At 46.1% G+C, this 230,686-nt stretch carries 200 protein-coding genes and 1 other RNA gene (2 of these 201 only partly in view); 87 read left to right on the top strand and 114 right to left on the bottom strand.

Annotated elements, in window-relative coordinates; genetic code table 11:
* On the top strand, positions 1-2,289 hold the 3' portion of the coding sequence (gene ydiJ / locus ACFQ45_RS10330; protein WP_377367346.1) for a D-2-hydroxyglutarate dehydrogenase YdiJ. The gene continues 780 nt to the left of window position 1, outside the view; only the last 2,289 of its 3,069 coding nucleotides appear in the window; the start codon falls outside the window, past its left edge; it ends in the stop codon at positions 2,287-2,289.
* A 71-nt stretch (positions 2,290-2,360) separates the two neighbouring features.
* Positions 2,361-3,095 (top strand): spermidine synthase, encoded by a 735-nt coding sequence (locus ACFQ45_RS10325; RefSeq protein WP_377367344.1) that lies wholly within the window; start codon positions 2,361-2,363, stop codon positions 3,093-3,095.
* 28 nt (positions 3,096-3,123) lie between these two features.
* On the opposite strand, the gene pgm is transcribed toward ACFQ45_RS10325, so the two are convergent.
* From pgm to ACFQ45_RS10310, 3 genes are all read right to left on the bottom strand, one after another.
* On the bottom strand, positions 3,124-4,755 hold the full coding sequence (pgm, locus tag ACFQ45_RS10320) for a phosphoglucomutase (alpha-D-glucose-1,6-bisphosphate-dependent) (protein WP_377367342.1): 1,632 nt from the start codon (positions 4,753-4,755) through the stop codon (positions 3,124-3,126).
* 101 nt (positions 4,756-4,856) lie between these two features.
* Complete coding sequence (locus ACFQ45_RS10315) at positions 4,857-6,038, bottom strand: EAL domain-containing protein (protein WP_377367340.1); 1,182 nt, start codon at positions 6,036-6,038, stop codon at positions 4,857-4,859.
* 15 nt (positions 6,039-6,053) lie between these two features.
* Positions 6,054-8,198, bottom strand: a complete 2,145-nt coding sequence (locus ACFQ45_RS10310) for a methyl-accepting chemotaxis protein (RefSeq protein WP_377367338.1) — start codon at positions 8,196-8,198, stop codon at positions 6,054-6,056.
* Positions 8,199-8,596: 398 nt separating this feature from the next.
* On the opposite strand from ACFQ45_RS10310, the gene ACFQ45_RS10305 reads away from it, so the two are divergent.
* Entirely contained in the window at positions 8,597-9,742 is a 1,146-nt protein-coding gene (locus ACFQ45_RS10305; RefSeq protein ID WP_377367336.1) for a patatin-like phospholipase family protein, read from the top strand.
* 84 nt (positions 9,743-9,826) lie between these two features.
* Here the strand turns inward: ACFQ45_RS10305 and aceF are convergent, their stop codons facing one another.
* Together aceF and aceE are read right to left on the bottom strand one after the other, a co-directional pair.
* A complete protein-coding gene (gene aceF, locus ACFQ45_RS10300) occupies positions 9,827-11,785 on the bottom strand; it encodes a pyruvate dehydrogenase complex dihydrolipoyllysine-residue acetyltransferase (RefSeq protein ID WP_377367334.1) in 1,959 nt (652 codons plus the stop codon).
* An 85-nt stretch (positions 11,786-11,870) separates the two neighbouring features.
* On the bottom strand, positions 11,871-14,537 hold the full coding sequence (aceE, locus tag ACFQ45_RS10295) for a pyruvate dehydrogenase (acetyl-transferring), homodimeric type (RefSeq protein WP_377367332.1): 2,667 nt from the start codon (positions 14,535-14,537) through the stop codon (positions 11,871-11,873).
* Positions 14,538-15,313: 776 nt separating this feature from the next.
* On the opposite strand from aceE, the gene nadC reads away from it, so the two are divergent.
* From nadC to ACFQ45_RS10235, 12 genes are read left to right on the top strand one after another with little or no spacing between them, the layout of a single operon-like run.
* On the top strand, positions 15,314-16,168 hold the full coding sequence (nadC, locus tag ACFQ45_RS10290; RefSeq protein WP_377367330.1) for a carboxylating nicotinate-nucleotide diphosphorylase: 855 nt from the start codon (positions 15,314-15,316) through the stop codon (positions 16,166-16,168).
* Positions 16,168-17,382: an acetate/propionate family kinase gene (locus ACFQ45_RS10285; protein ID WP_377367328.1), complete on the top strand. Its 1,215-nt coding sequence runs from the start codon at positions 16,168-16,170 to the stop codon at positions 17,380-17,382. The genes nadC and ACFQ45_RS10285 overlap by 1 nt, the downstream gene beginning before the upstream one ends.
* A gap of 14 nt (positions 17,383-17,396) precedes the next feature.
* Entirely contained in the window at positions 17,397-19,493 is a 2,097-nt protein-coding gene (gene pta, locus ACFQ45_RS10280) for a phosphate acetyltransferase (protein ID WP_377367326.1), read from the top strand.
* Between the two features lie 54 nt (positions 19,494-19,547).
* Positions 19,548-20,294, top strand: coding sequence for a putative metalloprotease CJM1_0395 family protein (locus ACFQ45_RS10275; RefSeq protein WP_377367324.1), 747 nt, complete (start codon positions 19,548-19,550; stop codon positions 20,292-20,294).
* Between the two features lie 59 nt (positions 20,295-20,353).
* Entirely contained in the window at positions 20,354-20,797 is a 444-nt protein-coding gene (locus tag ACFQ45_RS10270) for a pilin (RefSeq protein ID WP_377367322.1), read from the top strand.
* Position 20,798: 1 nt separating this feature from the next.
* Positions 20,799-21,728 (top strand): GspE/PulE family protein, encoded by a 930-nt coding sequence (locus ACFQ45_RS10265; RefSeq protein WP_377367320.1) that lies wholly within the window; start codon positions 20,799-20,801, stop codon positions 21,726-21,728.
* A complete protein-coding gene (locus ACFQ45_RS10260) occupies positions 21,647-22,756 on the top strand; it encodes a hypothetical protein (RefSeq protein ID WP_377367318.1) in 1,110 nt (369 codons plus the stop codon). Before ACFQ45_RS10265 ends, ACFQ45_RS10260 begins: the two co-directional genes overlap by 82 nt.
* Positions 22,749-23,543 carry a prepilin peptidase gene (locus ACFQ45_RS10255; protein ID WP_377367316.1) on the top strand — a complete coding sequence of 265 codons (795 nt, stop codon included), beginning with the start codon at positions 22,749-22,751 and terminating at the stop codon, positions 23,541-23,543. Before ACFQ45_RS10260 ends, ACFQ45_RS10255 begins: the two co-directional genes overlap by 8 nt.
* On the top strand, positions 23,540-24,142 hold the full coding sequence (gene coaE, locus ACFQ45_RS10250) for a dephospho-CoA kinase (protein ID WP_377367314.1): 603 nt from the start codon (positions 23,540-23,542) through the stop codon (positions 24,140-24,142). Before ACFQ45_RS10255 ends, coaE begins: the two co-directional genes overlap by 4 nt.
* Positions 24,142-24,357 carry a DNA gyrase inhibitor YacG gene (yacG, locus tag ACFQ45_RS10245; protein ID WP_377367312.1) on the top strand — a complete coding sequence of 72 codons (216 nt, stop codon included), beginning with the start codon at positions 24,142-24,144 and terminating at the stop codon, positions 24,355-24,357. The genes coaE and yacG overlap by 1 nt, the downstream gene beginning before the upstream one ends.
* Positions 24,358-24,380: 23 nt before the next feature.
* The gene (locus ACFQ45_RS10240) at positions 24,381-25,595 is read left to right on the top strand and encodes a response regulator (RefSeq protein WP_377367310.1); all 1,215 of its coding nucleotides are present in this window, start codon (positions 24,381-24,383) and stop codon (positions 25,593-25,595) included.
* 6 nt (positions 25,596-25,601) lie between these two features.
* Positions 25,602-26,261 carry a sensor histidine kinase gene (locus ACFQ45_RS10235; protein ID WP_377367308.1) on the top strand — a complete coding sequence of 220 codons (660 nt, stop codon included), beginning with the start codon at positions 25,602-25,604 and terminating at the stop codon, positions 26,259-26,261.
* A gap of 56 nt (positions 26,262-26,317) precedes the next feature.
* On the opposite strand, the gene ACFQ45_RS10230 is transcribed toward ACFQ45_RS10235, so the two are convergent.
* The 8 genes from ACFQ45_RS10230 to dsbD form a co-directional block, all read right to left on the bottom strand.
* A complete protein-coding gene (locus tag ACFQ45_RS10230; RefSeq protein ID WP_377367307.1) occupies positions 26,318-27,004 on the bottom strand; it encodes a sensor histidine kinase in 687 nt (228 codons plus the stop codon).
* Between the two features lie 9 nt (positions 27,005-27,013).
* Entirely contained in the window at positions 27,014-28,681 is a 1,668-nt protein-coding gene (locus ACFQ45_RS10225; protein ID WP_377367305.1) for a tetratricopeptide repeat protein, read from the bottom strand.
* A 23-nt stretch (positions 28,682-28,704) separates the two neighbouring features.
* The gene (locus ACFQ45_RS10220) at positions 28,705-29,340 is read right to left on the bottom strand and encodes a GntR family transcriptional regulator (RefSeq protein WP_377367303.1); all 636 of its coding nucleotides are present in this window, start codon (positions 29,338-29,340) and stop codon (positions 28,705-28,707) included.
* Positions 29,340-30,512, bottom strand: coding sequence for a benzoate/H(+) symporter BenE family transporter (locus ACFQ45_RS10215; RefSeq protein WP_377367301.1), 1,173 nt, complete (start codon positions 30,510-30,512; stop codon positions 29,340-29,342). Before ACFQ45_RS10215 ends, ACFQ45_RS10220 begins: the two co-directional genes overlap by 1 nt.
* A 58-nt stretch (positions 30,513-30,570) precedes the next feature.
* Entirely contained in the window at positions 30,571-31,287 is a 717-nt protein-coding gene (locus ACFQ45_RS10210) for a ZIP family metal transporter (RefSeq protein ID WP_377367299.1), read from the bottom strand.
* A gap of 75 nt (positions 31,288-31,362) precedes the next feature.
* Positions 31,363-32,769: an ATP-binding protein gene (locus ACFQ45_RS10205; RefSeq protein WP_377367297.1), complete on the bottom strand. Its 1,407-nt coding sequence runs from the start codon at positions 32,767-32,769 to the stop codon at positions 31,363-31,365.
* A gap of 12 nt (positions 32,770-32,781) precedes the next feature.
* A complete protein-coding gene (locus ACFQ45_RS10200) occupies positions 32,782-33,441 on the bottom strand; it encodes a response regulator (RefSeq protein ID WP_377367295.1) in 660 nt (219 codons plus the stop codon).
* A gap of 6 nt (positions 33,442-33,447) precedes the next feature.
* Positions 33,448-35,214 carry a protein-disulfide reductase DsbD gene (gene dsbD / locus ACFQ45_RS10195; RefSeq protein WP_377367293.1) on the bottom strand — a complete coding sequence of 589 codons (1,767 nt, stop codon included), beginning with the start codon at positions 35,212-35,214 and terminating at the stop codon, positions 33,448-33,450.
* Between the two features lie 132 nt (positions 35,215-35,346).
* Between dsbD and ACFQ45_RS10190 the strand changes: the two genes are divergently transcribed.
* The 5 genes from ACFQ45_RS10190 (at position 35,347) to ACFQ45_RS10170 (ending at position 39,257) form a co-directional block, all read left to right on the top strand.
* Complete coding sequence (locus ACFQ45_RS10190) at positions 35,347-35,892, top strand: TlpA disulfide reductase family protein (RefSeq protein ID WP_377367291.1); 546 nt, start codon at positions 35,347-35,349, stop codon at positions 35,890-35,892.
* 1 nt (position 35,893) lies between these two features.
* Entirely contained in the window at positions 35,894-36,121 is a 228-nt protein-coding gene (locus ACFQ45_RS10185) for a DUF4266 domain-containing protein (RefSeq protein ID WP_377367289.1), read from the top strand.
* Positions 36,108-37,388 carry a DUF3570 domain-containing protein gene (locus ACFQ45_RS10180; RefSeq protein WP_377367287.1) on the top strand — a complete coding sequence of 427 codons (1,281 nt, stop codon included), beginning with the start codon at positions 36,108-36,110 and terminating at the stop codon, positions 37,386-37,388. Before ACFQ45_RS10185 ends, ACFQ45_RS10180 begins: the two co-directional genes overlap by 14 nt.
* 23 nt (positions 37,389-37,411) lie before the next feature.
* Positions 37,412-38,395, top strand: a complete 984-nt coding sequence (locus ACFQ45_RS10175; RefSeq protein ID WP_377367285.1) for an FAD:protein FMN transferase — start codon at positions 37,412-37,414, stop codon at positions 38,393-38,395.
* Positions 38,396-38,462: 67 nt separating this feature from the next.
* Entirely contained in the window at positions 38,463-39,257 is a 795-nt protein-coding gene (locus ACFQ45_RS10170; protein ID WP_377367284.1) for an ATP-grasp domain-containing protein, read from the top strand.
* A 264-nt stretch (positions 39,258-39,521) separates the two neighbouring features.
* Here the strand turns inward: ACFQ45_RS10170 and cysB are convergent, their stop codons facing one another.
* Entirely contained in the window at positions 39,522-40,496 is a 975-nt protein-coding gene (gene cysB, locus ACFQ45_RS10165) for an HTH-type transcriptional regulator CysB (RefSeq protein WP_377367282.1), read from the bottom strand.
* 110 nt (positions 40,497-40,606) lie between these two features.
* Here cysB and ACFQ45_RS10160 point away from each other — a divergent pair, with 110 nt between their 5' ends.
* Entirely contained in the window at positions 40,607-41,368 is a 762-nt protein-coding gene (locus ACFQ45_RS10160; RefSeq protein WP_377367280.1) for a sulfite exporter TauE/SafE family protein, read from the top strand.
* A 221-nt stretch (positions 41,369-41,589) separates the two neighbouring features.
* The gene (locus ACFQ45_RS10155) at positions 41,590-42,666 is read left to right on the top strand and encodes a 3-deoxy-7-phosphoheptulonate synthase (RefSeq protein ID WP_377367278.1); all 1,077 of its coding nucleotides are present in this window, start codon (positions 41,590-41,592) and stop codon (positions 42,664-42,666) included.
* Between the two features lie 75 nt (positions 42,667-42,741).
* Here ACFQ45_RS10155 and nfuA read toward each other — a convergent pair whose 3' ends face one another.
* Positions 42,742-43,323, bottom strand: a complete 582-nt coding sequence (gene nfuA / locus ACFQ45_RS10150) for a Fe-S biogenesis protein NfuA (RefSeq protein ID WP_377367276.1) — start codon at positions 43,321-43,323, stop codon at positions 42,742-42,744.
* 183 nt (positions 43,324-43,506) lie between these two features.
* Here nfuA and ACFQ45_RS10145 point away from each other — a divergent pair, with 183 nt between their 5' ends.
* Both ACFQ45_RS10145 and ACFQ45_RS10140 read left to right on the top strand, forming a co-directional pair.
* A complete protein-coding gene (locus ACFQ45_RS10145; RefSeq protein ID WP_377367274.1) occupies positions 43,507-45,219 on the top strand; it encodes a nitrite/sulfite reductase in 1,713 nt (570 codons plus the stop codon).
* Complete coding sequence (locus tag ACFQ45_RS10140; protein WP_377367272.1) at positions 45,203-45,682, top strand: DUF934 domain-containing protein; 480 nt, start codon at positions 45,203-45,205, stop codon at positions 45,680-45,682. Before ACFQ45_RS10145 ends, ACFQ45_RS10140 begins: the two co-directional genes overlap by 17 nt.
* Before the next feature lie 64 nt (positions 45,683-45,746).
* On the opposite strand, the gene ACFQ45_RS10135 is transcribed toward ACFQ45_RS10140, so the two are convergent.
* Positions 45,747-46,898, bottom strand: coding sequence for a M14 family metallopeptidase (locus tag ACFQ45_RS10135; RefSeq protein WP_377367270.1), 1,152 nt, complete (start codon positions 46,896-46,898; stop codon positions 45,747-45,749).
* 142 nt (positions 46,899-47,040) lie between these two features.
* On the opposite strand from ACFQ45_RS10135, the gene ACFQ45_RS10130 reads away from it, so the two are divergent.
* The gene (locus tag ACFQ45_RS10130) at positions 47,041-47,451 is read left to right on the top strand and encodes a hypothetical protein (RefSeq protein ID WP_377367268.1); all 411 of its coding nucleotides are present in this window, start codon (positions 47,041-47,043) and stop codon (positions 47,449-47,451) included.
* Positions 47,452-47,544: 93 nt separating this feature from the next.
* On the top strand, positions 47,545-48,030 hold the full coding sequence (locus ACFQ45_RS10125; protein ID WP_377367266.1) for a putative 4-hydroxy-4-methyl-2-oxoglutarate aldolase: 486 nt from the start codon (positions 47,545-47,547) through the stop codon (positions 48,028-48,030).
* Between the two features lie 16 nt (positions 48,031-48,046).
* Here the strand turns inward: ACFQ45_RS10125 and ACFQ45_RS10120 are convergent, their stop codons facing one another.
* From ACFQ45_RS10120 to ACFQ45_RS10100, 5 genes are all read right to left on the bottom strand, one after another.
* Positions 48,047-48,766, bottom strand: coding sequence for an SIMPL domain-containing protein (locus ACFQ45_RS10120; RefSeq protein WP_377367264.1), 720 nt, complete (start codon positions 48,764-48,766; stop codon positions 48,047-48,049).
* Positions 48,767-48,880: 114 nt separating this feature from the next.
* Positions 48,881-51,583 carry a hsp70 family protein gene (locus ACFQ45_RS10115; protein WP_377367262.1) on the bottom strand — a complete coding sequence of 901 codons (2,703 nt, stop codon included), beginning with the start codon at positions 51,581-51,583 and terminating at the stop codon, positions 48,881-48,883.
* Positions 51,583-53,331 carry an Hsp70 family protein gene (locus ACFQ45_RS10110; RefSeq protein ID WP_377367261.1) on the bottom strand — a complete coding sequence of 583 codons (1,749 nt, stop codon included), beginning with the start codon at positions 53,329-53,331 and terminating at the stop codon, positions 51,583-51,585. Before ACFQ45_RS10110 ends, ACFQ45_RS10115 begins: the two co-directional genes overlap by 1 nt.
* Positions 53,332-53,928, bottom strand: coding sequence for a DUF2760 domain-containing protein (locus ACFQ45_RS10105; protein WP_377367259.1), 597 nt, complete (start codon positions 53,926-53,928; stop codon positions 53,332-53,334).
* A 5-nt stretch (positions 53,929-53,933) separates the two neighbouring features.
* Positions 53,934-55,844, bottom strand: a complete 1,911-nt coding sequence (locus ACFQ45_RS10100) for an ATP-binding cassette domain-containing protein (RefSeq protein WP_377367257.1) — start codon at positions 55,842-55,844, stop codon at positions 53,934-53,936.
* Positions 55,845-56,119: 275 nt separating this feature from the next.
* On the opposite strand from ACFQ45_RS10100, the gene ACFQ45_RS10095 reads away from it, so the two are divergent.
* The 5 genes from ACFQ45_RS10095 (at position 56,120) to ACFQ45_RS10075 (ending at position 62,490) form a co-directional block, all read left to right on the top strand.
* Complete coding sequence (locus tag ACFQ45_RS10095) at positions 56,120-57,214, top strand: efflux RND transporter periplasmic adaptor subunit (protein ID WP_377367255.1); 1,095 nt, start codon at positions 56,120-56,122, stop codon at positions 57,212-57,214.
* Positions 57,215-57,226: 12 nt separating this feature from the next.
* Positions 57,227-60,352, top strand: a complete 3,126-nt coding sequence (locus ACFQ45_RS10090; RefSeq protein ID WP_377367253.1) for an efflux RND transporter permease subunit — start codon at positions 57,227-57,229, stop codon at positions 60,350-60,352.
* 136 nt (positions 60,353-60,488) lie between these two features.
* A complete protein-coding gene (locus ACFQ45_RS10085; RefSeq protein WP_377367251.1) occupies positions 60,489-61,256 on the top strand; it encodes a motility protein A in 768 nt (255 codons plus the stop codon).
* A gap of 1 nt (position 61,257) precedes the next feature.
* Entirely contained in the window at positions 61,258-62,046 is a 789-nt protein-coding gene (locus ACFQ45_RS10080; RefSeq protein ID WP_377367249.1) for an OmpA/MotB family protein, read from the top strand.
* A gap of 21 nt (positions 62,047-62,067) precedes the next feature.
* Positions 62,068-62,490, top strand: a complete 423-nt coding sequence (locus ACFQ45_RS10075; protein WP_377367247.1) for a hypothetical protein — start codon at positions 62,068-62,070, stop codon at positions 62,488-62,490.
* A gap of 34 nt (positions 62,491-62,524) precedes the next feature.
* On the opposite strand, the gene ACFQ45_RS10070 is transcribed toward ACFQ45_RS10075, so the two are convergent.
* The 15 genes from ACFQ45_RS10070 to ACFQ45_RS10000 form a co-directional block, all read right to left on the bottom strand.
* Positions 62,525-63,697, bottom strand: a complete 1,173-nt coding sequence (locus tag ACFQ45_RS10070) for an O-succinylhomoserine sulfhydrylase (protein ID WP_377367245.1) — start codon at positions 63,695-63,697, stop codon at positions 62,525-62,527.
* Positions 63,698-63,791: 94 nt separating this feature from the next.
* A complete protein-coding gene (purF, locus tag ACFQ45_RS10065) occupies positions 63,792-65,300 on the bottom strand; it encodes an amidophosphoribosyltransferase (RefSeq protein ID WP_377367243.1) in 1,509 nt (502 codons plus the stop codon).
* Between the two features lie 65 nt (positions 65,301-65,365).
* The gene (locus ACFQ45_RS10060) at positions 65,366-65,899 is read right to left on the bottom strand and encodes a CvpA family protein (RefSeq protein WP_377367241.1); all 534 of its coding nucleotides are present in this window, start codon (positions 65,897-65,899) and stop codon (positions 65,366-65,368) included.
* A 71-nt stretch (positions 65,900-65,970) separates the two neighbouring features.
* Positions 65,971-66,579, bottom strand: a complete 609-nt coding sequence (locus tag ACFQ45_RS10055) for an SPOR domain-containing protein (protein WP_377367239.1) — start codon at positions 66,577-66,579, stop codon at positions 65,971-65,973.
* Positions 66,580-66,596: 17 nt separating this feature from the next.
* Positions 66,597-67,817 carry a bifunctional tetrahydrofolate synthase/dihydrofolate synthase gene (gene folC, locus ACFQ45_RS10050; RefSeq protein ID WP_377367237.1) on the bottom strand — a complete coding sequence of 407 codons (1,221 nt, stop codon included), beginning with the start codon at positions 67,815-67,817 and terminating at the stop codon, positions 66,597-66,599.
* Between the two features lie 4 nt (positions 67,818-67,821).
* Entirely contained in the window at positions 67,822-68,685 is an 864-nt protein-coding gene (accD, locus tag ACFQ45_RS10045; protein WP_377367235.1) for an acetyl-CoA carboxylase, carboxyltransferase subunit beta, read from the bottom strand.
* Between the two features lie 30 nt (positions 68,686-68,715).
* The gene (trpA, locus tag ACFQ45_RS10040) at positions 68,716-69,522 is read right to left on the bottom strand and encodes a tryptophan synthase subunit alpha (RefSeq protein WP_377367234.1); all 807 of its coding nucleotides are present in this window, start codon (positions 69,520-69,522) and stop codon (positions 68,716-68,718) included.
* Between the two features lie 2 nt (positions 69,523-69,524).
* Positions 69,525-70,739 (bottom strand): tryptophan synthase subunit beta, encoded by a 1,215-nt coding sequence (gene trpB / locus ACFQ45_RS10035; protein WP_377367232.1) that lies wholly within the window; start codon positions 70,737-70,739, stop codon positions 69,525-69,527.
* Positions 70,729-71,349, bottom strand: a complete 621-nt coding sequence (locus tag ACFQ45_RS10030) for a phosphoribosylanthranilate isomerase (protein WP_377367231.1) — start codon at positions 71,347-71,349, stop codon at positions 70,729-70,731. The genes trpB and ACFQ45_RS10030 overlap by 11 nt, the downstream gene beginning before the upstream one ends.
* Complete coding sequence (gene truA, locus ACFQ45_RS10025; protein ID WP_377367229.1) at positions 71,333-72,160, bottom strand: tRNA pseudouridine(38-40) synthase TruA; 828 nt, start codon at positions 72,158-72,160, stop codon at positions 71,333-71,335. Before truA ends, ACFQ45_RS10030 begins: the two co-directional genes overlap by 17 nt.
* A complete protein-coding gene (locus ACFQ45_RS10020) occupies positions 72,153-74,501 on the bottom strand; it encodes a FimV/HubP family polar landmark protein (RefSeq protein ID WP_377367227.1) in 2,349 nt (782 codons plus the stop codon). The genes truA and ACFQ45_RS10020 overlap by 8 nt, the downstream gene beginning before the upstream one ends.
* Positions 74,502-74,619: 118 nt before the next feature.
* Positions 74,620-75,360 carry an EAL domain-containing protein gene (locus ACFQ45_RS10015; protein WP_377367225.1) on the bottom strand — a complete coding sequence of 247 codons (741 nt, stop codon included), beginning with the start codon at positions 75,358-75,360 and terminating at the stop codon, positions 74,620-74,622.
* A gap of 118 nt (positions 75,361-75,478) precedes the next feature.
* On the bottom strand, positions 75,479-77,116 hold the full coding sequence (gene groL, locus ACFQ45_RS10010) for a chaperonin GroEL (protein WP_377367223.1): 1,638 nt from the start codon (positions 77,114-77,116) through the stop codon (positions 75,479-75,481).
* Positions 77,117-77,169: 53 nt separating this feature from the next.
* On the bottom strand, positions 77,170-77,460 hold the full coding sequence (locus ACFQ45_RS10005) for a co-chaperone GroES (protein ID WP_377367221.1): 291 nt from the start codon (positions 77,458-77,460) through the stop codon (positions 77,170-77,172).
* A gap of 128 nt (positions 77,461-77,588) precedes the next feature.
* Entirely contained in the window at positions 77,589-78,065 is a 477-nt protein-coding gene (locus ACFQ45_RS10000) for an FxsA family protein (protein WP_377367219.1), read from the bottom strand.
* Positions 78,066-78,114: 49 nt separating this feature from the next.
* Between ACFQ45_RS10000 and ACFQ45_RS09995 the strand changes: the two genes are divergently transcribed.
* On the top strand, positions 78,115-78,426 hold the full coding sequence (locus tag ACFQ45_RS09995; protein ID WP_377367217.1) for an MGMT family protein: 312 nt from the start codon (positions 78,115-78,117) through the stop codon (positions 78,424-78,426).
* Positions 78,427-78,446: 20 nt separating this feature from the next.
* Here the strand turns inward: ACFQ45_RS09995 and ACFQ45_RS09990 are convergent, their stop codons facing one another.
* On the bottom strand, positions 78,447-78,932 hold the full coding sequence (locus tag ACFQ45_RS09990; RefSeq protein WP_377367215.1) for a YajQ family cyclic di-GMP-binding protein: 486 nt from the start codon (positions 78,930-78,932) through the stop codon (positions 78,447-78,449).
* 84 nt (positions 78,933-79,016) lie between these two features.
* Between ACFQ45_RS09990 and ACFQ45_RS09985 the strand changes: the two genes are divergently transcribed.
* Positions 79,017-79,982, top strand: a complete 966-nt coding sequence (locus tag ACFQ45_RS09985; RefSeq protein WP_377367213.1) for a ketopantoate reductase family protein — start codon at positions 79,017-79,019, stop codon at positions 79,980-79,982.
* A gap of 21 nt (positions 79,983-80,003) precedes the next feature.
* On the opposite strand, the gene ACFQ45_RS09980 is transcribed toward ACFQ45_RS09985, so the two are convergent.
* Both ACFQ45_RS09980 and ACFQ45_RS09975 read right to left on the bottom strand, forming a co-directional pair.
* A complete protein-coding gene (locus ACFQ45_RS09980) occupies positions 80,004-80,837 on the bottom strand; it encodes a CvfB family protein (protein WP_377367211.1) in 834 nt (277 codons plus the stop codon).
* Positions 80,838-80,890: 53 nt separating this feature from the next.
* Positions 80,891-81,451, bottom strand: coding sequence for a DUF1415 domain-containing protein (locus ACFQ45_RS09975; RefSeq protein ID WP_377367209.1), 561 nt, complete (start codon positions 81,449-81,451; stop codon positions 80,891-80,893).
* Positions 81,452-81,612: 161 nt separating this feature from the next.
* Between ACFQ45_RS09975 and ACFQ45_RS09970 the strand changes: the two genes are divergently transcribed.
* Positions 81,613-82,839, top strand: coding sequence for a DEAD/DEAH box helicase (locus ACFQ45_RS09970; RefSeq protein ID WP_377367207.1), 1,227 nt, complete (start codon positions 81,613-81,615; stop codon positions 82,837-82,839).
* A 66-nt stretch (positions 82,840-82,905) separates the two neighbouring features.
* On the opposite strand, the gene ribA is transcribed toward ACFQ45_RS09970, so the two are convergent.
* Positions 82,906-83,514 carry a GTP cyclohydrolase II gene (gene ribA, locus ACFQ45_RS09965; RefSeq protein ID WP_377367205.1) on the bottom strand — a complete coding sequence of 203 codons (609 nt, stop codon included), beginning with the start codon at positions 83,512-83,514 and terminating at the stop codon, positions 82,906-82,908.
* 76 nt (positions 83,515-83,590) lie between these two features.
* Positions 83,591-84,070, bottom strand: a complete 480-nt coding sequence (locus tag ACFQ45_RS09960; RefSeq protein ID WP_377367203.1) for an Lrp/AsnC family transcriptional regulator — start codon at positions 84,068-84,070, stop codon at positions 83,591-83,593.
* Positions 84,071-84,254: 184 nt separating this feature from the next.
* On the opposite strand from ACFQ45_RS09960, the gene leuA reads away from it, so the two are divergent.
* Positions 84,255-85,928, top strand: a complete 1,674-nt coding sequence (gene leuA / locus ACFQ45_RS09955; protein WP_377367201.1) for a 2-isopropylmalate synthase — start codon at positions 84,255-84,257, stop codon at positions 85,926-85,928.
* 113 nt (positions 85,929-86,041) lie between these two features.
* On the opposite strand, the gene ACFQ45_RS09950 is transcribed toward leuA, so the two are convergent.
* From ACFQ45_RS09950 to ACFQ45_RS09940, 3 genes are all read right to left on the bottom strand, one after another.
* Positions 86,042-86,962, bottom strand: a complete 921-nt coding sequence (locus ACFQ45_RS09950) for a GGDEF domain-containing response regulator (RefSeq protein ID WP_377367199.1) — start codon at positions 86,960-86,962, stop codon at positions 86,042-86,044.
* On the bottom strand, positions 86,959-91,305 hold the full coding sequence (locus ACFQ45_RS09945; protein ID WP_377367197.1) for a PAS domain S-box protein: 4,347 nt from the start codon (positions 91,303-91,305) through the stop codon (positions 86,959-86,961). The genes ACFQ45_RS09950 and ACFQ45_RS09945 overlap by 4 nt, the downstream gene beginning before the upstream one ends.
* 173 nt (positions 91,306-91,478) lie before the next feature.
* Positions 91,479-92,315, bottom strand: a complete 837-nt coding sequence (locus ACFQ45_RS09940) for an inositol monophosphatase family protein (RefSeq protein WP_377367195.1) — start codon at positions 92,313-92,315, stop codon at positions 91,479-91,481.
* 149 nt (positions 92,316-92,464) lie between these two features.
* Here ACFQ45_RS09940 and ACFQ45_RS09935 point away from each other — a divergent pair, with 149 nt between their 5' ends.
* From ACFQ45_RS09935 to ACFQ45_RS09910, 6 genes are all read left to right on the top strand, one after another.
* The gene (locus ACFQ45_RS09935; RefSeq protein ID WP_377367193.1) at positions 92,465-93,412 is read left to right on the top strand and encodes a substrate-binding domain-containing protein; all 948 of its coding nucleotides are present in this window, start codon (positions 92,465-92,467) and stop codon (positions 93,410-93,412) included.
* A gap of 158 nt (positions 93,413-93,570) precedes the next feature.
* Positions 93,571-94,587, top strand: a complete 1,017-nt coding sequence (locus ACFQ45_RS09930; protein ID WP_377367191.1) for a TRAP transporter substrate-binding protein — start codon at positions 93,571-93,573, stop codon at positions 94,585-94,587.
* An 80-nt stretch (positions 94,588-94,667) separates the two neighbouring features.
* Positions 94,668-95,216: a TRAP transporter small permease subunit gene (locus ACFQ45_RS09925; protein ID WP_377367189.1), complete on the top strand. Its 549-nt coding sequence runs from the start codon at positions 94,668-94,670 to the stop codon at positions 95,214-95,216.
* A 1-nt stretch (position 95,217) separates the two neighbouring features.
* Entirely contained in the window at positions 95,218-96,534 is a 1,317-nt protein-coding gene (locus ACFQ45_RS09920) for a TRAP transporter large permease (RefSeq protein WP_377367187.1), read from the top strand.
* An 81-nt stretch (positions 96,535-96,615) separates the two neighbouring features.
* Positions 96,616-97,107 (top strand): gluconokinase, encoded by a 492-nt coding sequence (locus tag ACFQ45_RS09915; RefSeq protein ID WP_377367185.1) that lies wholly within the window; start codon positions 96,616-96,618, stop codon positions 97,105-97,107.
* A gap of 133 nt (positions 97,108-97,240) precedes the next feature.
* Positions 97,241-98,242, top strand: a complete 1,002-nt coding sequence (locus ACFQ45_RS09910; RefSeq protein ID WP_377367183.1) for a substrate-binding domain-containing protein — start codon at positions 97,241-97,243, stop codon at positions 98,240-98,242.
* Positions 98,243-98,315: 73 nt separating this feature from the next.
* On the opposite strand, the gene ACFQ45_RS09905 is transcribed toward ACFQ45_RS09910, so the two are convergent.
* From ACFQ45_RS09905 to ACFQ45_RS09850, 12 genes are all read right to left on the bottom strand, one after another.
* Entirely contained in the window at positions 98,316-100,193 is a 1,878-nt protein-coding gene (locus ACFQ45_RS09905) for a methyl-accepting chemotaxis protein (protein WP_377367181.1), read from the bottom strand.
* A 130-nt stretch (positions 100,194-100,323) separates the two neighbouring features.
* Positions 100,324-100,674 (bottom strand): DUF1294 domain-containing protein, encoded by a 351-nt coding sequence (locus tag ACFQ45_RS09900; protein WP_377367179.1) that lies wholly within the window; start codon positions 100,672-100,674, stop codon positions 100,324-100,326.
* A gap of 44 nt (positions 100,675-100,718) precedes the next feature.
* Positions 100,719-102,680 (bottom strand): ATP-binding protein, encoded by a 1,962-nt coding sequence (locus ACFQ45_RS09895; protein ID WP_377367177.1) that lies wholly within the window; start codon positions 102,678-102,680, stop codon positions 100,719-100,721.
* A 127-nt stretch (positions 102,681-102,807) separates the two neighbouring features.
* Entirely contained in the window at positions 102,808-103,740 is a 933-nt protein-coding gene (locus ACFQ45_RS09890; protein WP_377367175.1) for an AEC family transporter, read from the bottom strand.
* A gap of 45 nt (positions 103,741-103,785) precedes the next feature.
* Positions 103,786-104,730, bottom strand: a complete 945-nt coding sequence (locus tag ACFQ45_RS09885) for a LysR family transcriptional regulator (protein WP_377367173.1) — start codon at positions 104,728-104,730, stop codon at positions 103,786-103,788.
* 177 nt (positions 104,731-104,907) lie between these two features.
* Positions 104,908-105,369 (bottom strand): D-erythrulose-4-phosphate isomerase, encoded by a 462-nt coding sequence (derI, locus tag ACFQ45_RS09880; protein ID WP_377367171.1) that lies wholly within the window; start codon positions 105,367-105,369, stop codon positions 104,908-104,910.
* A gap of 11 nt (positions 105,370-105,380) precedes the next feature.
* Positions 105,381-106,166 (bottom strand): triose-phosphate isomerase, encoded by a 786-nt coding sequence (locus ACFQ45_RS09875; RefSeq protein ID WP_377367169.1) that lies wholly within the window; start codon positions 106,164-106,166, stop codon positions 105,381-105,383.
* Positions 106,163-106,939, bottom strand: coding sequence for a DeoR/GlpR family DNA-binding transcription regulator (locus ACFQ45_RS09870; RefSeq protein WP_377367167.1), 777 nt, complete (start codon positions 106,937-106,939; stop codon positions 106,163-106,165). The genes ACFQ45_RS09875 and ACFQ45_RS09870 overlap by 4 nt, the downstream gene beginning before the upstream one ends.
* Positions 106,940-107,483: 544 nt before the next feature.
* Positions 107,484-108,440 carry a sugar-binding transcriptional regulator gene (locus tag ACFQ45_RS09865; RefSeq protein ID WP_377367165.1) on the bottom strand — a complete coding sequence of 319 codons (957 nt, stop codon included), beginning with the start codon at positions 108,438-108,440 and terminating at the stop codon, positions 107,484-107,486.
* Between the two features lie 117 nt (positions 108,441-108,557).
* Positions 108,558-109,490, bottom strand: coding sequence for a sugar phosphate isomerase/epimerase family protein (locus ACFQ45_RS09860; RefSeq protein WP_377367163.1), 933 nt, complete (start codon positions 109,488-109,490; stop codon positions 108,558-108,560).
* Between the two features lie 9 nt (positions 109,491-109,499).
* Entirely contained in the window at positions 109,500-111,032 is a 1,533-nt protein-coding gene (locus ACFQ45_RS09855) for a glycerol-3-phosphate dehydrogenase (protein ID WP_377367161.1), read from the bottom strand.
* Positions 111,033-111,107: 75 nt separating this feature from the next.
* Positions 111,108-112,661, bottom strand: coding sequence for an FGGY-family carbohydrate kinase (locus tag ACFQ45_RS09850; RefSeq protein WP_377367159.1), 1,554 nt, complete (start codon positions 112,659-112,661; stop codon positions 111,108-111,110).
* 641 nt (positions 112,662-113,302) lie between these two features.
* Here ACFQ45_RS09850 and ACFQ45_RS09845 point away from each other — a divergent pair.
* The 5 genes from ACFQ45_RS09845 (at position 113,303) to tkt (ending at position 119,815) form a co-directional block, all read left to right on the top strand.
* A complete protein-coding gene (locus tag ACFQ45_RS09845) occupies positions 113,303-113,953 on the top strand; it encodes a DUF2291 family protein (protein WP_377367157.1) in 651 nt (216 codons plus the stop codon).
* Positions 113,950-115,491, top strand: coding sequence for a sugar ABC transporter ATP-binding protein (locus ACFQ45_RS09840; RefSeq protein WP_377367155.1), 1,542 nt, complete (start codon positions 113,950-113,952; stop codon positions 115,489-115,491). The genes ACFQ45_RS09845 and ACFQ45_RS09840 overlap by 4 nt, the downstream gene beginning before the upstream one ends.
* 27 nt (positions 115,492-115,518) lie before the next feature.
* Positions 115,519-116,571 (top strand): ABC transporter permease, encoded by a 1,053-nt coding sequence (locus ACFQ45_RS09835; RefSeq protein WP_377367153.1) that lies wholly within the window; start codon positions 115,519-115,521, stop codon positions 116,569-116,571.
* A gap of 94 nt (positions 116,572-116,665) precedes the next feature.
* A complete protein-coding gene (locus ACFQ45_RS09830) occupies positions 116,666-117,616 on the top strand; it encodes a D-ribose ABC transporter substrate-binding protein (RefSeq protein ID WP_377367151.1) in 951 nt (316 codons plus the stop codon).
* A 186-nt stretch (positions 117,617-117,802) separates the two neighbouring features.
* A complete protein-coding gene (gene tkt / locus ACFQ45_RS09825) occupies positions 117,803-119,815 on the top strand; it encodes a transketolase (RefSeq protein ID WP_377367149.1) in 2,013 nt (670 codons plus the stop codon).
* Between the two features lie 138 nt (positions 119,816-119,953).
* Here the strand turns inward: tkt and ACFQ45_RS09820 are convergent, their stop codons facing one another.
* Together ACFQ45_RS09820 and ACFQ45_RS09815 are read right to left on the bottom strand one after the other, a co-directional pair.
* A complete protein-coding gene (locus ACFQ45_RS09820; RefSeq protein ID WP_377367147.1) occupies positions 119,954-120,445 on the bottom strand; it encodes a DMT family transporter in 492 nt (163 codons plus the stop codon).
* Between the two features lie 8 nt (positions 120,446-120,453).
* Positions 120,454-120,888: a DMT family transporter gene (locus ACFQ45_RS09815; RefSeq protein ID WP_377367145.1), complete on the bottom strand. Its 435-nt coding sequence runs from the start codon at positions 120,886-120,888 to the stop codon at positions 120,454-120,456.
* A gap of 100 nt (positions 120,889-120,988) precedes the next feature.
* On the opposite strand from ACFQ45_RS09815, the gene ACFQ45_RS09810 reads away from it, so the two are divergent.
* The 4 genes from ACFQ45_RS09810 (at position 120,989) to ACFQ45_RS09795 (ending at position 123,631) form a co-directional block, all read left to right on the top strand.
* Positions 120,989-121,921 (top strand): LysR family transcriptional regulator, encoded by a 933-nt coding sequence (locus tag ACFQ45_RS09810; protein ID WP_377367143.1) that lies wholly within the window; start codon positions 120,989-120,991, stop codon positions 121,919-121,921.
* Positions 121,922-122,016: 95 nt separating this feature from the next.
* Positions 122,017-122,571, top strand: a complete 555-nt coding sequence (locus tag ACFQ45_RS09805; protein WP_377367141.1) for a helix-turn-helix domain-containing protein — start codon at positions 122,017-122,019, stop codon at positions 122,569-122,571.
* Positions 122,568-123,296 carry an AzlC family ABC transporter permease gene (locus tag ACFQ45_RS09800; RefSeq protein WP_377367139.1) on the top strand — a complete coding sequence of 243 codons (729 nt, stop codon included), beginning with the start codon at positions 122,568-122,570 and terminating at the stop codon, positions 123,294-123,296. Before ACFQ45_RS09805 ends, ACFQ45_RS09800 begins: the two co-directional genes overlap by 4 nt.
* Positions 123,293-123,631, top strand: a complete 339-nt coding sequence (locus ACFQ45_RS09795) for an AzlD domain-containing protein (RefSeq protein ID WP_377367137.1) — start codon at positions 123,293-123,295, stop codon at positions 123,629-123,631. The genes ACFQ45_RS09800 and ACFQ45_RS09795 overlap by 4 nt, the downstream gene beginning before the upstream one ends.
* A gap of 90 nt (positions 123,632-123,721) precedes the next feature.
* On the opposite strand, the gene ACFQ45_RS09790 is transcribed toward ACFQ45_RS09795, so the two are convergent.
* The gene (locus ACFQ45_RS09790; RefSeq protein ID WP_377367135.1) at positions 123,722-124,360 is read right to left on the bottom strand and encodes a peroxiredoxin-like family protein; all 639 of its coding nucleotides are present in this window, start codon (positions 124,358-124,360) and stop codon (positions 123,722-123,724) included.
* Between the two features lie 124 nt (positions 124,361-124,484).
* On the opposite strand from ACFQ45_RS09790, the gene ACFQ45_RS09785 reads away from it, so the two are divergent.
* Entirely contained in the window at positions 124,485-125,051 is a 567-nt protein-coding gene (locus ACFQ45_RS09785) for a TetR/AcrR family transcriptional regulator (RefSeq protein ID WP_377367133.1), read from the top strand.
* On the opposite strand, the gene ACFQ45_RS09780 is transcribed toward ACFQ45_RS09785, so the two are convergent.
* The 5 genes from ACFQ45_RS09780 to ACFQ45_RS09760 all read right to left on the bottom strand — a co-directional run bounded on the left by ACFQ45_RS09780 (position 125,052) and on the right by ACFQ45_RS09760 (position 131,286).
* The gene (locus ACFQ45_RS09780) at positions 125,052-126,122 is read right to left on the bottom strand and encodes a FecCD family ABC transporter permease (RefSeq protein WP_377367130.1); all 1,071 of its coding nucleotides are present in this window, start codon (positions 126,120-126,122) and stop codon (positions 125,052-125,054) included.
* Positions 126,122-127,165 carry a FecCD family ABC transporter permease gene (locus tag ACFQ45_RS09775; protein WP_377367128.1) on the bottom strand — a complete coding sequence of 348 codons (1,044 nt, stop codon included), beginning with the start codon at positions 127,163-127,165 and terminating at the stop codon, positions 126,122-126,124. Before ACFQ45_RS09775 ends, ACFQ45_RS09780 begins: the two co-directional genes overlap by 1 nt.
* The gene (locus ACFQ45_RS09770; protein WP_377367126.1) at positions 127,155-128,003 is read right to left on the bottom strand and encodes an ABC transporter ATP-binding protein; all 849 of its coding nucleotides are present in this window, start codon (positions 128,001-128,003) and stop codon (positions 127,155-127,157) included. Before ACFQ45_RS09770 ends, ACFQ45_RS09775 begins: the two co-directional genes overlap by 11 nt.
* A 41-nt stretch (positions 128,004-128,044) precedes the next feature.
* On the bottom strand, positions 128,045-129,046 hold the full coding sequence (locus ACFQ45_RS09765) for an iron-siderophore ABC transporter substrate-binding protein (RefSeq protein WP_377367124.1): 1,002 nt from the start codon (positions 129,044-129,046) through the stop codon (positions 128,045-128,047).
* A 128-nt stretch (positions 129,047-129,174) separates the two neighbouring features.
* On the bottom strand, positions 129,175-131,286 hold the full coding sequence (locus ACFQ45_RS09760) for a TonB-dependent siderophore receptor (RefSeq protein WP_377367122.1): 2,112 nt from the start codon (positions 131,284-131,286) through the stop codon (positions 129,175-129,177).
* A gap of 354 nt (positions 131,287-131,640) precedes the next feature.
* Between ACFQ45_RS09760 and ACFQ45_RS09755 the strand changes: the two genes are divergently transcribed.
* From ACFQ45_RS09755 to ACFQ45_RS09735, 5 genes are all read left to right on the top strand, one after another.
* Positions 131,641-133,068 carry a lysine N(6)-hydroxylase/L-ornithine N(5)-oxygenase family protein gene (locus tag ACFQ45_RS09755; protein WP_377367120.1) on the top strand — a complete coding sequence of 476 codons (1,428 nt, stop codon included), beginning with the start codon at positions 131,641-131,643 and terminating at the stop codon, positions 133,066-133,068.
* Positions 133,065-134,318 carry an MFS transporter gene (locus ACFQ45_RS09750; protein ID WP_377367118.1) on the top strand — a complete coding sequence of 418 codons (1,254 nt, stop codon included), beginning with the start codon at positions 133,065-133,067 and terminating at the stop codon, positions 134,316-134,318. The genes ACFQ45_RS09755 and ACFQ45_RS09750 overlap by 4 nt, the downstream gene beginning before the upstream one ends.
* Complete coding sequence (locus tag ACFQ45_RS09745; RefSeq protein WP_377367116.1) at positions 134,305-136,857, top strand: GNAT family N-acetyltransferase; 2,553 nt, start codon at positions 134,305-134,307, stop codon at positions 136,855-136,857. Before ACFQ45_RS09750 ends, ACFQ45_RS09745 begins: the two co-directional genes overlap by 14 nt.
* Before the next feature lie 212 nt (positions 136,858-137,069).
* Positions 137,070-138,260, top strand: a complete 1,191-nt coding sequence (locus ACFQ45_RS09740; protein WP_377367114.1) for an aromatic ring-hydroxylating oxygenase subunit alpha — start codon at positions 137,070-137,072, stop codon at positions 138,258-138,260.
* Positions 138,261-138,369: 109 nt separating this feature from the next.
* Positions 138,370-140,616: an Orn/Lys/Arg family decarboxylase gene (locus ACFQ45_RS09735; protein WP_377367112.1), complete on the top strand. Its 2,247-nt coding sequence runs from the start codon at positions 138,370-138,372 to the stop codon at positions 140,614-140,616.
* Between the two features lie 96 nt (positions 140,617-140,712).
* On the opposite strand, the gene ACFQ45_RS09730 is transcribed toward ACFQ45_RS09735, so the two are convergent.
* The 12 genes from ACFQ45_RS09730 to ACFQ45_RS09675 all read right to left on the bottom strand — a co-directional run bounded on the left by ACFQ45_RS09730 (position 140,713) and on the right by ACFQ45_RS09675 (position 152,925).
* Entirely contained in the window at positions 140,713-141,561 is an 849-nt protein-coding gene (locus tag ACFQ45_RS09730; RefSeq protein WP_377367110.1) for a transporter substrate-binding domain-containing protein, read from the bottom strand.
* Between the two features lie 344 nt (positions 141,562-141,905).
* Complete coding sequence (locus ACFQ45_RS09725) at positions 141,906-142,796, bottom strand: copper resistance D family protein (protein WP_377367108.1); 891 nt, start codon at positions 142,794-142,796, stop codon at positions 141,906-141,908.
* A gap of 15 nt (positions 142,797-142,811) precedes the next feature.
* Positions 142,812-143,159, bottom strand: a complete 348-nt coding sequence (locus ACFQ45_RS09720; RefSeq protein ID WP_377367106.1) for a copper resistance CopC family protein — start codon at positions 143,157-143,159, stop codon at positions 142,812-142,814.
* Between the two features lie 64 nt (positions 143,160-143,223).
* Positions 143,224-146,373, bottom strand: a complete 3,150-nt coding sequence (locus tag ACFQ45_RS09715; RefSeq protein WP_377367104.1) for an efflux RND transporter permease subunit — start codon at positions 146,371-146,373, stop codon at positions 143,224-143,226.
* 9 nt (positions 146,374-146,382) lie between these two features.
* Complete coding sequence (locus ACFQ45_RS09710) at positions 146,383-147,924, bottom strand: efflux RND transporter periplasmic adaptor subunit (protein WP_377367102.1); 1,542 nt, start codon at positions 147,922-147,924, stop codon at positions 146,383-146,385.
* Positions 147,921-149,255, bottom strand: coding sequence for a TolC family protein (locus ACFQ45_RS09705; RefSeq protein ID WP_377367100.1), 1,335 nt, complete (start codon positions 149,253-149,255; stop codon positions 147,921-147,923). Before ACFQ45_RS09705 ends, ACFQ45_RS09710 begins: the two co-directional genes overlap by 4 nt.
* Before the next feature lie 68 nt (positions 149,256-149,323).
* Positions 149,324-149,713 (bottom strand): hypothetical protein, encoded by a 390-nt coding sequence (locus ACFQ45_RS09700; protein WP_377367098.1) that lies wholly within the window; start codon positions 149,711-149,713, stop codon positions 149,324-149,326.
* Between the two features lie 194 nt (positions 149,714-149,907).
* The gene (locus tag ACFQ45_RS09695) at positions 149,908-150,234 is read right to left on the bottom strand and encodes a DUF6488 family protein (RefSeq protein ID WP_377367096.1); all 327 of its coding nucleotides are present in this window, start codon (positions 150,232-150,234) and stop codon (positions 149,908-149,910) included.
* Positions 150,235-150,260: 26 nt separating this feature from the next.
* Entirely contained in the window at positions 150,261-150,800 is a 540-nt protein-coding gene (locus ACFQ45_RS09690; RefSeq protein WP_377367094.1) for a hypothetical protein, read from the bottom strand.
* A gap of 6 nt (positions 150,801-150,806) precedes the next feature.
* Entirely contained in the window at positions 150,807-151,565 is a 759-nt protein-coding gene (locus tag ACFQ45_RS09685; RefSeq protein WP_452600455.1) for a HupE/UreJ family protein, read from the bottom strand.
* A 20-nt stretch (positions 151,566-151,585) separates the two neighbouring features.
* Entirely contained in the window at positions 151,586-152,497 is a 912-nt protein-coding gene (locus ACFQ45_RS09680) for a M56 family metallopeptidase (protein WP_377367092.1), read from the bottom strand.
* 38 nt (positions 152,498-152,535) lie between these two features.
* Complete coding sequence (locus ACFQ45_RS09675) at positions 152,536-152,925, bottom strand: BlaI/MecI/CopY family transcriptional regulator (protein ID WP_377367090.1); 390 nt, start codon at positions 152,923-152,925, stop codon at positions 152,536-152,538.
* Between the two features lie 81 nt (positions 152,926-153,006).
* On the opposite strand from ACFQ45_RS09675, the gene ACFQ45_RS09670 reads away from it, so the two are divergent.
* Positions 153,007-154,344: an MFS transporter gene (locus tag ACFQ45_RS09670; protein WP_452600454.1), complete on the top strand. Its 1,338-nt coding sequence runs from the start codon at positions 153,007-153,009 to the stop codon at positions 154,342-154,344.
* 469 nt (positions 154,345-154,813) lie between these two features.
* Here ACFQ45_RS09670 and ffs read toward each other — a convergent pair.
* An RNA gene (gene ffs, locus ACFQ45_RS09665) (signal recognition particle sRNA small type) lies at positions 154,814-154,910 on the bottom strand.
* A 229-nt stretch (positions 154,911-155,139) separates the two neighbouring features.
* Between ffs and ACFQ45_RS09660 the strand changes: the two genes are divergently transcribed.
* From ACFQ45_RS09660 to ACFQ45_RS09645, 4 genes are all read left to right on the top strand, one after another.
* On the top strand, positions 155,140-156,003 hold the full coding sequence (locus ACFQ45_RS09660; RefSeq protein ID WP_377367088.1) for a 6-carboxytetrahydropterin synthase: 864 nt from the start codon (positions 155,140-155,142) through the stop codon (positions 156,001-156,003).
* Entirely contained in the window at positions 156,000-156,404 is a 405-nt protein-coding gene (hisI, locus tag ACFQ45_RS09655) for a phosphoribosyl-AMP cyclohydrolase (protein WP_377367087.1), read from the top strand. The genes ACFQ45_RS09660 and hisI overlap by 4 nt, the downstream gene beginning before the upstream one ends.
* A gap of 307 nt (positions 156,405-156,711) precedes the next feature.
* Complete coding sequence (locus ACFQ45_RS09650; RefSeq protein ID WP_377367085.1) at positions 156,712-158,379, top strand: methyl-accepting chemotaxis protein; 1,668 nt, start codon at positions 156,712-156,714, stop codon at positions 158,377-158,379.
* Positions 158,380-158,439: 60 nt separating this feature from the next.
* Positions 158,440-159,204, top strand: a complete 765-nt coding sequence (locus ACFQ45_RS09645; protein WP_377367083.1) for a class II glutamine amidotransferase — start codon at positions 158,440-158,442, stop codon at positions 159,202-159,204.
* 105 nt (positions 159,205-159,309) lie between these two features.
* Here the strand turns inward: ACFQ45_RS09645 and ACFQ45_RS09640 are convergent, their stop codons facing one another.
* The 3 genes from ACFQ45_RS09640 to ACFQ45_RS09630 are packed head-to-tail and all read right to left on the bottom strand — an operon-like array spanning position 159,310 to position 163,740.
* Positions 159,310-160,272 carry an isopenicillin N synthase family dioxygenase gene (locus tag ACFQ45_RS09640; RefSeq protein ID WP_377367081.1) on the bottom strand — a complete coding sequence of 321 codons (963 nt, stop codon included), beginning with the start codon at positions 160,270-160,272 and terminating at the stop codon, positions 159,310-159,312.
* An 11-nt stretch (positions 160,273-160,283) separates the two neighbouring features.
* Complete coding sequence (locus ACFQ45_RS09635; RefSeq protein ID WP_377367079.1) at positions 160,284-162,575, bottom strand: ATP-dependent helicase; 2,292 nt, start codon at positions 162,573-162,575, stop codon at positions 160,284-160,286.
* A 22-nt stretch (positions 162,576-162,597) separates the two neighbouring features.
* Positions 162,598-163,740 carry a succinylglutamate desuccinylase/aspartoacylase family protein gene (locus tag ACFQ45_RS09630; protein ID WP_377367077.1) on the bottom strand — a complete coding sequence of 381 codons (1,143 nt, stop codon included), beginning with the start codon at positions 163,738-163,740 and terminating at the stop codon, positions 162,598-162,600.
* 163 nt (positions 163,741-163,903) lie between these two features.
* Between ACFQ45_RS09630 and ACFQ45_RS09625 the strand changes: the two genes are divergently transcribed.
* The 3 genes from ACFQ45_RS09625 to ACFQ45_RS09615 are packed head-to-tail and all read left to right on the top strand — an operon-like array spanning position 163,904 to position 167,453.
* Positions 163,904-165,118 (top strand): ABC transporter substrate-binding protein, encoded by a 1,215-nt coding sequence (locus ACFQ45_RS09625; protein WP_377367075.1) that lies wholly within the window; start codon positions 163,904-163,906, stop codon positions 165,116-165,118.
* 50 nt (positions 165,119-165,168) lie between these two features.
* On the top strand, positions 165,169-166,818 hold the full coding sequence (locus ACFQ45_RS09620) for an ABC transporter permease (protein ID WP_377367073.1): 1,650 nt from the start codon (positions 165,169-165,171) through the stop codon (positions 166,816-166,818).
* Complete coding sequence (locus ACFQ45_RS09615; RefSeq protein WP_377367071.1) at positions 166,812-167,453, top strand: ATP-binding cassette domain-containing protein; 642 nt, start codon at positions 166,812-166,814, stop codon at positions 167,451-167,453. Before ACFQ45_RS09620 ends, ACFQ45_RS09615 begins: the two co-directional genes overlap by 7 nt.
* Here the strand turns inward: ACFQ45_RS09615 and ACFQ45_RS09610 are convergent.
* Positions 167,426-167,857 (bottom strand): YajG family lipoprotein, encoded by a 432-nt coding sequence (locus ACFQ45_RS09610; protein ID WP_377367069.1) that lies wholly within the window; start codon positions 167,855-167,857, stop codon positions 167,426-167,428. The two genes, ACFQ45_RS09615 and ACFQ45_RS09610, sit on opposite strands and share 28 nt — an antisense overlap.
* 226 nt (positions 167,858-168,083) lie before the next feature.
* Between ACFQ45_RS09610 and ACFQ45_RS09605 the strand changes: the two genes are divergently transcribed.
* Complete coding sequence (locus ACFQ45_RS09605; RefSeq protein ID WP_377367067.1) at positions 168,084-168,818, top strand: dienelactone hydrolase family protein; 735 nt, start codon at positions 168,084-168,086, stop codon at positions 168,816-168,818.
* A 342-nt stretch (positions 168,819-169,160) separates the two neighbouring features.
* Positions 169,161-169,544, top strand: a complete 384-nt coding sequence (gene trbK / locus ACFQ45_RS09600) for an entry exclusion lipoprotein TrbK (RefSeq protein ID WP_377367065.1) — start codon at positions 169,161-169,163, stop codon at positions 169,542-169,544.
* 99 nt (positions 169,545-169,643) lie between these two features.
* Here the strand turns inward: trbK and ACFQ45_RS09595 are convergent, their stop codons facing one another.
* Positions 169,644-170,507, bottom strand: coding sequence for an isocitrate lyase/PEP mutase family protein (locus tag ACFQ45_RS09595; protein ID WP_377367063.1), 864 nt, complete (start codon positions 170,505-170,507; stop codon positions 169,644-169,646).
* A gap of 326 nt (positions 170,508-170,833) precedes the next feature.
* On the opposite strand from ACFQ45_RS09595, the gene ACFQ45_RS09590 reads away from it, so the two are divergent.
* The gene (locus ACFQ45_RS09590; protein ID WP_377367061.1) at positions 170,834-171,082 is read left to right on the top strand and encodes a hypothetical protein; all 249 of its coding nucleotides are present in this window, start codon (positions 170,834-170,836) and stop codon (positions 171,080-171,082) included.
* A 59-nt stretch (positions 171,083-171,141) separates the two neighbouring features.
* Here the strand turns inward: ACFQ45_RS09590 and ACFQ45_RS09585 are convergent, their stop codons facing one another.
* Entirely contained in the window at positions 171,142-171,435 is a 294-nt protein-coding gene (locus ACFQ45_RS09585; RefSeq protein ID WP_377367059.1) for an STAS domain-containing protein, read from the bottom strand.
* Between the two features lie 386 nt (positions 171,436-171,821).
* Between ACFQ45_RS09585 and ACFQ45_RS09580 the strand changes: the two genes are divergently transcribed.
* The 6 genes from ACFQ45_RS09580 (at position 171,822) to ACFQ45_RS09555 (ending at position 179,382) form a co-directional block, all read left to right on the top strand.
* A complete protein-coding gene (locus ACFQ45_RS09580) occupies positions 171,822-173,636 on the top strand; it encodes a CHASE domain-containing protein (protein WP_377367057.1) in 1,815 nt (604 codons plus the stop codon).
* A 26-nt stretch (positions 173,637-173,662) separates the two neighbouring features.
* Positions 173,663-175,363 (top strand): two-component system response regulator, encoded by a 1,701-nt coding sequence (locus ACFQ45_RS09575; protein WP_377367055.1) that lies wholly within the window; start codon positions 173,663-173,665, stop codon positions 175,361-175,363.
* A 125-nt stretch (positions 175,364-175,488) separates the two neighbouring features.
* Positions 175,489-175,824 carry a hypothetical protein gene (locus ACFQ45_RS09570; protein ID WP_377367053.1) on the top strand — a complete coding sequence of 112 codons (336 nt, stop codon included), beginning with the start codon at positions 175,489-175,491 and terminating at the stop codon, positions 175,822-175,824.
* Positions 175,825-176,080: 256 nt separating this feature from the next.
* Positions 176,081-177,139, top strand: a complete 1,059-nt coding sequence (gene dusA / locus ACFQ45_RS09565) for a tRNA dihydrouridine(20/20a) synthase DusA (RefSeq protein WP_377367051.1) — start codon at positions 176,081-176,083, stop codon at positions 177,137-177,139.
* Positions 177,129-178,079, top strand: coding sequence for a transaldolase (gene tal, locus ACFQ45_RS09560; RefSeq protein ID WP_377367049.1), 951 nt, complete (start codon positions 177,129-177,131; stop codon positions 178,077-178,079). The genes dusA and tal overlap by 11 nt, the downstream gene beginning before the upstream one ends.
* Before the next feature lie 202 nt (positions 178,080-178,281).
* Positions 178,282-179,382 (top strand): PQQ-dependent sugar dehydrogenase, encoded by a 1,101-nt coding sequence (locus tag ACFQ45_RS09555; RefSeq protein WP_377367047.1) that lies wholly within the window; start codon positions 178,282-178,284, stop codon positions 179,380-179,382.
* Between the two features lie 42 nt (positions 179,383-179,424).
* On the opposite strand, the gene ACFQ45_RS09550 is transcribed toward ACFQ45_RS09555, so the two are convergent.
* Genes ACFQ45_RS09550 through hrpA form a run of 4 tightly spaced genes read right to left on the bottom strand, consistent with a single transcriptional unit; the run spans position 179,425 to position 187,593 of the window.
* A complete protein-coding gene (locus ACFQ45_RS09550) occupies positions 179,425-181,749 on the bottom strand; it encodes a putative bifunctional diguanylate cyclase/phosphodiesterase (protein WP_377367046.1) in 2,325 nt (774 codons plus the stop codon).
* Entirely contained in the window at positions 181,736-182,782 is a 1,047-nt protein-coding gene (locus ACFQ45_RS09545; protein ID WP_377367043.1) for an ABC transporter substrate-binding protein, read from the bottom strand. The genes ACFQ45_RS09550 and ACFQ45_RS09545 overlap by 14 nt, the downstream gene beginning before the upstream one ends.
* A 43-nt stretch (positions 182,783-182,825) precedes the next feature.
* Complete coding sequence (locus tag ACFQ45_RS09540; protein ID WP_377367041.1) at positions 182,826-183,674, bottom strand: MlaA family lipoprotein; 849 nt, start codon at positions 183,672-183,674, stop codon at positions 182,826-182,828.
* Positions 183,675-183,684: 10 nt separating this feature from the next.
* The gene (hrpA, locus tag ACFQ45_RS09535; protein WP_377367040.1) at positions 183,685-187,593 is read right to left on the bottom strand and encodes an ATP-dependent RNA helicase HrpA; all 3,909 of its coding nucleotides are present in this window, start codon (positions 187,591-187,593) and stop codon (positions 183,685-183,687) included.
* A gap of 245 nt (positions 187,594-187,838) precedes the next feature.
* Here hrpA and cysK point away from each other — a divergent pair, with 245 nt between their 5' ends.
* Complete coding sequence (gene cysK, locus ACFQ45_RS09530) at positions 187,839-188,804, top strand: cysteine synthase A (RefSeq protein WP_377367038.1); 966 nt, start codon at positions 187,839-187,841, stop codon at positions 188,802-188,804.
* Positions 188,805-188,890: 86 nt separating this feature from the next.
* Here cysK and ACFQ45_RS09525 read toward each other — a convergent pair whose 3' ends face one another.
* From ACFQ45_RS09525 to ACFQ45_RS09480, 10 genes are all read right to left on the bottom strand, one after another.
* Positions 188,891-189,682: a class II glutamine amidotransferase gene (locus tag ACFQ45_RS09525; protein ID WP_377367036.1), complete on the bottom strand. Its 792-nt coding sequence runs from the start codon at positions 189,680-189,682 to the stop codon at positions 188,891-188,893.
* A complete protein-coding gene (locus tag ACFQ45_RS09520) occupies positions 189,675-191,549 on the bottom strand; it encodes a vWA domain-containing protein (RefSeq protein WP_377367034.1) in 1,875 nt (624 codons plus the stop codon). Before ACFQ45_RS09520 ends, ACFQ45_RS09525 begins: the two co-directional genes overlap by 8 nt.
* A 57-nt stretch (positions 191,550-191,606) precedes the next feature.
* Positions 191,607-192,086, bottom strand: coding sequence for a YcgN family cysteine cluster protein (locus tag ACFQ45_RS09515; protein WP_377367032.1), 480 nt, complete (start codon positions 192,084-192,086; stop codon positions 191,607-191,609).
* Position 192,087: 1 nt separating this feature from the next.
* Entirely contained in the window at positions 192,088-192,378 is a 291-nt protein-coding gene (locus ACFQ45_RS09510; RefSeq protein ID WP_377367030.1) for a YcgL domain-containing protein, read from the bottom strand.
* Positions 192,379-192,404: 26 nt separating this feature from the next.
* On the bottom strand, positions 192,405-193,544 hold the full coding sequence (gene rnd, locus ACFQ45_RS09505) for a ribonuclease D (protein WP_377367028.1): 1,140 nt from the start codon (positions 193,542-193,544) through the stop codon (positions 192,405-192,407).
* A 1-nt stretch (position 193,545) separates the two neighbouring features.
* On the bottom strand, positions 193,546-194,139 hold the full coding sequence (gene recR / locus ACFQ45_RS09500) for a recombination mediator RecR (protein ID WP_377367026.1): 594 nt from the start codon (positions 194,137-194,139) through the stop codon (positions 193,546-193,548).
* Between the two features lie 10 nt (positions 194,140-194,149).
* Positions 194,150-194,476 (bottom strand): YbaB/EbfC family nucleoid-associated protein, encoded by a 327-nt coding sequence (locus ACFQ45_RS09495; RefSeq protein ID WP_377367024.1) that lies wholly within the window; start codon positions 194,474-194,476, stop codon positions 194,150-194,152.
* 19 nt (positions 194,477-194,495) lie between these two features.
* The gene (dnaX, locus tag ACFQ45_RS09490; protein ID WP_377367022.1) at positions 194,496-196,685 is read right to left on the bottom strand and encodes a DNA polymerase III subunit gamma/tau; all 2,190 of its coding nucleotides are present in this window, start codon (positions 196,683-196,685) and stop codon (positions 194,496-194,498) included.
* A gap of 229 nt (positions 196,686-196,914) precedes the next feature.
* Positions 196,915-197,904: an oxygen-dependent tRNA uridine(34) hydroxylase TrhO gene (gene trhO / locus ACFQ45_RS09485; RefSeq protein ID WP_377367020.1), complete on the bottom strand. Its 990-nt coding sequence runs from the start codon at positions 197,902-197,904 to the stop codon at positions 196,915-196,917.
* 90 nt (positions 197,905-197,994) lie between these two features.
* Complete coding sequence (locus ACFQ45_RS09480; protein ID WP_377367018.1) at positions 197,995-198,648, bottom strand: 2OG-Fe(II) oxygenase; 654 nt, start codon at positions 198,646-198,648, stop codon at positions 197,995-197,997.
* A gap of 89 nt (positions 198,649-198,737) precedes the next feature.
* Between ACFQ45_RS09480 and ACFQ45_RS09475 the strand changes: the two genes are divergently transcribed.
* On the top strand, positions 198,738-200,480 hold the full coding sequence (locus tag ACFQ45_RS09475; protein ID WP_377367016.1) for a DEAD/DEAH box helicase: 1,743 nt from the start codon (positions 198,738-198,740) through the stop codon (positions 200,478-200,480).
* A gap of 6 nt (positions 200,481-200,486) precedes the next feature.
* Here the strand turns inward: ACFQ45_RS09475 and ACFQ45_RS09470 are convergent, their stop codons facing one another.
* Both ACFQ45_RS09470 and ACFQ45_RS09465 read right to left on the bottom strand, forming a co-directional pair.
* Positions 200,487-201,071, bottom strand: coding sequence for a TetR/AcrR family transcriptional regulator (locus tag ACFQ45_RS09470; RefSeq protein ID WP_377367014.1), 585 nt, complete (start codon positions 201,069-201,071; stop codon positions 200,487-200,489).
* A 74-nt stretch (positions 201,072-201,145) separates the two neighbouring features.
* Entirely contained in the window at positions 201,146-201,904 is a 759-nt protein-coding gene (locus tag ACFQ45_RS09465) for a DUF1499 domain-containing protein (protein WP_377367012.1), read from the bottom strand.
* A gap of 197 nt (positions 201,905-202,101) precedes the next feature.
* Between ACFQ45_RS09465 and ACFQ45_RS09460 the strand changes: the two genes are divergently transcribed.
* Together ACFQ45_RS09460 and ACFQ45_RS09455 are read left to right on the top strand one after the other, a co-directional pair.
* Complete coding sequence (locus ACFQ45_RS09460; protein WP_377367010.1) at positions 202,102-202,809, top strand: tRNA-uridine aminocarboxypropyltransferase; 708 nt, start codon at positions 202,102-202,104, stop codon at positions 202,807-202,809.
* 131 nt (positions 202,810-202,940) lie between these two features.
* On the top strand, positions 202,941-203,216 hold the full coding sequence (locus tag ACFQ45_RS09455) for a hypothetical protein (RefSeq protein ID WP_377367008.1): 276 nt from the start codon (positions 202,941-202,943) through the stop codon (positions 203,214-203,216).
* Between the two features lie 7 nt (positions 203,217-203,223).
* On the opposite strand, the gene ACFQ45_RS09450 is transcribed toward ACFQ45_RS09455, so the two are convergent.
* Positions 203,224-203,694 carry a DUF2947 family protein gene (locus tag ACFQ45_RS09450; RefSeq protein WP_377367006.1) on the bottom strand — a complete coding sequence of 157 codons (471 nt, stop codon included), beginning with the start codon at positions 203,692-203,694 and terminating at the stop codon, positions 203,224-203,226.
* A gap of 139 nt (positions 203,695-203,833) precedes the next feature.
* On the opposite strand from ACFQ45_RS09450, the gene ACFQ45_RS09445 reads away from it, so the two are divergent.
* Both ACFQ45_RS09445 and ACFQ45_RS09440 read left to right on the top strand, forming a co-directional pair.
* Positions 203,834-204,082, top strand: a complete 249-nt coding sequence (locus ACFQ45_RS09445) for a hypothetical protein (RefSeq protein WP_377367004.1) — start codon at positions 203,834-203,836, stop codon at positions 204,080-204,082.
* Between the two features lie 154 nt (positions 204,083-204,236).
* Positions 204,237-204,884: an HAD family hydrolase gene (locus tag ACFQ45_RS09440; RefSeq protein ID WP_377367002.1), complete on the top strand. Its 648-nt coding sequence runs from the start codon at positions 204,237-204,239 to the stop codon at positions 204,882-204,884.
* On the opposite strand, the gene ACFQ45_RS09435 is transcribed toward ACFQ45_RS09440, so the two are convergent.
* Positions 204,867-205,898, bottom strand: a complete 1,032-nt coding sequence (locus ACFQ45_RS09435) for a nucleoid-associated protein (protein WP_377367000.1) — start codon at positions 205,896-205,898, stop codon at positions 204,867-204,869. The genes ACFQ45_RS09440 and ACFQ45_RS09435 overlap by 18 nt on opposite strands.
* A gap of 78 nt (positions 205,899-205,976) precedes the next feature.
* Between ACFQ45_RS09435 and ACFQ45_RS09430 the strand changes: the two genes are divergently transcribed.
* The 3 genes from ACFQ45_RS09430 (at position 205,977) to ACFQ45_RS09420 (ending at position 207,558) form a co-directional block, all read left to right on the top strand.
* A complete protein-coding gene (locus ACFQ45_RS09430; protein ID WP_377366999.1) occupies positions 205,977-206,300 on the top strand; it encodes a hypothetical protein in 324 nt (107 codons plus the stop codon).
* A gap of 93 nt (positions 206,301-206,393) precedes the next feature.
* Positions 206,394-206,810: a VOC family protein gene (locus ACFQ45_RS09425; protein WP_377367565.1), complete on the top strand. Its 417-nt coding sequence runs from the start codon at positions 206,394-206,396 to the stop codon at positions 206,808-206,810.
* Positions 206,811-206,964: 154 nt separating this feature from the next.
* Positions 206,965-207,558 carry an OmpA family protein gene (locus ACFQ45_RS09420; protein WP_377366997.1) on the top strand — a complete coding sequence of 198 codons (594 nt, stop codon included), beginning with the start codon at positions 206,965-206,967 and terminating at the stop codon, positions 207,556-207,558.
* A gap of 77 nt (positions 207,559-207,635) precedes the next feature.
* Here the strand turns inward: ACFQ45_RS09420 and ACFQ45_RS09415 are convergent, their stop codons facing one another.
* From ACFQ45_RS09415 to ACFQ45_RS09405, 3 genes are all read right to left on the bottom strand, one after another.
* Positions 207,636-208,943, bottom strand: a complete 1,308-nt coding sequence (locus ACFQ45_RS09415; protein WP_377366995.1) for a uracil-xanthine permease family protein — start codon at positions 208,941-208,943, stop codon at positions 207,636-207,638.
* A gap of 20 nt (positions 208,944-208,963) precedes the next feature.
* Positions 208,964-209,590 (bottom strand): uracil phosphoribosyltransferase, encoded by a 627-nt coding sequence (gene upp, locus ACFQ45_RS09410; protein WP_377366993.1) that lies wholly within the window; start codon positions 209,588-209,590, stop codon positions 208,964-208,966.
* 106 nt (positions 209,591-209,696) lie between these two features.
* Complete coding sequence (locus ACFQ45_RS09405) at positions 209,697-210,431, bottom strand: GntR family transcriptional regulator (RefSeq protein WP_377366991.1); 735 nt, start codon at positions 210,429-210,431, stop codon at positions 209,697-209,699.
* 170 nt (positions 210,432-210,601) lie between these two features.
* Between ACFQ45_RS09405 and ACFQ45_RS09400 the strand changes: the two genes are divergently transcribed.
* Together ACFQ45_RS09400 and ACFQ45_RS09395 are read left to right on the top strand one after the other, a co-directional pair.
* Positions 210,602-211,423, top strand: coding sequence for an amidohydrolase family protein (locus tag ACFQ45_RS09400; RefSeq protein WP_377366989.1), 822 nt, complete (start codon positions 210,602-210,604; stop codon positions 211,421-211,423).
* A gap of 33 nt (positions 211,424-211,456) precedes the next feature.
* Positions 211,457-212,758, top strand: a complete 1,302-nt coding sequence (locus tag ACFQ45_RS09395) for an SLC13 family permease (protein ID WP_377366987.1) — start codon at positions 211,457-211,459, stop codon at positions 212,756-212,758.
* A gap of 130 nt (positions 212,759-212,888) precedes the next feature.
* Here ACFQ45_RS09395 and ACFQ45_RS09390 read toward each other — a convergent pair whose 3' ends face one another.
* Positions 212,889-214,406, bottom strand: a complete 1,518-nt coding sequence (locus ACFQ45_RS09390) for a BCCT family transporter (protein ID WP_377366985.1) — start codon at positions 214,404-214,406, stop codon at positions 212,889-212,891.
* A 28-nt stretch (positions 214,407-214,434) separates the two neighbouring features.
* Complete coding sequence (locus ACFQ45_RS09385; RefSeq protein WP_377366983.1) at positions 214,435-216,429, bottom strand: CocE/NonD family hydrolase; 1,995 nt, start codon at positions 216,427-216,429, stop codon at positions 214,435-214,437.
* A gap of 112 nt (positions 216,430-216,541) precedes the next feature.
* Between ACFQ45_RS09385 and ACFQ45_RS09380 the strand changes: the two genes are divergently transcribed.
* On the top strand, positions 216,542-217,471 hold the full coding sequence (locus ACFQ45_RS09380; RefSeq protein WP_377366982.1) for a LysR substrate-binding domain-containing protein: 930 nt from the start codon (positions 216,542-216,544) through the stop codon (positions 217,469-217,471).
* Here ACFQ45_RS09380 and ACFQ45_RS09375 read toward each other — a convergent pair.
* The 8 genes from ACFQ45_RS09375 to ACFQ45_RS09340 all read right to left on the bottom strand — a co-directional run bounded on the left by ACFQ45_RS09375 (position 217,468) and on the right by ACFQ45_RS09340 (position 228,085).
* Complete coding sequence (locus ACFQ45_RS09375; protein ID WP_377366980.1) at positions 217,468-219,078, bottom strand: FGGY-family carbohydrate kinase; 1,611 nt, start codon at positions 219,076-219,078, stop codon at positions 217,468-217,470. The two genes, ACFQ45_RS09380 and ACFQ45_RS09375, sit on opposite strands and share 4 nt — an antisense overlap.
* Positions 219,079-219,091: 13 nt before the next feature.
* Positions 219,092-219,826 carry an SDR family oxidoreductase gene (locus ACFQ45_RS09370; RefSeq protein WP_377366978.1) on the bottom strand — a complete coding sequence of 245 codons (735 nt, stop codon included), beginning with the start codon at positions 219,824-219,826 and terminating at the stop codon, positions 219,092-219,094.
* 21 nt (positions 219,827-219,847) lie between these two features.
* Positions 219,848-221,110, bottom strand: coding sequence for a sugar ABC transporter permease (locus tag ACFQ45_RS09365; RefSeq protein WP_377366976.1), 1,263 nt, complete (start codon positions 221,108-221,110; stop codon positions 219,848-219,850).
* 3 nt (positions 221,111-221,113) lie between these two features.
* Positions 221,114-221,926: an ATP-binding cassette domain-containing protein gene (locus tag ACFQ45_RS09360; RefSeq protein ID WP_377366974.1), complete on the bottom strand. Its 813-nt coding sequence runs from the start codon at positions 221,924-221,926 to the stop codon at positions 221,114-221,116.
* A gap of 92 nt (positions 221,927-222,018) precedes the next feature.
* On the bottom strand, positions 222,019-223,068 hold the full coding sequence (locus ACFQ45_RS09355) for an ABC transporter substrate-binding protein (RefSeq protein WP_377366973.1): 1,050 nt from the start codon (positions 223,066-223,068) through the stop codon (positions 222,019-222,021).
* A gap of 195 nt (positions 223,069-223,263) precedes the next feature.
* Positions 223,264-224,280, bottom strand: a complete 1,017-nt coding sequence (locus ACFQ45_RS09350; protein ID WP_377366971.1) for a LacI family DNA-binding transcriptional regulator — start codon at positions 224,278-224,280, stop codon at positions 223,264-223,266.
* 217 nt (positions 224,281-224,497) lie between these two features.
* Complete coding sequence (locus tag ACFQ45_RS09345) at positions 224,498-226,525, bottom strand: EAL domain-containing protein (RefSeq protein ID WP_377366969.1); 2,028 nt, start codon at positions 226,523-226,525, stop codon at positions 224,498-224,500.
* A gap of 3 nt (positions 226,526-226,528) precedes the next feature.
* Positions 226,529-228,085: a methyl-accepting chemotaxis protein gene (locus tag ACFQ45_RS09340; RefSeq protein ID WP_377366967.1), complete on the bottom strand. Its 1,557-nt coding sequence runs from the start codon at positions 228,083-228,085 to the stop codon at positions 226,529-226,531.
* Between the two features lie 453 nt (positions 228,086-228,538).
* Here ACFQ45_RS09340 and ACFQ45_RS09335 point away from each other — a divergent pair, with 453 nt between their 5' ends.
* Positions 228,539-229,951 (top strand): sigma-54 interaction domain-containing protein, encoded by a 1,413-nt coding sequence (locus tag ACFQ45_RS09335; RefSeq protein WP_377366965.1) that lies wholly within the window; start codon positions 228,539-228,541, stop codon positions 229,949-229,951.
* A gap of 265 nt (positions 229,952-230,216) precedes the next feature.
* Positions 230,217-230,686 carry the beginning of a TRAP transporter substrate-binding protein gene (locus ACFQ45_RS09330; protein ID WP_377366964.1) on the top strand. 589 nt of this gene lie beyond the right edge of the window, so only the first 470 of its 1,059 coding nucleotides appear in the window; the start codon lies at positions 230,217-230,219; the stop codon falls past the right edge of the window.

The raw sequence follows: 230,686 nt of genomic DNA, 5'->3' as shown, positions 1-230,686 counted from the left end.
TGTGGGTCAGAAGGTACTTTAGGCTTCATCGTAGAAGCCAAAGTGAACCTATTAAAAATCCCTACCTATGCCTCTCTCGTTAACATTCGCTACAACAGCTTTGAAGCCTCTTTACGCCATGCCAAAGAGCTTCTCAGTGCAGGACCAACCTCTATTGAAACCGTTGACTCTAAAGTTCTTGGGCTGGCAAAAGGTGACATCATTTGGAATTCTGTCTCAGAATTCTTCCCTCAAAACCCCGGTGAAGACACACAAGGCATCAACCTTGTTGAGTACACAGGAGATAGCGAAGAAGACATCGCAGAGCGCATCAAAGTACTGACGGATCGCCTAGACGAATTATCCAAAGATCCCAACGGTAGTTTTCAGGGTTACACCATCGCCAAAGGACACAATAACGTTAATAAAATTTGGGGGATGCGCAAAAAATCTGTTGGCTTACTAGGCAATGCTCAAGGGGAACGGCGCCCTGTCCCCTTTGTAGAAGACACCGCAGTGCCACCAGAAAACCTAGCAGATTTCATCATGGAGTTTCGTGAGGTTTTAGACAGTTATGGCGTCACCTATGGCATGTTTGGCCATGTGGACGCAGGGGTATTGCACGTGCGCCCTGCCTTAGATTTAAAAGAAGCCGACCAAGAACCTTTGATACGTGAGATCACTGACAAAGTGGTGGCTCTCACCCAAAAGTATGATGGTTTGCTTTGGGGTGAGCATGGTAAAGGGGTGAGATCGGAATACGCCCCCGCCTTTTTCGGAGACCTCTACCCATCTGTACAAGAAATCAAAGGCGCATTTGACCCTCGAAACCAACTTAACCCTGGGAAGATTGCCACGCCCTATGAACTGGGTGCTGAACTTCTTAAAATTGATGAAGTCCCCATGCGCGGCCAATTTGATCGACAGATCCCTATTTCAAACCGAGATCAATTCAAAGAAGGCATGTACTGCAACGGCAATGGCGCCTGCTATAATTTCGACCCAAATGATGCTATGTGTCCGTCATGGAAAGGTACGCGACAAAGAATCCATAGCCCTAAAGGTAGAGCATCTTTAATGCGAGAATGGCTTCGCGGCATGAGTGAGCAAGGTGTCGATGTCAAAAAAGCCAGCTATAACACCCGCCACACAAGCTTCTTAGCAGGCTTTATTCCACGTCTGCGAAACACCATCAGTAAACGCAAGGGTGAGTACGACTTTTCTCATGAAGTCCATGAATCCATGATGGGCTGTTTGGCCTGTAAATCCTGTGTTGGACAATGCCCAATAAAGGTGGATGTGCCGGAGTTTCGCGCGAAATTCTTGGAGCTCTATTACAGCCGCTATTTGCGCCCAATGAAAGACTACTTTGTCGGCGGCCTAGAATTTGTAATGCCGACGCTTTCGGTCTTACCGCAACCCTATAACTGGCTCGTCAGTAATAAAATTGCCAATCGAGCGATCAGCAAGTTTGTTGGCTTCGAAGACAGCCCTAAATTTTCCCAATACAACCTTAAGCGAGAAATGTCCCGTCGTGGCATTCGCTTAGCAACACCTTTAGCCATCGAGGCACTCAGCCCTAAGGACCGTAAGCGCGCAGTCATAGTGGTACAGGATGCATTCACTAGTTATTTTGAAACTGAGCTGGTGTTGGACATGATGGAGCTACTAAGCCGACTAGGTTTCCAAGCCTATTTAGCCCCCTTCTTGCCAAACGGCAAGCCATTACATGTTCATGGCTTCCTAAGATCATTTGAACGTACAGCACGCAAAAACCTAGACATGCTGCAAAACTTGTCCTTCTATGGCATTCCACTCATTGGTGTGGACCCGTCCATGACCCTGACCTATCGGGCAGAATACGCCAAAGCTTTTGGCAACAGTCGTCCGATTCCAAAAGTTCAGTTAATGCAGGAATGGCTCGCAAACCAATCCACCCATTTAGAAAAACAAGCCATTTCAGTCAAAGATGAGCAATACCATATGATGGCTCATTGTACTGAGAAAACAAATGCACCAAGTTCAATCAAAGACTGGCAGAAGGTATTTGAATTATTAGGCTTAAAGCTACAAGTTGAGAATGTGGGTTGTTGTGGCATGGCGGGCACATACGGTCACGAGTCCAGTAACAGAGCCACATCAGAAGAGATATACAACCTATCATGGAGAGATAAGGTTAATAATGACCAGTTGCAGGATAAGCTAGTGGCAACAGGCTATTCATGTCGATGTCAGGCTAAGCGATTAGACACGGCTCACATTAAACATCCCGCTCAAGTTTTGCTAGCCCACGTAAAAGCCGATCACTAGCATACGGCATACATAGTCACTTAAGCGCAACTAGACCAAGCCATGCTTGGTCTTTTTATAACGAGTAACAAATGCCCCTTATCTACGAAACACAAGACGAATACGGCAACATCAAAGTATTTGATGATGGTAAATTTAGACTGCTGTCTTTTGCTGAAGGCGACGAGCAAACACGTATTCAACTTAAGACACCACATGTGCTTCAGCATGAATACACCCAAGCAATGCTGTTATCCCTACTAGACCGCACACCTAAACGAGTCGCCATTCTTGGCTTGGGGGGTGGCGCACTGGTTCACGCTCTAACCAAAGCCGTAAGCGGCATTCAGATAACCGCCGTAGAGTTACGCCCTGAAATCGTAGAGATTGCAAAGGAGTATTTCCGTTTACCTTCAAGTAAACGGATTCAGGTAATCACCGATGATGCCATTCATTACCTTGAAACAACCCAAGACAAAAAAGTCGATATTCTTTATACGGACCTTTATCAACACTTTGGCATGGATCAAAGGGTTGCCACTGAAAGCTTTTTAGAAAACGCCCAAAGACAATTAAAAGCCAGTGGATTGCTGGTATTAAACTGCTGGGATGAACACCAATACCACCCTGAACTCAAGGAAGCCCTGACCGATCGATTTAATCATGTTACTGCCTTGGACACTGGCTGCGGTAACTGGGTCGTGTTTGCAACGAACAGCCCCCATGATTTAAATGGAAAGCAACAAAAGGAAGAATGCGAGAAACTCAGTCAAACACTAGGTTTCTCTTTGACGAAATGGCTTTCAAGGTTGGAAAACATCACTTAGCACAGGCTAAGTGATGTTTAAATTCACTTTATGAACCCAGCACTCCATTAACCAACTCAACAGCCTCTTTTTCAAGTAAACCTAGGTGGTCTTCAGAGACAAAGCTTTCGAGGTAAATTTTGTACACGTTTTCGGTTCCTGAAGGACGGGCAGCAAACCAGCCATTGCTTGTTGCCACTTTTAGGCCACCGATTGCCGCCCCATTACCTGGAGCATGAGTCAATTTTTGCAGAATTTCATCACCTGCCAAGGTTGCTTGGGTAACAGCCTCCGCATTCAATTTACTTAAAATACTTTTTTGCTCAGGTGTAGCCGTCACATCAATACGTTTGTAGTAAGGCTTACCAAATTTAGCCACCTGCTCTTCTGCTATTTGTGCTGGGTTTTTACCGGTGACCGCTAAAATTTCTGCAGCAAGCAAAGCTAGGATAATGCCATCTTTATCCGTTGACCAAACACCCCCATCACGGCGCAAGAAGGACGCTCCAGCGCTTTCCTCACCACCAAAGGCCATGGTTCCATCAAAGAGCCCTTCCACATACCATTTAAAACCAACAGGCACTTCACACAACTGCTTGCCTAGGTCCTCAACAACACGATCAATCATGGCACTGGAAACAAGGGTTTTGCCGAATTGAATGTCCACAGGCCACTCTCGATGAGTTGCCAGATATTCAATCGCCACAGCCAAATAGGCATTTGGGTTCATTAGGCCGAAACCTGGACAAACAATGCCATGACGATCATAATCAGGGTCATTACCCACTGCCACATCAAATTGATCTTGAATCTTTAACAGGTTAGCCATGGCATAGGGTGACGAACAGTCCATCCGAATACGACCATCTTTATCAAGGGGCATAAAGCCAAAGGTTGGATCCACACGGTCATTAACCACCTCAATATTAAGACCATATTTCGCAGCAATCGGTGCCCAATAACCGATACCAGAGCCACCCAGAGGGTCAACCCCAATACGAACACCAGCCTTTTTAATGGCCTCCATATCAATGACATTTGCCAAGTCATCTACGTAATGAGAGATATAATCAAATGATTGAGCGCGCTCAAGGGCCGTTTCAAACGGGATACGCTTAACGCCCTCTAGATTATCTGCCAACAAAGCATTGGCTCTCGCTGCTATCCAGTCTGTAATGTCTTTGTCTGCAGGCCCCCCTTTAGGAGGATTATATTTGATCCCGCCATCTTCTGGAGGGTTGTGAGAGGGTGTGATGACAATGCCATCAGCCTTGTTAGTCCCAGAAGCGTTGTGAGTCAGAATAGCGTGAGATATCACTGGCGTTGGGGTATAGCCGTCACCCTCTTGGATCATTACTTGTACGTCGTTGGCCACTAACACTTCAATGGCTGTGCGAAACGCTGCTTCAGATAAGGCGTGAGTGTCTTTACCTAAAAATAATGGACCTTTAATGCCTTGTTCGGCACGGTATTCAGAGATGGCCTGACAAACCACCAAGATATGATGTTCATTGAAACTTTTATTAAGTGCACTACCTCGGTGACCTGAGGTACCAAAACTGACCTGCTCTACCCCAATGCTAGGATCAGGAGTCAAAGCATAATAGGAAGACACTAGTTTGGGGATATCAACAAGAGCGTTATGAGGTGCAAGCTGTCCTGCTTGGGGATGAATTGCCATATGAGGGGGCCTCTATTTAGTCATGGTTGCTAATATAGTCCCGAATATCGGCGAGAGTTTCAACGCCTATCAGGCGTAAAAACAATGATTTAGGCGGTCATTTAGACCGCCACATTAATATCTACTAAGAGCACACTCCCATTTTTAAGACGCACCGCCGCGGTTTTACAGTGTTTGCCAGAGTGAATGTCCAGGTATTCGTCCGACACAATAGCTCGCTGTGAACAACTTGCCTGACAAAAGTAGGGACGCCAAGACCAGTTCACAGCTTTCCATTGAGTCTGCTCATCGACAAAGCGTCCCTCATTGTTAAGTACATAGTTGGGACACTCCTGATACCCCTCACTGTCAGCGATAAAATATCTCAGCACCCCTTCTATGGAGGACAGCTTAGCTTCCATAGTCTGCTGCCCCGCCATGGTTTCCAAGTCAAGCAGTGTCACTTCATCTAAAATCGTTATCAGCGCATTATAGCGTTCAGACGAACGAATACTCTCCTCTTGCATGTGCTTGAAGAAGCGTTTGCGCAAGGCGCTAATTTGCGTTTGAAAAGTATCTTTTGATAAGAATTCTTTTTGGGCAGGGGAAAACAAGAAACCTTGCATATAATGAGCCCCACAACTTAGACCAAAAAAGAATTCGTCTTCTGTTTCCACGCCCTCGACGACAATGACTGCACCACTCTTAGTACAAAAATCCACTATGGACTTCACCGCAGACCCTGCTAACAAACCGCCTACTGAAGCCAACTTTAATAACTTCATATCCAGTTTGATTACATCAGGTTCAAGGGCGATAGCACGATCAAAATGGGAAAAACCAGAGCCAAAATCATCTACCGCAATACGCATTCCTGCATCACGATAGACCGACACCAGTTTTTTAAGATCTGAAACCTGTCCTTTCGTTTCAAGAAGTTCAATAACGACTTGGTTCGGCTTAAGAGAAGATCGCTCAATCATTTCAATGGTATGAATGATTGGGCGATCTTGATCATATTCAATCAACTCAGGTGAAATGTTCAGCGTTAAGCGGGTACCGTCAGGCAAAAGCGAGGCTTTAGTGATGGCTTGCGCTCGGACATACTGATCAATTTCCCGACGATCTTTTAACGAAATGGACGTATCACCAAATAAATAAGCCGCAGATGAAACATTAGCTTCGTCATCTTCATAACGTGCCAATGCCTCAAATGCTGTTATACAACCCGTAGATACTTCGACGATAGGCTGAAAATAGGGAATCAGTCCTTTTTTCAACAACGCCATCTCGGCTTGGCTCATTTTTATTCTCCATACTTAGGCAGCACTCACCTTAAATAATCCCACCAAACGTGACAAGGCATTTGCTTTCGCCTGCACCTGATCCGCATTGGCTTTCACCAAGCGAATACTTGATCCCATCTGTAATGCACTGGCTGCTACTTGATGGGCATGGTCACCATTTTTCTGGGTGGTGTCTGAAATTTGCTCAATGATTCGGAACATATCCGATGCAGCATTAGAGAGTGTATCACTGTCATTTGAAGCTGCTTCATTTTTTAGCAAACTTTCGTTCACATCCTTTATACCCTGCTCCATTAATAGTACGGCACGATCCGTTTCAGATTTGATTCCTTCTACCACGTTACCTATGTCTGCGGCGGCTGCAGCAGTACGATTTGCAAGGGCTCGCACTTCATCGGCCACTACTGAAAAGCCTCGCCCATATTCGCCTGCTCGAGCCGCTTCAATGGCTGCATTCAATGCCAATAAGTTGGTTTGGCTGGTGATATCGGTGATTTCGTTAACAAAGCGTCCTACATCCTCTGCCTGCTGACTCAAAAGGTTAACGGAATCGGCTGAGGTTTGAACCACATCCCGAATGGTTTCAGTACTTTGACGCACCAATACATATTGAGAATGGGCGCCTTGCACAGCTTTTTCCATGGTGGTTTTCATCACGCTTACACTACCATTGGCTTTCTCAACATACCCAGTTTGCGACTGAACCACACTTAACGAATCACTTGCTGCATCTTGCACCGCTTCAGCAGCTTGAGAAGCCTCTTTGTTAGAACCTTCCATTTGTTGGGTCAAAGACGATACTTCTTTAGCGGAGACAATGACCTCGCCAACAATCTGGTCTAAATTATCAACAAAGCTATTAATCCAACGACCAAGATAACCTGCCTCATTGGGCGGCAATCGAGAAACATCCATGCGCTGGGTTAAATTGCCTTCCCCCTCAGCTAAACCACGAATGACTTTAGCCATCCCCCCTAGTTGACGGGACAGTTTTGCGGGACCTTTTGCAGAGAAAAGCAATGACAGCAAAAATGCTACAAGAGCAGATAACCCAAGAGAGGCATAGACAGGCAAATCGGTGAAGGCATTGAGCCCAAATTGAACACCTAGGGTCAGCACCATGCATAGCCAATACATTCGCATCATGGTGTATTGAACAGAGCGTGGACGATACACCTCCTCCACATCGCCCTCACACATCATCCCCCATCGATCATCTGATCCTTTTAAGGTGAAAGTAACGCCCTTACCAATCACAGGTATGTGCCTATAATCTGAGTAACCTGGATATTTCACATAAAGGTTACTGCCATTCTTAATGGTTTCACGAACACCTGGGTGCAGCTGTCCTGTGGAGGGATCCGTAAACATCACTTCCAATTCTGTATGTTCTTTAATCTTTACAGTCCCGAAAGGCGTATTAACCCCTTGTTTAAGGTTCTCACCCAAGAAAAATGTGTCGTCTTCAAAACGTGAACGGCTTAAGGCGATGCCTGGTTTAATTTCTGGGTCAAATGATGACTCAACCATGAATAGATAATTATCACCCGACTCATTAAAGATATGGCCAGCTTCACGTTGAATCAAATCACTGAATACATCATTTGGAATTCGAGCCGCCAGCAACATGCTTTCACCGTCAAAAGTCACTGGCTGATAGAACATCATGGTCATCTGATCATGAAATTTTGAAGTAGTCGCCCCTAAAGCAAGTGTTACAGGGTCTCGATATGGCCCATGAAGAAAAGGCTTCTCTAGGGCCCGCTTGATGGCTTTAGTTTGCTCATGAACTAAGCCAGTTCGACTAGACTGACTAGAATAAAAAATTGTGCCATTTGATTGAATTAGAGATATTTCAGAAGCTTCTGGTAAGGACTGTGAAACAGTTGCTAGGGTACCGGAGAGATATTTCTTATCGATCGTGGATAAGGTTTGTGTCGTTTGTTCAAGTCGCTCCCAAACATTATTGGTAAATTGTTTTAGTAGCCTTACTCGAGTATTTGCGACACCTTCAAATGTCATTTCTATATCTTTATAGGATTTTCGGTTTAAGAAACAACTCCAGCCTAACTTGAATTTGCCGTTCGCACCGAACCATTTTAACCATTTCTTTTCATCTCGACTTAGCGCCATCGCATCACTAGCCAGTTGTGTCATAGTTCACCCTTCTATGGATTATAATAAATGCCCTCTTAACGGAGCTATTTAACCCACAGCAAAGCTCATACCAGAACTCAAAAGAATAGAATACGTATTCCAACACCTAAACTCTCAACACAAACGCAATCACTAGAGATAAACAAAAATTTGGACATAAACACTGGATTACAATTAGATGTCAGAAATATTAATCAACCGCACTGGATTATATCGATATAAATATAATTTATAATTCATCCGCAAAACCTTCTCACCTCCGTGAAGAGTTAACAAAAATAGCTTACACAACAACAAAATAGCACCAATTAAGAACATAACTTTACATTTCGCACCAAAGGCAATCACCGGAATATCAACTATCCTTATAGATGGAAAGTTGTTTGAGGGGCCAGGTTATGACGTTAGGAAAATCTGCGTTGCTGTTGTCTGGAGGTGGTGCCCGAGGAGCCTATCAAGTGGGGGTCTTAAGCGCCCTCAGCACAATGATGCCAAAGGGCTCCCCAATACCTTTTCAGGTGTTGTGCGGAACATCTGCAGGAGCATTGAACGCTGCCTTTTTAGCTACTCAAGCGAGCAATTTTAACAAGGGCGTCAAGCAGCTTTCGTTTATCTGGCGACACTTAACCCCTGACCAAATTTATGAAGTAAGTCGATGGCCACTTGCCTCCTCTATTACTAAAACGCTTGCGGCAGCTTTTCTGCGCCAAGGGCACGGCACTTCCCTATCTCTTATGACAAACGCCCCTTTGGCGTTATTACTAAGGCGTTATTTAGATTTAGATAAAGTCTCCATTGCCCTAAATCAGCGTTTAATTGAGACTCTGGCAATCACTGCTATTAACTATTCTGCTGGCAGTTCCACCACTTTTTTTCAAACGTCCAATAGCACGCTTGCCGGTTGGGCTCAAGGCAGAAAAGTAGGCGTAAGAGAGCCTATCACCATAGAACATTTGTTAGCATCCAGTGCCATACCGGGCATTTTTCCACCAGAAAGAATTAATGATCAGTACTTTGGTGACGGTGCCGTTCGACTAGGGTCAGCTATCCGTCCTGCTATCAATCTTGGTGCTGAACGTTTAATGCTTATTGGTGTAAGTGATAATCGCCAAGCAAAAGATTGGTCCCAAGCCCCAACGGCACAGAACACTCAGGAGCCCTCAATCGTTCAAGTATTAGGGCAACTACTCAACAGCGCATTTATAGACACAATTGATCAGGACATCGCTCATATAGAGGAACTTAATCAGCTATTGTCTCTAATACCTGAAGAACAACGACCAGCGGATCTTGCTCATCGCAAGACTTTAGTGATTTCTCCTTCCATGGGCCTTAACGTTATCGCAAGAGAGCATTTGCATACTTTGCCAAAAAGCATCGCCAGATTGCTTAGGACGGCTACGGGCAATCGAACAGAGAACGCCTCTTCAGCAGCCAGTTACTTACTTTTTACCCCTGAATATTGTCAGGCTCTTATGGAGCTGGGGTATAAAGATGCCATGTGGCAAAAGGATCGTATTTTGGCATTTCTCGCCGGAGAGTAATTTATCAACTAATCACTAGCAAAAGTAGGCACAAAAAAAGCAGCCCTTAGGCTGCTTTTTTATGTCTTAAGCTCTGTTATCAGGTTACAGAGTTAGACGACGAACATCACTAAGCAAAGCATTCAAGTATGTCATGAAACGACCAGCGTCTGCGCCATTAACTGCGCGGTGATCGTATGACAAGCACAATGGCAACATTGTACGTGGCTCAAACTCTTTACCGTTCCAACGAGGCTCAACATCCGCTTTAGACACACCAAGGATGCCCACTTCAGGAGTATTCACAATTGGTGTGAAGCCAGTTCCCCCCATAGCACCAAGGCTAGAGATTGTGAAACAGCCACCTTGCATGTCAGCTGGTTTAAGCTGCTTAGCCAAGGCTTTCTTGATCAACTCACCTGCTTCAGTTGCGATTTCAACGACAGATTTTTTATCTGCATCGCGAAGCACAGGAACCACCAAGCCAACTGGAGAGTCAACGGCAATACCAATGTGAACGTATTTCTTCTGCACGACGCTTTCCCCGTCAGCATGCAAAGAAACGTTGAATGCTGGATTCTTAACAAGGGCTTGAGCAACCGCTTTGATCATAAATGGAAGTGGGGTTAATTTAACACCTTGTTTTTCCATTTCTGGCTTCAAGCTCTTACGGAAGTCTTCTAGATCCGTGATATCAGCCTTATCGAACTGTGTTACATGAGGAACATTCAACCAAGAACGCGTCATATTGAAAGACGTGATCTTCTGAATCTTACTCATTTTCACAACTTCGACTTCACCAAATTGGCTAAAGTCGATCTCAGGTACACGAGGAATACCTGCACCTTCAGCAACCGGTGCGCCTGCTGCTGGAGCAGATGACGCTTTTTGGACTGCTGCTTTCACGTAAGCATGTAGATCTTCTTTCGTGATACGACCACGAGGGCCAGTCGCACGAACCAAAGTCAAATCAACACCTAGCTCACGAGCCAATAGACGGACCGCAGGGCCTGCATGAACCTTTTTGCTTGGTGAGGACAAAACCGCACCTTGATCCACTGCTGGTGCAGCCGCTTTAGGCGCTTCTTGTTTCGCTGGCGCAGGTGCTGCCGCTTTTGGCGCTTCCTGCTGTGGTGCTGCTGCCGGAGCAGAACCTTCCACCTCAAGTTCAAGAATCAATGTGCCTTCAGAGACTTTATCGCCTTCTTTGATAGAAAGTGATTTAACAGTACCTGATTTAGGCGCAGGGATATCCATAGACGCTTTGTCAGTTTCAAGAACGATGATGGAATCACCTTCTTCAACCTTATCGCCCACTGCAACAGATACCTCAATGACATCAACATCTGTTGCGCCACCGATATCAGGAACATTTACGGACTCGACACCACCTGCCACAGGCGCTGCCGCCGGTGCTGGTGCAGCTTCTTCTTTAGCAGGAGCCGGTGCGGCCTCTGGAGCAGGAGCCGCTTCAGCAGGGGCTTCGCCTTCTGCCATGATAACCAAGATGTCATCACCTTCAGAAACCGTGTCACCTTCTTTGATTAACAGCTTAGAGATTTTGCCGCTAAACGGAGAAGGAATATCCATAGACGCTTTATCAGTCTCTAATACGATGATGGAATCACCTTCAGACACTTCATCGCCTTCAGCAACACAGACTTCGATCACATCAACGCCTGTTGCACCACCGATATCAGGCACAGAAACAGTTTGTTCAGCGGAAGCAGCAGGTTGCGCTGCTGGTTTTTCAGCCACTGGAGCTGCTTCTTGTTTAGGCGCTTCAGGCTCAGCTTCTTTTGCAGGCTCTTCAGATGCGCCTGCACCTTCTACTTCAAGGGTAAGAACTTCGCTTCCTTCGGAAACGGTATCACCCTCTTTCACTGAAATGGCAGTAACTTTACCCGCTAGCGGAGACGGAACGTCCATAGACGCCTTGTCTGTCTCTAACACAATAATGGATTGGTCGACTTCAATAATGTCACCAACCTTGACGCTAATTTCGATGACATCGACGTCAGTCGCGCCACCAATATCCGGTACTCGAATGATTTCAGTACTCACGGAAATCTCCTTTGTCGTAAAGACGCATCAAACTTTTACAAACTGGATCGGCTCACAGCCGATCCAGTCCCGATTATTCCGCTTATTAGCAGGTAACTGGGTTTGGCTTATTAGGATCTAGGCCAAATTTGCTAATGGCTTCAGCGACAACTTCAGGTTTTACCTTACCATCTTTCGCTAGAGCGCTCAGCGCAGAAACAACCACCCAGTAACGGTTCACTTCAAAGAAGTGACGCAGTTTGGCGCGGGTATCGCTTCGACCAAAGCCATCAGTACCTAGTACATTGTAGGTAGTGTTGATGAATGGGCGAATCTGATCTGCATAAAGTTTAATGTGATCTGTTGAAGCAATAACAGGACCCTTGTCCCCTAAGCACTGCTCTACGTAAGATTGACGCTGTTCTTCAGTTGGGTGAAGCATATTCCAACGGGTTGCATCCAGACCTTCACGACGCAATTCGTTGAAAGAGGTAACACTCCAAACGTCCGCGTTCACACCGAACTCTTCGCTTAGAATCTCAGCGGCAGCATCGACTTCACGCAAAATAACACCAGCGCCAAGAAGCTGAACAGTTTGCTTGTTGCCTTTTTTCTCAACAGACTTGAACTTGTACATACCTTTCAGGATGCCTTCTTCAGCACCTTCAGGCATATCTGGGTGTTCGTAGTTTTCGTTCATTACCGTTAGGTAGTAGAAAACACTCTCACGCTCTTGGTACATACGACGTAGACCGTCTTGTACGATGACCGCCACCTCATAAGAGTATGTTGGATCGTAAGAGACACAGTTAGGGATAGTACCCGCTAGAATGTGCGAGTGACCATCTTCGTGCTGTAGACCTTCACCGTTTAGGGTAGTACGACCTGCTGTGGCACCCAGTAGGAAACCACGTGCTTGCGAGTCACCTGCAGCCCAAGCCAAGTCACCAATACGTTGGAAACCAAACATTGAGTAGTAGATGTAAACAGGAATCATTGGGTAGTTGTTGTTGCTGTACGAAGTCGCCAGCGCCAACCAAGCAGACATAGCACCTGCTTCGTTAATACCTTCCTGTAGGATTTGACCCTTCTCAGATTCCTTGTAGAACATTACTTGCTGGTGGTCATGTGGCGTGTAACGCTGACCTTCAGAAGAGTAAATGCCAAGCTGACGGAACATACCTTCCATACCGAAAGTACGTGCTTCGTCGGCTAAGATTGGAACAACACGAGGACCAATGCCTTTGTGCTTAACCATATTGTTTAAGCAGCGAACGAAAGCCATAGTCGATGAAATTTCACGACCTGCAGTGCCTTTGAGTTGTGCTTTGAAGTCTTCCAAAGAAGGCACATCTAGTGCTTCACAATCCTTGCGGCGTACTGGGAAATCACCATGAAGTGCTTCACGACGTGAACGCAAGTACTTCATTTCTGGGCTGTCTTCCGCAGGACGGTAGTAAGGAAGGTCTTTCAGATCTTCATCACTGATTGGGATTCCAAACTTGTCACGGAATTGCGCCAAAGACTCTTCATCAAGCTTCTTAGTTTGGTGGGCCGTGTTTTGTGCTTCTGCAGCCTTGAACATACCGTAACCTTTAACGGTTTGCGCAAGAATAACAGTTGGTTGACCTTTGTGAGCAGTCGCTGCGGCATAGGCTGCATAGACTTTGTATGGGTCGTGACCACCACGGTTAAGGTTCATGATGTCATCATCAGACATATCCTTAACCATTTCTAGCAACTCTGGGTATTTGCCAAAGAAATGTTCACGAGTGTAAGCGCCGCCATTTGCTTTGTAGTTTTGCAACTCACCATCACAAACTTCGTCCATACGTTGTTGAAGCAGACCTTTATCGTCTTTTTCAAACAATGGATCCCAATGACGACCCCATAGACACTTAACGATGTTCCAGCCAGCGCCACGGAATACACCTTCAAGTTCTTGAACAATTTTGCTGTTACCGCGTACAGGACCATCAAGACGCTGTAGGTTACAGTTGATAACAAAAATAAGGTTATCAAGCTTCTCGCGGCCAGCCAGTGCGATGGCACCTAAAGATTCTGGCTCATCACATTCACCGTCACCTAGGAACGCCCAAACCTTACGGTCGCCTTGCTTAACTAGGCCACGGCTGTCTTGGTACTTCATAACGTGAGCTTGGTAAATAGCTTGAAGAGGACCAAGCCCCATAGATACGGTTGGGAACTGCCAGTAATCAGGCATCAACCAAGGGTGTGGGTAAGAAGATAGGCCTTTACCGTCTACTTCTCGGCGGAAGTTATCCATTTGTTCTTCAGTCAAACGACCTTCGATAAACGAACGTGCGTAAATACCTGGTGCGATATGACCTTGGAAAAACACCATGTCGGCTTCTTGTGTTTCACTAGCACCACGGAAGAAGTGGTTGAACGCGATGTCGTAAAGCGTTGCTGCAGAAGAGAAACTAGTAATGTGGCCACCTAGAGTTGAATCTTGGCGGTTCGCCTTCATTACCATCGCCAAAGCATTCCAACGAATGATTGAGCGAATACGACGTTCCATAAACAAATCACCTGGAAGTGGCTTTTCGTTTTGTGGCGCAATCGTATTACGGTAAGGCGTAGTGATAGAAGCAGGCATTGGAGTGCCGGATTTCAAAGCTTCTTTATTTAAGCGATCCAGAATGTACTGTGCACGTTCAGGACCCTCTTCTCGAAGGACAGAATCGAGAGAATCAACCCATTCTTTTGTTTCAATTGGATCGATATCTTCGAGGATATGCTGCTCCGTCATAGTGTTTATAACCCCCGCTATAAGAACAGAACTTCAAACCTACAAGTACATTTGGTTATGTAGTCACTTGTAGATCAGTTTAAATAGACTGTCGATTGCATACGTGTATGTAACCAGCCGATACCCACATAAATAACGCTTGCCGAATCATTGGCAATTTATTGTATGTAGGCTTGATCACAGAGGAGCTTGTTATTTTAATTAGATACTCTTCGCCATCTTCACCGACCACCCATCATCTTGGATAAGCCTATTTCCGTTTAAGAGATTTGAATAACAAATCTTTTGCCCACCCTAACTCTACGCACACTGTTTTGCAGTGCAACCAGTCAAAGTTTGCATAACTGTTGTCACTTTTAAATCCCTGCAAAGCTGATGATTGCTGAGATTTCACGCGCTCCTTTGCTCGAAGGGTGTCTTATTTTACACGCCTTAGTGACCTATATTCCCGTGAGTTGGTACGAAATTCGCGGCTAAGATTACCATCTAAACTAATAAACGCATAGCCACGTAATCACTCTACGTGCCCTAAAACCTATCAAAACCTCTCCAAAGTGGTTGTTTTTTGTGCAAAATTATTAAATTGGATTCCCTAAAGGAACCATAAGGCTAGTTAATTGAGCCTTTATTCACAACATCAATACACGTCATAATTAACAATTATCAATAAACTGGCTTTACAAATGTTTCGAAAGCGATTTCTAAACTGACTAAACACATTTAACTCGGTACAATTCCAGCATAAATACAACTTGATCGACAAAACAGGCACATTTATGGCAACGCTTGATAGCCAGCTCTTAGAAAACATTACCACTCATGTAACCCTTTCACTGCAAGAAGATATTGGCTCAGGCGATATCACAGCCCAGCTAATCCCTGAATCCAACACACTTACTGCCACTGTTATCAGCCGTGAACCAGCGGTTTTATGCGGCCAAGCTTGGGTTAACGAAGTGTTTAAACAACTTGATCCAAGTGTCGAAGTGAGCTGGTTAGCTAATGAAGGTGAACTGCTAGAGGCCAACTCCCCTTTTCTTACTTTAAAAGGGAATGCTCGCAGCATACTCACAGGTGAACGCACTGCTCTAAACTATCTTCAAATGCTTTCTTATACGGCTACCGTATCGAAAAAATACGCTGACTTAGTGAATAACCAAGCTTTAACCATTTTAGACACCCGAAAAACGATACCTAGCTTCCGCCTTGCTCAAAAATACGCGGTCACAGTGGGTGGTGCGGCAAACCACCGCATTGGCTTATATGATGCGTTTCTAATCAAAGAAAACCACATCATGGCTGCTGGATCAATTTCTGCTGCCGTAGAGCAAGCAAAAATCATTGCCCCAGGCAAACCCATTGAAGTTGAAACTGAAAACCTTGATGAAGTCGCTCAAGCGGCAAATGCCGGTGCCACTATTATCATGCTAGACAACTTCTCACTCGAAGATATGTCTACGGCAGTAAACCAGTACGGTGACAAAGTTAAGTTTGAAGCGTCAGGCAATATGACAGACGAGCACATTAAAGATGTTGCGGCGACAGGAGTGGACTATATTTCTGTGGGGGCATTAACTAAACATGTGATTGCGATCGATCTATCACTTCGAGTGATTAAGGAAAACCACTGATGACAGATCAAGTACTGGTAATTAATTGCGGCAGCTCATCTCTAAAATTTGCTGTCTTAGATGGCACTGAAAACCCTCCTATTCTTGAAGGCATTGCAGATCGCCTCGGCTCTGAGCATAGCTCGATTACTTTTAAGCACAATGGCACCAAACAAGAGCAAAGGCTTTATGACAATGACCATAGGGCCGCAGTAGCAGCGATCAAAAAATGGATCAATGAGCATCCCGAAGCCGACATATCCCTCGCTGGCGTTGGACATCGCGTTGTTCATGGAGGGGAAACGTTTAGCCAATCCGTAACCATTAACGATGAAGTGTTAAAAGGTATTGAGGATTGCTCTGTGTTTGCACCGCTCCATAACCCTGCACATGTAAAAGGCATCAAGGAGACCCAAGCACTGTTTGGAGACCTTCCTCAAGTAGCAGTATTTGATACTGCATTTCACCAAACCTTGAGCGCAGACCAATACCTCTACCCTATTCCAATGCGCCTATACCGTGAGCATCATTTTAGAAAATATGGCTTCCACGGCACAAGTTACCGTTACATTTCTCAAAAACTGTCTGAACTTGATCCCGCCTACGGAGCAGAAAACGCTTTAATCGCACATTTAGGTAATGGTGCAAGTGTGTGTGCAACCTGTAACGGTCAGTCCGTAGACACCAGTATGGGCATTACCCCGCTAGAAGGTTTGATGATGGGCACTCGCAGTGGCAGCCTCGACCCTAGTCTATTGTCTTTTATCGCAGACGCTGAAGGCATCACTATGGAAGATGCATTAAATGTGCTCAACAAAGAAAGTGGGTTAAAAGGTATTTCTGAGATTTCCAATGACTGCCGCACCCTTGAAACCGCACAAGCACAAGGCGATGACCGCGCTCAGTTAGCACTGGACATGTTCAGCTCCCGTGCGGCAAAACATCTTGCATCCGTTTCCACCAATCTTAGCTCACTAGAGCACTTGGTTTTCACTGGCGGCATTGGCGAGAACTCTCCTCTTATTCGTGAGGCAATTTGTCAAAGATTACAAACACTTGGCATTAAAATTGATAGAAACACTAACCAAACCGCTCCACGCGGTGAGATCTCATGCATCTCACTAGCTGACGCACCGGTTAAAGTTTGGATCATTCCAACTAACGAAGAACTTTTGATCGCGCAAGACACCTTGCATTTAATTAACCAAGACACTGCAACAACACACAGTGCCTAAGGATATAACACCCCATGTCTACTAATGTTTTAATGACAGTACCTACAGGCCCAGGCGTCGGACTTACATCCGTCTCCGTTGGTTTGGTTCGTGCGTTAGAACAGCAAGGCTTAAAGGCCAGTTTCTTTAAGCCGATCGCTCAACCACACCCTGGTGATGATGGCCCTGATCGCTCAACAGCGATGGTCGCCCAAGGTTCCACCCTGCGTCCAGCGGAGCCTATCCCACTGCATGAAGCAGAACGTTACCTATACAACGATAATATTGATGAATTGATGGAAGAAGTCGTAGGCCGCTTTCAAGCGAGCATTGAGCCTGACTCCACGGTAATCGTTGAAGGTTTAGCACAGATTCCGGGGCACCCTTATGCAACACGCTTAAACAAAGCCATTGCACGAACACTGGATGCTGGTTTGGTTTTGGTCACTGCTCCCAATAAAATGCGTGTCACAGAACTTGAACATCATGTGGAAATCGCTGCTGGCTCTTATGGCGGCTTAAAAGCAAATGATGTCATCGGCTGTATCCTAAACAAAACACAGCCAGGCTCTTTAGGCATGAAGTCCTACGGCGATTCATTCGCTCAACGCCCTATCTTCAAGCGCAACTTCAGCCTGTTAGGACAGATTCCGACCTCTGAAGAGTTGACTTATCCACGTGTCAAAGATGTAGCGGACTTCCTTGAAGCACGCGTCGTCAATGCAGGAGAAATGGACACTCGTCGCATCCACTCCTATACACTCTGTGCCCGTGGTGTTGAGAATGTACTTGAAGCACTTCGACCTGGCGTATTGGTGTTTACACCTGGTGACCGTACGGACGTCATCATGGCTACGGCCATTGCAGCCTTGAATGATACTAAGATTGCGGCACTGGTTTTGACCGGTGGCTACCAACCAAGTGAGGCCTTGATGACCTTATGTGGTAAAGCCATGGCGAAGGGATTACCGATCTTATCCGTTGACAGCAATAGCTGGGAAACCGCTATAAAAATGCAATCCTTTAACCAAGAGATTCCGCTGGATGACAAAGAGCGAATCTTAACGGTTAAAGAACACATTGCACGCTGTATTGATCACGATTGGATCAATTCTTTTGCTTTAAACAACGAAGAACGCAAGTTGTCCCCCCCAGCGTTCCGTTACCGTCTAATCGAGCAAGCACGTGCTCTAAATAAGCGTATCATCCTCCCTGAAGGTGAAGATATTCGAACCATACAAGCCGCCTCTATTTGTGCTGAACGAGGCATTGCACGTTGTACTCTTTTAGGAAACCCAGAAGAGATCCAGCGTATCGCACAAAATAATGGCGTAGAGCTTGGCTTTGGCGTTGAAATACTCGACCCAAGTACCATTCGCGATCAATACATAGCACCAATGGTAGAGCTACGTAAACATCGTGGCGTTACCAATATCATTGCCAATGAACAATTGGAAGACAATGTCGTACTCGGTACCATGATGTTGCAGCAAGATCATGTGGATGGCTTAGTTTCAGGCGCCATTCATACTACGGCAAACACCATACGCCCGGCACTACAGTTGATTAAGACCTCTCCAGAGTCCAGCTTAGTATCATCGGTTTTCTTTATGTGTCTACCGGATCAAGTGTTGGTATATGGAGACTGTGCCATCAACCCTGACCCTACTGCTGAACAATTAGCTGAAATCGCCATTGAGAGTGCCATGTCTGCTGAAGCTTTCGGCATTACCCCACGGGTGGCAATGATCAGTTACAGCACTGGCGGTTCAGGCTCAGGTAATGATGTAGATAAAGTTAGGCAGGCTACGGAAATCGCTCAACAGCGTCGTCCAGACCTACTGATTGACGGGCCACTGCAATATGATGCGGCCATAATGGAAAAGGTGGCTAAGCAGAAGGCACCAAACAGCAAGGTAGCAGGCAAAGCGACTGTGTTTGTTTTCCCTGATCTAAATACAGGCAACACAACCTATAAAGCGGTTCAACGTAGTGCAGAAGTTGTCAGTATTGGTCCTATGCTGCAGGGTATCCGCAAACCCGTAAATGACCTATCCCGAGGTGCCCTCGTGGATGACATTGTTTACACCATCGCCATTACTGCCATTCAAGCCGGACAGCTAACGAAATAAACCTTAGCTGGACAAAAAACAACCAAACCATTAAATTTATAAGGGTTTAGTGGTTTGGTTGATTTTATCATGTCAGGCAGTGTTGTTCATTCTATTGAAGCGCAAAAGTATGCTCAGGAGCAAAGCTCCTTAGGCAGCCTGTCCTCTGTCAGCACCGCAGACACTCAAGAATCCCCTACCACAGCACGTTCTACTTCAGACTTTACTGTCAATATTTCCGAAGAAGCCAAAAACCTGCTTAACGAAGAGCAAACTACAGAACAACCTCCTTCTGACGTTGATCAAGACTCATCAGACAGAGAAGAACAAAGTGGCACTGTGTCCGATAACGACACCTCAAGCATCGCATTGACAGAAGAAGAACAAGAAGAAGTGGATGAGCTAGAATCTCGAGATGAAGAAGTGCGTACCCATGAGCAAGCCCATGCTGCGGCTGGCGGACAATATGCCGGCAGCCCTTCTTATTCCTATGAACAAGGGCCTGATGGTAAACGCTACATTACAGATGGCGAAGTTCAAATTGACGTAAGCCCTATTTCAGGGGACCCACAAGCCACCATTGAAAAGATGAAACAAGTTTATCGTGCGGCCCTTGCACCCGCTGAGCCCTCTTCCGCCGATAGAGCTGTTGCCCGTGAGGCACAAGCGGCCATTGCAGAAGCTACTTCTGAATTAGCATCACAAGTGAGCAGCGCTAGTGATACGAATGAAAGCCTGTCTGCATCCAACCAATCTAGCTCTTCTGTTTTAACTTCTAATAGGGAGCAGCTTGTACAACAGCAAATTAACCTATACGCATAATTGATCAAAGTGCTCACAGGACGTGAACACTAACCCGAACAACTTCAAGGAGTGAAGTTATGATTCAAATACCCAGCTCAAAAAAGGGGTTTACCCTAATTGAATTAATGGTCGTCATTGCGATCATTTCCATACTTGCGTCTTTTACTGCCCCCTCTTTTAAACGACATATTGCTAAAGCAAATCTTGTTGATGTGGTTCTCTATGCCAGTACCGTGACAGGCACGGCAGATGAGTACATTATGGCTAACGCCGATTTTCCTACTGCCGAAGCTCTTGAGTCACTACTGGACTCACAAGTTCCTGAAGGCAAAGTCCTTTCCACAAGTGTCACTCGAATAGACAAAGAACAAGGTTTAATCATCTTTAACTTAAAAGATGCGATCGGGATTGATGAAGGAGCAACACTCACCTATTCAAGAAATACTCAAGGTGTCTGGCAATGCCAGACGACACTGGCCACCAATGTGGCACCAGATAATTGCCAGTCGTCGGAGGTATGATATGAATCTTGATGCCCTCCTTGCTGATGCAATTCAGAGAAATGCCTCAGACATACACCTATTACTACTTTCTGACCAGACAACCCAGATGCGCTATCGAATTTATGGCCAACTAACTAAGAGAGAGTCCTTTTCAAATGGACTCACGCTCATCAACAAGATCAAGATAAACGCTGATTTAAATGTGGCAGAATCCCGAAGAATCCAGGAGGGGCAATTTAGCTTTGTACTTCATGGCGACACATATTTTATTCGGGTAAGCATTGTTAATTCAGACCTAGGTGAGAAAGTTGCCCTACGAGTGCTCTCCCCTTTAAAACAATTATCCCTCGTAAAACTGGGCCTTAGCATCGCCCAGAACAATGCATTGGAACACGCAATATCACAAAAAAGCGGTCTTATTTTAGTGTGCGGTGCCACAGGGTCAGGAAAAACAACTACCTTATATTCATGTCTTGAGCGTATCGACGATGGATCGCGCACCATTTACACCATAGAAGATCCCATCGAATTACCTCTCCCCAACATTTATCAATTCGAGCCCAACGATTCATTAGAAATTGACACCTTAGCCCTGTTGAAATCATTTATGCGTCAAGACCCCGACGTGATCATGGTGGGCGAAATACGCGACGCCAAAACAGCAGACCTGGCCATATCAGCAGCCTTAACAGGACACTTGGTCTTGGCCACCATTCATGCAAATAGCCCTTTAAATGTCATTCATCGATGCCGTCATTGGAACCTAGATTTCTTTTCATTAGTTAGCTCCCTTTCGTTAATCATTCATCAGTCAATGAGGTATGAAGAGCAAGGCTGCAAACCCAAATTCTCCATATTGCGCCCGAAATGGGGGGTAAATTTACCGTCAACCTATCAGGCTCTTATCCAAGAAACGGATCTTTGGCAGCAGGTAGGAAGCGAATCATGAAGTTATATACCATCAAAGGAGACGATAACGCCCTTTTGTTTGATAGCAAGGAACCAGCGATTCGCCATGCCGTCCGCATAGGCAAAAGCACAAGACATATCAAAAACATCCGAAGCCGATCATTTAATTCCATTCAACTGGGCAGCTTATTAGAAAACACCCTACATTACTGGAACAACCAATCTGGGCTTCAGCAGGCATTACTTTCTGCCCTTGAACAAAAGAGCAAGGATTTTAGATTCTGTATGATCGCCCAGAGATTGAGTCAAGGTGACTCAATTGGAGATGCAATGTGGGCATTCTTACCCAGTCATCTTAAACCAATGCTTGCGACACTTAAGCAATCAAGCGGTGAAGAACCTAAAATAGCAGTCATTAAAGCCGTAGTGAACATGCTCAATAGAGAGCAGGAATTATCTCAGCATCTAACTAAAAACCTAAACTATCCCTTTTTAATTATACAATCCGCCCTAGTTATGGCCTGTATTAACGCCCTATTTAACAATAGAGATCTGTTTTTTACCCTTTGCCTTTGGTTGTGTGTCTCTGCTATTCAACTTGTGGTTTTTTACCTAGTAAAAAGCGGTCACATAGCCCTTTGGCTAACACAAAATATAAAAGGGTTTCGCTATGAAAACACTCTATCAATCATTGTCGAAATGACGAAAACAGGCGTGCCGCTCCACCGCATCTTAAAAGGCATGTGCTTACATAGCCATCAACATGACATTTTAGCTTTGTATCAATCAGTGCTTTTGTTAGACAGCGGATCTAAAGTCAGTGAAGCGTTACCACAGCAATGGTTCCCCAAGGCAAAGCATTACAAGCTCAGCAGCATTGATGACACTTCAGACCTGCTATCACCTCTCATACAAGCCCGTGAGGACTGGGCTAGATCCAACCAATATCACATCAATCTACTCTGCAAAATAATCCCATTATTGGGTATAGTTATTGCTGCGCTGTTCGTGACTTACACCCTGTTAGAGCTCTATTTACCCATTATGGAATTGAATCAACTTGTCTGAAGCAACCTTCATATTTTATGTTTTAGTATGCCTTTGTATGGGTAGCGCAATGTCCTCTCTCTCATGGAGACTACCACGTACCTTAGAACACAACTGGCGAAAGGAAGCACACGATTTTCTGGCGCTAGACTTTAATGATCCCGCTCCCGAAAGCTTCTTTAAAGGACGATCTATTTGCCCAAACTGCGGCTCAACGCTCACCCCTAGAGACCTCATGCCGCTGTTAAGTTATGCTCTTAACTCTGGGAAATGTCGACACTGTAAAAATAGCATCCCCATTCGCTACCCAATCATTGAAGCATTTAGCCTAGTAATTCTGTTACCCCTTTATTTCCTTACCAATGATTTAACCGAGTTAGGCCTTCTGTTGCTACTGATTAGTAGCCTCTTACTGGCATTAATAATTGATGCGGAACACCAATGGATACCTGACCAATGCAGCGTATGGGTAAGTATGAGCGCGTTTATACTGATGTATTCCCAAGGACAAGATCCCAGTATTAATCTACTTTTTGCTTTATTTGCCTATTTTCTGATTGTGAGCTTACGTTGGCTGTTTTTAAAAGTACGAAAGGTAGAAGCCATCGGCTTAGGGGATGCCAAACTCCTTGCGGCCCTAGTATTTTGGCTGGGTCCAACAGCTTTATCACCTATATTACTAATGGCCTCCATTACAGGTATGGGCTTTCATATACTGACAAAAAAACAGATGAGTGAGCGGATCCCATTTGGACCATTTTTAATCATTAGCGCCCTTCTCATCTTCTACTATAAGGCATATTCATGACTAAAATCGTTGGCCTGACGGGCGGGATAGGTTCTGGGAAGAGTACAATTGCCAAACTATTTAACCAACTTGGCATTCAGTCTATTGACGCTGATGACGTTGCTCGGGAAGTGGTTTTACCTGGAGAGCCATGCCTAGACGCTATAATAGATGCATTTGGTGAGCAGATAATTCTGCCAGATGGGCAGCTAAACCGAGCTAAATTAAGAGAAGAAGTCTTTCAAAACCCCGAGAGTCGAGCCTTACTAGAAAGCATCACCCATCCTGCAATTAGAGTGAGAATCGAAGACCACCTTAACGCCATGACCAGCAAGTATGGTTTATTAGTGCACCCACTTCTATTTGAAAAGCATCAAGAACATCTTTGCGACCTAACCATCGCCATTAGCGTGACTGTTGCTCAGCAGGTTGAGCGAGCCATGAAAAGAGACGGCAACAATGAAGCGCAAATACGTCGTATCATTCAAGCGCAACTACCTGATGAAGACCGCATAGAGCGAGCAAACTTTATCTTGAAAAATACTGGCACAGCCGAGGATTTGAGTGGTAAAGTCACTGAGTTACACAAAAAATTACTTGATAAATTAGATATAAAATAATGCAGAATAATACGATGGTGGCTTGCCCTACCTGTGGCCAAAAAAGCCCTTGGTCACAAGACAACAAAAATCGCCCTTTTTGCAGTGAGCGCTGTAAGTTAATTGACCTTGGAGAATGGGCTAGCGAAAGCTACAGCATTCCCCAGCAAAACTCTGAAGAAGACGAGATCTTTTCTGAGGACTTGGTCGCCAATCCAAACAAATCTTTTTTGTAGTGTATTAAGAGATCCATCATAAGATGAATAAGCCAAACTTTTCAGAGAAAACTGCATTACTGATCGAAGATATGGCTGAAGCCCGCATCATGCAAAAGAAAATGCTTAATGATTTCGGGTTCAAATCTATTGATATCGCGATGAAGGCCGAAAGTGCCATCGACATGCTACGCACCCACAAATACGACGTAATCTTATCTGACTACAACCTAGGGAATGGCAAAGATGGGCAACAACTGCTTGAAGAAGTACGTATTTCTCACCTCATCCCCAACACATCGACTTACCTTATGGTAACGGCTGAAACGTCCATCGAAATGGTGATGGGTGCCATTGAATATGCGCCAGACGGCTACATCACAAAACCGTTCTCTCAAGCTATGCTCCAGCGCAGATTACTAAGGCTAATGGAAAATAAAGCCAAACTTATTGCCGTTAATAAAGCCCTTGACGCCAATGATTTCGACGACGCTATCAGTGAAGCTAAGCAGGTCATGTCCGACAACCCTATTTTAGAGAGCCGCTGTCAGCGCATTATCGGTGATGCGCTACTAAGCAAACAGCAATATCAGGAAGCATTAGATGTTTTTCGTACGGTGAGAAAAGCATCCAATATGCCTTGGGCGGTCTTTGGTGAAGCAAAATGTCACTTTTTTCTAGGAAAATTAGATAAAGCCGAAAGTAAATTCCGACAGCTGACTTTGGACAATAAATTCTTTGTGGCAGCCTATGATTGGTTGGCTAAAACCTTGATCAAACAAGGGAACCCTCAAGAAGCTCAAGCAGTCTTGATTGACGCAGTGGGACGCTCTCCTAAAAACCTACTGCGACAAGTTGAACTAGGCAAATTAAGTTTAGATATACAAGACAACATCATGGCTGAAATGTCCTTTAGGCGAGCGGTATTTCTTGCAAAACACTCCTGCTTTAATAAGGCTGATGTCTACCTAAATCACATGAGTTCTGTGGTTGCTTTGGCTAAGGAAGCGCCCTTATCGTCCCGCCAACTTGATAGCTTTCAAACCTCCCTCAAAAAGGTAGAACAAGCTTTCTTCGATTCACCTAGCGTGAGAGCAGAAGCCTACCTTACTGAAATGGAGTTACACAGTGCTTTGGGGGATCTCAAAACCGCTGAACAAATCGAAGAGGTTTGGCATCATGACATCGAAACAGGTAATGCGGATAAGCCAAGCAAAGCAGCATCTGATCGTATTACTAAATTAAAGAGTGCGAAGTGACAGACTATGGAAAAGATGGATATCAGCACCATTCTCGCGAGTGCCATACACGAAAGTAAAAATCATATTGGCACCCTTCTGTATCAGCTTGAAACGCTCAAGAAACAGCAGCTTTCAGAAGAAGGACGACAGTCCCTTAGAAAAGTAGAAGAAGGCATGAAGCAATTAAACGATGAATGGGTGGAATACCTCTATCTTTATCGTTTAGCCTCTGATGGCTACATGGTTCACTACGACTGTTTTTCCCTAGAAGAATTTTTAGACGATCAAGTTTTCGCGCTAGCCCCATCTGCCACCGCAAAAAACTTAAAACTGACTTTTAATGTGGATGCAGACCTTACGGCCGTATTTGATGAGCGGCTCATGACAGCAGTCGTGAGCACCGCAGTTTATAATGCACTTCGGTACGCTAAAACTAACATTGAAATCAATGCCGTCGTTGAGAACGAGTACTTAGTACTTTCAATCGAAGATGATGGACCAGGTTACAATGACAAGGATATTGAAGCGGATGAGCTCTTATTCGAATCAAACACCGGCCTAGGTTTATACTTTGCTGAATTATCAGCCATCGCCCACAAGGTTCAAGACCGAGAAGGCTATATCGAAAAGCGCAGATCTAAACGCCTTGGTGGCGCAGAACTGGCAGTATTTTTACCTCAGTAACCAAGATGCCGCCTACTCGTAAATAGGTGGCATTTGCCTAACAATCGGACATTCCCCTAAGGCAGATTAATTCGCAAACGGCCGCCCCCAATTACGCTTTGATTATCCAATACCGTTTGCCCACAAACGCCCTTATTTTTGTGCTGTGCCGCTACCTTTTCACAGTACAGCCAGCCAATATTTTGACTTGAAAAGGTGTCAATCGACTCCCCTGATTTGATGCTGTTAAAGCGCTCCAAAACTATGTCTGGATACCCAGCCCCATTGTCATCAACGGTAAGGCTTAAACCGTCTTCACCCTCTTCAACCGTAATGCAAATTTTGTCTTGGGTATAACGTACAGCATTTAACACGGCAATATTCAGAACGCCGGTTAACAAGTATGGATCTAAGTACCAGCACAGATCTTCACCAATGACTTCTATTTCAACACCGTTAATTTGCAACAGACTTTCCATTCCTGCCAAGATGTCATCAATTAACTCAAGAACGTAGGTTTCTTGCATTTGTACGATTAACTTATCAGACTCCATCAAATACAGCCCATGAAGCTGGTTCACCACGTTTTGCATACGAGTGACTTCATAATCCACAATTTTCAATCCGGCAGTGGCTTCCTCTCCTTGGATACCTCCAGCAATGGATTCTAGTTTATATCGGACTTGGCCCAAGGAGTTACGCATATCGTTTACGGACGCGCCAATCACATCTTCAAAAGGCAGTTGGTTAGTATTATTCGTCACGCTAAACTCCTATAGCTTTATATCGTAATGTTTAATCAAGAATTCTTTTAGGGCCACCAAACGTTTGTATTGTTTATGATGCTCAGAAACATGTTTTAAACGCTTAATCGCCTCTGCACACTCTGCAACGAGATAATGCTTCGCCCCTTGTGACTCCATTAGCTTCAGACAACTTTGTACCAGATTTAAATTAAGTCCAGGATGACGCGGAGAATGCTCTAAAGCGGTTTTAAACTGCTGAACAGCCTCTTCGTATTGTTTATTGCCATATAAAGCTAAACCTTCCTTATTTAAGGTTTTTGCTTGTTGCTTGGCACTTCCTGAAACTGGCTCATCAAGGAAGTCCGACGCCTGCTGCCGCAAAGTTTTGTCCGCAGTGCCATTGTTTACTAGAGAAGAAAGGATTTGCTCTGCCTGATCTTTATTCCCTGCGCTATACAGGGTTTTACCGTATTCAACCACCAATTCAGGCGCCATCCCACCTTCCAACTCACTCGCCAGAGATTGCGCTCCGGCCAGAGCTTGAGCCGCCTCTGTGTTACGGCCTTGGGAAGCCATCAAGCGACTTTCTGCTAAGGATTTACGAAATTTGACCTGATCATTATCTGCAAAGCGCTTAGCCACAGCGCTCAGAGCACTGCCAGCTTCAGACAGTAAACGTTTGCGGTCTACACTGTCCGCTAAACTGGCAGACTCCGAGACAATATCAACAAATTGAATATAGTCATCAGGATTTTCATGTATTGAATTTACACCTAACCGAACCGTTTGCTGGCTAGCTTTTAAAGCGGCCATAGCATCCCCATTTGCCATACTCACCTTGGCCATTTGCTTTTGCCTTTTATGAATACGAGGGGAGATTCTTATAGCATCTTCAAGCACTTGCTGAGCTTCTTCAGTGCTTCCTTTATCCTGTAAGCATTGCGCCATAAGATCATAAGCAGCCACGGTTTGAGGAAATAATTGCAATATACGCTCTAAGATTTTAATGGCTTTATCTAGTTGCTGTTTAGCGACGGCCATCTTAGCAAGGCCCAGTAGTGCCCAGTCCACTTCCCTAGACGACAATTCAGTCTTACACAATCGCTCTAAGGGTTCGTATTGTTTAGTCGCTAGAAAAGCTTCTACCAAGGTTCGCTTGCACCAAGGGGCGTAACGCCCTTCACTTTTAATATGGGCTATACACTCATTGATCAGCTCATCATATTTTTCATCAGCGAGTAAACGCTTCATCTGGGACAATGCTTGAGCTTGTTTAAATTGCCGTTCAAGACGTCGGGCTAATACCGCTTGAGTGAAGGGTTTAGAAAGGTACTCATCGGGACCAGATTCCATAATCCCCATCACCACGTCGCGGCTTGTCTCGGCAGACACGATGCAAAATACCACATTGAATTTCAGCAGCTTTAGCTCCCGCAATTCTTCTAATACTTGTTGGCCGTTCTTATTACCTACTAAACGGTAATCACATAGCACCACGTCATAACGGTGGGCGCGACATGCATCAATAACGCCTTTACCACTGGAAGTCTGATCCACATGCTCGATGCCCAACCCTTGAAGCATTTGACGGATTGATTGCCGAGCATTTTCAAACTCATCAGCAACTAAAGCCTTAAGCTTTGCATACTCAGACTTTTGTTGGGACGCTTTGTTGATATAAAAAGCCTTATCCACGTCGTTAGCCTTTCTCTACATTATTAGTTATTGGTCGTTGATTTCAGGTAGCGAACTAACTGAGTTCCTGCCGCCTCAATATGATGTTTCAGTAACTCTGTAGCGCCCTGTTTATCTTTTTGCTCTAAAAAACGTAACAGAGTGTCGTGTTCCGTCTGACTGACATCCTTATATTTTAACGGACCATATTGAAAACCAAGATAACGTCTGACCTGCTCATTTAAACCACTGACCACGTTAAATAAAGTAGGACGATTCGCTGCTTGATATAGGGTCGCATGAAATTCCCAGTTAAGTTGACCTCGCTCTATCAAACTCAGGGTATCACTATTTAATTGATGATTAATATCTCTAGCGCGCCCCAGTGTTTCAAAAGTAAGTCGATCAAATGCAAACTCTAAAAGTCGACTCTCTAAAATAGAACGCATTTGATATAAATCTTCTGCCTCATGCCAGCACAGCTCAGGGATCATAGAACCGGCTTTTCCATGGGGAACAAGCCATCCTTGATTGCGTAAAATACTGATAGCATCTCGAATCGGGATACGACTGACACCATATCGCTCAGACAATTCTAGCTGGCGTAAAGGCCGCCCACGCTCTAACGACCCAGAGACAATATCGGTTTTAATCTGATCTAAAAGGCTTATCTCAGACATTATTTAGAACGTCCTATTTTTTGCACAGATAATACAATTAAGCCGAAACATATACCCCAAAAGGCCGATGCCACACCAAAAAATGACACCCCTGACACAGTCGTTAAAAATGTCACGAGGGCCGCTTCACGAACGCTTTCATCCTCAACCGCCGCTTTAAGATTAGCACCTATAGTGCCCAGTAACGCAATACCCGCCAAGGCGGCAATCATTTCGGCTGGAAACACAGCAAAAATCCCCACCACAGTTGCTCCAGCAGCCCCTGCCAGCCAATAGAAGACTCCCGCCGACATACCAGCAATGTAACGTTTACCTGGATCAGAGTGACATTCTTTCCCACTACAAATGGCAGCAGTAATAGCAGCCAAATTAAATGCGAAGCCTCCAAACGGAGCGAGTAAAAGGGTGGTGATCCCTGTCCATGACATTAGATTAGAAACAGGGGTTTGATAATTGTTTGCTCTCATGACCGCCACACCTGGGATATTTTGAGAGGTGAGTGTCACAATAAATAATGGCACCCCTACCCCTAGGATCAAAGAGGTATTCCACTCAGGTGTTACCCATTCAAAATGCCCCACTTGCAAAGGAATGCTAGAAAAGTCTACATGAGGCTGCAGTAAGACCAATAGAATTCCGGCAATTAAAACCAGAACGACCGCATAACGAGGGATGATTCGTTTGGCCACAAGATAAACAGCAAACATGACGCCGACTATCAAGGCATCCGCTTCCATGGAGGTAAAGATCGCCACACCGAAATTAAACAACACCCCAACCAACATGGCACAGGCAATCGGCAATGGAATCCAGCGCATTAGCTTATCGAAAAGACCACTGAGCCCTAAGATCAAAGCCAGTGCACCGGCAAACATAAAGACACCAATGGCTTCCCCATAGGTAGCATCCGTTAAGCTGGTGGCTAGCAAGGCTGCACCTGGTGTAGACCAAGCCGTAATAACGGGTGCTTTATACCACCAACTTAGAAAAAAACAGGTCGCTCCCATACCAAGACCTAGGGCCATAATCCAAGAAATCTTCATGGACTCCGTTGCACCGGCCACATCTGCTGCTTGAAAAACGATAGCAACAGAGCTAGCAAACCCTATTAAGACAGCGATAAAACCTGCCACCACAGCCCCAAGGCTCATATCAGAAAAAACTTTAAACATAATCATTACTCCCTTAAGCGCTCATAATAATATGCAAAAGTAAAAAATGTATACATTTTTATGAGTGAGTTAGCATAAACCCTATCAGACCGAGTACGAACCCCATGACTGCACCCAAAGGTGGGCCCCAGTGTTTCTCTAACCTCACCTGCGGTGCGATATCCTGAAACACAGCATAGAGAATCCCCCCAGCTGCAACCAGCATGATGCCAGAGACCAATGCGGTAAAACTTGCCAGCCAAAAATACGCCACTAAACCCGCCACCGGACCTGCCATTGCGAGAAGCACAAACAACCACAAAATCTTTTTATTAGTCATACGTCCGGATTCTTTGAGTTCTCGAAACGCATTAAACCCCTCAGGTAGATTCTGCATAGCAATGAGAACGGCAAGCAATGCAGCAGACCCTTTCCCTAATGCTAGAGAGGCGCCCAATGCAATGGATTCGGGGATAAAATCTGACAACATAGCCACCAGCTGTCCTGCTGAGGTCTGATGCTTATAGAGCAGGATATCTACCCACATAAACAGCACACCACCGGCAAGGAACAAAATGGCACTAATAGGAATGGAAAAAGGTTCAATACCCTCAGGGACAAGTACTAAGGCAATGGCTGACAACAGTGCACCACCACCAAAAGCCGTCACACTATGACGAAGCTCTTCATTAAGCCAATTAGGACGGATGCTATCAATCGAAGCAAACACGCCCCCCAAAGGCATTGCCATCCCTGCCATTAAGGTTAACAACAAGATGTACATCCATTCCGCCATAAGCTAGATCCTTTTTAAAAATGAAAAACACCGCTCTTGGGCGGTGTTTTAACATAACAAGACAGTTTCAAGGACTTAATATCTCATGGGAAAGCGAATACGTACAACCAAACCACTAGGCTTGTTAGCGCCAAACGCTAAATGAGCTCCATAGTATTTTACGAGGCTTGAGACAATAGAAAGGCCCAAGCCGGCACCAGAATGATCGCTACCACGGAAGAAACGTTCTGTCAGGCGACCTAATTCCCCCTTAGGAACACCAACGCCAGAGTCACGAAAATCTAACACGATTCCATCCTTTTCTTTCTGCCAGTCGATGCGAATCTCACCACCAGTAGGCGTAAATTTGACCGCATTAGAAATCAAATTCTGCAAAATTACTTCCAGATGATTGACCTCCATCGGCAAAGCAATGTCTGAATTAACTTCAGTAACTTCTAGATTAATCTCTTTCTCAGACAACATAGGATATAAAGCGGCCACGATACGGCGCGTTTCTTTAAATAGAGGAATAGGACTGTGGATACCGCCTTGCAATTGGCTCTCTACCCTAGCATAAGATAAAAGCTGCCCAACAATCCTCGTACTGCGATCTACACCGGCGACCATTTGCTCTAACGCATGTTGGCGTTCTGCTTCATCCTGTGCGGCTTCTGCATTCTGTGCATGCAGCTTCAATATAGCTAAAGGGGTTCTTAGCTCATGAGCTGCGTCAGCAATCCAACGCTTTTCACGGGCCATGAGATCGTCGATTTCTTTCAGTAAAATATTGAGTGCTTGCTGAACAGGCGCGAGTTCTTCTGGAACGTTATCAAGGCTAACCGGTTTCAATTGGGCAGGTTTAATTTTGCTGATACGATCAGTAAGTTGTTTTAACGGTTCCAGTCCAAAACCGACTGCCAACCAAACCAGGAGTGCAATTACAGGCCACCCGATCATTTCAGGCAAAACAGAATTCAACACAATCTCAGTGACAATCTCACCACGAACATCCTGTCGCTCAGCAACCACAATACGAAAAACATCCCCATGATCTGAGATTTTCTTCAGCTCAAAGGTTCGCCATTCATAATTTTCAGTCTCAGCAGTACCAAAACCATCTTTAAGCGTATGAGAAGGTTCTATTGATTGACTGTCTGATGCGACAACCACCTCTCCGTTATGCCAGATTCTAAAATAGACCTTGCTTTCATATTCGTGGCCAACTTGGCTCAACTCATATTCATTTAGATCTGTCACCACCTCCGGATACACGAAAACAGGAGCCTGACGCCCCTGTTTTAGATCGTCACTGGTCATGCGCACCAACAATCTGGCCTGTTGGGCTAGACGGGCATCAAACAACTCCTCCACCTCATGAGTTGCAAATCCAATGCTTATTAACCCAAGTAACAAACTGGTAAAAGCAAACAGAGACATCACCAATATAAGGGTGCGTTTCTTTATGGAGTTGGGAAGGCGTCGGTTGAATATCTTGAGCACGCTTTATTCTCCTTAGGGCTTTTCAATCACATAGCCCACTCCACGAATGGTTCTAATCAAACCTGAATAGAATTTTTTACGCAGGTGATGGATATGAACTTCTAAAGCATTACTCTCAACTTCTTCACCCCACCCATATAATGATTGAACAATAGCATCCCGGGTAAAAACGTGACCTGGACGGGAGATAAGTTCCTGCAACAAGACAAATTCTCGACGGGTAAGAGACACATCTTGTCCTTGATAAACAGCACGCATACTGTCTGGGTGAACCTCTATCTCACCATGGGAAATGGTAGTTACAGCACGACCTTTTGAGCGTCTTACAATGGCGCGTATACGTGCTTTGATTTCGACAATATCGAATGGCTTAACCACATAATCATCAGCCCCAGCATCTAACCCGCTCACTCTATCTTCGATGGCATCTCGAGCCGTTAATACAAGAATGGGAATATCAATGGCCTTATCACGAACTTTATTCAACACCGACATACCATCCATTCGTGGTAATCCAAGATCCAAAATCACAAGATCAAAAGACTCCTGCTCAATGGCTTGAAGTGCTTGTACTCCATCCGTAAGCCAATCCACCACAAAACCTTCTCGATGTAAGGCAATACACATCCCGTCCCCTAAAGACTGGTCATCTTCCACTAATAAAATTCTCAACTTATATCACCTCACCTGAGCCAACTTCTCGAGCATATCACTTTCTGTGAGCTCACCTTGGCTGATCTGGGAAATCGAACCATCCCTATTAAAGAACACCAATGCTGGAGGGCCAAAAATACCTAACTCTTTCATATAAGCTTGCTGGGCGTCTGTATTATCGGTCATATCCAATTGTAGAAAAGCGAATTGATCTGCAAGCTTAAACATACTTGGCTGATCAAACACTTCCTTCTCCATAGTAGAACATGCCGTACACCAATCTGCATAAAAATCTAACACCGCAGGCATGCCCTGCTGTGCTGCCTGATCGAGCTGTTGGTGGATAGTTTCCATTCTATCGTAGCGGCTAAATAATGGCTGGTGAACCTGAGTTTGGGCTGAGCCGAATTTTACTTGATAGGCTAAAGGTTCTATTAGGTTGGGTGCTCCAGCCAAAACAGAGCTACCAATGCTAATACTGTACAATAAGATCAAGCTTGAAAACGCTAACTGCATCCGGCTCCAACCGGTTTTCAACGTGCTTGGCAATACATAACAGCCATACCCGAACAACAACAAAGTCCAAAGAGAAACACTGATCACTAACGGCAAGAATCGACTCACCAAGGAGATCGCCACACCTAACAAAACAACGCCAAAAAACGCTTTGACCTGTTGCATCCACATACCAGCTTTCGGTACAAATCGACCGCCACCAAGCCCCATGAGCAACAATGGCACGCCCATCCCTATACTCAGCACAAATAACACTGCACCACCCAGCCACGCATCACCTGTGGTGCTGATATACAGCAATGCTCCGGCAAGAGGTGCTGACACACAAGGAGAGACGACTAATGCGGACACAGCCCCCATCGCCGCCACGCCAAACAGCTGTCCACCTTTCATACTGGCGCCAACAGAGTCCATCTTATTACGTAAGCGATCGGGCAGTTGTAATTCGTAAAAGCCAAACATAGAGAATGCTAAAGCCACGAATACGATACCAAAGAAGGTCAAAATCCAGGGGGTTTGCATGGCCGCTTGAAGGTTTAACTGTGCGCCAAACAGCCCCACCAGAACGCCCGCAACGCTATAGGTAATTGACATACCTAGGACGTAACTCAGGGCCAGAATAAATCCTTTGCGGGTCGATAACTCTCCTAACTGCCCTGCAATAATCCCTCCCAAGATTGGCACCATTGGCAGTACACAGGGTGTCAAGGATAGGCCAAGACCTAATGCAAAAAAGGTCAATAGCATGATCCAAATGTTTTCGTTGATCAGGCTAGCCATTAACCCCTGTTCCTCTGATACCAATTCTTTTGGTTTAATTATTTGAGCGCGCTCACCCATAATATCTGACTGGGCCGTGGCGCTTGTTATGGACAAAGATACCGTTTGGTTTTGCGGCGGATAACAGAGACCCTCTTCAGAGCAGCCCTGATACTCCACCCTGTATTGTTCAACGCCCTCTTTAGGCGCTGCATCATTCACTTTGACCGACAAGGTATCGTGAAATACTTCTACCAAACCAAAATTCGGATCATCTTTTGATTCGGACATGGTTAACCAGGTCATACCTACAGGCTGACCATTTTTGGTGACTTTAATACGATCTTTATAAAGGTAGTAATGGGGAGCGATCTGCCAACTCAGCTCACCATCAGAAGTGCTAGACAAGACAAATGCTTCATCAGGTTTTAAGAATTCCCCTGCATGTACAAGAGTACTGATTAACATAACGATGACTAAAGCAGTCACCCTAAGACGAGAAATAAAAATAGCCATCGCTGCTCCAACCGCAGGAAATGTGATGGCCTTACACTACCCATACAAGCTTAAGCAAAACTTACGTAATGCTTAATGTTGACTTAAGTTTCCCCTTTTATCTTGGGCGATAACCAATAATGAGGATTCATCATGGGATATCGCCTTTTAAAACAAAAACACTTTTCAATTGTCCAGCCAGTCATGATTGCTGGATTAATCCTTGGCTCCATGACAGCTCATGCAGAGATCTCCGATAAGGACACTGCCCCAGTTGCTCCAATGGGGGACTTTGCAATGCCCACCTATCAAGGCACTTCAATCAGTCTGAATGATTACTTAGGTAAGGTTGTTCTAGTGGATTTCTGGGCCTCCTGGTGCAGTCCATGTCGTACTTCCTTCCCTTGGATGAACCATATGTCAGCGAAATACCGTGACCAAGGTTTTGAGATAGCCGCAATTAACCTTGACCAACAGAAACCCCAAGCAGTGACATTTTTAAAAGAATTACCTCCGGAGTTCACCGTCCTTTTTAATGCAAGTGGAGAAATGCCTGAGGCTTTCGAGGTTATCGGCATGCCGACAAGTTTTCTCATTGACCGAGATGGCAAAGTACGCGCTACGCACATCGGCTTTCACTCTGACAAAACTAAAGAGTACGAAAAAGAGATCCAACAGCTTTTACAGGAGGCTCAGTAAAATGCGTCACTTACTTGCACGTTGTGCCCTGATATTGGGAACCATGGGAGTGTTAGCAGGTTGTTCTGACCTTGGAGTCAAACCATGGGAAAGAGATGTGTTAGCACAAGATGAGATGAATTTAATTAACGATCCAATCGAAAGTAGCTTAAACGACCATATTTATTTCAGTAAAGAAGCTAGCTCAGGCGGACAAGGTTTTGCAGGAGGTGGCTGTGGCTGCAACTAAACAATCCCCAAAAGATATCGCTGCTCTGCTGGCAACGGCAAGCTGTGCTTTGACTGGCGGATTTTCTTCCGTCGCCCAAGCGGGAGAAAACTGGGATGTTGATTCTGCGTTAATGGTCTACAGCGAAAGCGATTCCCGTGTCACGGCGGTAGAACCGGTGTTAGAACTGAAACGCAAGTTTGACAGTGAAACCGCTCTAACCCTGCGTGCTGTTGGCGATACTCTAACCGGCGCCTCTCCAAATGGTGCAACGCCCAGCAGCGAAGCTCAGACCTTTAGTCGTCCATCTGGCAATGGCACCTATGAGACCGCCCCAAACAGCGATCCCCTTGACGATACTTTCCGAGATACACGCGGCTCCTTCTCTATTAATTACAATGCCCCCCTTGGCCGTGATTGGGCTTACAGTGTCGGTTCGTATCTGTCGGCGGAACACGATTATCAATCCCTTGGTGCCAATGGTACCCTCTCCCGCTACTTAAATAATAAGAACACTACTCTGACTTTGGGGTTAAGTGCTGCGAGTGACACCATTTCTCCTGAAGGTGGCGTTCCAGTGGGTTTAAGTACCGTTACAACGGCAAAAGATACAGGGGATGACAGTAAAACACTTACAGACGTCATGTTTGGAGTAACTCAAGTCATTAACCGCAACACATTAATGCAGTTTAATTACGGATTGAGCCAAAGTGATGGCTACCATACAGATCCCTATAAATTCTTATCCGTCATTGATGATAATGCAGGAGCAAACTACGGCGGCAATTACAAAATAAGTGGTGATAATCAGTATGTATATGAAAAACGCCCGGATTCACGTCTCAAACAGACGTTATACTGGCAGACTAAATATCAACTGAGCAATAACGACATTATTGATTTGAGTTATCGCTATATGTGGGATGATTGGGGGGTAACCTCGCATACCCTAGAGGGCAAATACCGCTTTAGATTTGATAATCAATATTTAGAGCCTCAGGTTCGACTTTATCAACAATCTGCTGCGGACTTTTATCAGCGTTACTTAACCAGCTCTAACTATCAGTCTCAAGATTACGCCAGCGCAGACTACCGACTTGGCGATATGACTGCCTATACTTTAGGATTAAAATACGGTTATACCTTTGAGGATGAGAGTGAAGCGTACGGTAAGATAGCACTGTATCATCAGGAAAGCTCTGGTGATGAAGGCTTCGGCAAACTCAAACAACAAGACTTATACCCAAGTATGGATGCTGTCATGGTGACGGTTGGTTATCGTTTCTAAAAAACACCTAGCGGAGGAAGCTCATGATACAACACACCCTTAAAGTGAGCTCCTCTGCTAACCCATCGAGGCATCCTGCACCCACCATCGAATTCAGTGAATTTACGAAGGTCTCCTTCCAATGTATGGCCAGTCCGTGTGAAATCCTGCTAGATATTAATGAAGCGGATGAATCAGAGATAACGGAACTGTGTCTCTCGGCAGTTTTAGAAGCTTGGCGTATTGAATACAAATATAGTCGCTACCAAGACACAAATACTTGGCATGAGTTACACAATCATCCTGATACACCCCAGATCATTGATTCTGAGACCCAATCTCTGATGGCATTTGCCTATCAAGCCTGGCAGCTCTCAGACGGTCGTTTTGATATCACTTCTGGGTTACTGCGCAATGTATGGTCTTTTAAACACAAGAGTCTACCGAGCCAAACTAAGATTGATTCGCTTCTAGCACACATTGGCTTTGATAAATTGATCTGGCATCCAGAGGATCCAAGCTTTCTGACTGTACCATCGGGTATGGAGTTAGATTTTGGAGGGATCGGCAAAGAGTATGCGGTAGACAGAGTCTTACATTTAATCGACCAACAGCTTAAACAACGAAATCTAACTTATCGAGTTTTGGTTAATTTTGGTGGTGATCTAGCCTGCCGCCAAAATCTAAAACATCCGATCCCATGGCAAATCGGTATAGAAAGTCTTACCCAAGAGAATCGTTCCGATATTTCTATTTTGTTAAGTCAGGGAGCCATTGCAACGTCAGGTGATACCAAACGATATATCACCATTCATGACAAGCGATATGGACATATTCTAAACCCCAAAACTGGTTGGCCTATCCAATCGCCCTATCGCAGCATCAGTGTCGCAGCAGACTCCTGTGTGCAGGCAGGTATGCTCGCCACATTCACCCTATTGCAAGGGCATGATGCTAAAACATTCATTTCCCAGACAGGCCTTGACTACTGGTTAAGAACCGAACAAAAAACCTACACAAATCGATAAAATAATGCTTTGCGTAGCAAACAAATGGTCTTATTATCGCGCCACTTTTTAACGATTGAGGGACACCATGAAAATCGTTTCTTTTGACGCTTTACGCACCTTGCATTTACCAAATGTTCATTACATCAAACCGGAAAACATGTACGCCCATTTGGATGATATTCGCGCCGCAGATTGGGTATTGTTTCCTGAATACTGGCAACTTAATGCACTGGTTCATGGTCTCAAAAAACGTATTTTCCCAAGCCTCGCGTCTTACATGATTGGTCACGATAAGGTTGAGATGACCCGTACCTTTATGACTGTCGCGCCAGCCAATCATCCTTACACGGAAATCACTGCAAACACCCCTTATGAATCAGAGCGCATATGGGACATGATGCCGACGCCCTTTGTTGCAAAGATCCCTCGCAGCAGCATGGGCAATGGCGTCTTTCTAATTGATAATCCTGTTCAATGGCGTGAGTATTTGGAAACGTCCAATATGATTTATGCTCAAGAATACCTGCCTATTGACCGAGACTTACGGATTGTCTGGGTAGGTAATAAGGTAGTTGGTGGCTATTGGCGGTTACAGGCTGAAAAAGGCTTCTACAACAACATCAGCCAAGGTGGACAAGTAGAAGTCGCTTTGATCCCGAAAGAAGCATTGGATTTGGTGGAATTTGTCGCCTCTTCCTTAGGCATTGATCATGGTGGATTTGATGTGGCCATGGTAGGTTCAATGCCCTACCTTATCGAGTTCAACCGTATCTTCGGTAACCAAGGGGTTAAAGACCTGCAAAAAAGCGTCGACATTGGCATCATGGATTACCTTGAAAGCCAAACACTGATTGAGACCCCCATTGATTTACTAGGATAAAAACTAAAAAGGAGTGCTGATAGGCACTCCTTTTTTATGTTACTTGTTGATAAGGCACTCAGTACTCTACCCACGCATCCCAACCTAAGGTTAACTCTTCTGCTTCTTCGGTTTTCTGGATACGTGCTGCAATTTTCTTAAGCAATGCGCTCATTTGGGCTCTCCTCTATAGAATGAAGCCATAATAGCGCCAGTATGTGACAGTCTGAATTTACTTATCCCTAAGGATCTTATGCAAAAATGCTATTAGATCTTTATAACTAATTAAAATCTCGGTAATTCTATCCCTTCAAACAAGGCGTCGACCTCTTGTCGAGATGGCGCAAGCATAGCGGCTTCAACCAACTCTCGTGTCAAATGGGGGGCAAACGACTGGATAAAGGAATACATATAACCACGGATAAAGGTATTGTTACGAATACCTATCTTAGTGGTACTGTCAGCAAATAAATGCGAGGCATCCAGTGCCACCAGATCACTGTCAGCGGCAGCATCATAAGCCATGGTTGCCACAATACCCACACCAAGTCCCAAGCGAACATAGGTCTTGATCACATCAGAATCCGCTGCAGTAAAGACAACGTTTGGTTCTAACTCGGCCTTTTGAAAAGCCTCATCTAACTGTGAACGCCCAGTAAACCCAAATACGTAAGTCACAATGGGGTGCTCAGCTAATGCTTCCAAAGTGAGCTTATCAAGCTTTGCCAAAGGATGATCTTTAGGTACCACAACAGAACGATTCCAAGTGTAACAAGGCAACATCACCAGATTACCAAACATCTCCAAAGCCTCCGTGGCAATGGCGAAGTCTACCGCCCCATCGTTGGCCATCTCGGCGATCTGCATAGGTGTCCCTTGATGCATGTGCAAGGTGACATCTGGATAACCATCGATAAAATCATGTATCACATTAGGTAAGGCATAACGGGCTTGGGTGTGAGTCGTAGCAATATCTAGGGAACCTTTTCGTTCATCGCTAAATTCTTTCGCCACTTTTTTAATGTTCTGAGTTTGATTAAGGATCTCACCAGCCAAAGCAATGATCTTTTCACCAGCTGGGGTAATATGAGTTAAATGCTTTCCGCTGCGTGCGAATACCTCGATACCCAATTCATCTTCCAACAGACGAATTTGCTTACTGACACCCGGCTGAGAGGTATAAAGGCTCTGAGCCGTAGCAGATACATTTAAGTCGTGTCGGGCAACTTCCCAGATATATCTCAACTGCTGTAGCTTCATGGACCATTATCCTTATTCTAAAAAGAGTTAAAAACATAAAAAAATATTACTTTATAGAATAGTAAAAAAGCTCTAAGGTTGCCACTACTAATCTAATAAAGATGATTCATATGGACTTTTTTTGGTATGTACTAGCTGGTCTTGGCGTTGGCCTTGCCGTTGGTATTACGGGTGTCGGCGGCGGCTCCTTAATGACCCCCTTACTTTTAATCTTTGGTTTCCCACCGCATATAGCAATCGGGACGGATTTACTCTACGCAGGTATCGCCAAAAGTACTGGCGTTTACATGCACGCACGCCGCGGCAATGTGAACTGGCGCATAATGGGCGCCATGGCTGCAGGAAGCCTACCGGCATCATTATTAACCGTATTGGCGCTCTCCAATTTCGAACACCCAGAACACTACCAGCATATCCTCACTTCAACCCTCGGGCTCATGCTGATCTCGACCGCATTGGTCATCGTATTTAGAAAACGTCTTCATAGTTTGTTTCAAACCAATCTATCCCAAACTAAAAGCACCCGATATATCTTTATCTGCGGCATTGTGCTGGGTGTGTTTGTCACCCTCACCTCCGTCGGTGCAGGAGCGCTTGGTACTGCTATGATGATGTTACTATTCCCTGCTATGGCTGCCCGAAATGTGGTCGGCACTGACTTGGCTCATGCGGTACCTTTAACACTTGTAGCGGGTTTAGGTCACGTTTTACTAGGGAACGTTGATTACTACCTACTGGCAGGATTATTAATTGGCTCCATCCCCGCTATTTACGTGGGCACTAAGATTGCTTCCTTTGTACCAAACAAGGTTTTACAGCCCATATTGGCGACGGCTTTGGCCAGCTTTGGCGTTAAGTATCTATTCTTTTAAGGCAAGTATGGCTTCTATAAGAAACCTGATCAACTCGTCAGGAATAGCACCCAAATATAAAAAGCACCCTATCAGGGTGCTTTTTTCGTTCTATAAGCCAATTTTTTAAGAACTTTCTTATCTTTCCTACTTCATTCTTATAAGAAAACCATGTAATGTCACTCAACCATGAAAAACAAAGCAAATTAATTGTTCAAAAAGTTATATTAGGAATATAAAAAATGAGTGATTCGCGTTTGGAGGATCTTAATATCGCCTCCTTGACACCGCTAGTAACCCCACAAGCACTTAAACAAGAGCTACCTGTAAGCAACGCTGTACGTGAGCAAATCGCCCAATCCCGTGATGTCATCAAAAACATCATGGACGGAAAAGATCACCGTATTGCTATTGTTATTGGCCCTTGTTCTATTCATGACACGGAAGCGGCACTGGATTATGCCCGTCGCCTAAAAGCCCTGTCAGAAAAAGTCAGCGACTCACTCTATATTGTTATGCGTACCTACTTTGAAAAACCGCGTACGACCGTAGGCTGGAAAGGTTTGATTAATGACCCTCACCTAGACGGAACCTTTGATATTGATAAAGGTATGCGTATTGCTCGTAAGTTGCTGATTGATCTTTCTGAACTGGGTCTGCCACTGGCTACTGAAGCTCTGGATCCAATTTCACCTCAGTTCTACCAAGATCTGATCAGCTGGTCTGCTATCGGTGCACGTACCACGGAGTCACAAACTCACCGTGAAATGGCATCCGGTTTGTCTGGCCCAGTGGGCTTCAAAAATGGTACTGATGGCTCCATGACGGTTGCAGTGAATGCAATGCAGTCTGTGTCTCATCCGCACTCATTCCTAGGCATTGACGAATCAGGCCTAGTTGCAATCGTTAATACCAAGGGGAACGAATACGGTCACCTAGTTCTTCGTGGTGGCAATGGTCTACCAAACTACAGTGCTGAACACATTGCTCAAAGTGAAGCTGAGTTAACGAAAGCAGGCTTGAAGCACAACATCATGGTGGATTGTTCGCATGAGAACTCAGCGAAGAAACCTGAGCGCCAACCTGAAGTCGCATTAGATGCCACTCGTCAGATCATTGAGGGTAATAATTCCATCATGGGCTTGATGATTGAAAGTAACATTGGCTGGGGCAATCAAAAAGTGCCAGCAAACAAGTGCGATCTACAATACGGCGTTTCTATCACTGATGCTTGTATTGACTGGGAAACCACAGAGAAAACGCTGCTTGAAATGGCTGAGACACTTCGGGATGTTTTACCAAAACGCCCTCGTGCTTAAACCTTATAGAACGCAGTTCAATTAAAAAAGGAGCCTTATGGCTCCTTTTTTTATGTGATCAGCATCATTTTAGGATTACATGAAAGCGTTATCTGTCACAGTGTGGTCAGTTTCGTCTTTCACTGCGGTTAAGCCGGGAACTTTTTCAATCAGGGTTTTCTCAACACCCTCTTTCAAAGTCAGATCGACTGCACTGCAACCCTGACAGCCTCCACCGAATTGCAACACTGCCACTTGGCCGTCGATCACTTCAACCAGTTTTACTTCACCGCCATGGGCCGCTAAGCCTGGGTTAATGTCTGAATACAAAACGTAGTTAATTTGATCTTCGATTGGGCTGTCTGCACTGACTTTTGGCATCTTAGCGTTTGGTGCTTTGATGGTTAGCTGGCCACCCATTTTCTCAGTCGCATAATCAACGAATGCTTCGTCTAGAAACGCCACTGAGTTTTTCTCGATATAAACACGAAGTTTTGGCAGATCTAAGATTTCATCTGTCTCATTCACTTCTTCTGGACGACAATACGCTAAACAAGTCTCCGCATACGGCGTACCCGGTTGCTGAATAAACATACGTACGGACATTCCATCAATACCCTGTTTGTCCAGTAGACCTGATAAGTACTCTTGCGCACTGTCAGTAATTGTAATGTTCATACTCACCCTTATTGAAACGTGTGAACTTAAAGAATGTGCTAATGTTACCCCAGTCCTCCCACAAAACGAAAGACCAAGTAAAAAAGTAAAGTATTTTTTCGCATTTGCTGGGGCAGACTAGAATCCTTAGGCCTAAAATTTTTAAAGATATAGATAAATATTCATTTTAGGAATAACGGATTTTTGATAGATTTACCCTACCTAAGAATTTATACAACAACGGTTCAGTCTTTTATGTATCAATACGACGCAATTGACCAGCAGCTAGTGGAAGAGCGTGTTGCACAGTTTCGTGATCAAACTCGCCGCTACCTGAATAACGAGCTAAAGGAAGAAGAATTTCTGCCTTTACGCTTACAAAATGGCCTGTATGTGCAGCGCTACGCGCCTATGCTGCGTATCGCCATCCCTTACGGCATGGTGTCTAGCGAGCAGTTACGCTTACTTGCTGACATTACTCGTCGCTACGATCGCGGTTACGGCCACTTTAGTACGCGCCAAAACCTACAATTGAACTGGCCGAAGCTTGAGGATGTGCCAGACATCCTAGCTGAGCTTGCTACGGTGCAAATGCACGCAGTTCAAACCAGTGGTAACTGTATTCGTAATACCACCACTGACCAATATTCAGGTGTTATTGCTGATGAGGTGGCAGACCCTCGTCCGTACTGTGAGTTGATTCGCCAGTGGTCAACTTTCCACCCAGAATTCGCTTTCTTGCCACGTAAGTTCAAGATCGCTGTGTGTGCAACGGACTCCGCTGACCGTGCCGCAACCCAAGTACATGATATCGGTCTTCATTTGAAGAAGAACGATGCAGGAGAGATTGGTTTTAAAGTCATCGTGGGTGGTGGTCTTGGCCGTACGCCTATGATCGGTGAAACCATCAGTGAATTCATTCCTCGCGCCGACTTACTGACCTACCTAGATGCCATTATTCGTGTCTACAACCAGCATGGTCGTCGTGATAACAAATACAAAGCCCGTATCAAGATTCTTGTTAAAGCTTTAGGTATTGAAGAATTCCGCTCACGTGTTGATGCTGAATGGGCTCACCTACGTGGCACAGAAAGCACTGTACCAATGAGTGAATTCGATCGCTTACAAGGCTTCTTTACTGAGCCAGCGTACGAATCTTTAGAAGACCAACCTGCTGAACTCACGGCAAAACTTGCTGAAAGCAGTGGCTTTGCCCGCTGGTACGAGCGCAATACGTTTGAGCATAAAAAGCCAGGCTACCGCATCGTGACACTGTCTCTTAAAAAGCCAGGTATTGCTCCAGGTGATGCAACAGCGGATCAGATGGAAAAAGCAGCCAACCTTGCAGATCAATACAGCTTTGGTGAATTGCGTGTCAGCCACGAACAAAACCTTGTGCTTGCTGACGTACCGCAGAACCAATTGATTGAGCTTTGGGAAGCAGCCAAAGAAAACGGCTTTGCGACACCTACTCTAGGTCTTTTGACTGACATGATTTGTTGTCCTGGCGGCGATTACTGTGGTCTTGCAAACGCTAAGTCCATTCCAATCGCAGAGCAGATCCAACAAACGTTTGATAACTTAGACTACCTATACGACATCGGCGAAGTTGATCTAAACATCTCTGGTTGTATGAATGCCTGTGGCCACCACCATGTGGGCAACATCGGTATCCTAGGGGTTGATAAGAAAGGCGAAGAGTTCTACCAAGTATCCCTTGGCGGCGCATCTGGCCATGACGCATCCATCGGTAAGATTTTGGGGCCTTCATTTGCCCAAGAGCAAATCGGTGATGTGATTCAAAAAGTCATCAATGTTTACGTTGGGGAACGCACCGAAGAAGAACGCTTCATCGATACATTCCGTCGTATTGGCATCAAACCATTTAAAGAGGCCGCGTATGCAAAAGCTAATTAAGAATGGCGAGATCGTCGACAACACTTATGTTTGGCAACAAGACCCTGAGGCAACGGCAACAGAAAACGCTATTGTTCCAATGCAAAAATGGCTCGATAACCAAGAGTCTATTGGCAAAGTGGCTGGGATTTGGATTGATGCCGGTGAAGGTGTTGAGCCTTTAGCAGATGTGGATCTTAGCCAGTTCCCTGTGATTGGCATAAACTTCCCTACTTTTATGGATGGCCGTGGTTTCAGCTATGCTCGTCTATTGCGTGAACGTCTGAATTACCAAGGTGAGATCCGCGCCTTGGGTAAATTTATGGCGGACCAGCAGGGTTACTTGATTCGCTGTGGTTTTGACAGCTTCGAGTTTGCAGAAGACGTGAATCTAGACATCGCACTGACACTGAACAAACCTTTCAGTGTTGCCTACCAAGGTGATGTGGCAGATCCTCGCCCGATCTTCCTACGCCGCGGATAAGCGCGTCATATCGATCTAAAAAAGCCGAGCAACTGCTCGGCTTTTTTGTTTCAAAGCTTTGAGCTTAGTCGCCTTTCATGTGTTCACTATTGACCACATGGTAAATGGGATATAAAACGTCGGCACCGAGAATTTTGGAGCGTTCAGGGGACCAACCCACTATTTCGTCCGGTAGATTCTCGTTATCTTTAAAAGGCATTTCCAAGGTTAAAGACAAGCAACGATAAGTATTGCCAACCCACTTGGAGGCAACCGTTAGGTTTGCTTCGCCGTAACGGGCAGGTTCATAACCGATTTCTGTTTGGAAGTCTGGGCTAACGGCCTCGAACATATCTTTAAAGATGTCTTCCATAGCGGCCATACGGTCATCATAGTTAGGCACACCATAACACCCGTCTACGAAGTTAACCGGCAAGGCTTCGTCCCCATGTATATCCAAAAACATGTCTACGCCTGTCTCCGCCATTTTCTTCTGTACGGCCAACACTTCTGGACTCATGGCCTCGCTCGAGCGCTTCCATTCTCGATTCAGGTTCACACCTTTACTGTTCACACGTAAGTTACCGTTCACTGCACCGTCTGGATTCATGTTTGGTACTACGTAAAAGCGGCACTGTTGCATGAGCGCACGGGCCACCGGATGGGACTCATCGAACAAACGCTCCAATAAGCCTTCCATAAACCATTCCGCCATGGTTTCACCTGGATGCTGACGGGCGATGATCCAAATGTTTTTCGCAAGACCTTGGGTCTTACTCACCTCTAGCATGGTGATATCACGCCCTTCTGCCGTCGTACTCAGATGATGTGTAATACAATCTTCGAAGTTAGAGGCCCATGACAACATATCAAGATGGCGTTCATAGCTATAGGGAGCAAAGTACGCATAATAGACACTGTCACGCTCTGGGGTATGGGTCACTACAAGCTGACCATCAACATATTCTGTTGGCACACGGAACCAGTGCTCACGGTCGTAAGACGCCACAGCTTGGTAATCTTCCCAGCCATCTGGATAAGCTGCCCCCGCAGCATTTTCAAAGCGAATCACGCACTGCTCACCCATGCCGCCTTGTAAGCGAAAATAAAACCACTGGTAGAAATCAGAGTTTGTATCTTTGGGTATCTTTACTCTAATATTGTCCGGCTCGTTGGCCTCGATAACGTCTATGTTACCGCCATCAAAGTAACTACTGATTGTGAGTCGGCTGGTCATTCACTCTTCCTTAACGCTAGGCTGTTAACTAATTATTATGTCAAGTTTACCCATATTCATTAGCGCTGTCGCTAACTCTACGGACGAACCTCATTTTCCACTGTTAATTACGTGGTCGACACATGATGGACAGATCAAGGAAGTGCTTATTACACCTGATGATGAGTGGCTTCATGAACACAGCATCGAACCTAATCTACAAAATCTAGACGAACAGCAACTGTATGAATTTGGTTATGAAGCCCAAGACATTCTTGCGGAGTGGGCAACAGAACTCGATACGGACACCCTGTATGCCATAGATGCTGACGTCGTCAATCTGCTGATTGAAAACCTTTACGACACCAAGGGTCTAGACCCTGCTTTTGAAGTGCTACCGATTGAGCAATGGTTCGCAGAACGAGATGTAAATCTCCATGAGGCACGCAGGGCAAATGGGGATGAGACGCCACTGAATCTGCTAAGCCCAGACGAACAAATTCTTAATGCCTTACAAGTGGCGGCTCAGCACGATTTGTTAGATCTTTCCAATTTAGAGCTAGCCGAAGAGTAACTCAATGCATAATGAATATCACTCCAAGTCTATGGCAGCTTAAGCAGTCCTTGCATACAGTAATATTTCATTCATCTTTTCAAGGACACCGTGGTGAAAGATATATTGCCAGACTTGTTTGATCTTTATCCTAGTTACGTCAATATTGCGGACCCCATTTTTCAGGACTTTGGCGGACGTACGGAATTCCATGGTGAAGTGGTCACCGTGTACTGCTTTGAGGATAACAGCCGGGTCAAGGAGCTAGTACAAACCCCAGGGCATGGCAAAGTCATGGTAGTAGACGGTGGCGGCAGTAAGCGCCGGGCCTTGTTGGGGGATATGCTGGCCGAAAAAGCCGTACAAAATGGTTGGGAAGGTCTCGTCATTCATGGTGCTGTTCGAGACGTGGCAACCCAATCGCAACTTGACCTTGGCATCAAAGCCTTGTGTGCCCAGCCCCGCCCAACCGAGAGAAAAGGCCTAGGGGAAGTAGGCAAGACCCTAAACTTTGCAGGCATTACTATTGCAGATGGGGATCACATTTACTGTGATCTAAACGGAGTATTGGTCGCTAAACAACCCCTTGCCTTACCTTAGCAAGGGGCTGTATTTCCTAGTCCACTAGGTAATAGGTCACCGTAGAAACCACGCGAACGTTTTTAATATGCGGATTGTTTTGATCCCGGTCAGATATTGAAAACTGTCCTTGTGAGGCTTGCTTTATCTTCCCCAGACGACTGTCAGAGTCCAAAGCAAACTTCTCCCCCACTTCCCGAGCATTTTCAGTCGCTTGCTCGATCATTGCGGGCTTAATGAGATTTAAATCCGTATATAAGTACTCTGTACGTGTTTGGTACATATCACCTGATAACACCACCCCTTGTTTACCTAAGTCAGACAGTTTGGCTTGGGCGTCACGTACCATCTCAATATTATGGGTATAAACGGTCACTTGTTGATTGGCGTTGTAACGGAACTCTGCGCGCCCCGATCCTCCGTACTGTTGGGCTATTTTATCGACAATGGCCGGAGGACTAATGGTTATCTCCTCCTGTTTAATCCCGTTATCCTCAAGAAAGGCTTTTACTTTATCGGTATTAGCCTCTACTTCCTCATACAACTGCTCGAGCTGGTTTGAGGCCACCACAAACTGAATGGGCCAGATGGCAACATTGGCCATCACTTCACGCTCTGCCAATCCTTTTACTGTTACATTGCGCTCATAGGCTTTTAACTGATTGGCTGTAGTATTGACGATCCAACCCGCCCCCAAAAGACCGACAACTAGGCTAGCTCCTAGAATACATGCCGCGACATTCACTTTCTGCACCATATGCCCTCCTTGACTCAGTTACTTAGTGCTTTCCAGCTTAGATAAAAAAAGGGAAGCGTGCTGCTTCCCCTTTAACATTCACTCATGGTGAACAAGTTCTGCTCACTAGCAGACTTACCTTAAAGATAGACCAATAGGCAATGTCTCGCCAACAAGGCGGGACATTTCTTCATCGCTGTACTCAGCGCTTGTATCAAGTCTTGTGACCCAAAGCACAGGACATTTATCTTTCTTAAGTTTTACTTGGACCTTATTGCGCAGTGCCAACAACTCTTTGGAATCATTGTCACTGGATGGTTGCACCATTAAAACGGAAGCAAGGCCAGCAAGTTTGCGTTTTTTCCAATCTTCCTTCAGGGCAGATTCAACCAGTTTAAGGGCATCTTTTTGAGGGACTTTATGCTGGTCGTCGCCCACTAATAGTTGTCGTGACGCAACACGTCCCACGGTCCACCAAGCCGTATCCGGCTCGGAAGATTTTTTGAGTCGCCTCATAAGCCAATCAATGGACTCAAGCTTTTGTTCCATAGGTAATCGCTCAAGGGCACCCACCATACGAATCATGTCATCACTAGACTTGGTAGTTAACGCTTTTTGCTTTTCTCTAGAGCGCTGTCCGGCTGGGGAATAGTATTGGGCAAACTGCTTATACAAATTAGATTGCATGGCCTCAGTCAAACCACCAGCGATACGTCGATAAAGGGTCCAATGCTGCCCCCAAACAGGCGCCACATCAAATTTCGGCCCTTGCTTAGTCGCATTCAAGGTTTGCTCAACTCTGGCCTCATCCCCCAATGCCCCGTAGCCAGGACGCAAACAATACCCCACCAATTGTAACCACTGACGCTCGTGCTGAGCCGATTTACCACGTCCGGATTTAACTGCTAATAGTTTGTCCGCAAGACGTCGATTGGTTGCCAGATTCCACTCATCTCGATCCCCTAAGATACGATCTAAATCTTGCTTTAAAGACTTCACTAACTCAGGGTCGGCTTTTTGTCCTGGGGCAGAAAAGCATTTCACTAAATGCTCTTCTGCTTGCCCCATATTTGGATGTAAGTGGTCATCTTGTTTTTCAGTAGAGTCATTCGCATCATTCTGACTGGAGACGCCGAACTGCAGAGTCCATTGATCACTCTGTCCCTGAGCTTTAAGGGACACTTGAAGCACCCCCACCTCAGTCATGGTTGCCGAAAGGGTCACATCCACTTCAGCTAATCCATTTACCCCATCCAGCTCGGTGACTAGGTTTGAGACGAAATGCAGCCCGTCATTAGCGCTTATGATCTGACCTGAAGCAACCTCCATATGATCATCAGAACGATAAAGAGGAAATTGAACCTGCTCACCCATTTTAAGTTTAAACACTTGAGAGAGTGAAACGGCCTCTTCCTTAAGGTGACCTTTAGGTAACAAACCTATAAAACTGCCATCGGCAAGTTGTAATAACAGGTTGTGGGGCACACCACTTTCAATACGCTCCGCTTCACCCGCTAAGGATTTCAAGTACCAAGCAGCTCCTTTTGCCACGGCATCATTTGGCTCTGAGGCATCGCAAACGACCAAAGGACTTTCTGACCATTGATTGAGTTGCTCAAGGACCCGTTGCTTTAGTTTCGGGCTGTTAAACAAACCGCCATTAAACAATACGGCATCAGGCATGCAAGTGCCGTTGGCTTGTTCAATGTCAGTCTTATGTCGAGCGATAAACGAAGCCAGATGACGTGAAAAAGCGGCATCATGTTCATAGGGTAAACCGAGGGTGTGTACGGCATAGGTACTCTTCTGCAATGTATCCTCTAGGGATACAAAGGGCAAAAAGCCTGATTCCACTTGTTCTAGCAACATGTCCCGAGACACGGTAAATTTTTGCGACCCGCCGATCAATCGACTACCGCCCCCTAAGACTGTTAGGGTCGTTGAATCAGGAGCGTCGTCGCTTAACAATGTTTCTTTGGCTTTACGGGTTTGCTGTACCAATGCCGCCAAGCGAGAAGCCGACAAGCTGGAAATCTGCCTTGGATCTAACTGATAAGCCAATGCCTGATCAAGGTTATCGCCGCCCAACAAAAGATGATCACCCACTGCCACTCGCTTTAGGGCCGTTTTATCTTGGTCAGTATGCTGTATTCGAACCAAGCTAAAGTCTGTCGTGCCGCCACCAATATCCACCACCAACAACATATTGGCCTGTTCTAATGATTTCAGGTTGTCTGGATTACGAATAAAGTGATAACAGGCAGCTTGGGGCTCTTCTAACAAATATAGCTTCTCAAGCCCAGCCATCTTGGCTGCCTCTAGGGTTAAGGCGCGGGCCTCTTCATCAAATGACGCAGGTAGAGTCAACGCAACGTCTTGAGAGGCTAAAGGGGCATCAGGATGAGCATGATCCCAAGCTTGTTTGATGTGGGTTAACAAATACGCGCTGGCTTGTAAGGGGCTAATTTTACGGGCACCCTCTTCGCTACCCCAAGGTAAAATAGCTTGCTTACGGTCCACTTGTCGGTGGCTTAACCAGCTCTTAGCACTTTGAACAAGTTGACCAGAACGGCGCTGGCCTAGTTCCAAGGCACCATGCCCTACGATCACATCCATCGCTTGATTGCGCCAAGGCAAAACAGGCTCAATCTTGCCAAGCTCATCTTTAGCTAATAGGTACACCGCACTGGGTAACTGTGTTCCATTGCGCACTGTGCCATCAGGCATGAACTGGGGGATACTAAAGAGTTGAGGCTCTGACTCCCCCTTTGACAAAAAGGACACCACACAATTAGTGGTGCCTAAATCAATACCGACTCGATAATGTGATCCCGCCATTAAGCATCCCTAACTTGGAATTCGATGGTCCAAGCTAAATCAGAGTTCACATCATGGGCTTGAAGCATCAACAAACCAAGCTCCGTTACCCGAGAGGATAAAATCACTCGAACCATATCACCTTCTTGGTAATGGCCCGCATCTAAGGCGATGGATAAAGGGTTTAATTCATCCAATGCAGGAACAGAAAACGATGGGATCACCTTACCGATAGGATCCATCTCAGCACCCTTTGATTGGAAGAATCTAAAGGTTACCGTTTCGCCCACCACCAAAGAAAACTCATTAGGCAACATCTGCTCTTCTGAGCCTTCCTCTAAACCAAAAGGCGCCACACATAGGGCATCTACTGGAGGAGCCATACCAGGAATCGCAGGCATAGGGCTGGCAACACCAATGTAATAATTGGCTGCTAACCCACTTTTAACCTTCACGCCTCCTTCAAGCTGCACTTTCTCATAGAATGCAGCACCTTTGGCTACCGCATAATCAAGATGGGAAGGCGCAAGCATGGTTAACTCAGTATGCTGGCCGAGCATCTCATGTAGACGCTGCTCGAGTAATGCTCGGATTGGGACAGCATTGAAGACACCACCGTTGAGCAATACCTTGTTTGGCACCACTTCTACTGTCGCGAGAAATTCTGAAATATGGCGTGTAATGGCTGGGTCTGCTTCGTAATCCAAATTAATCGCGGCAAAACCAGAACGCTGGCCCTGTTGAGCACGTTCACCTAAAGTCACTGAAGGGAAAAAACCTGCCAATAACTGCTGTTGCACGTCATCCTGTGTCAAAGTCGCTTTGATACTGTTATTAAACAGACTACGCCCACGACTAGGTACCACCACAGTGGCCTCTGTAAGTTCGATATTACCAAGCAGGCGTTCTTTTGCTTCACGACAGGCTTGAGTCAGCCCCGTAATTTGCCAAGGTTCTAACTGAGTCCCCTGCTGTGCCAACTGGCCAGCTAAGTGGTAAGTCAGAGTCATGTCCATGTTATCGCCACCAAGCAAAATATGGCGACCAACCGCCACACGCTCTAGGCCTAAACTTCCCTCTTGATCAACTGCTTGGATAAGCGATAAGTCAGTGGTGCCACCGCCAACGTCCACCACAAGGATGTGATCGTTTACGTTAAGACTGTCTGTCCAATCACCTTGATCCGCTAACCAAGCATAAAATGCGGCTAAAGGCTCCTCGATCAGGCGTGCACGCAAACCTACCTTTTGTGCAGCACTTTCAGTAATAGCTCGAGCAGCAGGATCAAAGGAAGCTGGAACAGTGATAACCACTTGCTGGTCAGACATAGGGGCGTTAGGAAACTGATGGTTCCAAGCATTCACTATGTGCTCTAAATACCATTCGGTCACTTGCGCCGGAGACACCTTCTCCACTTCTTCTAACCCATCGACTGGCAGGACTTGCTCATCCGCATTGACCCGGGTGTGGCAAAGCCAGCTTTTCGCACTCTGGGCCATACGGCCTTGGGATTTAGCGCCCAGCTCTCTAGCCAATGCACCGACAATCACATCGACCTTGCCCCAAGGCAATTGGCGGTCACTTTCCAGGAATTCTGTTGCATGTGGGAAGTAAGCAAAGGACGGCAAAAGTGCCAAAGACTCAACTCGACCCGGCGCCGTTAGCTGTGGAATCTGGAGTTGCTTAAGGACTGTATCTTGACCTTTTTCAGCATAAAAAATCGCAGAATGTGTGGTACCCAAATCAATACCAATAAAAAACTCCGACACCTAGACCTCCACTTCTGCTGGAGCAAGAATGGCTAAGCCTTCCGTGCTGGTCACTTTGGGTAAATTCGTTTGCGTCACTTTCCAACCTGGGTGGATCAAGGTGCCTGTGTAGGGGCCTGATCCTGTCACACGGCCTTCCAGCTTGATGGACTTAGGATCATAGTCCGCTGCCACTTCTACACGGCTGTTTTCTGGTGAGCTGTGTACTGGCGCAATGGTAAAGTATTGAGATACCACCTTGGCACAACCGCTATGGATCTGACGGGCTGCGGCACCGACTTCTGCATCGCCGTAACCATCAATGTTTTCTTGTACAAAATCAATCAAGCGTGCGTCTTGTTGTAGCAGTTGTAATAACTGCAAGGCCCCATCTTCATTCACTGAGTCCAGTTTTGGCGCCTGCACTTCCACTTCTTTAATGACTTCTACGGTCTTAGTTATCACTTCTGGCTTGGCTTCAAAAGCAAGCTTTTCACCGCTTGCCACCGCTTGACAACGGGCAGCGTAATCACCGTTGCCCATGTATTTAAATAATTGGCCAAAAGCGCCAAAAAAACGTGGCAAGAAACCAATCGAGTTAAGTTGTTTGTCAGACATAGATATTATCCGTTTTGCATTTCTTCGAGCTCTACCCAACGCTCCATAGCGTCTTCTAGGGCTTGTTCTTTGGTAGCGATGTCGGCCAAAGTTTTTTGTACCACATCCTGATCACCCGTATAAAAATCTGGCGCTGCAGCCTTTTCATTTAAGGCTTCTAAATCCGCCTCAAAGTTTGCTAATACATCGGGCATTCCATCAAATTCACGCTGCAGTTTGTAACTTAGTTTGGCCTTTGGCTTTGCTGGGGGAGCTTTGGTTTCCTCCACTGGCGCAGCTTTCTTCTCCACCTTGACGGGCTTTTCTACCTCTAGGGTCGACTCAGTTGGGAATTGACCACCTTGGCGAATCCAATCTTCGTAGCCACCCACGTATTCACGTACGACACCATCACCTTCAAAGGCAATGGAACTCGTTACTACGTTGTCTAAGAAGGCACGGTCGTGGCTGACGAGTAGCAAGGTACCGTCGTAGTTCATAAGTAGCTCTTCCAACAACTCTAGCGTTTCTACATCCAAGTCATTGGTGGGCTCATCAAGAACCAATAAGTTCGCGGACTTGGTAAACAACTTAGCCAAAAGGACACGGTTACGCTCCCCTCCTGACAAGGCTTTCACCGGTGTGCGAGCACGTTCTGGGGGAAATAGGAAATCCTGCAAGTAGCCAATTATGTGGCGGCTTTGGCCATTGATTTCAATGGTTTCCTTACCCTCAGCCACGTTATTAGCCACGGTTTCTTCAGGATTTAACTGATCACGAAGCTGATCGAAGTAGGCAATTTCAAGCTTTGTGCCTTGACGGACAGAACCTTCATTAGGGGTTAATTGCCCGAGAAGTATTTTTAAGAACGTACTTTTACCACAGCCATTTGGGCCAATCAGTCCAATGCGGTCCCCACGGCTAACCATGAGATCCATAGGACGTAAAATGAGCTTATCACCAAAGGCATGGGCCACTTGGTTAAATTCCGCCACCAATTTGCCTGACTTTTCTTTCGTCTCTAGAGTCATTTTGGCAGTGCCTTGGCGGTTAATACGCTCTTTGCGCTCTTCACGAAGGGCTTTCAATGCGCGAACACGACCTTCATTACGAGTCCGACGCGCCTTGATGCCTTGTCGAATCCAGACTTCTTCTTCTGCTAACCGTTTATCAAACAAAGCATTGGCACGGGCTTCTTCTTCTAACAGTTTTTCTTTGTACTCCAAGAAGCCATGAATCGTGCCGCTGTAAGACAAGATATTACCGCGGTCCAATTCAACGATACGATTAGCAAGGTTCTCTAGGAAGCGACGATCGTGGGTGATAAACAAGATTAAGCCACGGAACTGCTTAAGCTGGCTTTCCATCCATTCGATGGTAGGCACGTCCAAATGGTTAGTCGGTTCGTCCAAAAGCAATACATCAGGGTTTGATAGTAGTGCTTGGGCAAGGATCACCCGACGGCGCCAGCCACCGGATAATTCTGACATCAGCTTGTCAGCAGGTAGAGCTAATCGTTGAATCATGTGATTCACTCGTTGCTCTAGATCCCAACCTCCACGCTTATCTAATTCGTTTTGAATGGATGCCATTTCGTCTGCGTTGGCGTCAGAGAAATCTTCCAATAAGGCGTTATAACGCAGCATCATGTCATGAATATCGCCAGCACCTTCGCTGACTACTTCACGAACTGTTTTGTTATTGGCTTCAGGAAGCTCCTGTGGCAATTGTGCCACCCTCATGCCTCCTTCAACTCGCACCACACCTTCGTCCGGGATAATCTCGCCGGCTACAATTTTTAAGAAGGTAGATTTGCCAGCACCGTTGCGTCCGATGATGGCAACTCGCTCTCCCGCATCCGCGGAAAAGCTAACTTTTGAGAGTAACGGATTGTGGCCGAAAGCCACACTTACCTGATCGAGTGTTAATAGACTCATAATATTCCGTAAAAACAGGGTCAATTTCGTGGCGCCATGTTACCACTCTTGCCCTTGTTGTTTTAATAAAAGCCATGGATTTAAAAAATAAATCCGTCAGTCAGGGCATTTTTTGTGCGAGATACACTCTTATATTGACCTATATTGATACATAACCCGCTTTAATATTCAGAAGGTTATGACTACCGCATACATTAATGTATAAAGTGACATAACATAAAAAGTATAACGTTCATCTTTACGTCATAGTTTGAATTTTCGCCATGGAGAACACAATGAGGCTGAAAAACAAAGTTGGCCCTATTACGGCAATAGCCATCACAGGTATCACTGTTATTTGGATGTATGCTGGAGGGAATGGCATAACCACTGCGCAAGCGGATGTGGCATCCCCCCCTTCCAATTCAGGGATGGAAAACTCTGAAGCACCAAAGATTACATCCGTACAGGCACAAACACTGACCGCAGAATTCATCACTAACACTCTTAATCTTAGTGGTCAGACGGCTTTTAATACCTCTTTAACTCTCATCAATCAGCTGCAAGGACAAGTGACTAAGGTAAACGCCAGCAAAGGTGATTACGTTAAAAAAGGTGACATCATTTTAGAAATCGATCACCGAACTTTGGATGCTCAGATTCTTCAAGCACGGGCTGTTATCAAACAACGTACTTTAGAATTGGATGGCGTCAAGCGTCTAAGTGGCCAGCAACTCACTTCCCAAGTCAGCGTCGCCGAAGCTGAAGCGGCCCTATCTACCGCCAAAGCGAACCTAGCAGCGATAGAAGTTGATCTTGAGCACGCTCAAATAAGAGCCCCGTTTTCTGGTATTTTAAACAACTTTTCTATCAAAACAGGCCAGCAGGTAAGTGTAGGAGACGATTTAGGCACCCTACTCGATGTCTCCCCATTGGTTGTTGAGGTCAACGTACCGCAAATTTATTTGGGACAGGTACCCGTCGGCACCTTTGCACGGGTCACACTCGACAACGGTGAAACAGTAGAAAGTGTGGTGCGCTACAGTAGCGCTCAAGCTGACGCCGCAACCCGCACCTTGCCTGTTGAACTTGAAGTCCAAAACGAAGATTACAGTATTCCTGCTGGTATTAGTGCTCACATTAGTTTCGAGCTTAGCGAAACCAAAGCCCACTCCCTTTCCCCCGCATTACTATCGGTCGATGATCAAGGGGACATGTCCGTTAAAACCCTTAACGTCGACAATCAAGTAGTGGAAAACAAGGTCACTATTATACGTTCTGACCGCGATAAGGTTTGGGTAACAGGCTTGCCTAATAACGTTAATGTGATCACTGTGGGACAAGGTTTTGTGTCCGTTGGTGACACCGTGGAAGCCCATTATCAGCGTTAAGGAGAGGCAAGCGTGCAAAAATTGATTGAAGCTGCGCTTTCCAGATCGCGCACCGTTCTAATGCTCTTTGTGCTCATTTTAGTAATGGGTACCGTCTCTTACATTGAGATTCCAAAAGAAAGTAACCCTGACATTACCATACCAATGGCATATGTTTCGGTGACCTTAGAAGGCATCTCCCCAGAAGATGCGGACAGCTTGTTAATCCATCCTCTGGAACAAGAACTGCGCAGTGTGGAAGGCCTTAAAGAGATTCGCTCAACCGCATCAGAAGGTCATGCGTCCATCATGCTTGAATTTGACTCAGGTATTGATATTGACCAAGCCATTCTAGACGCAAAAGATAAAGTTGACCGAGCCAAAAGTGATTTACCTGCAGACGCGGAAGAACCCACCGTAAGCGAAATCAATCTTTCAACCTTTCCTGTCATCCGTATTAACCTCTATGGAGATGTCAGTTTTGCCACATTAAGTGGCATTGCCCACGACCTCCAAGACAATGTTGAAGCCGTGCAAGGGGTGCTAGAAGCCAGCATTAGCGGTGATCGTGACCAACAGGCTGAAATCATTATCAGCCAAGAAAAACTCGACAGCTATGGTCTCTCTATTGCGGAAATCGGCACCCTGTTGTCTTCTAATAACCGTCTAGTAGCAGCTGGTAATCTTGATACGGGAGCGGGACGCTTCGCCCTTAAAGTGCCAGGTCTACTGCAAACAAAAGAAGACATCATGAACCTACCGGTGAAGGTCACCAATCAAAAGGTTGTGTTGATTAAAGACATCGCCACAGGCGAAATGACCTTTGAAGACCCAAGCTCCTATGCCCGTGTTAACGGACGAAGCAGCATCACCCTAGCCGTGTCAAAACGTGTCGGCGCAAACGTCATTGACACCATCAACGCCGTTAAATCAGTGGTCATACAAGACAGTGCAACATGGCCAGAAGGCATTGAATACAGCCTCACTCAAGATGAATCTATTCAAATAGAAACCTCCCTCAATGACCTGTTCAACAATGTCCTGGCCGCGACTCTCCTCGTTATGATTGTGATCGTTTGGGCACTTGGCCTTCGTTCTTCCATATTAGTAGGACTCGCCATCCCAGGAGCATTTTTGACGGGTATATTGCTGCTTAACCTACAGGGTTACACCATAAATATGGTCGTTCTCTTTGCGCTGATCCTGAGTGTGGGCATGTTGGTGGATGGCGCGATTGTGGTGACCGAATACGCGGACCGCAAACTCGCTGAAGGAGCATCAAAGCGCCAAGCCTATGCCGAGGCAGCTAAGCGAATGGCCTGGCCAATTACCGCCTCCACCGCGACAACGCTAGCGGTGTTTATGCCATTACTTTTTTGGCCGGACATCGTGGGTGAGTTTATGCGCTATATGCCAATCACCATTATCGCTACCTTGGTGGCATCCTTAGTTATGGCGCTTATTCTGTTACCCACCCTGGGTTCGTTAATAGGCAAACGCGGGGCTTATAGTGAAAAGACTATGGCCACCTTAAAGCTCACTGAAACCGGTGATCTAAGTGAGTTAAAAGGTATCACTGGTCGCTATGGCAGATTACTTACTAAATTAGTGAACTACCCTATTTTGGTGCTTTGCTTCGCTATTGCCATGTTAATGAGTGTGTTTTTTGTCTATGGCTCTTTTGGTAAAGGTGTTGAGTTCTTCCCTAACATTGAACCTGAGGTGGCGAACTTAGAGGTACGTGCCCGCGGGGACTTATCCCTTGATGAGAAAGACGCCTTGGTGCGTCAGGTGGAACGTCAGGTACTCGGGCACCCGGAACTTGAAAGCCTAGTGACCACTGTCTACGCAACACCGGGTAATAATGATGCACCAGATGCCATTGGCACGCTCACCATGGAGTTTATAGACTGGAATAAACGCCGTCCCGCGAACGATATTCTGGCAGACATTCGTGCTAATGCTCAGTCGATCCCTGGTATCAAGGTCGCTTCTGTGGTGGAACAAGGTGGACCTCAGTCGGGCTCCGACATCGAACTTGAGCTTAGCTCTAATTTCTCAGAGGTGCTTGATCAGGCCGCTAATCAGATTTCATCTGAGCTAGCAAAACGTAAAGAGATTGTTTCTGTCAGTGATGATCGCTCTCTTCCCGGTATTGAATGGCGTATGGACATTGACCGAGCGGAAGCCAGTAAATTTGGTGTTGATGTGGACATGCTTGGTAGTGTGGTCAAGCTTGTCACTACGGGGATTACCCTAGGAGATTTTTTGCCCGATGGTGCGGACGATAAGATCGACATCCTGTTGCGCTTCCCAACAGAGCAACGAAACCTCGGCCAGCTGGATCAACTTCACATCCCCTCAGCCTCTGGAGCCATTCCCATTAGTAACTTTGTTGAACGCCATGCGGCTCCTAAACAAGGCCTCATTAATCGTGTTGACGGTAAGCGAACCGTTAAGATTTCTGCGGATGTTGTGGATGGCTTAGTGGTAGATGAAGTCATCAAAGAGATTCGAGCGGAACTAGAACGCTCAAACTTGCCGAGCACACTGTCCTACGAATTCCGGGGCAACACAGAAGATCAGCAAAAATCCATGATGTTCCTTATGAAAGCCTTTGGTGTGGCCTTCTTCATCATGGCCATTATCTTGGTGACTCAGTTCAATAACTTCTTTCAATGTTTGTTGATCTTGAGTGCCGTGATCTTCTCCACCATGGGCGTCTTCATCGGATTAATGCTCAAAGGAGAACCCTTTGGCATTGTGATGAGTGGCGTGGGTGTCATTGCCCTTGCTGGAGTGGTGGTGAACAACAATATCGTTTTGATCGACACCTTTAATGGTTTGAGAAATCAAGGCATGGCGGTAAAAGAAGCGGCGATCAGAACGGGAGTTCAGCGCTTACGACCTGTCATGTTGACCACTATCACAACCATACTGGGGCTGGTCCCCATGGTTTTCCAGCTAAATATTGATTTTGTTCATCAGGCGATCAGTGTCGGTGCCCCCTCCGCCCAATGGTGGACACAGTTATCGACTGCCATTGCTGGCGGCTTAGCGTTTGCGACGCCACTGACATTAATCCTAACGCCCTGCTTGCTAGTATTAGGTTACCGAAGACGAGAGCGAAAACAGCTCGAGGCGTTACAAACTGAATAATAAACCATCATAAGCCCTCTTTTTGAGGGCTTATTTTCTTTACATACAAAAAACTTACAAACTCCCCTTGTAGATAAAGTACCAGCTCTACATAATGAGACTTTCGTCCCTTTGTGCAAATTAGGTGTATGACTCAATGGATTTCGCTTCATTTATAGGCATTATTTCAGGTATCGCATTAATCATTGGCGCCATATTCCTTGGTAGTGATGATCTAACCATTTTTATTAATGTTCCTGGAATTATGATCGTAATTGGTGGCACCATCGCTGCCACACTTTTAACCTTCCAGTTTAAAGATACCATCGCGGCCTTAAGAGCTATGTTCATCGTGTTTGCTCAGGACAAACAAGATCCACAGGCAATGATCGCCACCATGTTGCAACTCACTAAGATCGCACGCCGAGAAGGCCTAGTGGCCTTAAGCCGAGTTGAGGCAGACTCTCCTTTTCTAAAGCGTGCCTTAGGCATGGCGTCTGATGCTTCCGATGAAGAGTACATCCGTAACACACTGCAAGCAGACATTGATTCCCTTAAAATGCGTCACTACGTTATTCAAGATGTTTTCAAGAAAATGGGCACCTATGCTCCCGCATTTGGTATGCTAGGTACCCTAATTGGTTTGATACAAATGCTATCTCAGCTAGATGACCCAGAGACCATTGGCCCCTCCATGGCTGTGGCTCTGTTGACGACCTTTTACGGCTCTCTTTTAGCAACCGTCATATTCAATCCTATTGCCGGGAAACTTAAAGCACGAACCATTCTCGAAATCCAAACGTTAGAGATCATCCGTGACGGCACCATTAGTTTGTTAGGCAGTAATAATTACTTAGCCGTCTATGAGCGTTTATCGTCCTATGTCCCTGCGCACCAACGTAAACCTGCGGGATTTGGAGAGTAGCATGAGTGATCCGTTATTTGATGACGATGATAATGCTGGCTGGATTTTCACCTTTGCCGATCTCATGTCGCTGCTTTTGGTCTTTTTTATCCTCTTGTACAGCTTATCTCGCATGACCGAAACCACACTTGTGGCTGCCCTGTCATCCATTCAAATAGCCTTGAACAGTAATGGCGCATTAGTTCGCCAAGATCCTCTAAAATATTCAGGTGGCGGCACTGAGACTATTAAGCCAGTTGAGCCACAAATGGCCACCAATAAAGAGCTCACCTATGCAGAGGAACCCGTCGACGAAGTCGTTCGTGAAGAGGTGAACACCATTGCCAACGATGTGGCGAGTCGATTTAATGCCGCCAGCATGGACAGCCAAGTCTCTGTTTTTGAAGACGGCGAAAAAATCACCATTCGTATTGATGGTGCTTCATTATTTGAGTCTGGTGAAGCGGAAATCCTTTATACCGCCCTCCCTATCTACCAAACTTTATTGGCAATCTTTAACAAATATCCTGACTACGACATCAACATAAAAGGTCATACGGACAACATCCCCATTAATACCACTCGTTTCCCGAGTAACTGGGAACTGTCTGCCATTCGGGCCACCACTACGTTACGCTATTTTCTTGAGAACGATATTCCAGCAGAACGCATGACTGCTACGGGTTATGCCGACAGTATTCCTTTGGTTCGTAATGACACACCTGCCAATCGGGCTCAAAATCGCAGGGTGGAGTTCGTACTTCAAAGGGATAAAGATAAACCCATCCCATTCACTCAAAACAATCCCTAAACAGGCATCAAGGCAGTGTCTATGAGCAACAGGGACTCACAAATCACCTATCACTCCCAAGAGCGACGTAATGCCTTACGAGTAAAACCAACAGGCCATAAACTTCGTTTTCTACATAACGATTTGGTTTTACCTTGCATAGACATTAGTGTTTTAGGGGTAGCCTTGGCTATAGAAGATGATGTTCTGCTTGAAGTGAATGAAGGGGATATCATGGCGTTTGTGCTTGATCAAGACGACCAGATCATAGGTCAAATTAAAGCCCGACTGATACATCGAACGCATAATCACTCAGGCTGGCAGTTTACTGCTACCGAGGACAGTGTGCTTGAATTTATCGATGAGTTAGTGCTTGATACCCAGAAAGCAGAACTTAAGAGAGCGGCTCTGGAGCGACTAAAACAGGATGAGAAAGACCTGTTAGACAGTGAGTTAGACAAATAAAAAAGAGCGCAATGCGCTCTTTTTTATTAAACAGTTAAATAGCCGACAACGCGCTTTCAACGTCTTGGATGATGTCTTGGATATCTTCTAAACCCACTGACAAGCGAACTAAGCCAGGCTTGATACCCGCTTTTAGCTTTTCTTCATCCGTCAAACGACCATGAGTCGTGGTAGCCGGATGAGTCACTAGGGTTTTAGTATCACCCAAGTTACCCGTGATAGACATCAACTTAGTATTATCAATGAATTTCCAGGCAGCCTCTTTGCCTCCATCTAACTCAAACGATAATACCCCACCGAAACCTTTCTGCTGTGCTTTCGCCAACTCATGGTACTTATGGGATGGCAACCCCCCATAATTCACTTTCACAACTTTAGGATGTTGCTCAAGGTATTCTGCTAAAGCTTGTGCATTAGCAGAATGAGCTGTCATTCTTAAACTCAAAGTCTCAAGACCATTTAAAAGAACCCATGCGTTAAACGGGCTCATAGTCGGCCCAGCGCTACGCATAAAGGCGACAAACTCACCGACAATTTCTTTCGATGAAATCAGTGCGCCACCTAAACAGCGACCCTGACCATCAATAAACTTGGTGGCTGACTGCATGACGATGTCTGCACCCTGGGTCAAAGGATTCTGTAGAGCTGGTGTCGCCAACACCGTATCCACGCACAAAAGAGCGCCTTTGGCATGGGCTAATTCCGCTACTTTTGGAACGTCAACTACTTCGTAAAGTGGGTTAGAGGGTGTTTCAAAATAACACAAGCGTGTTTTCTCATCGATCTCTTGTTCCCATGCGGCATAATCTGTGGCATCCACATAGGCGATTTCAACACCATATTTAGCCATGTAAGTATTGAAGAATTTTACTGTGGAACCAAAAATATTACGGGAACAAACCACCTTGTCACCGGCTTTCAGCAAGCTGTAACCTAAGGTCATCAATGCCGCCATACCTGATGCTGTGGCAATCGCTGCCTCACCCTTTTCAAGGGCTGCAAGACGCTTTTCAAACATCTCTACCGTTGGGTTGGTAAAGCGGGAATATACATTACCGTCTACTTCTCCAGAAAACTTAGCGGCCGCTTCCGCAGCACTTGAATAAGCGAAGCTTGATGTGGTGAAAATGGCTTCACTATTCTCTTGCTCTTGGGTTTGACGAATCCCCGCTCGAATCGCGAGCGTTGCATCGTTGTATTCAGACATAGGTCACTCCACTTTGACGCTTTAAAAACAACTAAGCCAGGTTAAAACCTGGCTTAGCATGAGCAAAACATTCAGATATGCTAAACCAATGGGGTTACATTGGGTACATCATATCGTTTGAAGATTTTGTTTCGACGGCTTCTTTCTGGGCATCACTGCGCGCACTCGCGAGAGATTCAAGGTAGCTTGAATCAATGTTGCCAGTGATATAGTTACCATCGAACACTGAAGTATCGAATTCACGAACATCGGAATGCTTCTCATCGATACAAGCACTGATCAAATCTTCTAAATCTTGGAAAATAAGACGGTCAGCACCGATTAATTCACAGATCTCTTCAACATTACGATCGTGAGCAATCAGCTCTTCTGCAGCAGGCATGTCGATACCATAAACGTTCGGATAACGAACTTCAGGTGCCGCGGATGCGATGTAGACTTTCTTCGCACCTGCTTCACGAGCCATTTCAATGATCTCTTTACTGGTGGTACCACGTACGATGGAATCATCCACCAAAAGAACGTTCTTGTCTTTGAACTCAAACGGTACTGGGTTCAACTTCTGACGTACAGATTTCTTACGCACGGTTTGCCCCGGCATAATGAAAGTACGACCGATGTAACGGTTTTTGACCAAGCCTTCACGGAAAGGAATGTTTAATTCCTGAGCGATTTGAAGTGCTGCTGTACGGCTGGTATCTGGGATTGGAATAACCACATCAATATCGTGATCAGCCCATTCACGTTTGATCTTTGCAGCCAAACGATCCCCTTGATTGATACGTGCTTTGTAGACAGAAATGCTGTCGATCACAGTATCAGGGCGAGCAAAGTAAACATACTCAAACAAACATGGGCGTGGAACTTTTGCTTCGGTACATTGACGTTGATGAACCTTGTGGTTTACATCAAAGAACAGAGCTTCGCCAGGGCGAATGTCTCGCTCAATTTTGAAGCCAGCAGCATCGAGAGCGACACTCTCAGAAGCGACCATGTATTCAGTCCCCTTCTCCGTCTCTTTTGATCCGTAGATCAAAGGACGAATGCCGTCAGGGTCGCGGAATGCAAGAATACCGTAGCCAGTAATCAAAGCGACCACAGCATAGCCACCCTCGATACGCTTGTATACACGCTCTAGGGCATTAAAAATGTCCTCTGGCGTTGGCACCAATTTGCCTTCCTCATGAAGCTCATGAGCCAAGACGTTGACCAACACCTCTGAATCAGAGGTCGTGTTAATGTGTCGCAAATCCGACTCAAACACCTCTTGCTTCAATTTGGCAGTATTAGTTAGGTTACCGTTATGGGCTAACGAAATTCCGTAGGGAGAGTTCACATAAAAAGGCTGAGCTTCAGCAGAGCTAGATGTACCAGCAGTTGGATAACGGGCGTGACCGATACCAATGTTGCCATGTAGCTTCTTCATGTGTCGTGTACGAAACACTTCACTCACTGGGCCATTGTCTTTACGCAAGCACAATAGTCCATTATGGCTTGTAACCATACCAGCTGCGTCTTGTCCGCGATGCTGGAGAAGCGTGAGAGCGTCAAAAATGGTTTGATTAACCATCGACGTGGCTACGACACCAACGATACCACACATGTATATATACCTCGTGATTAGGGGAAACGACTAGGCCGTTCTTTACAACTTTTGCACTGGGTGCATTAACTACTTAAGGCGCGCTCAATGAGGGACGAATCTAAAGATTCACTACCCTTGCCTAACATCTCGCGCACCCAATCTTTCATAACAACTAATTGCGGCACCAATTGAGAAGACTTCCAGAACTCTGCTTTCTCAATGGCTGGACTCAAGCTTAACAGAGACACAAAGGCCACTACGATTAAGCTACCACGGGCGAAGCCAAACAGCATTCCAAGTACACGATCGGTACTGGATAAACCCGTCACCTGAATTAAAGAGCCAAGAACAAAACTCACCAAGGCACCAATCACTAAGGTCGCTATAAATAAGCTAACGAAGGAAACAATGTAGCGAATTTGGTCATTTTGAACTTGATCAATTAATAAGGTTTGCAGTGAATCACTGAATTTTACTGCTACCACAAAGGCCACTACCCAGGTAACTAGGGATAGGACCTCTTTAACAAAGCCGCGTTTTAAGCTCAACAATGAAGACAATAGGATCACCGCAATGATCAGCCAGTCTAAAGTTGAAATAGATTGTATCTGCTCCACACGTACCTCTTATATTTCGCTGCGAAGTTTACCAAAAGCTCACGTTATTCCAAGCAACCAAAGGGGAAGATTTACGAATTCGGAGAATATTTCACGACAATACCGTTCAGTGAAAACTCTTTCTTCACATCTTCCTTCGCTTTGTCCGAAGCACTGCGTTTTAACTCAGGACCAACAAACACTTTATACAGTGCATTAGTGGTCATAATATAAGCAGGATACCCAGCATCCTGTAGCCTCTTAAGAGTACGTGTTGCGTTTTCTTTTTTGCCAAAAGTTGCCACCTGTAAAGTCCAGCGTTCTGCAATTGGCTCAGGAGCAGGCGCCTTCACAGGCTCTTGCGTTGGCGCGACGGCAACACTAGCCGTCTTAGTGCGAGTGTCTAGTGGCTCTTGCGTTGGAGCAGCCGCCTTAGGGGTTGGAATAAGCTCAATATCATTTGGCGAGCTTTCCTGACTATTAGCGGCACTGGCGGTCTCTTGTTGTTGCACTACCAGGTCATCCATCGATTTAACTGGCGCAATAGCCACTTCTGGGAATGCTGGTCGCTCTGGCACAACTACTTGCACATCAAGCTCAGGAGGTCGCTCTCCGTCTAATACCAATGGCAAAAGCACAGCTGCTGACAGCACTAACAACCCAGCGCCAATCAATCGATATTTTGTCTTGGTATCTAACATGACATCCTTACCTTAGCTTATTGATTTGCCAGATATTCGGAAACCGTTAAGAAGGAACCGAACACGACAATCGCTGCCCCTTTGACCTTAGCCTCCTCGACTGCGGATGACACCGCATCGGTTAAACTGACAAAGGTTTCAGCTTGATTTAAATATCCCTTGAGCTCTTCAGCTGTCGCCCCACGGGGACCATGAAGACCGATTAACTTCCAACTTTCAAAACTATCCGCTAGGGTCGCCATCACAGCGGCAATGTCTTTGTCTTTCAGCATGCCGCACACGGCAATCACAGGCTGACCTAAGTGCTCAACCTGCTGTTTTAATTGGGTAGCAGCTTCTGGATTATGGGCCACATCAATGTATAAATCAGGTTCATTAGCAACTTTTTGAAAACGCCCCAGTAAGGTCGCATTAGCAAACAGATCGGTTAATTTATCCTGATCCAAGTCAACCTGAAGCACTCGCAGTACTTCAATAACTGTCGCAGCATTTTCTAAAGGTAACTTAGGAATTGGCAGGTTCTCAAAGGACACATTGTCTGTCCACCACCGCCATCCATCTCCATCAAGAGTAAAACTAAAATCCACATGCTTTTGGGTTAACCTAGCACCAAGCTCTGCTGCCGTTACAGCAATGCTTTCTGGTGGATTTACCACGCCCGATACAAACGGTTTACCCTTGCGCCCAATACCGGATTTTTCACGACCGATAATTTCAATGGAATCCCCTAACCAATCAACATGGTCTAAGGCAATAGACGTTACGACCGCAAGGTCCGTATCCACCATATTCACAGAATCTAAGCGTCCGCCTAAACCAACTTCAAGCACCCAATAGTCCAACTCAAGTTGATCAAACACCCATAATGCCGCCAGGGTCGAAAATTCGAAATAGGTTAACGGAGTATCACCGCGAACTTTTTCAATTTTTTCAAAGGCCTGACACAAAAGTTCGTCAGAACACTCCTGACCATCAAGGGCAACACGTTCGTTAAAACGAAGAAAGTGAGGTGATGTATAGGTCCCTACTTTGAAGCCACTAGCCACTAAGTACTGAGTCAACATGGCACAGGTAGAGCCCTTACCATTGGTACCCGCTACTGTGATTACTTTCTGCTTAGGGCGACCTAAATTGAGTTTACTGAGAACTGTTAGGCCTCGTTCAAGACCTAACTCTATTTCCGAAGGGTGCTGGCTCTCTATGTAAGAGAGCCAATCTGTAAGAGACCTTGTTGGCATTAACTTAGGCTGCTTTGTTCGTCAAGATAGAAAGTACATTGTATAAGCGGTCACGCAAATCGTGACGGGAAATGATCATATCTAGAGCGCCTTTATCCAACAAAAATTCAGAACGTTGGAAACCTTCAGGCAGTTTCTCACGAACTGTTTGTTCGATAACTCGTGGGCCAGCGAAACCGATCAATGCATTCGGCTCAGCAACATTCAAATCGCCTAACATCGCCAAAGATGCAGACACACCACCGAACACAGGATCCGTCATGGCGGAAATATAAGGAATACCTTGTTGTTTCATTTTCTCTAGGGCAGCGCTGGTTTTAGCCATCTGCATTAGAGAAATAAGAGCTTCTTGCATACGGGCACCGCCAGAAGCAGAGAAACAGATCAATGGAATACCTTTTTCTAAACTAACGTTTGCTGCTTGAACAAATTTTTCGCCAACGATAGCCCCCATAGATCCACCTAGGAAACTAAACTCAAAGGCCACTGCAACAACTGGCATACCGTTTAGAGTGCCTTCCATTGCCACCAAGGCGTCTTTTTCACCGGTCGCTTTTTGCGCAGCAGCAAGACGATCTTTATAACGTTTAGAGTCTTTAAACTTAAGCTTATCTTCTGGCTCCAAATGAGCTGCAATTTCAGCACGACCTTCTTTGTCTAGGAAGATATCTAAGCGACGACGAGCCGAAACACGCATGTGGTGCTCACACTTAGGACAAACATCTAAGTTTTTTTCTAACTCTGGACGGTAAAGAACGTTGTCACATTTAGGACATTTCTTCCAAAGACCTTCTGGCACACTACCTTGAGTGCGACGGGTTTCGCTACGCATAATCGTAGGAACAAATTTATCTAGCCAACTGCTCATTTAACTCTCCAAATTGTTACAGGCTAATACTTACTTATCCATCTCTGAGCGCATCGGAGCTAGGATTTTACGTAATGCATTAGCAATTTCATCTTGTGTTTTGCCACGCGATTGCGCGATGGCATTTACCAGAACACTACCGACAATGACCCCGTCTGAGCACTCACTCACAACTTTTGCTGTCTGTGGGTCTCGAATACCAAAGCCAACGCCTATCGGTAGCGCTGTAATGTCTTTTAACGACTCGACATGGGCGCGCACACTGTCCACGTCTAAGGACGCAGAACCCGTCACACCTTTAACCGACACGTAATACACATACCCAGAAGCAAGTGCGCATATTTTCTCTGCACGCTGCTTGGTAGTAGTCGGTGACAATAAATAAATTAAGTCGATGTCGTTGTTGCGGAAGCATTCTACTACATCTGTCGCTTCTTCAGGAGTCAAATCTACTAATAAAATGCCATCTACACCCGCTTCTTTTGCTGCATCAGAAAATGCTTGATAGCCAAAGAACTCAATCGGGTTCAAATATCCCATTAATACCACGGGGGTTTGAGCATTAATTGATCGAAACTCTTTTACAATCTCTAGTACTTTACGCACTGTTGTGCCTGCAGCTAATGCACGCTCGCAGGCCAACTGAATCACAGGACCATCCGCCATAGGATCAGAAAACGGCATACCCAGTTCAATGATATCCGCACCCGACTCAACCAATGCATGCATCAGTTCAACCGTATGATCTGGACTTGGGTCTCCTGCAGTGATGTACGGTATTAAGGCTTTTTTACCTTCACCATTTAACTGATCGAAACACGTTTGAATGCGGCCCATAATTACATCTCCAACCCATCAATTTCTGCTACCGTATGTATGTCTTTATCCCCCCTACCGGAAAGATTGATAACAACAATCTGGTCCTTCTCCATGGTGGCAGCAAGCTTCATACCGTAGGCAATGGCATGACTGGATTCCAGCGCCGGCATAATGCCCTCTAATCGAGTTAAATCGCGAAACCCTTCCATAGCCTCATCATCATTGATAGCGACATACTGGGCACGTCCTACGTCTTTCAGCCAAGCATGTTCTGGCCCTACACCCGGATAATCCAAGCCAGCAGAAATAGAGTGAGTTCCCATAATCTGACCATCTTCGTCGGCCATCACATAGGTACGATTGCCGTGCAAAACACCTGGACGACCAGCACTCAAAGGCGCCGCGTGTCGGCCTGTTTCAACACCGTCACCCCCTGCTTCCACGCCGTACATAGCAACCGACTCATCTTCTATAAATGGGTAGAACATACCAATTGCATTGGAGCCACCCCCAACACAGGCTACTACAGCATCTGGCAAGCGACCTTCTTGCTCCATACATTGAGCCTTGGTTTCACGACCAATCACTGCCTGAAAATCACGAACCAGTTTTGGATAAGGATGCGGGCCCGCCGCTGTACCAATAATGTAGAAAGTATCATCCACATGGCTTACCCAGTAACGCATGGCTTCGTTCAATGCATCTTTTAGGGTTTTAGTCCCCGACTCCACAGGGATCACTTCGGCACCCAACAGCTTCATTCGATAGACGTTCAATGCTTGACGACGAACGTCTTCTGCCCCCATAAAGACCTTGCATTTCAAACCTAGACGGGCAGCCACCGTGGCAGATGCAACCCCATGCTGACCAGCACCTGTTTCAGCAATAATATTGGGCTTGCCCATATGTTTTGCCAACAACGCCTGACCTATGGTGTTGTTAATCTTGTGGGCACCTGTATGGTTTAAGTCTTCACGTTTTAAATAAATTTTTGCGCCGCCCGCCTTTTCAGTAAGGCGTTCGGCAAAATATAAAGGTGAAGGGCGACCAACATAGTGAGCTAAGTCTTTATCAAAAGCCTGCTGAAAGGCCTCTTCATTAGATAACTGCTCATAAACCTTGGCCAAATCCTCCAAAGCTGACATGAGCGTTTCAGATACAAAGATGCCGCCATATTGTCCAAAACGGCCATGCTCATCCGGTAAATTTAACGATATTTTGGTCTTATCCACCATGTTTCGCTCCATTAATAAACTGTATCACCCGATCTGGGTCTTTTAAGCCTTTTGAACGCTCTACCCCACCACTGACATCCACAGCATAAGGCTTTACCGTATTAACGGCCGTCGCCACATTGTCTGGCGTCAAACCGCCTGCCAAGATCAGTGGTTTTGGTAACTGTGCTGGGATCGCGTTCCAATTAAATGTCTCACCAGTACCCCCTGGAATGCCAGGTTTGTAGGCATCCAAGAGTATTGCCAACGCAGATGGATAGTTAGATGCCTCTCTCAGCACATCCACATCTGGCTTCATCCGCAGAGCTTTATAATAAGGTTTTCCGTAGGACTCACATTGTTCTGGCGTTTCATCACCGTGAAATTGAATCACCCAGCGCACACTACCTTGAGAGACTTGCTCCACTAGGTCATCTGGGGCATTCACAAACAATCCTACAGGGACCACAAATGGTGGAAGCTGACTAACAATCTGATTAGCCACATCTGGGCTCACATAGCGTGGACTTTTATCATAAAAGACAAAACCAAGAGCATCAGCTCCTGCCCCTAGCGCTTGAAGCGCATCTTCCAGATTAGTAATACCGCAAATTTTAACTCGGCAAGACATACTCTGCTTCCTGCTTGTAAGGTAAAAAATGAGGACCCAGGGCAACAGTTGGCGCCTCAAGCTCAGATGGGTATTCTGCATCAACAAAATACAGCCCAAATGGTGGTGCCGTAATCCCCCCTTGAGTGCGATCTTTCGCATCAAGAACAGTCTTCGCCCATTCAACCGGTTGCTCACCAGCACCTATGGTCATTAATACGCCAGCAAAATTACGAATCATATGATGCAAAAACGCATTCGCTCGAACATCCAGCACAATGTATTGACCAAATCGATCTACGGAGAAATTTAGAATAGTACGAACAGGGCTTTTAGCCTGACAGCCTACCGCACGAAAAGAGGTAAAGTCATGGGTGCCTTTAAAATACTCACAAGCACGCTGCATGCGCTCCACATCTAAATTTTTGTATGTCCAAGTCACTTGTTTAGCCAAGATAGCTGGACGGAATTCAGATTGATAGATCACATAACGATATCGACGACTCACCGCACTAAAACGCGCATGAAAGTCCTCACCGACGTTTTTAGCAGCAACAACAGAGATATCAGACGGGAGATGCGTGTTAACGCCAAGGGTCCATGCTCGTTCAGGGCGAACGGCATCCGTTTCAAAATGAACAACTTGTGCGCTGGCGTGAACACCTGCATCAGTGCGACCAGCGCAAATAACATTAACTGGGTGGTTGGCGATCTTAGTTAAAGCGTGTTCTAAACTTTCTTGAACGGTGGCAACATCATATTTCTGTGCTTGCCACCCTTTATAGGCCGCCCCGTTATACTCGACGACCAGTGCTACTTTCTGTTTACTCACTTGGGAACATTCGCTCCATCATACTTTGGGCTTCAGCAATCTGACTTTCATTACCAGACGCTACAACATCCTCAAGTATAACACGCGCACCCTCTTCATCACCCATATCCATGTAAGCTCGTGCCAAATCTAGCTTAGTCGCAACTTCATCGCCACTGGCATCAAAGAAATCAATTTCTTCTTCGTCATCTGACTCGTCGGATTCAGCAGCAGCCTCTTCTTCACCGAATTCAGGCACATCCAAACCACCAAAGTCGTCTTCATCTTGCTGTGCTTCAGCAAGCGCTTCATCGATACTTTCAGCAAGAGCTGCATCCGGTTCACGATCAAACACAGAGGACTCATCACTATCCGCTTGATCAGGCTCCTCATCATTGAGAAGGTTGCTGACAAAGGATTCTTCCTCAGAAAATTGATCATCATCGGCTTCAGGTTCAGGTAACTCAAACTCCGAACTGAGGTCATCAACTTGCTCATCTTGACTGTTGTCTATATCCAACTCACTGGATTGCGACTCAAAATCACCCAAAGTGTCTTCTAGATTGAAGTCGTTATTTTCTTTAGTCGCATCCACTTCTGATGTGGAATCCTGAGCATCTGCATCTTCAATTTCAAACTCAGCAAAAGGATCATCATTAGCTTCGTCTTCTTCATCAGCCAACTCATCCATTTCGATACCTAAGGCATCTTCAAGCTCATCGGACTCATTCTCAGGCTCAGAAACAGTTTCATCTAACTCAGGAATTTCAAATTCATCGAAACCGTCTTCTTCAGGCTGGGTTACTTCTGTTTGAGTCGACGCAACAGATTCATCAAAGCCATCAAAACCATCGTCAGCCTCATTATCCACATCAAAATCAAACGCAAATGGATCTTCCTCTTCCACGTCATAATCTTGCTGTTCTGGCTCTGGCTCACTTTCTGCAACGGCCTCCGTTGCAACCACTGCAGCGGCCCCTGCTGTCGCAGCAGCTGCCGCAGGCGCTAAATCAAATTCGGTTGTGTCTTTTACTTCTGGTTCTTTTTTGCGGCCAGAACGTTTGATCAACATGCCAGCCAATAAGCCTAGAAGTAATAACACGACACCAGATATCGATAAGATAATGGGATTGCCAAAAATCTTATTGGAAAAGGACTCTTCTTCTGCCGCAGCTTGTTCACGGCGTAGCTGATCTGCTTCAAGCAATTGGTCTACAGTGTTTTTCTGCTCTTGGAGAGCTTGCTGAGCACTGGTAAATTGACGTTGAAGCTCAGCCATTTGCTGATCTTTAAGGCTAATCAGGCGCTCCAAAGTAGCCAGCTGCTCATTCACATCAGATAGCTTATCGGAGAGCTCTTCCTTCTCACGGGTTTCTTTATCAAGCAACTCATTGGTTGCTGATAATTCACTCTCTAAATCACTGATACGTTGAGTATCCGCTGCATTGGAGCTTGCATCTGCTTCGGGCAACACGCTCTGGCCGGAAGCCAACTTAAGCTGATCCCCAGTTTTTGCAGGTGGTGCTGGCGTGGTATTACTTTGAGCTTGGGTATTGAGTTGCTCTTGGTTAACGACATCATCAATACGACCCGCATTTTTCAAGGCCATCCAAGCAGCGTGCTGACGCTCAAACTCAGCTTGGGAAGTCGCCTTGTTAAAGAGCGCAATTTGTTCTTGAGTCGGTAAACGCAACACCGCCCCTTCCCGCAACAGGTTGATATTGTTGGCATAGAAGGCATCTTGGTTGAGCGCCTGAATCGCCATCATCGTTTGATAAATGGTCAATTGATTTGAAGGACGATTAGCTCCTGCGATAGACCATAAGGTATTCCCCTTACGCACATTTAATTCAGAGGCGGTTTGCATCTGATTAGCAGTAGCGGTCTCTTGACGAAATACTTGATTCGTTGGGTTTGCAGCAGGCTGAGGCTGTATCGACTGAATGACTTCTGGCTGTGCTTTTTCTACCAGCGCAGATTGATTGATAGGTGTTTGATACTCTCGAACAACCTGGCCACTGGGCCAACGTGCCGCGAGAACAAACTGAAGTTCTTGAACTTCTAGAGGCTCTTGAGATTGCACCAATACGGCCAATTGGCCATTTTCACGGATAACACTGAAGTTAAGCTGAGCCAAAATCGTAGAAGGCGCTAAGCCCGCTTGCCTAAACTCACTTTCAGAGCCCAGACGCACAGTAATATCAGCAGGTGCCAACCCGTCAGCGTCAGTTAATTGAATTCTACCTCGGTAAGGTTCATCGATTGCGGATTGGGAGGTTAACTCGCCCAGCTCTAATGCGTAACTACTGGAGACATACAGCGCACCAGATACAGCCATACTAATGAGCGTTTTTCTGAGCATAAGCTTCCCTTTCTCGTTATAAACCGACGATGAATATACAAACAAGTATCTTATACAGGTTCGGAATTATCAATAGCTTTAGAATCAATGGTTTGGATGTTTTATAGCATTCGCTTAATTATGCTTGTTTATTAATAAAGTTGGACCGAAATAAAAAACCTTGAACATAGTCCACATCCAGCATTTTCGCCACCTCTAGGTCTGCTTCCGACTCAATACCCTCTAGGACGATCTTCTTATTAGTCTCTTTTGCAAATTGAATCATTTTGCAGACGAATGTCATAAATTTGGGTTTATCTTTCATGCGTAGCACACATTTATCTAATTTAACCCAAGAGACCAATTGCAACACAGAAACCGAAATCATCGACAATGGGTGACAAAGATCATCCAGAGCCGTTTCAATCCCTAAAGCATCAAAGGCCTCAATCATAGATAAACTCATAATAGCGTCATTTAATTCCGAGTTTTCAATCAGCTCCACTACCACAGAGTCATTTCCTTGCTGTCGGATCATCTGAATAAATGGGTTGCTATGGGCTTCTGCATCGCTTGCAAAGAAGGCATCTTGGTCTAGGTTAACGAACAACAAACCAGAGGGACGATTTGCAAGCTGTATTTGCTTCTGCGCGAATTCAACCTGAAACAGAGTAATGGGAGATTCATGAAGGGACGCATAGACATAATCAGGTCTCAAAAACTCCCCATCGGCCCCATAGAATCTGGACAAGGCTTCATAGCCAATAATGTCATTCGAAGCCAACTCAATAATAGGCTGATATTCCACACCAAAACGTTTGGAGTTCAACAACTCCAAAAGCACCGCTGACGACAACTGATTGTTTGATGTATGCGACATTTAATCTCCTCCAGACAAGTGGAAGACCACTTTAAACCAAATGAGAATCATTACAATATATAGGCATAAAAAAGCCCCGCATTTGCGAGGCTTTTTACTTCCTAAAGGCGTAAGCGGATTACATCATGCCGCCCATACCACCCATGCCGCCCATATCAGGCATAGCTGGAGCATCTTCTTTCGGAATTTCAGCAATCATGGCTTCAGTAGTGATCATTAGACCCGCTACAGAAGCAGCTGCTTGTAGTGCAGAACGAGTTACTTTGGCTGGGTCTAGGATACCCATTTCCAACATATCACCGTACTCACCTGTGGCAGCATTGTAACCGTAGTTACCTTCGCCCTGCTTAACTTTGTCTACTACAACAGAAGCTTCGTCACCTGCGTTAGAAACGATTTGACGCATTGGCGATTCCATCGCACGTAGCGCTAGAGTAATACCAACGTTCTGATCTTCGTTGTCGCCTTTAAGGCTTGTTACTTTAGTCAATGCACGTACTAGAGCAACACCACCACCCGCTACAACACCTTCTTCAACCGCTGCACGAGTTGCGTGAAGTGCGTCGTCTACACGCGCTTTCTTCTCTTTCATTGCTACTTCAGTGGCAGCACCGATCTTGATAACAGCCACACCGCCCGCTAATTTAGCAACGCGCTCTTGTAGCTTCTCTTTGTCGTAGTCAGAGGTAGAGTTAGCGATTTCAGCGCGAATCTGCTCAACACGTGCTGTGATAGAAGCGTTGTCACCAGCGCCATCAACAACCGTAGTGCTCTCTTTCGTCAAAGTAACACGCTTAGCTGTACCTAGGTGCTCTAGGGTAGTGCTTTCTAGAGAAAGACCTACTTCTTCAGAGATTACTTGAGCACCAGTCAAGATAGCGATGTCTTGAAGCATTGCTTTACGACGATCACCAAAACCAGGTGCTTTCGCTGCCGCAACTTTTACGATACCGCGCATAGAGTTAACAACAAGCGTTGCTAGGGCCTCACCTTCAACATCTTCCGCAATGATAAGCAGAGGACGAGACGCTTTTGCTACGCCTTCAAGAACTGGTAGCAAGTCACGGATGTTTGAAATTTTCTTATCAACAAGAAGGATGAATGGGTTTTCTAGTTCCGCACTCATAGTTTCTTGGTTGTTGATGAAGTAAGGAGATAGGTAACCACGGTCAAATTGCATACCTTCAACCACAGCTAGCTCATCTTCAAAACCTGAACCTTCTTCTACTGTGATAACGCCTTCTTTACCTACACGGTTCATTGCTTCAGCAATGATCTTACCTACAGAAGCGTCAGAGTTTGCAGAGATAGTACCTACCTGCTCTACAGCACGGCTGTCTGTACAAGGTGTAGACAGTGCAGCAAGCTCTTCAACGACAGCGTTAGTTGCCTTATCGATACCACGCTTAAGGTCCATCGGGTTGCGGCCCGCAGCAACGGCTTTAAGACCTTCAGTTACAAAAGACTGAGCAAGAACGGTTGCTGTGGTTGTACCGTCACCCGCCACATCGTTGGCTTGTGAAGATACTTCTTTAACCATTTGTGCACCCATGTTTTCGAACTTGTCTTCAAGCTCGATTTCTTTGGCTACAGACACGCCGTCTTTTGTCACAACCGGTGCGCCAAAAGATTTCTCAATAACAACGTTACGACCTTTTGGACCTAAGGTTACCTTAACCGCGTCAGCCAAGACGTTAACGCCTTTAAGCATTTTCTGACGTGCGCTATCTGAAAACTTTACTTCTTTAGCTGCCATTTTTTATATCCTAAATTTGTAAGTTCGCTAATCGATGATGTAACTAAAAAGACTTAGGCTTCGATGATGCCGTAGATTTCGTCTTCTTTCATGATAAGTAGTTCTTCGCCGTTAATCTTAACGGACTGACCTGAGTACTGGCCGAACAAAACAGTGTCGCCAACGCTTACAGCAAGTTCGCGAACATCACCGTTTGATTGAATACGACCCGTGCCCACAGCCAACACTTCGCCTTGAGTAGGCTTTTCAGTTGCAGACCCTGGCAAAACGATACCGGATGCAGTAGTTGTTTCTTCTTCTTTACGGCGAACAACGACGCGATCGTGCAAAGGACGAATATTCATTGATCTCTATCTCCAACGTTAATCAATACCAGGACTCCCCTGGCCGGATTAGCCCCACCGTTTGTGGCGGGATTCTTCATCGCAACTTTAATGTGGTTGACCAGAAGTATTTCAAGGCCAAAAACAAATTATTTTTTATCTATTAAGTCGTCATCGTCTTTTTCACTACGATACTCACCCTCAATGATCTCGCCATCATTACGGCGACCATTAGCGTTCTGGTGAGTCCAATTGGCACGCATATTCATTCGCTTCTTCAAAAAGTCCAATGCTACGGTGCCAGCGATACTTTTACGCAAGGGGGAAATTAACAAAATAGCGCCCACCGCATCAGTGACAAAACCAGGAATCAACAAGCAGATGCCAGCGAAGGCCAGCATAAAGCCTTCCGCCACTTCTGAAGCAGGAACTTCACCACGACGCAGTTTCTCTTGCGCTTTTTGAGAGGTTTCAAATCCTTGTCGACGAATCAAAGCCAAACCAACGATAGCCGTCAAAAAGACCAGAGCAACCGTGGTCAAACTTCCTATTTGTGAGCCCACTTGAATCAGTACAGATAACTCAATCACTGGGATCAGAATAAACAGCAATAATGCAAATCGCATGATAACCTTCTTATGTTTTCGAATATGAATGGATATGTAGGGTTAAATTTTGCCGAATCAAGAGATGGACAGTTTTAAAAGCAAGGTAATATTCATTCTTTCACATTTACCTGCAGGTCATGTGATTTCTTACGGAGAATTAGCAAAACAAGCCGGCCGGCCAAACAACGCAAGACAAGTAGGCAAAATTTTAAAAGAGCTCCCCAAAGACACAAAACTCCCCTGGTATCGCGTGGTCAACAGCAAACGTTATATTAGTTTTACTGAGGGGACTGAGGCTTATCGGCGCCAGCGGAGCGCATTAGAGCAAGAGGGCTGGGTGATTTCTGGTCAACGCCTAATAATAAAAGAGGCGCCCTAGGCACCTCTTTTATTGCTTATCTAATCACGGAAGTTATTAAACTGAAGCGGCAATTCTAAATCGGCGCCTTTTAGCAGCTGCATAACTTGCTGAAGATCATCACGCTTTTTCCCTGTGACACGTAATTGCTCACCCTGAATTTGCGCTTGAACTTTGATCTTGCTGTCTTTGATCATCTTCACGATTTTCTTCGCTTCCGCTTGATCAATGCCTTCTTTCATTTTGATTTCTTGAGTCGCACGAAGGTTGCCTTCAACAATCGAACCACGCTCAATGGTTTTCAAGTCAATACCGCGATTGACCAGTTTTTGCGATAAAATATCCACCATCTGGCGCAACTGCATCTCAGCTTTGGCCTCTAAAACAACCGCTTCCTTTGCTTTCATTGAGTAGCTTGCGTCTACCCCTTTGAAGTCATAACGGGTTGTAATTTCACGATTCGCTTGGTCTACAGCGTTGGTCACTTCGTGCCAGTCAAGTTCTGATACTACGTCAAAAGATGGCATTTTCGCCTCCTCCATTCGATATTTACGATTTTGGGCGGCATAATAGCAGGGTTACCGTTAAAAAACTTCTATAAAGAGGTCTTAATGACTAAAGATGAATGGCTAGTAGTAGGAAATGGTGCCGTTGGATTACTTTGGGCTAGCAAACTTAGCGCCCTTGGAAACCCAGTCACAATTGTGCATCGTAGCGCCAGCCAACCGGAATCCCCCATCATAGTAGATTTCACAAATGATGCAGGTGAACCCCAGCAAAGCACTCATAATGTTACGTTTGCCACCCGCTCTGAATTAGAAGGCAAATACACTAAAGTGTTGTTATGCACTAAAGCTTTTGATCTGGTTCCTGCTTATTTAGATATTCGAGAACACACCAAAAAGCGCGGATTAATTGCCACCCTATGTAATGGCATGGGCGCTCAGCAGGATTTGATCCCACACCTCAAGAAACACCAAAATCTTTGGGCCGGCACGACCAGCGAAGGGGCTTTGAAAACCGCATCTAACGGTGTGCGCCAAACTGGCAATGGTGACACATTTTTTGGTTTACTGGTGGAAGATGAAAAAAACCTATTCGGCAATCAATTTCCTTATCCCGGAGTACAAAGCGAAAATGTTGAACAGCGGTTATTAGAGAAAGTTGCCGTAAATGCCATTATTAACCCCCTAACAGCCCTATTCTCAATCCGCAACGGACAAGTGCTTGAGCCCCCTATTCGTCCAATTTTTGATGCTGCAATCGATGAACTCTCTAGCGTCATGCAGGATGAGAAGTTTAAATACCGTGCCTACACATTAAACTTAACGCCAGAATTGCTCCATATGCGCGTCTCAACCGTCGCCAAGCTGACGGCCATGAATTGTTCATCCATGTATGAAGACGTCCGCAACCTACGCAAAACCGAAAACGAATACATCTCCGGCTTTTTTCATCGAGAGGCCAACACACCAACGCCTTTACAAGACTTCTTCTATCGAGCACTGAATGACCGCCCCCACTTAGAAGAGCACAAAAAAAAGCTCCTGAGTATGTATCAGGAGCTTTCTGCATAAAGAATTAAAGGGTGGCGGCGATTACTTCAAAGTCACCTTATCTTTCCTTAAGACAATCTTCTGTTCTTTGTACAAGGCACCTATGGCTTTTTTGAAGGTCGCCTTACTTACATTGAATACGCGAAAAATCTCTTGAGGGTCGCTTTTATCTGTTAATGGCATCTCACCGCCATTCTGTTCCATATGCTCAATAATCTGATCCAGCAAATTGGTCACTTTTTTATAGCCTGTTTGCTGAATGCTTAGATCAATCTTGCCATCTTCACGAACTCGCTTGATAAATGCAGGCAACTTATCCCCTTTGCGAACCTGTCCCACCGCATCTTGGAAAAACAAAACACCCCAAAAGCGATTATCAACGATACACTTAAAACCAATGTTGGTTTTATCGCCAATGATAATCTCGACTTTATCACCAGTGCGGTAAGGGGGCTCTTCCCGGTTAAGCAAGGCATCAATCTTAGTCGTTGCCACGATGCGGTTAGTCACCTGATCTAGGTATACAAACAGCAGGTGACGTTCGCCTTCTTCAACACGATTTTTTTGCTGGCTAAAAGGCACTAGCAAATCTTTTGGCAAGCCCCAATCAAAAAAGGCACCCACCTGATTGACCGCCACAGACATCAGCCCTGCAAATTCACCGACCTGAACTTTTGGCTCTAAAGTGGTGGCGATCAACTCATCTTCAGAATCCAAGTAGATGAACACATCCACTTGCTGACCTACTTTTAGGCCTTTAGGCACGTATCGCTTCGGCAGCAAGATCTCGCCAAATTGCTCCCCATCTAGATAGACACCAAAGTCTTTTTCTTTCACAACACGTAAATTATTCATGCGCCCGATATTGGCTGGCATATTATCTCCACATAGTACTTACGCCTGGGGGCACTGGCCCCGACAGACAAAATTTATTTTTCTACTTGGCTCATGCACTGACGCATAAGCTCCTTAAGCGCTGGCTCACCAGTACGCTCCATTAATTCGATATTTCGATCAGGAATACCCGACGTATCGCCGTAAAACTCTATGGCCTTATCCAAACTGCTTTCACGCAGCAAATGCAGCATAGGATACGGTGAGCGATTGGTATAATTAGAGACGTCACTTTCCTCGGCCCCAGCAAAACAATAGCTAGGATGAAAAGTGGCAAGCTGATAAACGCCTTCACAGCCCTGTTCAAACATAAGTTCCTCGGCATCATCAACGAAATCTAAATAACTCATAAATTCGTTGCATAAGGTCGGAAAAATCATCAAGGTTGTCTCTGTATCTGGGTGCTGATCCAACCAATCTACTTCAGCAATTAACTCTTCCAGCGCCACACTCGATTCACGTGTGCGAACAACCACATAACGAACACTGCCCCGCTCCACTTCACGTTTAGCAAACGGGCAAACATTCTTCGCCACGATGAAGGAATCTACCCATGCTTTTGTCTGAGCAATGACCAGCTCTTCCGTTAATTGCATAACCTAACCTTTTTCAATTTTTCGCCATTTTAGGGGATTCCAGAACCCCGGTCTAACACCATTCACCGAATCCGCAAAATTAACGACAAACAGATCCACCCAGAGGAATTGAAAGTGCTACAATGCGCCTAAATCACATCACGTTTCAACTGAGAGAATACATGTCCTTTTCCGAACTCGATCTGGATTTCACCATCGAACAAGCCATCGAAGATTTAGGCTTAACAGAACCTACCCCAATCCAAGAACAAGCCATTCCATTGGCAATGGATGCACAGGACGTTCTAGCGTGTGCGCCAACGGGCACAGGCAAGACCATCGCCTTTGCTGCGCCTGTCATTCAACACATTCTTGATCGGGACGAAGAATCCAGTCTTGCGCCGAAAGCCCTAATCCTTGCCCCAAGTCGCGAGCTGGCCCGACAAATCTTTCAAGTATTTGAGAAGCTACTAGTACATACCCGCATCAAGCTTCAAATTATTGTAGGCGGAATTCCCTATGGCAACCAGCAGCAACAGTTGAGCGAACCCTGTGACATTCTCGTTGCAACACCGGGCCGATTGGTAGAGCTGGATGAGCGCGGCTGGTTAGATTTCAGTGACACCTCCATGTTTGTTATCGATGAAGCAGACCGTATGTTAGACATGGGCTTTGTTGACGCCATCAAACACTTGAACAAACAATTGCCTCAACACCAAACCCTAATGTTCTCTGCCACCATTGATGGGGAGAAAATGGGCCGATTCGCGCGATCTTTGTTAAAGCCTGAAGCAGAGACTGTTCAGCTAACAGATTCTCCACGCAGCATCCCATCACAAATCAAGCAAGTAGCGTACCGCATCGATGACGAACCCCATAAAGACGCTGTCTTAACGCATCTTCTGAAACAAGAACGTGTGCAACAAGCCGTGGTGTTTGTCTCAAACCGTGACCATGTGGATGTCTGGGTACAAAAAATCCGTAAGTTAGGCTTCCGTTGTGATGGCCTACACGGGGAAATGAAGCAAAGCGACCGTAACGACAATTTAAAACAAATGAAGAAAGGCCGACTCCAAGTATTGGTGGCCACCGACGTTGCAGCACGAGGCATTGACCTCCCTGAGATCAATACTGTCATTAACGTGCGATTGCCACGCCGTGCCGACTCATATGTACACCGAGCAGGTCGCGCCTCCCGAGAGGGTAACCCTGGGGAATGCTACTCGCTCGTAGACATGCATGATCTGCCAATGATCGAAAAGATCCAGCGCTACATGCAAACCCCGATTCAATTCAGCAAGATCCCAGGGCTAGAACCCAAAACCAAGATCCGCACTGGCGCTTCTAAACCGAAAAAGAAGGCGCCTAAAAAAGACACTTCAGTAAAGAAAAAAGTGAAGAAAAAGTAACGAATTCACTAAAAAGGGAGCTTTCAAGCTCCCTTTTTCATTTCATCTGAATGCTTTAAAAAAGCGCTAATCATCCAGCTTAAGCGTGTGCTGTTTGCGACGAACCTTAGCCTCTAAATATTGGCGATTGTGCTGATTAACATGTACAGCGGTAGGAACAAGCTCAGTCACTTCCACATCGTTTTCAACTAATTGTGCCGCTTTGTCTGGGTTATTAGTCAATAATCGAACTTTGGACACCCCAAGTGCCTTCAGCATTTTTGCTGCAATAGCGAAATCACGACCATCTTCTGGCAAATGAAGCATCTCATTCGCCTCATAGGTGTCGTAACCCTGATCTTGTAACGCATAAGCATCTAACTTGGCATAAAGGCCAATACCCCGCCCTTCCTGACGCAGGTAAAGTATGTAACCACCTTCTTCGTTGATGCGGTCAATGGCTTCGTCTAATTGCTCGCCACAATCACAACGACCTGAACCAAATACATCACCAGTTAAACACTCGGAATGTAGGCGTACCAAAGGCACCTGATTTTTTGCTTCAGTGACGCCATCAAACGAAATCGCAATGTGCTCTTTGCCGCTTTCGTCACCGTTAAAAGATATAAATTCGGCCATGACGTCTCCGGCTCGGACCGGAATGACTACTCGACGTTTAACCGTTAGCTGATCCATTAATACTGCTCTCTCATTAAATAACGCAATTTGTGCGCGCATTATAAGGCGTTTTTTGTTGTTCGACTAAGGAAAACTACATTAAGTGTGTTAATGGCAGTGATGTATTTTCTTTAACACTGCGCAACAGGAAACTAGATTGAACACCTGACACACCCGGTATGCGGGTCAGTTTGCCTAGCAAAAAGTCATGGTAACGCTCCATATCTTCCACCACCACTTCTAGCAAATAATCACAGTTTTGCCCTGTCACTAGATTACAGGCTCGCACTTCATCAAAGGAATGCACCTGCTCTTCAAAGACCCCAAAACGATCTGGCGTATGTCGGTCCATGCTAATTTGAATAAATGCCGTTAGTTTTAAGCCAAGCTCAGAGCGTTTTAACAACATCACTTTACGATCGACTATTCCACTTTCTTCTAGAGCTTTTACCCGTCGTAAACAGGGTGATGGTGACAAGCCAACTCGATCCGCTAGCTCTTGATTGGTTAAGCTAGAATCTTGCTGCAATTCTTGGAGAATACGAATATCTATTTTATCAAACTTTGTGCTCACCTTAACCTCCAGCCACTTTTTATTAAAATTGCGCAATAATATTCCAAAGTTTCTAATAAAAGCCCATCAAAACGCAATCATTCTTCGATATAATTTCGTTAAACTGTTTATGTCGAGAGGGAAACCCAACCTCTTAAACACAAATTGAGCTATCCGCTCACACCTAAACTGAAAGGAAAAGAAAATGACTTCTTTTGATCACACTAAATACCGTCCGTTTGAACCGGTCGCCATTGAGAATCGCACTTGGCCCGATCAAGAAATCACTACTGCCCCACTTTGGGCGAGCGTAGATCTGCGTGACGGCAACCAAGCACTGGTTGAGCCAATGACTGTGGATCAAAAGAAAGAGTTCTTTAAACTGTTAGTAGATGTGGGGTTCAAAGAAATTGAAGTAGGCTTCCCAGCCGCTTCACAGCTGGACTTTGACTTCACTCGCTGGTTGATCGAAGAAGACCAAGTGCCAGATGATGTTTACATCCAAGTCTTAACCCAAGCGCGCCCAGAGTTGATTGAACGTACTTACGAATCTCTAAAAGGCGCTAAAAAAGCCGTTGTACACGTTTACAACTCCACCTCTAAAACTCAACGCGAGCAAGTGTTCCGTTTGGGTAAAGATGGCATTAAAGATATTGCCGTTAAAGGGGCTCAATGTGTGAAAGATCACGCAGAAAAACACCCTGAGACAGAGTGGGTCTTCCAATATTCACCTGAAAGCTTCACGGGCACAGAAACTGATTTTGCCGTGGAAGTTTGTGATGCCGTGATCGATGTATGGCAACCTACTCCAGAGAAAAAATGCATTATCAACTTGCCTGCAACCGTTGAAGTGGCTACACCAAACCGTTTCGCAGATCAGATCGAGTATTTTTGCCGCAAAGTGACTAAACGTGACAGCATCGTCATCAGCTTACATACCCACAACGACCGTGGCTGTGGCGTTGCGGCTGCTGAGCTTGGCTTAATGGCTGGCGCAGATCGTATCGAAGGCACCTTGCTAGGTAACGGTGAGCGTACCGGCAACATGGATGTCGTCACCATGGCCATGAATATGTACAGCCAAGGCGTAGATCCAAAACTTGCTCTTGGAGACATGGACCGCATTGTGAGCGTCGTTCAATCTTGCACACAATTGCCAATCCATCCGCGCCATCCTTATGCAGGCGAATTAGTTTTCACAGCCTTCTCTGGCTCACACCAAGACGCCATCAAAAAATGCTTGACTAACCAAACAGATGATAAACCATGGGATGTAGCTTACTTGCCAATTGACCCTCGTGACGTTGGCCGTAGTTATCAAGAAGTCATCCGAGTAAACAGCCAATCAGGTAAAGGCGGGGTTGCTTTTGCCCTAGAACAAGAATACGGCTTGGCACTACCTCGCTGGTTACAGGTTGAGCTAAGCCCTATTATTCAACGTTTCTCTGAAGAAGACGGTGGCGTAGTAGAAGCCGAAGACATGAAGCGCTTATTTGAGCAGAGCTTTATGACAGGCTCCAGCCCTTACGCACTTGGCAACTACAGCTTAACGAAAGACGAACGAGACAAGGTAACTGCGGCACTTAACCATGCCGGTGGTTCGGTAAACATCGAAGGTGAAGGGAATGGCGCTCTATCTGCGTTCACTGCGGCACTAAGCGACCACTTCAACATTCGTGTAGACATCGTTCAGTACCAAGAACATGCCTTGACGGTTGGCAGTGACTCTCAAGCTATTGCCTATGTACAAGCCAACATTGACGGGGAGCGTTTCAACGGCGCCGCCATTGATAACGATATTGTTTCAGCCTCCATTCAGGCGGTATTGGCAACGGTTAACCAAAAAGTTGCCGAAGCAAGCCAAGCAAGTGTGGCCTAATCAAGGTCACCTTGCCGAGGTTAGGTAGTCGACAAAATCGCCTTCCCTTAACCAATAAAGCCGAGCTACCGCTCGGCTTTTATCTTTTAGCCAGTCTCTAAAAAGCAGCCGCCCTATTCGCACTCTCGATAAATAGTCCGATTACGACCTTTAGCCTTGGCTTCATACAAAGCTTTATCTGCTAATTTGATTAATTCAAGTTGCCCCAGATTATCGCAGTAGGCCGTCACACCAAGGGAAACGGTAAGATTTAACTTATGCTCTCCACATATTATAGGGGCACCCGAGATTGCTTTGCGGTAACGCTCACACGCATTCACCGCGTCTTCAGCACTGGTATGAGAAAGGCACAAGCCAAATTCCTCACCACCAATACGGCCAATCACATCCCCCTTACGAAGAGAGGATTTCAAACGTGCGGAAACCTGACGCAACACCTCATCCCCCACATCATGACCATATTCATCGTTAATACGCTTAAAATGATCAATATCTAGCACTGCAACGCTTAGAGCTTGCTCATAGCGAGCTGCTTTTGCCATTTCATCGGTTAGGGATATCTCAAATGCACGACGGTTTGGCAGCTCAGTTAAGTAATCAGTCGTAGATAGAGCTTCTAGGCGTTTATTCATACTCACCAGACGATTACGCATATTAGCAATACGTGCCATGGCAAGTAACTTGGCGGCCAGCACCTTATGCTGAATCGGCTTAATCAGATAGTCATCTGCGCCCGCTTCAATACAGCGCTGAATATCTTCGTCTGTACCTGAGCCACTCAAAAAAATGATAGGTATCCAATCTTCCGGTGAATCTGTTTGAAGGGCCCGAATCTCACGAGCCGCTTCCTCACCAGATTTAATAGGCATGTTTAAATCGACAATTAAAAGATCCCAGTCGTAATAGCTATCTTTAAGAGTATTAACCAGCTCTTCCCCGTTTTGCACCTCAGATACCTGATGTCCAAGTTTTGCCAAATGAAACCTGAGCAGCATTCGGTCAGACAGTGTGTCTTCAGCTATTAGGATCTTCAAATCATTTTCCCTAAACGTCTAAGGTGCTCACACACACGCTCATATTCTTTCCAGATTTCTTCGATGCGAGCTTTGGCATCAAAGTTTTCAGCCGCTTGAGCGTCTTTTTCGAGCTGACCAGCCAATTCACTTAAGTGGAACGCACCAATATTAGCACTCACTGACTTTAAGCTATGGGCAGGTCGATACAAATCCACTTGCTCTCCCTCTTTGCTAACAATCTCATGGAAAGATTGAAACACGTTTTTTGCATCATGCACAAATGCCGCGACAATCTCATTTACCTGATCGCCCAACACCTCTTCTAAACCTGCCAACACAGACTCGTCGACACTTGTTTGCACCATTTTCCCACCACTTTCAGTTAAACTCAGATCATCCTCCACAACAGAATGATCTGACACTTCATTAAACAGTTTAGATGAAATTGTTTCTAATAATTCCTTACGTTTAAACGGCTTAGAAATATAACCGTCACCTCCCGCCGCCTCAACTTGCGCCATACTCTCAGGTTGAATATCTGCCGTTAGCGCAAAAATTGGAACCCGCTTACCGGTGCCGGATTCCATATCGCGTATAATCTTTATTGCAGTTAGGCCGTCCATAACAGGCATGTGAAGGTCCATTAAGATTATATCAGGGGAAAGTTCAAGCCACTTCTCCACCCCCAGCTGCCCATTCTCCGCAACCTCTACGGCGACACCTAACTGCCCTAGCATCCCCTGAGCCACAGCAAGGTTGGCTTTCATATCCTCAACCACCAAAACCGTTAAACCAGCCAATTCATTTGAAATAACAGGGGGCTCTTCCAAAATACGTCGCTCATCAGGAGTAACCGTAATCTGTGCCGCTTCCATTGTGTTGACCGCTTTCAGCCCCAGTATTAACTCTTGAACACTGGTGGGCTTATTGATGCACACTTGCACCCCCGCTTCACGCAGATCACTGGAATGCAAAGCCCCTGCCGAAGAAATCATCAACACTTTTGGCCATTGGCTGACAGGTAATTGTTGTCGTATTTGGCGACTCATCTGAAGCCCATCCATATCAGGCATTAGATAATCTAGAATTATCAGCTCATAGGGGCGCTTCTGGGAAGCAGCAGATAACACAAGTTCAATAGCAGCCAAGGCATTATTTTCAAACTCAGCATTGATATGGCAACGCTTAAGTTGATCTTCGAGAATCGACAAGTTGGTATCGTTATCGTCAACCACCAACACACGCTCAAAAGCATATCCTTGGTCTGGTGCAGCTTGCGGAAGGGGTTGATCGCTTAACCCCAGCGATAAGCCAATAGTGAAGGTTGTGCCGACTCCCACCTCACTCTCTAGAATAATGTCTCCTCCCATCAGATCCACCAACTGCTTGGTGATAGCAAGACCTAAGCCGGTGCCACCAAACCGTCGAGTGGTGGAGTTATCCGCTTGGGTGAAAGCTTGAAAAAGATTGCCCTGGGCATGGAAAGGAATACCTATCCCCGTATCTGACACACTGATTGCCAAATCTAAGACATGAGAGCTTGAATCAACTATGCCATCAACACTAATCACGATCTCACCTTCCTGGGTGAACTTAATGGCATTCCCTACTAAATTGGTCAATATCTGCCTAATCCGATAGGCATCACCATGAACGGCCGATATCCCCTGTAAATTGTATTGAACTAATAGATCAACACCTTTCGCTTCAGCTTTTACAACGAGCAACCGTGCTAGATCAAACACCAGTTTTTCAAGATCAAAATCAGCCAACTCTAAGGATAAGTGACCCGCTTCAATTTTTGAAAAGTCTAAAATCTCATTAATTAATTCCAGAAGGTTTTCACCTGAGTTTCGAATCACATCCATTTGGTAGCGCTGGCGATCGGTTAACTCGGTGCTCGCCAAAACCTCAGCCATTCCTAACACGCCATTTAGAGGAGTCCGTATCTCATGACTCATGGTCGCCAAGAAATTACTCTTAGCTTGGCTGGCCTGTATCGCTTCCTCCCTAGCACGCTTTAGAATGGCTTCAGTACGGTATCGTTCTGTAATGTCATAATTTACCCCTAGGAAATAACTTGGCGCACCAAATTCATCATATGCCACCTGAGCATTCGCCTTAATGTAACGCTGCTCACCCGAAGGCAGATTAATCCTAAAATCTGTGTCCAGATTCATTCCCGTTTCAACAGAACGATTAGCGGCCGCCTCCATCTTTACTAAGTCGTCTGGATGCACCAGTTCAGCCCATGCCTCGAACCCAAAAGGTTCACCTATAGGCACATCAATGCCATAGATGGCCACCATTTGCTCGTCCCAAACAAGCGCCCTAGTATTAACATCCATTTCCCAAACACCAATACCAGCAGACAAGGTCGCAATGCTTAGGCGATTTCGCGCCTTCTCGATATCGGCCTCAATCGCTAAACGGGCACTAATATCACGTGCATGAATAATAAAACCACGCAGCTCGCCTTTCTTATCTAAGATTTTGCTCCGCACATTCTCAGCCATAAAATGCGAACCATCCGCTCGCCTATATAGCATGCGATACTCACTGCGCTCTGAGGAACCAGGATTAGAATAGGCCAATCCTATCTCTTTAAATGACTCTTTATCGGCATATAAAAACTCTGGAGATCGACCTACAAGTTGGTCTTCACTGTAACCAAACAACGATAAGGTATGTGGATTCGCCATGACGATAGAGCGGTTTTCATCCGTCACAACAATTGCCTCAGGGGCATCCATAAATAGAGACCGGAACAACTCCATTTGCTGAGTCAGGGCCACTTGATAAGCTTGTTGCTCAGTGACATCTTGGAACGTCATTACCGCGCTTAAGCCTGTCTGCTCAAGCTCTTTTGGAATAGGTCGGTAGGAGAAATCAACAGGAAAACTCCGCCCCAATTGATCATAAAAATCAACTCCTTCCTTGGTAATTGGGGAGCCAGATGCCATAGCCGAAGAAACAACACAAGGTTCAGCATTCATTAACCTGTCTTGAGGTCGCAATAAAGAGCAGACAGGGCGACCAATCAAATCTTCAATCTGATAGCCGGTCATATCCACTGCGGCACTGTTGGCAAAGGTAATCTTATCCTCTTCATTAATGCCAAGTATGCCATCATGCACAGACGCCAAAATCAGCCGATGCTGCTCTTCAGCAGCCAACAGAGCTTGACGATCTTGCTCACGACTGTATTCGGCCCCCACCCACTGGCCAAAAAGCTTAAGCAGCTCGTACTCATCTTCACTGAAGTCTTTCGTACGCGCATGGGGGCTAGAAAAATTAAGAGTTCCCCAAACCTCGCCACCTACGTGGATGGACACACCGAGATACGCCTCAAGTTTAAATTGCTCGTAACAGGGATGAGTCGCTATCTCACTCTCACCAGCATGATAAAAACCGGTGACATCCTTACGCTCTAAGGTGTGAACACAGTAACACTCACCAAGATGAAAATGAGCCCCAGCTTCGATTTCACCGTTTGGAGAATGGCAAAACTCAACCTGATAATCATCTCCCTGCACGTGACTCACAATGCCAAAGGGAAGATGAAATAGCTCACAACCAAGCTCTAGGATCTCTTGAATCTTCCGGCTAAACGTTAAATTTTCACTGGCGGTAATGGAATGCAACTTTTGCAGTGCAAGGGTCGTGCGCTTGATAAAGGTTTGGTCATGCACACACACATAAATACCTGTGACCTGCCCTTCTTGCACTCGAGGGGTGAACACACAGTCCACAAAACGCTCATAGGAAGCTCCATTTTCCTGAGGGACTAGTATCACCACCTGCTCATCAATATGCTGCCCTGCCGCCGCTCGATCCAACAAGGGTTTTACTTGCTGAAACTGCCCATCTCCAATAATGTCTCGAACATTTAGGCCATAAAAAGATTCCCGAGGACGATTGTAGAGATCAACATAAAGCTGATTCACAAACTCATAATTAAAAGACACATCAATGCAGGACACGAGGAAAGGCAAACTATCAGCCATAGTCAGCACTTCCCTCATGGCAAGCGAGTCACTTTTAGCACTTCCTTGAATAAGAGATTGAAGTAATTGTATGAAATATTGGGAAGTGTCTTCTGAGCTGTCTTTGGAGATGCCGAGCCAACCTAAACTTGGCAGCAACTGCCAACGCAAATCCTGCAAAGCCGAATCACTGCAATGGGGCTGAAGATCACCTGCCTGTACCAACAGCCCAGTTTGATCAGCACTTATTATTGCCCAATTCTGTACGCCTGCAGCGTTTGAAAGTTTTGCTAGTGGCGCCAGATCTGGTGTGAACAAAGAAAAGTCACCACACCAAGTAATATCCGTAAAAGCAGGTTGAGTGCTTTGCTCCATAAGATAAATCGCTTATTCAAAGGTTTAACAAGACTTCCAGTCTAGCCCATAAATTCTAGCTATCATAGGTAACAAAATAGATCAGGCAAATTTGTTGTTAATCATTAACTATAGACTTTGATAAATTATTTATTAATTTTATTAAATACTATCAAATCCCCATACGTGATCACTCAATGAACGACACCTCCCTCCATCAAATCATGCCGCACACGTTCTAACAATTCAGGAGTTCGAGCAGCAACGATAGTTCCTTCTCGCAGCGAAGGAGCGTAAGGAGTACCATCCAACATCTTTACAAAACCACCCGCCTCTTGATAGCACAGCACGCCTGCCGCGTGATCCCAAACGTTAGGCTTGGGGCTAACAAAAAAATCCACCCCACCTTGAGCTAAGGTTCGATATTCATGACAACAACAACGTAAACTTAATGTGCGTCCGTAGGAAACCTGAAGTCCTGCAGCAAAGCGGCGCTGCTCAATGGATTCAAACTGAAAGGGAGACAAAAAGCCAACTAACCGCTTATTAATAGGCTGACCATTCAGCTTAATAGGCTTTTTGAAGCCGCCATCACCGTAAAAACATCCCTCTCCCTTTGTTGCCTCGATCCAATCATCATTGAGTGGATCATAGAGCACCCCAAATTTCGTCTCCCCTTGGTGCACAACCGCTACCAAAACCCCAAAGGTCGATAATCCATTAGCGTAATTCCAAGTACCATCAATAGGGTCAATGATGATCACCCAATCACTAGAATCGACTTTATCTAACACCTGTTTTGACTCAGACACAGACTCCTCACCAACAATCTGTGCCTGGGGCATTATTTGCGAAAATCGCTCAATCAAAGCTTTCTCCGCCGCGGTATCAGCCTCAGTGACGAGATCATCAAAGCCTGATTTAGTGGCAATCTGCGACCTTTCTAAATCCCGAAAGCGAGGCAGTATCTCCAGCTTTGCCACATGGCGAATCGCTTCAATAATTTGCTCTTTTTGCTCAACCGATAACATACCCACATCCTTCACAGTTTTGTGATTTCATAACCTTACAAAAGCTCATTACGTGAACTATTCTCAAGACATTAACACAACAAATAAGAACATTTATTTGCCGCAGATTATCCGATACTGAATAAAAGCCTGCTTCGGAGAATTAAGCCATGCATGTAAAACAGACATTAAAACACATCATTTTTACAGCTATCTTTATATTCACTGGTCAAACAATTGCTAGCAACGGATTAATCACTATTGTCATCAATGACCCTTCAAACCCCTACTGGTTCACAGAAGGAAGCATCGCCTCCAAAACCGCCGAGGACCTAGGCTACTTGGCCCATGTTCGAGCACACCAAGGCTCCATAGAAAACGAGCAATCCATCATAGAAGACGCGGTTCGACAAAATGCCAAAGCCATCATTTTAGACCCGGCTGACACCACCCTGTCCGCTCAATCGGTACGCTATGCCAAACAAAACGGTATTCCTGTCTTTATTGTAAACGCAGAGATTAATGAAACAGGGTTGGCGATTTCACAACTTATCTCTGATAACACCCAAGGAGCCAAACTTGCTGCCAAAGCTTGGAGCAACGCCATGAAATATTCAGGGGAATACATTGAACTTGTCGGCGCACCAGGGGACAACAATGCAAAGTTACGCTCTGAGGCCTTCAACTCAGTACTAAAACACCACGACAACTTAAATCTAGTGGCAAGAGTAACTGGCAATTGGTCAAGACTGGAAAGCTATCAAGCGATGCAGCGCTATCTCATACAATTTCCTAACTTAAAAGGGATCATTAGCGCTAACGATGAGATGGCTTTGGGCGCCATCACCGCCTTACGAGAAGCTAATCGCCTAGACGACGTGATTGTCAGCGGCTTTGATGGATCCCCTGATGCAGCAACAGCCATCATTCTAAATGATTTACAGTTTTCTATACTTCAACCTGTAGCAGATTTTTCCAAGGAAGCGGTTGTCCAAGCCGATCGATACATTCGCACACGCACTCTAGATAAAAGCGAAGAAATTCAAAAATTTAGCTGCTACTTGCTATCTATAGACAACATTCACATGTATACCTCTGCCTTCGAACTGTCAGAATAATAACGACACCGCTATCCTTTAAGTCAAAAAAGAAATTCTTGAATACCCTTGACTAAAGCAAAAAGTTACCGGTAACATTCGCATCCAGTTACCGGTAACATATATCCGTGAGCTACTTTTAATTTTTCCTTCAAAACAATAAATAGCGGGAATGCATCATGAGCACATTTGCCAAGACGTTAATCACTGCCACTCTAGCAGGCGCACTGTCCACCACTGCGATGGCTGCTGACTACACTTTTAAATTCCAATCCTCAGACCCTTCTGGCGATAAAAACTTCCAAGTCCAAAAAGAATGGACAGAACGCGTAGAGCGCATGTCTGGCGGCCGCATCAAAATCAACCTATTGCCAGTAGGCAGTGTGTTCAAGCACACAGAAACCCTTGATGGCATCAAAATGGGCATTTTGGATGGTCAGGTTACTGCGACTGAATTTTTCTCTGGCAAAGATCCCGCTTTTGGCCTAATCGGCAACACAGTGGGCGCTTGGTCCGACACTTCACAACTTTTGCAGTACATTAACTACGGCGGCGGTTACGAGCTAATGAACGAACTTTACGCTCCTTACGGCGTAAAATTCATTGGCGGCTCTACCACAGGTGTTGAGTCATTTGTTTCCCGCGTCCCTCTTGATGGCGTAGAGGATCTAAAAGGCTTGAAGCTTCGTGCCCCAGAAGGTTTAGTTCAACGTGTGTTTGCAGCCGCAGGCGCAGCACCTGTAAACCTACCTGGCTCTGAAGTCTTCACTGGACTGAGCAAAGGCGTTATCGACGCTGCTGACTACACTGTGTTCTCTACGAACCAGAAAGCCGGCATGAACGAAATTGCGCCGCATCCAGTTCAACCAGGCTTCCACTCTTTGCCTCTGATCGATGTCTCAATGAACATGAAGAAATGGAATAAACTTCCAGAAGACCTTCAAGAAATCATGACAACTTCGGTTCGTGACTTCGCTAATGACATCACAACGCAACTTCGCATTGCTGACCAAAAAGCGGTGAAAGAAGCCCAAGCGGATCCAAACATTACGATCCACAACTGGTCTGACGAAGAGCGTAAGAAATTCCGTGCTATTGCCCGCACCCAGTGGGAAGAGTTTGCCAAGCAATCTCCTAATGCACAAAAAGTATACGACTCTGTTACATCCTACTTGGAAGAGAATGGCCTTCTTTAATAAATAGGCCTATACGTCTCATCACACTCCAACCAAAACAGGAACCTAAATAGGTTCCTGTTTTTACCTGGAAACATCCCATGAATACAGAAAATCTTTCTCAGCAACTTGATACGGAACATGAGCCACGTAATGTGCTTGACCGTGTCATCGTAAAACTAGGCAATGCCCTTAGCCTTCTCTTTCTATTTACAGTAGCAATCTCATTCTATGAAGTACTGATGCGCTACGTTTTTAATGACCCAACCATCTGGGTACATGAGACGGCTTCATTTTTAGGGGCTTGTTTATTTGTGTTTGGGGGCATCTATGCACTGGCCACAAACAAGCACGTTCGTGTTGTACTTATTTACGATGCTGTATCGGACCGCACCCGTCAGTACCTAAACATTTTTCACCACATCATGGGCCTTATTTTCGCTGGCTTATTGACCTATGCAGCGTACCAAATGACAGAAAGCGCTGTGTTCTCGCCATTCGGTGATGTGCATTTTGAAACCTCTGGCTCTGCTTGGAACCCACCATTTCCAGCCTATGTGAAAATCATGATTCTCTTAACTATGTGCGTCATGTTTATTCAATTTGCATTGCATCTTATTCAAGAAATTCTGGGTCTAAGGAAGTCATAACATGTTTGATTTATCATCCCTAGGTATCGGCTACGGCAGTTTGCTGATGCTGCTCTCCATGATTGCCTTACTCTTGACGGGTATGCAATTAGCCATGGTAACAGGGCTAGTCGCACTCGTTTTCGCGATTGGTTGGTTTGGTATTGACGCCTTACCACTGGTCACTAGCCGTCTTTATAGTTTTGTCGGTGGCTACGTTTTCCTAGCAGTCCCTATGTTTGTACTGATGGCGGCCCTCTTGGATCGCTCAGGCATTGCCCGAGACTTATTTGATGCCATGAAGGTTGTGGGCCGCAAAGTGCGCGGCGGTGTGGCCGTACAAACCCTTGTGGTTGCTGTCATCCTTGCTTCCATGTCTGGGGTTATCGGTGGTGAAACCGTCCTCCTTGGCATCCTTGCGTTACCGCAAATGTTGCGCTTGGGTTACAACCGTAAACTTGCTATAGGTACCACTTGTGCCGGTGGCGCCCTAGGCACCATGTTGCCTCCTAGTATCGTATTAATCATCTATGGCTTAACTGCAAGCGTCTCCATCGGCGACCTGTTTAAATCTGCCTTTTTACCCGCTTTTATCTTAGCCCTTGGCTACATGGCTTATGTATTGATCCTTAGCCGTATGCACCCTGAATACGCGCCTCTTCCGACAGAAGAAGAGCTGGCAAATGATCGTCAGATTAATTATTTCAAAGCCCTATTCTTCCCTATTCTCTCTGTCGCAATCGTATTGGGCAGCATCTACACGGGTGTCGCGTCTGTAACAGAAGCATCTGCTTTAGGTGTCGTGGGAATTATTATCAGTGCTTGGATTCGTGGCGAGCTGAACTTTGCCATGCTTAAGGAAAGCGCCAAAGCCACCATGAGCACTTGTGGCATGATTATTTGGATTGGCATCGGCGCCACAGCCCTAGTAGGTGTTTACAACCTTATGGGTGGCATCGACTTTGTTGAAGAGACCATCCTTGCTCTGTCTGGTGGCAGCGTGATGGGAACCATCTTAATCATGATGGTGATTCTGCTTATCCTTGGTATGTTCCTCGATTGGGTGGGTGTGGCACTACTAACTATGCCGATCTTTGTACCCATCATCACTAATTTAGGACTAGATCCAGTTTGGTTCGGCGTTGTCTTCTGCTTAAACATGCAAGTGTCCTTCCTATCGCCTCCATTTGGTCCCGCAGCGTTTTATCTCAAGTCTGTGGCTCCAAAAGACATCAGTCTAGGAGAGATCTTCAGTTCTTTGCTGCCATTTATCGCGATTCAAATCGTCGTACTTGCGTTGGTCATTATCTTCCCAGAGTTAGCTATCTGGTGGAAATAACCCACAGAGAAATTAGGTCAAGGTTTAAACATGTTTTACGCGGAGCCTATACGGAATAGGCTTCGCCGGAGAAGGAATAAAATGAAGAAAAAAATCATAGTTATGGGAGTTTCTGGGTGCGGTAAATCCTCCATGGGCCAACGCATTGCGGACCACTATGGTTTCCCGTTTTTCGATGGTGACGATTATCACAGTGAGTCTAACGTCGCTAAAATGCGCGAGGGTATCCCCCTAACGGATGAAGACCGATTCGGCTGGCTAGAAACCCTAAACGGTATTTTGAAAGAGCAAGACACCGCCGTTGTGGCGTGTTCGGGACTAAAACCAGAATACCGCCAGCTGCTTCGATCTGGGGTAGAAGACCTTGCGGTGATATACCTAAAAGGTGACTTTGACACCATTTGGTCTCGACACCAAAAACGAAACGGACATTACTTTAATGGGCAATCCATGCTTGAAAGCCAATTTGCCACGCTCGTAGAACCTGTAGATGAAGACGTTTTTACAGTGGCGATCGATCAAACCATTGATGAAGTATTCCAACAAAGTATTGCCGCCTTGGAACAGAACTAATACCCAATGCCCTGGCAATTTAAAGGCCAGGGCATTTAACTAAGTTATTATTATAATTAGACTTTTCAATGATTTATTCCGCGGCACATCTTGTGCTAATGTTACCTGTAACAAATTGAGCCGAAATAATAAAATGAAAAAGAAACGCGCCACTCTACAAGATGTTGCGGACTTAGTTGGCGTCACTAAAATGACCGTCAGCCGGTTTATTCGCAATCCAAATCAAGTTTCAGATTCACTGAGACAACGCATTCAAGATGCTCTTGATACCTTAGGCTATATTCCAAATAGAGCCCCAGACATACTTTCTAATTCAAAAAGCCATGCTATTGGCGTGCTGCTACCCTCTTTGACTAACCAAGTATTCTCGGAAGTAATTCGTGGTGTCGAATCCATTCTTGAGCCAGCAGGCTATCAAACCATGCTGACTCACTACGGTTATAGCAGAGAGCTGGAAGAAAAGCGTATCGCCACCCTACTTTCCTACAATGTGGATGCCTTAATTATCTCTGAAAGCCTCCATACGGAGCGGGCCCAAAAGATGCTCGAGAACGCTGGCATCCCAGTCATTGAAATCATGGATGCAAACACACCCAGCAGTTTGAGAGCTGTCGGTATTGATAACGAAGCCGCAGCCTTTGATATGACAGAAACCATGATATTGCATGGCCATGAGAATGTGGTGTATTTCGCGGCTCGCATGGACCAACGTACCCTTCAAAAAATTCAAGGATACGAAAACGCCATGAATAAACATGGCCTTACCCCAATTATCAAGCAAACGCGCAGTGCCTCTTCCTTTACCTTAGGGGCTCAGTTTTTAGAAGAAGTTCTACAAGAACACCCAAACACAAATGGCATCTTCTGTACTAATGATGACTTAGCAATCGGTGCCTTGTATGCCTGCCAAAAGAAAGGCATTAAGGTCCCAGAAGCCATGGGCATTGCAGGTTTTCATGGTCATGACATCGCTCGAGCCATGGTACCTCTGTTGGCGACTGTAATCACACCAAGGGAAGAAATGGGTAAAATTGCCGCCCAAGAGCTATTGCAGGCCTTGGCGGGCAAACACAATCCTAATCCTGTTTCTAAATTGAGTTACCGAATAGAGCTAGGTGAAACAATCAAGCCTTAAGTTCAAAGGTAACAGACCAAAAAAACGGCGATGTCTTTATAAGGCATCGCCGTTTTTTTACCATCAAAGAAGACTAAAATTCTTCCCAACCATCCTCATCTAATACAGGTTGAGGTATGGACTTAGGCTTTTTCACAGAAGTGGGAGCTGGCTTAGGGGCAGCCGGCTTACTTGCTGGCGGTGACAAGGGCTTTTTAGGGGCTGACAGTTTAGCCGGTGCTGATGGCATAGCCACACCATCATCGATCTGGAACTGGTTAACGTTCTCAGCCAATTGATCCGCCTGTGATAACAAGCTTTCTGACGCGGCAGCGGCTTCTTCAACCAATGCAGCGTTTTGCTGAGTCATCTCATCCATTTGACTCACGGCTTTACCAATTTCAGCCAAGCTAGAAGACTGCTCAGTGGAAGCCGATGCAATACCCGCCATGATCTCGTTTACCTGCTTAATGGCTGCAACGATTTCCTTCATGGTGTTACCGGACTTGTCTACCAACTCGTTGCCATCCTGAATCTTAGAGGCAGACTCAGAGATAAGGTCTTTGATTTCCTTCGCGGCGTTAGCAGAGCGTTGAGCCAATGTGCGAACCTCAGAGGCGACAACAGCAAACCCACGACCCTGCTCTCCAGCACGAGCCGCTTCGACCGCAGCGTTTAGGGCCAAAATATTAGTCTGGAATGCAATACCATCTATCATGCCGATAATATCTGAGATCTTCTGAGATGAGGCATTGATTGCAGCCATGGTTTTCACCACTTCTTCGATCAGAACACCCCCATCAGTGGCCACACTCACCGCATCAGAGGCCAGCACATTAGCTTGGTTTGCATTATCAGAGTTTTGACGCACCATACCCGTTAACAACTCCATGCTGGAGGCTGTTTCTTCAAGGCTTGAAGCTTGCTGCTCGGTACGGCTGGACAAGTCAGAGTTACCCATGGAAATTTCACGGGCTCCCACATACACCGCATCAGAAGCATTCTTAATCTGAACCAACACATTGGTCATGGTATCCAGCAAAGAGTTAACCCCTTGAGACACAGCTAACATGGTGTCAGATTTACCAAAGGTTTCGATGCGAGAGGTGAGATCATTATTTGATGCAGCATCAATCACTGCATTGATTTCAGCGACAGTTTGCTGAACCTCTTGCTCTGCTTCCACTTGGGCAGTGATATCAGAAGCGTACTTAACGACCTTGTAAGGTTTACCACTGGAGTCACGAATCGGGCTGTAATTGGCTTGGATCCAAATGGTTTTGCCGTTTTTATGAACCCTTGGAAAACGACCCACTGCATGCTCGCCGCTCCCTAGGTTACGCCAAAACTCTTTGTATTCTGGTGTCTCACTGTAGGCTTTATCAACAAACAGTCGGTGATGTCGACCACGAACTTCATCGATGGTGTAGCCAAGAGTGGAAAGGAAATTTTCATTGGCATCAATAATGGTGCCATCCAACTCGAATGAAATCACCGCTTGAGATTTTGAGATCGCCTCTAGCTGGCTTTCATAATCAGCATTGAGGTTTTTCTTAGCGGTAATATCTGTTGCATATTTAACCACTTTAAAAGCATTACCATCACTGTCGAAAACAGGATTATAACTGGCTTCAATCCAAACAGGCTCACCGGTTTTGGTAAAACGGCAGTACTCACCGGCTTGAAACTTGCCTTCTCCAATCTCACGCCAGAAGTCTTTATAGGCCTGGCTTGCACGATATTTGGGATCAACAAAAATCCCATGATGCTTGCCTTGCACTTCTTCTAACGTATAGCCCAGTACCGAGAGGAAATTATCGTTTGCGTAAAGTATATTGCCTTTCAGATCAAATTCGATGACAGCTTGGGAGCGGGAGATAGCATCTAATTGACCTTTCAGGTTGGCCAATTCTGCCTTGTCAACGATGACCTGGTGTTCTTCCAATGATCGTGAAAACAAGTTTTTTAACATGGCTTCAAATTCCTAATGGTAATGAGTTTTACATATTCTATAAGGTAGCGCTTTTAAAAATAATTTTCTGTAACTTTTTGATTAGTATGGAGTTAGAAACCATATTCATCAAGAAAATGGCTTAGTTTCCCTAGATCGTCTGTCCAAAAAACCAACAGATAGCCATAAAACAGGTGGCATTCACAATAATCGTGAACCATAAAATAGCTTTAAAGGGTTGTTTTTGAGTTTTATGGCGGAATTGATGTTGCGCCAACAAGGCCCCCGGCCATCCCCCACTCAATGCTAATCCATGTAAAACTCTTTCTGGAATTCGTTGTGTATTTAGCTGTGCAGACCGTTTGTCATGACCGTAAACAATAAAGGTCAATAATGACAAAACCAAATAAGGCATAAACCACCAAAACGACAGCTGCCAAATCAATAAAATGAAAAAACCATACACCGCAAAACCAATCACGCCTATTACAACTTCAAGCATAAGCTCTCAAGTGCCCTAAAATATCCCAAGTATTCATTATTAGGTCATAAACGAATACTTTTTAACACTTCATCCAATTTCACAATGGATAAGGGTTTGGTAATCACTGATAACATACCTGCATCAATACACAATCTCAGGTCTTCAGCCATTACATTAGCCGTCAATCCAATGATTGGTGGCAGCTCTTCATGTTTCGATAAAATCGTCCGAGTGGCTTGAATCCCATCCATCAACGGCATTTGCATGTCCATAAAGATGACGTCAAATTCCTGTTCAGCGACTTTATCAACTGCCTCTTGGCCATTTAATGCAAAGCACACCTCAAAGCCTAAGTCTTCTAAAAATGCGCCGGCGACAATACGGTTAATACCATTGTCTTCTGCAACTAAAGCACTCTTACCTTTATATCGTCCCTTTTCTACATTGACCTCTAAATTATCGTCCTGTTCTTCCTTATTCGTCAGCTCTAATGGCACATCAAAAAACACTCGGGTACCTTTACCAACTTTACTCTCTACAAAGATACTGCCGGACATCACTTCTACAAGGTTGTAGCAGATGGCAAGCCCTAGCCCAGTACCGCCATATTTACGAGTAATGGAGGCATCTTCCTGTAAAAATGGCTGAAATAAATTACCTACTTTCTCTCGGTTGATACCGATTCCTGTATCAATGACCTCAAACCTCACTAGACATTTTCCGTCTTCAAGTTCTTTTTGTTTACTGACCACCACTCGAACACTGCCCAGCTCAGTAAACTTGACCGCGTTACTGACTAAATTCATCAGTATTTGTTTTAGCCTTGTGGCATCAGCAACAACGTTATGGGGCAACTCAGAGTCGTATTGCAACTCAAGGGTGATGGCTTTATCACGGGTCTCCCCTTCAGCCAACTTGACCACAGTGTCTGCTGCTCGATACAAGTTCATAGGCTGGGGATCTAACTCCAAACGACCTGCTTCCATCTTAGAAATATCAAGAATGTCATTGATGATGCGCATTAAAATATCAGAGCTATCAGTAATCAGCTTAAACTTACCTTTCGCATCGTCACTCAAATCCTCTTTGTCGATCATTTCCAAGGTGCCCAGAATACCGTTTAGAGGAGTACGAATCTCATGGGACATGTTCGCCAGAAAATCACTCTTCACAGATACGGCTTTCTCTCGGTCACTCATCGCCAATTTGACCTGCTTAGACATGTCGTTAAATGCTTCAGCGAGTTGCGTCATCTCATTATTACCGGTTAAATTCGCTTGGTAGCCGTAGTTACCTTTACGAATTTGCGCCACAGCATCCATTAATCCTTTGTGATGGGATAGTATTTGTCTGATAAAACGAGACGAAAAAATGATTGTCAGGCCAATAATAATGACTGGCGAAAGTATCGTTAGTATAAGGATATAGTTTTCAAGCTTGGAATGTTGATCCTCAATCCTAGAGAGACTGGATCTAGCCGCCACCTCGTGCTTATCCAGTATCAATCGAATACCATCCACCAGCATTTTGCCTTTTTGTGTATTCAACATCTGGGCCATCATGGCAGACTTTTCAGAGGTACGAATGCGTGTGTCTTGTTTCAACTTAATGGAGGGTATGGCAACAGAGTTCATCCAAGATCGATGTAATCGCTCTACTTCAGCAATTTTTTGATATTGCTCTTCACTTACAGCTCGATTGATATCCTTGCCCTTCTCAATCAAGTCAGCAATCTGCGCTTGCCCTACATAGTAGGGCTCTAAATACGCTTCTGAATCGGATAATAAAAAACCCCTAAGCCCCGTTTGCATATCAAGCACCGCCTTGATGAGCTGACTATTATTCGACAAGGCGTCCTGGTGAATCATTAAGTCCGCCTCAGCTTTACGGTGCAAGTGAACAGTAACGATTTCCAATAGGGTCACAAACAGTAATGCAACGATAGGAATAGAAAGAGAAAAGAAATATTTGGCGCGAAAGGACACACCACCAAAATATTCAGAAAAAAATGTTTTAACAGCCATGGGCACTGCCTTGTAAGTCAAACCTGACAAAATTCAGTGTCTTTAAAACCCATAAAGACTGCAAGTAAGAATACGTAGTAAAGCGTTACCACGGGTCACATAAGATAACAGACTGCCCCTGAGTATCTTAGGCAACCCACTTCAACAATAGACTGATGGTGACGAAAGAGCACACCGTTGTGGCCAATAAACTGCTGGCGCAAAAGCTTCTCTGACCATATTCGCCACCAATAATAGGGTAAATACTAAACATAGGCATGGCAGCAAACACCACCACAGCCACACGAAGATCTTGTGGCATAGAGGGAAACAAGCCTAAACATAAGAATACCACCACAGGGAAACAAACCAGCTTCATTACCGCCACTAAGCCAATACGTAACTTGCTTCCTCGGATCGCCACACCCACAAGTGAGCCGCCGATCACAAACAATGCAGTGGGAGCCGCACCTTGTGCCAATAACCCTAACCCTTTACTCACAAACTCAGGAAAATGGACGCCCGTCGCAGACATCATGACCCCAACAAACACCGATAAGATAATGGGATTTGTGACGATGCGCTTAGCCACCTTGATCATCATCTGTTTACCCAAGCCACTCTTTTGATTGGCCATCATTTCGGTAAACACCAGAGCGATAGGCAAAAACACAATATTTTCCACCATTAATGACATAGCGAATGCTTGAGCCACATGCCCTTCCAAAAACTGAAGGAGTATCGGAAACCCTATAAAGGAACTGTTTGGCATCATGGTTCCAATGCCCGTTACAGATGCTGCGACCTTGTCTGCTTTGAAAACATACTGTGCCAACACCACGGTTATGAAAAAAGTGGTCAAACCTCCGATGGCATAGACACTGAGATACGCTCCGTTTAGCAAAACCCCCATGTCCATGGCAGAAATCTTAGTCACCATGACTGCTGGCAAAGCGAAATAAAGCACAAAACGACTTAACGCTGGCAAGGCCTCTTTGGGTAGTAACTGAAAACGCACACCCAAAAAACCTAAAAGAATCAACAAAAAAATCGGGGCGGTAATGCCTAATACAACGTCCAAGGCAAACTCCTTAGGGAAACGAAATTCATAAAATAAAAGTGCTACCTAGGAAGCAAACACTTCATCCGGCAAGGGAATCATATCCCTCACCACACCAGCACACAGCTCTCTAAACCAACTGCCACCGGGGTCATTGGCCTGTTCTTCAGGCCACGCCAAATAATATCGCACAGCTGGAAATTCATAGGGCAAGGGCTTGATCGCCAGACCAAATTGCGACATAAATCGAATCGCCAGCAACTGACTACTGCTAAATAATAAGTCTGTCTTTCCCACCGCCTCTAATGCCGAGACAAAATATGGAGTACGTAAGGAATAGCGACGCTCCTTAGCCCGCTCACCTAGAGCGCTATCACTGTAAATCATACTTGAGCCCCCTAAGGTCACCAGCACATGACCATAAGACAAGAAGTCATCCAGACTGATTTCATCGTCCACCGCTAAAGGGTGATTACGGGACAAGATACAGCCCCACCCTTCTCTTCCCAACAAACGGGTCGAAAATCGATTAGGCAGTTGCACATACTCACTGCACAGCACAGCATCCACCTGCTGATTGTCAGAGCGAAGTAAACTAGTCTCTGTAACTAGGCTAGTTTCTAAGGATGCATTCGGCGCTAACGCGTAAAAACGTTCGGCAATGGTCGGCAAGTACGCTTGGGCTTGATAATGGGAAGTCTGAAGTCGAAAGACTCGTTCGGTTTGCCCCGGTTCAAAGTCTTCAACACTGCTTAGTGCCCCCATTTTATCAATCATTTCTCTAAGGGGAGCTTCTAACGTTAACGCTTTAGCGGTTGGCACCATGCCTTTACTGGTGCGCACAAACAATGGATCACCAAAAGCCTCACGTAAACGATTAAGCAAGCGACTCATGGCAGGCTGACTCATATATAGGCGTTCCGCAGCTCTTCCCACGTGTCGCTCTTCTAACAGGTATAAAAGCCCCGTAAGACTTTTTAATTCAAGATGGGCAAGGCTTGGGGGCAACATACGGCGAGACGTCCTGATTCGGCAATGTTTAAAACTAGGGTTTTATAGTAATCGCTTCAGAGGACCAGCAAAAGATGTAAAGCCAATTTGACTGGATTACACAGGAACAAAACAGAGGTAAAGGGGTATAAAAAGACTCCCCCGCAGTGACCGTACATGGAGGAGTCAGAAACAGGCTTATGGATGAGCGTGGTATTTGTGATCTAAAGCATTGATGGCATCCACGTTGCCTGCCGAACGACCATTTTCATCAAACGTTTCCTTAAGAAACGCATCAGCAATGGATTTTGCAAGCTCCTGGCCAATGACTCGCGCCCCCATGGTAATGATCTGGGCATTGTTTGATAGGGCCGCACGCTCTGCAGAATAGGTATCATGGGTCAGAGCCGCTCGAATACCTGGTACTTTACTGGCAGCAATGCACACTCCAATGCCTGTACCACAGCATAAGATTGCGCGGTCGTATTGCCCTTCAAGGACGGCAGAGGCAACTCTATCAGACATATTTGCGTAAAAGTCATCTAGATTGCCCGCTTCATCACGGGATAAATCCGCGACCTCAAAGCGCCCTTTTAAATGTTCTACCAAGGCTTGCGCCAAAACTTCTCCAGCACTGTCGCCAGCAATTGCAATTTTCATGGTGTGATCTCCTAGTTTGATTGCGCTCTAACAACTGCTGCACACTTACTTAAAATGTCTACATAACCTTCAACATTCCAAGCAGAACGACCAATAAATAGGCCATCAATGTGCTCACAGGCGATGAGCTCTTCACAATTTTGAGGATTCACTGAGCCACCGTATAAACAAGGCACCTTACGCCCCAATACACTATGTGCCACGTCCAGAATTTCAGCTTGTCTCGCGTCTGCATAGTCGGCAGACGCTGGGATACCGTTTTCACCAATGGCCCATACAGGCTCATAAGCAAATAAGATCGGCGCGGATTTTTGCGCATCAGTCAGATATTGCAGTGCACCACGCACCTCTTCTGCCAATACTTCGGCAGCCTTGCCGCTGTCTTTGTCCGCTAGGGTTTCACCGATACAAATCAAAGGCACTAAACCGTGACGAATCGCCGCTTCAACCTTTCGTCCTACCGTGTCATTGGTTTCACCAAAATGCTCACGGCGCTCCGAATGGCCAAGTTCAACAATATCCAGCTCGCAGTCTTTCAACATTAAGGGGGATACTTCACCCGTCCACGCCCCTTGATCCGCCCAATGCATATTTTGAGCACCCACTTTGACCGATGTCCCTTTGAGGATCTGTTTCACCTCACGAACATTGGTAAAAGAAGGAATCACAAATCGTTGAATGCTGTCCTCAGCTTGTCCATCGACTTCCTTCAAAGCCGCGGCAAAGGCTTGCGCCTCAGCTAGGGTTTTATTCATTTTCCAACTTGTGCCTACCCAAAATTGCGTTGTCGTTGTCATGTGGCTTCCGGTGATCTCGCTATCGTTAACTGAATGCCGGCATTAGACAGATGCTCTGCAATGGCCGACTCTGGAACCTGGTCTGTGATGACCCAGTCAAAATCTTCGAGATCTGCCAAAACGTGCAATGCTACGCGATCAAAACGAGTGTGATTTACCAGCAAACAGGTCTTAACGGCTGCACTCAACATGGCTTTTTTCACTCGTACCACATCCGCATCCATGTGGAACACTTGGGTTCCGGATACCGCTGGGCTCGACAAAAATGCAATGTCTGCACGTAAACTGGTTAAATTCTGCTCCGCTAGGACGCCGAAGTAGCCATTGTACTTGGCGGAATACTCTCCCCCGAGTGCAATCAAATCGATACCATTTTCGAACTTAAGGGCTTCCATAATGGCCGCATTGTTGGTGATCACGGTCAGGGGCTTTTTGCTAGGTAGCAATTTACCTAACACTGCAGCCATAGAGCCGTCATTCACCATCACTGTCATGCCTGGCTCAACAAGTGTTAAAGCTTGTTCAGCCATTCGCTCCTTGCCTTGGCCACCTTGGCGTTCACGCAACCTGAAATCACTTTCAAACTGCATGCCTGCTTCAATAGTGGCACCACCACGGACTTTCCTCAGTAAACCCGCCGCTTCCAGTTCGTCGAGATCACGGTGAATGGTCATCTTAGACACATCAAAGCGCAAGGCTAATTCTTCTAAGTCCACCACACCGCTTTCTACTAACAGATCGATAATTTGCTGTCTTCGTTCGTCTCGTTTCATAACAACTCGCCTTGATAGCAAATCTCTTGAGTATGTTATAAACCCTAAAATCACATTTTTAAAGTTATTTTTAACATTATTTATTTTATTTTGTGATTTTCAGTGTTAATTTAACATCGTACTCAAGAGAAATGAGGGTTTTATCACATTATTGTGCGAAAACGGCGCTATTACGCCGCTCTAATGGACAAAAGAATATCATCTTAAGAGATATTTTGGAGGCTTGAAGGCGGAATAATAAGACTTTGATGGGGTCTTTCTGGGATATCTTGTGCGGATCTTTGATCACCCTGAGGCCAAGATGTCACAACCGGTGAGATAAAAAAGTGATTTAAATGTTATTTATAACAAAATAACATTTAAAACATCCCGTCATATGATTTCATTGAGTACCTTCCTCGACCTTAGTCCCGCAGTTCCCCTGAAGGCACTGCGGGATATTTTTACTGGCCTTAGGGCCACAAAAAAGCAGAACCCAAAGGTACTGCTTTTTATACTCAAGGGAGTTATATAGCCTTAGATCACCACAATAATGAGATCAAGCTTATACCGCGTCTAGAATCGCTCTAGCGGTCACTTCATCGGTAATTAAACCCGTTAAAAGATTACCATTAAGCACTGCTCTGATGGCTTCTACTTTTTCCTCGCCGCCAGCAATGGCAATGGTCTCACCTTTGTTGCCTTCGAGGGAGACTGACAACATACGGGCACTTAAAGAGGTGTTAATAACCGCCCCTTTCTCATCAAAGAAATGCCCCATGGCTTCGCCCACTGCGCCCGCTCTGGCAATCTCAATAATTTCCTCAGGCTTAATTGGCCCAGAAGCAACCAATTGCGCTGTCTGCGCCACCGTACCGATACCAATAAATTTCAGATCCGCATTGTTGGCCATGGTAAACACGTCCTTCACACCTTTCTGTGCCAGCAAAACGGTTCGATCTTCTACTGAGTTCGCCAGTAATGGTACAGGCATGGTGTAAGAAGGTGCTCCGGTTTTAGCCGCAATCCAATGGAGGACATCGTCGCGGTTGATGGAGTAATCTCGAGTTAAGCCCCCCAAGAGGGAAACAAACTTAACATTTGAGGTCTCCAGTCTTGGTAACTGGTGTACCACGGCCGCCAAAGCACGCCCTAGGGCCAAGCCAATGGTAATGTCTGATTTCGAAGTAAGCAGATTCTTAAGGTAGGCCGATCCAGCTTGACCTAGGGTCTTCAAAGGAATCCCTTCTTCGCCTAAATCTGGCGCAACGATACACTGCTTGAGACCAAACTTGGCGATCATGAGTTCTTCTAGTTCCACGCATTCGGTGATCTTCCCATCTATGGTGACTTTTACAGCGCCTTCTGAAACTGCCTTTGATATAAGGCGATGGGTCTTCACAGAAGTCAGCCCCAAACGCTTTGCGACTGCGGCTTGAGTCAAACCACCCACGTAATGCAGCCATGCAGCTCGTATTGCTAACGAGTCGTCAAAATCCACAAGACCTTTTTTCGTATCCAAACTTCTACTCCGGTATCAAAGGTTACGCGATAGACTTCCTAGGTTGCCTATGGGAAATGAACTGTACACTAACCGACGTTAAACTTCGATATATCACACGCCAGCCTAAATTCAGGATCAGATGTTCAGATCCTGAACCCCACTGTCTATGTGAGGTGCCCAGAAGGCAACACTTTCAGCTATCTGCTCGACCACCTGATGGTCTGTGGGCTCACGCTCCTTAAAGCTTAACTCAAGACAGATTTGATTATCCTTCGCCCCACCTTTTGCTAGAGTGTCTAGCAAAGGCCCCGGCTGAATTCGCCCGTTACGATTGTACTCTTCAATAAACGGACGGTGACCACCCTTATCCATCAAACTTTGTTTAATATGAATTATCGGCGAAACCTTTGGCACCGCTTCGGCCCAAGCATAAGGATCATAGTCCGCCGGATTATCAGACATGACATCACCATGGTCGATGTCGGCCATCATCCACATAGGCACTGCCATATTGGCGTCCGTTAAGCGTTGCTGTAACGCCATGGCTGAGGCGATGGTGTCACCAAACTCACGGCCTACACTCATGGGCTCCCAATAGACATACTTTAAACCCGCCAGCTTAGCGTGCTCCGCAACTTCTGCCCAACAATCAATGGCAATCTGTGTGAGTTCTTCTCGACGTTTCGGATCATCAAAATCCTGATGGGTCATGATGGCAAATTGAGTTCCGACCGCTTCACCACCCAAATCCGCTGTAATGTCCGCGAAGGTTTTAAACCACTCCACATAATAACGTCTTACTTCTTTATCAGGATGACCAAAGTGATTTAGACGGCCATAGGGCCCAGTCATACCAGAGGTAATACGGACACCCGTCTGGGTCAAAGCCGACTGCATCTCACGAGTTAGCCGACGAATAAGAGATGCGGGCCAGCTGGGATTGATAAACTCATGGGTCAGCTGTACATCGCGTATTTTAATCTCGTGGGCAATGGTTTCAATTAGGTGCTTCGGCTCAGCAAAGCGATTAACCAAAGGGTTCGTATTCAAGCCTAACGTTAAAGCCATGGTGACTCCTTATGAGATCTTGCGATCAGCGTTGTGTTTGATAAATTCACTCTCAAACCACTGGGCGAAAGCGGCTCTTTGTTCAGTAGATAGGTGCAAACCTTCCTTAGTACGGCGCTCAAGTACATCTTCTGGGGTCATGGCCCACTCATGGGCAACCAAATAACGCACTTCTGCTTCGTATAGATTGCCACCAAAATATTGCCCCAAGCCCTCAACAGATGAAGCGTCTGCTACGATCTGCTTAATAATGGAGCCATAATGACGCCCATAATGAACCAACAGCTCACGGGGCATCCATGGGTAGTCTTCCTTGCAGGCTTGCATATAAGTTTGGAAATCCGCATTGGGAATATCCCCACCCGGTAGCACAACACCACTGGTCCAATTGCCCCCCATGTTAGGGAAGTATTTTTCAATCTTTTGAATGGCATGCTCGGAGAGTTTACGGAAGGTGGTTAGCTTCCCACCAAACACGTTCAATAAAGGCACACCTTGGGTTTCATCTAGATCAAACACATAATCACGCGTCACCGCTGAAGGGTTCCCCTGACCATCATCAAACAATGGACGCACCCCAGAGAAAGTGGTGATAACGTCCTGACGACGAAGGGTTTCTTTAAAGTATCGATTCACTGCGGCTAACAAGTACTCGATTTCACTCTCATCCGCTTTAACGTCTTCAACTTTACCGTCATAAGGAATGTCCGTCGTACCAATCAAGGCTTTGTCATCTTCATAAGGGTTAATGAAGATGACTCGTTTGTCATAGTTTTGAACCAAGTACGCCTGCTGGCCCTGCCAAAACTTAGGCACGATTATGTGAGAACCTTTCACCAACTGAATATTGCGAGAGCTTTTAGATGTGGCCACATCATCCACAATTCTACGCACCCAAGGTCCTGCAGCATTTACCAACAACTTAGCCTTAAAGGTACGAACTTCTTTAGTCAGCTCATTTTCAGTGGTCACATCCCAATAACCTTCAGGGTTACGTTTGGCCGATACACAACGGGTGCGAGTCAACACTTCTGCGCCCTTTTGGGACGCCGCTAAGGCGTTCAACACCACTAAACGAGAGTCATCTACCCAACAATCTGAGTATTCAAACCCTTTTGTGTATTGATCTTTAATGGGCGCACCCTCTGGATCACGATGCAGATCTAAAGCACGAGTACCGGGCAAACGCTTACGCCCTCCGAGGTGGTCGTAAAGAAACAAACCTAGACGAACCAACCAAGCAGGACGATCTGCCTTACTGTGGGGTAACACAAAACGCATGGGCCAAATAATGTGACTGGCGGAATTCAATAGCACTTCACGCTCAATCAACGCCTCTCGAACCAAGCGAAACTCGTAGTATTCTAAATAACGCAAACCACCGTGGACCAACTTGCCTGAGCGGGAAGATGTGCCCTGGGCAAGGTCATCTTTTTCACATAAGGCCACTGACAATCCGCGACCGGCCGCATCCCGTGCGATGCCCGCACCATTGATACCACCACCGATGACAAACAGATCTAACATTTGTTCATTACTCATACCGAACCTCTTACTTAATCGCCGCAGATCGTGCTGGCGATCTGTCTGTGTATTCTCTTGATTGCGCTCTATGCATTACATCGTCTTGATGTGTTCCATGGTTGCCCAGGTAGACGGGAAGGACTGGCGCTGTCTGTAAAACGCTTCAAACAAGCGTTCATATTTTTCAGCTAAAGCCAGATCCGGTGCTTCCGATGTGCCCAATAGGGGCGACACCCACTCTTTAATGCAATCATCCATAGTGGGATATAACCCAATGGCTACCGCAGCCATCATGGCTGCCCCTGCCGCGCCTGCTTCTTCCCTAGCGGACACACGTACTTTGGCATTCACTAAGGCCCCTAAAATTTGACGCAGGGTGGCAGAACGAACAGCGCCACCGCTTAACCGTAACTCTGCAGCCGTGCCGCCCATGGCCTCATAACAATCACGCATAGCCATCCCTAGGCCTTCTACAACAGCGCGAACCAAATCTGGAAAACGATGACGGTAGGTCAAACCCGTAAAACTTGCCCGAGCTTGACCGTTCACAAACGGCCCCCGCTCCCCCGCATCGGAAATGTATGGGTGATACAGCAGCTGACCGGCTTCTGCTTGCTTAAGCCAGCTTTCTACCCGGTCCACCAATCCATGGCTGGTGCATTCACAGTCAAAATCCTTTAATAAATCCGCTGCCACATTTAGCAACCAATCAAGGTTTAACGCAGATGCCATATTGGTTTGTACTTGCGTCACACGTCCCTCAACTGGCAAAGCAATGACGTATCCAGTGCCCGCCTCATTTAAATACACCTCTTGATCGGACACAGAACGCATGTGCACCCCCGTAGACCCAATGACAGAGCATGCGACATTGTCCTCACCGGTATGAACTCCCGCCCCAAGGGCTGTCATCACCATATCCACATAAGCCAGAGACACCGGAATGCCTGGAGCCAAACCCGTTAGCTCAGCCGCTTCAGAGGTCAAAGGAAAGGTTTGCTTGGATCCATCAATAATGGGAGGGAGCAACGACTTAAACTGGCTAAGTCCTAGACTTTCAATCACCAGATCACTGTATTCACGGGTACGAAAATCACCAAAAGTAAATGATGCTTCTGAAGGGTCAGTTGCACGCTGTCCAGTTAAATTGAAAAACAACCAGTCTTTACAATGAAACGCCGTACTGGCTTGCTGCAATAACTCTGGGCAGTGCTGGGCCATGTGAGCCATTTGCGCACCCTGTTGGCAGGTATTCAAACCTGTGCCTGTCTTTTCAAATCGCTGGCGCTCAGTCACTGACTTATTAAGGTGCTCAACAGTGGTAGCTGCTCGACCATCTAACCAAAGCCAAGCATCGCAGACGGGCTTGCCTTCCTCATCGATCAACCAGGTACCGTCCCCCTGCCCCGTGACAGATAAGGCGATTACTCGCTCTTTAAAGTGGGTAACTTTTTCGCTTAGCCCTTGTAGCGCACTGACGCAGTCTGCCCAAGTTTGAGATAAGGATTGTGTCGCGGAGCCATCAAGGCCCGTTTGATAGGAATTGCGTACTGAAGATGTGGCGACTTGCTCACCACTGGTAGTAAAAGCCACAGCTTTAACCACAGAGGTGCCTGCATCGATACCAATGATTAATTGTGAGTTCACTTATTATCCTCCCTATGGCGGAGGCAAGTGAAGCGGGGCAACTTTATTATTAGAAGCATGATTGATACCCGTTTCTTGTAACAACGAACCAGAGTTCGATGTGAAATATTTTTCTTGTTTTGATAATTATTTCTTCATTTTTATTATCTGTCAACTCAAACTCTGGCTTTCTTTTGAACAAAGCGTCTGCCTAAAGCAATCGTAAAGAATCTAATTAACCAACGATCTCAAATTACTAAAACTCTATTAAATTCATTAGAATCAATACATTAATATGTTCTTACGGTTCTCAAAACCGCTACTCATTACCCTTTTTTAGCGCTGTAATAATGCCACTCCCCTAAGAAGCAGAAATCAAAAGACAGATATTTTTTATAAAACATGTAATAAATTTCATTGACAGTGATTTATTTTTATCCCATTGTAAGTACAAAGATCACACAGACCTCTAAAAACAAATTGATGATCTTGGCTCGATCAAAGACTTATGTTCCCCACAGGACACAAGTTTTAGAGGCAAAACAGCCGGAGTAAAATAAAAATGATAAACACCACTGTGCAACCCAGCTATCGTCTAGCGCTATTGCGTTTGACGCAGGTTGAATCGACTCAAATGTTTACCCTAATTGGTGGAGGTTGCCATGCAAACTCAACTTTCTAACCAGTTAGCGGCCAAAAAACGTAAGCAGCTCCTTGTTGCAGGCATTTTTACTGCGGCAGTGATAGGTGCAATGGCCATCGATACGAAAGTCATCATCAATGGCTCCATTGAAGACCTGCGCCAACAAGCGTTTTCCCCTGACAACTATGCCAAAATTCATTACCCAGACATTAAGCAGTATGTAGAGAACAACGCAGTCGACGCAACTGTCCTCCTTGATGCTTTGCGGGAAGACAAAAAAGCAGCAGGCCAAAAATACGGCGTCGGTGGCGGCATTGGTCCCGTTATCCCTGTTTCCTTAGAAGGCACAGTGACCGAGGGCCGCTCAGGCATCTTCAAAATCAGCATTCCAAGCTTCCCTGACAATCAAACAGTACGAGTTCAAACTGGCCCAGCCCTTAATGGCACGGATCTGCGTGATGCTACTGGGGAAATAAAATTTGGTGAGTTCAAAAACCAAATTGAATATCAAGATGTGGGAGCGGCCATCAACCGAACCATGAAAGCAGAGATCCTTGAAGGTCTTGACCGTGACAACTTGGTGAACAAAACCGTGACGGTCACAGGCGTATTTCGCTTAATCAATGCCAAAAACTGGCTTATTACGCCAGTAGGGATGGATGTGAAATGAGCCTAGCCTACAACAACCTTCCAACAGTGGATGAAGTGGTTCTGGAAGCACGCAATATTGCCAAGTCTTTTGGGAACACCCACGCCCTCAAAGGGGTGAACTTCGATATTCACCGGGGGCAAGTGACAACCCTATTTGGTGAAAACGGTGCTGGTAAGTCTACCCTGATGAAAATTTTATCTGGAGTGATTACCCCCACATCCGGTGAAATCGTTTTAGATGGTCAATCCATCCTGTTTAACAATGCCAATGAAGCCCGCGCTAAAGGGATCTCCATTATTCACCAAGAGTTAAGTCTCGCCCCTAACATGAATGTGCGAGACAACATCTTTATGGGTCGGGAGATCATCAAGGGCGGCCAAGTGGACTTCGCAGAAGAAGAGCGCCAAGCCCGTGAGTTAATGGCTGAACTTGAAGAAGACATCGACCCATTAACACCCCTTGAAGAATTGCGCTTAGGTCAGCAACAGATCATTGAAATTGCCCGAGCCATTTCTCAGAAGTCGCGCATCCTCATCATGGATGAACCCACTTCTGCCCTCAGTGCAGCGGAAGTAGAAGTGCTGTTTAAAGTGATCCGCGACCTGACCGCGAAGGGTGTCTCGATTGTCTATATCTCTCACCATTTAGAGGAAGCGCTGACGATTACAGACCATGCCGTGGTTTTGCGAGACGGCACCATGACCGCCTATGCGCCACGTAAAGACATCGACCTTGAGTGGATCGTACGCAACATGGTGGGTGAAAACTTTGATTTGGGCTCCCCTCCAACTGGCTATGAGTTTGGCAGTACAGCTTTGCATGTCAAAAACTTGGTCATCAAGGACACAGGGGGCGGTGATTTTAACGTGGTCGATAACCTATCCATTGATGTGAAAGCCGGTGAAATCGTCTGTGTTTACGGTTTGATGGGAGCTGGCCGCTCAGAATTTATGGAATGTGCTGCGGGCCGCTTAAAAGCCCAAGAAGGACACATTTTATTAGGCGGTGAAGACATTAATAAACTCTCCATCGCAGAGCGTATCCAAGCTGGCTTGGCATTAGTCCCCGAAGATCGTCAAAAAGATGGCCTGGTTCAAACCATGAGCGTGGGACAGAACCTTTCTTTAGCAAGTATCGGCGAATTTACCCGCAAGCTACTGACCTCTAAAGCAGACGAAGACAGCTTAGTTGGCGAATCCATTAAAGCGGTCACAGTAAAAACTTCCGGCGCTGAAGCGGCCATTGGTTCCCTCTCTGGGGGCAACCAACAAAAAGTCGTGATCGGCAAAATGCTTGCAACCGACCCAAAAGTTTTACTTCTGGATGAGCCTAGCCGCGGCATCGACATCGGCGCCAAAGCGGAAGTTTTCAAGCTCTTAGCAGAACGCGCCAAACAAGGTCTTGCTGTGGTCTATTCCACCTCCGAAGTAGCGGAATGCTTGAGTATCGCCCACCGCATTATCGTAATGCACAAGGGCAAAATCTCTGCAGAGTTTGATCACACGGTTTCAAAAGAACAAATTATGGCCGCCTCTGGCGAATCGGTTACCCATTAAGACAATAAGAAAAACTGGAGTTACACCATGTCTGCAACGGCTCAAAAACAAACAGTGCAAGGCGTAAGCGCTGAACCGAAGAAACTTGATATCGGTCGCTTATTACTTGAAGGACGCGCATTCTTTGCTTTGATTGCGATCATTATCTTTTTCTCTTTTATGTCGCCGTACTATTTTACGGTTAACAACTTCCTGATCATGTCATCTCACGTGGCCATTTTTGGGCTGCTGGCTTTAGGCATGTTGCTGGTCATTCTCAATGGCGGCATCGACCTTTCCGTAGGCTCTACCCTGGGATTGTGTGGCGTCTTTGCTGGTTTTTTAATGCAAGGGGTCAACATTGAATTCCTGGGGATGACTTTTTACCCATCCCTTTGGGTGGTAGTGGTTTTGACCTGCTTATTGGGTGCTGCTGTCGGCACCGTTAACGGTGTGCTGGTGGCCCACTTCAAGGTTCCAGCATTCGTGGCAACCTTAGGCACCATGTATGTTGCCCGTGGTATCGCCCTACTCATGACCAATGGCCTCACGTACAACCAATTAGACGGCAAACCTGAGCTTGGCAACACAGGCTTTGAGTGGCTGGGCTTTAACCGTTTAGCAGGCATTCCTATCAGTGTCATCGTATTGGTTGTGGTTGCCGTATTGTGTGGTTTGATGATCAGCCGTACCGCTTTTGGTCGTTGGTTATATGCTTCTGGTGGTAACGAAACCGCTGCGGACCTTTCTGGTGTACCCATCAAACGTGTAAAAGTGACGGTTTACCTTCTGTCTGGCGTTTGCGCTGCCCTAGCTGGCTTGGTTTTGTCTTCACAATTGACCTCTGCTGGTCCAACTGCTGGTACCACCTACGAACTGACCGCCATCGCTGCGGTAGTGATTGGGGGAGCCGCTCTGACCGGTGGTCGTGGTACGGTCCGCGGCACCATCTTGGGCGCCTTGGTGATTGGCTACCTATCCGACGGTCTTGTCATTATTGGGGTTTCGGCTTACTGGCAGACAGTATTTACCGGCACCGTAATCGTTTTAGCAGTTTTGCTTAATAGCCTGCAATACGGCTCCTCTGGCAAGAGTCGCTAAATGAACCTTGCAGTGGTGATGGGTAAAACATCACCACTGCAAACAACTCGCCGACCTTCGGCAAACTCATAAAATAATAAATCGGAGTAATACAATGTTTAAAACTACTAAGCGTTTGTTAGTTGCCTCTACTGCAAGTTTGACTCTTATGGCAAGCAGTGCATGGGCTGATGGCTTGATTTCGATTATCGTAAACGATCCATCAAACCCTTACTGGTACACTGAAGGTCAGGTAGCGAAGCAAACTGCCGAGGACATGGGTTATGACGCTAATGTGGCTGCTCACAAAGGCGACACCAACACCGAAAGTAAATTAATCGACACAGCGATCACCAACCAAGCCAAAGCCATCATCCTTGACCCAGCTAACGCAGATGGCTCAATTGGTGCGGTGCGTAAGGCTATTGCTGCGGACATTCCAGTGATCATCATCAACGCAGAGCTAAACCAAAGCGGTTTAGCAAAAGCGCAGCTTGTTTCTAACAACGCTCAAGGTGCAGCACTGGGTGCAATGCAGTGGGTTGATGCGGTTGGCGATTCTGGTAACTACGTTGAATTGTTTGGCGCCCCAAGTGATAACAACGCTGCCACCCGTTCTAACGGTTTTGAAACAGTGCTAACTCAATACCCAGATCTAAACAAAGTGGCTCAAGAAGTGGCGAACTGGGACCGTACTCAAGGCTACAACAAAATGCAGTCTATCCTGCAAGCAAACCCAAACATCAAAGGCGTGATCTCTGGTAACGATGAGATGGCACTGGGTGCGATTGCAGCTCTTAAAGAGGCAGGCAAGCTTGATCAAGTTAAAGTAGGCGGCTTTGACGGTTCTCCAGATGCTGCAAACGCTATTCTAGACGGCGAAATGGAATACACAGTCCTTCAGCCAGTAGCAATCTTTGCTGCCGAAGCCATCCGTCAAGCGGATAACTTCATCAAAAATGGCACTACTGGTGTCGACACAGAGAAACAGTTGTTTGACTGCTACCTAATCACTAAAGACAACATTGCAAACTACACGTCTGCATTCACATTGTCTGAGTACTAAGCACTTAAACGCTCTTATCAAGGGCACTCTCCAAAGCACGATTTAGGGCTACTCTTGTAGCCCTTCTTTTTCGCCTTAGCGATCATTCTTTCTAATCACTGTGTCTCCCCTCAGACACAGGGCCGATCCGGCCATTCAATTTTTGACACAAACGTTCAGCACACAGTTTGCTGTAGGACACTATTGATGAGCACAATACAACGCAGAACCCTCGCTAACGCCGTACGCGCATTAAGTATGGACGCCGTACAACAAGCCAACTCTGGTCACCCAGGTGCCCCAATGGGCATGGCAGACATCGCCGAAGTCCTGTGGCGAGACTACCTACAACACAACCCTGCGAATCCCCATTGGCCTAATCGTGACCGTTTTATTCTGTCTAACGGTCATGGCTCTATGCTGCTGTACAGTCTGCTGCATTTATCTGGCTATCCACTGACCACGGACGATCTTAAACAATTCCGCCAACTCCATTCTAAAACCCCCGGCCACCCAGAATACGGTTACACCGAAGGAGTTGAAACGACTACGGGACCTTTGGGACAAGGTCTAGCCAACGCAGTGGGCATGGCATTAGCCGAGAAAACCCTAGCGGCACAATTCAACCGTCCAGGATTTGATGTGGTTAACCATTTCACCTATGCCTTTGTGGGGGATGGCTGTCTTATGGAAGGCATATCCCATGAAGTATGCTCTCTGGCAGGGACTCAAGAGTTAGGCAAACTTATCGTATTTTACGATGACAATGGGATCTCCATTGATGGTGAAATCGATGGCTGGTTCACCGACGATACCCCTACTCGATTCCGCTCTTATAACTGGCAAGTAATCAGTGATGTGGACGGCCATGATGCGAAAGCTATTATTGCTGCTATCGAAGAGGCCCGCCGAGACACCTCTCGACCGACCCTGATCTGCTGTAAAACCACCATTGGTTTTGGCTCGCCTAACAAGGCCGGCAGCCATGATTGCCACGGTGCTCCTTTAGGTCAGGATGAGATTCAAGCGACTAAACAAGCGCTAGGTTGGAGCCATGGTCCCTTTGACGTTCCTAACGATGTTTCCCATGCTTGGAATGCCATTGATAAAGGACAAACATTAGAAGCCCTTTGGAAACAATTGTTAGAAGGTTATCAGGCTAAATATCCAGAATTGGCAGAGCAATTCTTGCGTCGTATTGAAGGCTCATTGCCAGAAAACTGGGACCAGATAAAGAAAGACATCCTCGAACAACAAGCCAGTGTGACGGATGCAGTGGCGACCCGTAAATGCTCGCAAAACACCCTGCACTTGTTGGGGGAAAAAATCCCTGAACTGTTAGGAGGCTCTGCGGATTTAGCTCCTTCTAACCTGACCATGTGGAAAGGATCTGAGGCCATTTGCCCTGCCCATCCTAATGGTAACTACCTGCATTATGGCGTCCGAGAATTCGGCATGACTGCCATTATGAATGGTGTGGCCCTCTATGGTGGTTTTATTCCCTATGGGGGAACCTTCCTAATGTTTATGGAATACGCTCGCAATGCGGTGCGCATGTCCGCCCTAATGAATCAAAGAGTCATTCATGTTTACACCCATGACTCTATTGGCTTAGGGGAAGACGGTCCGACCCATCAACCGGTGGAACAAATCACAGCGCTACGTGTGACTCCAAACCTACAAACCTGGCGTCCCTGTGATCAATTTGAAACCACTGTCGCATGGTTAGCCGCCCTTGAACGCAACGAAGGTCCCAGTGCATTCATCTTGTCCCGTCAAAACTTACCCCAGCAGACCCGTGATAGCTTACAGCAACAAAATGCGGTCAAAGGTGGCTACATACTTAAGGCCTGTAGCGGTAAACCTGATGTCATTCTGATCGCTACCGGATCAGAGGTCGCCTTGGCCATGGACAGCGCTAAGACCTTAGAGCAGGAAGGTTATGCCGTTCAAGTCGTCTCCATGCCCTGTGCCGAGCGATTCGCTCAACAGCCAATCTCCTACCGTGACAAGGTATTACCCAAAGAGACCCGTGCACGAGTGGCGATAGAGTGTGGGCACAGTGATTACTGGTACAAATATGTGGGTATCGACGGTGCCGTCATAGGCATAGATCGCTTTGGTGAATCCGCACCAGCCAATGAATTGATGACCTTATTTGGTTTCACTCAGGAGAAGGTCGTTGAGACCGCTAAAAATGTGATCCAAGCACAGGCCTAATTTCTTGATATAGACTTCCAATTCTAGGTAACTACCACTAAAGCGCCTCTTACCAAGCGGTAAGAGGCGCTTTTTTTTTTGCGTAAACATCTCACTTAGCGGAAGTGTCACTAGGTCAATTGGAAGAATCGACATCTGTTATTCTGAAGCAAGTGTTTCCTTGAGTTTGCCATCATCAGACACACTTGTGCTCTTATTGCTTGAATATATGAAGTACAACGCAATACCAAGACAGAGAATTGCCATAAACCGATAGGTTGAAAATGGAATGGGAGTATTCCCCAACCAACCAAAACTATCGATTAACATGCTCATTGTTAACTGCCCAAAAATCACTGCAACCGTTGCGACTGCAGTACCAATACGTTGTACCGCCAGCACCATTATGACGATATAAGGCACACCACACATAGCCCCTAACAATTGCCATTTGGGTACATCCAGCAATGTAACAGGATGCTTTGGCTCAAAATAAAAGATCAATAATGCAGTGATTAATGCACCGACCGAGAATGTAAGAAATGCGGTTTTAAAAACCCCAACTTTATTGCCAAGCTGGCCATTAATGACAGCCTGAATACTTAGCATAGCGCCACCGAAAACCGCTAAAACAATCATTAAAAAAGTCATAATACACCTTAACCTTGAGCAACCATCGCGAGCGCGATAATGATAAAAATGAGTGCAATAATGCGGTTTTTGTCGATTTTTCTCTGGGCGCTACCAAATAGGCCGAAGTGGTCAATAATTAAACTTTTAGAGATTTGCCCAGCTAGAATGCCAATCATCGTCAATGTGACACCTATTACAGGAGCAACGATGGTCAGGATAACCACATAAACGACTCCGAGCACCCCACCGGTTAACTGCCAAGATGGCTGTGAGAAAAATGAAGGACTATTTCGTGGGCTAAAAAACAGCATCAACAAAAACGTTAATACCGAACCGACACCGAAAATACTGAATGTTGCCCATAAATCACCCACTTGCGTTCCTAAGGGACCGAGTAAACCTGCCTCTATGGAAAGCCCCATTCCGCCAGCGATTACGATCATAATTAACAATAATTGCATATAAAAACCGACTCCATTTTTTAAGATGGTGAAGGTTAACCTGTCCGATTATTGAGAAAAATGCCATTATTATACGAACACCTTTGCACTAATTGCATATATGAGTAATTTCGAATCTATAAACCTTAAAAGCTTACTGATATTCATCAGTGTGTATGAGCTAAAAAACTTTTCATTGGTGGCGAGACGGGAAGGCATTTCTGCTTCTCAAGTATCCCGCGTCATTCACAATCTCGAAGACGCATTGGGGCAACAGTTATTTTATCGTAACACCCGTGCAATCATTCCCACTGAAAGCGGGAACCTGTTCATTAAGCACGCCCGCGCAATGACCTCAAATTTCCATGATGCCCGTCAAGAGCTGAGTGAACGTCTACTGGAACCCTCTGGAATTGCCCGAATTAACGCACCGGTCTTTTTTGGACAAAAGCATATTGCTCCCGGCCTATCGAGCCTAAGTGAACGATATCCAGATTTAGAAATAGAACTCACCCTGACAGATGACTTCATTGATCCCATGAAAGATGCTTCCGATATCATATTTCGCATTGGTACGCTCACAGATTCTTCTTATCGGGCTCGTATTATAGGGGAACAGACCTATCACCTTGCCGCATCACCAAACTACATCGAAAACTATGGAATGCCCGAAACACCTGAAGACATAAGCCAGCATAAATGTCTTGTCTACAGTGGTTCATCAGGCCCTAATCGATGGCACTTTCGGCCGCCTGGAAGCGCATGGGTTCACTACCCTATATCGCCTGTTTTAAGCTCGAATAGTGCCGAGTCTCTTCTGACTGCAGCGTTAAATCACATGGGAATTGTATTATTTCCAGACTGGCTAATGGCTGATAGATTACTGAGTGGTGAATTAGTAAAACTGTTACCAAATATTGATTCATCCATTCACACGGAAACACAGACCATTGCAGCCATTTACCCGAATGCACGTCGCCCATCGCTGAATGCAAGAGCCATAATTGATCATTATATTGAAGTGTTTGGATCGCCCTTATACTGGCAACGGTGAGAGAGCTCAATTTCTAGAAATACTCACTCTCATTTTTCATCACTCTTAAATAAATAGTTGACTTATAGCTGTTCCATATATAGAACGTTCTATATATGGAACAACTTTTAGTGCTCATGATGGAAAACCCAAACCTAAACAGTCTTGGACAAAACCTGCAAACCTTACGTTTAGCGCAGGGCTTATCCCTATCCCAACTCGCCAGTAACGCTGGGATTGCAAAATCCAACCTATGCCGTATCGAGCAGGGAGAAGGCAACCCCACCATTGAAACGATTTGGCGTTTAGCGGTGCAGCTAAAAGTCCCGTTTGGGGATCTCATTGCTGGCAGCCATGAATTTTTAGGGGAAGACGGTATTCAAGTGAAATTGGTGGATCAAGGCGCCGATGACCCAAGAGTCGACGTGTATTGGATGTCTTGTGCCTCCAACACCACTAAAGACTCTGAAGCCCATACCCATGGCACGACAGAACGCCTCACCCTTATTAGTGGTGAATTATGGGTGGGACCTACCAACGCCATGACCCGTTTAACCGCTGGGGACACCTTCACCCTGCATGGGGATCAACCCCACTGCTACCAGACTAAAGACCAAGGGGCCACCTTAATGCTGGTGATCACTTATCCAAAACAACAGGACGCACCATGACTACCGCAACCCAATCATTTGTTGAGAATCCTTGGCGACAAGGTGCAAAGGATGCCCTCCCTTTACTCGGCGGCTATATTCCCGTGGCGATTTCCTTTGGTTTGTTTTCGGTTCAATCTGGCTTTGGCATTCTTGAAACCATATTGGTCTCTGTTTTGATCTATGCCGGAGCGTCTCAATTTTTATTTGTGGCTATGGTCGTGTCCGGTGCGCCATTTTGGCTAGTGATTGTCATGACTCTGCTCATCAACTCCCGCCATCTAGTGTATGGGCCCAATATTGCACCCTACCTGCAAAAAGACATCCGTTGGTTGCCCATGATGCATTTGCTGACCGATCAGATCTTTGCATTGGCCCTTACACGGCTACCCGCTATGACACCGAGTGCTCGATTAAGCTGGTATTTTAGTGCCGGTATGATTGCTTGGGTGAGCTGGATTTCTGGAACAGCTCTGGGGGCAATCGCCGGTGACGAGCTGATGCAACGTTGGCCGTTAATCGGTGAAGTGCTGCCTTTTGCGTTACCTGCGCTGTTTTTGGTGATGGTATTACCACGCTGCTCTGACCGCCGCTGGACTGTCACCATGGTGGTAGCAACAGCAAGCGCCATGCTGCTTAAACTGTTTGGCTTTCCCAATATTGCCATTCCGGCCGCTGCCGTGTGTGGTGCCTTGGCCTATTATGCAATCCAACAGTCCCCAGCCAAAAAAGGAGCGGCTTCATGAGTGGTGAAACTTGGCTGATTTTAATAAGCATTGCCTTGGGCACGTTTTTGATCCGCGCACTGCCTTATATGTGGATGGCAAAAAAACTCACCAAGCAAGAAGCTCAAGGAGGCGTGGCAGCCACACCTATCTGGCTCACTATTCTAGGGCCAACGATGATTGCTGCCATGTTTGGCACCTCCTTAATCCCCATCGAACCCTCCCCTTTATCTTGGCTCGCTACGCTGATCGGCTGTGGAGCAACCTACCTAATGTGGCGTCGCACCCGCTCCATGGGCTATCCCATCGTGGTGGGAGTGTTAGTGTTTGGTGGGCTTATTGTGACCTTTGGCTAGATCAGATCCGATCTAACAACTACAACCAGCCCCAATAAAAAAGCCAGAGCGGATTCGTCCACTCTGGCTTTTCTTATCGTCACAAGACTATTACAAAAGCGCCACGAGCTCACTTGGCTCTTGACGGTAAGTGTAATCCGCATCCACAAAGGCATACTCAATAGTACCATCTTGAGAAATGATAAAGGTTGCAGGAATAGGCAGCTCAAACTGACCTTTGCCATTGTGTTTTTCCACGTCTATGCCAAAGCTGGTATAGATCGGACGTAAGGACTCGTCCAACTCAAACACTAAACCTAATTGTTTCGCATATTCGCTGTTTAAATCAGAAAGAACCTCAAACCTCAGCTCATTTTTCTCGCTTGTAGAAAGGGACTGGTCAGGTAACTCAGGGGAAATAGCCACTAAGGTTGCACCACGCTTTTCGATCTTATCTAGCTCAGCTTGAAATGCTCTCAGTTCCATATTGCAGTATGGACACCAGCCGCCACGGTAAAATGTCAGCACCACTTTCCCATTTTGTAACAAGCTTTCTAGGGAACGTTTCTCACCGTTTTGATTAGGCAGTAAAAAAGGCTTCAATGTCTCGCCAACTTTAGGGGCTTGCTCTTCTATTTTGAGATCTTTCAAACGTTGAGTGGCAGACTTCATGGTTTGATGAATGTCACCTGGTAGATTTTTGGCAGCACCTTCCCGACGTTCCGTCAATTGCTCTGATAAAGACATCATCTGTCTCCTATATATTTTGAATGTTCATTCAAAATATAACTAAATCACTCCCCTATCAAGAGTTTTTGAATAATCATTCAAAATAATTTATGATCAATCCATCATTCATTAACAGGTAGTCGAGATGGCTAAAAAAGGGTTTGATCGAGAAACAGTGCTGGATAACGCCATCTTACTGTTTTGGCAGCAAGGCTTTACCGCATCAAGCATGCTCCAAATTGTGCAGGCCACCGGATTGAAACCGGGAAGCCTATACCATGAATTTGATAATAAAGAGGGGCTCTTCCTCGCCTCCTTAACACGTTACTCTGAACGAACAATGGGCTCTATTCGCGAAACCATTGAGCAAAGTGACTCGGTAACCAAAGGGATTCGCCAAATCTTAGCAAGGTTGATTGAAGACACCTTAGACAAACAGTACTGCGGATGTTTTTTAATCAAAACACAACTGGAACTTGCAGCCCAGAATAATGAACTATACCAACTTGCTTCAAAAAAATTAGCCGATACAGAAGACCTATATGGTCAGTATCTTGGCTCGCAGTTCGATCCTGTGATTGCCAAACAATACGCCAAGCAACTCATGATGGTGATCTTCGGCATCAGAGTATATGGTTACCAAGGCAGAGACAAAAACGAACTGACACTTTCCGTCCAACAGCTCTTACCTTGGTTATACCCAAATCACTGATTAGCCTTGTGCAGCATGGCCCCGTCGAAGCAAAAGAATAAACACTGGCACGCCAATCATTGCCGTCATCAGTCCAGCAGGTATTTGAATGGGATCCACCAGTGTGCGCCCCAATAAATCCGCCAAGGCCACGATAACCGCCCCAACGGACGCACAAATCAGTAATTGCAAGCCACTCCCAGAATGACAAAGGCGTCGAGTAATATGGGGAGCAATCAGGCCAATAAAACCAAGGGGGCCCACTACTGCTGTTGCCACAGCGGCAAGTCCTACGGCTAAGCAAATCAACCCCGTACGTAAGCGTATTAATGAAACTCCTAAGCCGACCGCCGTGGCTTCCCCCATTGCCAACGTGGGCATGGCGCGACTGACGGTCATAACGATGGGTAACATCACCGCAAACCAAACCGCTAACAAACCCACATCACTCCAATCTACACCATTGATACTGCCACTGAGCCAGGCCAAAGCCGACATAGCCTGATCAATTTTACCGTAGGTCATTAAGGCAGACGTAATGGCATTAATAAAAGCGGCCACGCCAATCCCCATGAGGATAAAACGGATTGAGCCTTTTCCCTGACGACTCCCACTCAACCATTGAATCACTCCTGCAATGACTAATGCCCCTAAAAGAGCCAGCCAAGCACGCCAAGCTTCAACGCCTTCAGGCCACAGAACAGTCGCCAAGACCACCGCAACCCCCGCCCCTTGAGATATTCCGACCAAAGATGGATCGGCCAAAGGATTGCGGGTGGCGCTTTGAAGTGCTGCACCAGAGAGGGCCAACATGGCTCCCACCAACATCGCCGCCAATACCCTAGGAAAACGGAATGACCAAACGATCGTATTTACGGATTCACTGGAAGCACCTCCGAAAAGCGCTTGCGACAGCTGCTCAAAGGACAAAGGGTAGCTTCCAAGGGACAAACTGAGCATGATCAGTAAAGCACATAACACCCAAAGTAATAGTAAAACCCCTAACGCCCGGATCCCTAAACGAATAGAAAGACGCTCATCTAATGCTCGAATAACCAACCTTTTCGGCTGAAAAGTATCAATAAACCACATTAACGCGCCCTTTTACGAACTAGATAAATAAACAATGGAGCCCCAATCATAGCGGTAATGATACCGGTCGAGATTTCCTCAGGACGGATCAAGACTCGCGCAACCATATCCACTCCCAGAAGATAAATAGCCCCCACAAAAGCGGAATACGGCACCACCCAGCGATAGTCTGACCCTACGAATAAGCGCACCACATGGGGCACTACCAAGCCAACAAATCCTAAAGGGCCCGCCAGAGACACAGAGCAAGCCGTCAGCACAACCACACAAATAAGCACCTGCCCTTTCAACCATGCGGTATTCGCCCCCACGCCTTTCGCCATGGCATCACCCATGGCCAGCACTGTCACTTTACGGGAGATTCCCAACGCAAAAAGCAACATCAACACAATGGCTGGCACCGTTATAGCAACATCTTCCAAACGACGCCCTGCAAGAGAGCCTGCCAACCAAACCCGCAGCTGTTCGAATGTGTCTTGGCTCAGCAAATGCACCATGGAAATCAAGGTCCCTAAAAAGGCCGTGATGGCCGCACCTGTCAGGGTTAACGCCAAAGGTGTGGCACCTCCAGGAACAGATTGAGCAATGATCCATACACCAGAGGCCGTTAAGAAAGCACCTAGGGCCGCAACCCCCGGTAGTAAATCCGCTGGCACAGCGGGATACAGGGCTACCACCATCACTACAGCGAAGGATGCTCCCGCCATGAGTCCTAAAATACCTGGCTCAGCTAACGGGTTTCGAGTGACGCCCTGCATCAGGGCCCCCGCGACACTCAGGCTGGCCCCGACTAAAATCGCCACAAATGCCCGAGGTAAACGAATATTCTGAATGATCAGGTGATTAAAGTTACCCGCGTCATAGTGAAACAAAGCACTGTACACCTCTCGTACAGGCAGTGAGGTGGCTCCCACTGCCACATGCCAGATCAATGCAAGACCTAACAGCCCCGCCATGATCAATAACCCAAGACTGTGACGCCCCCAAAACTTGTATTTAAAAAACTGTTTGGGTGGAGCCACTGGTTTTGATTCAGCACTCATTATGATCACCCACTGTATTCCCCGAGCAAACCGGCCTTACCCCATAATCTGGGACGCAAATTAACTGCTTGGATTCAGGCTCCTCAAATACGTTGGCATCTAAATCAAATACCTTCTTCAAATTTGACCGAGTAAAAACGTCCCTTGGCTTGCCCTGCTCACAAATAACGCCTTGGCGCATCATCACCAGATAATCCCCATAGGCAGCGGCCAGATTCAACTCATGCAACACAACCACCAAGGTACGCTGATGTTCATGGGCAAGCTGTACCAGCAGATTCATCAGATCAACCTGTACCTTTAAATCTAAGTAGGTTGTGGGTTCGTCTAACAATACAAGGTCTGTTTCTTGGGCCAACACCATGGCAATCCAGCATCGCTGACGCTGCCCACCTGACAAATCATCCACCAGGCGGTCTTCGAATTCCCTCACTTGCGTAATATCCATGGCTCGATTCACTGCGGTCTCATCGTCAGCCGACCATTGTCTGAACAAACTCTGATGGGAAAATCGACCTTGGGAAACCAGCTCCTTCACGGTCAAACCTTCCGGTGCAATAGGCCCCTGAGGCAGCACTGCGAGCTTTTTCGCCACGTCACGGGTTTGGTATTGGTGAATGTCTTTACCTTCTAGTAATACTTGCCCCCCCTGAGGCTGAAGAATGCGTGACAAGGTTTTTAACAAAGTGGATTTGCCACTGCCATTAGGTCCAATGAGCACAGTGACCTGATTGGGGGGCACCTTAAAATCCACGCCTTTTAATATTGGGGTTTCTCCGTAGCCGACGGTTAAATCAGCCCCAACCAGCCGAGAATTTTTGGGGTCTTGCTTATTCATTTACATCTACCAACACTATTTCTAAAAGTAGGAACCCCAGATCATGGCGTTGCCATAACAGGGGTATTTGGGTCGCCATCAATGGCTTGTTCAATCAGTGGCACCAAGGTGTCGATAGCAACAGGCAAACTCAGCAGACTGCCATATGAAATAGCGCCATTTAGGTTGGATGAGGTAGAGAGAAAGATCTCCCGGCCTTCTTTGTAAGCCCGTAAATGGGGGCGTAACACGAGGGATTCGATCTTTTCTTTCGCACCTTCTCCGGTGTACCAAAACAGCACATCTGCATCCAACAGAGGAAGTTGCTCTTCTGAGATGGTGGTATAAAAGCTTCCTTTCTCGCTAAGGGCTTGAATGCTTGGGTCCACTTGTAATCCCAGCTCTGTTTTCAACCGGACAGTTACGTCTTCATGGGAGTAAACTCCGACACTGCCATTCCAGTAAGTGGCCATGGCGAGAGTTTTATTGGGCCAATCTGGGTGCCCCTGCTTCACGTTCTGTATCTTTGTTTTAATTGAAGCAATCAGGTCCGCAGCTTCTTGCTCCTTATTCACGACCTTGGCAACAATCTGAGCACGCTCTTCCCAGGTCAACATATACATACCAACTCCTTTTGGAGCAGCCACCACGGGGGCTATCTTGCTCAATTGTTGGTAATCTTCTTTTGAGATCCCAGAGCGTATGGCGATGATCACATCAGGGTTGGTTTTAGCGATTTGTTCGTAATTTAGCTCTCCTCTGATCACCTCAGGAGTGCTATTGAGATAGGGCTGTGCCCAAGGCCAGACGCCCTTCTCATTGTCTCCAAACCAATAACGCACGGTTAAAGGCTGATAGCCAAGGGCGAGCAAGTTATCACCACCTCCCCAGTCCACAGTTGCCACCCGTGTTGGCTGTTCTGGAATCACGCTGGTACCGAATTTATGCTCTAGTGTCAGAGGGTACTCAGTTGCCATACTCCACATGGAGCACAGCAGCCCCAAAGCAGCCAAGAGATATCGAGGGATGTGTAAGGTCTTGATGGCTTTAAATGTCATTATCATGTTTCACTCTCAATCGTCCCAATCGCAACAAAGGCGAGCACACTCAAAAGGGGAAAATGAGTGTCTCGCCTACTATTACTCACACTTTATCTAAACAGGGTCGACAACCGGCCCACCCCATAGCCGCATTAATAGGTCCAAGTCACCGTCCCTAACACAGAACGGCCAGGGCCGTAGTAAGATTGTCCCCATTGTGGGCTTTCACGGTACTTCTCATCCCCAATGTTTTTAATGTTAAGAGCGACATTCCAGTTCGGATTGATATCGTATTGACCAAAGACATCCACCAGCGCATAACTGCCTTGTACTTCTTTTCCGTTGTAGTAGATTTCGTTTTGCCAGTTCACCCCTGTTCCTAGGCGCAAACCCTCCACTTGAGGCAATTGATAAGCCACAGCCAAACTAAACTGCTTCGTAGGGATATAAGTCCGGGCCTTTTCGCCGTCCTCGTCTTCGATACGTACCGTGGTGAAACCAGCACTCACATTTAAGCCATCTACTAGCTCACCAGATAACTCCACCTCATAGCCTTTACTCTTATAAGTAACGCCTTCGTAGATATTCAAACCACTGGTTGTATCGCGGGAAACGTATTCGCCAAAGTTGTCTTGTTGGGAGCCAAAATGGGCTAAGGTTAGTATCGCTCGGCCATCATACAACTCCTGCTTCACACCGAACTCATAGCTATCACCTTCTACCGGTCCTAGAGGATTTAGGTTTTCATCGACCCAAGTTTGCGCCTTGAATACCTTGCTGTAGCTACCGTATAACAAGGTTCCAACCATGGCCTCGTAGGTCACCCCAACGTAGGGGACTACTTCGCTAGCGGAGGCATCTTGGTTACTACCATAGCTGATCCCTGATTGGTCTATGTCGATTGCGCGAGCACCAAGCAATACGGCAAGGTCGTCATTCATTTTTAAGCGAGTGGACAGGTAGTAGGAATCTTGAGTCTGTTCGATGTCAGTAGATTGTGTGCTGGCGTCATAAGTATCAAAGTCAGGACGCGCTACACTGCCATCAGCCCAATCAGAACCAATCGGATCGTAACGCCAAGCAGAGGCGTAAACAGTTCGCCCAGTGAGCTCTATGTCGGCCATGTTTACACCCGCAACTAACTCATGATCTTGCCCCCAAGCAGAGAAAGTGCCCGATACAAATAAGTCGACTATCTGTTCTGTTTCCTTGGCTTCATAATAACTTGCATCGGCAGTCAGTCCTGTTCCCGTTTCACGATCAGGGCTCCCAGTCGTATAGAAGGATTCCCATTCTTTTTCACGCACATCACGGGTGTAGATCGCTTTTGCCATCCAGTTAGAATTGAGATCGTGCTCCAGCTCTAAGAAGGTTCGAGTTTGAGTCACATCTTGATAGGCCCAATCTGGCGCAGTACTGGTTGATCGGCTGTAACTGGTTAATGAACCATCACTGTAAAACAAGGGCAAGGCACCGGAGGTATTACCATCCGCATGACTGTCATTAATACTATGGCCAATGGCATAGCGGGTGGACTCTGTGATGTCGCCACTTAAAATCCCATAAAAGACTTCACGTTCTTCGGAATAGCGATCTAGGTAGGAGTCTCCTTCTTCTTTCGCGACAACAATACGGCCTTTCACCTTGTCACCCACAATAGAGCCAGACACATCCCCTTCAATACGATGCTGATTCCAGCTACCGGCAGAAGCTTTGACAGATGCCTGAGTCTCTTCAGTAGGACGCTTACGTACGTAGTTAATTGTGGCAGAAGGGTTAGCCAAGCTGGTAATCAAACCAGTAGCGCCTTTAACTACCTCGACTTGTTCATAGATGGCGGTGTCTTCTTGCCCTTGAGTCAAACCGTACGAGAAAGGCACCCCGACGCCATCGTATTGGAAGTTCACGATATCGAAACCGCGGGCCGTGTAATAAGTACGATTCGTTTCAACGTTTTCGACGGTCACCCCAGGAGCATATTGAAGCAAAGCCGCTACATCAGTTATTGCCAAATCATCCATCTGATCTTCACTGATCACAGACACAGTTTGCGGCGTTTCATACACTGACAAGTTTAATTTGGTGGCTGATTTGGTCTCTTCCGGCTCCCCATACACATACAGTGGACCCAAGGTTGTTAGTTCAACATTGTTGGTCTCTTCGGCATTTTCGGCTTCTTGTTCCGCTGCCTTAGCATTTACCGCGACACTCACTGTAATCGCAACAAGTGATGGCACCAACATCCCATTTTTGGGAAATCTCATATTCTGCTCCTAGCTCAATTAGACATTATTTTTAGAACTTGATCTCAATTTCACAGGGCAGTTTTTATTATAAATGATAATCATACTCAAATAATAATGTTTACTATTTCTTTATATTTGCATTTCTTACACATTGTTAAAAATTGACTCAGGCTCAACGAGTAGACATAAGCCAATGATAAAAAAGAAAATTATTTTTCATTCAGAAAAATAAAATGTAAGAAATCCGGGGAATTGAGCAAAAAAGAAGACAGTTTTCTATAAGTGTTTTTTATGATTGATACAAAACAAATACGAATGATAACGTTTATCATTATTGTTTGTCAGATTGCTAAACACGAGGGATCTAGCACCATGGAAACTATCAATCGCACTGCCCCACTCGACTACCTTTGCATCGGATTAGGACCTTTCAATCTAAGCTTTGCCTGCATGGCAGCCCCCATAGAAGGATTAAACGGGAGAGTCCTTGAGCAATCGTCTGAATTTAATTGGCATCCAAATATGCTGATTGATGGCACAACTCTGCAAAACCCCTTTTTAGCCGACTTAGTATCCATGGCGGATCCAACCAGTCCCTTTAGTTACTTAAATTACTGTAAGCAGCAAGGCCGGCTTTATCAGTTTTACATTCGTGAAAAATATTATCTTAGTAGAGCGGAATACAACCGTTATTGTCGCTGGGCAGTAGATCAACTAGACACCATCAAGTTTTGTCATACAGTGACCGATATTTCATACCTAAGTCACTATGAATGCTATGTGGTACGTGGCTGTCAAACACTCGCCGACGACAGCGTTCAGCCGTTTCAATACTTTACTAAAAAGCTCATTATTGGCGTCGGTAGTCTGCCTCAGTTCCCTGCTTCGGTAGCCCATCAAGTACAGCAGCTTAAAGCCAACACCCCTCAACGATTACTCCATACCAGCGACTATTTACGCCATAAAGAAGCCCTAAAAGAATGCCAAGAGATTACCGTAATAGGCAGTGGCCAAAGCGGGGCCGAGGTATTTTATGACCTGCTAAGTGATAGCGCAGAACACCAATATCGCCTCAATTGGGTGACTCGATCACCACGCTATTTCCAGATGGAAACCGCCAAACTTACCCTAGAGCTGATCACCCCTGACTACGCGGAATACTTTTATGACTTATCCCCTAGAGTGAAAAACCAAGTCCTAAAAGACCATAAAAGTCTGTACCAAGGGATCAATGCGTCTCTCATTGACCAAATCTACGATGCTTTAGATGATAACCATCATAGTCAAGCTTGTGAGGTTAGGTTACTGCCTAACTTGGAGTTATTAGACATTGCTATGGCGCCGTCTAATGAAACCTTCCGACTACGCTTTAAACATCATCAAGATCAGGCGGAATACTCTCATCAAACCCATGCCGTAGTATTTGCTTCGGGCTATGGCCCCAAACTGCCTAGTTTCATCCATGGCATAAAAGATCGAATTCAATGGGATGACAATGGTGATTATCAACCCAATCGCAATTGGTCTGTTGATCTATGTGGCAATGAAATCTTTGTCCAAAATGCAGGGTTACAAGGACATGGTATTACCAACCCTGATATCGGTATGGCCTGCTATCGAAATGGACGTATTCTCCATGCCATTACAGGAGTTGATTACTACCCAGCGGAAGCCAACACCAGCTTCCAAACCCACCAACCTAACAATGACAGTAGCTTCAAAAAGATCACCGTAAGCACCAACACAGATAGCACACTCCATACGACAGCCCACCTAACTGACACAATGGAGACCGCATGAGCTTGCGTAGCGCGATCTTAGTCATGTCCGCATTGGGTGTGATCAGTGATTCCATTTTAATTGCCTTCTACCCGCAATTTTTCGAGCTTAGATACGGCAGTACCAGTCCCATATTGGTAGGCAGTTACATTGCGTCCATCTCTATTGCCGTCATGTGTACCCTGCCCTTTTGGGCAAGACTGGCATTGAAAGTCGAAACCATGCATTTGTTGCTTTGGACGCAACTGGCTGCAGGGCTTTTAGGCGTTATCAGTGCCTTTGCACCGACTGTTGCTAGCTATTGGGCCATCACCATGGTGATGTTTATGACCAAAGCCAGCTATCTGCTGATGTTTCCGTATCTGATGCGACTAGAAAAGCACGAGGACCATGGTCATGTAATTGGTTTACTGTCTGTCATTATCCATATCGCCGGTATTATGGCGGCCACATTTGGCGGCTGGAGTTTACAACATTTTGGCTCAACCACGTCTATTCTGGTCATGGCCGCTGGGGACTTTTGTCAGATGGCCATCTGTTACTACCTGATTCAATCAAACAAGGTCATACACACAAATCAATCCGACATCCCCATCGAAAAAGACCTTCCCTCTAGGGATCAATCGAATGGAGAAACAGCGGCTACTTTATCTAGCCCTCAACAGGCAACCAGCCGTCGGATCATGGCATTAGCCAAACTCTGTCTGATCATGTTGGTGTTCGATTTCAGTGCTTACTTGATCCGTCCTTTCTTCTCTGTCTATTGGGAAGATGTGAGCGGCTTACCGGACCGAGCCATCACAGGGGCAGTATTCGCCATTCCCGCGTTGGCAGCCCTGTTAGGGCTTTGGGCTAACAAGCTTGCTGACCGAGGGAAGCTGCCCAAAATGAACCACACTTTGTTAAATCTAATGCTAGGTGTGGTTGGCCTAGCCATGCAATCCACCGACTCCATCGCCAGTATTCTGATAGGACGCTTCTTATTTGGTTGGGGGCTGTTCCAGATCATCGTCAAACTGGAAGTGACCTTATTCAAGATCAGCTCTCCAGAGTATTACGCCCGAGACTTTAGCGTGACTAACTTTTGCCAAAACCTGGGGGTTTTATTGTCCTCTTTCGGGGCGGGTTACGTGGTCAGCATTCTGGGCATTCAACAAACTTTTGTGATAGCAGCCATCGGCTTCGTTGTCACGGCCATCGCCTGCAAAGCCCTGTTAAACATGGATCAAGCCACACCACCAAAGGAGCCCGTATCTGATGCAATCTCTTAATTCACGGCCAAACTCCACCACTGTAGACCCGCAAGACCTTAAGTTTGTGCCCCTGGACTTGGATCGCCATATCGAACTGATACAACCATGGTTTCAGTTGCCTTATGCCAATTATTGGGGAATGCAAGGCATGTCCGTTGAGGAAACCCGGGCGACCTATAAAGCCCACATAGAAAGCGGCCACTTTCGGGTATTTATTGGTTTTTATAAAGACCAACCGAGTCTAGTACTAGAAACCTATGACCCGAATCTAGACGAAATCAAAGACTTATATTCCGTTATGCCTGGGGATATTGGAATGCACTTCTTTGTTGCTCCAGCCACTCAACCTATCCATGGATATACCCTGGCATGGATGCAACAAGCCATGCATTGGATTTTTGAAGAGCTTGGTGCCAGCCGTGTGGTGGTGGAGCCGAGCATCCACAACGAGAAAATCCACCGCCTCAACCTAGATGTTGGGTTCACCTATGCCAATGGTATTCAAATGGCGTCCAAAGTTGCCATGTTGGCATTCTGCTCCCCTCGGGATTTTTATCACTCACTAAAGGAGACCCCTAACCTTCCCCCTAAGAATGACAGATTTCACTCCCATCCTCGTTACGAAAACGCTCTGAAAATGATAAATGGACTGAAGGAAACAATCGCTATGTCACACCCACAATCACGCAATATGGACCTATCTTTAGGCGATGAAGCTCGCAACGTAGCAGGGCATCTAACCCCCATCATTTGGCAAAAGGTCAACCGACACCTCGTCTGCAAAGCCATTTCAGAATTTAGCCACGAACAACTCTTTGTACCCGCGCTCATTAAGGGATCAAACTCGGATAACTGGGCCACGTACCAACTCACCTCCGACTTGGGCCAGCGCCACTATGTGTTTAAGGCCAAAAAGATGGCATTGCGACATTGGCGAATTGATCCCCAAAGCATCACTTGTCTGGAGAAAGACAGTCACACTGATGTAGATGCCCTACGCTTTATCATTGATTTTAAGGCCACGTTAGCCATTCCAGAAGACAAGCTACCAATCTACCTTGATGAAATCAGTAGCACCTTATACGGTGCCGCCTATAAAGAAAGTAACAGCCATTTTGATAGTCGATCACTGGCAAATGCTGACTACCAAACCATTGAAGCTGCCATGACAGAGGGTCACCCTTGCTTTGTCGCCAACAACGGGCGCTTAGGGTTTGACGCTTTCGATTACCGCCAATATGCCCCTGAAACCGGTCAGGCATTTAACGTTACTTGGATTGCAGTCAATAAGAGCAAAGCCGTCTATAGCTGTATCCCTGGACTGGAATACGAGGACTTAATTAAACAGGAACTTAGTGCCGCAAAGTTAGAGCAGTTTGAATCCATTCTGACAGATCGAGGTTTGAGCACCGAAGACTATATTTTAATGCCGGTTCACCCTTGGCAGTGGTTTAATAAGATCAATATTGTCTTTGCGGCCGAAATTGCCAAACAAGACATCGTCCCCCTAGGCGAAAGCGACGACCTATATAAAGCACAACAATCCATCAGAACCTATTTTAATGTCACCGACAGCCACAAAAACTACGTTAAAACCTCCCTTTCCATATTGAACATGGGGTTCATGCGAGGTTTGTCCCCTTACTACATGGAAGGGACACCCAAGATAAATGCCTATCTCAATGAGATCATTAGTCAGGACCCTATTTTAAAACAATTCGGCTTTAGCATTCTTCAAGAAGTTGCCGCTGTGGGATACCGCAACCCTTACTTTGAAGCCGCCTGTAAGAAAGATAATCCTTGCAAAAAAATGCTCTCAGCCTTGTGGCGTGAAAGTCCAATCAAGCAACTAAAAGACGGTGAGAGCCTCATGAGCATGACCGCACTGCTCCATAAGGACACTGATAACCAATCCCTTTTAGTAGAATTAATTAAACGTTCTGGACTGACCCCGACAGCATGGCTGTCCCAATACCTTAAGGCGTTTTTTCAACCGCTACTGCATTGCTTTTACGCTTATGACTTGACCTTTATGCCCCATGGGGAAAACCTCATTTTGGTCCTTAAAGACCATGTTCCAAGTCGCGCTATTATGAAAGACATCGCAGAAGAAAGTGCCATCTTGAATACCGAGGTCTCACTGCCTGCTGACATCGCACGCTTAGCAGTAGAGGTCCCTGAGGAGTATAAAATTCTGGGGATCTTCATTGACGTATTTGACGGTTATTTCCGACATATGAGCCATATTCTAGAGGAATCCGGTACGTTAACTGGGGACGATTTCTGGGGGCTGGTGGCGGACTCTGCCATTGCCTATCAAGCGCAACATCCCGAATTACAGGACAAATTTGAATCCAGAAACCTGTTTGCCCCAGACTTCTTACACTCTTGTTTGAACCGCTTACAGCTTAAAAATAACCTTCAAATGGTCGACCTAGCTGATCCCGCATCGAGCTTAATCATGGCGGAGCCTTTACCCAACCCCATCGCACCATTCGCACCGGGTGCTAACCGTAAAACCCAGTCCAGCACAGTCACTGAGCAGGCACTGGCTTAACCAGCCTAAATAGGAACAAACCACGCACGCTAGAAGCGTTAGTGGGATATCAAGGAATAAGATTGTGTGCACAAGGATGTGCCCTACTCATTGAGTTGCCATAACTTCGGCATCTATATCGCCCCTTTGGGGGTGATAGGCTTTGTTGTGCGCGACATTCAGTTTGCTTCCTTTGCTACTTCGTTAATGAGAAGACAATTAAGGACTTGATCATGAATACTTTTGCTCTATTAGAAAGCCGTTTAGCGAATTTTGACGCCATAAAAACCCGAAGCAATCTACAGACGCCCAAAACACAACTGCCCATAAACGCCTACTGCAGTGAAGCGATTTTTAAAGAAGAGCAGAGACGCATCTTTGACCAAGCCTCCCTATACGTAGGTAATCAACGCTTAGTGCCTGAGCAGGGAGACTGGTTAGCTCTTCCCCAAGAGGACAACGGTCGAGTTCTGATCCATAACGCACATGGGGTACAACTACTCTCTAATGTTTGTCGCCACCGACAGGCCATCATGCTCGGAGATGCAGACCAGCTCGTACGCCCATCCATCCCAAACCGCGGCAACTTAGGAGGAGCCAACGCAAGGATTCGCTGTCCTTTACACGCTTGGACCTACAATGATACAGGCAAGTTGATCGCTGCCCATAAAATGACACCCACACCTTGTAAACATTTAGATGCCTTCCCTTTGCAATCCTTATCCGGGTTTTTATTTGAGGGCAAACGAGATGTGAAAGGAGATATTGGTCACTGGTTTGACCTGCCGGAATTTGACTTTTCTGACTACCAACTTGGCCATGTGGAGCTTCATTCCTGCCACTGTAATTGGAAGACCTTTATTGAAATATACAATGAGGAATACCACATCGCGCCCTTCCATCCAGGCCTAAGGAAGTATGTGGAGTGCAACCAAATTGATTGGGAATTCTCTGACTGGGGCAACTTGCAACGGGTAGGCATTAACCCAAACCTTCGGACCGGAGGCACAGAGCTGTACGAAAAATGGCACCAAGCGCTGCTACAACACACAGGAGGAACCCCGCCTAATTTTGGTGCCATGTGGGCAGCGTATTACCCTACCCATATGATAGAGGTCTACCCCTACGCATTGGCCATTTCCACCCTCTATCCACAAGGGGTTCACGAAACCCTTAATCTGGTTGAGTTTTACTACCCCAAACAACTATTGGAAGACTTTCCTGAATTAGTAGAGTCCCATCACAAAGCCTACATGGAAACCGCTGCGGAAGACGATGAAATCGCCGAGCGAATTGATGCAGGCCGTCGTGCACTTTATCAAAGATCACGCAACGAAGACGGCCCTTATCAAACCCCATTAGAAGACGGAATGCCCCACTTTCACCAGTGGTACCGAGACATGATGGGCGATGCCCTTGCGTAGCCTTCATTTCCCGCTACCACCAGATACGCTTTTAACTATGGAAATGCCCTTGGACAAACTCGGCGCCTTTAGTGTTCGCCCCGTCCTTCGGCTAATTTAAGGAGCCAACATGTTCCCGCTACTGCCTATTAGCATTCTTTGCCTGACACCCGATTCTGACGTCAGTGTGCCCATCGAGCTGACAAGCCTAACCCAAGCGATTCAAGATCTGGGGGGCGAAAGCCAGCTTTATCAATACCCTAGTCAACAAGCGACTTTAATTAATCAAATTCACAAATCCGCCTTGCTGCTCATAACCATGGTTCATTATCCCCCCATTGAAACCACTTCTGACCCCACATGGGTAGCCTTACGCCATTTGATCGAAAACCTTCGCCAAGAATCTACTAACATTCCGATTGTACTAATGCATGACCAATCCAACCCCCTTCCAACTGTATTATTAGAGGAATTTACAGGTGTCATAGGAAAGCATTACGAGTCCCCTGAGGAGCTGGCCACTCAGCTAATGGGGGAGGCAAGACACGCCATGTTGCAGTGGGCGCCACCTTTTTTTAAGGCTTTAATGCAATACAGCGATGCCAATCCCGCCTCATGGCATTGCCCTGGACATTCCGGCGGTGCGGCGTTTGCTCGACACCCTATTGGACAAGCGTTCCATGATTTCTTTGGTGAAAATATGTTTCGCGCTGACGTGTGCAATGCGGTAGAAGATCTGGGTCAGCTACTCGACCATAGTGGCCCCATAGCAGAGAGTGAACGTAAAGCAGCTGAAGTTTTCCAAGCGGATCATCTTTATTTTGTGACGAATGGCACATCCTCATCCAACAAGATTGTGTGGCACAGTCATATCTCTGTGGGGGACATTGTCGTGATTGATCGCAATTGCCATAAATCCATCCTACACGCAGTCATCATGACCGGGGCAATTCCTATCTTTTTAAACCCTGTCCGAAACGGATTAGGCATGATTGGCCCCGTTCCCAAAGAAGCCTTCTCTTGGAACAACATCATGATGATGTTGCGAGACAATCCCCTTGTGACAGATAAAAACCAAACACCAAAGCTTATTTCTATTACTCAATGTACCTATGATGGGGTGTTGTACAACGCAGATTCAATTAAGCAAACCTTGGATGGCTATGTAGAGGTTATGCATTTTGATGAGGCTTGGTCACCTCATACCTCCTTTCACCCTTTTTATGAGGGATATCATGCTGTCAACAAAGACACTCGTTGTGATCATTCATTAGTCTTCTCAACTCAATCGACCCATAAGCTGCTGGCTGGATTATCCCAAGCGTCACAAATCTTAGTGCAACATGGCAAAACCCGCCCATTGGATCACCATAGATTTAATGAAGCCTATCTCATGCACACTTCCACTAGCCCCCACTATCCAATCATTGCCTCTTGCGACATCACCTCCGCCATGATGACTCAACCCAGTGGTGCCAAGCATATGGAGGACGTCCTTGCAGAAGCCATAGGATTTCGAAAAAAAATGCAGGCGCTTAAGGATGACTATAAAGAAGATTGGTGGTTTACCCTATGGGGGCCAGACGTCTCAGATGATAACTCAGCCCCCCAATGGCAATTAACCAAGCACGCGAACTGGCATGGGTTTGATATTTCGGATGAGGCATTTAACTTATTAGACCCATTGAAAGTTACCGTTGTCACCCCTGGGTTATCCCTTGATGGCAGCTTTGATGAGATGGGCGTGCCAGCCGCCGTTGCGGCCAAGTTTCTCGCGGAAAACGGTGTTATCGTTGAAAAGGTTGGTATGTACTCTTTCCTCCTTCTATTCACCTTGGGAGCCACCCATCACCGCTGGCAAACACTGATTAGCGTAATACAGAGACTAAAACAGGCCATCGATGAGAATGCGCCGTTAATTGACGTCATGCCTAATTTTGTCGCTCAATACCCTCAATATAAAGATTGGGGCCTTAACACCCTGTGCCAAAAGGTTCATAACACCTATCGCGAAAGAGATTTCGCCCGAGTAACGCAAGACATCTACAGCACTTCTATTACCCCGGCCATGACGCCCAGCGAAGCCTATGCTCAACTTACTCGCGGCAACATCGAGCGCGTTCCCCTAGAGTCAATCAATGGCCGTATCACCACCATGCTCGTGACGCCTTATCCACCGGGAATCCCATTACTCGTACCAGGTGAACGCTTTAATGAAGCGGTTGTGGCTTATCTGCAAATGACCTGCTATTTCAACGACCGACTAACGGGCTTTGAGACTCATACACATGGCTTAGTGCAAATATCAGAAAACGGCACAAGCCAGTACTACGTTGATTGTGTTGTAGAAACCAGTCTGGCTGATGACTCTTTTTAAACCCTATGATACCTCCTAGGCTTCCGTAACGCCCCTTCCACGCCATAAAAAACGCCGCAACCTAAGGGTTGCGGCGTTTTTTAGTGTTTTAAAAGGCTAAGAAGACTTAATGGATATGTCCACACCAAACCACTTTTTCATTAATTCGGCATTGGTTCCATCTTGATTGATTTCCACAATGGCACTGTTAAAAGCCTCTTTAAGATCATTTTTCCCCTTTCTGACCACCACGTGAGCGGTACCTGAGCCAGCAACACCTCCCTTGAAGACAGGTCCTGACATTTTCAAGTTGGCCCCATCTTTAGATTCGAAGACGTCTTTAAAGGTTGTAACACTGGCAACCGCCACATCAATACGACCAGCATTTAATTCAAGGCTGAGCTGCTCAAAGGTTGGATAAAGTCGTACATCTAGGTTTTTAAAGTACTGATCAATAAAGCTGGAAGCGGTTGACCCTGTTTGGGCACCCAGCGTCTTTCCTTGAAAATCCTGCTCTAATTTGGAAATAGCCTGATTCGCTCCATCGAGATCAGAAGCAGACAGATCAAACGATAGATCCTCAAATCCTAAATCGGACAGATCATCATTTTTACGTACTAAAAAGCCATTTGGAGAGGCGGAATATGGGACAGAGAAATCAACGACCCGAGCACGTTGTTCGGTTAGTCCCACCGATGCAATGATGGCGTCATATTTACCCACTCTGAGACCGGGGATAATCCCATTCCATTCTTGGGAAATGATCTTGCACTTAACCCCTATACGTTGGCAAAGCACTTCCGCTAACTCAATTTCATAGCCACCCAAAGTGCCATCAGGTAAGACAAAATTCCACGGAGGATAAGCCCCTTCCGTCGCGATGGTGATTTCTTTAGGTAACGCAAAAGCACTCGTATTTGCCGCAAGCGTCAACGCAGACACGGCCATCAAAGCATTCCATTTCATTACTACACTCCCTGTGTAAGTTGCTGTATTGCATCAAAATTAAAGCAAAAAATAAGCCAAAACAGCGCTATCGGCAATTATTTAAGAGTGGTAAGAGAGATAAAAGGAAAATTAGAATGTTGATTGAAGCATAATGTGACAAATTGGCTAACGAAGAATCAATGAGTTACACAGATTTTTGAACAATAAAATGACAAAATATTGAACCATAAGCTGACAAATTTTCGTGATTTCAAATTTCTATAGCTTTTTCATGTAGTAATTTAATTACGAGTAGTTGTATCACTACTCATTCAGTAGATCACTTAAATCTCAGTATTTTGCCCTTCAGGAATGCAGATCGCCTAATGCAAAGCAACAAACGTTGAGAGATAGGCTGTTAATGCAAGCACTGTTGACATAAATAACATTTCAATTAAAAGGGATCGACGCATGCTGGGTAAAGAGTCTAATTGTGACAAGCGAGGGACTAGGTACCACTTATGAAACAAGGCCAATGCCAGCAGCAGGCTGACGAGTACTATTTTAGAAATAAGCAGCTGTCCATATTTTAAAGACCACCAGCTCTCCAGACCCAAATAGCTCAGCCCCATTACAACACCGCAGATGAGCAATAAAACCACAGGAACAGCGGCTAACTGGCCAAAGTATTCCAGAGTTTTCTTGATCGCTATTAAATCATTAGAACAAGTCACCCACCACAAAGGAACAACACTTCCAATCCACCAAGCAGCCGCTGCCACATGACACCAGAGGGTAAGGCTTATGTACCAAGACTGAGCCACTGAATGCCCAACTTGGCTATAACTGAGGATTAATAAAATAATGCCAAGCACACTAAATATGGATCGAACATTTAATAGATAGAACCAATATGATTCAGTATTACTGATTCGAGGAAAACTCTGCCCAATGAGTATTAACAAGTAACCAGATACGCTGTACTTTAGGTAGGATCCTATGGGTGTTTCGAGAAGAAATACCGCCATATCGCTATCGAAAGAGCGCCACCAACTGGCTTCTAATATGCCCCCCATTTGGGACCAGAAATATACAAAACTTAGGATGACTCCGAGCACTGCGCTAATGCAAATGTACCATTTCAGTTTGGCACTCAAAGCAGGCACATATTGACGAATGAGAAACAAAGATCCAGTACCGCCCACGACACCTGACAAGGCTAAATAGAGCCCCCAACGTGCCATAAATTGAATCGTTTCCCATTGCGACAACATGTGCCCTTCCTTAAATTAATGCTGCATAAAGCCGTAAGAGCCATCCATCATATGGCCATCATCACCCATTGCTTTCCAGTGGACGGTGTAAGTGTTTGGGGCAAGCTTGGGCAGTTTCACCATAATGTGTTCCGTAGCTGGCGCTGAACGATCTATGGATAAAGGAAGCGGTGCGCCGCCATCAGGAACAACCTTTAAGCTGACCAATTTCACAGGCGCTTTAAAATGCATTTCCACTCGCTCAGCTTGACTCATCATCATGGCACCGTCTTCTGGGTACATCATGCTCATCATGCCGTGTGAAAAGGCATTAGCAGACGCAACAAGCGCCAAGGAACTCACCAAATACGTTAGTTTTTTCATATGTCACCTCATTGATTAAATGAAAGGTGCCCTTCATGTAAAATGACGAGCACCTAGGTTCAGCTTATTCAGCTAAATCTGTGTTACTCGCCTGTTTTGTTAAGGTTGCCCTCTTCCAAATGTAGTAAACAACCGGCAAAACCAATAATGTTAGAACAACGGCGCTGATCATGCCGCCAACCATTGGCGCAGCGATACGGCTCATGACCTCAGATCCTGCCCCTGTGCCATATAAGATAGGAAGCAAGCCTACGATCACCGCCGCGGCGGTCATCATCACTGGTCGCACACGCATTCCCGCACCATGTAGCACCGCATGTCGAAGTGTTTCTTCCCGAGGCTCAACCCCTTTCTCGGCACAGGTTTTCTGAGTATCCCGCCAAGATTGGTTTAAATACACCAACATGATGACGCCAATTTCCACTGCAACCCCAGCGAGGGCTATAAATCCCACTCCTACGGCCACGGAGAAGTTAAAGCCATGGAGATACATTAACCAAACACTACCAACCATCGCTAATGGCAAAGTGCCCATGATAATGGCGACTTCAGCGATGTTCTTGAAGTTCAGGTACAGCAACACAATGATGATTAGCAGAGTTAAAGGCACCACATAAGTCAGCTTTTCCTTAGCTCGCTCCATGTACTCATACTGACCTGACCAGTTAATGGAGTACCCAGGGGGTATATCCACCTCTTGTGCAACGACTGCCTTGGCATGCTCAACATAACGGCCGATGTCCATGCCTTCAATATCAACAAACGTCCAGCCATTAAGACGAGCATTCTCACTCTTTAACCCCGGTGGTCCATCTTCCACGTAAACATTGGCAATATCTCCTAAAGCAATACTCTGACCTGTCGGTGTTACAATGGGCAAAAGAGACAGCTGCTCAGGGGAATCACGATAGTCTTGCGGGTATCGAATATTGATCGGATAGCGCTCCAACCCCTCCACGGACGTGGAGACATTAACACCACCTACCACTGACGCAATCAGCTCTTGAATATCGCGAATATTTAAACCATACCGAGCAGCTTTTTGACGTTGTATGTCGACCTTAATGTATCGGCCACCTGCAACCCTCTCAGAGTAAACGGATGCTGTCCCAGGTACAGGCCCCAGCACTTTTTCCAAACGCTGCCCAATGCTCTGGATGACATTCAAATCCGCTCCAGCAATCTTGATCCCTACAGGAGTTTTAATACCCGTTGCCAGCATATCAATGCGGGTTTTGATGGGCATGACCCAAGCATTAGTAATCCCGGGGATCTGCACTAATCCATCCAACTCTTGCTTTAGCTTGTCCGTGGTCATACCAGGGCGCCACTCTGAATGATCTTTAAGCTGAATGAAGGTTTCAATCATGGTCAATGGTGCGGGGTCTGTAGCGGTTTCCGCTCGCCCTACCTTGCCAAACACTGATTCCACTTCTGGCACTGTCGCAATTAACTTATTAGTTTGTTGGAGAACTCGGCGTGCTTCACCAATAGAAATACCTGGATACGCAGTTGGCATGTACATGAGATCCCCTTCATCGAGATTAGGGATGAACTCACTGCCCAATTTATCCAGCGGCCACATACCAATGGCCAGAACCGCCAAGGCAAGCATCAAGGTGGTTTTAGGAAATTTTAGAACCCCTTTTAACAGGGGCATATAGCCAGCAATCAGGAGTCGGTTTACTGGATTTTTATGTTCTGGTAATACCTTACCTCTTACAAAGTATCCCATTAGCACAGGAACTAATGTAATGGCCAAGGCGGCAGACGCTGCCATAGCATAGGTTTTGGTGTAGGCCAACGGGCCAAACATTCGACCTTCTTGGGACTCTAAGGTGAACACTGGCACAAAGCTCACAGTGATAATTAGCAAGCTAAAAAATAAGGCCGGCCCTACTTCAGACGCTGAACGTGCTACCACTTGCCATCTGTTGTCACGAGTGAGTGGCTCCCGCTCCATATGTTTGTGGAGGTTTTCGATCATCACGATGGCCCCATCAATCATGGCACCAATGGCAATCGCGATCCCTCCAAGGGACATGATGTTCGCGTTAATCCCCTGCCAATGCATCACGATGAAGGCTGTGAGAATTCCCACTGGTAAACTCACAATCGCCACCAGAGACGAGCGCACATGGAAAAGAAAGACAATACAGACTAGAGCCACGACCACAAACTCTTCTAAAAGTTTGGTCCATAGATTGTTAACGGCACGGTCGATGAGACCTGAGCGATCATAGACGGTGACGACTTCAACGCCCTCAGGAAGTCCTTTCTTAAGCTCTTCCAACTTGGCTTTTACACCATCAATGGTTCGTTGTGCATTTTCCCCAAAGCGCATCACAACCACACCACCAACAGCCTCTCCTTCGCCATTAAGCTCAGCGACGCCACGACGCATTTGAGGTCCAATCCCAATATCAGCCACATCCTTTAATGTGATGGGAATGCCTTTGTCATTAATACCAAGAGGAATGCTTTCTATGTCTTCGATACTCTGAATATAGCCAGTGGTGCGAACCATGTATTCCGCTTCAGCCATTTCAATTACAGACGCACCGACTTCTTGGTTACCTCGGCGAATAGCGTTCTGAATATGAGTTAAAGGCATATTGAGTGCCCGAAGCTTATCTGGGTTCACCCGCACTTGATATTGCTTCACCATACCGCCAATAGGCGCCACTTCTGACACGCCGGGTACCGTTTGTAATTCGTACTTCAGGAACCAGTCTTGTAATGAACGTAATTGACTTAAGTCCTGTTGCCCTGTGCGATCCACTAACGCATACAAATACACCCAGCCCACTCCTGTGGCATCAGGACCAAGCTGCGCTTTAGCATTATCTGGTAGCGACGGCGCAACCTGACTCAAGTACTCCAGCACTCGACTGCGAGCCCAATACATATCGGTATCTTCATTGAAAATAACGTACACATAGGAGTCACCGAAAAATGAATAGCCCCTTACTGTTTCAGCCCCTGGCACAGACAACATCGCCGTTGTAAGAGGATAAGTCACTTGATCTTCCACGACTTGAGGTGCCTGCCCTGGATAGCTTGTCTTGATAATCACCTGAACATCGGACAAATCAGGAATGGCGTCTACCGGTGTTTCTTTTAACGAAAAAAGCCCAACCGCCACTAACATAGCGCTGGCCAACAGCACCATAAATCGGTTGTGTATGGACCATCGAATAATTGCTTCAATCATAATGGCTCCTCACTGGGCATCTGCGTCATAGAAATCAGTCAAAGAGAAGCGTGTAGAGCTTTCTTTGGTAATTTCTAGCTGAATGTTTTTGCCCACAGGAAGCTCTGACAGTTCCACCCACTCGGCCACTTTGAAGTCCATGGTCATCTCAGGCCACTTCCAATCAGGAATCGCACTATGATCCACATTTACCTTTCGAGCGGCCTTATCAATGCTGTTGATTTTGCCTGCCACCCACACATTTTTAGGGGGCTCTGTTGAGCTGGTGTCTGACATATTAGCCATCGAATCATGAGCGGAATGGTCCATGTCAGAAGAGCTGTCTTCCACTGGTGACATACGCATAAAATCAGACGACTTGCTGGACTCAGAATCCAATAAGAACTGTGCCGAGGTGACTATCTGATCCCCTTGTTGAAGGCCAGACAAGATTTCCACGTCATCATCCCCATAGCGGCCAGCCGTCACAGCAATAGATTTGAACCTACCTTCGCCCAAGGCCAGAACCACACGATCCTGCTTGGCTCCGCGAATCAATGCTTCTTTAGGGATTAACAAAGTCGATTTAGATTCCTTGGCATCGATACTTAAGTGCGCATACATATTGGGCTTAAGTCGTAAATCCTTGTTATCTAGTCGAACACGAACCCGCACTGTGCGTGTCTTTTCATCGATATTTGGGTAGATAAAGCTAATTTGGCTTTGGAGCGTCTCCCCAGGTAAAAAGTCTGTCTGCGCTTCTATACTTTGCCCAACCTTGAGCAAATGTGCTTGACGCTCAAATACCTCAGCTTCTAACCAAAGCTCATCGAGGTCGGCGATAGACATAAGAGTCAAACCAGGAGTGATGTAAAAACCATCACGTATCCCTAAATTATCGATAACACCATTTTGGGGAGCAAAGAATCGAATCGTTTGTGAGACTTTTCGCTGACGCTTCAACTGAGCAACAAACGAGCTAGGCACTTGAAGTGAGCTTAATCGTTCTTCTGCTGCTTTAATCAAACGCTGATCATTCCTATTCAGAGCAAAAAGTAATTCTTCTTGAGCATTGACCAGTTCTGGAGAGTACAAATCATAAAGAGGGTCGCCTTTTTTGACAGGGTCCCCATTGGCAGTAACATAGAGTTTCTCAACCCAACCGTTTACTCTGGCATGCATGTGCACTAATCGGTCAGCGTTATAAACCAAATACCCCACCGTATTAACGGTCTGCTCTAATACGCCATTTTTAACACTCCCAGTGCGCACACCTAAGTTATTGACGACCTCAGGTGAAATAGCGACTGTTCCGGGCGAATTTTGCGCTGCATCGTCACCATAGAATGGGATCAAATCCATTCCCATTGGTGATTTCCCAGGCTTGTCCCGGCGATAATTCGAGTCCATTGGCGCAACCCAATACAGAGGCTCAGGCTCACTGTTAGCTGTTACATCCATGTCTGAAGCCCCTACTATGGAATTCATATTGGTAATGGGCAGAAAGTTCAAAGCACCATACGTCGCGGCACCGCCTACCACCATGGCAACTAGGTATCGACTAATACTCATTGTTGAGCTCCTTCTGCACTTTGTGTCGTTAGATATTCAAACTCTGCTCGTCGCTTTGCTTGCTCTGATTGCAGTTGAATCAACTCAATCTGGGCGTTCATCTGAGCAATCTGCGCCATAATGACATCTCGATATCCACTTTCATTTGAGCGATAGGCATTCAGCGCCACGTCAGTACTTTGTTGAAATCCAGGAATTAAGGTATGGGTGTACAGGGCGATACGCTGCCCCAAAAGAGCGAGATCTGCCTGTAGTGAAAGGACTTGAGATTTCAGCTCATTGAGCTTCAACTCACGGTCGTACAAAATTGCGGAGCTTTTTGAACTGGCAGCTTTGACGTTAGCATCTAACCTCTGACTAGAAAAAATAGGTAACGAGACACTCACACCGACAGAAGCCAGATCTGCACGCTCCCGGCCATTTGCGTCTTCTGCACGATAGCCGTAAGAAACGTTAACGCCCCACTGAGGTTTGTATTGTTGCTGAGCGATCTTACGATCAAAATCAGACACTTGATGCTGCAAGTCCAAAATCCGCACCATCGGATGATTTGTCAGAAGATTGAGATCATAATTCGAATCATCAAAAGCTCCGCCACTCTGATCTAGTTCCACAAACTCGTAGTGCTTGATCGATGCCATTTGCGGCAAATATTGTGTTAACCGTGCTTTGGTTTGGTTTAACGCTTGCTGTATTTGGAAACTGCGTTCGCCAATCTTTGCGATCTCAAGTTCGCTGTTGACCAAGGCCTGTTGGCCCACTTTGTTGTAAGCAGAGCTGTAATTCCCAGCAATGGACTCATTCAGGTTCAGTAATAACCCTTCATTAATTTTAAGCACTTGAAGGGTGGCATCATAACGATACATATCAGCCCAGACATTAGAGATCACCTGTCGGATTTGGGCTTTTCGGTTAATCCTTGCAAAAGCTGACTGGTCCGCCTTCACATTAAATTGCGAGCCACTTAAGGACAAAGTGCTGCCCGCTGGGAACTGCTGTGAAAGACCCACAACCACTTGAGTCATGGCCTCTTGATTTATATCGAAACTGTCAACAGGCAAATTTGCCATGCCTAAGGACAGCTTGGGATCAGGCAACGATTGTGCGGACTGCGAACGTGCTCGCATGGATTGTTCTTGATCTACACTGGATTGCAACCAAGGATCTTGCTGGATCGCAATGTCTATTGCTTGATGTAGAGTAAGGGTATCTGCTTGCGCAAATGCTGCGCCTAAACCCAATACACATGAAATGGCAAGGTTCTTTGGTTTACCAAACCAAAGACTTGCTGTACCACGCTCTTTGCGCAGTACAAAAATACGGTAAGTCATAAATTGGAGCTCTTTTAAATACGCGTTATCAACGACCTTGCATCACAAGCAAGGCAGTAAATCGATATTTACAGAGCACCTATCGGAGGCATGTAAGGGGAAGGCAGAAGCGCCGAAGTATAAAATTGAGAGTCCACTTTAACGGGCTCTGACGTATCTATTAAGGACTGATAGACACTTTCGGACACTGGAAAAGAAAAACCACCGCAGTGTAAATCACTGCATTTTGAGTGGTCGTGGTCTGGAGCATCCATATCCGCACCACAATGATCACTGCTCATGGATTCTTGGCACATAGCCCCGTGGCTAGAATGATCATGCTGAAGCATTTGCTCTGGGGCAGACATATCCCAATACATTGCGGCAGCACTAACAGAATTGAAAGAAGACAAAAGCACAGCAAATAGCACAAAGGCTATTGTAGCGATTTCTTTAGTCTTAAGTTTCAATTCAATCATCGTGATCCACTTAGCAGGTATCAGGTTGGCACCAATATAAACGAAGCAACATGAAATATGCAATTGATTAACGCATATTTAGTCCAACCTAAAGTTAAAAGCTACCGACAATCCATTATCCGGTCAGACACTATCAGAAAGTAATCATCTTATTAGATGGGTACCATCAGATCATATCTGACCGAACTGACAATTTACTTATTGAAGCTAACGTCTGAAGGATCACCATTTGGCTCTAAAGTCACAACAAGAACTTCACCTGTTTCTGGATTGGTCACTTCAAAAATGAAGCTTTTACTCGTCTTTAAAACAAGTTGTAAATCTTGCCCTTTCAGTTCTTTCCAGCTTTTATCTAGCTTACCTGCTTCAAACCCCATATCCTGAAATGTCATGCGTTGGACAGTTCGCGCAGCTGATGCTTTCGCGGCATCATCACCGACCATTCCGTGACTACCGTGAGCCCATACTCCAGTTGAACTCATACCCAATGTAATTAATGACGCAACTAAGATTTTTTTCATTTTAAGGATTCCTATTAATTGTATGTTTAAAGTAGATGTGGGTTTTGATACTCACCGCTGAAGAACAGCATGATATCTATTGCTTGGTCTGTATCATTTCTAAAATACCAACCATGACTACCTTCGAAAGGCGCGATAAAGCTACCTTTCATCTCATTTACTGTAGTAATGGTATAACTCTTAAAATAGCCTGTTGTGTCGCCTTTGGGCTCACCGTGCATATCAACATAGACCGCTCCCCCATTTGTGAACCACTCAAAGTCCACTTGATTACCTTCAATCATGACCATTTTGTATTCCAAGCCAGCTTTTGGAGGGATCGTTAGCTCTACAGCCTCTCCTGCTGAGTCAGAATTAGAACCTGCCTTTGCGTCATCTGCTGCCGCTTTTTTCTCGGCCAAGGACTCCGGTGACAACTCAGTAAGGCCTAAAGCTTTACCTACGCCCGTTGGATCTAAGTTGTATTCGGCTGGCAAAATCGCCGTAACTAAAAGCACTAAACCAACAATAATTGCGCCAGTAGTCGCTTTCCATAAAGTCGAAGATGAGATCTGTTCAGTAGTCATATATTTTTAACCTGCAAAATAACCCGTTAATTGAAAACCTGTCAGCATCACACCACACGCCATTAGCCCTGCGTTGGTCATGGTTGCAAAACGTTTAAATGAAGAAGAGTGTCTCCATGCTGCTATCAAGATCAGTACGATAGCTAGCGCGGCAAATTGGCCCATCTCAACGCCGATATTAAAGGCGATAAGATTCGTTAGAAGGCCTTCTTCTGGAATATGAAATTCCTGAAGTTTGGTCGCCAAGCCAAAACCATGGAACAAACCAAAAATCAGAACCATTGCTTTTGTATTAGGCTGGAAACCTAAGACTCTCTTAAACCCACCAAGGTTATCAAAGCCTTTGTATAACACCGAAAGACCAATAATGGCGTCAATTAAGTAAGCATTGACCTGAATGTTAGCCAGCACTCCAGTCATTAGAGTAATACTGTGGCCAAGCGTGAATAGGCTGACATATAGGAGTACGTCTTTGCTCTTAAACAAGAAGAAAATAACACCGATCAAAAACAGGATATGGTCATAGCCCGTGATCATATGTTTTGCACCTATGTATAAGAAAGGTACGAATTGCACGCCAGTATTCAGTTGTAGAAAACTGCGCGTATTGTCATCGACTCCGTGAGCGAATGCTGTACCACTGGCTAGAATGGCCATCAGTAGCAAGCAAAGCGATAAAGCTTCTCTTCGATAGCGTTGCGCCCCAAGAAAAAACCGATTATCAATCGGTTTTTTAATTGGCATGAAAGGTTGGTTCAATAGCATTGGTCACCTATAAATTAATATTAAATAAAAGAGTCAAAGAAATGATGGAGTACGTCTACCAAGCCAGTCGAGATTACCGCTCCAATGAGCAAAGTGGTCAGGGTTGGCAAACTTCTCAAGGCTGAAAAAGCAGTCGGTGCTAATAACTGTTGCACTCGTTCACTAAGTTCCTGCTGATCCCAAAAGTAAGACATGGCCGCATTGTCATTGTGCATTTTCAGCTTAGCGACTTTGATCAAGGTGCTGGCAACATCGGTTTGTCTAGATTGTGTCGCCGCATACTGATCAGCTAGTTTTTCGGTGGCTAAGACAAAGTGTAACTTTATGGCCTTTGCCAGTGGATAAGGAAGATAGCAGCAAGCAAAAGAGACTATCGCCCGAGTAAAATTATCTCGTTTTTGCACATGAGATTGCTCGTGGGCAAGGATAATCTCTTCTTCCTGTTTTGAGGTGTTCTCAAGTAACCCCGTTGAGACATAAATCTTGGGGTTCAGCATGCCCACTGTGATAGCAAGCAACTCAGAGGTTTCAAGTAAACTCACGTTATCAGCTAATTTGCTGCTGACCGATAAACTCTGTATTCGTTTAGCGTAAATGACTTGTTCGAAATAGGCCTTGATCCACAATCCACTTGAGATCATTAACCATGTTCCTAACATAAGTAGCGAAAGGCCTTGCCATGATTGCCATTGAAACCAATCTAAATGATGCCAGTGTATAAGAGGTTCTAGAGCAAGCATTAAATGTAAATCAAACCAATGATCACTTAAACCAGACAACATCACTAGTAAGCCTGCAAGCCAAGGTGAGCACGCGCTTAAAAGAACAAGCCACTTTTGCTCTAGCGCAGATGACCGACGATACAGATAAAGAAGTACTGGCGAGAGCAATACCAAAGCGAAGCTGACAATGGCTCCGACCAGTAAGCTCATGCTCAACACATTGAAAAGTATCGCCAAGTTTCCAAACATCACTTCGATAACCCATTATCCTGTAGACGGCGCTGCTCAATAATATGTTCCAGCTGATTCAGGTCTTCCATACTCAACTCTGATGACAACGACACAAACGCTGCCATAAGACCCGTTTCATCACGACTGGTTTTAAAGTCGCTGGCGACATCCTTAATCAACTGAGCAATCAATTCCTCGCGCTCAACACGCGCTCGATATTGATAAGCATGACCTTGCTTAGACCGGCTCAGTAATTTTTTTTTGTACAATCGCTCTAAGGTGCTTTGAATAGTATTGAGCGAACTTTGACGCTCTTGGCTAAGAATAGCGTGTATTTGTTTTACATCCGCTTCCCCTTCTTGCCATAAGTAATTCAATACCAGTTTTTCAAGTTCACCTAAAACCATTGATACACTCCATTTGATAATTATTTATGCTCCCACAGAAAAAACCGATTGGCAATCGGTTTTTTGTAAGAGTAAGATCTAATGATCACCCCAAATGAGCCTATGACCATGTTTAGCCTATTAAAGAACGCAACCTATAGGAATCTGTTTTTGGCTCAAGTCATTGCGCTACTGGGCACAGGGTTCGCCACTATAGCCCTTGGATTACTTGCCTTTGAACTAGCGGAGGAAAATGCTGGATTGATATTAGGTACAGCGCTGTCGATTAAAATGATTGCCTATGTCTTTCTTAGTCCCATTGGCACCAGTCTGATTCGCCATTTACCTAGAAAAAAAGCACTTATTGCGCTGGATGTGATCCGCGCAGGCGTGGCCTTGATACTGCCGTTTGTTTCTGAGGTTTGGCATATCTTTGTACTAATTTTTTTACTACAGGCCACCTCTGCCTGCTTCACGCCCTTGTTTCAGGCGACTTTGCCAGACGTTCTACCCGACGAAGAGCAATACACCAAAGCCCTCTCTCTATCTCGCTTAGCCTATGATCTAGAAAATATACTCAGTCCAAGCCTCGCCGCACTGATTCTGCTATTCACCAGCTGGCACAGCCTGTTTTTAGGCACTACGGTAGGCTTTATCTTCTCAGCGTTATTGGTGCTGCAAGCGTCTTTACCTGTGGCTGAGAGCAATGCTGGAGCTCCTCAGCGTCGTTTTCTGGATAAAGTCACAAGAGGGATTCGCTTCTACTTGGCAACGCCACGATTAAAAGGGCTGCTGGCCATGAATATCGCTGTTACCGCAGCAGGCGCTATGGTGTTTATCAATACCGTCGTGATCGTTCAAGGGGAACTCGGCTTAAGCGAGCAAACAACGGCCACCACGATGATTTCCTTTGGTTGCGGCTCCATGTTTGCAGCCTTTGCCACACCTTGGCTGCTCAAACGACTATCAGAGCGAACTATTATGCTGATGGCCGCTACAATGTTAGTGGCCGGACTGATCATCACCTCAACGATAGAGACACTGAAGGGTATTATGATTATTTGGTGTGTGTTAGGCGCAGGTTATTCGTTTATTCAAACCCCATCGGGAAGATTGCTGAACCGATCCGCCCACAAAGAAGACAAGCCTGATTTGTTTGCCGCTCAGTTTTCCCTGTCCCATGGTTGCTGGCTAATTGCCTACCCCTTAGCGGGCTACCTCGGAGCAACGTATGGCATCGCTGTCACTTTCCAAATCTTTGCTGGGATTGCCTTGGCATCCATCCTATTGGCACTGCTTGTGTGGCCAAAAGAAAGCACCGCTGAGATGGAGCATTCACACGATGATCTGCCGCCTGAGCATCCGCATTTGAAGGATAAGCACAAAACGCATACACACACCTACGTAATTGATGATCTACATCATCATTGGCCGAAGTAGTGTCCAAGTCTTTTCGGCCATAGGCAATGAATCGAACGAGCTTTTCGGACATTAAGATTAACTTGTACCCTAGAACTGGACTTCCCAGACTTTACTAGACACCTATTAACGATCTTAAAATCAGGCGTTTAACGTCGAGTTTTATCGTCAGTTTGATACTCAATACCGGTTGGCTGTGATTCAAAAGAAACAATTGAGGGAGAAAATTCTAAATGAAAGCAGGCATCAAACTCTAAACCACTCTCGCACATTACTGTTGAAGAGTTCTTTCTACTCGCGAATTTGTAGATATTTTTGCTTGGACTTGGCTTACGCAAGTTGCGAGTGTACATACACCACACCTGTAAGTTGTAACTAAATAACAACTTAAACGTAGACTATGTCAGTCTTATGCTGCAAAGTTTGTCATCTTATGGTGGTTTTTTGTCACTTTATGGAGGAATTTACATTAGAAGAGTTAAGGTGGCATCTCCACCAGCCGCACCTCGGCACACGAGTCCACCGCTGTGGCTGCTTCCTTCCGGACCTGACCAGATTAACGGTTTATCGTTGCGAGGGGACCAGCGGAGACACCATAGAGGAGGCCCGTTGACCTTGGGACGCCATTATACGCACCCGACTTTAAAGCGCAACCCACTCTTTATATTTTTCAGTTGCTTAGGGCGATTTTCATATCTTCCCCTCTCCCTATTCAACATTAACCACTCTAGTTTCACGATTCATCGAAGTATCAAGATTGGTATCCGCGCTCGCTTCGAGTACCATACGCGCCATTATTGTTATGAGGACTTGTCATTGAAGCTGTTCGTTAAAAATCTCACCCATGTCGACTTATCTTACTTTTGCCCAGAGCGCGGCCTCTTGGGTGAAAGCTGGCACACGGATGTTGTATTAACCGGCAAACTCAATGATGAGAGTATGATTTGTGATTTCAGCATTGTTAAAAAGAAGATTAAGCAATGGTTGGATGCCCATATCGATCATACCTTAGCCATTCCTGCGCTAAACTCTGGTGCTGACATCACGACTCTGAGTGATGATCGTGTATCGTTTAATTTTCAACATGATGATGGACGTCAATTTCAGTGCATCGCACCAGCACAAGCGTTCTGCCAAATGCCTGTAGAACACATCACCCCTGAGAATGCAGCCGCATGGGTTGAGGCGCAAATCCTAGACCTTTTACCCGCAGAATTGGCCGCTGTTTCGATTCGCTTTTCTAAAGAACAAACCGATGCGCCCCAATACCAGTACAGCCACGGGCTAAAAAAACACGCAGGCAATTGTCAGCGTATCGCCCATGGTCATCGCTCTGTGATTGAGATTTATCGAAATGGCCAGCGGGATGAGGCGCTTGAAAAAGACTGGAGCCAACGTTGGGAAGACATCTATTTAGGTACGGAAGAAGATCTCATTGGGGTTATTGTAGAGGATGATTTACATTATCATCATTTCAGCTACGCCAGCGCTCAGGGCTTATTCGAGCTAAAAACCGATAGCCGTCGTTGTTATATGTTGGAAGTGGATACCACTGTGGAGTCATTATCCGATCATATTGCCCATACGCTGGCCAATGAAAATCCAGGCGATACCATTGAAGTACATGCCTTTGAAGGCATTGGTAAAGGCGCCATCTCAGAATGTAAGGTAGAAAAATGAGCTTAAAACCCTTTGAAATGTCGGCCAAAGGTACGGCTATTTCTCTAGACGAAATCTTTGCCAATATTAAAACCGACAAAGATGGCCTCATTGCCGCTATTGCCCAGCAGCACGACACAAAAGAAGTTTTGATGCTTGCTTATATGAACGAAGCCTCCATCCGTGAAACCCTCGAAACGGGTCACGTATGTTACTGGTCACGTTCTCGTCAAACCTACTGGCGTAAAGGGGAAAGCTCCGGCAACCGCCAAACACTGGTTTCCATGGCTTTTGATTGCGATGGTGATGCCATCTTGCTGCAAGTGGATCAAAAAGGGCCAGCCTGTCACACCAACCGCCGGGACTGTTTTTTCTTCCAAGTGAAAGATGGCCAAGTAATCGTCGAATCCGACCCAAAGTAGCCCAATAGCACGCACCAAAATGGACCGCCGCCTTTAAATCCTGCCCTAGCGGTCCACATTTCCCTAAAAAGTCTGACTTAACCTTGAATAAAGCATGACATAAATCATGCTTTATTTTGTCCAACTGGTTACTTTTAGCGCTATTAAAGCAACACATAGCAACAAATAGCACCAAGAAAATAACCACAACTATTTGAAAAATATAGAAAAAATGGACTTAAATTTGCAACTATGAGTATATAGAGGCAACACAGAAGGACATGTGGAGCATTTCAAAGCAAGAATTACATAATTACTAGGTGTCTATATGAGAAGTTTGTCAGTCAGAACGAAAATCCTCTCCCTCGTATTGCTGTTTACATTAGTCATACTCGCCACCACAGCGAACTCTGCACTAACCAGCAAATCCGTATCAAAAGATCTCCAAGCAGTGTCCACACAAAGCTTAGAATTGGTTAAAAACTTAGAGAAAGCACGTCAACTCTTACTTAAGCAAAGCGTAGAATTTGAACGCGGTTTTTTCCAGGTATCTATTGCCAAATCCATGGGTGGCTATGGGGTTGAGCTGATCGAAGAATCTGCCAACAACTTTCAAACCTACTCATCAGAGTTAAAGAATAGCTTAGAAGCCGTAAAAAACACGTTAACCGCCCTACCAGCCAATGAGCTGCTTGATACACTGGTGTCGCAAATCAGCGAACTGGAAACCGTGCAGTCTGACTTCCTATCTGCCAGCACAGAGACCTACGACTGGTGGATCAAACTCAAAACCATGCAAGCCAACAAAGCTCGCAAAGCTGCAGATGAAAACCTAGTTGTAATCAACAACAAAATGGAAGAGATCATTACCACCATCGATGCCTACAGCGAGCAGGTCTCTGCAGCACAAGGCGCTAAGCTAGATCAAGCACTGTACGCGAACTTTGGTTTAGCGGCAGTTCTTGTGGCGGTAGGAATTGTCTTCAGTATCATGATCATCAATGGCATCGCAGGCCCGCTTCGCAACGTTGTAAAACGTGCGGAAGAAATCGCAGCAGGCACCCTGACACGCAAAGACAAACCCACTACTCGTAAGGATGAAATCGGTTCTTTAGAGATGGCCTTTGACCGACTCGTGGATCAGCTTTCTGGCATTTTAGAAGACGTGTCTAAGTCCAGCCATGCTCTGACAGATGCAGCACACGATCTAAACCGAATCACTAATGACTCAGCCACAATGGTAGGTCAGCAACGTGCGGAAACCGCTCAAATTTCCAGTGCCATCCATGAAATCCAAGGTACTGCTGTACATGTCTCTGAGTCCACAACGGAAGCTAGTCAGGCAGCCCACTCTGCAGAGTCAGCGGCAGAAGACAGCACCCGTATTGTGGAATCAACCATCCGTACTATTGAGTCTTTAGCCACGGAAATTAGTGGCTCCTCTAACACCATATTAGAGTTAAAACAAAGCACCGATGAGATCAATAATATCTTGAATGTCATTCTAGGGATTGCAGAACAAACCAATCTATTGGCCTTAAACGCGGCCATTGAGGCTGCCCGCGCCGGTGAACAAGGTCGAGGTTTTGCCGTGGTGGCAGACGAAGTACGACACTTGGCACAAAACACCCAGAATGCCACACAACAGATTGAAACCATGATCCAGCAACTTCAATCTGGCACTACGGAAGCAGTACGTGCCATGAAAGCTAGCCACGAACGCTCTACCGAAGCGGTGAATCAAGTTCGTGAGGAAGGTGCGACCCTGTCTAATATCACCATTGCTATTTCACAGATTCGTGAAATGAACGATCTGATTTCGACCACAGCAGAAGAACAAGCTGCTGTCACGACGGAAGTCCGCCGCAACGTTGACACCATCACGGATATTGCTGAACGTACTAACGAGTCCATCAACGCTATCAGTGGTCGTGCGGATCAATTGGCGTCTCTTGCCACCTCCCTATCTAGCAAAATCAGCTACTTTAAGGTGTAATCGATATTCAGCCCGCAGACTCCTGCGGGCTTCTACTTCTGCTCAATCTTAGGAGTTCCTATGTGCCGTTGGATGGCCTATAAAGGCAAGCCAGTCTATTTAGAAGAATTACTGTTTCAACCGGACCACTCACTGATTCACCAAAGCCTGAGTGCTCGTAAATCAGAAGTCACCGTCAATGCGGATGGCTTTGGTTTGGGTTGGTACGATGAGCGAGAAGAACCAGGCCTGTATCATGAAATCCTCCCAGCTTGGAGCGACTGCAATCTAAAAAGTCTGGCTCGTCATATTAAGAGTGGACTCTTCTTTGCCCATGTACGCGCCTCCACGGGAGCCTCCACTGCACGGTCAAATTGCCATCCATTTAGTTATAACGAGTGGTTGTTTATGCACAATGGCCAAGTAGGTCAATACGATGAGCTACGTTGGCAAATTGAACGCTGCATCCCTGAAGAGCTCTATGGTCACCGCCGCGGCGGCACGGATTCAGAAGCCATCTTTTTGATGATGGTTGCGAACGGTTTAGAGCGTGATCCTAAAGTGGCCATTGAAACCACTTTGAACCAAATTTTAGACATGATGCACACCAAAGGCATCACAGACCCCCTACGTTTTACCAGCATACTCTCCCATGGCAGCAAAATGTGGGCAGTGCGCTTTTCCAGTGATGAACACGCTCCCTCTTTGTACTACAAACGTTTCGCAGAACATGTTGTGGTCGGCTCGGAGCCACTGGACTTGTCTGGGGATGGCTGGGAACAAGTTCAACCAGGCCATATTATGACCATTGAAGACCTGACCTTTCGTAGCGAGGCCATGTTTTAACAAGCGCCATACTCACCCGCAAAAAATCGCCCTATAAAAAAATGCGCCTCATTGGGCGCATTTTTATTGTGACTTTGCCAGTGTTACTTTACCCGTGATAGGAGATTAAGTGTCCACTTTTTCCGCGTCACGGTAAGCGTAGGTCGCATCGAAACGGGACTGGATCCAATCACCACTCAAAATAGGTGCGTATTTAGCGGGTGACGTAGAACTTTGGCATGTAGGCACACAGGCCACATTGGTTTCGTAATCTGGTTCAACAAAGAATGGGAAGGAGTAACGGTGTACACCTGTTTCAGAGGCACGAACTCGGTGTGCCGTGGACACATACTCATCATTAGTCCAGCGTTGCATAAGATCACCAATGTTAACCACTAGAGCACCTTCCATCGGTGTTGCTTGCACCCACTCCCCATTACGGTGTTTCACTTCCAGACCACCAATGTCATCTTGTAATAGCAAAGTCACACAGCCATAGTCGGTATGGGCGCCAGCGCCATTATCATGTTCAATACTTGGACGTGGTGGGTAATGGATCATGCGCAGTACGGTCACATGATCCGTAAAGCAACGGCTAAAGAAATCGGCTTCCAACTGCAGAGCTTCCGCCATGGCTTTCAGTAGATCCTGAGAGACACCAAAGGCCGTCACATAGTAATCATGCAGGGTTTCCATCACCACAGGATCTGTTGGATTCTGATTCGGCCCATACATTTTTGGGTATTTTTGTGCCAATGGATGATCTGCTGGTAAATCCAAAGCCATATCAAACGTTTCTTTCCAATCGGCCTTATGGACTTCGTCTAACTGCTCTTCACCGACACCGCCGTATCCACGGTGGTTAACGCTGTTTTTAATGTCAATTTTAACCTTATCTGCCGTAGGCTGAGCAAAAAAACGCTTCGCCGCGGACATCATGCGCTTAACCAAGGCTTGATCAATATCAGTATTAATAAGGTAAAAAAAGCCGATTTCTCGACAAGCTTTATCAAGCAGTTGTATTTGCTCAGCACGAATACCAGTGTCCGAACTCGTTAGCTTAGAGAAATCAATTAATGGAATGCCCATTGTTGCTCCGATCAGTCTTCATTTTGTCGTGATGCTAGATGTACTAGCTTGGTATGTTTGGGATTAAAGCGCTTTAGACCTGCTTCCGCGAAATCCACATAAATCATCTGTTTGCCATCCATCTCTTGGCGAACCACCACACCTTGTCCATATTGATCGTGGCGCACTTTATCTCCAGGCTTCAACCCACCCCGTAGGGCCTTAGGCGCATTAAAGGTTACCTCAGGAACACCTTCCGCCTGCCGCTGATAACGCTCTAAATGGCTGGCTAACTGGGCATTTAAAGGCTCTGCACCTCGGCTCCGGTCAAATACCTTTTGCACAACAGTGGGCTGAGCCTCAAACACAAAGCGAGACAAGCTTCCTTGTCGCGCCAGTTGGGAGCGTATGTTACCCGCCTGCAGTAGTTTGATGTCTTCGCCGCTCGGGCTTTCCAAAAACACCAAACGCTTACGCGCACGGGTCATGGCCACATAAAACAAACGGCGTTCCGCTTGCATTTGCGCCGCCGCTTGACGGTCAATGCCACTTAAATCCTCGTCATAATAAGGAAACCGCCCTTCCTGTAAGCCAGACATCATCACCAGATCAAACTCTAGGCCCTTGGCCTTGTGAATGGTCATAAGGTGCACCCCATGGGTGTGTTGGGAGTCCTGCTCATTAAGTTTGACCAATTGTGCAATAATCGTACCTGCATCGCTAGCCACGCCTCGAACATAACTCAAAAAAGCTTCGCAAGTGGCGATCTTTTCTTGGGTTTGAATATCCTTGCTACTGGTATTTTCAAAGTAACGATAGATCCCCAGTTTATCGATGGTGGCCAACAAACCTTGCTCTGGGGTTTTGTTATACAGAGTTAGACTTCGCAACCAGTCGGCACGTTCGGCGATTTTCTTGCCTTTCCAGCCTTCTTTTTGCTCTGAAAGGGCCACCAGCAAATCAGGAATCAGATGTGGGGCTTGACGAGCTTGGGTTAAAAGCCGACTGCGCTCTGCTGCCACATTGGTCACATTAGGGATAGTGACCAAATATTCGATGTCCGCCGGATCATAAAAGATAGAAGGATTTTGCAGACCACCCGCCATTACAGCCAAGTAGGCCATTAGCATGCGAATTTGCCGATTATCCAGTAAAGGAGAGTCCCCATGCAGTTGATAAGGCACTCCTTTATGCATCAGAGCGAGCTGCACTGGCACCATATCACTGTACAAACGCACCAAGACTGCGCTGCTTTCTAGGCTTTCACCGGCTTCATGCCAACGTTTTAACTCACGCATCAGGGCTTGGCCAGGTAAACTAGATTGGGCGAAATCAATCTCTGTGGCCGCCCCTTGGCCTATCACCATTTGTTCCGTCTGATTCTGGGACACCACACAGGTGGCCATCATGCCAACGCTATGACCAAATCTAAAGCTACAGGCTAACGGGTAAGACGCTACGTTTGGAAAGTCATCATCATACTGCTGGGCCATGATTTGCGGTGACGCCCCACGCCACTCATAAATACACTGTTGCACATCTCCCACGATCATCCATCGTGCAGCAGAACCATATAGAGCCTTCAGCAGTTCGTACTGACATGGATTGATGTCTTGAAATTCATCAATCAAAAGAAAGTCATATTCAGGTACCAGAGTGCGGATGTAATGACGCTGTGCTTCATCAGAGTTATCGATCAAGGCATAAGGGTCAGACAATAAATCAGAGAAAAAGCGCATCTTAGATTGACGGCGCAAATTCTCAAGTTGGTCATATAGATTAGGGAAGTAACGACATTCACGGGACCAACCACCCTCTTCATACACTTCTGTCGGGCTGATACTGGCGGCTTTCACTTGGTCTACAAACAGCAAGAAGTCTTCTAACCAGTCCCGTTCATCTTGGATTACCAAGTCGACATCTTTACGCTGTAATCGCTGGCGAGCCTCTCTAATGAGCTTGATCAACGAGAATTCATCTGTGATCAAGCGGGCTTCAGGCAAAATATTACGCTGCTCTAAGCGCTTGCATAAGCGCATACCAAAAGCATGAAAGGTCATTACTTGTGGTAAGCGGGCGCTGCCGCGCCCTTGTTGGGACAGCTTTAAGCGCTCCGTAAATTCTTCTTGGGCGCTTTTATTGAACATAAATACGCCAATCTTCTCCGGCGATACGCCTTGGTCAATCAGGTATTGGATACGCCCTATGAGAGTGGTGCTTTTGCCCGCCCCAGCGACCGCGATCACCTTTGCGTGCTGGTCGAGAGGATGTTCTATCACCGCCTGTTGTTCAGTGGTGTAAGAGTAGTTAAACAGGTTGGACATCAAACGGTATCAATCTAAGTAATTAGTCTTCAAACAGGTGGCCGATTTCCCGGAAAGCAAGATGTTCGCGGCCGGCGATTTTAGCCAGTGACTCACCGCAGACCACGAGACGACGTTGAAAGCGCGCAAAGAACACGCCATTTGCACGGGCCACAAGGGGATGGGCACTGTTTTCAACATCGTCACACATGAGGTCAACCACTTCACCGATCACCTCACCGGCTTCCACTTGTTCCCCTAGGGCTTTATGGAAGCATGCAATGCCTGCGACAGGGGCTTTCACCAAATCCATCGCATCGAGTGGATAATAGGTCACTTTAGAATCATCGATTTTAGGCGTTTTACCCTCAATCACACCCCGATAAATCAAATACTGATACAGCGCCTCGGCGTCTTTTTCTGCCAGCTCATGGGAGATATCATTTTCGCCACGAAGCTCAAGGGTTAAGGAGCGACAGCCCCAAGGCATCAAGTGGGCATAATGGGACTTTAATTGTCGCCAGACAGACACATTGGTCTCATCGAAAGACTGCACTCCGGTGTCCAATTCTGACAGGGCCACGTCTGCCTCGAGTAAACCCAGTAACGGACGAAAGTAGTCCTCAAACTCTTGGGCCACATAAGCGTGCATGCAGGCCTCACCAGAACAATGAAGATCAAGCACTTCATCGGCATCCATTGACAGTGCTAGCAAGGTTTTGCGTAACCCTTGTAACTCAGTCAACTCAGGCAAGTTAGCCAGCTCATGACGAATAGCCTGACGCACGAGGGTCACATTGGCTTCTATGTCCCCCGAGATCTGATCATTTACCACGCGAGCTACCTTGTCTCCGAGCTTCGGCCAATTGCGATTGAAGTTGCCGCCCCCATCAGAGAAAGCAAAGCGGCCGGGGATGTAACCATGGAAGTTTTGTCCTAGACCAATGGGATTAGCCACAGGCACCACGATCACCTCACCCTCGATGAGATCCTTCTCTTGCGCGATCTTGAGTTTTTTAATCAAGGTATTGAGTACCAAAAACCCCGGCCACTCATCCGCATGTAAGCCCGCCTGCAGGTAAATCTTTGGCCGAGCCCCTGGCGTGCCAAAATGATGAGCCTTAACTATGCGCTGAGTGCCAGGGGTGGCACTCGGAAGAGTATGGGAATATATCTGGTAACTCATGATCTAAACTTTCCCTTAATGCGTAATTCCGAACAGTCGTTTTTACGAAGTAATTATTGGAACGACATGGTACGCTAAAAGCGCTTTCGAATAAAAAATAAATCCTTGTAAGAAAAAGAATTTCTGCCCGTCTAACCCTGAGACGTCGACCATAGGAGCTAGGATGAAAACCTTTAATACCCTCAACTCAATCTGCCTAATAACACTAGGTATGAGTCTCCCCTTATACACCCAAGCCGCTAACCAAGACTGGACTGACACGGTCAATGCAGCCAATGGCCAAACCGTTTACTGGAATGCATGGGGGGGAGCAGACAATATTAATGGCTATATTCAGTGGGTCGCGGATCAAGTAGAAGCTAAATACAATATTGACCTTGAGCACGTAAAATTAACCGACACAGCCGATGCCGTTAACCGCGTTCTAGCGGAGAAAACCGCCGGTAAATCCTCTGATGGTTCCATTGACCTCATCTGGATTAACGGTGAGAACTTCCGTGCCATGAAAGACAACGGCCTTCTTTACGGCCCGTTCGCAAACGACTTACCTAATTACAAAGCCTATGTGAACCCTGAAGCGCGACAAAGCTTGACCCAAGATTTCGGTACTGCGGTGGATGGCATGGAATCTCCTTGGGGCATGGCCCAAGTGATCTTTATGTATGACACGGCGCAACTTAGTCAACCCCCTAAATCCATGGGGCAGCTACTGGCCTACGCTAAGGCACACCCCGGTCGCATCAGTTACCCTGAACCTCCTCAGTTCCTAGGTTCCACCTTTTTAAAACAAGCGCTTCACGAGCTAACACCCCACAAAGCTGCTTTGTTACAGCCAGTGAATACCATTGATTTCGATAAGGTCACACAACCCTTGTGGGACTACTTAGATCAATTACATGACGTCGCATGGCGCAGTGGTGAAGTATTCCCTTCCTCAGCAGAGGAAATGATGCGCTTGCTTGATGACGGGGAAATTGACGTGGCGTTGAGCTTTGATGTCTCTGCCGCTACGGTGCAGATTGATCAAGGTAATTTGCCAGAGACTGTGCGCTCCTATGTATTCACCCATGGCACCATCGGCAACACTCACTTTGTTGCCATTCCTTACAACTCAGGCGCCACGGAAGGAGCTCAGGTAGTGGCTAACTTCCTACTGTCCCCTGAAGCGCAAGCCTATAAACAAAATCCCACCGTTTGGGGGGACTTGAGTGTGTTGGACTACAACAAACTAAGTAATGATCAGCAACAATTGTTTGACCAGTTACCAAGCGGTATTGCGACACTCTCAATCGAAGAACTCGGTACCACCTTACCAGAGCCTCACAGCTCTTGGATGGAAGCCTTAGAGAAAGAATGGCGTAGCCGCTACGCTAACTAATGGCGCGTCTTCCTTCTATTGTAAAAAGGTTATCTTGGATCTTACTGGGAGTGCTCTGCACTCCCATATTGGTCGGTGTCACAGGTGTCTTGTTGCCCAGCTTTGGCGTAGAACCTGCTTTTGGACGCTATGCACTTAACCTCTCCCACTGGCATGCATTAGGGCTAGAACCAGAGTTTTGGTCTGGGTTATGGCTCAGCATTAGCTCAGGATTCTTGGCGACCCTATTGGCCTATTGGTTCGCCTCCAGCCTGCTGGTGTCCTGCTATCACAGGCCATGGTTTCAACGTCTACAGTCGTTTATTACGCCGATCTTATCCATCCCCCATGCTGCCATGACCATTGGGCTGTTGTTCCTTCTTGCCCCCTCAGGCTGGTTAGCACGTTGGTTCAGCCCATGGTTGACAGGATGGGACCGACCACCAAATTTACTGACCACCCAAGACCCTTTTGGCATTTCTCTGATCCTCGCGCTCGTCATCAAAGAAATGCCTTATCTATTATTTGCTCTATTAGCGGCGGTCACACAATTGCAACCTAATCAGCACATTGATACCGCTCGTTTACTGGGGTACCAACGTACCACTGCTTGGCATTTTATTGTCTTACCACGGCTCTATCCCTTAATTCGCTTACCGATTTTTATTGTGCTGGCATTCAATTTAACCGTGGTGGATGTGGCTATGATTATTGGCCCCAATACCCCTTCAACCTTGGCTGTGACGCTACTACGCTGGTTTAATGACCCTTCTCTAGCAATGGGAGGTATCGCCAGTGCTGCAGCCATTGTTTTAGCTCTGGCAGTCGTGATCACTATGCTGGTTTGGCATGGCTTAGCAAAATCAATGATTGCCCTGCGCCATCGTCAATCTCTAGTGGGCAAACGCCGCAGCGAGACACAGTTGATCACTCATGTGGGTACGGCAGGAGCCTATATTACCCTCGCCCTTTCCCTGCTCACTCTGTTGATACTGCCCCTCTGGGCCTTTACGCGTCGCTGGCGCTTTCCTGATAGCTTGCCCAACACTTGGACCAGTGACAATGTCACCAGAGCCAGCCGTTCATTGATTGAACTCGGTGGGCAATCTTTGTCCTTAGCGCTCGTCTCAACCACACTGGCCCTTGCCATCACTCTGGTATTTTTAGAGCGATCTCACGCTAAAAAGGCCTTTGGGCACCTGGTCGACAAACTCATGTATGTGCCGATAATTTTGCCGCAAATCACGCTTCTATTTGGGGTACAAGTAGGTTTATTGTGGCTAAACCTCCATGGCACTTGGTGGAGCGTGGTAGCGCTTCATACTTTGTATGTAGCGCCCTATGTGTACTTAACTTTAAAAGGCCCTTATCTGGCTTATGATCAACGCTACGTTGAACAAGCCAATCGCTTACGTCAAACACCTTTGCGTAATTATGTGGACATCAAGTTAGCCATGTTAAAAGCCCCTCTGTGGGCCACTTTTGCCATCGGTTTTTCGGTCAGTATCGCCCAGTACTTACCCACATTGATGGCAGGAGAAGGCCGTATTACCACCCTTACCACGGAAGCCGTGTCTCGCGCTGCCAGTGGCGATCGCAAGCTGGTGAGCGTGTTAGCCTTAGTACAATCCCTATTACCGTTAATGGTCTTTTTAATGGCCATGGTGATCCCAAAATACTGGACACCTGTACGACTCTCTTTAAGGAAACGCTTGTGTTAACTCTGTCGAATGTGTCTCTGACATTGAATAACGAATATCTGATTAAAGACTTTAGTGCCGAAATCAGTGCAGGAAAGGTATTAGCCGTAATGGGGCCAAGTGGCGTGGGTAAATCCAGCCTATTAGCCTATGTGTCTGGCACCCTAGCACCCGAAATACAGGGCAGCGGATCAGTCACACTGGACCACACTGAACTCACACAAGTCGCCACTGAACAGCGACGACTTGGACTTTTACAACAAGCCCCCCTGCTGTTCCCTCACCTTAGTGTGATGGAAAATGTTTTGTTCGCCATACCGAGAGAAGTCAGTAAATCTTTACGACGGGAACAAGCCAAGGCGGCGTTAGCAAGCGTAGGGTTAGAGCAGCATGAAAATAAACTTCCGGAGCAACTCTCAGGAGGGCAACAAGCGCGCTTGGCATTAATCAGAACCTTGAGCGCCAAGCCACAGGCTTTGTTGTTAGATGAGCCCTTTAGCAAATTGGACAAGGCTCTGCGACAAGACATGCGTGAGTTGGTTATGAAGGCCGTCTGCACACACCAGATCCCAGCGATTCTTGTGACCCATGACGAGGATGATGCCCGCGCCATGGCCTTTCAAACCTGCTATTTGTCTGGTGCATCCAACACATAAATAGCCGTACCGCTCAGGTCGGCAGAATGAATGGTGAAGCTAGTACCAAGGCCGCTGGAAAAGCCCCTTGAGCCTCCAGAGATCCCTGTTGAAACCCCAGTGCTAACACCCCCGGTCCCATTCGCACCTTTGATAATGACGCCATTTGCACCCAGTTTTGCCGCCTCTTCTACTAACTCTTCTGTGGCAGCATCCACGCGACCCTGTTGTGAAAAGCCACGACTACTGGAAGCGGTGACCGTTGCGATCACTTCATAATCACGCTTAGGCGCTTCGGAATACACAGTGACCTCAGTGGGATCAACCGCAGGACGCTCAGTCCCAGTCACCACATGTGAGCTGGAAGCACAGGCAGACAATATAAAAGCCGCACCGATACCACTTAAAATTTTTAGCTTATTCATATAGTTACCTCCGATTAGCTTGTCATTAGTTATAGTTGAATTGAATTTTAACAACAACGCTAGCCCCTGATAGTTCACATATTTCCCTATTCTTAACACGCTTAGGCCACCTCAACCCTGTTGATTTAACGACAAGTGTTTTCTCTTTAACGTATATACCGGATAATCATTCACCTAATAGAAACACTATAAAAAATCGCCTAATTAAGCCTACTCAAGGAGTCTTATGATCATCCAACAAAACGTTGTCGAGCTGACCACCCCAACTGGCCCTATGCGCTGCCAAGTCTATCGACCTCAGGCAGACGGCGAGTTCCCTTGCGTAATCTTCTATTCAGAGATATTTCAGATCACAGCACCGATTGAGCGCACAGCAAAAATCTTGGCTGGTCATGGGTTTGTGACCGTGGTGCCAGAAGTTTTCCATGAATTGAACCCTATCGGTACCGTATTAGCCTACGATGACGCAGGCAAAGACAAAGGCAACGAAGACAAATTCACCAAGCCCCTAGAACACCATGACAGTGATACAGTTGCCATGATTGAGTTCTTTGAACAACAGAGCTACTGCTCTGGCACATTTGGCGCTATGGGAGTATGCATTGGCGGCCACTTGGCCTATCGCGCAGCGTTGAACCCACGAATTTTGTCTTCCTTCTGCCTATACGCAACAGACATTCACTCCAATACCTTACCTTGCGATGAAGGCAACGACTCCTTTAGCCGAACTCAAGATATTCAAGGTGAGATCACTATGATTTGGGGCAAACAAGACCCCCACGTCCCTACAGAGGGTCGCCAAAAGATCTATCAAAAACTGATCGATACGGAGCGAAACTTCACATGGCATGAATTTAACGCCCAACATGCTTTTATGCGTGATGAAGGAGACCGATTTGATCCCGAACTGGTTTTAGAATGTTATAAAATGGCCGTCGATCAATTTAGACGCACCCTATAAACTGCAAAGCTACTATTTAAAAAAGCCCTGTTAAACAGGGCTTTTTTAGTTATAAAACCAGACTCTAAGCCTTGCTAAGCCTACATCTTTACATTTCCAATTACTCTACTGACAATTCTGGATGAATTTCTGAAAAAAAAATGTTTACAGAAAACTGAATTGATCATTTTAACTCGAACCTTAACAATTACTCCCAAGCTTAAGGACACAGCAAAAGCCCATAAACTTAAATTAAATCTAAATTGGAAACGGGTTATTTAAGTTAATAAAATGCGCTGATTTATTAATGGATTAATTTTAAGTACTAAAAATTCACTTATGACAATTTAAAAGGGAAGCGACATGAACACTATCAAACCAAAATACCTTGTAGGCTTAATGATGGTTGCCGCATTTACGACTGCATGTAGTGAAAAGATGCCTCAAGTAAATGATCAAAACTGTACGCAAACTTCAATTAATCAAATTGAAGATAGTGAAACCCGTGACAAGTTTTCTGATGAGTGTTTTGACTACCGCATGGAGCAAGGCAAGGAAAAAGCCTCTAACCTAATGGAACAAGGCGCGGATAAAGCAGAGGAAATGTACGACGACGGTGTTGACGCAGCAGAAGACATGTACGACTCCGCAGCAGACACAGCAGAAGACATGTATGACGATACTGCTGACGCCATGGAAGACGGCGCAGATGCAGCAGAAGACGAAATGGATTCAGCAACAAACTAAGCGCTGCTCTTTTCTACAGTTCCCCGCTTGTAGAAACAAATAAGCCGGCAATCAATGCCGGCTTATTTATGTTTAATTTTTAAATCTGTATTTAATAGATTATTCTTTCACTTCCATAAAGCGACGCGCCCATTCACGACTTTCATCAAGGGTTGAATAACGCTCAGACAACTCAGACGCATTTAGTTTACCTTCCGCAATATTACGTTGCTCACGTAAACAATCATATGTGGCTTTAATCGCAGCAAAATAAGCCGCATGACCATTTACAACAATACGAACACCATTTTTGGCTAAGCGCTCTTTATCTGCTAATTCTGGATTACCGTATGCCACTAACATAAGAGGCACCGTGACATGCTTAGAAATGGCTTCTAAATGATCGAAGTCTTTCACGCCCACCATACAGATACCATCTGCACCTGCCGCTTGGTAAGCCAAAGCACGCTCAATCGTCTGTTCCGTAGTCAACTGCCCTGCGTTAGTACGTGCGATGATTGCCATGGTCGGATCTATACGAGCCTCTAAAGCTGCTTCGATTTTGCCAACAGCCTCGTCTAGAGGAATCAAGTCGGTCGACTTGTGTCCAAACTTAGCGGGCAACAAGGTATCCTCGATGGTTAACGCTGCCACACCAGCACGTTCTAACTCAGTAATGGTGCGCATCACATTCAAGGCGTTGCCGTAACCATGGTCAGCATCCGCAATAATAGGCAGACGCGCCACACGACCAATACGAGTGGCCTGCTCTACAAATTCACTCAGGGTGATTAACGCAAAATCTGGCGCCGCCAAGACCTGCAAAGAAGCCACTGAGCCACCCAGAATCCCCACTTCAAACCCTAGGTCCTCTGCGATACGAGCTGACATCGGATCAAATGTCGATGCGGTGTAATAACACTGATCACTGTCTAACAGTGCGCGAAAGTCCTTACGAAGGTCATGTTGGGAAGGGGTAGCCATTCCAATACTCCTGACGAAAATCTAAGCATCTGCATTGAATTAACAGATGAAAAGCAAAGTTTATGAATGACGTTATTTTATCTAACTTAACCACGAAGCGTCACCTAAATGCCGTGAACCAAAGCTCCAAAAGCCCTTTTTCGCCGCTTATGTTGAAAATTAACCACATCAATAGTGGTTATCCATTTGGTCAGGATTTTCTAAATGCTTCCATTCTGTCAATAACTTGTATAGGGTAACAACCCCGTTGCCAAACGTGACGTGTGACAAAGCTTATAAGAGGCTTTTCTCTTATATTCCAATTATCACAGCTTGAGGAGTTCATCATGAGAAAGACAGAAACACTACTCGGAAAGTATTGCGATCCGGTCACCCATGCTGAGTTTCTGGTGGTTGAAGTAACTAAAACAACATCAGAACAAGAAGGAGCGTCCGGCCAACGCCGTTTTACTACTCGCTCATCCTACCAAACATTCGACGGTCAGCCCCTGCAATTAGTCAGCGGTCTGAATAAAGATAAGTTCATGATGCACACAAATAACCGTGTATTAGAACGCATTCGCTCTAAGCACTAGTAAGATCGTTTTATAAAGGCCATCAATCAGGGCATTACTGCCCTGATTGATCTTGGTTTCTATCTATTGGGTGCTGCTTCAATATAATGTTGATACATATTTGCTGAGCGGAAAATATCTTCACAATAAGAAGACGGCTCTCGCACCACAATCTTTCCTTTTCCTAGCGCGTCCATTCGTTTGTGCAAATAAGCGATCATCCCTAATGCAGCTGAATCCAGGTAACTAACACGATTACACACCAATTCGACCTTCCCTGAGTCGGCTATGACTTGCGCACACTGCTCTTCGAACCAAGTGTACGAGTCAAAGGTGAACTTTTCTGGTAACGGAATCATCACCGAATTGATCATCTCACAGACTCCACATCATTGGGGCACTAGGCCCACCACTAATGACACACAAATGAACGTTCAAAAAACGAACAACTACCATTTTTAACATTTCGCAACATTTAGCAAGAGGCTTTACCTTTAAAAAGCTCATTGTTTATGGCTTTTCACACCATCTATCAACTGGAATCAAGTCGGCAGCATAAAAGTATATATTACTGTATTACGACTCATTTTTAACATTGGATTACATCCCGTTACATTCAGATGCTAAAGCCATTCATTTCGGCGCCGACAATCCAATCTGCTAAAGACATTTTTTATCGCGTTATGTCTATCGGAAATCTTGAGTAATACCTGAGGGAACTCTATATTTTATTGATATTAAGAGAATAATTGGGATTCTTATGAATGCTTTTGATCAAGATGTAGATAAAGAACTCAGCTCCCCTAAAGGGTTACATTGGTATCACTGGGTAGTCATTTTTTTATCATTGATGCTAACGTTTGGTGCTTATTACATCTCTGAAAAGCAAGTCCAGCTCAAGATGGAAAGTCAGTTTGAATTCCAATCACAGCAAATAATAGAGCTAGTGAAAGAGCGCATGGTGCGTTACGAAGAAGCTTTACGAGCTGGCACCGCTGCATTAAAAATGCTGCCCACCTCTGCGACGAGAGACGACTGGAGAAAGTTTGAACAGAACCTTGAAATTGATGAGCGTTTTCCAGGCATCAACGGTATTGGTGTCATTCACTATGTTCCACCCGACAAACTTTCTACCTATCTTGCATGGCAAAGAGAAACCATGCCGGAATATCGGACCCACCCAGAACATAGTGTTAATGAATATTGGCCGATTACTTACATTGAACCTCAAGATACCAACTTAAAAGCAGTTGGGTTAGATATGGCCCATGAGAACAACCGATATACTGCAGCGAAAAAGGCAAGAGATACGGGAGAAGCCAGTATCACCGCCCCCATCACATTAGTTCAAGATGATCAAAGAACGCCTGGCTTTCTATTTTATGTGCCATGGTACGACACAAGGCGCTACCCTGAATATGGTTCGGATGATAATGATTTCATGGGGCTTGTGTACGCCCCCTTCATTATGAATAAGTTAATGGATGGTACATTGGAAAATGCGAATCGTCTCATTAACTTCAGCATTCATGATAAGGAAACATTGCTTTATACAGAGCTAAATTCTAACTCTAATGACTTAGATGCCGACCCACTATTTACCCGCACTGAAACCCTTGAACTTTATGGTCGACCATGGCGTTTTAACCTGCAGACCACAACAGTATTCCGTGAACAACAAAGTCATACCCAACCTTATACAATTCTTGTTGGGGGATTGATTATTGATTCATTGTTATTGGCAATCTTCCTTATTTTGGCTCGCTCAAATCGCAATGCAGTGGCATATGCTAATCGCGTGACTGACAGGCTTAAGCAACGTAACGACGAGCTGGAGTTTATGAGTGATTCGCTAAAAGAGAAAAATCAGAACTTAGAAGAAGCTAACGCAGAGCTGGATCAGTTTGCCTTTGTAGCATCCCATGATTTGAAAGCGCCTTTGAGAGGCATCCAACAACTTGCCACCTGGGTAGAAGAAGACAGTGGCGAACTCCTACCTGAAGATACAAAGGGTCATCTTACATTGATGAAGAGTCGAATAGCGCGTTTAGAGCGCTTATTGGATGATTTATTAGCCTACTCTAGAGTTGGTAGAAAAGATGGAGAGCAAGAGATAATTAAGCCTAAGGATTTAACACTCGATGTTTTCAATCTGCTAAATCATGAAGGCAAATTCGAGCTGTCTGGGGACATGGATAATAGAGAGATTAAAATTTTCTCTACACCGTTCGAGCTGGTGATGCGTAATTTAATTAGCAACTCAATGAAACATCACGACAAAGAAACAGGACATATTAAGGTATCCATATCCGTTGACTCAAACTGGGCCTCAGTTGAAGTATCCGATGATGGCCCTGGTATCCCAGAAGAGCATCAAGAGAAAGTGTTTGAGCTTTTCCATACATTGAAGCCACGGGATAAAGTTGAAGGGAGTGGATTAGGACTTTCTCTAATTAAGAAAGTACTAGAAAGGTTTGGGTGTGATTACAAAATGCAGAAGAATGATAAGGGTGGCCTTAGCTTCTTCTTTACTTGGCCTGTCGAGTTAGTGAAGATGGACGATGTAGACAAGTAGAAATGCCTTTGTAGCTTTGGAGAAGCATGGATATTCTTATTATTGATGATGATGCTGTCGATCGGATGTCAGCCATTAGAACATTAAAAAATGCGGGGCTGAATACTGGAGAGATAGATCAGGCGGACACTGGGACAGAAGGCATTCAGAAAGCACTGTCTAAGCATTATGACGCCATTCTACTGGATTATCAGATTCCCCCATCCAACGGGATTGAAGTATTAAGAGAAATCCGAGGCAGTCTCGGCAACTCCACAGCCATTATTATGTTAAGTCATAGTAATGATGAGGCTTTGGCACTTTCATGTATTGAAGCGGGTGCACAAGACTTCATCATGAAAAGCGAAGTGTCAGTTACTCGCCTGAAACGATCAATATTGATTGCGTCTGAACGTAATACCCTCGAAAAACAGGTGGAAAAAAGCAACAACCAATTACGAGAACTCGCTGAACGCGACACACTGACAGGTCTACGAAATAGGCATGTATTCGACACCACCTTGAGCAGTGAACTTGAAAGAGCAAAGCGTAATAACAGCCAGCTCGCTTTGCTGTTCTTAGATGTCGACAATTTTAAACGTATTAACGATGTTCTGGGCCATCAAGCGGGTGATGAGTTTCTGAAAGATGTTGCTAAACGTTTAGAAGGCATCATTCGCAGTAGTGATACCTTATGCCGATTAGGCGGTGATGAATTTGCCATTTTAGTAAGTGACCTGGAGCAATTAGAAAAAATACGAGCATTGTCCGATAGAATAATTGACGCGATGAAGCCTCCTATCACCCTAGTGGGACGATCTCTTTCAATAACGGTCAGTGTAGGGATTGCTTCCTACCCCCATTGTGCCGATACTGCAGTGGAACTAATGAAGTGTGCCGATGTTGCTATGTACCGCTCAAAAGAGCTAGGCAAAAATCAGGTGCAATATTACTCCCACGATTTTCACTCCAAAATGCAAAAACGCATTGAGCTTGAGAATGAACTCAAGTTGGCAATTGACCAAGACGAATTTAAGTTATTTTATCAACCTCAAGTTGATGCCAAGACTGAAAGTTTAGTAGGAGTGGAAGCTCTTATTCGCTGGGAGCATAAGCAGCGTGGATTGCTTCTTCCTGATGATTTTATTCCCCTCGCGGAAGAGTCCCATTTAATTGTAGACATTGGTCGCTGGGTCATTAATAAAGCCTGTGAGCAATTCAGCTACTGGAGCAAATTACCGCAAGCAGAAAATGTGACTTTCACCATCGCAGTGAACCTTTCTGCGAAACAGCTCAAAGATAATGGCTTGGCGAAGTATCTCGCTGACTGTATGGCAGCCTATGGACTGGCAGGAAAGTATATTGAATTGGAGCTTACCGAAAGCAGCCTAGAAGATAGCTTTGAAGCCATTGAAATGCTCCATGAATTATCTAAAACTGGGGTCAGACTCGCACTAGATGATTTTGGGATGGGTTATTCTTCCTTATCTCAACTTAAAAAATTCCCATTTGAAATCTTAAAGATCGATAAGTACTTTGTTCAAGACCCTGGAGAAATAGACTCTGGTTTACTGGCTGCTATTTGTGCCTTTGCCCACTCCCTTGGTTATGAAACCGTTGCAGAAGGAATAGAAACTCAAGAACAGAAAGAAGCATGCAAGGCCCTAAACGTTGATCGCTTACAAGGCTTCCTGTTCGCAAAGCCCATGCCAGCTGAAGAACTGAAAAACAACTGGCTAACCCATTAATCACCACTCGCAAAATGCGCAGTGAACATTTATGCGCACTGCATACCGTCAGTATTTCTGCCCTAACACTTTTTGTAAATTTATTGAAAACTTAAATACCTTTACAAAGTTTACGGTCCTCCCCAATGACTAATAGCGACTCGAAGCGAGCAACGTCTATTAGGGATATCAACGCAAAGTTCTCTACTGAGAACATTGATGGATCAGCAGAACGAGACCAACATCTGGTGTCGTGTGGCGTTTCAGACAACCACAATGAACTTGAATACATCTACGACACCTACCTTAAGCCTAGGATTGCCCTAGGGCTCTTTACTCATCAAGAAGCGTTAGACGCCCTTAGTAAGGGTTGTTTTGATCTTTCGGAATTTAGGGAGCGCAGGGCTTTCTATGAGTTTATTGAGTGTGAGCTTAATACCGGTATTTTCGATACGCCCCTTGTTACTGACTCAAGCAAGTGATGGTGTAATTGATAGAAATACAGTACGCATATTCATTGCGTACTGCGTTATAACAATGCCATTCCCCCCCCTGTAATTTTATGACATTTTTAGCATAGATATATCACAATCCTGTAATTTTATGACATAATCAGATCAGAAATTTAGCAATAGGTTGTGTATCATATGGCGGTATTAGAAGTGCCGATTCTAAAAGATAAAACTTAGCACGGCGGCACCAAAGACCCACTTAAACGACCATTTTTTGATCATATAAATGCAAAAAGAAAACACAGAGAAACCAGGCTCAAAGCCTTTAACATCAAGGGATTCCGTAGATAGACGCTTTAGCGTAGCGCCCATGATGGATTGGACCACTTCGGATTACCGCGTTTTTGCACGCTGTATCACGCAAGACACGCTGCTTTACACCGAGATGGTTACAACAGGTGCCCTATTACAGGGAAATGATCCTGAACGATTTTTACGTTATGCAGAGTGTGAGCACCCTATTGCTCTGCAATTAGGTGGCGCGGATGCTAAGGCCTTAGCTCAATGTGCTAAGTTGGCTGAGCAATACGGTTACGATGAAGTGAATTTGAACGCTGGCTGCCCTAGTGACCGAGTTCAAAACAGTCTGATTGGTGCCATTCTGATGGCTCATCCAGATAAAGTGGTGGCGGCCATGAAGGCCATGCAAGACGCCACGTCATTGCCCGTAACCATCAAACACCGCATTGGTTTAGACGACCAGCAAGAATACGGTGTCGTTAGAGATTTTGTCGGCTTGGTGGCCGATGCCGGTGTCGAGACCTTTATCGTACATGCTCGCAACGCCATCCTTGAGGGCTTAAGCCCTAAAGAAAACAGAGAGATTCCACCTCTAAAGTATGACTATGTGTACCAATTGAAGAAAGATTTCCCAGACCTTGAAATCATTATCAACGGTGGCATTAAAACGATAGAGGAAACAGAAAATCATTTGCGTCATGTTGATGGCGTAATGATGGGTCGAGAAGCGTACAACAACCCATGGGTCATGAATGATGTGGATCAGCGGATTTTTGGCCGCTCCCCATCGAACCTTGATCGTTTTGATGCCCTGCAAAAGTTTCTGCCTTATGTGGAGAAGCAATTAGCACAAGGCGAACGATTGATGCATATGACCCGTCATATACTTGGTATTTTTCAGGGAATGCCAGGGGGAAAACAATTTAGACGCTACCTTTCAGAAAATGGTCATCGAACAGACGCTAAAATTGATGTGTTAATCGAAGCCATCGAATTGGTAAAACAACAGCTAGATAAAGCAAAGGACAGAACCAATGAGCAATAAGTTATCTCAATTAAAAGAGTTCACTACGATTGTTGCCGACACGGGTGATATCACAGCAATCAAAGAATACCGTCCAGAAGACGCGACCACTAACCCTTCTTTGATGCTAAAAGCTGCTCAAATTCCTGAATACGCACCTTTCATCGATCAAGCCATTGCTTGGGCGAAAGAGCAAAGCGACGATAAAGCACAGCAAATCATCGACGCTGGCGACAAGCTAGCCGTCATCGTAGGCACTGAAATTCTTAAATACGTACCAGGTCGTATCTCTACTGAAGTAGATGCTCGCTTGTCTTACGATAAAGAGGCAACGGTTGAAAAAGCACGTCGCCTTATCAAACTATACGAAGACGCAGGCATTTCTAAAGATCGCGTATTGATCAAAGCCGCTTCTACTTGGGAAGGCATTAAGGCAGCAGAAGAGCTAGAAAAAGAAGGCATCAACTGTAACCTGACCTTGTTGTTCTCTTTTGCTCAAGCGCAAGCTTGTGCTGAAGCGGGTGTTTACCTGATCTCTCCATTCGTGGGTCGTATTCTTGACTGGTACAAGAAATCTACTGGCGAAGACTACACTGCCGAAACAGACCCAGGCGTTGTGTCTGTCACGGAAATCTACGACTACTACAAACAGCACGGTTACAACACTGTTGTTATGGGTGCGAGCTTCCGTAACATTGGTGAAATCGAACAACTTGCAGGTTGCGACCGCCTAACCATCAGCCCAGCCCTACTTGAAGAGCTGAAAAAAGACGAAGGCAAGCTTGAGCGCAAACTGGTGCCAACGACAGAAGTCACTCCAGCAGGTGATCCGATCACTGAACAAGCGTTCCGTTGGGCTCTTAACGAAGATGCAATGGCTACAGAGAAGCTAGCGGAAGGTATCCGTAACTTCGCAGTGGATCAACGCAAACTAGAAGCAATGCTTGAAGCAAAACTTTAAACACCTGCTCTGTCATTCAAAAACGCGGCCCTGTTGCCGCGTTTTTTTATGCGTATAAATGTGTGAATTCGCATCTTATCTGATGCTTTTATCACCAGTTGGCAAGATTTTGGCAATCATTATGGAACGACTGTTGCTGCCCGATTGTTTGCACGAATGTCACTTATACTAAAAGCTCATCCATAACGTAGGTAATTTTTTCATGCTTCAACCACTTCAACGCTTCAGCGCATTTGTCTTAATGGCATTTTGTGCGATGAGTTATGCAAAGGAAGCAGACACTACATTTCAAGTGGAAGAAATCACAACCTTTAGCGGCATCCCTTGGGGTATGACCCAACTGGATGCAGACAACTTACTCGTCACCATTAAGAGCGGTGAGCTTTATCGGGTGAACATTACGTCTGGTGAACGCTCCTTAATCAACGGCTTACCTGATATTGCAGTATTTGGCCAAGGGGGACTATTGGACGTGTCCTTGTCCCCTGATTATGCTGAGACTGGCTGGGTCTACTTTACTTACTCTCACCCGACAAAAGAAGGTGCCACTACCGCCCTAGCAAGAGCGAAGATGAGTGAGAACACTTTAACCGATTGGCAAGATCTACTGATTTCAGACGCCAGCTCTCACCGGGGACAACATTTTGGTAGCCGTATTGCCTTCGACAACGATGGCCATGTCTTTTTCTCCATTGGTGACCGCGGTGATCGAGCCAACGCGCAGGACTTAACCAACCATGCCGGTAAGATTCTACGCTTAGACTTAGATGGATCTGTCCCTGGAGATAACCCCTATGTACGCCGTGGTAATGTGCGACCTGAGATTTGGAGTTACGGCCACCGAAACCCTCAAGGTTTGTTCTTTGACTCAAGGACAAAACGCTTATGGTCTAATGAACACGGACCAAGAGGTGGCGATGAGATCAATTTGATTCGTGTGGGTGCCAATTATGGCTGGCCTATCTCGTCTTACGGCAAGGAATATTACGCACCGATCCAAGTGGGTGAAGAGGGCCCCATGGATGGCGTAGAAGAGCCGAAAAAAGTATTCATTCCTTCTATTGCGCCTAGCGCACTGCTCATTTACCAAGGGGAAATGTTTGACGATTGGAATGGTGATTTCTTATCTACTGCACTTGCTCTGCGCCATTTAAACAATGTGCGTTTAAAAAGTGGCCAAGTGTATGAAACACGCTTCTTAGAATACTTAAATGAGCGCATGCGAGATGTGATTCAAGCCCAAGACGGCGCATTAATCATCAGCACAGACTCCGGTAAATTACTGCGCGTCACACCTAAATAATTCTTTAAATTATGAAGGCCACAATCGCCCATCGAAATCAGACTAGCTTTCGATGGGCGCATACTCTTTGTGCCAGCGCTTCAGCTCGGACAAGGTCATTGGTTGAGCAATGGAATAGCCTTGGAAATAATCACACCCAGCTTTACGCAGTACTTCCAGTTTCTCATGATCTTCCACACCTTCTGCTGTTACCTTGATAGACTGAAGATGACACAGCTCTACCGTTGGCTCCAGCAACTGGAGGTAATCACTATTGGTCAGACGTTGAACCAATTCTTTATCAAATTTAACTTTGTCGACAGGGTAATCAATCATCTGTAACAGGGGCGTGTATCCAATGCCGAAATCATCAATGGATATACCAAAACCAGCGTCTCTTAACTCACCTAATACGGCTAAAACTTGCTGCACAGCAAAGTAGCCAAAGGTTTCCGTGATCTCAAGCTCCACCGCACTGTCATCAACACCGTATTCCTCTTTTAGGCTAATGAGGTTGCCTGCAAAGTCCGCCTGCCCTAGCTCTGCTGCTGAGATATTAATGGCAATCACGATATCATTGCCTAAGAAAGCCCTGAGTTTAGCAATATGCTCAAAGGCATTTCGGAATACCCAAGCGTCAATTTTAGAATAGGACCCTGTTTGCTCTGCAATTGGGACAAATTCATCTGGCATCACCTGCCCCAACTCTGGCGATAACCAACGTAATAAAACTTCCAACCCTTTTATTTTGCCCTGTTGATCCACAAAAGGCATAAACACCAAAGAGAATTCGGTATCGCAATCAACAAATTTCAACGCATCTTCGATACGCTTGCCGCGTCGAGCTTCCCTAGCAATAGAATGAGAATAGGTGGCATAACGGCTCTTACCAGAACGTTTCGCGTGATACATAGCCATGTCTGCATTCGCTATGAGCTCGCGCAAATCTTCCCCATCTCGTGGATAACTGGCAATCCCAACACTGGCTGATACAGGGGTTAGGTAACGGTCCGTCTTAAACCCACCTTCAAACAAGGCAACTAAGCTTTGTGCCAAATGATCTCGATCTTCTAAATTATCATGGGCCAGAACAATGGCGAACTCATCCCCAGCTAAGCGTGAGACCAATGAGCCTAAGTTGCGATATTTATCTTCTTGTAGCAGCTTTTGAAAGGCGTTTGCAGCATAGCGAAGCAAGTCATCTCCAGCCTCGTGGCCCAGCCGGTCATTCACAAACTTAAAATTATCTAGGTCAATATAGATCAAAGACACATGGGTATGCTGATTCCAAGCTCTTACCAAGGCACGTTTGGCAAATTCTTGGAATCGAGTTCGATTTGGTAACTTAGTCAAAGCATCGGTTACAGCTAAAGTACGGGACTCCCGCAAATTGGCATTAAGCTGCTCATATAAGTCATAAAACTTAACCCCCAGTCGACTGACTTCATCCTTGCCTATAGGGCGCTGGATATTGGTTTGCTTTTCAGAGGTCACCAGATCAAGCTGATCATCTAAGCTCTCGATTGGACGAATAATGAAGCGTTTTATCAAAAACAGTAATACGCCACCGATAGAAATCCCGAACCCCAAGGACACCGCCAACAACCAATCCACTAATAAGGATTCCGTGTGGGAGAGGTATGCCTCGGTTAAGCTGACATCCAAATACATATTTGGCATCAGCTCCACTGACCGCTGCAGAGCCCCCTCTGGAACTTGATAGCCTTCTGGACGGTTCACGATCTTAGGCTGAGTGCCATAGATCTCGGACAGCACTCGTAACTCCTGATCAAAGCCTTCAGTGTATGCAGTGACGACTATGGCGATACTTTCCCCTACCCCTGCTCGAAGCGGTTTGGCAAAGGTGCTGGAGTCTAATACTCGCCCATGGATGTACGCATGATTCCCATGTTTCAAAAACATAAGCTTGTTGGATACCATGTCGTTCTTTAAAAGTAGAGCTCGAGTGAAGTCCGTTAAATAATTGGGGGTGGTAGAAAAAGGATTATCACTACGTTCGTAGTGATAGATAGAATTGCCACGTTGATCAAATACCGTCACCATCAGGCGAAGGGACTGGTCACCCAGCACGTCGTCAATCAGACGATCTAAACGCTGGGTAACAATGTATTCTCGAATGTCTTTACCCGCATACCGAGTAAAATCGACTAAGGCCTCACCTTCTAATAGCAAAGAGGCGAGGTCTGAAGTGACTTCCGTATCCTGCTCAAACTGTGCTTGAGCATGCTGAAGCTTTAAATCCAGTTTATTTTGTTCAACTTCGGTTAACGTATAAGTTTGAACCTTGTATATCCCAATCGCAGCGGATACAACACCAACAATCAATATAGGTAAAACCAGAAGGACTAGTCGCTTAGTTAGAGTCATAGTATCGAATCAATGCGTCCTTTATGCGAATTCGTTTGAGCATGTCGTCTCCAGCGAGAGGCGCGAATAACTTTGCTTTTTCTAGCGTCTCATCTTGTAAGTATACATTACGATTACTTTGAAAATCCTCATTTTGTAGCGCCACTGCATCAATAAAGGGTGTCGCCACACCTAAAGCTTCAGTATTTAGAGCTGTTATGTCTTCGCGGGATAAGAAATCGATAAAATCCTGCGCTTCACTTTTTTTCCCGGAGGATGCAACAATAGCCAGACAATCCATCCAAACGATGGCACCTTCCTCAGGGATCACATAGGTCCAACTGTCTATTCCTTGTATTTCATTTAGGCCTTCATGATCGCCACTGTACATAGGTGCGGCCCACACTTCATCAGATTCTGGATTTTCCACTACATAGGAATAAATGTAGTCGTAGGTCACCACAAAGCTAGATTGCTGCTTCAATAACGTGAAGGCCTCTCGCAAGCTCGGTTCGTCACTGGCACTAATGGGGTACTCTAATGCCGCTAATGCAGAGGTAATCAATTCGTCCGCCTGGCCTAGCATGCTGATATGCCCCCTGAGATTGTTCTTAGGAAACATCAGGTCGCCCCAACTATTGATAGGACTGGAGAGCTTATCGGTACGGTAGCCAATACCATAGGTCCCCCATGCATAGGCTCGACCGTAGACACCACAGGACTCTTGCCAATATTGGGGCTTGTAGGATGGTTCTACTGGATAAATGTATCCCGCTTGTCCTAATACATTGATGCTGGTTTGATCAACGATCACTAAATCGAAATTGCTTTTTGACGAACTAGACAGCACAAGATTGCGCTGTGCTTCATCGTCATAGTAAGTTTGCTTGATAGGAATACCCGTCTCACGTTCCCATTGCTCAATCACCTGCTCATCTAGAAAGTCCTCCCAAATGAGCAGATTAAGCGGGCGCTTAGACGAAGTAGCATGAGCGTGACTCGCCTGTATAAAAAGGCATAACAACAGACTCATACAAGAAATTGCTTTAGGCATGAAATACCCTCTTAGGTGCGCAACATCTTTTTACGGCTGTTGCTTAATACGTTTCCCCCCAAGAGCCTTCGCTGTCCCATGAATCATCATCTCCCCAAGAGTCTTCTTCCCCCCAGCTAGAATCCGATCCCCACGAATCATCAGTATTGTCGTCCCATGAACCCTGTTCCGAAGCACCTTGCATCGGATCCAAGTTACCTTGGTTCCCCAACTCTCGACCACGGTTATCTTTTACAGCACCTTCACGGCTCTGAATATATACATCTCGTAAAAAAGAGTAACGATCTCCAAATATCATACGCTCAGCGGACAGATATTTAGCTCGAAGTTGAACAATATTGACGCCCCTAGCAATCCATTCCTCATCGTTGGATAAGTCGTACATATCCAAGCCATCGTATAGAGAATAGTCCACTACCATACCACTAGCATCACGCACAGTAGATGAGCCAAAAAATGGAAGAACTAAATAAGGCCCAGAATCCACTCCCCAGTAACCCAGGGTTTGACCAAAATCCTCTTCGTAGCGCTTCAAGCCTAATTCAGAGGCCACATCAAAAATTCCAAACCAACCAGCGGTTGTATTAATAACAAATCGCCAGAAGGAAGAAGCTGTTTCATCGACTTTACCCTGAAGCAAGTTATTCGCCATGTTCGGGATTTCCCCGAGATTAGAAAAGAAGTTGCTAACCCCTTTTTGAACTGGGGTGGGCGTCACCGCTTGATAACCTTCCGCAGCAGGTTTTAGGGCGTAGCGATCTAGGGTGTCATTAAATTCAAACACCGCGCGATTGAAACCTTCCCAAGGGTCTTCAGGAGTCTCTGCCACCACAAATGCGGATGCAAATAGGACCACAAGACCGACGAGATATTGTTTTATTACTGAACTCATCGTACGCGCCTCATACTAACTTTTTAACGTCTTGCCACTGTTTCGACAATCGTTTTTCAGAAATAGGCTCCAAGGTGCCCACGGTTTGAGCAAATAAAGAAATACGATACTCCTCAAGCAACCAGCGGTATTTGGTCAAATTGGGATCGTATATGCCTTTTTCATCGTGGGCCTTTTTTTGGCGTGTGTATTGTTCCCATAACACTTCCAACTGTCCTACTAATACGCCTTCTTTGTTCAAATGGTTCTGAAAACGTTCTAATCTCACCTCAACTCCTTTGAAGTATCGCGGCAATTGCCCTAGCCAAAACAGCGGTGTCGCACCTACAAAACCTGGGTAAACGAGATTTTCAAGCTGCTGCTTGATGTCGCCGTAGACTTTCGTCCAAGGCAACGGGATAGCCCCCTTCATTCGCTTAGCCACCTTCTGATAAGCACTCAACACACTGTGAAGTTGCAACGCCATATCATTACCCATTGAGACGAGCTGACCACGGTTTTGCTGCAAACAGGCATCAAACGCCTGTTTTGTCCGTGGCAGCGGCTTCTCATCCAAAAACACTTTTTCGACCACCGCATCAAGTAAATCGTTCAACAAGACTTCCTTTTTACCAATGGGGGCAAACAACAACATCGACTCCCTAAGTTTAGGAAGATTTTTCTCCAGATAGCGCATATCTTTTTGTAACGATAATTTAAGTAGCGCAATAACACCTTTTCGGTGGGCATCTAGAGCCGTATTCGGATCATCAAACATTTTTAGAGAAACAGTGTCATTCTCTGCTACCAATGCTGGGAATGCTGTCACCTGAATGCCTGCCTGCTTAATCTCTTGGCGCTCTGGCACATCCGTATCAGGCCAAGCGGTCAGGGCCGTTTGTTCGTGTTTTTGAGTACCGAACTTAGCAAAGCTTTGCTCAACCATTTTCGCAAAACGGCTCTGTAACTCTGACAAGTCTTTACCTGATCCCAATATCTTGCCACGTTCGTCCACCACATCAATGTTCAGGGTTAAATGCCCTTCAAGCTTCTCTGCAGACCACTCTGTTAGCGGAATATCAATTAAAGTCTCCCGCTTAATCTGCAAAGACAATTGTTCTAGCAGATCACCCTTATCCTTAGAAAGATTTGGGTAAATGCGATCCACAAATTGTGGAATCGGTACAAAACGACGGCGTAATGCCTTGGGCAATGCTCGAATAAGTGATTCACACCGCTCTTTCACATACCCCGGCACAGCCCAACCTAACTCGTCTAAGCTGAGCTGACGCAACAAGCCGACAGGAACCTTAAGCGTTGCACCGTCTTTGCTTTGCCCTGGTGCGAACTCATAATCAATCGGTAGTGCCACCCCATTTAATGAGTAGTTATCAGGAAAAGCATACTCATCAACGTTTACATCTTGATTAATTAAATCATCCCGAGTCATTTTCAGCAGATCAGGATTCTTTTTGGCAAAGAATTCTAAGGATTTCTGATTACGCACATCCTCTGGTAACCGCTGGTGGTAGAACTGGTAAACGGCCTCATCGTCCACCAAAATGTCTCGAGTACGAAGTTTAGCTTCTTGGGTTTCAACGGTCTTTATCAGCTCTTGATTGTCACGGTAAAACGCCACCTTTGACCGCAAGCCCCCTTCCACCAAACCTTGGCGAATGAAGACCTCGCGCGCGTCCTCAGGATGCACATGACCATAATCTACACGGCGTTTGGCCACCAAGATCAATCCATACAGTGACACCTGCTCATAAGCGACTACGCGCCCCTGATTACGCTCAAAATGGGGATCGAAATACTGACGTTTAACAAAAGGGGCAGCGTAATCTTCTACCCACTGAGGATCAATCTTAGCCACAATACGAGCGTAAAGCTTGCTGGTTTCGACTAATTCCGCTGCCATGACCCATTGAGGAGGCTTTTTAAACAACATGGAACCAGGGAAAATAGCCAACTTGCGGGAACGGCATCCTAGCATTTCTTTTGACTCATCCATCTTATTCGCCACTTGAGTAAACAAGCCTGCTAGTAACGCACGGTGTATGGAATCATATTGGCGCTCCTCATGGTTCACCTCTTTAAAACCGAGTTGCTTACACGCAATTAAAATTTGACGGTGTATATCACGCCACTCACGCATGCGCATAAAGTTTAAAAATTGCTTGCGGCAGTACTGACGCAATTGATTTTGAGACAGCTCTTGTCGCTGACCTTCGTAGCGCTCCCACAAATTCAAAAGCACCATGAAATCGGACTGCTCATCCTTATCCACCGCGTGGCATTGATCCGATTGAGTCTTTTTATCTTGAGGGCGCTCCCTTGGATCTTGTACCGACAAAGCACTGACAATGATGGCCACGTCTTTTAAAACATGATAATCGTTCGCGGCAATCAACATGCGCCCAAGCTTAGGATCAATAGGCAGTTTGGCCAACTGTCGACCAATCTGAGTCAGCCTATCTTTCTTAATGGCTCCCAGCTCGTTTAGGGCACGATAACCATCGTTGATCATGCGCTGCTCAGGCATTTCCACAAAGGGGAATTTTTCTACAGCGCCCAGACGCAAATTCGCCATTTGCAAGATTACCGAGGCCAAATTGGTACGAAAAATCTCAGGATCGGTAAACTCAGGACGACGGCTGAAATCGTCTTCATCATAGAGACGAACACAGATACCATCTGCCACACGGCCACATCGCCCTGCCCTTTGATTGGCACTGGCTTGGCTGATTTTTTCAATAGGAAGCTGCTGGACTTTTGAGCGTACACTGTAGCGACTAATACGCGCCAAGCCAGGATCAATCACATAACGAATACCCGGTACGGTCAGAGACGTCTCCGCTACGTTAGTGGACAGAACAATACGTCGTCCCCCATGGGATTTGAAAATACGCTGTTGCTCGCTACTGCTAAGGCGGGCATAAAGGGGCAGAACTTCCACATTACGTAATTGCTCTCGGCGAAGTAACTCTGCAGTTTCACGAATTTCACGCTCACCGGGCAAAAACACCAAAATATCACCAGCGCCCCGGTAGCCAGATTGTTTCTCTTCAGCAATGAGCATAGTCACTGCATCCAAGATCCCTTGCTCCATGGATTGATCTTCGTCCAGCTCATCCACATCCGCTTTGCTTAACAGGGGCTGATAGCGCACTTCTACCGGATAAGTTCGACCAGAGACTTCAATGATTGGTGCATTATTGAAGTGGCGAGAGAAACGTTCCACATCAATGGTGGCGGAAGTAACGATTACTTTTAAATCAGGGCGGCTAGACAATACCCGCTTCAAATAACCAAGTAAGAAATCGATGTTAAGACTGCGCTCGTGGGCCTCATCAATGATGATGGTGTCGTACTTTTGCAGGTATTTATCCTGTTGAATTTCCGCTAGAAGAATACCGTCTGTCATCAGTTTAATCAGCGTTTCTTCTTGGCTTTCATCGGTAAAACGAACCTGAAAGCCCACCGCTTCACCCAACTTAACCTTGAGCTCTTCACTAATACGATCAGCGACACTGCGTGCTGCAATGCGTCGAGGTTGAGTATGACCTATCTGACCCGCAATTCCTCGTCCAGCTTGTAGACACATTTTGGGTAATTGGGTGGTTTTACCCGAGCCAGTTTCACCAGCTATGATCACCACTTGGTTATCACGAATGGCCTCGATGATTTCTTCACTGCGGTTAGACACAGGCAAAGCTTCGTCATAGGTAATCTCAGGAACACGGGCCAATCTGGCCTCATAGAGCGCCTTGGAACGCTCAATTTGATCCGCCAATTCAGCCTCAAGCCTATCGGTAGGCTGGGACTGTTTACGTCGATTTTCAATCGTTTCTAGCTTTCGGGTGATTGCGTGACGATCGCGGGTCATGAGCGTAGGTTGATCGGTGTTGAGCAATGGATTGTCCTGATGTTTTGCCATGATTTATTCTTCGTCTTAATCAAGTAGAGCACCTGATTAAGCCTTATCTAACTAACTAATTTATTTAATTATTCTACCATCAAAATGGAGACATCCGTGAGTGTGTATAGGATTATCCCAATTCCTATCGATTCATCTAACCTTATAGTTTGAAATTCTTACCCCTTGCCCTTACATCGGTTTATAGTGGTTTGAAAATCCCTAATCTAGGGCAACCGTTCATACATAAACAGGAAGGATGTGTAATGTCTGAGAAAGTATACAACGACAACTCATTGACCATCGGTAACACACCGTTGGTTCGCCTAAACAGAATTGGTAATGGCAACATCTGGGCAAAAGTAGAAGCACGCAACCCTGCTTTCTCAGTTAAATGTCGTATCGGTGCCAACATGGTTTGGGATGCGGAAAAACGTGGCGTCCTCAGCGAAGGCAAATCCATAGTCGAGCCTTCTAGCGGTAATACAGGGATTGCCCTATGTTTTGTGGCGGCAGCCCGTGGCTACCCAATCACAATCACCATGCCTTCAAGTATGAGTCTTGAGCGTCGCCAAGTCATGAAAGCGCTTGGGGCAAACATTGTTTTGACTGAGCCTGCAAAAGGAATGAAAGGCGCCATCGAGAAAGCCAAAGAAATTGCCGAAGATCCAAACTTTGTCTTGCTGCAACAGTTTGAAAACCCAGCTAACCCAGAAATTCATGAGCAAACCACTGGCCCAGAAATCTGGAAAGACACGGACGGCGAAATTGATGCATTCGTTGCTGGGGTGGGCACAGGTGGCACCATCACAGGTGTTAGCCGTTACATTAAAAACACCCAAGGCAAAGCCATTACCAGCGTAGCCGTGGAGCCAACCGCTTCCCCTGTGATCACACAAACTATTAATGGCGAAACACCGACACCAGCGCCTCATAAAATTCAGGGTATTGGTGCTGGCTTTGTGCCTGGCAACCTGGATTTATCAGTGGTTGACCGAGTGGAACAAGTTAGCAACGAAGATGCCATTGCCATGGCAAAACGCCTAATGCGTGAAGAAGGTATTCTTTGTGGTATCTCATGTGGTGCCGCTGTGGTTGCCGCAGAGCGCTTAAGCCAAGAAGCAGATTTTGCTGACAAAAAGATTGTGGTCGTGCTACCTGATTCTGGGGAGCGTTACCTGTCTACCGCCCTATTCGAAGGGGAATTCAGTGACAACGAGCTGGTTCAGTAATTAACACTCTACACTCTGCTCAAGCTTACTTTCCATATAAAAAGCCGATTCCCAGAGTCGGCTTTTTTAGCTTGGTAATTTTTCTATTAACTATCAGGGCTTGGCTTGATTTGCTGAATCAACTCTCCTGCCTCAAACACACACAGCTCACCTGCATGCATCTGCTGCCAAGTTTCATCATGGGTCAATGGTTGCGTCGCTATTACAGTCACCACATCTTTGTCCGTGGTCACTTCCTTAAAGTCCACCGTAATGTCTTCATCGGCCAATGTGGCAGGTTTAAAGGGAGCACGACGAGTGATCCAGTGAAGCTTAGTAGTGCAGTAGCAAAATAAATATTGCCCATTGGACAACATCATATTAAAGACGCCCTTTTCCCGTAAACGGTCACAGAGCTCGGATAAGGTGTTCGTTAGGTCCTCGACCTTTGGCATAGTATCGCCAAATTTCGCCAGCAACTGCTCTACTATCCAACAGAAAGCACGCTCCGAATCCGTTGTACCAAGGGGGTAATGGCTCAATATTGCTAGGTCTTGGGGTGTGTCCAATTGGCCATTGTGCGCATAGGTCCAGGTTTTATCCCATAGTAAACGGCTAAATGGATGAGTGTTGGGTAAGCACACATGACCCACATTCGCTTGTCGAATATGACTGATCACAATATGACACTTCAAAGAAGTATTACTCATGACTTCTGCCATATCCGAGTCAGAACTAGGACGAGGATCATGGATCGACCAAACACTGTCGTCCCGATACATGGCCATCCCCCAGCCATCTTTGTGGGGCCCTGTTCGACCACCACGCGCCCTCAGGCCAGAAAAACTAAAACATATGTCCGTAGGGACATTGGCACTCATGCCTAATAACTCACACATCGATTTCGTCTATTGCCTGCTGTTTACGCTTATTACGGATACGGCGGAAAACTAGATAGCCTCCCACTAACACTAATATGACAGCGCCATTTAAAACGCCGTATAAAATCCAATCCTGCTTATTTAGAATCGCTTCATTCTCTGCGGCCAACTCTTCCTCAGGGGTAAGCTCTGGCGCCTCTTGCGCCACCTCTTCATCTGCTGGAGCGGGCTCTTCGATTTGATCTGGTTCAACCACAGAGAACTGTGGCGTCACAACAACCGGCATCAAATCACGATTAACAGCCGCCACAGCAGCGAGTTCAGGACTGTTGTCAGCATTACCTCGACTAACTGAAACAGGCTCTGCCCCTTGACGACTCAGAGTCCAATTTTCCGACTCATAGTCAAATCTAACACCGGTACGAGTAATCCCTACTAAACGAACATAGGCAGACACCACATTACTAGGAGGCACAGGGTAAATCTTCTGCCAATAACCTTCTCCGATTAGCGGCATTTCAACTGTCTCTTCTGACCCATCACTAAAGCTCAGCACAAGTCGAGCATTACTGCGTAATGGGTTCAGGCGCATATTGGTAGGCTTCGCAGAAAACAAAACCAAATTGTCACTCTGACGCTCCACCTCAACACTAATAGGGGCTGTCACGGCAAAGTACTGACTTAATTTACGTACAAAGGTCTTTCCATCTACCTCTGAGATGAGCTCGTAGTTGCCTTCGCTGGTGAGCTGCTCTACTTTGTTTTTGAATTGATTATTCGCAATCGGTAGAGCGGTGTTTAGGATTTGCTTTTCTGTCTCGCCACTGAGTAATTGCAGTCGTTGAGTCACGTCAACTAAGTTAAGAAACTCTTGGTCATCAATCAATTGCCCGTCTTGAAACAGCCCCACCGTGGAATAAATGGGTTCATTGACAAACAACACTGGGGCAACCTTCGTCGCTTGGGCACTCAACTTTGTGATGACGCGCACATTGCTTCGTTCTAAGTCTACGTTTTCTACTTCCCAAGTACCCACTTTAGGCTTGGTAACAGTGACTAGGGTATAGTGAGTATCTTCAACAGATGAAACATTGGCCGCCGACATAGGTAACAAAGTGCCGCCTGGTTGACGAATGACGGGAGAAACTCCCTCTTGGTGGAAGACCAGTAAAGTGGCCTCTTCAATGGCATCATCAATGAAGAATTGATTGCCTTCAAAGGGCACTTCTTCCGATGGTGACGCTTGAGAGAAGATACGATCAAAGGTATCCAGTAGGTCTTCGGGGGTAGCGACTTCTGTATGGGTAGCATCCGTTAGGTTTGAAACGGACTGCAATAATTCCTTGTCGGTATAGCCTGTCATGGACACCGTATGCAGATGGACACCTTTCTCAGCCAGCCCTGCGGCCAACTCACTGGTAATGCGTTCACGGGAAGCCTCATTAACGGCCTCATCCAAGCTGATATCAACCATACCATCGGTTACAAGGATCCAGTGGCGATTAATATCACCTTGCAACTGGGGAAGGTCTGGTGTTTGGGACAGCAATCGAACGATAGATTCTAAATCGGTTTTCAAATCCCCCGGCACATAGCTATTTATTGCTTCTTGAAGGTCAGCTTTAGTGCTTGGGTTAACCATCGCCTCTGGAAACAATACTCGTGGCCGCTCACCAAATAGCCAAACGCCTAGTGACGCACTTTCTTCCGGAGCTAGATCAGAAATGAGTTTGAGGGATTCAGCAGTAAGTTTGTCAGGATCACTGATTAACATGCTACCTGACGCATCAACAATCAGGCGAAATTGGGTATCCGCTTTCGCTAGGGGCGCCATTAACAGCAGCAATAAGACAATGTACGATACGATACTTTTTCTGATTACCACGTTTGGCTCCCTAACGACTTTATAAAGGTTACGCGCCGGTTTGATATAGAACAGGCACTAATATGGCTCGTATTTTTCGGGCATCCCATGCACCCACTTGATAATATGTTCTTGCCAGTCCTCATCGTCAACGGTGTTTTCGTTAACAGCGTAGTGACTGACATTGAGACCCTGACGCTGCATCTCACGATCACTGCCCACTACTAGGGGATGCCAATTGGGCAAATCTCCAGTCAAATGCAGCAGTCGATAACTGCAAGTATCCGGCAGCCAATCGAATTCTGGCACGTCTTCCGGCTTCAAGGACAAGCAACCAGCGACTTTTTCAAGGCGCTGTTCGTACACTTTACAACGACATGCGCCAATATCTAGCTGATGACATGAAAGATTAGTGTAGAAGATTTCGTTAGTGTCTTCGTCTTCCAGTTTTTGCAGACAACACTTACCGCAGCCATCACAAAGAGACTCCCATTCTGACTGGGACATCTCAGCCATGGGCGTGGTCTTCCAAAACGGCTCATAACGTTTCGCGATCATATTAGTAACGGGCTTCCGTAGGTGCTTTGTAGATATCTAGCAGGTACTCCTCACGAGCTGGCGGCATCTGTAAATAAAAGCCCTTCTCTTGGATGGCGTCCATAATATCTTTGGCATTCGCACGTGCCAGCTTCTTTTCGGGCGTAAGCAACATAGTCATCACAGGAACCGCCTTACCAAAGCGCTCCATTAGAGCTTCAGGTACGTCCTTTACCCCTTTTTGCTTTTCCACATAAAGGTACATCTCATCTTTTTTAGATGACCGAAAAATTTGGATAATCATTTGACTCATAAGGTATTACTCAATAGTAAAAGATCTCAGTTCGCAAACTGAGCCAATAGGGGCGCAACAACCTTGTCTTTACGCCAGCCATTAAAAGCTGGATTAGACCAGTCCATTGGAGAACCTTCATAAATATGGCGCATAAGTGGGTCCAATAGTCGTCGTTTCAAGACAACTTCTGGGGCCACATCTAACTCTTGCGCGAGTGTTTTAAGGTATCCACGCATTGCCTTAGACAAGTCTCCTGCATCAGAAGGAAGAGGCGCTGGCAATGGGTTTTGATATTCATCGGCACTGAGCTGATTGACGATCTCGACCTTCTCAATCACAGTATCGGAGTATAGACGCACTTGCTTGGGAGAAATATCTTCCATCTTCCCCACAGCCTTGGTGTTTTCCGGCATAAACTTGGCGATGGCCCAAAGGGTACGGTCTTTTAGCACTTGCCCTTTAGGGATGTTATCTGCACGGGCACGCTCATCACGCCATAAAAATAACAGTCGCAATAAGGTTAGGCTCTTAGGGCTTAAACGCCAAGCAGCCTTAATCCCTTCCCAGTTTTGTTCAGGGTCATTATTTTGGCGATACTGCCACTTTAAGCTCTCCGCATCTTCCATCACCCAGTCTAACATCCCCTTTTCAGATAGGGCCTGCTTTTGCATCGGATAAATCTGAGCCAGAAACGTAACATCTAACGCTGCATAACGCTTTTGCGCTTCGGTTAACGGGCGCAGTGTCCAGTCTGAACGGGTTTCATCTTTCGCCACATCGATATCTAAATAGGCTTTTACTAACTTCACATAGCTGACAGACCACTGCCCACTAGCAAAGGCTTCACCTATTTGTGTGTCATAAAAGGGTGTAGGAAGCACGCCAAGCAAATTATCGAACACATCAAGGTCTTCTGAGCACGCATGGAACACCTTCATGACGTCTTCATTGACCAATAGATCACGCAATGGCGACCAATCAGAAATGGTTTGCGGATCAATCAGGACGGCTTTCTGCCCTTCAGAGATCTGAATCAACCCGGTTACTGGGTAAAAAGTGGTACGTCGAACAAATTCTGTGTCTACCGCGATAAATGGCAGGGTTTGCCAGTACGCACACCACTCTTGCAACGCACTATCGGTTTCGACCCAAATAATCTCAGGGGTTTCCATTTGTTTATCCATGTTAGAGTTTTTTGCGGCCTTCAAGCGCGAGCGCCAAAGTATTGCCATCGACGTATTCGAGCTCGCCCCCCATAGGGACACCTTGGGCAATACGACTGACATCAATACCTTTCGGTTTCAAAATCTGGGCAATATAGTGACAGGTGGCTTCACCTTCAACAGTACTGTTGGTGGCAATGATAACCTCCTCAACACCTTGATGGTCACTCAAGGCGTCTAGGCGATCTAGCCCCAGTTCATCCGGACCAATACCATCAATAGGAGATAAGTGCCCCATGAGCACAAAGTAAAGACCATCAAATTGTTTCGTGCTTTCGATAGCAATAACGTCCGCAGGGGTTTCCACAATACACAGTCGTTTATTGTTACGCCCCTCGTCTGCACAAATATGGCAGAGGGTATCTTCAGTCAAGGTTCGACATTGGCTACAACGGCCAACTTTATCCAGAGCATGACGTAATGCTTCGGCCAAACGATCCGCCCCTTGAGAATCACGCTCTAATAAATAGAGCGCCATTTTCTGGGCAGACTTAGGCCCTACACCGGGCAAACAGCGTAGGGATTCGATCAGTTCTTTAATCAATGGGCTGAACAAACGTCAACTCCTAGAATGGCATTTTGAAACCAGGAGGAATCGGCATACCCGCAGTTGCCTCAGACATTTTGTCTTTTGAAGTCGCCTCAATATTACGGACCGCATCATTCATTGCCGCTGCGATCAAGTCTTCTAGCATTTCTTTATCGTCTTCAAATAAAGAGTCATCGATAGAGACACGCTTCACATCATGACGCCCGGTCATGGTGATTTTCACAAGACCAGCACCCGCTTGACCTTCCACTTCCATATTGGCGATTTCTTCTTGGGCTTTTTGCATGTTTTCTTGCATTTTCTGCGCTTGGCGCATCATGTTACCCATTCCACCTTTTAACATAATCTTCTCCAATAAAGGTTTAAGCTTTAACTTTTACAGTATCGTATAACACTTGCCCACCCAATGACTCGGCTAATGCCTTCACCACTGGATGTGCGTTTAAATGGTCAATGGCGGACTGAAGTGCCTCAGCACGTTTGCTGGCCGCAAACTCTTCCGCTGTGACACCATCTACTTCCGCCACCGTATCTATGATCAAGGGCACAGTAGTTGAAAAGAACTCTGACAACTGTGACTGAATTTGTTCATATCGCGTTTGGTTGAGCATGTGCCCGTATTCCAGTGGCACCTGCAACTTAATACCATGCTCGGAGGCATCAACCAACGACGAGTTCATAGCAATATTTTGGACCAATCCGGTTAATTTCAACCTTGGAGCCACTAACCACCAAAGATTCATCGTCATATCTTTAAAGTGAGCAATATCTGGCAGGGGCATCCCTAGCGCTGGCTGAGTCACTGTATCAGCCACCGTCCGAGCGGCCATGGATAAGCTGGACTCATCCACCTCTTCAGGCTCATCATCCACCACAGCCTCAACCAGATGCGCAGCAGTACTAAAAGGATCTTCCGTCTCAGCAATAGCCCTTTCTTCTGCTTCTTCATCAGACTCTTCGTCATCAGAACCATTGTCTTGGGACAACATTTGCGACAAGCGTTCACTTGGGTCAATCCCTGGAGCTCTATCAGAAACAGGCGCCGGTGACTCAGGCTCAGGCTCAGGCTCAGATACGGATTCTGGCTCAGCAACCGCTGGTTCGACAACACTCTCTACTAATGCTTCTTCATGGAAATCAGGTGCAGCTGGCGCGTCTTCCCATGGTGGTCGTTCGCTTTCCGGCAGTGGTTCAGACACACTAGCAACAGGCTGAGCAAGCTCAGGCTCTTGCTCCAAAACAGCCGTTGGCTCTGGGCTAGCCACCAGTTCAGGTTTTTCTGCCAAAGGGGGTTCTGGAGTGAATGATTCAGCCTGGAATGATTCTGCCGTCGGTTGAGCTTCCCCAACGTCTTCGGCACCATAGGGTGTCTCAGAGGTTTCTTTCCCTTGAGGGACTACGGATTCAGCTGTTTTTTTTTCTTCCGTTGGCGCAGGTGGCGCATCATAACTTACGGTCATTTTACCTGCAGGACGGAATGCAATTAAACGCAACATCAGCATTTCAAAACCCGCCTTTGGGGAGTGTGATAAAGGTAAATCACGACGCCCTACCAGCAAGCTCTGGTACATCACTTGAATTTCTTCTGCTGAGACGGTTTGAGCAAGCTGTTTCACTCGCTCCAAGTCACCTATCTGATCCACCAAGACACCTGGCGCTTGCTGCTCGACAGCCACCCGGTGCAGAGTATCCAGCAAGGCACCACAAATAGAGTGAAAGTCTGGCTGGTAATCCGCTAGAGCGTCCACTTTTGCCAAGGTCTCAACAGCATTTTTAGCCGCCACAGATTCTAGTAGAGATAAAATTTGGCTCTGGTTCACCAGCCCTAGCATAGCAGTAACGCTGGACTCAGAAATTTGACCGTCACCAAATGCAATCGCTTGGTCTGTCAAACTCAGGGCATCACGCATACTACCGTTCGCCGCTTGCCCTATTTGCCACAAGGCGGGTTGATCATAGGTTACTTGCTCTGCACCAAGGACCGTTTGCAGGTAGTCAACCACTCTCTGAGCGGACATATTCTTTAGATTGAACTGCAAACAGCGGGACAGAATGGTGACAGGTAGTTTCTGCGGGTCTGTGGTGGCCAACAAAAACTTAACGTGTTCAGGGGGCTCTTCTAATGTTTTCAATAGAGCGTTAAACGAGTGCGTGGAGAGCATGTGCACTTCGTCTATAAGGTAGACCTTGAAACGGCCTCGAGTCGGAGCATATTGAACGTTTTCCAATAGCTCACGGGTATCCTCTACCTTAGTACGGGAAGCCGCATCCACTTCAATCAGATCAACAAATCGCCCTTCCGCTATTTCACGGCAACTGTCACAGGTGCCGCAAGGCTCAGGGGAGATGCCATTAGTCTCACAGTTCAAACATTTGGCAAAGATACGAGCAATGGTGGTCTTACCTACCCCTCGGGTACCGGTAAACAAATAGGCATGGTGCAAACGCTGTTGACGTAGGGCGTTGACCAGCGCCTGCAAGACGTGGTCTTGTCCAGCCATTTCAAGGAAGGTTTGAGGTCGCCATTTTCTTGCGAGTACTTGATAGCTCATGCAGTCTGATCTGGTGAATGATTGAAAGCCGCTTGTGCAGCATTGAATTTTCACGCCGTACCTAAGTACAACGATCTTATGTCGTAATTAACTGAATTCTAAGCTTTTTGAGCAAGAAAAGAAACGCAGCTTTGGCATTTGATTCAATTAGCAAGCCTGCTAACCAAGACCATAAACACAGACAAAAAAGCCAGCACTTAGCTGGCTTTTGGTAAGCATTTAAGTAAATTTAGTCTTTTTTGCCGACAGAACGTTGACGCTCACGCTCAAGCTCTTTTTCGCGACGGTGTTTCTCAACGGCATCCAACACTTCAGCGCCAATATGGGCTTCACCACGCTCTTTCGCTAGCTGCACCTGACGCTCACGCTCTACAAAACGACGACGCTGCTCATCGGTGTACTTATCAAAACAGTGTGGACAGCTTACGCCCTGCTCAAAGCGCTCGTCTTGTTTCTCTTCTTCCGTAATCGGCATACGACACGCATGACACTGGTCATATTCGCCCTTTTCCAATTTATGGTTTACGGACACGCGATTATCAAAAACGAAACACTCACCTTTCCACATGGTTTCTTCTTCAGGCACTTCCTCTAGATACTTAAGGATACCCCCTTCAAGGTGATACACCTCTTCGAAACCTTGCTCTTTTAGGTAAGCTGTAGATTTTTCACAGCGGATCCCCCCCGTACAGAACATGGCGACTTTCTTGTTCTTTTGAGGATCAAGATTCTCTTTTACGTACTGAGGAAATTCACGGAACGTATCGGTTTTAGGGTTTACGGCGTTTTCAAAGGTACCGATTTGGAACTCATAGTCGTTACGTGTATCAACCAACACCACGTCCGGATCAGAAATCAAAGCGTTCCAGTCTTTTGGTTTAACATAGGTACCCACCACTTTACGTGGATCTATGCCCTCAACCCCCATGGTGACGATTTCTTTTTTCAGTTTTACTTTTGTGCGGTAAAACGGCATGTCGTCATCGTATGATTCTTTGTAACCAATATTGTCCAAACCAGGTTGCTCAGCTAACCAAGCCAACATGGTATCGATTCCCTCACGGCTTCCGGCCACCGTACCATTGATGCCCTCTTTCGCCAGCAACAAGGTTCCACGAATACCATTCTCTTCTAGCATAATACGCAGCGGCTCTCGCAAGGCTTCGTATTGATCTAGCTGAACAAATTTATACAGGGCACACACAACAACTTTTGACACGTCTTTCTCCTAATGCTTTCTGGAACGTAAAACCAGAGCCGTTAAAAATGGGGCGCGAATTATAGTGAAAACCACTTAAAAATGCGAATACTATTGGCTTGGATCAATTTGATTTTGGATAGTATTGTTAACCCGAAACCAGCCAGCAATACTGTGTCGAGTTCGCTTCGCTGGCAGCACCTCATGGGGAAACTCTTCACTCAAAAACACCGCTAAACGACCTTTCATAGGAGCAAAGCGCCCCAGCTCACGACAATGATCATGTTCATCAAATAACACCAATTCACCACCATCGCTTTCTTGCCACGCTTCATTCAAATATAGAACGGTAGACAGCACACGGTTACTCTTACCCTTGAACGCATCCAAATGCTTTTCATAAAACGCCCCTTCCTCGTAGCGGGCAAAATGCGCCTCATAATCCCAAAGCCCCAAAATAAGGCGACGATTAAACTCAATTCGCAGGGCCCCCATTGCATCCAAAAAGGCGCTACGGGCTGGGTTTATCGGGTCAATCCAACGAATGTAATCACGGCGACGATCAAGGGCCACTTGAAAATCAGAAGAGCGCCCCACGCCTGCACGATGCATATAGGTGTTATCTAAGTCCGATACATCAGCCATCAAGGCATCCACCATGGCGGGCGAGAAAAAGCCATCTGTGACGCTCCACCCTTTTTGTAGAATGTCCGATACCACTTGATCGAAAGGTGTCTGGGACGTAAAAGGGATGATCGCACTCATTAACGGAACCTTAGTTAGATTGTAAATCGCTGGATGATACTGTAGCGTGCGTCGCCGCACACCCTTTATTGGCAAACAATGACCTAACAATGTACCAATTACGTGACTATCAGCAAGAAGCCGTAGACGCCACACTGCGTCATTTTCGCAAAACTGACGACTCGGCCGTGATCGTATTGCCCACCGGTGCAGGCAAAAGCCTAGTCATCGCCGAGCTGTGCCGCCTTGCCAAACATAAGGTCGTCTGCCTTACACACGTTAAAGAACTGGTTGAACAAAATCATCAGAAACTCACCGCCCTAGGTGTTGATGCGGGCATTTATTCTGCTGGCTTAGGCCGTAAAGACCTAACCAGCAAAATCACCTTCGCCAGCATACAGAGCTTGGCTCGATCCCTCGAAAAACACACAGAGCCATTGTCTTTGCTCATCATCGACGAATGTCATCGAATACCCAAGGAAGACCAAGGCCAATACCATGCGGCCATTGCACACTTTAGGGCACTTAACCCCCATATTAAAATACTAGGGCTCACAGCCACGCCATATCGTTTAGACAGCGGCTGGATCTACCACAAGCACTATTGGGGTTTTTACCGAGAGGTGGACCAGCCTTTCTTTGAACAATGCATTTATGAACTGCCGTTACGCAGACTCGTTAAGTCCGGGTACTTAACGGAGCCCAAAGTATTTGACGCAGCCGTTGCACACTATGATTTTAATCGCCTTCAATCCCAAGCAGAGGACTCAGAAGACCACCAAGAGCAGCAACTAAACGAGCTGGTTAAAAAGCATCCACGGGTGACACAAGCGATCTGTGAGCAGATCATTGAGGTCTCCACAGAGCGCCAAGGGGTGATGATTTTTGCCAGCACCGTTGACCATGCAAAGGAAATATTGGGCTATTTACCTGAGGATGAAGCTGACATAGTGACAGCAGAAACCCCTAGCATAAAACGCAGCCAAATCATTCAGAGCTTCAAACAACAAACCACAAAGTACTTGGTCAATGTTTCCGTTCTCACCACCGGATTTGACGCCCCACATGTAGACGTCATCGCCCTGCTGCGCCCAACGGAATCCATCAGCTTATTCCAACAAATGGTAGGCCGAGGGCTCAGACTATCCCCCAATAAAAACGACTGCCTTGTATTGGATTACACCAATAGCGGTTACGACATCTTTCAACCTGAGATCGGCAGCAAAAAGCCCAACAACCAAAGCCAGCTGGTCCAAGTGGAATGCCCCCAATGCGAGCATCAAAACCTCTTTTGGGGACGAAAAGCGGCGGATGGCAGCCTAATTGAACATTATGGAAGACGTTGTCAGGGAGTTGTCGAAACACTGCATGGAGACGAGCAATGTGACTATCGCTTTGTATTCAAGCGCTGCCCCCATTGTAATGAAGAAAACGACATCGCTGCACGTCACTGCCAACACTGCTCAGAACGACTCATTGACCCAGATGAAATACTCAAAAAGGCGCTCAATTTAAAAGGCCACAAGGTCCAAAGATGCCAAGCAATCAGTGTAAACGTAACAAAAAACCGAATCACGGTGATCTACCATGATGAAAATGGAGAAGAATTAAAACAGCACTTTAATTTTGATTTCCCAAAGCACCGCAATCAGTTTAATAATGAGTTCGCCCGGCGCCTTGCCCAAGGCACACAGCAAGTGACCTTTCATAAAGCTGAAGATGTAACGCCTTTTATTCCCTATCTACCCGCCCCGGATTTTGTCATTGCAGAGCAGGAGAAAAACAAGCATTGGAAAGTAAGCCAACTGCTTTTTGATTATCAAGGTCCCTACAGAAAGGCCAATGAGTTGTGAGAGTCATTACTTGCGAGCGGCGTTTTGATAAGACACTTTAAATGGCAAGTTCAACCTATCAAGGCGCTCTAAAGCTGCTTTGGATGCAAAACTTCCCGTGGGCAGGCACTCCATAAACACCAGCCAAAAATTAGCCACCATGTTTTCAGCAAAAATCATCCCCGTATCACGATCTATATTGACCGCCTCAAACCGGCTTAACAATGCCTCTGTCACAGAGGCCATCTGCTGTTTATGAAAGCCACCCGTTGAAACGCTGTCCAACATGATCAATCGGGTAAATTCGTCATACTTGCCGTAAAAGGTAAATAAGGTAACTGCGATTTGAGACAGGTAATCAGTGGGGGAAGACGTAGGCTGCTGCTGCCCAATACCAGCACTCAGAGCCTCATCCATCTCGTCAAAGAAAATCTCTTTGACCAGATCTAATTTATCGGGAAAGTGGACAAAAAAAGTCCCTACAGCAACACTGGCTAAACGACTGATTTCACGAGTGGTGGTCGCTTCCACCCCTTGCTCCAAAAAGGCCGTTCGCGCGACTCGCTTAATGTTTGCACGGGTGCTGGCTTTTTGCTGTGTTCGACGGTTCACTGAGTCCACTCCTAGACAAGACCTATGAAGTGTATCGAAAACACCAGCAGGATTGAATCAATAATCTCGCCGGATCAATTACGCAAGGTGACACGCATGGGCTCTGGACTTAAACGGGAGGCTAATTCGCCGAGGAATTGCTTGATACGTTCCGCGTTTTCACCATGATCTGACTTGCCCATACGAGAACAGGAGCGCATATCAATTCGCACATCATCCTCTCCCCTAGTAATACGTAATACTACATCATTACGTAGGCCGAAAATCGGGGTACGCGCTGTGGCTTCGATCACACCTGAACCTGGGTACTGAGCCACTAAATCCCAACCTTTCTCACGAGTCAGCGCCAAAGCTTCGATATAGGCTTGCTTGAAGTCCACATTGACAATAAGCGGCTTCACATCTGGATAATATTCCTTCTGGATATCAGCCCACTCATCCTTGTACACCAAGTCATGCTCGGAAGCCTTACGAATAAAGGTCATATTGATGAAGATCGGAGGGTTTTCTGTATCTGTGGTGATGTCGTAGAGATCAGGAAGCTGTGATTTTTGAATGAATACCGCCACCCACATGGCACTGTAAACAAACGAAATGATACCAACCAAGATGAAAAATCGACGACTGGCCGGATTGCACTCTTTGCGGCAAACCGCCATGGAGACAAGCGTTAATACAGTTAGAGCAAGAGCCGCGTAAACGGTTTTTCTTAGCATTGTGAAAGCGGTAACGGGCTCTATAAAGCCAACTCGAACACCTGCAATCGCAACAAAGGCTACACAGCCGACGAGCATCAGCAAAATATATAGCACAGGCGAAATGTAACGACTCATAATTTACTCATAACATACATCAATGAGACAAACCTTAGCGTGCCAGACTGACACTAGATAGAGTGTCATGAAACGTTCTGCTTTGATTCCACCAAATTTGCATATTCTCGCCAGTTTGTTTCTGAATTGTAATAGCCAAGCACCTTCAACAAAGGCAAAATACCCTTTTAATTACATACAAAACACGTCATACCACCATGCCAGAGCAACCTTTTAAGCACCCGCAACATTGTGTCGACCTACTCCGTGAAGAGGCTAAACAAGCCAGCCAGAGAGCTTTTGTTGCTCGCGGCTCAAACACCACTCGATGCCCGTCCTGCCTAATGGCTGCTTTCGCTTGCTTTTGTAACCAGCGTGTAACCAGCCAAAGCAACACCCTATTCACCCTGCTTTATCATTACACTGAGATTCATAAACCTACCAATAGCGGTCGGCTCATTGCAGACCTCTTCCCCAACCAGACCAACGCCCACATATGGTCACGCACAGAGCCGAGTCAGGCGCTACTAGATCAGATAGAAGCACACAAAAAAAATACCATTATTCTTTACCCCGCCACTGAGCAAAGACTTAGCAAGGATCGCCATTTAGAGTCATTAGCAGAACTTGGTGAGCCAAGACATGTGATCGTACTCGATGCCACTTGGCGGCTAGCCAGCAAAATGCTCCATCAAAGCCGCTGGCTTGATGACATTCCCACCTTTGCCATCAATGAAGATGTGCAGCGCACCTTTATGGTCAGACAAGCCAAACATGAACAACAATTCGCCACAGCGGAGGTCGTCGCAATGCTACTTGCTGAAACAGGAGAGCAACAGCAAAGCCAACAACTGGCGGATTATTACCAAGTTTTTAATACACGCAGCGTCATGAGCCGACAGCGAAACCAGCCCCAAAAACCATAAGAGATACGTAACCTTACGGAGCCGTGACACAAGCTCAACATTAATTGACTGCAAAAACTCAGCATTGACCTAAACTCAAATGACAATCAAAAAATTGCCAGCTCGGTGGCTGGCAATCTATGGGTCTCACTATGCTGACAAATTATCTAACGTTTTACGGACAGCTCATAGCTGCCGCGTTCATGCCTGGCTGGTATCAAAAGGAGTTTATCGACACCAAGCATGCAACACATCACGCCCACTATCGTCGTACAACCGAAAAATACAGAGGCCGTAGAAAAATAGTACGAACATTGTGGACAGGGACTGGCATCTTAGTGCTTGCATTCCCTACTCCTCCCATCATGGTAGGCGCATTACTTTTTAGTACCTGCTTGTCGTTTGCCATTTTAGATGAGACAGAGTAACCCTTGGTTAACGCACCAATAGGGATAAACGCCCATTCTCTTTAAATTGAAGGGCTTGTTTTTTCTTGCGCCCAATGAGGACACCGTCACTGTCTAAAAACAAGAACGCCTTCCAGTTGCGACAAAACACACTCCAGGTGGTTTCTAAAACTAGATCAGAGTGGCAGCAAAAATAGATACGGGTATCGTCTCCCCATTGACCGCAAAACTCTAGGGCTTCTTCGGGCATTTCAGGAACATCCGACTCCCAACGCTTTTCCCAATCCACATCCGCCTGAACATTTGTTTTCAGCCATACCTCTTTATCAAATAAATCTGGGTAGAGATAAGTATCCGACACATAGTCTCGCCAGATGTTCGCGCCTGCCGTTTCCGTTAGCAACTGGATACTTGCTCGATCATCTGCCGATACAAAAGGCTCCTCGCGCAAAAACACCCAGTCTTTGCCACTGGCAGATAAAGGTCGATATTGGGACATACACTTCCTAAAGATGAAAAAAAATAACCTATTTAGTGAAAAACCATCGTTTGTGACCCTAGATCAAAACGAATATCCTGTAATTGTTGTAATAAAACAACATTTTTAAATTTGAAATAACCTAACTTAGGAGATCAACATGAACTCACCTGAACAATACGCAGCCTTATCGAATGCTCGTTACTCTGGTACAACTCGTCGCACTATGGACTCTCAAGAGCAATACGAAGCATTGCTTTCTAGCTGGGGATTTGACTCCAAAAAGACTGCCAAGCCGAACCCACTTAAGCCTGTTGCGATGCACGTTTACAAGCTTTTGAAGAAAACCATCAAAACATCATTCGATACAGTAACGGCTACAGCTCCGGTTGCAAAATCTCAATTGTAATCGGTCTGAGATAGCCCACCTGAATATCCATTAACACAATCATTATTTCTTACTTCATTGCTGGGGAGAAAAACAACAACACCCCCTCCCTTTCCTCTTCCATCCTCGTTACACTGTAATTCAATTACAAAAAACCATGTTCGATGGAGACGAAATGCCTTACCAATACGATGCCATTTTATTCGATTGTGATGGAGTCATAGTCGATACAGAAACCCTATCTTCTAGCATTCTCAAACGCCGCCTAAAAGAACTGGGGCTTGAGCTAGACGACCATACAATGCACACACAGTTTGCGGGCTTCACCACCCAAGACAATCTTACCCTTGCCGCAGAGATGCTTGGCCGACCACTCCCCGATGACTTTCTCACCAACTATCGCAAAGAGTTCGACGACACAGTTAAAGCCACCCTTGAGCCCATTGAAGGTGTGCGCGAGTTACTCGCCGCGATTAAATGCCCAATCGCCATGGCAACCAACGCCCAGCGCAGAGAGATGGAGATCAAGCTAGACATTATTGGTCTTAAAGAACGCTTTGCCACACGTTTTGCGGTGGATGACGTTAATCAGGGCAAACCAGCGCCGGACTTATACCTTAAAGCTGCCCAAGCACTAGGGGTCGCCCCCAACCGCTGTATTGTGATTGAAGATTCCATCGCAGGAATTCAAGCCGGCAAAGCATCTGGCGCAACAGTCTTAGCTTACAGCGCAGTGCTGGATCGTGACGCCCAGTTAAAAGCAGGCGCCACAGATACTTTCGCTTCAATGAACGAACTGATGTCCCTACTTGGACTCCATTGACATCAACTGCTTCAAAAGACTTCTAGGCAGATCTTTTATGGTCAACGCCCCAGTGTCCGGATCAAATTCAATCGAGTCGCCTAGCAGCTCAGTATCAAAGCTTAATGTTAGGGAACGGTTAGAGCCGGATGCTCGGGTTAGCTTCTTTAAAGCAGCCTTTTCAACAAAAATCTCTTTCTCAACCTGAAAGGCATCCGATTCTGCAATTTCTAAAAACTTAGAGGCTTGCTCTGGCGAGAAACGTGACTCAATTTGTCGGGCAATATCACCCAATTCAAGAGGCTCACGCTCCTCTGCCTTTTCCATACACTGTTCGGCGACCGCCTTTTTAAACTCGTTAGCGGTTTTAGAAGGCATGGATTGAGACTGACAAAACGCAGAGGCCGCCTCTACCAGTTTACGTGTTTCTTTTGCTGCCACTTTTGGCTCATCACAACCAATAAACTGTGTGAAATATTCGCTTTCCCATTTAGGCGCCTTACCAAAACGGAACGCAATATAACGGGTATCGTCTCGATCATGGTAAGCAGAAAGATTAACCCGCATAGCCATGTGTAATTTATCTGTTTCCAGCTGATTCACCTGAGCAAAACTCAAGTCTTCGCCCAGGGTGATACCAGACTTACGCTTCAACAGAACAATAAATAGGAAGTGGGATCCACCCAATTCATAGTGGTTAAACCAAAGCAAACCACCTTCTGCTTCAGATACAGGCTCTAGAAAGCGTACATACTCCGCAGCACACGCCTTACTAAAAGCAGAAAAATCATCAAAGGCCTCACCGGAAAAATGCTTATGAAGCAAAGCCGGAAGCTTACTTCCTTCTTCGCTGCCTTCCGGATTACTAAATTGCCCAGTATTCATACCGGAGCGATTAAACAGATGCGTTACTTTCGCCGCTAACTGCTCCGCTTCATCGTCGATTGGGTTTTCGTCTGGGCGCGCAACTAACAGCGCTTTCGACTCCCCTTCCTTCTTTTGCACTTCATGGACGATCAAATTGACAATAGACACTAGCGACCTCTTGGGATTAGTATGGATGGTTTGTGACATTTATACGACTGTCTCAAACGAGGTATCAGACGTAACCCTATGACAAAATCAACGAAATCTAAGGCACAAACCCGAAAAGAGATAGAATCCCAAATCGAAAACTTCATTCGCAAAAAAGGCGAAATCGAACAAGTCGAAATGGGTAAATCTGGCTTACAAGATGGCAAGTATAACACGAGCCACATAGGGTTTATCGAGCCTAAAAAAGACAGAACACCACTAAATCATGTGGTGGCAGCCATTCAGCAAAGAAAAGCGGATAAAAAAGCCCCTACCCCGGCTATCAACAAGCCACGCCAACCAAAAAAGAAAGTGATTTACGACGATTTTGGTGAGCCCATTCGTTACGTATGGGAAGATTAAGGAAAGTCCTCGTAACTCAGTGAAACTCTTTTGCGACTACTTACGTGTTTATCTACCATAGAGGCGAAATTAGCTATGGAGAGAGCAATGAGCATTCGTTATTTACACGCTATGATTCGCACCGCCAACCCTGAAGCCAGTCACGAGTTTTACACCAAAGGCTTAGGTTTAGTGCAAACTCGCCGATATGACAGTGAGAAAGGCCAGTTCTCATTGATCTATTACGCCTCAGAACAAGGTGCGCCAGAAGTAGAGCTGACCCATAACTGGGACGACCGCACTTACTCTGGTGGCGACCAATTTGGCCACTTGGCATTTGAAGTGGATGATATCTATGGTGTTTGTGAAAACCTCCAATCAATGGGAGTCACTATTTTACGCCCACCACGGGATGGCCACATGGCCTTTATTAAAGATCCAAATGGCATTTCAATTGAGTTGTTACAAAAAGGCGACTCATTAGAGGCCCAAGAACCTTGGGCATCCATGGAAAATGTAGGAAGTTGGTAAGGAATTAACATTTCGTAACAAAAAGACGCCCCCATTGTTCGAACGCTACAAAACCTAACTGGTATATAGCGCGAGGGCGTCTTTTAATATAAATGGATAAACAACGGCTGGTTAAATGATGATATTGACGTTAACTAAAAAAGGATTAATTACTTTGACAGCGCTGGCAGGGATTTCCTCTCAAGCGTTTTCTGGTGCCCTTTACAATACGGATATGTCTCAGCAGTTGTCAGATTCAGACAAGGATGGTGTTATTAACGCTAGGGATTTGTGTCCTAATACTCAAGTCGGCGCAATGGTAGATAACGATGGCTGTTCAGAGCAAAGCTCTAAGCTGTTATCACTGGACCTTAAAATTCTGTTTGACTCTGGCAAAGCAGAGGTAAAACCACGCTATTTCAGTGAAGTTAAGAAGCTTGCTGACTTTCTTAAAGCTAACCCAGATTCGTCGGTAGTAGTTGAAGGTCACACTGATGACGTGGGCAACGATGATTACAATTTGAACCTATCTCAACAGCGCGCGGATTCCATTGCAGATGTTCTCGTTAACCGATTTGGGATTAAAAGCAGCCGCGTAAAAGGCATCGGTTACGGCGAAAGCAAACCTGTAGCGTCTAATGACACAGCGATAGGAAGAGAGGCTAACCGCCGCGTGGTTGGTGAAGTCTTTGCTCGACAAACTGCCGATGTGAAACGCTGGAACATCTACAGTGTCGACTCAGATCGCAGCCTGTTTTCAGGGCGCTAATTCGATTCTCTAAAATCACCCAAAAAAAAACGCCAGATTCTATCTGGCGTTTTTTTACCTAATACTCAGTCAAAAAGTCACTTGCCTTGATGAAGCATGTCGTCCACCACTTCTTGCTCTTCGTGTAAATCATTTACCATGTCAGCCTTTGGCAAGATCAGGTTCAAGAAAATAGCCACAACACCACACAAGCTTACGCCTTGTAAGTGGAAACCATTGGCACCAATCACCATACCACCAATACCAAACACCAAAGTAACAGCAACAATAACAAGGTTACGTTGAGCGCTCAGATCCACTCGTGCTTTGATCATAATATTCATGCCCACTCCTGCAATGGAGCCGAACAACAGAATCATGATACCACCCATAACTGGCGTGGGAATGGTTTGCAAAAATGCACCAAACTTAGCGATAAAGGCCAATGCTACGGCAAATACCGCCGCCCAAGTCATCACCACAGGATTGAATACTTTTGTCAGTACTACAGCACCGGTCACTTCAGAGTATGTGGTGTTTGGCGGCCCACCGAACAATGACGCAGCAGAAGTAGCCAAACCATCACCCAACAGGGTGCGATGCAGACCAGGCTTTTGCACATAATCTTTCCCCGTAACACTGCTAATCGCCAACACATCTCCGACGTGCTCGATAGCTGGTGCAATCGCTACAGGCACCATGAATAAAATCGCCGCCCAATGGAACTCTGGCATAATGAACCCTGGTGGAGAGATCCATCCACTGTTCGTAATAGCACTGTGATCTACCATCCCCATCACTTCCGCAATCAGGTAGCCCACTGCCACACCAGAAATAATAGGTACTAGGCGAAACACACCTTTAGCGTAAGTCGCTACCAACAAGGTCGTCAGCAAAGCTGGCATGGACACCAATAGCGCATCCGTGTAGGAAAACAGCTCAGCAGAGCCATCGCCCGTTTTGCCTAATGCCATATTGACGGCAACGGGTGCCAACCCCAGACCAATCACCATGATGATCGGCCCTGTCACCACAGGAGGAAGCAAGCGATGCAGAAAGCCAGGTCCACGTAATGCCACTAAAATAGACAATGCTACGTATACCAAGCCTGCACAGAATAACGCCCCCATGGTGGCTGCTTGCCCCCAAGTTTCTACTGCAAAAATAATCGGGGCAATAAATGCAAAAGAAGACCCTAAAAATACGGGTATGGAGCGTTTAGTACATAATTGAAAGATCAAAGTACCTAGACCTGCAGTAAACAGGGCAACGCTTGGATCTAGGCCAGTGATCAAAGGCACTAACACTAGGGAGCCAAATGCCACAAACAGCATCTGTGCACCCGCTAAAATCACTTTCCATCCAGAAAGCGTATTTTCTTGCGAAATCGTCTGTTGAGTATTCATAGTTTAATGAGTCTTATGAGTTATTTTGTACCGAAGATTTTGTCACCTGCATCGCCCAATCCCGGCACGATGTAGCCCTGCTCGTTAAGATGGCTATCAATAGACGCGGTATAAATGTCCACATCTGGGTGTGCTTCTTGGACTTTTTTAATGCCTTCAGGCGCCGCAACCAACACCAATGCGCGTATTGTTGTACAACCATGCTTTTTAAGCAGGTCGATGGTTGCAATCATCGAGCCACCTGTGGCCAACATAGGATCAACGACAAGAGACATACGTTGGTCAATATCGCTCGCAAGTTTGTCAAAGTAGCTCACAGGCTCAAATGTCTCTTCGTCCCGATACAGGCCCACAACACTGATTTTCGCGCTTGGGATTAGCTCTAAAACCCCATCAAGCATGCCAAGACCTGCACGCAAAATAGGCACAACAGTGATCTTTTTGCCTCGTATGCGTTCACAAGTGACAGAACCACACCAGCCATCCTGTTGATATTCTTCAAGTTCTAAATCTTTGGTGGCCTCATAAGTAAGTAGATTGCCTACTTCCGAAGCTAATAGACGAAAGCCACGCGTACTCATTTTTTGATTACGCATTAAGCCTAGTTTGTGGCGAACTAATGGATGACGGATTTCATAAACACTCATGGCGGGCCCCTATTCTAGCTCTGTTCCTGACTAAATGGTTATTTTCGCACAGATACTGTAAAGAGGCGACGCCAGATGGCCTAATTTTTGCTAACTAAATCAATAATTATGAGATTTCTACCTGATATCGGAAGGTTTCTGCCGAGCCTTTCGAGATGCGGTATTCTAGTGGGGATTTATCGTAGCCATAGGCGACTCGCTCGATCACAGCAACGGGAGACGTTGCCCTGATTTCCAATGCCCGGGCCACATCCACACCCGCAGTTTCAATCGTCAATGTTTCCGTCGCGGAAGCCACCAACTGGCCACACTCTTTCTCATAGAATGGATAAAGCAGATTTTCAAAAGACTCTGTTGGCATCTGTTCCAAGCTTTTAAAAAGCTGTCTTGGTAACCAAATTTCTTCAGCAAGCACCACACGACTGTCCAACACCCGAGTGCGTCGTAAGTGAATCGCTAACTCCCCCACTTTCAGATTCAGAGCAGCCGCAGCGGCTTCGGGTAGCGGTAGTACATTATTAGATTGAACACGCCCCTCCGGTACTCGCTGATTATCCAAAGAAGTCTGTCTAAAAAAGCGAAACAAGGAGTCATTGAAGTTCGGACGCTTTACAAAGGTCCCCCGCCCCTGACTACGATACAGCAGCCCATCAACCACTAGGGTATCCACAGCTTTACGAATGGTGCCAATGGCCACGTCATAGCGTTTGGTAAGCTCCGCTTCGGTAGGAATTGTCGTATCAGGCAACCAGACGCCTTCACGAATATTATCCATAATCTCATCCCTAACTTGCTGATAAAGCGGCAAACGCTCATCTCTTCCTTTTTTAAACTGCGCCATGTGCGTTCCTCTTTTTGTCATCTGGCTATTCTAAAGCGGCTTTCTGTAAGCGTCTATGCAAGGAATTGACGAAGATCTAATTGATACATATACTCATCAATACATATAAACATATATATGAATATATGTTGCTGACATGATAACCATAAGTACATAGGCAACGACTGCAAATGAAAGACTCAAGTGGTAATCCAATTACTGGCGTGGATACGCACGCACACATCTTTTCAACTGACCTTCCGCTTACCCGAGAGCGCCGCTATGCGCCTAGCTACAACGCCACAGTTGATGAATACCTAGGACATTTAGAAGCTCACAACCTTTCCCACGGGGTGCTCGTTCAGCCGAGTTTTCTGGGCACAGATAACGACTACATCGCAGCTGCTATCGCAAAACATCCGACAAAACTTCGTGGTATTGCCGTGGTGGACCCTGCTATCAGTGATGATGAACTGGATGCTCTAAACGAAGCCGGCATGGTAGGTATCCGTCTTAATCTGATCCAAAAGCCTTTAGAGGATTATGCGTCGCCATCTTGGCAGTCCTTCTTCAAAAAAGTGGCCGCGCGCAATTGGAGTGTTGAGATTCAGCGAGAGATTGACGACCTAGCAGATTTTCTACCAAGCATTCTTGAGTCCGGCGTTGAAGTGGTTGTCGATCACTTTGCCAAAACCAAACAAATCATCGATCCAAGTATTGCCAGCCACGAGCGGTTTTTAAATCTATTGAGCCAAGCGCCCGTTTGGACAAAAATCTCCGCCGCCTACCGATGCAATGCCAACTTGGAGAACTCAATTATGTCTTTAAATGCACTGCGCAGTGCTTACGGTCACTCAGAGCGTTTGCTTTGGGGGAGCGATTGGCCGCACACACAATTTGAAGACCGCACTGGCTATCAAGATCAATACGAATTTATGACTCGTTTATTGGCGGATAGCGAAGAAAGGGACACGATTTTAATTCTTAACCCCAAGCAATTGTTCAACTTTTAAAGCATCCTTAACAACAATAAAAAGGAAAAAACTATGATGAGTTTACTCGTGGTAGGCGCTATTTTGCTGTCTATTATCTTGGGTTACAAAACCCGCATTAACATCGGCCTGTTTGCGATTGCCTTTGCATACTTGATTGGTTGTTTTGGCTTAGGTCTAAGCCCTAACGACGTCATTAAGATGTGGCCCCTGAAGATTTTCTTTATCATCTTTGCTGTGTCACTGTTTTACAGCTTCGCGATCATTAATGGCACCTTAGAGAAACTAGCGGAACAACTGATGTATCGCTGTCGTCGAGTGCCTCACTTGATGCCTTATGCCATTTTCTTAACAACCACTTTTATCTCTGCATTAGGTGCAGGTTACTACACCGTACTGGCCTTCATGGCTCCGATTACCCTTCTGCTATGCCAGCGCACAGGAATGAGCACTGTATTAGGCGCCATGTCAGTGGGTTACGGTGCACTGACAGGTGCGAACTTTATGGCGAGCCAGAGTGGCATTATCTTCCGCAGCATCATGGTCAATGCGGGGATTACCGAAAACCAAGCCTTCATCAACTCCATCAGTATTTTCGTAAGTACCGCTATCATCCCGCTGGTGGTGATCTCGATCTTTGTTTTCTTTACGGGTCACCGTAAGAGCATGTCCGCTAGCACAGATCAAATTGAAGCTCCGGCTCCCCTTAACAAAGAACAGCGCCAAACCTTATGGTTAACCCTAATCATGATGCTATTGGTATTAGCCGCTCCGATTGCGAATTTATTGTTCCCAGACAACGGCACAGTGTCTTTCATTAACAGCAAAATGAACATTGGCCTAATCGCCAGCGTCTTCTCCGTGATTGCTTTGTTAATGAAGTTAGGGGATGAGCGTAAAGCCATTGCCAGTGTACCTTGGCCAACACTGATCATGATTTGTGGTGTAGGCATGTTGATCTCTGTTGCCATTAAAGCCGGCACTATTGATGCCCTAGCATCGTGGATGGGCAGCTCTATCCCAAGCGTGCTTGTTCCTGTTGTGATTGGCGTTGTGGCGGCATTTATGTCCTTGTTTGCTAGTACTTTAGGGGTGGTCACACCTGCTCTATTCCCTATCGTACCCTCTCTTGCACAAAACCTAGCACTTGATCCTATGATGCTGTTCATCTGCATCGTGGTCGGCGCACAAGCCACCGCTATTTCACCTTTCTCTTCTGGCGGCAGCTTGATCTTAGGTGCATGCCCTAACGAAGAGACCCGAGCTAAGTTATTCCCACAGTTGCTGTTCCGCGCTGCCCCATTAGGCTTTGCCGCCGCATTACTGTTCAACCTGTTAATTACCTTTGTCTTGTAACCCCCTCAAGTTGCAAAGGTCTTTTAATACACAAACGGCGCTCTAAGAGCGCTGTTTTTATTCGAATCAAAAAAAGCTCAGTCCCTAGGGACTGAGCTTTTTTAGCAACTTACTGCAACTGATCAAGACCTTACTTTTGCAGGATTTGCGGGTTTTTAAGCCACTTAATCAACGTAAAACTACAGCATAAAATAATCACCGTAGCTGGCAGTCCGCCCAAGTTAGACAAGGATTTAACCCCTGCCACACCGACAGTACTCACCATGATCCAAGCCACTAAGCCAATAATCGTCCCCCAAAGGACTTTAATTGGCATGCCCGCACCCTCTTGAGAATCCGCATTGAAGTTCTTCACACACAGGTCGCCAATCGCATCTGTACTGGAGTCTGCTGCCGTCACATAAGAAATAAAGGCGATGAATACCAAGATCAGAGACGTGATGCCTCCCAATGGCAGCTCCCCAAAGATATGGTAAAGCAGTTGTTCAATCCCCCCTTCGTTCAGTACGGCGTACAAACCACCTTCACTGTTCTGATCCATGAAAATGGCCGCACCGGAGAAGACCGAGATCCATAGCAAAACAAACAAGCTAGGGAACAAAACATTCACCTGAATAAACTCGCGTACCGTGTAGCCCCGAGCAATCTTACCTAGGAACATAGCCGTAATCGGCGCCCAAGCAAACCAAACAGCCCAGTAGAACACGCTCCACCATTGTGGCCATGGATCACCAGCGGCTTGCCCCGTAAACAGGCTCAAACGGAAGAAGTTCTGCAAGAATGCTCCCAAACCTTCCACACCAATGCCCAGCATGTACAAGGTCGGACCAAAAACAAGAGTGAACACAAATAGGCCAATCAACAGCCAGAAGTTCACCATCGACAGACGTGCGATACCTTTGATTAAACCACTGGCCGCAGACAAGACAAAGGTCGCGACTATGATGGCAATGATCACACCCAAAGTGATTGGGCCACGCTCAATCGGTAGATATTGGCTCGCACCACCCACTAAGGTCAGAGCACCTGTCCCGAGAGAAGACGCCATACCAACCACTAATGAGTACAATGCTAAGGCGTCAATCACGCTTCCCATACGCCCTTCCACATACTTACCAAACACCGGACGTAAGGAGCTACTGATGGAGTACGGTAGTTTTAGGTTGTGAAATGCCAGGGCGAAGATCAGCGCAGGCACGGCATAGATAGAATATGGCGTAGGACCCCAGTGCAAAAACATGGCAGAAAAAGCAAACAACACAGCATTCGGTGAATTTGGCTCAATGCCTAAACTCTCTGGTGGCGAATACAAATGATACAAAGGCTCCGCTGTTGTCCAAAACAACACCCCTACCGCCAACGTCGTACACAGTACAATCATGAACCAGCGAGATTTTTTCAGCTTAGGTTGTGCCTTCTCACCCCCGATCCGAATATCACCCAATTTTGAGAAATAGGTAATCAAGATCAGTACCAATAAATAAAAGCTGCCTAAACTAAACAACCAAGAGAAATGCTCCAATACAAAGCCATTAGCAATGCCCGTGTATTCTGTAAACAGCTCTAGATCCACCAAACTGAACAGCAAAGCGCCAACCAAAATAATGAAGGTTGGAAAAAAGACCAAAGGTCTTAATGAATTCAACATGAGACTATATCCTCGTACAGATAATCGATTAAACACCCGTTCGTTTGATGGTTTCGTCAAACGCCTTGCTGAAAATCAGCTCCCCCTCATGGAAGGCCTTCCAAGTGGCTGAGACATAAAAGTGCCCGTGATCACAGCGCATGTGATACGTGCCTTTTAGACCAGTCCACCAGCCATCTCGTCCCATTGTGAGATCAAACTCAAGGGTGGATTCCGCACTCAAAGGGTCATCCGGATGAATGGTTTGCCATTGGCTCATGGCCATATCAATCACGCTGTCACATGAGTTGTAATATTGGCGACCAAAATCATCATGGGTTTCCAGCGTGACACGGCCCGTTTTGTAATCGTGATGAACCACTCGTTCACTGTTACCTGAGCGCAAGGTTTCACCATCGATGGCAACCGGCTTGTCATAGGCTGGGGGCTCGATTTCTGTGATTAGGTTGTCACGATGAGGCACGTCAATGTGGCTCATGGAAGACTCTAAAGTAATGGTGGCACGATCTGGAGCAGGCCAAATCAGCGGCCAACACGCGGTTGAGACCGAGATACGCAGGCGATGTCCTGCAGGTACCTTGTAGGCCACGTGGTTAATCGGCACCTGTACATTATACAGCTCACCAGGAGTCAAAGGCTCGACAAACTCATGACTGTTACGATGAGTCAAATTCAAGACCCCTACGCTGATGCGAGTCACAGCTCCATCAGGGTGAACATCACACACACGTACCGCAAGGTTGGCGGTTGGCTTATCGCTACGTATCGCAAGATTTGCCATGACCTGACCCGCAATGGCCAAATCTTCTTCTAAAGGCAAGGTATCAAAGCATAAAGACCCCGCATCATCTGCACGCTGGTCTGCAGGTTGCTCCATCGCCAGACGAATGCCCACACACAGACGTCCACCATTTAGCCCCACCGTCTGTGGAGAACAAATTTGCTGGGCAAATGAATGAGAGTCAGGCGTCTCTGACAATTGTCCCTTAGATGGGTACAAGGTTTTATGAAGAGTATTAGGAGACGGCCACTCAGGCTCGGAAATCCACTGGCCAGGGCGCTCTTCATAATCCGTTTGTGGACGAGCGCTGTCTTGCATGTAATAGGTCAGTTTTGGCTCGTTTTCGATACCATTCTCGATGTCTTTAAGCCAACGATCCCACCAGCGTACGGACTCTTTTACATAGTCCATCTTAGGATTTGGATAGGCAATGTTAGGGTACTTATGGGCCCAAGGACCGACCAGCCCCTTAGTGGGAACCTCTAGGTTTTCAAGCAATCGGAACACGGTGTCACGGTAGTTATCCGCCCAACCACTGGTCGCGTACACCGGCACTTTAATGGCGCTGTAATCTTCACATACAGAACCATGCTTCCAGTAATCGTTACGCACTTGCTCGGTCAACCAAGGCTTAGCGAGAAATGGCATTTGCTGTAAACGCTCCAGCCATTGCTCCTTCCAGCCTTCGCCCACCAGCTTAGCATCTGGCGCGCGACCTTGAGCATAAGCCCAAAAGAAAGATGCCCAATCCAAGTTGTCATTAAGCAAGCAACCGCCCATGTAATGCACATCGGTCCCATAACGATCATCGGTAGAACATTGGGTAATGATGGCTTTTAGGGCTGGCGGATTCAGAGCAGCGACTTGGAGGGAGTTAAAACCGCCCCAAGAAATACCGACCATTCCCACACTGCCAGTACACCAAGCCTGCTCCGCTAACCAAGCGATGATGTCAAAGCCATCTTGCAGCTCTTGCTCAGTGTACTCGTCAGTAGTTTGTCCTTCTGACTCGCCACAACCACGAAGGTCCACACGGATGCAGGCATAGCCATGGGTAGCAGTCTGCGCCATGGTGATCTCATCGCGCACCAAAGTGCCATCATTTTTTCGGTAAGGAAGGAATTCTAAAATTGCTGGGACGGGGTACTCGTCCGCATCGCTTGGCATCCAAGCGCGGTACGCAAGCTGAGTACCATCGGGTAATGGCAGCATTGCGTGATGTATGTGTTTTATAGTTTGCATAAGGTCCTTTCGTTTTACTTGTATCGCTTATTTATATTAGGAAGGGCGAATTGTAAGTAAAACGCTATTTTGTTAGGGTATCCTGAACTAAAAGTTCAGGATAGCGTCTATCATGCCGATCAATAACCGAACGATTCCCTCCCTTAGCAGCTTGATCGTTTTTGAAGCATCCGCCCGTTTAGGCACCCTAACCAGTGCTGCGGATGAACTGTGTGTCTCCCCTACCGCCGTCAGTAAACAAATCAAACAATTGGAAGCCTTCCTAAACACACAATTATTTATTCGTAAAAAAACAGGTCTAGAACTGACCAAAAAAGGAACAAACTACCTCAAAGTAGTAAGCAGCACTCTGGAGCTGTTGGCAGAAGAATCCCATAAAATGGATGACACGGTTACGCCTCTTCCCCTGAACCTTGAAATCGGCGCTTGTTTTAGCCATTACTGGCTGATTCCACACCTTGACGACTTTCGGGAAAAATACCCAGACATCCTACTGAACATCAGCATTAACAACGAACGAAACATGAGTGAAGTAAACAGTGACCGCTACGATGTGGCCTTTTATTACACTTCCAATAGCACCCCCAGTGAGGACAATTTCTTACTGTTTGAAGAGCGCATGCTGTTAGTGTGTAGCCCAAGCTTCTTGGCGAAACATTCCGAAATAAACATTCTGGATAACCTCTGGAAGCAGCCGCTACTTGGCTTAAAAGACGCACCGGACTTTTGGGAAAACTGGCGCACTTGGGCACAGTATTCAGGAGTCGAATACCAGCCTCCAAAGAACGAGATCCAGATGGAAGACCAAATTACTGTGGTTCATGCCGCACAAAACGGCCTAGGGATCGCCCTGGCGTGGGATTGGCACGTAGCAGACTTGATTGCTGAGGGCCATCTAGTGGCCCTCACTCAGCCCGTTACCTGCCAACGTAACGGCTTCTTTCTTACTCGTACCAAAAACGCCAATCAATACAGCTCAGAATGCTTTATTAACTGGGTCGTTGATCGAGTCAAAGCAGAACAAACGGCAAAGGGTGACTAAATCCCCCGAGCCACGTTTTGCAGTGTTTCAAACGCCGCGAATTTAGCCTGATGAAGCGCTTTAAACGCGGGATTTGGCAGGTAAGTGCCTTTAAACGAAGACATGGAAGCCATCGCCTGAGTTAAGTCACTAAACGCCCCCGATGCCATGGCACCCAACATGGCTGAGCCTAGCAATACGGGCTCTGGGCACGCAGGAGCCACTACGGTTACCCCGGTGGCATCAGCCAGTAGCTGGCGAATCAATGGGTCTTGCCCTGCGCCACCACTGATGGCGATTTTATTGATCACCAAGCCTTCTCGGCCTTGGGCTTCAATGATTTGTCTTAGCCCATAAGCGATACCACAAATCCCCGCCACGTAAAGCTGCAACAGACTGTCTACGGATTTATCCATATTCAATCCAGCAATGATGCCTCGGGCATTGGGGTCCGCATGTGGAGCTCGATTTCCCAAAAACTCAGGCACTACCACAAGACGCCCAACACAATCTGCCGCATGGCTAAGATCCCTATGACGGCCTTTCACATTAGCGGATAACCACGCCGAAACACTTTGGCCTGCGTTCTTAGCCAGTGCTTTGACTTCCCCATAGGCAGGATGCATGGCGACCAACTGGTCAATGGCTGCTCCCGCAGCGGATTGCCCCGCTTCATTGAGCCATAATCCGGGGATCATGGCGGAATAATAAGGCCCCCATACCCCATGGACGAGTGTCGCCTCTTTGGAGGAGGTCAAGGTACATGCGGAGGTGCCAAACACATAAGACATGGTACCAATGGGTTCGGCAACGCCACTTTCCGTCACCGCCCCCACCGAGCCAACCGCTCCCGCATGCGCGTCAATCAACCCAGCCGCGACAGGTGTTCCTTCTTGCAACCCAAGCTGCTCCGCTGCCATACGGGATAATCCAGCACCGATTCCGGTTCCTGGCGGTACGATACGCGTGCCAATTTTTTGATAGCTCCCCTCAACCAAATCTCCAAGGCCGATTTGCTTGAAATAACTGTCGTCCCAACGTTCTTCATGGGCCATATACGTCCACTTGCACACCACGGTACAAATGGAGCGGTCCAAAGCATCCGTGGCTTTCCAAGTTAAGAAATCCGTCAAGTCAAAGAAGTACTTAGCCTTTTGATAAGTCTGAGGTAAGTGTTGTTTGAGCCACAACAGTTTTGGCGTCTCCATCTCAGGAGAGATCACTCCGCCCACATACTCCAACACCCTATGCTGGGTGCTATTGATAAATTGAGCTTGCTCAACGGCGCGTTGATCCATCCAAACAATGATATTGCGATGGTCCTCGCCATGCTCTCCCACCGAGATTGGCTGATTGTCAGGGCCAATGACCACCAAAGAACAGGTGGCATCAAAGCTCAAACCCAATACTTGATGGCTATCAACACAGGCTTGATCCATAGCCGCCCGCACCACATAGCACACAGACTCCCAAATATTGTCAGAAGACTGCTCGTAGCGAGCAGCCCCACTGCTGTACAAATCAATGTCGAGTTTTTGCGTTGCCAGCAACTCCCCAGCAAGGTTAAACACCCCTGCCCGCGCGGACCCTGTGCCAACGTCGACGCCAATTACATACTGCTCTGTCATGACTCGCCCCTACCTACAGATCCACGCTATTTGGTAATAACACCAAATCTCGAATAGTAACCCCTGCTGGCTGCTTCAACATAAACGCTACCGAGCTTGCCACCACTTCCGGCTGCATTAAGCTGCCATTTGCCAAGGCGTCTTCCAACTTCTCTTTTGGCCAATCATCCAACAAGGAAGTCACAACCGGCCCTGGTGCAATCGCCCCGACTCGCACTGAGTGAGGAATCAGCTGGCGACGCAAGGTGTGAACAAACGCCTGAATAGCATGCTTAGATGCCGTGTAAATTGGCTCCCACACCACAGGCACCAAGCCTGCAATGGAGCTGGTAACGATAATGTCCCCAGATTTTTGCTCAATCAAATGCGGTAATACGGCACGCACGGAGCGAAACACCGAGTTAATATTCAGGTTTAACATAGTGTCCCACTGGTTCGGGTTTCCTTCTGCGAACACGCCCCCCACATAGGCACCAGCGTTCGCATGGAAACCATCTAAGCGGCCGCCCGTCAGGGACAATATGTCTGCCAATAGGTGATCCACCGCCTCGTTGTCTAGCAAGTCTTTTTCTATACAGAAGCGATGCTCTGAACCCAATTCAGCGGAAGCTTGCTCTAATAATGCTTTAGAGCGATCGATTAACACCACCTGAGCCCCTTCGCTTACGAGCTCCTTTGCACAGGCGAAGCCAATTCCGGACGCAGCCCCTGTGATGGCATACACTTTTCCGTTTAATGAAGTTGTCATGATTGTATTCCTTAAAACTGATTACGCTTTGCCATGGGATTGGCGACTTTGACGCGCCATGCTGTCGATGATCACGGCAATCGCCAACACGGCACCGGTAATCATGTAGCGGTGTGACGAAGAAAGATTCAAAAGGGTCAAACCATTGGCAATGGATTGAATCACAATAATGCCAAGCAATGCAGACCAAGCAGAGCCACGGCCACCAAACAAACTGGTGCCACCGATAACTGCCGCAGCAATAGCGTTTAAGTTCACATCCCCTGTCCCAGCTTGCTGACTAGCAGACGCTAGGCGCGCCGCGGCTAGCATGCCTCCAAGTGTGGCTAAGGTAGAACATAGAATGAACGCGCTCAGGTAAATACGCTCCACCTTGATGCCCACCCGGCGTGCGGCCTCTACATTGCCGCCCACAGCAAACATGTAACGTCCCCACTTAGTGCGAGTTAGGGCATAATTCAATGCAATTACCAAGAGTAAGAACAGGCCAAACATCCAAGGCACACCACGGGACTGGTTCAAATACAGTACAATCAGCTCAAGCGCTACCGTCATAATGATGGCTTTGACTAGGATGGAATTAAGAGTTTTAGCCGATAGACGCATGGCAATGCGCTTGTTACGGATTTGCACCCCACGTAAAACAAAGACCGCTCCAGGCAAGATGGCCAAACTATGGGACAGCCAAGCAGGCATAATCAGCAACTGACCAAAATCCACTAGAGCTGACGAATACGGCAAGTTAATCGAACCGGTAGAGCCCAATAGGAATAATTGAAAGCCCAACAAAGCCAGCAAACCTGCCAAGGTAGCCACAAAACTTGGCATACCAAAGCGAGTACGCAGATACGCGTAGGCCATCCCCACGCAAGCACCAAAACTTAGGCTTAAAGCCATGGCCAATGGCAGCGCCAAACCTTGTTTTACCCAGAGTACGCCCAACAATGCAGAGCCAACACCGCTGAGGGAACCCACAGACAAGTCGATCTCTCCTAGCATGAGCACACATACAATGCCCAAGGCGATAATGCCCACAGTGGCGCTATCAAACAGCAAGTTCACCAGGTTGTTGGCGGACAAAAATACCGGATTGATCGCCGTGAAAATGGTCCAAATGATGATCAGACCGACCACAACAGGCAATGATCCTAGGTCTCCGGACTTTACTCGATCCACAAAAGAACGAATCACATCCCCTAGGCTACTATCATGGGTAACACGCTCATCACTACGATCCAACAAAGGAGCGTTGGCATCGATTTTATTGGTTGTTGAATTAGACATAACTTATACCTCACAGGCGCTGTCTGCGCTTTTGAGTCGTTGTTCGCGACGTGTCACTGAGTTATCCGATGCACCCGTGATGGCACCGATCAACTCTTCATTAGATGAGTCAGGGGTGAATACGCCATTATTTTTGCCAAGACGCAGTACCACGACACGATCAGCCACCGCACGCACGTCCTGCATATTGTGAGAGATAAGAATGACCCCTAGCCCTTTGGCTTTTACACGATCAATCAGATTTAACACTTCCGCGGTTTGCGCCACACCCAATGCCGCTGTGGGCTCATCCAACATGATGATTTTTGGGTTTGCTAACAAAGAGCGGGCAATCGCAACTGTTTGGCGTTGTCCGCCAGATAAGGAAGCCACCACATCACGGACGCTTGGGATGCGTGCCGCTAATTCGTTCAGTAACGTCCAAGAGCGCACTTCCATTTCCGTTTCGTCTAACGCAAACGGGCCAGACTCCTGACCGAGAAACAAGTTGGACACCACGTCTAGGTTTTCGCACAGGGCCAAGTCCTGAAACACGGTGGCAATCCCCAGATCAATGGCATCGGAAGGACCTTCCATTGACACGGGCTTACCTTCAAAGAAGATTTGCCCTGACGTAGGTCTATGGGCGCCGGCAATGGTTTTGATCAGCGTGGATTTGCCCGCGCCATTGTCACCAACCAGTGCCACCACTTCCCCTGGGTACACATCGAGATCGATATCGGTCAACGCCGACACCGCGCCAAACTGCTTACACACCTTTTGTAGGCTCAGCAAAGGGGTGCCTTTATTGGTATGGTTCTTTTGATTAACAGACATACTGATACTCTACTTTTTGAATGGGTTTGAATGGCCGCTCTTGTCAGAGCGACCTATGAACAACTGCTAAGATCTAGCGAATTTGCCCACTGTTAACGCCAAATGCCTAGCTCAATACAGCCGTCTTTATAGCGGCCAGTACAGATGTCTGCTGCGTTGGCGATGCCCGCATCAAAGATTTTCTCCTTGATGTTTTCGCGGGTAATCACGGCGGGAACAAACAGTTCAGAAGGCGTGTTGTAGAGTGTGGTTTTGCCCTTCGGCGTTTTACCATTCAGCATTTTTACTGCAACGTCTGCAGCGGCGGCAGCCACAATTTCAGAGGGTTTAGAGATGGTGTTGTACTGTTCACCAGAAATGATCAACTGCAATGCCGCTTGGGTTGCGTCGTTGCCAGTCACTGGTGGGATAGGGTTAACGCCAGCAGCCTTGAATGCGGCAATAGCGCCACCACCCGTACCATCGTTCGCAGCAACGACACCGATGATGTCATCATTAAAACGAGATACTTGACCCGCTGCCCAAGTCTGAGCTTTTTGTGGCACCCAGTCTGGTGTGTCGTACTCGGCTAGTGTGGTGTAACCACTGCTATCTAACGCTTCATCGATACCATCACGAATCAAACCTGCTGCCGCGTCTGTCGGGGAGCCATTGATCTGCAAGATGCCCCCTTTATCCATTGGCACACCTTCTTTCTTCAGGTGCTCAACCAAGTTTGCTGCAATAGCTTTACCAATGCCTTTGTTATCAAAAGACACATAGTAATCTGCTGGAACGGCTGGGATAGGACGGTCATAGGCGATCACTTTTACACCCTGACTTTGGGCAATACGCACTAAGGATGCGGCAGCACTAGAGTCCACAGGGTCAAGTACGATCACTTTTGCCCCTTGTGTGATCACAGAGTTGAATTGCTGTTGCTGTAGGGTCACATCGCCATTGGCGTTTTGATAGATCACCTTACAATCCTGACACATGCTATCCATGGCCGCTTTAAAGCCTGGGAAATCATGTTCTTCGTAGCGAGTGGACGCTTGGTCCGGCATCAAAAATGCCACAGTAGATTGAGCAAACGCATTACTGCTTAATACGCAGGCTGCTAAAGAAGTGAAACCAATTGTTTTTATTGCTTTAAGATTCATTTCTGTAACTCCAATTCGAATTATTTTGGGTAAAAGATCCCCCTTCCCGATCATCATCAAGAAAAAATAGTCTTTCTATTGGATTACTAAACGAAGCATTGTATGGTTAATACAACATTGTCCTCGCCAAAGTATAATGTTGGTTAATCAACGCTTGTTTAGTCGGTTCAGGGCGTTATCGATACTGCGTCGTGCTTACATTCCTCCTTTTAGGTTTTTAACTGACTTGCGTTTAACTAAATGCGCTTCGAGCACACTGCTCTGGGGCGCATGGTTAACTCCATCACTCTCTATTCGATCAATCAATCTTTGCCACGCTGTTTTAGCAATGTCATCAACTGGTTGTTGCATCACGGTTAAGCTCGCACTGCGGGCTGACATCCAAGCGTAATCATCGTGCGCCACCACAGAAATGTGATCACAAACACGTATGCCACGATCTGCCATGGCCGTTAACACGCTTAGAGTGGTGACGTTTGTTAGGCCAAAAATGGCTGTGGGAGGCTCATTGTTATCAAGCCAGTCACCAACGACCTTAGCCCCTTCATCAAGATCCGAGCCAAGAGCTAGGATTTCACAATGACCACCCAATTTTTGCACGGTATCAAAGCAACCTTGAGCACGATTTTGAATCGGCGGATGGTCAAGATTTGAGGCCGCAATCAACACCTTTTGATGGCCTTGATCCGCTAGGAATTGCCCAGCGTCTACACCAGATTGATAGTTGTCTATGGTCACCGTATCAAATGGGCAACCCTCCACAGAAACACGGTCCACCATGACCACTGGAGAGGTCTCTTTTAACGCGGCGATACTTGCTGGTAGCTCCCCTGAACAAGGAATGGCAATCATGCCAGCAGGCTGCCAACGTAGCAGCGCTTTGATCCGGGATTCTTCCACATCAAGACGATCGTGGGAGCTGGCAACAATCACATCATAGCCTTGGGAAAAAGCTAGGTTTTCAAGATTGGAAATAATTTTTGCGAAAAAGGTGTCCGTTAGGTTTGGCACCAGAACAGCCACAACATGATTACGTTGTGAACGAAGCTGAGACGCCGCGCGATTGGCTTGATAGCCTAATTGCTCAGCAGCGGCACGCACACGGTCTTTCAAATCGTCGTTCACTGGCTTACGGCCAGAAAACACGTTTGAAACCGTTGCTGTGGAGACACCTGCATGCTGCGCCACGTCTTTTATGGAAGGTTTTTTCATCGTTATTTGCTTCTATTTATTGTTCTGTAAAACGATTTACTAAGGCCATACTAGCAATCAGTAAAACGTTTTACAAGCACAAAGTTAAACGTTTTACTGATTGTCTTTTATTCCTCTGATTGGGTCAAACCCCTTCCCAAGCTATTTAGATACACCAATAAAAAAGCCTGCTCTAAAGCAGGCTTTTCCGGTCCAACGCTTTTCTAGTCAGGACACACTAGTGATGCTCCGAAAGAAATTGCTTAAGCGTCTCGATGGGTAAGGCTTTGGAATATAAGAACCCTTGAGCGAAATCACATCCCATGGCTCGCAGGATTTCCGCTTGTTCTGGATCTTCTATGCCCTCTGCCGTCACCGTCAGGTTGATGGACTTGGCAATGGCGATGATAGATTCCAGCATGACGCGCCCCCGGTTCGACTTAACTTCGTTGACAAAGGCTCGGTCGATTTTCAGGTTGTCTAAAGGCAATTTCATCAAATAACTTAATGCTGAGTACCCCGTACCAAAGTCATCTAAACAAATGCCGATGTTGTGAGTCTGTAGTATCTCGGCGTTTGCCTTGACCGCATCACCAATGGATAGCACAGCGTCTTCCGTCACTTCCACTTCGATCATTTTTGGTTTTAAGCCTCGATCATACAAACCGTACACAAGATGGTCGATCACTGAACGATGCACAAAGCTCTTGGCAGAAATGTTGATCGCCACAGGCGTCTCATGACTAAATAAGTCCTGATGGTCACTAAGAGTGTCTAATGTTTCACTGATAATGTATTTATCCAGCTCCAAATAAAGGTCTAGGTCATGAACAACCTTGATGATCTCTATCGGGCTAACAAACCCCAGTACATCGTCATACCATCGCATCAGCGCTTCAAAGCCGCAGACTTGGTTGGTTTTCAGATCAATCTTAGGCTGCAAATGCACTTTTAAATGGCCAAACTCCAAGGCTTTAACAAGTTTACGTTCGACACTTTTCGCGCGTTCATACCCTTGCTGAATCTTCTCATTATGAAGCGCGTAAAACACGTCTTCTTGTAACGCGTAAGACAAGGCCATTTCAGAGCGTAATACCACATCATCAAAGCTCTCACCCGCCTGATAAATGGCACAACCAGAGCGCAACTCCGTCTCAATGATGGCGTGTTGATTCATCAGTTGCTGCAGCTTTGATAAATGCGCTTCCACATATTGTTGAACGTCACAGGTCTTTGGCAGTGAGCACACCACAAGGAAGCCATATTCGGTAATACGACTGGCCATGATGATGTTGTCATCACTTTCAAAGATGGTCGCAATATGACGTAGTTTTTCATCCACGGCGGAGTAACCATCCAACTTGGCCATACGCTTAAACTTGATCAGCTCAATCTGAACAAAGACATAGGTAGAAAGATCGTTGCGCATATCAGTCGCAATGAACTTCTTACGCAGAAATTCGATATTTGGCAGCTTAGTGACCTTATCGAAATGCTTGAGAAAATACGCTTCGTTTGCCGCAAACACTTTTTCGGACACGTCAATGCCAACTGCTTGGATATGGGCGCCATCTTGATCTGTCACTTGACGAATCCACCACTCGACTTCCGTGCGCTCTGCCCCTACTTTCAATGTTAACGGTAGCTTAAATTCCTTTTCATTTCGCAGAGTCAGTAATGCCACTCGGTTTTTAAACTCCTCTTGATTGCTTTCTAGCAGGCAATCAACAAAGTTCTTTTCCATGGTAAGACCATGCTGAGCAAAGACATTATCAAAGGTACGGTTGGTCAACATGATCTGACCGTTTAAGGTCATACGCACAATGTAAAGCCCTTGGCTGTCAAACACACTCTTATAGCGCGTATCCACCCGCTTAAGTTGATTAACCGCTGTTTTGTATTGGGTCAAATCATGGCAGATGCCGACAAAGGATGGCTTACTCTGGGAGTCTAAAGAGCGCCCAACAGACAAGTGCATGTCAAACACTTCGCCATTCTTACGGCGCGCGACCACTTCACGGCCACGGCCAATGATCTCCGTTTTACCTGTGACCAAGTGATTGTGGAGATATTCATCATGTTTCAGCCCTACATCCGATGGCATCAGGATAGAGACGTTTTGTCCCACAACTTCCTTTGCCGAGTAGCCGAAAAGAGTTTCTGCAGCGGGGGAAAATGATTCAATCACCCCTCTATAGTTGATGATAATGATGCCATCTGCAGCAGAGTTGAACAGCGCCTCGTATAAAAATCCCTTTTCACTCATGTCCTAGCTCCTAAAACGCTGCACCAAATTATGTAGATCAACGGTGGAGTTTTTAGACGCCGCGACTGCTTGGCTGAGCTCTTCCATTAAATCTTTATTCTCGTGTGACAACTGGGCAATACGTACTACCTGCCCACTGGTGTCTTCAATGACCGTCACTTGTTGCAACGAAGTGGATGACATTTGCATGGTGCGTTCCGAAATATCTTCCATGCGTTCTGCAACCGTATGAATTAGGTGTTCTTCTTCCTCCACCAAAGTCATGCTGTGTACAGAGGCTTCGCCCCCCTTATGGGCAAGCTCAGACGATTCGGTCACACTTTGCTTAAGCAGGTTAATCTGCTCACCAATGTTCTGGGTTAGACTTTGAGTCTTGCTCGCAAGATTACGCACCTCGTCAGCCACCACAGCAAAGCCGCGACCATGTTCCCCTGCTCGCGCCGCTTCAATGGCCGCATTCAATGCCAATAAATTCGTTTGCTCGGCAATTTGATCGATGGATTGAGTGGCGGTGTAGATATTATCTGTTAAGGATTGAACCCCTTGGATCGCCGTTTCCACTTCCTGTACCTGCTGTCTGAGCTGGCTAATCGACCCTTTGACTTTGCCTCCTAATAAAGCAGCTTCTTGGGTAAGATCCGCACCCGCCTTAGTAAACTCCGCGGTCTCAGTCACATGGCGAGACACTTCTTCTGTGGTAGACGAGAGCTCCGTCATGGCGGTTGCCACCAAATTTGTTTGATCGTTCTGATCAGCGATCTTGGCCTGTCCCTGTGCTAACCGCTGGTGACAGGCATTCATTTGCTCCTCCACCGTGGCACTGGATTCTTCAATCCGGGTCAAAATAGTGATCATACGGCTATGAAGTGACTTGATCCCCATTGCAATTCGACCTGATTCGCCAGAAACGCTGGAATAGGTTTTGGCAATTAATGGATCTTGAAAGGCTTTAGGCCCTAAATAACTTTTTAACTCATTGAGGTTTTTACGATGCTGATACACCGTCGAGGCATTCATGACAATGCTACATAAAAGCGCCAATATTATGGTCGGCAAAAGTCCAGCGTATGCATAAGACAAAATTAAGGCGATCAAGGAGACTGCAAACAAACTCCAGCCATTTTTAAGCAGTTTAAGCTTGTCCAGAGGGCTAGGTTTTTGAATCCCTTGGTAAATGGCTTCTGCACGTTTAACATCTTCACGTTTAGGACAAGAACGAACGGATTCATAACCCACTACCTGCCCATCCTTGTACATGGGCATGACGTAAGCATCGACCCAATAAAAATCACCATTCTTACAACGGTTTTTAACCAAGCCCATCCAAGAGCGCCCAGATTTCAAGGTCTCCCACATATTATTAAACGCTGCTGCGGGCATATCTGGATGACGTACAAGGTTGTGAGGCTGCCCTAGCAGTTCATTTGCTTGATAGCCGGATATATCCACAAACGCTTGGTTAAAACTTGTGATCCGTCCTTTTAAATCTGTCGTCGAAATTAACTGAGTGTCTTTTGAAAACGTGCGCTCATTTTGACTCACAGGGAGATTCATTCTCATGATGTCACCATAAATAACTTTTATAAGCTGGTATTAGATCGCGTAATAATGCCAAGCCCAAAAATTTATGATAGTGAAATGTTACGGAATATTACCGAAAAACATTAGAGAGAACTTAACTATTGATCTGGATCAATTAAAAACAGAAACACAAATAAAATTGATATTTTTCAGTACTTTTTTTAATCAATTCTTCAGGTGTCGGCTATCACGATGCTTGTCATATCTAAGACTTTAGATACAAAAGGCTACATTTCATGTAATTATTACCCCTGAGGCTCACTTAGTTACATGATGATATTTCAGTGATTCAATCAATATTTTGGGTGGGCTTGCCTAATCTCATGGCGAACACCCTAGGCTATTCTTTGAATGAACTCTTTCTAAGCGTTCGACGTCTAAACACAACACCGATTAAACTAGCAAGATGGCAAACAAAGGCTCATACCAAGAATGACATCCACACCCAAAAAACTCAGACAAGCTGCCGATGCCTATCGAGCCATCCTAGACACACTTGAAGAATGGATATTAGTGGTTGACCAAAACGCCCGTATCTTCTTTATGAATCGGCCCTATGCGCGGTTTCTAGGAGTGAATGCGGAGGAGGTAAAAGGCAAGAAAGTGACGGATGTGATCGAAAACACGCGTATGCATCTAGTTATTCAAAAAGGGGTTGCCGAGCGGCTGTCCATACAAAAGATTCGCGACAGTAACATGATCGCAAGCCGCTACCCTATCATTGATCAAGGCACTGTGATTGGCGCAGTGGGCATTGCTATTTTCAACGACACCTACCAATGGAAGCGAATAAATAGCCACATAAAAGCCCTCATGGCAGAGCAGACGCCACTTCCGCAAAGCCAAAGCCCCCATAAAGATTCGTCCACAAGTTACTATCGCCTGACAGATGTTGTTGGCGAGAGCAAAGCCATAAAAGAATTGAATCAGACCATCACTCAAGTGGCATCCGGTGATGTCACTGTCCTATTACGAGGAGAGTCTGGTACCGGCAAAGAGCTTTATGCCCATGCCATCCACCATCTATCAGAACGCTCTGACGCCCCTTTTATCAAGGTAAACTGTGCTGCGATCCCCGAAAACTTATTAGAAAGCGAACTTTTTGGGTACTTGGATGGCGCCTTTACCGGCGCGAGAAAGGGCGGTAAAGCCGGAAAGTTTCAATTGGCCAACAAAGGCACATTATTTTTAGACGAAATTGGCGAACTCCCCCTATCAATGCAGGCCAAATTACTACGAGCCTTACAAGAGCGCGAGGTCGAAGCAATCGGCAGCCATTCCCCAACGCCTATCGATATTCGCTTGATCACCGCTACCCACCGCCCTTTGGAGGACCTGATCCGCAGTGGTGAGTTTAGAGAAGACCTGTATTATCGAATTAATGTGGTAAACATCTCTTTGCCTCCCTTGCGGGAACGCCCTGAGGACATTGCCAAGTTAACTGAACACTTTTTACACGCCTTATCCCGCCGTACAGGTCGTCGCGCTCCCAAACTGACCGCCCAAGCCATGACGGCTCTTCTGGAATATCATTGGCCAGGTAATATTCGTGAACTTGAGAATGTTTTAGAAGCGGCATTTTTTACAACCCAGGAACATAAAATCCCATTATCCCTGCTTCCTGCCAATGTTCGTCAGGCTGCCAGCCAAGACGAATTTTCGTCGTCCTTACACACCAATAGCCCAATTCTGTCCGGCACCCTTAAAGAGCAACTAGATCGAGCCGAGAAGCAGGCGATTAAACAAGCCTTAAACAACGCCTATGGCAACCGCACTTTGGCTGCTAAACAATTAGGCATTAGCAAATCAACCCTGTACGAAAAGCTCCAAAAGCACGAACTATAAGTAAATCATTAATTTTTTCCGAATAATCGGACTTAGTCTGATTATTCGGACGCCATCCCTATTTTTAATCACCTAAACCATCCGGAATTTCGGATTTTCAATCACTCTCTCTTCCCTATTAAACAGCAAAAAATCTCATAGAGATCTGTTTTATAAGGCTTTTAATCTCATGGCATCTTTATTGATACGACTTTTTTTCGATACGTCGTTCGCCTGCACTTCATCCATGCAGGCTTTAGAAAAACAATAAAGCTAGGATCAGACTATGAAGAACACTTTTATCGCTGCCACTTGTGCATCAGTTGCTTTCATCTCTACGCCCTCGTTTGCAGAGCTAGACAGAATTCGCTGGCAAATTCCTATGCCAATCTCCTCTTCACTTGCCATACTCGGAGACACCATGACGGACGTTTCCAGACGACTTGAAGAGATAAGTGATGGTCGTATAAGACTTCAAGTGTTTGAACCAAACTCTTTGATCCCTGCTCTGGGCGTCTTTGAAAATGTCAGTACTGGTACCATTGATGCAGGATTTTCATGGATGGGATACGAATCAGGTCAAGTCCCCGCCTCTGCTCTCTTTGGCGCCACCCCCTTCGGCCTTGAATCTAACGAATTTACCGCATGGTTGTACTTCCATGGGGGAGATGGATTGCTCAAAGCTTTGTACGAACCCCACAATGTCTATCCGATTTCGTGTGGTACCGTCAGCTCGGAAGCAGCAGGCTGGTTTAG

Source organism: Rhodanobacter aciditrophus, from assembly GCF_042679525.1.
In the GTDB taxonomy this organism is placed as follows: Bacteria; Pseudomonadota; Gammaproteobacteria; order Pseudomonadales; family Marinomonadaceae; genus Marinomonas; species Marinomonas aciditrophus.
The sequence above is the reverse complement of the archived record's forward strand: the minus strand, read 5'-3'. Positions and strand labels throughout refer to the sequence as shown.

Bases quoted from the DNA above. Each gene is read 5' to 3' on its own strand.
- ACFQ45_RS09725 (WP_377367108.1), bottom strand. From the start codon at position 142,796: ATGTTGTCGCAATGGGAAACGATTCAATTTATGGCACGTTGGGGGCTC.
- ACFQ45_RS09395 (WP_377366987.1), top strand. From the start codon at position 211,457: ATGATGAGTTTACTCGTGGTAGGCGCTATTTTGCTGTCTATTATCTTG.
- nadC (WP_377367330.1), top strand. From the start codon at position 15,314: ATGGCAACGCTTGATAGCCAGCTCTTAGAAAACATTACCACTCATGTA.
- cysK (WP_377367038.1), top strand. From the start codon at position 187,839: ATGTCTGAGAAAGTATACAACGACAACTCATTGACCATCGGTAACACA.
- ACFQ45_RS09455 (WP_377367008.1), top strand. From the start codon at position 202,941: ATGCTGACAAATTATCTAACGTTTTACGGACAGCTCATAGCTGCCGCG.
- hisI (WP_377367087.1), top strand. From the start codon at position 156,000: ATGAGCTTAAAACCCTTTGAAATGTCGGCCAAAGGTACGGCTATTTCT.
- ACFQ45_RS09390 (WP_377366985.1), bottom strand. From the start codon at position 214,406: ATGTTGAATTCATTAAGACCTTTGGTCTTTTTTCCAACCTTCATTATT.
- ACFQ45_RS09370 (WP_377366978.1), bottom strand. From the start codon at position 219,826: ATGACAACTTCATTAAACGGAAAAGTGTATGCCATCACAGGGGCTGCG.
- trpB (WP_377367232.1), bottom strand. From the start codon at position 70,739: ATGGTGGATAAGACCAAAATATCGTTAAATTTACCGGATGAGCATGGC.
- ACFQ45_RS09760 (WP_377367122.1), bottom strand. From the start codon at position 131,286: ATGAGATTTCCCAAAAATGGGATGTTGGTGCCATCACTTGTTGCGATT.
- ACFQ45_RS09790 (WP_377367135.1), bottom strand. From the start codon at position 124,360: ATGATGTCTTTATCAGAGCAATTGACGGAACGTCGGGAAGGTGCTGCC.
- tal (WP_377367049.1), top strand. From the start codon at position 177,129: ATGAGCAATAAGTTATCTCAATTAAAAGAGTTCACTACGATTGTTGCC.
- ACFQ45_RS09925 (WP_377367189.1), top strand. From the start codon at position 94,668: ATGAATACAGAAAATCTTTCTCAGCAACTTGATACGGAACATGAGCCA.
- ACFQ45_RS09905 (WP_377367181.1), bottom strand. From the start codon at position 100,193: ATGTTAAAAAACTTGTTTTCACGATCATTGGAAGAACACCAGGTCATC.
- ACFQ45_RS10020 (WP_377367227.1), bottom strand. From the start codon at position 74,501: ATGCTCAGAAAAACGCTCATTAGTATGGCTGTATCTGGTGCGCTGTAT.
- ACFQ45_RS09355 (WP_377366973.1), bottom strand. From the start codon at position 223,068: ATGAATCTTAAAGCAATAAAAACAATTGGTTTCACTTCTTTAGCAGCC.
- coaE (WP_377367314.1), top strand. From the start codon at position 23,540: ATGACTAAAATCGTTGGCCTGACGGGCGGGATAGGTTCTGGGAAGAGT.
- hrpA (WP_377367040.1), bottom strand. From the start codon at position 187,593: ATGGCAAAACATCAGGACAATCCATTGCTCAACACCGATCAACCTACG.
- ACFQ45_RS09780 (WP_377367130.1), bottom strand. From the start codon at position 126,122: ATGTGGTTTATTGATACTTTTCAGCCGAAAAGGTTGGTTATTCGAGCA.
- ACFQ45_RS09465 (WP_377367012.1), bottom strand. From the start codon at position 201,904: ATGAGTCGTTACATTTCGCCTGTGCTATATATTTTGCTGATGCTCGTC.
- ACFQ45_RS09755 (WP_377367120.1), top strand. From the start codon at position 131,641: ATGGAAACTATCAATCGCACTGCCCCACTCGACTACCTTTGCATCGGA.
- ACFQ45_RS09695 (WP_377367096.1), bottom strand. From the start codon at position 150,234: ATGAAAAAAATCTTAGTTGCGTCATTAATTACATTGGGTATGAGTTCA.
- derI (WP_377367171.1), bottom strand. From the start codon at position 105,369: ATGAAAATTGCAATTGCTGGCGACAGTGCTGGAGAAGTTTTGGCGCAA.
- ACFQ45_RS09635 (WP_377367079.1), bottom strand. From the start codon at position 162,575: ATGTCCAACCTGTTTAACTACTCTTACACCACTGAACAACAGGCGGTG.
- ACFQ45_RS09625 (WP_377367075.1), top strand. From the start codon at position 163,904: ATGAAAACCTTTAATACCCTCAACTCAATCTGCCTAATAACACTAGGT.
- trbK (WP_377367065.1), top strand. From the start codon at position 169,161: ATGAACACTATCAAACCAAAATACCTTGTAGGCTTAATGATGGTTGCC.
- ACFQ45_RS09730 (WP_377367110.1), bottom strand. From the start codon at position 141,561: ATGAAATGGAATGCTTTGATGGCCGTGTCTGCGTTGACGCTTGCGGCA.
- ACFQ45_RS10210 (WP_377367299.1), bottom strand. From the start codon at position 31,287: ATGGCGGAATGGATGTACATCTTGTTGTTAACCTTAATGGCAGGGATG.
- ACFQ45_RS09945 (WP_377367197.1), bottom strand. From the start codon at position 91,305: ATGGAGCAAAGCACTCAACCTGCTTTTACGGATATTACTTGGTGTGGT.
- ACFQ45_RS10190 (WP_377367291.1), top strand. From the start codon at position 35,347: ATGGGATATCGCCTTTTAAAACAAAAACACTTTTCAATTGTCCAGCCA.
- ACFQ45_RS10105 (WP_377367259.1), bottom strand. From the start codon at position 53,928: ATGTCTGACAAACAACTTAACTCGATTGGTTTCTTGCCACGTTTTTTT.
- ACFQ45_RS10075 (WP_377367247.1), top strand. From the start codon at position 62,068: ATGAGCAACAGGGACTCACAAATCACCTATCACTCCCAAGAGCGACGT.
- ACFQ45_RS09775 (WP_377367128.1), bottom strand. From the start codon at position 127,165: ATGAGTGCTGAATCAAAACCAGTGGCTCCACCCAAACAGTTTTTTAAA.
- yacG (WP_377367312.1), top strand. From the start codon at position 24,142: ATGCAGAATAATACGATGGTGGCTTGCCCTACCTGTGGCCAAAAAAGC.
- ACFQ45_RS10220 (WP_377367303.1), bottom strand. From the start codon at position 29,340: ATGTCTGAGATAAGCCTTTTAGATCAGATTAAAACCGATATTGTCTCT.
- dusA (WP_377367051.1), top strand. From the start codon at position 176,081: ATGCAAAAAGAAAACACAGAGAAACCAGGCTCAAAGCCTTTAACATCA.
- ACFQ45_RS10185 (WP_377367289.1), top strand. From the start codon at position 35,894: ATGCGTCACTTACTTGCACGTTGTGCCCTGATATTGGGAACCATGGGA.
- ACFQ45_RS09335 (WP_377366965.1), top strand. From the start codon at position 228,539: ATGACATCCACACCCAAAAAACTCAGACAAGCTGCCGATGCCTATCGA.
- ACFQ45_RS09570 (WP_377367053.1), top strand. From the start codon at position 175,489: ATGACTAATAGCGACTCGAAGCGAGCAACGTCTATTAGGGATATCAAC.
- ACFQ45_RS09685 (WP_452600455.1), bottom strand. From the start codon at position 151,565: ATGCTATTGAACCAACCTTTCATGCCAATTAAAAAACCGATTGATAAT.
- ACFQ45_RS10235 (WP_377367308.1), top strand. From the start codon at position 25,602: ATGGAAAAGATGGATATCAGCACCATTCTCGCGAGTGCCATACACGAA.
- ACFQ45_RS09645 (WP_377367083.1), top strand. From the start codon at position 158,440: ATGTGCCGTTGGATGGCCTATAAAGGCAAGCCAGTCTATTTAGAAGAA.
- ACFQ45_RS09680 (WP_377367092.1), bottom strand. From the start codon at position 152,497: ATGAGCTTACTGGTCGGAGCCATTGTCAGCTTCGCTTTGGTATTGCTC.
- ACFQ45_RS09430 (WP_377366999.1), top strand. From the start codon at position 205,977: ATGACAAAATCAACGAAATCTAAGGCACAAACCCGAAAAGAGATAGAA.
- ACFQ45_RS09710 (WP_377367102.1), bottom strand. From the start codon at position 147,924: ATGAGTATTAGTCGATACCTAGTTGCCATGGTGGTAGGCGGTGCCGCG.
- groL (WP_377367223.1), bottom strand. From the start codon at position 77,116: ATGGCAGCTAAAGAAGTAAAGTTTTCAGATAGCGCACGTCAGAAAATG.
- ACFQ45_RS09845 (WP_377367157.1), top strand. From the start codon at position 113,303: ATGCAAACTCAACTTTCTAACCAGTTAGCGGCCAAAAAACGTAAGCAG.
- ACFQ45_RS09380 (WP_377366982.1), top strand. From the start codon at position 216,542: ATGCCGATCAATAACCGAACGATTCCCTCCCTTAGCAGCTTGATCGTT.
- ACFQ45_RS09840 (WP_377367155.1), top strand. From the start codon at position 113,950: ATGAGCCTAGCCTACAACAACCTTCCAACAGTGGATGAAGTGGTTCTG.
- ACFQ45_RS09785 (WP_377367133.1), top strand. From the start codon at position 124,485: ATGGCTAAAAAAGGGTTTGATCGAGAAACAGTGCTGGATAACGCCATC.
- ACFQ45_RS10005 (WP_377367221.1), bottom strand. From the start codon at position 77,460: ATGAATATTCGTCCTTTGCACGATCGCGTCGTTGTTCGCCGTAAAGAA.
- ACFQ45_RS09415 (WP_377366995.1), bottom strand. From the start codon at position 208,943: ATGAATACTCAACAGACGATTTCGCAAGAAAATACGCTTTCTGGATGG.
- ACFQ45_RS09360 (WP_377366974.1), bottom strand. From the start codon at position 221,926: ATGTCTGTTAATCAAAAGAACCATACCAATAAAGGCACCCCTTTGCTG.
- ACFQ45_RS09870 (WP_377367167.1), bottom strand. From the start codon at position 106,939: ATGAAACGAGACGAACGAAGACAGCAAATTATCGATCTGTTAGTAGAA.
- ACFQ45_RS09345 (WP_377366969.1), bottom strand. From the start codon at position 226,525: ATGAGTGAAAAGGGATTTTTATACGAGGCGCTGTTCAACTCTGCTGCA.
- ACFQ45_RS09650 (WP_377367085.1), top strand. From the start codon at position 156,712: ATGAGAAGTTTGTCAGTCAGAACGAAAATCCTCTCCCTCGTATTGCTG.
- ACFQ45_RS09495 (WP_377367024.1), bottom strand. From the start codon at position 194,476: ATGTTAAAAGGTGGAATGGGTAACATGATGCGCCAAGCGCAGAAAATG.
- ACFQ45_RS09855 (WP_377367161.1), bottom strand. From the start codon at position 111,032: ATGAGTAATGAACAAATGTTAGATCTGTTTGTCATCGGTGGTGGTATC.
- ACFQ45_RS09445 (WP_377367004.1), top strand. From the start codon at position 203,834: ATGAACTCACCTGAACAATACGCAGCCTTATCGAATGCTCGTTACTCT.
- ACFQ45_RS09605 (WP_377367067.1), top strand. From the start codon at position 168,084: ATGATCATCCAACAAAACGTTGTCGAGCTGACCACCCCAACTGGCCCT.
- ACFQ45_RS09930 (WP_377367191.1), top strand. From the start codon at position 93,571: ATGAGCACATTTGCCAAGACGTTAATCACTGCCACTCTAGCAGGCGCA.
- ACFQ45_RS09715 (WP_377367104.1), bottom strand. From the start codon at position 146,373: ATGATTGAAGCAATTATTCGATGGTCCATACACAACCGATTTATGGTG.
- ACFQ45_RS09460 (WP_377367010.1), top strand. From the start codon at position 202,102: ATGCCAGAGCAACCTTTTAAGCACCCGCAACATTGTGTCGACCTACTC.
- ACFQ45_RS09340 (WP_377366967.1), bottom strand. From the start codon at position 228,085: ATGAGAATGAATCTCCCTGTGAGTCAAAATGAGCGCACGTTTTCAAAA.
- ACFQ45_RS10070 (WP_377367245.1), bottom strand. From the start codon at position 63,697: ATGTCTGAATACAACGATGCAACGCTCGCGATTCGAGCGGGGATTCGT.
- folC (WP_377367237.1), bottom strand. From the start codon at position 67,817: ATGCCAACAAGGTCTCTTACAGATTGGCTCTCTTACATAGAGAGCCAG.
- ACFQ45_RS09910 (WP_377367183.1), top strand. From the start codon at position 97,241: ATGAAAAAGAAACGCGCCACTCTACAAGATGTTGCGGACTTAGTTGGC.
- ACFQ45_RS10055 (WP_377367239.1), bottom strand. From the start codon at position 66,579: ATGTTAGATACCAAGACAAAATATCGATTGATTGGCGCTGGGTTGTTA.
- ACFQ45_RS09705 (WP_377367100.1), bottom strand. From the start codon at position 149,255: ATGACTTACCGTATTTTTGTACTGCGCAAAGAGCGTGGTACAGCAAGT.
- ACFQ45_RS09795 (WP_377367137.1), top strand. From the start codon at position 123,293: ATGAGTGGTGAAACTTGGCTGATTTTAATAAGCATTGCCTTGGGCACG.
- ACFQ45_RS10115 (WP_377367262.1), bottom strand. From the start codon at position 51,583: ATGGCGGGATCACATTATCGAGTCGGTATTGATTTAGGCACCACTAAT.
- ACFQ45_RS09940 (WP_377367195.1), bottom strand. From the start codon at position 92,315: ATGTTATCGGTTGAGCAAAAAGAGCAAATTATTGAAGCGATTCGCCAT.
- ACFQ45_RS09640 (WP_377367081.1), bottom strand. From the start codon at position 160,272: ATGGGCATTCCATTAATTGATTTCTCTAAGCTAACGAGTTCGGACACT.
- rnd (WP_377367028.1), bottom strand. From the start codon at position 193,544: ATGGATAAACAAATGGAAACCCCTGAGATTATTTGGGTCGAAACCGAT.
- ACFQ45_RS09985 (WP_377367213.1), top strand. From the start codon at position 79,017: ATGACTAAAGATGAATGGCTAGTAGTAGGAAATGGTGCCGTTGGATTA.
- ACFQ45_RS09585 (WP_377367059.1), bottom strand. From the start codon at position 171,435: ATGATCAATTCGGTGATGATTCCGTTACCAGAAAAGTTCACCTTTGAC.
- ACFQ45_RS09385 (WP_377366983.1), bottom strand. From the start codon at position 216,429: ATGCAAACTATAAAACACATACATCACGCAATGCTGCCATTACCCGAT.
- ACFQ45_RS09575 (WP_377367055.1), top strand. From the start codon at position 173,663: ATGGATATTCTTATTATTGATGATGATGCTGTCGATCGGATGTCAGCC.
- accD (WP_377367235.1), bottom strand. From the start codon at position 68,685: ATGAGCAGTTGGCTAGATAAATTTGTTCCTACGATTATGCGTAGCGAA.
- ACFQ45_RS09545 (WP_377367043.1), bottom strand. From the start codon at position 182,782: ATGCCTAAAGCAATTTCTTGTATGAGTCTGTTGTTATGCCTTTTTATA.
- ACFQ45_RS09750 (WP_377367118.1), top strand. From the start codon at position 133,065: ATGAGCTTGCGTAGCGCGATCTTAGTCATGTCCGCATTGGGTGTGATC.
- ACFQ45_RS09480 (WP_377367018.1), bottom strand. From the start codon at position 198,648: ATGAGTGCGATCATCCCTTTTACGTCCCAGACACCTTTCGATCAAGTG.
- ACFQ45_RS09590 (WP_377367061.1), top strand. From the start codon at position 170,834: ATGAGAAAGACAGAAACACTACTCGGAAAGTATTGCGATCCGGTCACC.
- ACFQ45_RS09920 (WP_377367187.1), top strand. From the start codon at position 95,218: ATGTTTGATTTATCATCCCTAGGTATCGGCTACGGCAGTTTGCTGATG.
- ACFQ45_RS09990 (WP_377367215.1), bottom strand. From the start codon at position 78,932: ATGCCATCTTTTGACGTAGTATCAGAACTTGACTGGCACGAAGTGACC.
- ACFQ45_RS09935 (WP_377367193.1), top strand. From the start codon at position 92,465: ATGCATGTAAAACAGACATTAAAACACATCATTTTTACAGCTATCTTT.
- ACFQ45_RS09400 (WP_377366989.1), top strand. From the start codon at position 210,602: ATGAAAGACTCAAGTGGTAATCCAATTACTGGCGTGGATACGCACGCA.
- ACFQ45_RS09800 (WP_377367139.1), top strand. From the start codon at position 122,568: ATGACTACCGCAACCCAATCATTTGTTGAGAATCCTTGGCGACAAGGT.
- leuA (WP_377367201.1), top strand. From the start codon at position 84,255: ATGACTTCTTTTGATCACACTAAATACCGTCCGTTTGAACCGGTCGCC.
- cysB (WP_377367282.1), bottom strand. From the start codon at position 40,496: ATGAAGCTACAGCAGTTGAGATATATCTGGGAAGTTGCCCGACACGAC.
- ACFQ45_RS10170 (WP_377367284.1), top strand. From the start codon at position 38,463: ATGAAAATCGTTTCTTTTGACGCTTTACGCACCTTGCATTTACCAAAT.
- ribA (WP_377367205.1), bottom strand. From the start codon at position 83,514: ATGGATCAGCTAACGGTTAAACGTCGAGTAGTCATTCCGGTCCGAGCC.
- ACFQ45_RS09980 (WP_377367211.1), bottom strand. From the start codon at position 80,837: ATGCCAGCCAATATCGGGCGCATGAATAATTTACGTGTTGTGAAAGAA.
- ACFQ45_RS09365 (WP_377366976.1), bottom strand. From the start codon at position 221,110: ATGTCTAATTCAACAACCAATAAAATCGATGCCAACGCTCCTTTGTTG.
- ACFQ45_RS09670 (WP_452600454.1), top strand. From the start codon at position 153,007: ATGATCACCCCAAATGAGCCTATGACCATGTTTAGCCTATTAAAGAAC.
- ACFQ45_RS10155 (WP_377367278.1), top strand. From the start codon at position 41,590: ATGAGTGATTCGCGTTTGGAGGATCTTAATATCGCCTCCTTGACACCG.
- ACFQ45_RS09735 (WP_377367112.1), top strand. From the start codon at position 138,370: ATGTTCCCGCTACTGCCTATTAGCATTCTTTGCCTGACACCCGATTCT.
- ACFQ45_RS09770 (WP_377367126.1), bottom strand. From the start codon at position 128,003: ATGAATAAGCAAGACCCCAAAAATTCTCGGCTGGTTGGGGCTGATTTA.
- trpA (WP_377367234.1), bottom strand. From the start codon at position 69,522: ATGGGCCGCATTCAAACGTGTTTCGATCAGTTAAATGGTGAAGGTAAA.
- ACFQ45_RS09450 (WP_377367006.1), bottom strand. From the start codon at position 203,694: ATGTCCCAATATCGACCTTTATCTGCCAGTGGCAAAGACTGGGTGTTT.
- ACFQ45_RS09350 (WP_377366971.1), bottom strand. From the start codon at position 224,280: ATGAAAAAACCTTCCATAAAAGACGTGGCGCAGCATGCAGGTGTCTCC.
- ACFQ45_RS09975 (WP_377367209.1), bottom strand. From the start codon at position 81,451: ATGCAATTAACGGAAGAGCTGGTCATTGCTCAGACAAAAGCATGGGTA.
- ACFQ45_RS09595 (WP_377367063.1), bottom strand. From the start codon at position 170,507: ATGGCTACCCCTTCCCAACATGACCTTCGTAAGGACTTTCGCGCACTG.
- ACFQ45_RS10100 (WP_377367257.1), bottom strand. From the start codon at position 55,844: ATGAGTCTATTAACACTCGATCAGGTAAGTGTGGCTTTCGGCCACAAT.
- ACFQ45_RS09815 (WP_377367145.1), bottom strand. From the start codon at position 120,888: ATGCAATTATTGTTAATTATGATCGTAATCGCTGGCGGAATGGGGCTT.
- ACFQ45_RS10135 (WP_377367270.1), bottom strand. From the start codon at position 46,898: ATGACCAGCCGACTCACAATCAGTAGTTACTTTGATGGCGGTAACATA.
- ACFQ45_RS09875 (WP_377367169.1), bottom strand. From the start codon at position 106,166: ATGACAACGACAACGCAATTTTGGGTAGGCACAAGTTGGAAAATGAAT.
- ACFQ45_RS09630 (WP_377367077.1), bottom strand. From the start codon at position 163,740: ATGAGTTACCAGATATATTCCCATACTCTTCCGAGTGCCACCCCTGGC.
- ACFQ45_RS09915 (WP_377367185.1), top strand. From the start codon at position 96,616: ATGAAGAAAAAAATCATAGTTATGGGAGTTTCTGGGTGCGGTAAATCC.
- ACFQ45_RS09745 (WP_377367116.1), top strand. From the start codon at position 134,305: ATGCAATCTCTTAATTCACGGCCAAACTCCACCACTGTAGACCCGCAA.
- ACFQ45_RS09510 (WP_377367030.1), bottom strand. From the start codon at position 192,378: ATGAGTCAAATGATTATCCAAATTTTTCGGTCATCTAAAAAAGATGAG.
- ACFQ45_RS10260 (WP_377367318.1), top strand. From the start codon at position 21,647: ATGGGGGGTAAATTTACCGTCAACCTATCAGGCTCTTATCCAAGAAAC.
- ACFQ45_RS10000 (WP_377367219.1), bottom strand. From the start codon at position 78,065: ATGCGATTTGCATTATTGCTGTTTATTCTGATCCCAGTGATTGAGTTA.
- ACFQ45_RS09895 (WP_377367177.1), bottom strand. From the start codon at position 102,680: ATGGCTGTTAAAACATTTTTTTCTGAATATTTTGGTGGTGTGTCCTTT.
- ACFQ45_RS09550 (WP_377367046.1), bottom strand. From the start codon at position 181,749: ATGACTCTAACTAAGCGACTAGTCCTTCTGGTTTTACCTATATTGATT.
- ACFQ45_RS09740 (WP_377367114.1), top strand. From the start codon at position 137,070: ATGAATACTTTTGCTCTATTAGAAAGCCGTTTAGCGAATTTTGACGCC.
- dnaX (WP_377367022.1), bottom strand. From the start codon at position 196,685: ATGAGCTATCAAGTACTCGCAAGAAAATGGCGACCTCAAACCTTCCTT.
- ACFQ45_RS10175 (WP_377367285.1), top strand. From the start codon at position 37,412: ATGATACAACACACCCTTAAAGTGAGCTCCTCTGCTAACCCATCGAGG.
- ACFQ45_RS09555 (WP_377367047.1), top strand. From the start codon at position 178,282: ATGCTTCAACCACTTCAACGCTTCAGCGCATTTGTCTTAATGGCATTT.
- aceE (WP_377367332.1), bottom strand. From the start codon at position 14,537: ATGACGGAGCAGCATATCCTCGAAGATATCGATCCAATTGAAACAAAA.
- ACFQ45_RS09765 (WP_377367124.1), bottom strand. From the start codon at position 129,046: ATGATAATGACATTTAAAGCCATCAAGACCTTACACATCCCTCGATAT.
- ACFQ45_RS09525 (WP_377367036.1), bottom strand. From the start codon at position 189,682: ATGTGTGAGTTATTAGGCATGAGTGCCAATGTCCCTACGGACATATGT.
- ACFQ45_RS10120 (WP_377367264.1), bottom strand. From the start codon at position 48,766: ATGGTGCAGAAAGTGAATGTCGCGGCATGTATTCTAGGAGCTAGCCTA.
- dsbD (WP_377367293.1), bottom strand. From the start codon at position 35,214: ATGGCTATTTTTATTTCTCGTCTTAGGGTGACTGCTTTAGTCATCGTT.
- ACFQ45_RS09610 (WP_377367069.1), bottom strand. From the start codon at position 167,857: ATGAATAAGCTAAAAATTTTAAGTGGTATCGGTGCGGCTTTTATATTG.
- ACFQ45_RS09970 (WP_377367207.1), top strand. From the start codon at position 81,613: ATGTCCTTTTCCGAACTCGATCTGGATTTCACCATCGAACAAGCCATC.
- pgm (WP_377367342.1), bottom strand. From the start codon at position 4,755: ATGGCAATTCATCCCCAAGCAGGACAGCTTGCACCTCATAACGCTCTT.
- ACFQ45_RS10270 (WP_377367322.1), top strand. From the start codon at position 20,354: ATGATTCAAATACCCAGCTCAAAAAAGGGGTTTACCCTAATTGAATTA.
- ACFQ45_RS09860 (WP_377367163.1), bottom strand. From the start codon at position 109,490: ATGGCTTTAACGTTAGGCTTGAATACGAACCCTTTGGTTAATCGCTTT.
- ACFQ45_RS10285 (WP_377367328.1), top strand. From the start codon at position 16,168: ATGACAGATCAAGTACTGGTAATTAATTGCGGCAGCTCATCTCTAAAA.
- ACFQ45_RS10160 (WP_377367280.1), top strand. From the start codon at position 40,607: ATGGACTTTTTTTGGTATGTACTAGCTGGTCTTGGCGTTGGCCTTGCC.
- ACFQ45_RS09690 (WP_377367094.1), bottom strand. From the start codon at position 150,800: ATGACTACTGAACAGATCTCATCTTCGACTTTATGGAAAGCGACTACT.
- ACFQ45_RS10140 (WP_377367272.1), top strand. From the start codon at position 45,203: ATGCAAAAGCTAATTAAGAATGGCGAGATCGTCGACAACACTTATGTT.
- ACFQ45_RS10085 (WP_377367251.1), top strand. From the start codon at position 60,489: ATGGATTTCGCTTCATTTATAGGCATTATTTCAGGTATCGCATTAATC.
- ACFQ45_RS09720 (WP_377367106.1), bottom strand. From the start codon at position 143,159: ATGAAAAAACTAACGTATTTGGTGAGTTCCTTGGCGCTTGTTGCGTCT.
- nfuA (WP_377367276.1), bottom strand. From the start codon at position 43,323: ATGAACATTACAATTACTGACAGTGCGCAAGAGTACTTATCAGGTCTA.
- ACFQ45_RS10305 (WP_377367336.1), top strand. From the start codon at position 8,597: ATGACGTTAGGAAAATCTGCGTTGCTGTTGTCTGGAGGTGGTGCCCGA.
- ACFQ45_RS09810 (WP_377367143.1), top strand. From the start codon at position 120,989: ATGAGTAATTTCGAATCTATAAACCTTAAAAGCTTACTGATATTCATC.
- ACFQ45_RS09830 (WP_377367151.1), top strand. From the start codon at position 116,666: ATGTTTAAAACTACTAAGCGTTTGTTAGTTGCCTCTACTGCAAGTTTG.
- ACFQ45_RS10215 (WP_377367301.1), bottom strand. From the start codon at position 30,512: ATGTTTAAAGTTTTTTCTGATATGAGCCTTGGGGCTGTGGTGGCAGGT.
- ACFQ45_RS09700 (WP_377367098.1), bottom strand. From the start codon at position 149,713: ATGATTGAATTGAAACTTAAGACTAAAGAAATCGCTACAATAGCCTTT.
- ACFQ45_RS09440 (WP_377367002.1), top strand. From the start codon at position 204,237: ATGCCTTACCAATACGATGCCATTTTATTCGATTGTGATGGAGTCATA.
- ACFQ45_RS09475 (WP_377367016.1), top strand. From the start codon at position 198,738: ATGTACCAATTACGTGACTATCAGCAAGAAGCCGTAGACGCCACACTG.
- ACFQ45_RS10080 (WP_377367249.1), top strand. From the start codon at position 61,258: ATGAGTGATCCGTTATTTGATGACGATGATAATGCTGGCTGGATTTTC.
- ACFQ45_RS09805 (WP_377367141.1), top strand. From the start codon at position 122,017: ATGGAACAACTTTTAGTGCTCATGATGGAAAACCCAAACCTAAACAGT.
- ACFQ45_RS09405 (WP_377366991.1), bottom strand. From the start codon at position 210,431: ATGGCGCAGTTTAAAAAAGGAAGAGATGAGCGTTTGCCGCTTTATCAG.
- ACFQ45_RS09885 (WP_377367173.1), bottom strand. From the start codon at position 104,730: ATGTTGCCCCCAAGCCTTGCCCATCTTGAATTAAAAAGTCTTACGGGG.
- ACFQ45_RS10015 (WP_377367225.1), bottom strand. From the start codon at position 75,360: ATGTCGCATACATCAAACAATCAGTTGTCGTCAGCGGTGCTTTTGGAG.
- purF (WP_377367243.1), bottom strand. From the start codon at position 65,300: ATGTGTGGTATCGTTGGTGTCGTAGCCACGTCGATGGTTAATCAAACC.
- ACFQ45_RS10095 (WP_377367255.1), top strand. From the start codon at position 56,120: ATGAGGCTGAAAAACAAAGTTGGCCCTATTACGGCAATAGCCATCACA.
- ACFQ45_RS09835 (WP_377367153.1), top strand. From the start codon at position 115,519: ATGTCTGCAACGGCTCAAAAACAAACAGTGCAAGGCGTAAGCGCTGAA.
- ACFQ45_RS09540 (WP_377367041.1), bottom strand. From the start codon at position 183,674: ATGAGTTCAGTAATAAAACAATATCTCGTCGGTCTTGTGGTCCTATTT.
- pta (WP_377367326.1), top strand. From the start codon at position 17,397: ATGTCTACTAATGTTTTAATGACAGTACCTACAGGCCCAGGCGTCGGA.
- ACFQ45_RS10310 (WP_377367338.1), bottom strand. From the start codon at position 8,198: ATGACACAACTGGCTAGTGATGCGATGGCGCTAAGTCGAGATGAAAAG.
- ACFQ45_RS10240 (WP_377367310.1), top strand. From the start codon at position 24,381: ATGAATAAGCCAAACTTTTCAGAGAAAACTGCATTACTGATCGAAGAT.
- ACFQ45_RS10030 (WP_377367231.1), bottom strand. From the start codon at position 71,349: ATGTCTTGCCGAGTTAAAATTTGCGGTATTACTAATCTGGAAGATGCG.
- ACFQ45_RS10325 (WP_377367344.1), top strand. From the start codon at position 2,361: ATGCCCCTTATCTACGAAACACAAGACGAATACGGCAACATCAAAGTA.
- tkt (WP_377367149.1), top strand. From the start codon at position 117,803: ATGAGCACAATACAACGCAGAACCCTCGCTAACGCCGTACGCGCATTA.
- ACFQ45_RS10315 (WP_377367340.1), bottom strand. From the start codon at position 6,038: ATGAGCCAAGCCGAGATGGCGTTGTTGAAAAAAGGACTGATTCCCTAT.
- ACFQ45_RS09900 (WP_377367179.1), bottom strand. From the start codon at position 100,674: ATGCTTGAAGTTGTAATAGGCGTGATTGGTTTTGCGGTGTATGGTTTT.
- ACFQ45_RS09820 (WP_377367147.1), bottom strand. From the start codon at position 120,445: ATGACTTTTTTAATGATTGTTTTAGCGGTTTTCGGTGGCGCTATGCTA.
- ACFQ45_RS09375 (WP_377366980.1), bottom strand. From the start codon at position 219,078: ATGACAGAGCAGTATGTAATTGGCGTCGACGTTGGCACAGGGTCCGCG.
- ACFQ45_RS09580 (WP_377367057.1), top strand. From the start codon at position 171,822: ATGAATGCTTTTGATCAAGATGTAGATAAAGAACTCAGCTCCCCTAAA.
- ACFQ45_RS10265 (WP_377367320.1), top strand. From the start codon at position 20,799: ATGAATCTTGATGCCCTCCTTGCTGATGCAATTCAGAGAAATGCCTCA.
- ACFQ45_RS09515 (WP_377367032.1), bottom strand. From the start codon at position 192,086: ATGATCGCGAAACGTTATGAGCCGTTTTGGAAGACCACGCCCATGGCT.
- ACFQ45_RS09675 (WP_377367090.1), bottom strand. From the start codon at position 152,925: ATGGTTTTAGGTGAACTTGAAAAACTGGTATTGAATTACTTATGGCAA.
- upp (WP_377366993.1), bottom strand. From the start codon at position 209,590: ATGAGTGTTTATGAAATCCGTCATCCATTAGTTCGCCACAAACTAGGC.